Origin of the sequence: Novosphingobium kaempferiae, from assembly GCF_021227995.1 — a bacterium.
GTDB lineage: Bacteria > Pseudomonadota > Alphaproteobacteria > Sphingomonadales > Sphingomonadaceae > Novosphingobium > Novosphingobium kaempferiae.
Genome location: NZ_CP089301.1, coordinates 973,353 through 1,204,038, shown reverse-complemented (window position 1 = coordinate 1,204,038; position 230,686 = coordinate 973,353). Strand labels below are relative to the sequence as shown.

General features: G+C 66.0%; 190 protein-coding genes, 1 pseudogene and 2 riboswitches (1 of these 193 running past the window's edge). Of the genes and pseudogenes, 102 read left to right on the top strand and 89 right to left on the bottom strand.

The features are described 5' to 3' along the window. Nucleotides 1–1,154 precede the first annotated feature (1,154 nt). Together LO787_RS05525 and LO787_RS05520 are read right to left on the bottom strand one after the other, a co-directional pair. Entirely contained in the window at nucleotides 1,155–2,540 is a 1,386-nt protein-coding gene (locus tag LO787_RS05525; protein WP_232494850.1) for an LLM class flavin-dependent oxidoreductase, read from the bottom strand. 84 nt (nucleotides 2,541–2,624) lie between these two features. Next, on the bottom strand, nucleotides 2,625–3,452 hold the full coding sequence (locus LO787_RS05520) for an SDR family NAD(P)-dependent oxidoreductase (RefSeq protein ID WP_232494849.1): 828 nt from the start codon (nucleotides 3,450–3,452) through the stop codon (nucleotides 2,625–2,627). Between the two features lie 236 nt (nucleotides 3,453–3,688). Between LO787_RS05520 and LO787_RS05515 the strand changes: the two genes are divergently transcribed. After that, a complete protein-coding gene (locus LO787_RS05515; RefSeq protein WP_232494848.1) occupies nucleotides 3,689–4,447 on the top strand; it encodes an SDR family NAD(P)-dependent oxidoreductase in 759 nt (252 codons plus the stop codon). A 40-nt stretch (nucleotides 4,448–4,487) separates the two neighbouring features. Here the strand turns inward: LO787_RS05515 and LO787_RS05510 are convergent, their stop codons facing one another. From LO787_RS05510 to LO787_RS05475, 8 genes are all read right to left on the bottom strand, one after another. Further along, nucleotides 4,488–5,276, bottom strand: coding sequence for a LuxR family transcriptional regulator (locus LO787_RS05510; protein WP_232494847.1), 789 nt, complete (start codon nucleotides 5,274–5,276; stop codon nucleotides 4,488–4,490). Nucleotides 5,277–5,515: 239 nt separating this feature from the next. Then, nucleotides 5,516–6,241 (bottom strand): dienelactone hydrolase family protein, encoded by a 726-nt coding sequence (locus tag LO787_RS05505; protein ID WP_232494846.1) that lies wholly within the window; start codon nucleotides 6,239–6,241, stop codon nucleotides 5,516–5,518. A 91-nt stretch (nucleotides 6,242–6,332) separates the two neighbouring features. Continuing rightward, nucleotides 6,333–7,418, bottom strand: a complete 1,086-nt coding sequence (locus LO787_RS05500; protein WP_232494845.1) for an FAD-dependent oxidoreductase — start codon at nucleotides 7,416–7,418, stop codon at nucleotides 6,333–6,335. 219 nt (nucleotides 7,419–7,637) lie between these two features. After that, on the bottom strand, nucleotides 7,638–8,417 hold the full coding sequence (locus LO787_RS05495) for an SDR family NAD(P)-dependent oxidoreductase (protein ID WP_232494844.1): 780 nt from the start codon (nucleotides 8,415–8,417) through the stop codon (nucleotides 7,638–7,640). Nucleotides 8,418–8,490: 73 nt separating this feature from the next. Continuing rightward, nucleotides 8,491–9,570, bottom strand: a complete 1,080-nt coding sequence (locus LO787_RS05490) for an SDR family NAD(P)-dependent oxidoreductase (protein ID WP_232494843.1) — start codon at nucleotides 9,568–9,570, stop codon at nucleotides 8,491–8,493. Then, nucleotides 9,567–10,274 carry a TetR/AcrR family transcriptional regulator gene (locus LO787_RS05485; protein ID WP_232494842.1) on the bottom strand — a complete coding sequence of 236 codons (708 nt, stop codon included), beginning with the start codon at nucleotides 10,272–10,274 and terminating at the stop codon, nucleotides 9,567–9,569. The genes LO787_RS05490 and LO787_RS05485 overlap by 4 nt, the downstream gene beginning before the upstream one ends. A gap of 206 nt (nucleotides 10,275–10,480) precedes the next feature. Further along, a complete protein-coding gene (locus LO787_RS05480) occupies nucleotides 10,481–11,119 on the bottom strand; it encodes a glutathione S-transferase family protein (protein WP_232494841.1) in 639 nt (212 codons plus the stop codon). Continuing rightward, nucleotides 11,116–12,435 (bottom strand): M24 family metallopeptidase, encoded by a 1,320-nt coding sequence (locus LO787_RS05475; RefSeq protein WP_232494840.1) that lies wholly within the window; start codon nucleotides 12,433–12,435, stop codon nucleotides 11,116–11,118. The genes LO787_RS05480 and LO787_RS05475 overlap by 4 nt, the downstream gene beginning before the upstream one ends. A gap of 303 nt (nucleotides 12,436–12,738) precedes the next feature. Between LO787_RS05475 and LO787_RS05470 the strand changes: the two genes are divergently transcribed. Together LO787_RS05470 and LO787_RS05465 are read left to right on the top strand one after the other, a co-directional pair. Further along, nucleotides 12,739–13,137: a cupin domain-containing protein gene (locus LO787_RS05470; protein ID WP_232494839.1), complete on the top strand. Its 399-nt coding sequence runs from the start codon at nucleotides 12,739–12,741 to the stop codon at nucleotides 13,135–13,137. A gap of 97 nt (nucleotides 13,138–13,234) precedes the next feature. Continuing rightward, nucleotides 13,235–13,981: an SDR family NAD(P)-dependent oxidoreductase gene (locus tag LO787_RS05465; protein WP_232494838.1), complete on the top strand. Its 747-nt coding sequence runs from the start codon at nucleotides 13,235–13,237 to the stop codon at nucleotides 13,979–13,981. 83 nt (nucleotides 13,982–14,064) lie between these two features. Here LO787_RS05465 and LO787_RS05460 read toward each other — a convergent pair whose 3' ends face one another. From LO787_RS05460 to LO787_RS05450, 3 genes are all read right to left on the bottom strand, one after another. Next, nucleotides 14,065–14,781 (bottom strand): SDR family NAD(P)-dependent oxidoreductase, encoded by a 717-nt coding sequence (locus LO787_RS05460; RefSeq protein WP_232494837.1) that lies wholly within the window; start codon nucleotides 14,779–14,781, stop codon nucleotides 14,065–14,067. Nucleotides 14,782–14,817: 36 nt separating this feature from the next. After that, nucleotides 14,818–17,259: a TonB-dependent receptor gene (locus LO787_RS05455; RefSeq protein ID WP_232494836.1), complete on the bottom strand. Its 2,442-nt coding sequence runs from the start codon at nucleotides 17,257–17,259 to the stop codon at nucleotides 14,818–14,820. Nucleotides 17,260–17,381: 122 nt separating this feature from the next. Next, nucleotides 17,382–18,521: an LLM class flavin-dependent oxidoreductase gene (locus tag LO787_RS05450; protein ID WP_232494835.1), complete on the bottom strand. Its 1,140-nt coding sequence runs from the start codon at nucleotides 18,519–18,521 to the stop codon at nucleotides 17,382–17,384. 589 nt (nucleotides 18,522–19,110) lie between these two features. On the opposite strand from LO787_RS05450, the gene gtdA reads away from it, so the two are divergent. The 7 genes from gtdA (at nucleotide 19,111) to LO787_RS05415 (ending at nucleotide 25,219) form a co-directional block, all read left to right on the top strand. Then, entirely contained in the window at nucleotides 19,111–20,106 is a 996-nt protein-coding gene (gene gtdA / locus LO787_RS05445; RefSeq protein WP_232494834.1) for a gentisate 1,2-dioxygenase, read from the top strand. Further along, nucleotides 20,103–20,801, top strand: coding sequence for a fumarylacetoacetate hydrolase family protein (locus LO787_RS05440; protein WP_232494833.1), 699 nt, complete (start codon nucleotides 20,103–20,105; stop codon nucleotides 20,799–20,801). Before gtdA ends, LO787_RS05440 begins: the two co-directional genes overlap by 4 nt. Next, entirely contained in the window at nucleotides 20,798–21,448 is a 651-nt protein-coding gene (gene maiA, locus LO787_RS05435; protein WP_232494832.1) for a maleylacetoacetate isomerase, read from the top strand. Before LO787_RS05440 ends, maiA begins: the two co-directional genes overlap by 4 nt. Next, complete coding sequence (locus tag LO787_RS05430; RefSeq protein ID WP_476739341.1) at nucleotides 21,429–22,049, top strand: NADPH-dependent FMN reductase; 621 nt, start codon at nucleotides 21,429–21,431, stop codon at nucleotides 22,047–22,049. The genes maiA and LO787_RS05430 overlap by 20 nt, the downstream gene beginning before the upstream one ends. 72 nt (nucleotides 22,050–22,121) lie before the next feature. Then, nucleotides 22,122–23,729: a long-chain-fatty-acid--CoA ligase gene (locus LO787_RS05425; protein WP_232494831.1), complete on the top strand. Its 1,608-nt coding sequence runs from the start codon at nucleotides 22,122–22,124 to the stop codon at nucleotides 23,727–23,729. A 282-nt stretch (nucleotides 23,730–24,011) separates the two neighbouring features. Continuing rightward, nucleotides 24,012–24,737: a Crp/Fnr family transcriptional regulator gene (locus LO787_RS05420; protein WP_232494830.1), complete on the top strand. Its 726-nt coding sequence runs from the start codon at nucleotides 24,012–24,014 to the stop codon at nucleotides 24,735–24,737. 206 nt (nucleotides 24,738–24,943) lie between these two features. Next, the gene (locus LO787_RS05415; protein WP_232494829.1) at nucleotides 24,944–25,219 is read left to right on the top strand and encodes a hypothetical protein; all 276 of its coding nucleotides are present in this window, start codon (nucleotides 24,944–24,946) and stop codon (nucleotides 25,217–25,219) included. Between the two features lie 144 nt (nucleotides 25,220–25,363). On the opposite strand, the gene LO787_RS05410 is transcribed toward LO787_RS05415, so the two are convergent. The 4 genes from LO787_RS05410 to LO787_RS05395 form a co-directional block, all read right to left on the bottom strand. After that, on the bottom strand, nucleotides 25,364–25,552 hold the full coding sequence (locus tag LO787_RS05410) for a hypothetical protein (RefSeq protein WP_232494828.1): 189 nt from the start codon (nucleotides 25,550–25,552) through the stop codon (nucleotides 25,364–25,366). A 264-nt stretch (nucleotides 25,553–25,816) separates the two neighbouring features. Further along, on the bottom strand, nucleotides 25,817–26,788 hold the full coding sequence (locus LO787_RS05405) for a glutathione S-transferase family protein (protein ID WP_232494827.1): 972 nt from the start codon (nucleotides 26,786–26,788) through the stop codon (nucleotides 25,817–25,819). Nucleotides 26,789–26,836: 48 nt separating this feature from the next. Further along, the gene (locus tag LO787_RS05400; RefSeq protein ID WP_232494826.1) at nucleotides 26,837–27,880 is read right to left on the bottom strand and encodes an Atu2307/SP_0267 family LLM class monooxygenase; all 1,044 of its coding nucleotides are present in this window, start codon (nucleotides 27,878–27,880) and stop codon (nucleotides 26,837–26,839) included. Between the two features lie 10 nt (nucleotides 27,881–27,890). Beyond that, the gene (locus LO787_RS05395) at nucleotides 27,891–28,304 is read right to left on the bottom strand and encodes a DoxX family protein (protein ID WP_232494825.1); all 414 of its coding nucleotides are present in this window, start codon (nucleotides 28,302–28,304) and stop codon (nucleotides 27,891–27,893) included. 195 nt (nucleotides 28,305–28,499) lie between these two features. Between LO787_RS05395 and LO787_RS05390 the strand changes: the two genes are divergently transcribed. From LO787_RS05390 to LO787_RS05375, 5 genes are all read left to right on the top strand, one after another. Further along, nucleotides 28,500–29,402 carry a LysR family transcriptional regulator gene (locus LO787_RS05390; protein WP_232494824.1) on the top strand — a complete coding sequence of 301 codons (903 nt, stop codon included), beginning with the start codon at nucleotides 28,500–28,502 and terminating at the stop codon, nucleotides 29,400–29,402. 327 nt (nucleotides 29,403–29,729) lie between these two features. Beyond that, on the top strand, nucleotides 29,730–30,335 hold the full coding sequence (locus tag LO787_RS05385; protein WP_232494823.1) for an acyl-homoserine-lactone synthase: 606 nt from the start codon (nucleotides 29,730–29,732) through the stop codon (nucleotides 30,333–30,335). Continuing rightward, nucleotides 30,332–31,192: a phytanoyl-CoA dioxygenase family protein gene (locus LO787_RS05380; RefSeq protein ID WP_232494822.1), complete on the top strand. Its 861-nt coding sequence runs from the start codon at nucleotides 30,332–30,334 to the stop codon at nucleotides 31,190–31,192. The genes LO787_RS05385 and LO787_RS05380 overlap by 4 nt, the downstream gene beginning before the upstream one ends. Nucleotides 31,193–31,197: 5 nt before the next feature. Next, entirely contained in the window at nucleotides 31,198–31,386 is a 189-nt protein-coding gene (locus tag LO787_RS26225; protein ID WP_420847792.1) for a transcriptional regulator domain-containing protein, read from the top strand. Nucleotides 31,387–31,528: 142 nt separating this feature from the next. Continuing rightward, nucleotides 31,529–31,921 (top strand): DNA -binding domain-containing protein, encoded by a 393-nt coding sequence (locus tag LO787_RS05375; protein ID WP_232494821.1) that lies wholly within the window; start codon nucleotides 31,529–31,531, stop codon nucleotides 31,919–31,921. A 2-nt stretch (nucleotides 31,922–31,923) separates the two neighbouring features. On the opposite strand, the gene LO787_RS05370 is transcribed toward LO787_RS05375, so the two are convergent. The 3 genes from LO787_RS05370 to LO787_RS05360 all read right to left on the bottom strand — a co-directional run bounded on the left by LO787_RS05370 (nucleotide 31,924) and on the right by LO787_RS05360 (nucleotide 34,293). After that, nucleotides 31,924–32,163, bottom strand: coding sequence for a helix-turn-helix domain-containing protein (locus tag LO787_RS05370; protein WP_255700841.1), 240 nt, complete (start codon nucleotides 32,161–32,163; stop codon nucleotides 31,924–31,926). A gap of 574 nt (nucleotides 32,164–32,737) precedes the next feature. Further along, nucleotides 32,738–33,493, bottom strand: coding sequence for a reverse transcriptase domain-containing protein (locus LO787_RS05365; protein ID WP_232494820.1), 756 nt, complete (start codon nucleotides 33,491–33,493; stop codon nucleotides 32,738–32,740). A 596-nt stretch (nucleotides 33,494–34,089) separates the two neighbouring features. Next, nucleotides 34,090–34,293 carry a helix-turn-helix domain-containing protein gene (locus LO787_RS05360; protein WP_232494819.1) on the bottom strand — a complete coding sequence of 68 codons (204 nt, stop codon included), beginning with the start codon at nucleotides 34,291–34,293 and terminating at the stop codon, nucleotides 34,090–34,092. A gap of 103 nt (nucleotides 34,294–34,396) precedes the next feature. On the opposite strand from LO787_RS05360, the gene LO787_RS05355 reads away from it, so the two are divergent. The 13 genes and pseudogenes from LO787_RS05355 (at nucleotide 34,397) to LO787_RS05295 (ending at nucleotide 47,589) form a co-directional block, all read left to right on the top strand. Beyond that, complete coding sequence (locus LO787_RS05355) at nucleotides 34,397–34,657, top strand: hypothetical protein (RefSeq protein WP_232494818.1); 261 nt, start codon at nucleotides 34,397–34,399, stop codon at nucleotides 34,655–34,657. A gap of 377 nt (nucleotides 34,658–35,034) precedes the next feature. Continuing rightward, the gene (locus LO787_RS05350) at nucleotides 35,035–36,012 is read left to right on the top strand and encodes an ArdC family protein (protein ID WP_232494817.1); all 978 of its coding nucleotides are present in this window, start codon (nucleotides 35,035–35,037) and stop codon (nucleotides 36,010–36,012) included. Then, nucleotides 36,009–36,437: a DUF2958 domain-containing protein gene (locus LO787_RS05345; RefSeq protein ID WP_232494816.1), complete on the top strand. Its 429-nt coding sequence runs from the start codon at nucleotides 36,009–36,011 to the stop codon at nucleotides 36,435–36,437. Before LO787_RS05350 ends, LO787_RS05345 begins: the two co-directional genes overlap by 4 nt. 106 nt (nucleotides 36,438–36,543) lie before the next feature. After that, the gene (locus LO787_RS05340) at nucleotides 36,544–38,340 is read left to right on the top strand and encodes a ParB/RepB/Spo0J family partition protein (RefSeq protein ID WP_232494815.1); all 1,797 of its coding nucleotides are present in this window, start codon (nucleotides 36,544–36,546) and stop codon (nucleotides 38,338–38,340) included. 137 nt (nucleotides 38,341–38,477) lie between these two features. After that, nucleotides 38,478–38,960: pseudogene (locus LO787_RS05335) on the top strand (DUF5990 family protein). Nucleotides 38,961–39,317: 357 nt separating this feature from the next. Continuing rightward, nucleotides 39,318–39,617: a DUF736 domain-containing protein gene (locus LO787_RS05330; protein ID WP_232494814.1), complete on the top strand. Its 300-nt coding sequence runs from the start codon at nucleotides 39,318–39,320 to the stop codon at nucleotides 39,615–39,617. A gap of 157 nt (nucleotides 39,618–39,774) precedes the next feature. Then, nucleotides 39,775–40,005, top strand: a complete 231-nt coding sequence (locus LO787_RS05325) for a helix-turn-helix domain-containing protein (RefSeq protein WP_232494813.1) — start codon at nucleotides 39,775–39,777, stop codon at nucleotides 40,003–40,005. Beyond that, the gene (locus LO787_RS05320) at nucleotides 40,002–40,583 is read left to right on the top strand and encodes a S26 family signal peptidase (protein ID WP_232494812.1); all 582 of its coding nucleotides are present in this window, start codon (nucleotides 40,002–40,004) and stop codon (nucleotides 40,581–40,583) included. The genes LO787_RS05325 and LO787_RS05320 overlap by 4 nt, the downstream gene beginning before the upstream one ends. An 8-nt stretch (nucleotides 40,584–40,591) precedes the next feature. After that, nucleotides 40,592–41,206: a lytic transglycosylase domain-containing protein gene (locus LO787_RS05315; RefSeq protein WP_420847791.1), complete on the top strand. Its 615-nt coding sequence runs from the start codon at nucleotides 40,592–40,594 to the stop codon at nucleotides 41,204–41,206. 202 nt (nucleotides 41,207–41,408) lie between these two features. Then, nucleotides 41,409–41,810, top strand: coding sequence for a hypothetical protein (locus LO787_RS05310; protein WP_232494810.1), 402 nt, complete (start codon nucleotides 41,409–41,411; stop codon nucleotides 41,808–41,810). Nucleotides 41,811–42,007: 197 nt separating this feature from the next. Continuing rightward, a complete protein-coding gene (rlxS, locus tag LO787_RS05305) occupies nucleotides 42,008–44,026 on the top strand; it encodes a relaxase/mobilization nuclease RlxS (RefSeq protein ID WP_232494809.1) in 2,019 nt (672 codons plus the stop codon). A gap of 120 nt (nucleotides 44,027–44,146) precedes the next feature. Further along, nucleotides 44,147–46,285 carry an ATP-binding protein gene (locus LO787_RS05300; RefSeq protein ID WP_232494808.1) on the top strand — a complete coding sequence of 713 codons (2,139 nt, stop codon included), beginning with the start codon at nucleotides 44,147–44,149 and terminating at the stop codon, nucleotides 46,283–46,285. After that, a complete protein-coding gene (locus LO787_RS05295) occupies nucleotides 46,285–47,589 on the top strand; it encodes a hypothetical protein (protein WP_232494807.1) in 1,305 nt (434 codons plus the stop codon). Before LO787_RS05300 ends, LO787_RS05295 begins: the two co-directional genes overlap by 1 nt. Here LO787_RS05295 and LO787_RS05290 read toward each other — a convergent pair. From LO787_RS05290 to LO787_RS05280, 3 genes are all read right to left on the bottom strand, one after another. Beyond that, nucleotides 47,586–48,479 (bottom strand): nucleotidyl transferase AbiEii/AbiGii toxin family protein, encoded by an 894-nt coding sequence (locus LO787_RS05290; RefSeq protein ID WP_232494806.1) that lies wholly within the window; start codon nucleotides 48,477–48,479, stop codon nucleotides 47,586–47,588. The two genes, LO787_RS05295 and LO787_RS05290, sit on opposite strands and share 4 nt — an antisense overlap. Then, nucleotides 48,472–49,086 carry a type IV toxin-antitoxin system AbiEi family antitoxin domain-containing protein gene (locus tag LO787_RS05285; protein WP_232494805.1) on the bottom strand — a complete coding sequence of 205 codons (615 nt, stop codon included), beginning with the start codon at nucleotides 49,084–49,086 and terminating at the stop codon, nucleotides 48,472–48,474. Before LO787_RS05285 ends, LO787_RS05290 begins: the two co-directional genes overlap by 8 nt. A gap of 126 nt (nucleotides 49,087–49,212) precedes the next feature. Continuing rightward, nucleotides 49,213–49,674 (bottom strand): very short patch repair endonuclease, encoded by a 462-nt coding sequence (locus LO787_RS05280; protein ID WP_232494804.1) that lies wholly within the window; start codon nucleotides 49,672–49,674, stop codon nucleotides 49,213–49,215. A gap of 23 nt (nucleotides 49,675–49,697) precedes the next feature. On the opposite strand from LO787_RS05280, the gene LO787_RS05275 reads away from it, so the two are divergent. Genes LO787_RS05275 through LO787_RS05245 form a run of 7 tightly spaced genes read left to right on the top strand, consistent with a single transcriptional unit; the run spans nucleotide 49,698 to nucleotide 59,867 of the window. Then, nucleotides 49,698–51,362 (top strand): DNA cytosine methyltransferase, encoded by a 1,665-nt coding sequence (locus LO787_RS05275; RefSeq protein ID WP_232494803.1) that lies wholly within the window; start codon nucleotides 49,698–49,700, stop codon nucleotides 51,360–51,362. Continuing rightward, the gene (locus LO787_RS05270) at nucleotides 51,352–52,872 is read left to right on the top strand and encodes an ATP-binding protein (protein WP_232494802.1); all 1,521 of its coding nucleotides are present in this window, start codon (nucleotides 51,352–51,354) and stop codon (nucleotides 52,870–52,872) included. The genes LO787_RS05275 and LO787_RS05270 overlap by 11 nt, the downstream gene beginning before the upstream one ends. Nucleotides 52,873–52,893: 21 nt before the next feature. Then, a complete protein-coding gene (locus tag LO787_RS05265; protein ID WP_232494801.1) occupies nucleotides 52,894–55,626 on the top strand; it encodes a Z1 domain-containing protein in 2,733 nt (910 codons plus the stop codon). Beyond that, complete coding sequence (locus LO787_RS05260; RefSeq protein WP_232494800.1) at nucleotides 55,623–56,630, top strand: PD-(D/E)XK motif protein; 1,008 nt, start codon at nucleotides 55,623–55,625, stop codon at nucleotides 56,628–56,630. The genes LO787_RS05265 and LO787_RS05260 overlap by 4 nt, the downstream gene beginning before the upstream one ends. After that, nucleotides 56,623–58,704 (top strand): AIPR family protein, encoded by a 2,082-nt coding sequence (locus LO787_RS05255; protein WP_232494799.1) that lies wholly within the window; start codon nucleotides 56,623–56,625, stop codon nucleotides 58,702–58,704. Before LO787_RS05260 ends, LO787_RS05255 begins: the two co-directional genes overlap by 8 nt. Beyond that, nucleotides 58,704–59,450 carry a hypothetical protein gene (locus LO787_RS05250; protein ID WP_232494798.1) on the top strand — a complete coding sequence of 249 codons (747 nt, stop codon included), beginning with the start codon at nucleotides 58,704–58,706 and terminating at the stop codon, nucleotides 59,448–59,450. The genes LO787_RS05255 and LO787_RS05250 overlap by 1 nt, the downstream gene beginning before the upstream one ends. 9 nt (nucleotides 59,451–59,459) lie before the next feature. Next, on the top strand, nucleotides 59,460–59,867 hold the full coding sequence (locus tag LO787_RS05245) for a hypothetical protein (RefSeq protein ID WP_232494797.1): 408 nt from the start codon (nucleotides 59,460–59,462) through the stop codon (nucleotides 59,865–59,867). Between the two features lie 83 nt (nucleotides 59,868–59,950). Here the strand turns inward: LO787_RS05245 and LO787_RS05240 are convergent, their stop codons facing one another. The 9 genes from LO787_RS05240 to LO787_RS05200 form a co-directional block, all read right to left on the bottom strand. Next, nucleotides 59,951–60,508, bottom strand: coding sequence for a PAS domain-containing protein (locus LO787_RS05240; RefSeq protein WP_232494796.1), 558 nt, complete (start codon nucleotides 60,506–60,508; stop codon nucleotides 59,951–59,953). Between the two features lie 129 nt (nucleotides 60,509–60,637). Then, on the bottom strand, nucleotides 60,638–60,820 hold the full coding sequence (locus LO787_RS05235; protein WP_232494795.1) for a hypothetical protein: 183 nt from the start codon (nucleotides 60,818–60,820) through the stop codon (nucleotides 60,638–60,640). Further along, complete coding sequence (locus LO787_RS05230) at nucleotides 60,817–61,983, bottom strand: PepSY-associated TM helix domain-containing protein (RefSeq protein ID WP_232494794.1); 1,167 nt, start codon at nucleotides 61,981–61,983, stop codon at nucleotides 60,817–60,819. The genes LO787_RS05235 and LO787_RS05230 overlap by 4 nt, the downstream gene beginning before the upstream one ends. Before the next feature lie 10 nt (nucleotides 61,984–61,993). Continuing rightward, nucleotides 61,994–63,382: a PepSY-associated TM helix domain-containing protein gene (locus LO787_RS05225; protein WP_232494793.1), complete on the bottom strand. Its 1,389-nt coding sequence runs from the start codon at nucleotides 63,380–63,382 to the stop codon at nucleotides 61,994–61,996. Continuing rightward, nucleotides 63,379–65,664, bottom strand: coding sequence for a TonB-dependent receptor (locus LO787_RS05220; protein WP_232494792.1), 2,286 nt, complete (start codon nucleotides 65,662–65,664; stop codon nucleotides 63,379–63,381). Before LO787_RS05220 ends, LO787_RS05225 begins: the two co-directional genes overlap by 4 nt. Before the next feature lie 75 nt (nucleotides 65,665–65,739). Beyond that, nucleotides 65,740–66,147, bottom strand: coding sequence for a hypothetical protein (locus LO787_RS05215; RefSeq protein ID WP_232494791.1), 408 nt, complete (start codon nucleotides 66,145–66,147; stop codon nucleotides 65,740–65,742). 195 nt (nucleotides 66,148–66,342) lie between these two features. Next, the gene (locus LO787_RS05210) at nucleotides 66,343–67,755 is read right to left on the bottom strand and encodes an aldehyde dehydrogenase family protein (RefSeq protein WP_232494790.1); all 1,413 of its coding nucleotides are present in this window, start codon (nucleotides 67,753–67,755) and stop codon (nucleotides 66,343–66,345) included. A 174-nt stretch (nucleotides 67,756–67,929) separates the two neighbouring features. Next, nucleotides 67,930–69,723, bottom strand: coding sequence for a thiamine pyrophosphate-binding protein (locus LO787_RS05205; RefSeq protein WP_232494789.1), 1,794 nt, complete (start codon nucleotides 69,721–69,723; stop codon nucleotides 67,930–67,932). Nucleotides 69,724–69,828: 105 nt separating this feature from the next. Beyond that, nucleotides 69,829–71,013: a CaiB/BaiF CoA transferase family protein gene (locus LO787_RS05200; RefSeq protein WP_232494788.1), complete on the bottom strand. Its 1,185-nt coding sequence runs from the start codon at nucleotides 71,011–71,013 to the stop codon at nucleotides 69,829–69,831. Nucleotides 71,014–71,151: 138 nt separating this feature from the next. On the opposite strand from LO787_RS05200, the gene LO787_RS05195 reads away from it, so the two are divergent. From LO787_RS05195 to LO787_RS05180, 4 genes are all read left to right on the top strand, one after another. After that, nucleotides 71,152–72,318 (top strand): acyl-CoA dehydrogenase family protein, encoded by a 1,167-nt coding sequence (locus tag LO787_RS05195; RefSeq protein WP_232494787.1) that lies wholly within the window; start codon nucleotides 71,152–71,154, stop codon nucleotides 72,316–72,318. Nucleotides 72,319–72,430: 112 nt separating this feature from the next. Continuing rightward, entirely contained in the window at nucleotides 72,431–73,321 is an 891-nt protein-coding gene (locus LO787_RS05190) for an HpcH/HpaI aldolase/citrate lyase family protein (protein WP_232494786.1), read from the top strand. A gap of 10 nt (nucleotides 73,322–73,331) precedes the next feature. Continuing rightward, a complete protein-coding gene (locus LO787_RS05185; protein WP_232494785.1) occupies nucleotides 73,332–74,579 on the top strand; it encodes an acetyl-CoA hydrolase/transferase family protein in 1,248 nt (415 codons plus the stop codon). 2 nt (nucleotides 74,580–74,581) lie between these two features. Then, nucleotides 74,582–75,349, top strand: a complete 768-nt coding sequence (locus LO787_RS05180) for an enoyl-CoA hydratase/isomerase family protein (protein ID WP_232494784.1) — start codon at nucleotides 74,582–74,584, stop codon at nucleotides 75,347–75,349. Nucleotides 75,350–75,352: 3 nt separating this feature from the next. Here LO787_RS05180 and LO787_RS05175 read toward each other — a convergent pair whose 3' ends face one another. From LO787_RS05175 to LO787_RS05165, 3 genes are all read right to left on the bottom strand, one after another. Further along, entirely contained in the window at nucleotides 75,353–75,952 is a 600-nt protein-coding gene (locus LO787_RS05175; RefSeq protein WP_232494783.1) for a hypothetical protein, read from the bottom strand. Nucleotides 75,953–76,119: 167 nt separating this feature from the next. Beyond that, a complete protein-coding gene (locus tag LO787_RS05170) occupies nucleotides 76,120–77,964 on the bottom strand; it encodes a flavin-containing monooxygenase (RefSeq protein WP_232494782.1) in 1,845 nt (614 codons plus the stop codon). 80 nt (nucleotides 77,965–78,044) lie between these two features. Continuing rightward, nucleotides 78,045–78,983: an SDR family NAD(P)-dependent oxidoreductase gene (locus LO787_RS05165; RefSeq protein ID WP_232494781.1), complete on the bottom strand. Its 939-nt coding sequence runs from the start codon at nucleotides 78,981–78,983 to the stop codon at nucleotides 78,045–78,047. Between the two features lie 307 nt (nucleotides 78,984–79,290). Between LO787_RS05165 and LO787_RS05160 the strand changes: the two genes are divergently transcribed. From LO787_RS05160 to LO787_RS05055, 22 genes are all read left to right on the top strand, one after another. Beyond that, nucleotides 79,291–80,850 (top strand): NHL repeat-containing protein, encoded by a 1,560-nt coding sequence (locus LO787_RS05160; protein WP_232494780.1) that lies wholly within the window; start codon nucleotides 79,291–79,293, stop codon nucleotides 80,848–80,850. Nucleotides 80,851–80,861: 11 nt separating this feature from the next. Next, nucleotides 80,862–81,275 carry an EthD domain-containing protein gene (locus LO787_RS05155; protein ID WP_232494779.1) on the top strand — a complete coding sequence of 138 codons (414 nt, stop codon included), beginning with the start codon at nucleotides 80,862–80,864 and terminating at the stop codon, nucleotides 81,273–81,275. Nucleotide 81,276: 1 nt separating this feature from the next. Continuing rightward, a complete protein-coding gene (locus LO787_RS05150) occupies nucleotides 81,277–82,524 on the top strand; it encodes an MFS transporter (protein WP_232494778.1) in 1,248 nt (415 codons plus the stop codon). Nucleotides 82,525–82,606: 82 nt separating this feature from the next. After that, the gene (locus LO787_RS05145) at nucleotides 82,607–83,965 is read left to right on the top strand and encodes an aromatic ring-hydroxylating oxygenase subunit alpha (protein ID WP_232494777.1); all 1,359 of its coding nucleotides are present in this window, start codon (nucleotides 82,607–82,609) and stop codon (nucleotides 83,963–83,965) included. A 155-nt stretch (nucleotides 83,966–84,120) separates the two neighbouring features. Continuing rightward, nucleotides 84,121–85,023 carry a VOC family protein gene (locus LO787_RS05140; RefSeq protein WP_232494776.1) on the top strand — a complete coding sequence of 301 codons (903 nt, stop codon included), beginning with the start codon at nucleotides 84,121–84,123 and terminating at the stop codon, nucleotides 85,021–85,023. Between the two features lie 95 nt (nucleotides 85,024–85,118). After that, entirely contained in the window at nucleotides 85,119–85,511 is a 393-nt protein-coding gene (locus LO787_RS05135) for a Rap1a/Tai family immunity protein (protein WP_232494775.1), read from the top strand. 157 nt (nucleotides 85,512–85,668) lie between these two features. Beyond that, complete coding sequence (gene pgmG, locus LO787_RS05130; RefSeq protein ID WP_232494774.1) at nucleotides 85,669–87,084, top strand: phosphoglucomutase/phosphomannomutase PgmG; 1,416 nt, start codon at nucleotides 85,669–85,671, stop codon at nucleotides 87,082–87,084. Nucleotides 87,085–87,185: 101 nt separating this feature from the next. Beyond that, complete coding sequence (locus LO787_RS05125; protein ID WP_232494773.1) at nucleotides 87,186–89,651, top strand: ligase-associated DNA damage response DEXH box helicase; 2,466 nt, start codon at nucleotides 87,186–87,188, stop codon at nucleotides 89,649–89,651. A gap of 175 nt (nucleotides 89,652–89,826) precedes the next feature. Next, entirely contained in the window at nucleotides 89,827–91,026 is a 1,200-nt protein-coding gene (locus LO787_RS05120) for an ankyrin repeat domain-containing protein (protein ID WP_232494772.1), read from the top strand. A 270-nt stretch (nucleotides 91,027–91,296) separates the two neighbouring features. After that, nucleotides 91,297–91,776 (top strand): 50S ribosomal protein L15, encoded by a 480-nt coding sequence (rplO, locus tag LO787_RS05115; RefSeq protein WP_232494771.1) that lies wholly within the window; start codon nucleotides 91,297–91,299, stop codon nucleotides 91,774–91,776. Between the two features lie 211 nt (nucleotides 91,777–91,987). After that, nucleotides 91,988–93,355, top strand: a complete 1,368-nt coding sequence (gene secY / locus LO787_RS05110; protein WP_232494770.1) for a preprotein translocase subunit SecY — start codon at nucleotides 91,988–91,990, stop codon at nucleotides 93,353–93,355. 53 nt (nucleotides 93,356–93,408) lie between these two features. Further along, nucleotides 93,409–94,056 carry an adenylate kinase gene (locus LO787_RS05105; RefSeq protein ID WP_232494769.1) on the top strand — a complete coding sequence of 216 codons (648 nt, stop codon included), beginning with the start codon at nucleotides 93,409–93,411 and terminating at the stop codon, nucleotides 94,054–94,056. Between the two features lie 106 nt (nucleotides 94,057–94,162). After that, the gene (locus LO787_RS05100; RefSeq protein ID WP_232494768.1) at nucleotides 94,163–94,873 is read left to right on the top strand and encodes an SRPBCC family protein; all 711 of its coding nucleotides are present in this window, start codon (nucleotides 94,163–94,165) and stop codon (nucleotides 94,871–94,873) included. Between the two features lie 317 nt (nucleotides 94,874–95,190). After that, nucleotides 95,191–95,559: a 30S ribosomal protein S13 gene (rpsM, locus tag LO787_RS05095; protein WP_232494767.1), complete on the top strand. Its 369-nt coding sequence runs from the start codon at nucleotides 95,191–95,193 to the stop codon at nucleotides 95,557–95,559. A gap of 63 nt (nucleotides 95,560–95,622) precedes the next feature. Further along, nucleotides 95,623–96,012 carry a 30S ribosomal protein S11 gene (gene rpsK, locus LO787_RS05090; RefSeq protein ID WP_007011846.1) on the top strand — a complete coding sequence of 130 codons (390 nt, stop codon included), beginning with the start codon at nucleotides 95,623–95,625 and terminating at the stop codon, nucleotides 96,010–96,012. A gap of 105 nt (nucleotides 96,013–96,117) precedes the next feature. Continuing rightward, nucleotides 96,118–97,185, top strand: coding sequence for a DNA-directed RNA polymerase subunit alpha (locus tag LO787_RS05085; RefSeq protein WP_232494766.1), 1,068 nt, complete (start codon nucleotides 96,118–96,120; stop codon nucleotides 97,183–97,185). 283 nt (nucleotides 97,186–97,468) lie between these two features. Further along, nucleotides 97,469–97,891 (top strand): 50S ribosomal protein L17, encoded by a 423-nt coding sequence (rplQ, locus tag LO787_RS05080; RefSeq protein ID WP_232494765.1) that lies wholly within the window; start codon nucleotides 97,469–97,471, stop codon nucleotides 97,889–97,891. A gap of 132 nt (nucleotides 97,892–98,023) precedes the next feature. Next, nucleotides 98,024–100,216 carry a prolyl oligopeptidase family serine peptidase gene (locus tag LO787_RS05075; RefSeq protein WP_232494764.1) on the top strand — a complete coding sequence of 731 codons (2,193 nt, stop codon included), beginning with the start codon at nucleotides 98,024–98,026 and terminating at the stop codon, nucleotides 100,214–100,216. Between the two features lie 104 nt (nucleotides 100,217–100,320). After that, nucleotides 100,321–100,902: a hypothetical protein gene (locus tag LO787_RS05070; RefSeq protein ID WP_232494763.1), complete on the top strand. Its 582-nt coding sequence runs from the start codon at nucleotides 100,321–100,323 to the stop codon at nucleotides 100,900–100,902. Between the two features lie 134 nt (nucleotides 100,903–101,036). Further along, on the top strand, nucleotides 101,037–102,614 hold the full coding sequence (locus LO787_RS05065) for a class I adenylate-forming enzyme family protein (protein WP_232494762.1): 1,578 nt from the start codon (nucleotides 101,037–101,039) through the stop codon (nucleotides 102,612–102,614). An 86-nt stretch (nucleotides 102,615–102,700) separates the two neighbouring features. Further along, the gene (locus LO787_RS05060) at nucleotides 102,701–103,537 is read left to right on the top strand and encodes an IclR family transcriptional regulator (RefSeq protein ID WP_232494761.1); all 837 of its coding nucleotides are present in this window, start codon (nucleotides 102,701–102,703) and stop codon (nucleotides 103,535–103,537) included. 140 nt (nucleotides 103,538–103,677) lie between these two features. Then, entirely contained in the window at nucleotides 103,678–104,727 is a 1,050-nt protein-coding gene (locus tag LO787_RS05055; protein WP_232494760.1) for a phosphotransferase family protein, read from the top strand. A 2-nt stretch (nucleotides 104,728–104,729) separates the two neighbouring features. Here the strand turns inward: LO787_RS05055 and LO787_RS05050 are convergent, their stop codons facing one another. Beyond that, on the bottom strand, nucleotides 104,730–105,362 hold the full coding sequence (locus LO787_RS05050) for a trimeric intracellular cation channel family protein (RefSeq protein ID WP_232494759.1): 633 nt from the start codon (nucleotides 105,360–105,362) through the stop codon (nucleotides 104,730–104,732). Between the two features lie 84 nt (nucleotides 105,363–105,446). Between LO787_RS05050 and LO787_RS05045 the strand changes: the two genes are divergently transcribed. Together LO787_RS05045 and LO787_RS05040 are read left to right on the top strand one after the other, a co-directional pair. Continuing rightward, nucleotides 105,447–106,748: a cytochrome P450 gene (locus LO787_RS05045; protein ID WP_232494758.1), complete on the top strand. Its 1,302-nt coding sequence runs from the start codon at nucleotides 105,447–105,449 to the stop codon at nucleotides 106,746–106,748. Nucleotides 106,749–106,823: 75 nt separating this feature from the next. Further along, nucleotides 106,824–108,488: a dipeptidyl-peptidase 3 family protein gene (locus LO787_RS05040; RefSeq protein ID WP_232494757.1), complete on the top strand. Its 1,665-nt coding sequence runs from the start codon at nucleotides 106,824–106,826 to the stop codon at nucleotides 108,486–108,488. 117 nt (nucleotides 108,489–108,605) lie between these two features. On the opposite strand, the gene LO787_RS05035 is transcribed toward LO787_RS05040, so the two are convergent. From LO787_RS05035 to LO787_RS04985, 11 genes are all read right to left on the bottom strand, one after another. Further along, nucleotides 108,606–109,568: a quinone oxidoreductase family protein gene (locus tag LO787_RS05035; protein WP_232494756.1), complete on the bottom strand. Its 963-nt coding sequence runs from the start codon at nucleotides 109,566–109,568 to the stop codon at nucleotides 108,606–108,608. A 104-nt stretch (nucleotides 109,569–109,672) separates the two neighbouring features. Next, the gene (locus LO787_RS05030) at nucleotides 109,673–110,416 is read right to left on the bottom strand and encodes a TorF family putative porin (RefSeq protein WP_232494755.1); all 744 of its coding nucleotides are present in this window, start codon (nucleotides 110,414–110,416) and stop codon (nucleotides 109,673–109,675) included. A 21-nt stretch (nucleotides 110,417–110,437) separates the two neighbouring features. Beyond that, entirely contained in the window at nucleotides 110,438–110,863 is a 426-nt protein-coding gene (locus tag LO787_RS05025) for a hypothetical protein (RefSeq protein WP_232494754.1), read from the bottom strand. Between the two features lie 118 nt (nucleotides 110,864–110,981). Continuing rightward, nucleotides 110,982–112,451 (bottom strand): DUF4403 family protein, encoded by a 1,470-nt coding sequence (locus LO787_RS05020; protein WP_232494753.1) that lies wholly within the window; start codon nucleotides 112,449–112,451, stop codon nucleotides 110,982–110,984. Between the two features lie 133 nt (nucleotides 112,452–112,584). Beyond that, entirely contained in the window at nucleotides 112,585–113,985 is a 1,401-nt protein-coding gene (lpdA, locus tag LO787_RS05015; RefSeq protein WP_232494752.1) for a dihydrolipoyl dehydrogenase, read from the bottom strand. A gap of 133 nt (nucleotides 113,986–114,118) precedes the next feature. Further along, nucleotides 114,119–115,357, bottom strand: a complete 1,239-nt coding sequence (odhB, locus tag LO787_RS05010) for a 2-oxoglutarate dehydrogenase complex dihydrolipoyllysine-residue succinyltransferase (protein ID WP_232494751.1) — start codon at nucleotides 115,355–115,357, stop codon at nucleotides 114,119–114,121. An 8-nt stretch (nucleotides 115,358–115,365) separates the two neighbouring features. Then, nucleotides 115,366–118,218 (bottom strand): 2-oxoglutarate dehydrogenase E1 component, encoded by a 2,853-nt coding sequence (locus LO787_RS05005; protein ID WP_232494750.1) that lies wholly within the window; start codon nucleotides 118,216–118,218, stop codon nucleotides 115,366–115,368. Nucleotides 118,219–118,411: 193 nt separating this feature from the next. Then, nucleotides 118,412–119,302: a succinate--CoA ligase subunit alpha gene (gene sucD / locus LO787_RS05000; RefSeq protein WP_232494749.1), complete on the bottom strand. Its 891-nt coding sequence runs from the start codon at nucleotides 119,300–119,302 to the stop codon at nucleotides 118,412–118,414. 138 nt (nucleotides 119,303–119,440) lie between these two features. After that, a complete protein-coding gene (gene mdh, locus LO787_RS04995; RefSeq protein WP_232494748.1) occupies nucleotides 119,441–120,403 on the bottom strand; it encodes a malate dehydrogenase in 963 nt (320 codons plus the stop codon). A 728-nt stretch (nucleotides 120,404–121,131) separates the two neighbouring features. Next, on the bottom strand, nucleotides 121,132–121,473 hold the full coding sequence (locus LO787_RS04990; protein WP_232494747.1) for a hypothetical protein: 342 nt from the start codon (nucleotides 121,471–121,473) through the stop codon (nucleotides 121,132–121,134). A gap of 169 nt (nucleotides 121,474–121,642) precedes the next feature. Continuing rightward, complete coding sequence (locus LO787_RS04985; RefSeq protein WP_232494746.1) at nucleotides 121,643–122,815, bottom strand: cell wall hydrolase; 1,173 nt, start codon at nucleotides 122,813–122,815, stop codon at nucleotides 121,643–121,645. A 171-nt stretch (nucleotides 122,816–122,986) separates the two neighbouring features. Next, a riboswitch (cobalamin riboswitch) is annotated at nucleotides 122,987–123,180 on the top strand. Nucleotides 123,181–123,304: 124 nt separating this feature from the next. On the opposite strand from LO787_RS04985, the gene LO787_RS04980 reads away from it, so the two are divergent. Then, nucleotides 123,305–125,101 carry a TonB-dependent receptor domain-containing protein gene (locus LO787_RS04980; RefSeq protein ID WP_232494745.1) on the top strand — a complete coding sequence of 599 codons (1,797 nt, stop codon included), beginning with the start codon at nucleotides 123,305–123,307 and terminating at the stop codon, nucleotides 125,099–125,101. A 53-nt stretch (nucleotides 125,102–125,154) separates the two neighbouring features. Here the strand turns inward: LO787_RS04980 and LO787_RS04975 are convergent, their stop codons facing one another. Beyond that, nucleotides 125,155–125,313 (bottom strand): hypothetical protein, encoded by a 159-nt coding sequence (locus LO787_RS04975; protein ID WP_232494744.1) that lies wholly within the window; start codon nucleotides 125,311–125,313, stop codon nucleotides 125,155–125,157. A gap of 60 nt (nucleotides 125,314–125,373) precedes the next feature. Further along, nucleotides 125,374–125,946, bottom strand: coding sequence for a septal ring lytic transglycosylase RlpA family protein (locus LO787_RS04970; RefSeq protein ID WP_232494743.1), 573 nt, complete (start codon nucleotides 125,944–125,946; stop codon nucleotides 125,374–125,376). Between the two features lie 124 nt (nucleotides 125,947–126,070). Here LO787_RS04970 and LO787_RS04965 point away from each other — a divergent pair, with 124 nt between their 5' ends. Then, the gene (locus LO787_RS04965) at nucleotides 126,071–127,594 is read left to right on the top strand and encodes an ABC1 kinase family protein (RefSeq protein WP_232494742.1); all 1,524 of its coding nucleotides are present in this window, start codon (nucleotides 126,071–126,073) and stop codon (nucleotides 127,592–127,594) included. Nucleotides 127,595–127,619: 25 nt separating this feature from the next. On the opposite strand, the gene LO787_RS04960 is transcribed toward LO787_RS04965, so the two are convergent. The 3 genes from LO787_RS04960 to dinB all read right to left on the bottom strand — a co-directional run bounded on the left by LO787_RS04960 (nucleotide 127,620) and on the right by dinB (nucleotide 129,681). Then, nucleotides 127,620–127,991, bottom strand: a complete 372-nt coding sequence (locus tag LO787_RS04960) for a hypothetical protein (RefSeq protein ID WP_232494741.1) — start codon at nucleotides 127,989–127,991, stop codon at nucleotides 127,620–127,622. An 86-nt stretch (nucleotides 127,992–128,077) separates the two neighbouring features. Continuing rightward, nucleotides 128,078–128,476: a hypothetical protein gene (locus tag LO787_RS04955; protein ID WP_232494740.1), complete on the bottom strand. Its 399-nt coding sequence runs from the start codon at nucleotides 128,474–128,476 to the stop codon at nucleotides 128,078–128,080. An 89-nt stretch (nucleotides 128,477–128,565) separates the two neighbouring features. Next, nucleotides 128,566–129,681: a DNA polymerase IV gene (gene dinB / locus LO787_RS04950; RefSeq protein ID WP_232494739.1), complete on the bottom strand. Its 1,116-nt coding sequence runs from the start codon at nucleotides 129,679–129,681 to the stop codon at nucleotides 128,566–128,568. 91 nt (nucleotides 129,682–129,772) lie between these two features. On the opposite strand from dinB, the gene LO787_RS04945 reads away from it, so the two are divergent. After that, nucleotides 129,773–131,038 carry a multidrug effflux MFS transporter gene (locus LO787_RS04945; protein ID WP_420847790.1) on the top strand — a complete coding sequence of 422 codons (1,266 nt, stop codon included), beginning with the start codon at nucleotides 129,773–129,775 and terminating at the stop codon, nucleotides 131,036–131,038. Between the two features lie 21 nt (nucleotides 131,039–131,059). Here the strand turns inward: LO787_RS04945 and LO787_RS04940 are convergent, their stop codons facing one another. From LO787_RS04940 to crtY, 6 genes are all read right to left on the bottom strand, one after another. Then, nucleotides 131,060–131,206 carry a lmo0937 family membrane protein gene (locus LO787_RS04940; protein ID WP_232494737.1) on the bottom strand — a complete coding sequence of 49 codons (147 nt, stop codon included), beginning with the start codon at nucleotides 131,204–131,206 and terminating at the stop codon, nucleotides 131,060–131,062. A gap of 89 nt (nucleotides 131,207–131,295) precedes the next feature. After that, entirely contained in the window at nucleotides 131,296–132,240 is a 945-nt protein-coding gene (locus LO787_RS04935; protein ID WP_232494736.1) for a phytoene/squalene synthase family protein, read from the bottom strand. Between the two features lie 21 nt (nucleotides 132,241–132,261). Next, complete coding sequence (locus tag LO787_RS04930) at nucleotides 132,262–132,855, bottom strand: LOG family protein (protein WP_232494735.1); 594 nt, start codon at nucleotides 132,853–132,855, stop codon at nucleotides 132,262–132,264. Between the two features lies 1 nt (nucleotide 132,856). Next, nucleotides 132,857–133,294: a T6SS immunity protein Tdi1 domain-containing protein gene (locus LO787_RS04925; RefSeq protein ID WP_232494734.1), complete on the bottom strand. Its 438-nt coding sequence runs from the start codon at nucleotides 133,292–133,294 to the stop codon at nucleotides 132,857–132,859. Continuing rightward, the gene (locus LO787_RS04920; RefSeq protein WP_232494733.1) at nucleotides 133,291–134,769 is read right to left on the bottom strand and encodes a phytoene desaturase; all 1,479 of its coding nucleotides are present in this window, start codon (nucleotides 134,767–134,769) and stop codon (nucleotides 133,291–133,293) included. Before LO787_RS04920 ends, LO787_RS04925 begins: the two co-directional genes overlap by 4 nt. Beyond that, on the bottom strand, nucleotides 134,766–135,965 hold the full coding sequence (crtY, locus tag LO787_RS04915; RefSeq protein ID WP_232494732.1) for a lycopene beta-cyclase CrtY: 1,200 nt from the start codon (nucleotides 135,963–135,965) through the stop codon (nucleotides 134,766–134,768). The genes LO787_RS04920 and crtY overlap by 4 nt, the downstream gene beginning before the upstream one ends. A 74-nt stretch (nucleotides 135,966–136,039) precedes the next feature. Here crtY and LO787_RS04910 point away from each other — a divergent pair, with 74 nt between their 5' ends. After that, nucleotides 136,040–136,579 (top strand): GNAT family N-acetyltransferase, encoded by a 540-nt coding sequence (locus LO787_RS04910; RefSeq protein WP_232494731.1) that lies wholly within the window; start codon nucleotides 136,040–136,042, stop codon nucleotides 136,577–136,579. A 74-nt stretch (nucleotides 136,580–136,653) separates the two neighbouring features. Further along, nucleotides 136,654–137,511 carry a MipA/OmpV family protein gene (locus LO787_RS04905; RefSeq protein ID WP_232494730.1) on the top strand — a complete coding sequence of 286 codons (858 nt, stop codon included), beginning with the start codon at nucleotides 136,654–136,656 and terminating at the stop codon, nucleotides 137,509–137,511. Between the two features lies 1 nt (nucleotide 137,512). Here the strand turns inward: LO787_RS04905 and LO787_RS04900 are convergent, their stop codons facing one another. Together LO787_RS04900 and LO787_RS04895 are read right to left on the bottom strand one after the other, a co-directional pair. After that, nucleotides 137,513–138,097 (bottom strand): uracil-DNA glycosylase family protein, encoded by a 585-nt coding sequence (locus tag LO787_RS04900; protein ID WP_232494729.1) that lies wholly within the window; start codon nucleotides 138,095–138,097, stop codon nucleotides 137,513–137,515. A gap of 48 nt (nucleotides 138,098–138,145) precedes the next feature. Further along, nucleotides 138,146–139,432 carry an MFS transporter gene (locus LO787_RS04895; protein ID WP_232494728.1) on the bottom strand — a complete coding sequence of 429 codons (1,287 nt, stop codon included), beginning with the start codon at nucleotides 139,430–139,432 and terminating at the stop codon, nucleotides 138,146–138,148. A gap of 204 nt (nucleotides 139,433–139,636) precedes the next feature. Between LO787_RS04895 and LO787_RS04890 the strand changes: the two genes are divergently transcribed. From LO787_RS04890 to LO787_RS04870, 5 genes are all read left to right on the top strand, one after another. Beyond that, nucleotides 139,637–140,488, top strand: a complete 852-nt coding sequence (locus LO787_RS04890) for a DODA-type extradiol aromatic ring-opening family dioxygenase (RefSeq protein ID WP_232494727.1) — start codon at nucleotides 139,637–139,639, stop codon at nucleotides 140,486–140,488. Between the two features lie 78 nt (nucleotides 140,489–140,566). Then, nucleotides 140,567–140,767: a hypothetical protein gene (locus tag LO787_RS04885; protein WP_232494726.1), complete on the top strand. Its 201-nt coding sequence runs from the start codon at nucleotides 140,567–140,569 to the stop codon at nucleotides 140,765–140,767. 2 nt (nucleotides 140,768–140,769) lie between these two features. Next, a complete protein-coding gene (locus LO787_RS04880) occupies nucleotides 140,770–142,119 on the top strand; it encodes an AtzE family amidohydrolase (RefSeq protein ID WP_232496264.1) in 1,350 nt (449 codons plus the stop codon). Nucleotides 142,120–142,199: 80 nt separating this feature from the next. Beyond that, a complete protein-coding gene (locus LO787_RS04875) occupies nucleotides 142,200–143,567 on the top strand; it encodes an amidohydrolase family protein (protein ID WP_232494725.1) in 1,368 nt (455 codons plus the stop codon). Nucleotides 143,568–143,606: 39 nt separating this feature from the next. Next, nucleotides 143,607–144,458 carry an exonuclease domain-containing protein gene (locus LO787_RS04870; protein ID WP_232494724.1) on the top strand — a complete coding sequence of 284 codons (852 nt, stop codon included), beginning with the start codon at nucleotides 143,607–143,609 and terminating at the stop codon, nucleotides 144,456–144,458. A 5-nt stretch (nucleotides 144,459–144,463) separates the two neighbouring features. Here LO787_RS04870 and LO787_RS04865 read toward each other — a convergent pair whose 3' ends face one another. The 4 genes from LO787_RS04865 to LO787_RS04850 all read right to left on the bottom strand — a co-directional run bounded on the left by LO787_RS04865 (nucleotide 144,464) and on the right by LO787_RS04850 (nucleotide 149,807). Next, entirely contained in the window at nucleotides 144,464–144,823 is a 360-nt protein-coding gene (locus LO787_RS04865) for a hypothetical protein (protein ID WP_232494723.1), read from the bottom strand. Beyond that, the gene (locus LO787_RS04860) at nucleotides 144,820–145,704 is read right to left on the bottom strand and encodes a hypothetical protein (RefSeq protein WP_232494722.1); all 885 of its coding nucleotides are present in this window, start codon (nucleotides 145,702–145,704) and stop codon (nucleotides 144,820–144,822) included. Before LO787_RS04860 ends, LO787_RS04865 begins: the two co-directional genes overlap by 4 nt. Next, the gene (locus tag LO787_RS04855; RefSeq protein ID WP_232494721.1) at nucleotides 145,701–146,765 is read right to left on the bottom strand and encodes a DUF2235 domain-containing protein; all 1,065 of its coding nucleotides are present in this window, start codon (nucleotides 146,763–146,765) and stop codon (nucleotides 145,701–145,703) included. Before LO787_RS04855 ends, LO787_RS04860 begins: the two co-directional genes overlap by 4 nt. A gap of 210 nt (nucleotides 146,766–146,975) precedes the next feature. After that, nucleotides 146,976–149,807 carry a TonB-dependent receptor gene (locus tag LO787_RS04850; protein ID WP_232494720.1) on the bottom strand — a complete coding sequence of 944 codons (2,832 nt, stop codon included), beginning with the start codon at nucleotides 149,805–149,807 and terminating at the stop codon, nucleotides 146,976–146,978. Between the two features lie 231 nt (nucleotides 149,808–150,038). Here LO787_RS04850 and LO787_RS04845 point away from each other — a divergent pair, with 231 nt between their 5' ends. The 6 genes from LO787_RS04845 to LO787_RS04820 all read left to right on the top strand — a co-directional run bounded on the left by LO787_RS04845 (nucleotide 150,039) and on the right by LO787_RS04820 (nucleotide 158,770). Beyond that, nucleotides 150,039–150,611, top strand: a complete 573-nt coding sequence (locus LO787_RS04845; RefSeq protein WP_232494719.1) for an RNA polymerase sigma factor — start codon at nucleotides 150,039–150,041, stop codon at nucleotides 150,609–150,611. 77 nt (nucleotides 150,612–150,688) lie between these two features. After that, nucleotides 150,689–151,621, top strand: a complete 933-nt coding sequence (locus LO787_RS04840) for a FecR family protein (protein WP_232494718.1) — start codon at nucleotides 150,689–150,691, stop codon at nucleotides 151,619–151,621. Between the two features lie 183 nt (nucleotides 151,622–151,804). Further along, nucleotides 151,805–154,981, top strand: coding sequence for a TonB-dependent receptor (locus LO787_RS04835; RefSeq protein WP_232494717.1), 3,177 nt, complete (start codon nucleotides 151,805–151,807; stop codon nucleotides 154,979–154,981). A gap of 71 nt (nucleotides 154,982–155,052) precedes the next feature. Then, nucleotides 155,053–156,039 carry a phospholipase C/P1 nuclease family protein gene (locus tag LO787_RS04830; protein WP_232494716.1) on the top strand — a complete coding sequence of 329 codons (987 nt, stop codon included), beginning with the start codon at nucleotides 155,053–155,055 and terminating at the stop codon, nucleotides 156,037–156,039. Between the two features lie 11 nt (nucleotides 156,040–156,050). Further along, nucleotides 156,051–157,151, top strand: coding sequence for an alkaline phosphatase (locus LO787_RS04825; RefSeq protein WP_232494715.1), 1,101 nt, complete (start codon nucleotides 156,051–156,053; stop codon nucleotides 157,149–157,151). A gap of 35 nt (nucleotides 157,152–157,186) precedes the next feature. Further along, a complete protein-coding gene (locus tag LO787_RS04820) occupies nucleotides 157,187–158,770 on the top strand; it encodes an alkaline phosphatase D family protein (protein WP_232494714.1) in 1,584 nt (527 codons plus the stop codon). Nucleotides 158,771–158,789: 19 nt separating this feature from the next. Here LO787_RS04820 and tenA read toward each other — a convergent pair whose 3' ends face one another. The 3 genes from tenA to LO787_RS04805 form a co-directional block, all read right to left on the bottom strand. Continuing rightward, the gene (gene tenA, locus LO787_RS04815) at nucleotides 158,790–159,452 is read right to left on the bottom strand and encodes a thiaminase II (protein ID WP_232494713.1); all 663 of its coding nucleotides are present in this window, start codon (nucleotides 159,450–159,452) and stop codon (nucleotides 158,790–158,792) included. A gap of 13 nt (nucleotides 159,453–159,465) precedes the next feature. Then, nucleotides 159,466–161,652, bottom strand: coding sequence for a TonB-dependent receptor (locus LO787_RS04810; RefSeq protein ID WP_232494712.1), 2,187 nt, complete (start codon nucleotides 161,650–161,652; stop codon nucleotides 159,466–159,468). Beyond that, nucleotides 161,643–161,768: riboswitch (TPP riboswitch) on the bottom strand. (Overlaps the previous gene by 10 nt.) A 70-nt stretch (nucleotides 161,769–161,838) precedes the next feature. Then, nucleotides 161,839–162,786, bottom strand: a complete 948-nt coding sequence (locus tag LO787_RS04805) for a patatin-like phospholipase family protein (protein WP_232494711.1) — start codon at nucleotides 162,784–162,786, stop codon at nucleotides 161,839–161,841. A 168-nt stretch (nucleotides 162,787–162,954) separates the two neighbouring features. Here LO787_RS04805 and LO787_RS04800 point away from each other — a divergent pair, with 168 nt between their 5' ends. The 3 genes from LO787_RS04800 to LO787_RS04790 are packed head-to-tail and all read left to right on the top strand — an operon-like array spanning nucleotide 162,955 to nucleotide 166,065. Next, nucleotides 162,955–163,392, top strand: a complete 438-nt coding sequence (locus LO787_RS04800) for a hypothetical protein (RefSeq protein WP_232494710.1) — start codon at nucleotides 162,955–162,957, stop codon at nucleotides 163,390–163,392. A gap of 34 nt (nucleotides 163,393–163,426) precedes the next feature. Further along, nucleotides 163,427–164,674 (top strand): hypothetical protein, encoded by a 1,248-nt coding sequence (locus LO787_RS04795; protein ID WP_232494709.1) that lies wholly within the window; start codon nucleotides 163,427–163,429, stop codon nucleotides 164,672–164,674. Continuing rightward, nucleotides 164,671–166,065: a Dyp-type peroxidase gene (locus tag LO787_RS04790; RefSeq protein ID WP_232494708.1), complete on the top strand. Its 1,395-nt coding sequence runs from the start codon at nucleotides 164,671–164,673 to the stop codon at nucleotides 166,063–166,065. The genes LO787_RS04795 and LO787_RS04790 overlap by 4 nt, the downstream gene beginning before the upstream one ends. Nucleotides 166,066–166,172: 107 nt before the next feature. Here the strand turns inward: LO787_RS04790 and LO787_RS04785 are convergent, their stop codons facing one another. The 4 genes from LO787_RS04785 to LO787_RS04770 all read right to left on the bottom strand — a co-directional run bounded on the left by LO787_RS04785 (nucleotide 166,173) and on the right by LO787_RS04770 (nucleotide 174,513). Then, entirely contained in the window at nucleotides 166,173–167,348 is a 1,176-nt protein-coding gene (locus LO787_RS04785) for a catalase family protein (RefSeq protein ID WP_232494707.1), read from the bottom strand. A 3-nt stretch (nucleotides 167,349–167,351) separates the two neighbouring features. After that, nucleotides 167,352–169,124, bottom strand: a complete 1,773-nt coding sequence (locus LO787_RS04780) for a GMC family oxidoreductase (RefSeq protein WP_232494706.1) — start codon at nucleotides 169,122–169,124, stop codon at nucleotides 167,352–167,354. A gap of 3 nt (nucleotides 169,125–169,127) precedes the next feature. Continuing rightward, the gene (locus tag LO787_RS04775) at nucleotides 169,128–171,575 is read right to left on the bottom strand and encodes a hypothetical protein (protein WP_232494705.1); all 2,448 of its coding nucleotides are present in this window, start codon (nucleotides 171,573–171,575) and stop codon (nucleotides 169,128–169,130) included. Nucleotides 171,576–171,750: 175 nt separating this feature from the next. Continuing rightward, the gene (locus tag LO787_RS04770) at nucleotides 171,751–174,513 is read right to left on the bottom strand and encodes a DUF5695 domain-containing protein (protein WP_232494704.1); all 2,763 of its coding nucleotides are present in this window, start codon (nucleotides 174,511–174,513) and stop codon (nucleotides 171,751–171,753) included. A 161-nt stretch (nucleotides 174,514–174,674) separates the two neighbouring features. On the opposite strand from LO787_RS04770, the gene LO787_RS04765 reads away from it, so the two are divergent. The 6 genes from LO787_RS04765 to LO787_RS04735 all read left to right on the top strand — a co-directional run bounded on the left by LO787_RS04765 (nucleotide 174,675) and on the right by LO787_RS04735 (nucleotide 188,134). After that, complete coding sequence (locus tag LO787_RS04765; protein WP_232494703.1) at nucleotides 174,675–177,035, top strand: glycoside hydrolase family 127 protein; 2,361 nt, start codon at nucleotides 174,675–174,677, stop codon at nucleotides 177,033–177,035. Between the two features lie 6 nt (nucleotides 177,036–177,041). Beyond that, the gene (locus tag LO787_RS26170; protein WP_338045412.1) at nucleotides 177,042–179,855 is read left to right on the top strand and encodes a DUF885 family protein; all 2,814 of its coding nucleotides are present in this window, start codon (nucleotides 177,042–177,044) and stop codon (nucleotides 179,853–179,855) included. Nucleotides 179,856–180,657: 802 nt separating this feature from the next. Beyond that, the gene (locus tag LO787_RS04750; protein WP_232494702.1) at nucleotides 180,658–181,587 is read left to right on the top strand and encodes a dihydrodipicolinate synthase family protein; all 930 of its coding nucleotides are present in this window, start codon (nucleotides 180,658–180,660) and stop codon (nucleotides 181,585–181,587) included. A 10-nt stretch (nucleotides 181,588–181,597) separates the two neighbouring features. Beyond that, nucleotides 181,598–182,596: a 4-hydroxyproline epimerase gene (locus LO787_RS04745; protein ID WP_232494701.1), complete on the top strand. Its 999-nt coding sequence runs from the start codon at nucleotides 181,598–181,600 to the stop codon at nucleotides 182,594–182,596. A 115-nt stretch (nucleotides 182,597–182,711) separates the two neighbouring features. Next, entirely contained in the window at nucleotides 182,712–184,982 is a 2,271-nt protein-coding gene (locus tag LO787_RS04740; protein ID WP_232494700.1) for a S9 family peptidase, read from the top strand. A 50-nt stretch (nucleotides 184,983–185,032) separates the two neighbouring features. After that, nucleotides 185,033–188,134, top strand: a complete 3,102-nt coding sequence (locus LO787_RS04735; RefSeq protein ID WP_232494699.1) for a glycoside hydrolase family 2 TIM barrel-domain containing protein — start codon at nucleotides 185,033–185,035, stop codon at nucleotides 188,132–188,134. 258 nt (nucleotides 188,135–188,392) lie between these two features. On the opposite strand, the gene LO787_RS04730 is transcribed toward LO787_RS04735, so the two are convergent. From LO787_RS04730 to LO787_RS04715, 4 genes are all read right to left on the bottom strand, one after another. After that, nucleotides 188,393–191,326 carry a TonB-dependent receptor domain-containing protein gene (locus LO787_RS04730; protein WP_232494698.1) on the bottom strand — a complete coding sequence of 978 codons (2,934 nt, stop codon included), beginning with the start codon at nucleotides 191,324–191,326 and terminating at the stop codon, nucleotides 188,393–188,395. A gap of 232 nt (nucleotides 191,327–191,558) precedes the next feature. Continuing rightward, nucleotides 191,559–193,070, bottom strand: coding sequence for a glycoside hydrolase family 27 protein (locus tag LO787_RS04725; protein WP_232494697.1), 1,512 nt, complete (start codon nucleotides 193,068–193,070; stop codon nucleotides 191,559–191,561). A gap of 48 nt (nucleotides 193,071–193,118) precedes the next feature. Continuing rightward, nucleotides 193,119–194,540, bottom strand: a complete 1,422-nt coding sequence (locus LO787_RS04720) for an amino acid permease (RefSeq protein WP_232494696.1) — start codon at nucleotides 194,538–194,540, stop codon at nucleotides 193,119–193,121. A 23-nt stretch (nucleotides 194,541–194,563) separates the two neighbouring features. Next, nucleotides 194,564–195,220: a GntR family transcriptional regulator gene (locus LO787_RS04715; RefSeq protein WP_232494695.1), complete on the bottom strand. Its 657-nt coding sequence runs from the start codon at nucleotides 195,218–195,220 to the stop codon at nucleotides 194,564–194,566. Between the two features lie 283 nt (nucleotides 195,221–195,503). Here LO787_RS04715 and LO787_RS04710 point away from each other — a divergent pair, with 283 nt between their 5' ends. The 4 genes from LO787_RS04710 to LO787_RS04695 all read left to right on the top strand — a co-directional run bounded on the left by LO787_RS04710 (nucleotide 195,504) and on the right by LO787_RS04695 (nucleotide 202,567). Beyond that, nucleotides 195,504–196,724: an NAD(P)/FAD-dependent oxidoreductase gene (locus LO787_RS04710; RefSeq protein ID WP_232494694.1), complete on the top strand. Its 1,221-nt coding sequence runs from the start codon at nucleotides 195,504–195,506 to the stop codon at nucleotides 196,722–196,724. A gap of 13 nt (nucleotides 196,725–196,737) precedes the next feature. After that, the gene (locus LO787_RS04705; RefSeq protein WP_232494693.1) at nucleotides 196,738–197,937 is read left to right on the top strand and encodes a M24 family metallopeptidase; all 1,200 of its coding nucleotides are present in this window, start codon (nucleotides 196,738–196,740) and stop codon (nucleotides 197,935–197,937) included. A gap of 143 nt (nucleotides 197,938–198,080) precedes the next feature. Continuing rightward, on the top strand, nucleotides 198,081–201,908 hold the full coding sequence (locus tag LO787_RS04700) for a LamG domain-containing protein (protein WP_232494692.1): 3,828 nt from the start codon (nucleotides 198,081–198,083) through the stop codon (nucleotides 201,906–201,908). Further along, nucleotides 201,905–202,567 (top strand): LamG domain-containing protein, encoded by a 663-nt coding sequence (locus tag LO787_RS04695; protein ID WP_232494691.1) that lies wholly within the window; start codon nucleotides 201,905–201,907, stop codon nucleotides 202,565–202,567. Before LO787_RS04700 ends, LO787_RS04695 begins: the two co-directional genes overlap by 4 nt. Before the next feature lie 292 nt (nucleotides 202,568–202,859). Here LO787_RS04695 and LO787_RS04690 read toward each other — a convergent pair whose 3' ends face one another. Then, a complete protein-coding gene (locus LO787_RS04690) occupies nucleotides 202,860–203,645 on the bottom strand; it encodes a ThuA domain-containing protein (protein WP_232494690.1) in 786 nt (261 codons plus the stop codon). A gap of 376 nt (nucleotides 203,646–204,021) precedes the next feature. On the opposite strand from LO787_RS04690, the gene LO787_RS04685 reads away from it, so the two are divergent. Beyond that, the gene (locus LO787_RS04685; RefSeq protein ID WP_232494689.1) at nucleotides 204,022–206,115 is read left to right on the top strand and encodes a TonB-dependent receptor; all 2,094 of its coding nucleotides are present in this window, start codon (nucleotides 204,022–204,024) and stop codon (nucleotides 206,113–206,115) included. Between the two features lie 12 nt (nucleotides 206,116–206,127). Here LO787_RS04685 and LO787_RS04680 read toward each other — a convergent pair whose 3' ends face one another. From LO787_RS04680 to LO787_RS04660, 5 genes are read right to left on the bottom strand one after another with little or no spacing between them, the layout of a single operon-like run. Continuing rightward, nucleotides 206,128–207,123 carry a Csu type fimbrial protein gene (locus LO787_RS04680; RefSeq protein WP_232494688.1) on the bottom strand — a complete coding sequence of 332 codons (996 nt, stop codon included), beginning with the start codon at nucleotides 207,121–207,123 and terminating at the stop codon, nucleotides 206,128–206,130. Continuing rightward, nucleotides 207,114–209,510 (bottom strand): fimbria/pilus outer membrane usher protein, encoded by a 2,397-nt coding sequence (locus LO787_RS04675; RefSeq protein ID WP_232494687.1) that lies wholly within the window; start codon nucleotides 209,508–209,510, stop codon nucleotides 207,114–207,116. Before LO787_RS04675 ends, LO787_RS04680 begins: the two co-directional genes overlap by 10 nt. Before the next feature lie 6 nt (nucleotides 209,511–209,516). After that, entirely contained in the window at nucleotides 209,517–210,260 is a 744-nt protein-coding gene (locus tag LO787_RS04670; protein WP_232494686.1) for a fimbrial biogenesis chaperone, read from the bottom strand. Nucleotides 210,261–210,285: 25 nt separating this feature from the next. Then, nucleotides 210,286–210,834, bottom strand: a complete 549-nt coding sequence (locus tag LO787_RS04665; RefSeq protein WP_232494685.1) for a Csu type fimbrial protein — start codon at nucleotides 210,832–210,834, stop codon at nucleotides 210,286–210,288. Between the two features lie 44 nt (nucleotides 210,835–210,878). After that, nucleotides 210,879–211,427: a Csu type fimbrial protein gene (locus tag LO787_RS04660; protein ID WP_232494684.1), complete on the bottom strand. Its 549-nt coding sequence runs from the start codon at nucleotides 211,425–211,427 to the stop codon at nucleotides 210,879–210,881. A 445-nt stretch (nucleotides 211,428–211,872) separates the two neighbouring features. Between LO787_RS04660 and LO787_RS04655 the strand changes: the two genes are divergently transcribed. The 4 genes from LO787_RS04655 to LO787_RS04640 all read left to right on the top strand — a co-directional run bounded on the left by LO787_RS04655 (nucleotide 211,873) and on the right by LO787_RS04640 (nucleotide 216,086). Beyond that, complete coding sequence (locus LO787_RS04655) at nucleotides 211,873–212,493, top strand: glutathione S-transferase family protein (protein WP_232494683.1); 621 nt, start codon at nucleotides 211,873–211,875, stop codon at nucleotides 212,491–212,493. Beyond that, on the top strand, nucleotides 212,490–214,616 hold the full coding sequence (locus tag LO787_RS04650) for a 2Fe-2S iron-sulfur cluster-binding protein (protein WP_232494682.1): 2,127 nt from the start codon (nucleotides 212,490–212,492) through the stop codon (nucleotides 214,614–214,616). Before LO787_RS04655 ends, LO787_RS04650 begins: the two co-directional genes overlap by 4 nt. A 28-nt stretch (nucleotides 214,617–214,644) precedes the next feature. Next, nucleotides 214,645–215,109, top strand: coding sequence for a nuclear transport factor 2 family protein (locus LO787_RS04645; protein WP_232494681.1), 465 nt, complete (start codon nucleotides 214,645–214,647; stop codon nucleotides 215,107–215,109). Between the two features lie 86 nt (nucleotides 215,110–215,195). Then, entirely contained in the window at nucleotides 215,196–216,086 is an 891-nt protein-coding gene (locus tag LO787_RS04640; protein ID WP_232494680.1) for a LysR family transcriptional regulator, read from the top strand. A gap of 6 nt (nucleotides 216,087–216,092) precedes the next feature. Here the strand turns inward: LO787_RS04640 and LO787_RS04635 are convergent, their stop codons facing one another. Further along, on the bottom strand, nucleotides 216,093–216,491 hold the full coding sequence (locus LO787_RS04635) for a MerR family transcriptional regulator (protein ID WP_476739348.1): 399 nt from the start codon (nucleotides 216,489–216,491) through the stop codon (nucleotides 216,093–216,095). 84 nt (nucleotides 216,492–216,575) lie between these two features. On the opposite strand from LO787_RS04635, the gene LO787_RS04630 reads away from it, so the two are divergent. After that, nucleotides 216,576–217,349 carry a glutaredoxin family protein gene (locus LO787_RS04630; protein ID WP_232494678.1) on the top strand — a complete coding sequence of 258 codons (774 nt, stop codon included), beginning with the start codon at nucleotides 216,576–216,578 and terminating at the stop codon, nucleotides 217,347–217,349. A 45-nt stretch (nucleotides 217,350–217,394) separates the two neighbouring features. Here LO787_RS04630 and LO787_RS04625 read toward each other — a convergent pair whose 3' ends face one another. The 5 genes from LO787_RS04625 to LO787_RS04605 all read right to left on the bottom strand — a co-directional run bounded on the left by LO787_RS04625 (nucleotide 217,395) and on the right by LO787_RS04605 (nucleotide 224,958). Then, nucleotides 217,395–218,300: a Gfo/Idh/MocA family protein gene (locus LO787_RS04625; protein WP_232494677.1), complete on the bottom strand. Its 906-nt coding sequence runs from the start codon at nucleotides 218,298–218,300 to the stop codon at nucleotides 217,395–217,397. Between the two features lie 93 nt (nucleotides 218,301–218,393). Beyond that, the gene (locus tag LO787_RS04620) at nucleotides 218,394–219,131 is read right to left on the bottom strand and encodes a FadR/GntR family transcriptional regulator (RefSeq protein ID WP_232494676.1); all 738 of its coding nucleotides are present in this window, start codon (nucleotides 219,129–219,131) and stop codon (nucleotides 218,394–218,396) included. 144 nt (nucleotides 219,132–219,275) lie between these two features. Beyond that, nucleotides 219,276–220,655 carry an L-serine ammonia-lyase gene (locus LO787_RS04615; RefSeq protein ID WP_232494675.1) on the bottom strand — a complete coding sequence of 460 codons (1,380 nt, stop codon included), beginning with the start codon at nucleotides 220,653–220,655 and terminating at the stop codon, nucleotides 219,276–219,278. 147 nt (nucleotides 220,656–220,802) lie between these two features. Further along, complete coding sequence (locus tag LO787_RS04610; protein ID WP_232496262.1) at nucleotides 220,803–223,697, bottom strand: PAS domain-containing protein; 2,895 nt, start codon at nucleotides 223,695–223,697, stop codon at nucleotides 220,803–220,805. A 163-nt stretch (nucleotides 223,698–223,860) separates the two neighbouring features. Next, the gene (locus LO787_RS04605) at nucleotides 223,861–224,958 is read right to left on the bottom strand and encodes a family 43 glycosylhydrolase (protein ID WP_232494674.1); all 1,098 of its coding nucleotides are present in this window, start codon (nucleotides 224,956–224,958) and stop codon (nucleotides 223,861–223,863) included. A gap of 158 nt (nucleotides 224,959–225,116) precedes the next feature. On the opposite strand from LO787_RS04605, the gene LO787_RS04600 reads away from it, so the two are divergent. From LO787_RS04600 to LO787_RS04585, 4 genes are read left to right on the top strand one after another with little or no spacing between them, the layout of a single operon-like run. Then, the gene (locus LO787_RS04600) at nucleotides 225,117–226,697 is read left to right on the top strand and encodes a sodium/sugar symporter (protein WP_232494673.1); all 1,581 of its coding nucleotides are present in this window, start codon (nucleotides 225,117–225,119) and stop codon (nucleotides 226,695–226,697) included. Further along, a complete protein-coding gene (locus tag LO787_RS04595) occupies nucleotides 226,694–227,560 on the top strand; it encodes a 2-dehydro-3-deoxygalactonokinase (RefSeq protein ID WP_232494672.1) in 867 nt (288 codons plus the stop codon). Before LO787_RS04600 ends, LO787_RS04595 begins: the two co-directional genes overlap by 4 nt. Continuing rightward, entirely contained in the window at nucleotides 227,557–228,192 is a 636-nt protein-coding gene (locus LO787_RS04590) for a 2-dehydro-3-deoxy-6-phosphogalactonate aldolase (protein ID WP_232494671.1), read from the top strand. The genes LO787_RS04595 and LO787_RS04590 overlap by 4 nt, the downstream gene beginning before the upstream one ends. After that, the gene (locus tag LO787_RS04585; protein WP_232494670.1) at nucleotides 228,189–229,223 is read left to right on the top strand and encodes a glycoside hydrolase family 43 protein; all 1,035 of its coding nucleotides are present in this window, start codon (nucleotides 228,189–228,191) and stop codon (nucleotides 229,221–229,223) included. The genes LO787_RS04590 and LO787_RS04585 overlap by 4 nt, the downstream gene beginning before the upstream one ends. Before the next feature lie 140 nt (nucleotides 229,224–229,363). Here the strand turns inward: LO787_RS04585 and LO787_RS04580 are convergent, their stop codons facing one another. After that, nucleotides 229,364–229,768, bottom strand: a complete 405-nt coding sequence (locus LO787_RS04580) for a c-type cytochrome (protein ID WP_232494669.1) — start codon at nucleotides 229,766–229,768, stop codon at nucleotides 229,364–229,366. Between the two features lie 5 nt (nucleotides 229,769–229,773). Next, nucleotides 229,774–230,686: the 3' portion of a nitrilase-related carbon-nitrogen hydrolase gene (locus tag LO787_RS04575; RefSeq protein WP_232494668.1), read on the bottom strand. The gene runs 1,112 nt beyond the window's last position; only the last 913 of its 2,025 coding nucleotides appear in the window; its start codon lies off the right edge, out of view; its stop codon occupies nucleotides 229,774–229,776.

Genomic DNA, 230,686 nt, shown 5'->3' with positions numbered 1-230,686 from the left:
TCCAGCAGCAATCAACGCTAGTCACGTGAGTTTGTTCTATGATGTTTGATCCACGTTATCGCACATCTGGAAGTTGGCAGGGTACCTTGCATCGAAGGCGCGCTTCCCACTCGAGCGTTTCTTCCTGAGAAGACTAAGGCGCGGCGTGCCTTGCCGGTCACCGCGCCTCTTTTCGTTCGACTTTGATCTTGCCCCGCGGCCGATGGGCTCAACCAAGTAACGAACCGAGCCGAACCAAAGAAACAAGTCCGAAACGCTTCTCGTCGCTACGTTACTGGCGTCCTAGCTGCGCACTGTGGCACCGCGAGGGAACTGCACCCGTCATGCATACGATGCTCGTCGGCGTTCTGCGATGCAACTCGAAGCACTACGCCATCGGACTGATGTGGTCCGAAGGCCGCTATCGTTTGAATGGAAAAGCAAGGCCATCCACCAACAAAAACGGGATCCTGGCGCAATATTCACGAAGAAAATCCCGGAGCAATATTATGCTCCGGGTTAGTTGAATTGGACTGTTGCACAGCCCTTCGGGTCGCAGGCGCTTGGTGCGCTAGAATCTGCGAATCATCAAGCGAATTTAATTTCATGATAATAAATGTTCGCGGAGACTCTTTTTTAGAATCCGGCAAGCACTTTACGCCGCCATCTCAAGGGGAGGGCGATCCCATCCGCCTGGGAAGATCGATCAAGGCTCGGAGCAACGAAGCGCTTTGCGCGAAGGATCTTGAGGCTGGATGCGTGGCCATGCCTGGACTCCGGACAGAGGGCCAGTGCGCATCAGGGTCGAGGCGTTCGCCGCCCCCGACCGCGGCGGAGCTTTACACCGTCGTCCGATCCGCAATCCGCATGATGTCCGTCAGCCTGGTTTGTGTTTTCGGACGTACCAAAGGCGCGAATATCGGTTGCAGTCGGCGCAGTACGCGATAAATCCGCCGCTGGTGCCAAGCCGTTTCCACCGCAGTACGGCTTGGCACTTTCGCATTCGTTGCTGCGCATGCGGGCAGGCCGAGGGGACACTTTCCCGATCATTGATGCAATGACGGATCAAAGCGCTGCAGCAGGCCGTGGGCTAAACTACCCTGTTTCATCGAAAAACTACCGCAGTGGCCCTGTTTCTCTTTGCATCAATGGTTAGAAAAGGCTGCGGGAAGCCGCTATTCGCCCGTATCCCGATGGCGGAAAGCCGCACCATAGTGTTCGTTGGGCAAGCGATCACCGCCTTCCGGGAAAAGCTTCTTGCGCATCGTGCCCGAAGCATACTCGGTCTTGTAGACGCCGCGATCCTGAAGCTCCGGGACGACGAGATCGACGAACGCACCAAGTCCTCTGGGTTCGACTGTACGAAGGAGGTTGAAACCGTCAATGTCTGCCTCTTCGCTCCACAGCGTGAGGGTATCCGCGACCTGGGAGGGGGAACCGACGATGAATGCTTCTCGCCCGCCGACATCGGCAAATCGAGCCAAATCGCGAGGTGTTACTGGCCGCCCGCCATTGCCCGCTTTCATGGCTGCAGCGATTGATTGGATCGCCTGGCTGTTGATCACCTCGATGGGTTCGTCAGGACCGATTTGACCAAGGTCGATACCCGCCATCGCCGAAAAAATGGCCAGATTGCCTTCCTGGTCAGAATAGCCTTGGATGTCGCGGACCAGATCTCGTGCTTCGGCCTCGCTTGGGGCTACCATCACCGTCGCCGCAGCAAAGACCTTGACGCTTTGGGCAGTCCGGCCGGCGCGTACCGCCGCCTCGCGAAAGCCGGCCGCCGTCCGCTTGGCGTGGGCAAGGTTGTTCGTGGACATGAACGTGCATTCGGAATGCCGGCCGGAAAAATCCTGTCCTCGTCCGGATGAGCCCGCGGTAAAGATCAGCGGGGTTCTCTGCGGAGAGGGTTCCACCAGATGAACGCCATCGCATCGAAAATGCTCGGAATGATGGTGGATCGCGTGGATCTTGGCTGGATCGGCAAAAATGCGTTGCTGCTTGTTGCGCAGCACGGCGTCCTCTTCCCAGCTTTCCTCCCAGAGCTTGTAGACGAGATCCATGTACTCGTCGGCCAGGTCGTAGCGCTTGTCGTGGGGTACGGGATCCATGCCCATTGCACGGGCGGTCGCCGGTATCACCCCGGTCACCACGTTCCACGCCAAACGCCCGCGAGTCAGGTGATCGAGTGTCGAGAAGCGACGTGCCAGCAAATAGGGCGGTTCATAGGTGGTGTTGCTCGTAATGCCGAAGCACAGCCCCTTGGTGACCGCTGCCATTGCCGAGATCAGCATCATCGGATCTGCTGATGGGAACATTGTCGCCGAGCGGATGAGCGCGTCGGGCTTGCCCTTGTATGTATCTGGAAGCCCAAGGCTGTCAGCGAGGAACACGCAGTCGAGCAGTCCCCGCTCCGCTTGCATTGCCAAATCGGTCCAGAATTCCAATTCGTTGTACGCGAGGCCGTTCGCCTCGGGATGGGCCCAAAGGCCGCCCCAACTCTGCGAAGGGGATGCCATGAAGAACGCGTTGAAATGAATCTGCTTGTTGGGCTTTGCCATTGGTCTATCTCAATGCAGGTTGGAAGGCTGGTCGGCCATAGTCACCTGTCCAGCCAAAAGCTCGACGATCGGGATACTTGTCGATCAAGCTGAGCGCGCGAATTCCTCGACCGCGTTCGCCACGCCGGGATAAGCGCGAAATTTGGGCATGAGCTCATCTTCTGCCTTGTCGCGCAAAAGCTTTTTCCAGTTCGGGACGTTGCTCGCGATAAAGGCGTTGCCGTCTATTGCCTCGAACAATGCCTGGCAGACGTCGGTTGGCAACTGCTCCTGATCGAGCGGAAGCAGCCCCTTCAACTGGTCGTCGTCCAGAGCCGTCATGCGGCCGCTTGTGTGGAAGCTCGTTCGCGTGATGTCCGGAACGAGGGCCATGGCGCGGATCCCCATAGGCCTGCAATAAAGAGCCAGAGCTTCGGTCAACCCTATTACTCCGGCCTTTGTCGTCGTGTAGGGAAGCGCAAACGGTTGCTCGGGAAAAAGACCGAGGCTGGAGGCGGTGTTGATTATGAGCCCGCTTCCTTGCTTTGACATCGCCGGAAGAAATGCCTTCAGGGCGCGCACGATCCCCAGGACGTTGACGTCGAATACCCACTTCCAGTCACTCAAGGGGACTGAATGGATGGGGCCCGCCGCGGGAACCCCTGCATGGTTCATCAGCACGTCCACTTGGCCGAAGCGCTCGAAGGCTTGCTCCGCGAGGGCGTTGACGTCGCTGTCCGATGTTACGTCACAGCGGACAGCGAAAGCCTGCGTGCCGGCTCGGGTCAATTCGGCGGCCACGCGCTCTGCCGCTGCAGCGTCGAAATCGGAGACTACCAAGCGAGCTCCGCGTCGGCCGAACTCGAGCATCACCTCGCGCCCGATCCCGTTTCCTGCGGCGGTTGCAACCACGACTTTGTCTTCAAGGTCCACGCTTCTCTCCGTTCCAGCCCGATTAAGATGCCCGCTTCCGAACGAAACGGTTGACCGTCTTCGAAGCCAAATGTAGTCAAGTGACTACACCTCGTCAAGGCTGTGGGGCTCTTCGGCAAACAGCGATGCGCCGCCGAGTGGAACATGGAAAAGCGAGGCAGTGCCGGAACGCTTGGTGCGATGTGCACTCGGCTGTGCCGCGCGATGCAGGGTGTGTCTATTTTAAAGGAGTTGAGATGGAGAAGAGGCGTACTGCGATTGTTGTCGGTGCAGCCGGCGGTATAGGCCGGGCGGTCTGTTCGCGATTTGCCTCTGAGGGATTACGTGTCATCGTAATCGATCGGGATGGCGAGGGCGCAGAAAAGACATGCAAGCAGCTTGCCGGTGAGGGGCATGAGTTTCACGGGCTGGATGTAACGATGGAACACCGGGTGAACGAGGTGTTTGATGAAATCGAGCGCAGGGAACCGGCAGGCATCCTCGTTGTCGTCGCCGGGGGACCTCTGGTCGATCCGGCGAAGCCGCCAACTGTTGCCGAGATGTCGACGTCGGAATGGAATGACACGCTCGCCTTGAACATTTCCGGCGCCTTCTACTGCGTTCGAAAATTTGCGCAGCTGCGTATCGCCGTGTCGCTCGAACACGCCCGGATAGTAACCTTAGGGTCTGTTTCGGCGCAGATCGGCGGCGCGCCGACCGGTGTCGCCTATGTGGCATCCAAGGCCGCGGTCATGGGAATGACGAGGCAGGCGGCAGCAGAACTCGCGACTGCCGGGATAACCGTGAATTGCGTATCGCCCGGTCCGATAAGCACTCCGGCTTTTTTCGAGGCAACCAGTGAAGATGCGATCGATTCCATCGAACGCCGAGTGCCCCTTGGACGTATCGGGACGCCCGATGAAATCGCGGCTGCCGTAAGCTTTTTGTGCTCGACGCAAGCGGCTTGGATCACGGGAACGACCTTGGACGTGAACGGCGGCGTGCATATGCGCTGAGTTTTCGCGATTTCCGTGGAATCTGCTCCGGGGTTTCATCCTACCTGTCCGGGGTCCGCCTCAACTCCTCCAGGCCGATTTCGCCTGCAAGCACCGCGCTTACGACGAGTTCCGTCCGATCATGTACACCAAAAAGCCGGCGGGCTTCGGTCAAGTACCCATCGACGGTGCGCGGAGTGAGGGACAACGCGCGGGCGATTTCCTTGTTGGACAGTCCGCGACCGGCCAGGACGATGCAGTCGCGCGGGCGAGGATGGAGGCGCGTGGGAGAAGCCGGTTCGGGCGCATATCCGATGACGCGCCTCGCTGCTTGAAACGCAAAGATGCCCAGCATCTGGACCATCCCAAGGTAACGGTTCGCCCGGTCAGGCTCGCGCATGCCTGCAAACGTGCAGGATCCTGCACAATGGCCAAGCATGAGGCTTGGAGCCGTTATACCTTCGTTCAGCCCTTCGCGCCGCCCCTCTTCAAAGCATCGGCGATCATGGCGCGAGATGGTGATGTACCGAGAGATATCGGACCAAAGAAATGCGCCATCCGCGAATAAGCAGCTGCGGATGACCGGGTCCCGCCGATAATGGCACTGCCCGATCAGTCGCGAAGAAATCGCCTCGGGATAGCGTTTGATATCAACGCGAGGAGCAGTCGGCATGCGCAGGTCGTCGTGGTGAATGAGGGCGAAGAACTTGCAGCCGATCTCGAGAGCCAGCGCTTCCATCTGGTTGAAGATATCGTCCCTGGTACGACACTCTCGGAAAGCTCGAAGGAGTTCGCCAGTCAAGTTGACGGCGGACGCGAAGTCGTAGGGACCTTGGTCAAGGGCCAGCATGCCAGCCGCGCCTCATGAATTGACCACACAACGTACTTGCCAACATCCCTTCGCCCCGGCTGAAGTCATCCGGCCTCCCCCACGCGGGGCAGGTCAATACACCGCAAGGTTATCTTCGGGGGAGGCATGGCTCATGTCGGCGCATTCAAAGCTGTTGGGTGGAGACTCATCATGCTGGGAACCGTGAGTCCACGAGGCGACCCGCCACCGCGTGCGTGCACGCAGCGACGTCTCGCTGCCTATCTCAGCACGTCCGAGAGAAGCGCCATGGCGCTGGTCCAAGACCGCCGGTCTGCTTGCGGTTCGTAGCGTATCCTGTCGGGCTTCCCTATGGCATCGGCCTCTGGATTGGTGAAGCTGTGGACTGCGCCGCCGAGGATCTGCAACTCCCAGGCCACGCCGCCTGCGCGCATCTCTTCCTCGAACTCGGCGCGCTGCTTGAAGGGTATGATGGGATCTTCACTGCCTATGCAGGCAAGGACGCGGCCCCTGATATGGCGCGCGTCTTGTGGCCGCGTAGTATCGAGCGATGCGTGCAGCGCAATCGTAGCCTGTATGCCGGCTCCGCTGCGGGCGAGTTCCAGAGCAAGCTTGCCTCCAAAGCAGAAGCCGAGCGCTGCCATCCGTTCGGCGTCGATATCGGGCCGGGCGGCCAGAGCCTCCCAGGCACCGCCGGCGCGGGCACGGATAGCGCTGGTATCGTGATGCAGGTCGTTCAATTGCGCCAGAGCGCTTTCTAAAGTGGAATATACCTGCGCGCCGCCGTGAAGGTCACAGACGAACGCAGCGTATCCGGCCTGTGCAAGCTGCCAGGCGCGCTCGTGCACATGCGCGCTCGGCCCGATGATTTCGGGGAAGACAAGTACGGCCGGAAGCGGACCTGCCTGTTGGCCGGGGCGCAGAAGGGTGCCGCGCATCGCGATATCATTCGCCTGATACTCAATAGTTTCGCTTGTCACCTTCATGCGGTCGTATCCTCCTTGTTGGGATTGGCGATGGTGAGTGCGGACGGCGCTCTTGTGGTGAAGGGCGCACTTGCCGCGTGTTCACTCGAAGTTATCGATCGGCGTTTCTGGCCATTCGAGCGACAAGTTCACGGGCGCCGTTCGAAGCGATGGCCAGTCGCGTCTCGGCGGCACATCTTCGTGTGGCCATTCGTGACCGCGCCAACATCCGCGCCTCGAAACCGGCAATCCTGGTATCGAGGGCCTCATCGATGATCATCGCGTGCGCAAGGTCGACAGCATCCGCCAAGCCCAGGTTGAGGCCCTCGCTCGCAAAATGGGGCATCACGTGCGCCGCGTCGCCGATCAGGGTAACCCGGGACAAACCCTGCCACGGCGAGCCGCCGGGTAGTCTTAGGATGGGTCGCAGCGTGAACTCTTCTGCGCTGGCCTCCAGAAGGGCCACCAGATTGCTCGACCAGTCGCGGTAATGCGAGATTAGCTGGGCTTTGTCCTTTGCCGCAGGCCGCTCTTTCCAGATATCCGCGGGACCTCCAGGCGGATCTTCGAGGATCGCTAGGAGGCGCACGCGGTCTGAGGCTTGGCGCTGCGCAATCAGGCCCTTGCCTGCACCGAACGCGAACATCGTGCCCATGCCCACTGTTTCGCTGGGATCTGTGAACGTACGAACGTTTTCGATACGCAATTCTGCGACGGTGATGCCTTCGTAGACCGGCTGGGCATCTGTCAGGAGTGTGCGCACGCGCGACCACACTCCGTCGGCCCCGACGATGAGATCGAAAGTTCGCCGCCGACCGTCGGAGGACACGATATCCCACCCGCCGTGTTCCTGCCGCTCGAAGCCGGCGGCCTTGAAGGACCAGTGGATGGTCCCGACAGGAAGGGACGAGCGCAGGATCGAGCGAAGCTGCGTGCGCTGGATCCTCGAGCGCGAAGCACCGGAACCGATGTCGCGCAGGAGGCAATTCCCTTGTGCATCGTAGACCGTCGTCATGTCATCCGCGCGCCCGGCGGCTTCGAGCAAAGCAAGTTCGACCCCGGCCAGCCGAAGTGCGTTCATGCCGCCTTGCTCATCGATATCGAGCGAGACGTCCCGCCATCGGTCCGGCGCATCGCTGTCCTCCTCGAGGACTTCACAGGCGATACCTCGGGCATGGAGAAGGCGTGCCAGGGCCAAGCCTATCACGCCGCCGCCCACTATGCCGACTATGGGGAAAGGACGCATGGCGTTACCTTTGGTAAGAGTAACAAAGCGGGCGAGGAGAAGGGATCGTCGCGACCAAGATCGACGCGGTGCAGCACGCATGCGAAGATTTTCCAAACGACGCCTTGGCATTCAGGCCCGTCACGCATCGTCTTGCCGTCTTTGCCGGAAGCGAGGGGGCGCCATCGCCGTTCATATGAGGGTGTCGACGATGCCGCCGTCGACACGCAGGGCTGCCCCGGTCGTCGCCGAAGCCTGGGGCGAAGCTGCGTAGACCACCATGTTGGCCACTTCATCGACAGTCGCGGCTCTACGCAAGATCGAGGTGGGGCGAAACGTGCGGACCAACTCTGCCGTCGCGTCCTCGACGGACTGGCCGCTCTCCTCGATCTCTTGCCGGTACATTTCGATGAAACCTTCTGACAGCGTGGGGCCGGCTATCACCGAGTTCACGGTCACCCCCGTCCCGGCCATCCGCTTGGCCAGGCCGCGTGCCAACGCGACGTCGGCGATCTTGCTTACTGCGTAATGAATCATCTCGGGCGGAATGCCGTAGCCTGCCTCGGACGAGAGGAAGATTGCCCGACCCCAACCCTTGGCCGCCATTGCGGGCAGGTAAGCTCGTGCCAGACGCACGCCTGCCATCACGTTCAACTGCCAATGGCGTTCCCAACAGGCGTCCGTGGCCTCGAAGAAGTCGCTCGCCTCGAAGATCGCAAGGTTGCTGACGAGAATATCACATTCCTTTGCCGAGGCGAGTAGCGACGCGCATCCGCCGGCATCTCCGAGATCGGCCGCGACGCCTCGCGCGCTGGAGCCGAGCTTGTCGAGCGCGGCGTCGACCTTGTCTTTTCGGCGACCATTGATGACCACCTTTGCGCCGGCTTCGATCATCTTGGCTGCGACCGCAAGGCCGATGCCCTCGGTTGATCCGGTGATGACGGCGGTCTTCCCACTCAGGTCGATTTGCATGGGCACGTCTCCTCATTCACGCCTGACGGCGCGGTACGTTCATCTGGAAATGGTTGTTCGCCCTGGCCGCCGGTCAGAACGTCTGCGCGGCGAAACTGGTCATGCCGAGCGCAGCAATCTGGCCGATCGCTGCGATGGTTTCGGGTGTTGCGGCGTGGGCATCCAGCTCGGCCTGGCTGTTCCAGACTTCAAACAAAGAGATGGTTCCCGGCGCTTCGGGGCTGATTGCATACTCGTAGGCGCGGCAACCAACATGCTTGCGAAATGCGGGTACGGCCTCTCGCAGCACGTCCACGGCCTTTCCCAGATTTGCCTCGGGAAGATGGATCGTGGCTTTCTGCACGATCGGCACGGGACCGCCGTGTTCGTCCCACGCATCACTGGCGGGAAGCATCTCGGCGGCGGCCATGTTCTGGAGCTTTGCCTTCGTTCCGGGAAATGCCGAGATCAGGAACTTCCCGGCCTTGAGGCCGTCGATCAGCACATCTGCGGCTTCTTGTGCCGTTTGTAACCGGTGTGAAGGCATTGAAGCAGCCATCAGCTCGGCTGGGATTCCGCGCAGGCGTCCCGGCTTCAGAAAGCCTGTATCCGTCATGTCGGGGCAAAACACTGACACCCCGATCCCGCGGTTCAGGGCGTAAGTCGCGAGAGATCGGCTCAGCGCGATGATTGCTGCCTTGGAAGCCAGATAGGGAGCGGCGAGGGGAACGTCATGGAACAGGCCGGCGCCCGAGGACGTGTTTATGATCCATCCACCGCCTTGCGCAGCCATGCGCGGCAAGAACGCTGAGATGGAACGCCCCAGCCCCGTCAGGTTGATATTCAACATCCAGTTCCAGTCGGCCGGCGTCACGTCCTCCAGCATTCCGCCGACCGATGCGCCGGCATGGTTGAAGAGGAGATCCACGGTCCCCAAGGTGGCGAACGCGCGATCTGCGAAGTGCGCGACAGACCTGTCGTCACCAAGATCGCATGTTTCGGCTGTTGCATCGAAGCCGAGACCCCGCAATTCGCCGGCGGTAACCTGCGCCGCGTTGATGTCGACATCGCCGATCAGTACTGAACCTCCTGCCCGTGCCAATCGCAAGGCTATCTCACGCCCGATACCGGACGCGCCGCCGATGATCGCGGTCTTCTTGCCTTCGAGATTCATTCGTCTCTCCTGTTTTTTGCCTTGCCGCGCGACTTGGCTATCGTGGGAGGCGCAGCACTGGTTGGAGCGCGGGCATCCCAGGCGGCGATGTCGGCGATGACGGCGCGCAGGGCTTCGGACCGTGCTTCCTTAGGGTCACCTTCGTAGCTCGAGGAATAAAGCAGGTAGGGTTCGAACAGCAGCCATCCCATGATCCGGGATGCCAGGATCGCCGCCTTGATAGGTGGGCTTTCGCCGTTCTGTCCGGCTGCAAGTTCCGTAAGGCGGGACAATCCGCCGGTCTGCGTCATATAGTCGGCGGGATCGTAGCCCTCCAGCAGGAGATAGGCGATGATCCGTATGAAAGCCGGGTTCTCCTCCATGACACCGAACATCTGCGTCACTGCGGTGGGAAGATCGTCGGTATTGGCAGCCGCTTCCCTGAACTGTGCGGCGTTGCGCCCCAGCAGGTCCCGGATCAACTGCTCCTTCGAACCGAAATGACGATGCACCAGACCCTGGTTTACCCCCGCCGCCGAAGCGACGTCGCGCACCGATACCGCGTCGGGGCCCTTTCCCCCAAACAGCTCGCTGGCCGCCTTGAGCAGCGCCTCGCGCGTTTCCTCGCGGCCCCTGGGTGGAACACCACCCGCATCCGCTTTCTTGCTGGCCTTGGGCTTTGCATTTGCCTTTGCCGCTGGCTGGTCTTTCTTCGCTGCCGGCATTGTCGAGTGTCCCCTTCTGGCGTTGTTCATGTGCCGATCCGACCAGCGTCGGCATGCGCGCGATGCCGCAATTCAATACGGCATCGCGGTCATGGTCCGACCGCGCTTGGTTCGGCGTAGCCGATGCACTACACATTCGATTGCCTTGACACTACCATGAAGGTAGCCGAGCGCTCGGTATCGGTGCTTGCCTTCCCACAGTGGAATCAGTCCAGGAGCGGGGCGAACCCCGGCTCGGCCCTGGCCATCGCGGCCTGGTAGGCAGGACGCTGTCCGATCTGCGAGAGATATCGGCTGATAGCGGGGAAGCCGGAATGGTCTCGTGGATGAAAATGCCGCTGGGTCGTGAGCGGGAAAACCATCATGATATCTGCGGCGGTGAAGCGCTCCCCGGCGAAGAAGGGTGCCTGGGAGAGCCGGTCCTCGATGAACGGGTAGATGGGCGACAGGCGCATCCGCACGATCTCGAGGACCCGCTCGTCGGTAGCCCCTGCCATGGCTGTAATCAGATTGGTAATGATTGCTGGAAGGAAGGTTGCATTGGCAAAGTGCTTCCAGAACAGGAACGCATCGAAGTCACGACTTTCCGGTGCCACCTGCAACCTGCCGTCGCCATGCCGGGCAAGGATATGATCCACGATCGCACCCGATTCCGCGAGCATGCGGCCATCGCTTTCCACGAGTGGCGCAATGCCTAGCGGATGGAGCGCCTTGAAAGCTTCCGGGGCTCGCCCGTTGCGCTCCAGTCGTTCATACCGCGCAATGGTATAGGGCAGGCTCAGCTCTTCGCAGAGCCATGCTATCCGTTCCGATTGCGACCGGGCGAGATGGTGGACCACGATCATGCCACGACGCCGAGCTCACGTGGCACGTTGACCAGAACCTCGGCGCTGCCAGGGCGCACGACCATGAAATCCGCCAGCATCGTGCCGACATCGGGTTTCCAGTCAGGATCGTAGAGGTCAATGTTGTTGCCGAAGCACATCCCTTCCTCGAGAACGAAGTCTTCGAGCTGGTGTCCGTTCGCTGCAGGGAGGCCGTATCCTTCCTTGTAGACGACGGAAGGGAATTCGGGTGACGCCAGGCCCATGGCATGGAAGCCAAGCTCGACCCAGTCATACCCTGCCTTTTCCGCAGGCTTGCGGATCGCCCGCCATACCTCCCCAAGGGTATTGCCGACCTTGAATACCTCCTTGCTTACATCGAGGCACTCGACGGAGACCTTGTAGAGATCCAGGAGCTTGGACGGTGGTGTCTTGCCCAGGTAGATGCTGTACTCGGTATGGCATGAGTAACCGCCATACTTCGTGTGGTATTCGGTGAGGATCAGGTCCCCTTCGGAAAGCGGTCGCATGGAAGGTATCTGCGGCTGCTCGACGCCGTGCAGGAGGTGCCACAGTTCGTCGGAGGGATGCTCGACAGGCCCTGAATTGAAGAGGTTGAAGACGTTCGGCTCGCAACCATTGGCAATCTGCGTGCGAACCATCTCCGCGAAGACCTCAGCCTCCAGCACGCCGGGGCGCGCTGTCGCCATGACAGCGTCGATGACTTGGCGAGCCACCTTGCCAGCCTTGCGCAAGTGGCCGATTTCCTCCTCGCTTTTTACCAGCCGCATCTCCTCCAGCACCCAGGTCATGTCCTGGAAGACGGCGTTCGGAAGGAGAGCGCGAAGCGCGTCTCCTTCCGCCTGCAGCATCGTATTCGGCGCGAGCGTCGAGCCGAAGGCGACGAGGCCGATGCGGCCGCGATCCAACCCCAGTTCACGCAAGGTCTCGGCGATTGGCGCGAATCCCTGGAAAGGACGGATGTCGTCGACCCAGTCCTGAACGGAAAGATGGAAGTTGTAGGGCCGGTTCATGTGGGGCGGCGAATTCCACATCACCGGATCGCGATCGATCATGAATAACCCGTAGAGGGCCATCTTGGCGCCTACATGAAAGATGTAGCGGGTGTTCGCGCTGGCCATGTCGTAGAACATGTCATTGCTCGTGAACAGTAAGCAGTCCACTTTGGCCGCTCTCATCTTCTTGCGCAGGCGATCCCAACGGCGATCCCGTTCGGCCAGGGACAATAGCGGCATGTGCTGCTGGGGAACCTTCGTCGGTCTTGCGCCGTCGGGAATGCGTGCAGAGCCCGGGAACAAGGGAAGTGCTGCTGCCAAGTTTCATCTCCTAGGGATTATCGTAGACCCAAGACCCGTTTCATGGCGGGCGGCGATACCGCGTTCCCGCGCATTGGTGTAGTCGTTGGACTACACTTTCTTAGGCGTCGATCCCGGTGGCTGTCAACGCGTCTGTCGCGTCGGTTTGAACAATATCGTGGCCGGCAAACGTAGTTGACAGTCTACGGGCCAGTTAATAGCGATTGTGTAGCCCTTTGACTACAGCAAGACTCGGGTCGATCTCGCCGCTGTCGCGCGTGCCGCGAAGAGCCGACGGCCGGTTTAAAATACAAGGAGAGTACGATGATAAGGACCCCGCATCTCGCGATGGAAGACACTCTTGGCCCCCTTGAATCGCGATATGTCGATGTGGAAGGCCTCCCCTGGAAACCCACGCCATCGCCGGGGATCGAAATAAAAACGCTGATGGAAGATCGCGAAACCGGGCTCCTGACGGCACTTTTTCGCTGGAGACCTGGCGCCGTGCTCGCGCGACACGAGCATGTGGAAGTCGAGCAGACCTGGGTTCTGGAAGGCTCGATCGTTGACGATGAAGGGGAGGCTGTCGCCGGGAATTATGTCTGGCGGCCCAAGGGCAACCAGCATTTGGCCCATTCACCCGGTGGCGCGCTTGTGCTGTCCTTCTTTCTCAAGCCGAACAAGTTTCTCGAGGGCGATTTGCAAGGGCAGGAACTGCGATGATGGCAACGGAGCCGGTCCCATCGTCGAACAGCCATGACCGAGGTAGGGCGCGCGGGCTCGCAGCGTTTGCCGCCTCGCGCCGGCGGGGAGTAATTGCATGACCTCACCCGTCGATACACGCCGTCTCGTCGTCATCACCGGCGCCGCAGGCGGCCTGGGCACTGCGCTTGTCGAGGGGTTTGCGGGCGAAGGCTTCCATGTCGTCGGGCTCGATCGCGATAGACGTGCGCTGGAAGCGCTAAAGGAGTCGTACAAGACATCCTTCACGCCGCTCGTGATCGATTTGGAGGACGAGGCGGCTTTACGTTCGGCCCTGCTCGCACTTGCTCGCGTCGATGTCCTTGTCAATTGTGCGGTACTTCTCGCTTATGCACCGCTGGGGCAAATTGATTGGGACGAATTCGATCGGGCATGCGCCGTTGGCCTTCGGTCGGTCTTGATGACGACCGCAGTCCTGCAGCCGCTGCTGGCGTCATCGGGCGGATGCGTTATAAATTTTACCTCCCCCGTGGCCGATGTCGGGCTGGCCAATGCGGCAGTCTACAGCGCTATAAAGGGCGGCGTTGCAGCTTTCACACGACAAGCAGCAGTGGAACTTGGTCCCCAAGGTATTCGGGTAAACGCGATATGCCCCGGACCGACATCCACGCCGTTGGCCCAGCGAACCTTGTCCCGGGAGGACTGGGACGCGCGAAAGCGGCGGACGCCCTTGCGGCGTGTCGGCCTACCCGAGGACATAGCCGCAGCCGCGCTGTTCCTCGCCTCCCCCCAAGCCGGCTTCGTCACGGGACAGATCCTGCGCGTTGATGGGGGCATAACCATTGCGGGACCGGAAGCGCGTTGAGGATAGGGGCGACTGGCTTGCGACAGTCGCCCCTATCCTCCTTTTATTGCGGACCAGGTCCGAAACGTTCATACGGGGCAAATTCAGCGCGCCGTATAGCCTCCATCGATCACCAGGGAGGCTCCGGTGACAAATCGAGATTCGTCGCTCGCAAGATAAAGTACCCCCATGGCGACATCCTCTGGACGGCCGCGACGACCAAGCGGAGTCGCATCGACGATCGTTTGCAATTGCTCTTGGTCCCGCGCTCTCATGCGCGGGACGTCGATTATGCCTGGATGGATGGCGTTCGCACGCACGCCTTGGTGTGCATAAGTCACCGCCGCATTGCGGGTGAGGCCCAGCACCGCTGCCTTTGTCGCGTGGTAGGCCGCCAGGCCGGGCTGCGCGACGATGCCCAGCATCGAGGATACGTTCACGATGCTGCCTTGAGCCTTGACGAGAAGCGGAAGGAATTCGCGCATGCCCAGCATCACGCCTGTCTGGTTGACGGCTATGACCTCGTTCCAGTTATCAAGATCGGTACTGGCGATGTCTTCGAACACTCCAATACCCGCATTGTTAACGAGAATGTCGAGCCGCCCGAAATCCGCAGCAACACGGGCGGCCAGAGAACCCCATTCCTGTTCCGACGAGACGTCGAGCTGAACCGGAATGACAGTGTCAGGTAGCGGATCCGCTGGCAGCGCCCGGTCGGCAGCGTAGACCGTTGCCCCTTCTGCGGCGAGTAACTGCGTACAGGCGCTGCCGATTCCACCAAATGCGCCGGTAACGATTGCGATCTTTCCTGACACTCTCATTCAAAAGCCTACTCGATTGAAGGGCAACGGTCCTGATCAGTAACGCACCGACAACTTTATTCCGTAAGTTGCGGGCATGCCCGTGTACTGGACGATGGTATCAAGGACGAGCGTCGTCGATGTCGCGTAGAACTTGTTTGTCACGTTTCGCCCGAAGATGCTTACGGTGTACTTCCCATCCGGGCTGGCAAGGCTAGCCCGCAGATCGAGAAGTGTGTAGGCAGGCAACGAGAACGTCGGGTCGTTATACGTGTCGCGTGCACCGAGCGAAGTATCGGCCGGCCTTCCCGGGTCAGCTTGCGTGAGCGTGGCTCGGCTGCGTCCCTGGTAGGTCAAGCTGGCACCGATCGAGGCCTTCAGTCCATCGGACACAGCCCAGTCATAGCCGATGTCGGCAGAGGCGGAGAACTTTGGGGTGAAGGGGAAGCTCATTCCCGTTACCGGTACTGCGGCGGCCGGGTCATGCGCACGGCTGGGGAAGGTCGTGTAGTCCGAGCCATCAGGATTGCTGCGAACCCGTGAGCGGACGTAAGTGGCGTTTGCCGATGCGCTGAGACCTTCGAACGGACGCAGCAGGACTTGGCCCTCTGCACCAAGGATGTCCGAGCGGGGAATGTTCGACAAGCGCTCCAGAACGCCGAAGATGTTCACGAACCGGCCGCGGATCTGCTTGCCCTTGTAGTCATAGTAGAACGCTGCACCGTTGATCTGGACCGAGCGCCCGGCAATCGGGAGCTTGAAGCCGAGCTCGTAGGCAGTCAGCCGCTCCTGCCGAACCGGCGCCAGCTGGCTACTTAGGTTCGCGCCGGTCATTACGAAGCTTCCCGCCTTGTATCCGCGGCTCACGTTCGCATAGAGCAGCTTGTCATCGGCGAACGGCTTCCAGTTCAAGTTCGCGCGCCAGGACACATTGTCCTGGTCTAGGTCATCCTCGTAGAAACCGGAGGCGAACTGGTCTGCCGGTACTGCGTCGGGAGCGTCATTGAGAGTGATGCATTCGCCCGGGGCGGTCGTGCGCGCCCTCCCGAGCACTTGCTCCTGGATGCTGCCCACGATGTTCGCCAAACCACCATCGCCGCCGTCAGCAGTGCATCCCCGGTAATGCGTGCGAGACGATGTGTACCGGACGCCGGCTTCGACCTGGAGGCGATCGCTGAACTGATAGTCCCCGCTTGCAAACGCGGCGAGCGTTGAGATCCGGGTGAACCCCTTCGGATCGTCGAGCAGGAATGCGCCGAATGGCGACACTTGCAACCCGCCGCCGGCAGGATTCTGTTGCTGCATATAGATGTCGGCGATCTTGCTGCGCTGGTAACTCACGCCGGCATTAAGGTGCATGCGCTTGTCGAGGAACTCGCCCGAGCCGCGCAGTTCCTGATAGAAATCCCTGATCCTGCCGGACGTCTTCTGGACAAAATCGGCCGCAGAGGTGCCATCGCCGTCGACCTCGGAATCCCGGCTGAAGTCGCTATATGCCGTGATCGATGTCAATTGCACGTTCGAAAGCAGGTCATAGTCGGCGCGCAGCGAGCCCTGGATGAACCAGTCGTCGTGACGCAAAGCCGCACCGGGCGTCCAGTCAGCGATGCGAGGGTCGCGTGGATGAAGCCGCTGCGCGGCGATCGACACGCCGACTTCCGGACTTATCGTGTTGCCTGTCGTGGTGAGTTCTTCGAGCGCGCGCCCCGCAAACGTGTCGCCCTTGTCGATCCATCCGTTTACCATGAGCGAGAGCTTCAGGTCGGACGAGGGCTGCGCATCGAGGATCACCCTGCCTCGGGTGAAGTTCTGGTCACCCAAGGTGTCATCCCGCGTGGCGCTTTTCTGCCAGGCACCGCCTTGGGTAGTCGCACCCGCCACGCGAATGGAGACGTCGGTTGCGATCGGGCCGCTGACGAAGGCGTTCGCGTCGAACTGGCCAAAGCGGGCATAGCCCCAGTCCAGGCCGGCCGAGAAGTCCGCAGTAGGCTTGGCGGCAATGTAGTTGATGAGTCCGCCTGTTGAATTCTGGCCAAAGGTCGTCCCCTGCGGGCCCTTCAAGACTTCGAGGCGCTCAAGGTCGAGCGCTGCCCCTCGCGCCAGGATCGGAAATACGAGCGGAACCTGGTCGACATACATGCTGACCGTCGGCGCAGCGGCAAGGGTCTGTTCGAAGAAGCCGACGCCGCGCAAGGTGTAGACAGGTGTGTCGCGGTAATCGCTTGTGACTGTGAGCGACGGAACGATCTTCGTCAGGTCCTCTGGCCGCGCGATCCCGCGCGTATTGATCTGCTCGGAGCCGATAGCGGCAATCGACATCCCCACGTCGTTCAGGTTCTGGCTCCGCTTCTGGGCCGTCACGATGATGTCGCCGATGCCTGCGTCCTGCTCTTGCGCAGCTTGAGCATGCGCCGTGCCCACCGCACCCATCAAGCCGATCCCGGCCAGCATGGTGGTCGACCTCAGCAGGCCATGACGGATCGTTTCGTTGCAAAGCATATCTTCCCCTCCTTCTGTTGTGTTTTTTTTGCAGGCAGGCGGCAGCAGAGGGAAAATCCCTCAAGCTGCCTTGCCTTTTATTGAGTACTGCTAGTCCCTTGCGGGATGGGGCCGCCGCCGTGTCAGGCAGCCAGGACATCCCCCCCGCCGAACTTCGAGCGCAAGCCCGCTGCCTCCATCAATGGGAGAACGTCACGAGTGAAGCGGGCAAGCCCATCCATGAAGTCGACCCAGGTCAGGACGACGCCATCGATTCCGCCATCGGCCAGCAAGCTCAGGCGCTTGACGATCGTTTCAGGGGTGCCGACCAGTGGGAAGCCACCGGCGCCTGCGACGAAGCGGCTGCGGGCCGCCTTGAGCGCCTCGGGAGGCATGAGTTGCGCCTCGGCGGCGAGTGCCTTCAGCCAAGCGTCGGCAGCGACGCTATCCTCATGCTCGACGCTGTAGCGGTGAAGGTAGGCCTGCGCCTGTTCATCGGTTTCCCCCTGTACCACGTAGGCACTGCTCCAGACTTGCACCTCGCGACCGAACTCCTGACGCGCAAGGTCCTTGTACTCGTTCACTTGGGCCGCGATCGTCGCAGGGTCGTCTCCCTTGAGGACTACGAAGCACATGTCGGCATGCTGCGCGGCAAACCGGACCCCGCGCGGCGAACCGCCGGCATTCATGATCGGCGGGCGCGGCCGCTGTACGGGCTTGGGCGCGGAAACGGCGTCCACGACGTTGAAGAATTTTCCGTGATGATCAAAGGCGACGTCTGATTGCCAGAGCCGCGAGACGATCTCGAGCCACTCGCCAAGATAGTCGTAGCGCTGGTCGTGTTCCTGCAGCGGCCGGCCGAACATTTCCAGTTCTGGTCGGTTCCAGCCGCCAACGACGTTAAGCCCGAAGCGGCCGTTCGATATGATATCAATCGTGGCGCATTGCTTGGCTGCCACGATCGGATGATAGGTGGGGGCGTGCGACGTCGAGAAGATGGCTGAGTAGCGGGTGGATGCCGAAATCGCGGCAGCCCAGGTGAATGGATCCATGACGTTGCCCGTCCGGTCGTCCGGCTGCCCGGTGACGAACCCTTTCCACCGCGAATAGGGAACGATTGCTTCGAACCCTGCGACATCTGCCATCTGGGCAAGCTTCCGTGTGTCCGGCCAAGTTGCCATATAGCTTTCCGGCACAGTCGTAAGGTTCGGACCTTTGCCGTTGGTGCAGAATGTGCCCAGCTTCATCCTGTTTCCATTGAAGACAGGATTCTGAGTATTCATGAGTATTCCCTCCCAGGCGCTATTTTTGAGGTTGGAAGCAGGCGGAACTCCGGTCTCTGGCTAAAGCAGACCATTATCAATCGCTCCGGTAGCTCCGAAGTGGGCAACCACGGCCCCAAAGTCAATCAAAAAGTGTAGTCATGCGACTACATAATTGTAATCGGCGTGCGATGCCGTGTCGTTGGCATGGTCTCGCCTCCTTCTGGTCCGATATTGCGGTGTTCGGAACTCCGCAGATCTCGCGGATCTCGCGCAGCGCACCGAGCGCGCCCATGACAAGCAGCTCTCGCGAAAGGGAGGAGCGGTTCATGCACGATCGCACCGCCTTGCGGTTCTTCGCACCGCGTCTGTTTCTTGTCTGGAAGAACCAGGTTCGGGAAAACCGAGGGTTCAGGTGGTTCGGGGCCCAGGTGATTGACCTTCCGCCACGCCCCTTTCGTGCCTTGAGCGCAATGCAATTGACTTGGGGAGCGGCTTTGATCCATTAAGACTGTAGTCAAGCGACTACATTGTTTTCGCAGGAAGAGGATATTGCGCTGTGCATCGCCCTAATGAGCAGAGGCTGCAGCTCGAACAGCTGTACGAAGAAATGAGTCCCTCGGCGCTCGCGCCGCTATGGGAAGTCCTGAACAACCTCGTCCTGCCCGAGCCCTCGTCTCCAGCGAAGGTGCATCGCTGGCACTATGCGGAAGCCCGCGACTACCTCATGCGCGCCGGGGACCTCATCAGCGCGAGGGAAGCAGAGCGACGCGTACTGATTCTGAAGAATCCCGGACTGGGCGGCGAAGCCGCAATCACTCGCTCGTTGTACGCTGGCCTGCAGCTCGTGCTGCCTGGCGAAGTCGCGCCTTGCCACCGCCATTCCCAGTCTGCACTGCGCTTCGTGCTGGAAGGTACGGGCGCTTTCACCGCCGTCGACGGTGAGAAGGCGATCATGCGCCCCTACGACCTTGTTCTGACCCCCGGCGGGCAATGGCACGATCATGGAAACACCAGCGAGCAGCCGGTGATCTGGCTCGACGGCCTCGACATTCCGACGGTCACGCATTTCGATGCCAGTTTTGCCGAGCGGCTCGGAGAAGATGCGCATCCACAGACCCGGCCTGCCGGTGATACGCTGGCTCGCTACGGTCGGAACATGCGTCCGCTTCCCGGCAGCATGGCCGATACCCGTCCCGCCGGGCAAGCGCTGTTCCATTATCCTTACGCCGAGTGGCGAGGCGCTTTGAGCAAGCTGGCCGAAACCAAGGCCCCCGACCCGCATGACGGCTACGCCCTGGAATTCTTCAATCCGGCCACAGGCGGGCCGATCATGCCGACGATTTCGGCGCAGGCGCAGATGCTTCCCGCAGGTCTCGTCACCCGCCCGCGCCGTGCCTCCGCGGGAGCGGTGATCGTGGTGGTGGAGGGAAGCGGCGAATTGCGGATCGGCGACGAGACGATGGCCGTAGAGCCTCGCGATATCATCGCGGTGCCTGCCTGGAAGCCGCTGGTGATCGACGCCTGGTCGGACCTCACACTTTTCGCATTCTCCGACAGGGCAGCGCAGCAGGCCCTCAACATCTATCGGGAGCATCTCGCATGACCATCCTCTTCAATCCAATCGATCCGGTGATCGCGCCGACCGCAGACGGCAACGAATTTCCCGTTCGGCGAATCTTCTGCATCGGCCGCAATTACGCGGCTCATGCCCGTGAGATGGGCAAGGATCCGGACCGGGAACTGCCGTTCTTCTTCACAAAGTGGGCCGAGACGGTGGTCCCGTCGGGATCGACGATCGCCTATCCGCCGCAGACCCAGGATTTCCACTTCGAAGCCGAACTCGTGGTGGCCATCGGTACCGGCGGGCGCAATATATCTGCGGAACGAGGCCTCGAACATGTCTACGGCTACGCCGCCGGGCTCGACATGACGCGCAGGGATATCCAGCTGGCCGCCCGCGACCAGGGAAGACCGTGGGATTCGGGAAAGAACGTCGAGGAATCAAGCCCGCTCGGGTTGATCCATCCAGTCGCGCTTGTCGGTCATCCCAGCTCCGGAGCCATACGCCTCACCGTCAATGGCGACGTTCGCCAAAGCGCGGATCTTCGGGAGCTGATATGGCCGGTTGCCGATATCGTCTCCTATGTCTCCAGGTTCTATCGGCTGGAACCGGGTGACCTGATCTATACCGGAACCCCAGCAGGCGTAGGGCCGGTCGTGGAAGGCGATCGCATCGAAGTGACCATCGCCGGCCTCAGCGACCTTCGGATCGAAGTCGGGGCGGCAGCCTCGCAATGATGGCATCGCTTGCACGCCTGCACGAGTTCTCCAGGTCGACCGCGTCCTACCGCGTCCGAATTGCCCTCAACCTCAAGGGCATCCCGTACGAAAGTGTCGAATACAAACTTCGAGAGGGCCAGCAGCGCGAGGCGGAGTACCTGCGGATCAACCCCCAGGGCCTCGTTCCTGCCTTGGAGATCGACGGGGCTACATTGACCCAGTCGCTGTCGATCTGCGAGTATCTGGACGAGACAAGGACGTCGCCTCCGCTGCTGCCTCCAGGCACCGAGGATCGTGCGAAAATCCGCGCCTTCGCGCAGGTCATCGCCTGCGACATTCATCCAGTCCAGAACCTCAAGATCCTCCAGCGGCTCGGAAGTTTCGGCCTCGAGCCCTCGGCGGTCACGACATGGGCCGCCACGACGATCGAGGAGGGGCTCGATACCTGCAACAGCCTACTTCCGGCCAAGGAGCAAGAGTTCTGCTTCGGCGCCCAACCAAGCCTCGCGGACATCTGCCTCGTACCCCAGCTGCTCAATGCCCGGCGCTTCGGTGTCGACTTGCGTTGGCCAAGGTTGCTCGCGGTCGAAGCGGCATGCCTCAGGCGGGATGCCTTCGTGCGAGCCTCGCCTGATGAGGGCGGCCGTGAAGGCACGCCGCAGTAACCTTCGTGAGGATCATGTCGTGATGAAAAAGAATCGAAATGCACTCGTCGTAGGCATCGGCGGGACGATCGGCGGCGATTCCACGACCGAGCGCGCCCTGCGGATTGCGCTCGGTCACGTGGAGGCGCAAGGTCTGGCCACGCGCCTGTTCGGTGGGGAGGCGCTGGGCGAACTGCCGCTCTTCAATCCAAAATCGCCCGCGCGGACCACCGGCGAGCAGGACCTCGTTGCAGCCATTCGTTCGTGCAGCGGCGTCATACTGGCGACCCCGGGCTATCACGGCTCGATTTCCGGCGCACTTAAGAACGCGCTCGATCTGCTGGAGGACACGGCGAAAGACGAGCGCAGCTATCTTTCGGGATTGCCGGTGGGTATCGTAGTGACCGCCTACGGCTGGCAGGCTACCGGATCGACACTCGCGACGATGCGCTCGATCGTGCATGCGCTTCGAGCATGGCCGACGCCATTCGCCGCGACCATCAACGCTCTCGAGACAAGAATAGACGCCGACGGTAGCACGGACCGACTGGTGCTTGAGCAATTGTGCCGCGTCGGGGAGCAAGTCGTTCGCTTTACGCCGCAGGCGCACCCCGCGCCATAGCGCACAGGAAGACGCGCCTCGAGCACTCACGCTGATATGCGTTTCGAACAAGAAAATAGAAAGGGGAGAACTATGCTCGGATTGATGCAGGACTGGCGCCTGACCTTGGACAAGATCTTGTCCTACGCTGCGCGAGAGCACCCCGATACCGCAGTTATCGACCGCTCGGTTACGCAGTCGCAAGTTTGCGATTACCGCAGCCTGGAAAGAGAAGCCCGGCGCTTTACGAAGGCGCTGCTTCGCCATAACGTCGTGGCGGGCGACAGGGTCGCGACATTGCTCTGGAACGATACGGCACACTTGGCCGCCTGGTATGGCACGATGGGCATGGGGGCAGTGCTGCATACCCTGAATCCGAGGTTGCATGTCGACCAGATCGGATGGATCGCGAACCACGCAAAGGACCGCATGCTCGTTGCGGACGCGCGGTTCCTGGATATCGTCGAGGTCATCGTCGCCGCGGCCCCCGGCATCGAGACGATCGTTCTGGTAGGAGGCGGAGCAGGCCTGCTGAAATGCGGGCGTCCGGCGATCAGCTTCGATGCATTCCTTGCGAGCGGCGACGAGGGCGCCCCGCAGTGGGGAGAATTCAGCGAGGAAAGCGCGGCCGGACTGTGCTATACCTCGGGTACCACAGGCGATCCCAAGGGCGTTCTCTACAGCCACCGCTCGAACTTTCTTCATGCCTTCGCAGCCAACCAGCCCAACGCCTTCGGCATTCGCGAAGGCGAAACCGTGCTTCCTATCGTCCCCATGTTCCATGCCAACGCCTGGGGCCTGACATTCATGGCACCGATGGCCGGCGCATCGTTGGTTCTGCCGGGGTCGCGGCTCGATGGGCCGTCGCTCGCCGGAGCCATCAACGAGCAGGGCGTGACGATCGCAGCGGGAGTTCCCACTGTCTGCATGGGCTTGCTCGACCACTTGCGCGCAACTGGTTCGCGACCCGAGTGCTTGAAGCGGCTCATCATCGGGGGGGCTGCCGTCACGCCTGACCTTGTCGAGGGCTTCGAACGCGATTTGGGTGTCGAGGTGATCCACGCTTGGGGAATGACCGAACTATCTCCCGTTGGGTGCATCTCGAAAAAGCCCGTCAACGAGAATCGGCGGCTCGTGGATCTGGGGCGCGCAGCGCGATTGCGCCAAGGGTCTCCGATCTTTCCTCTTGAAACGCGCATACAGGATGAAACCGGCGCCCCGGTACCACATGACGATCGCACGCCGGGACACCTCGCGGTCAAAGGGCCGTTCGTGACGAAGACCTACTTCGCCGGCACCTCGGAAGTGATCGATGCCGAGGGGTTCTTTGACACCGGCGACATTGCCGTGCGCGACCAGCATGGCTCGATCCGGATTGTCGACCGGGCCAAGGACATCATCAAGTCCGGCGGTGAATGGATATCCGCGCTCGAGATCGAGACGCTGGCGAGCGCGCTGCCCGGGGTGGCGGCGGCTGCGGTCATCGGTGTCCCGGACGTCAAATGGGGGGAACGGCCCATGCTCGTCGTCGAGCCCAAGGCCGATGCCATTCTCGAGGCCGAGGCTATCCTCGCCGGACTGGACGGCCAGATTCCCAAGTGGTGGATGCCTGAACGCATCGAATTCAGGACGATACCGCTGGGCGCGACGGGCAAAATCGACAAGAAGACGCTTCGAACGATGATGGCGGCGGAGGGCTGATCGGCCCTGAGCCGGGCCTGTTGCCGGCTCCGCTGACGTCGAAGCGCCAATCTTCCCGTCGGCGCCTTGGCGTAGCGGCCCTCCGGGTAAGGTTCGCCGGCCCGACGTGACGCAGCGGTCCGAGGCCGTGCGGGCGCAGAGCTCCGGGCCGCTCCGAGTGGAATGACGGTTTCCCTTCCAGCTCTCACCTCTCATCCGAGCAATAGGGGACAATGTATGTTAATGCTTGCTCGCTTGTCGCCATGCCAGTTTGCGATGCGCCATGCGATGGGAGCCGAAAAAATGCTGTTCGAGCCCGTGATCCGCAAATTGAGCGCGCTCGAAGCATTGACGAGCGCCGAGGTCGACGCGGTGAAGGCGCTGTGCCGCGACACGCGAACAATCCGCCGGCACAAGGACGTAATCAGCGAAGGGGAGCGGCCTGACAGCGTTCACCTGGTGCTGTCGGGCTGGGCTGCACGATATGCCATCCTCCCCGACGGCACCCGGCAAATCACCGCGTTCCTGGTTCCCGGCGACTTTTGCGATATGCACGTTACCACCCTGGCACGCATGGATCACAGCATCGGGGCGATCACCGATTGCACCGTAGCCTTCATCCCCAAGTCGCTCATGGATGAGATAACGCGTTCAACGCCGGTACTCACACGCGCATTCTGGCGTGCGACCCTGATCGACGAGGCCATCCTGCGGCAATGGCTGGTCAGCACTGGACGGCGCGACGCCAAGGCAGGCATCGCCCATCTTCTTTGCGAGCTGCATATACGCCTGCGGCTCGTGGGATTGACGAACGAGGGCGACCTCGCGCTTCCCTTGACGCAAGCGGATATCGCCGATGCGACGGGCCTCACGCCCGTGCACGTGAACCGCACGCTGCGCGACTTGCGGGAGGGCGGCCTGATCGGTGAAGGCCACCGCATTCGCCTTCTCGACGTCCCGGGCCTTCGCAAGATTGCGGGTTTCCACCCCAGTTACCTTCATTTGAATGAAGCCGATGCGGCTGCCTGAAACCTGGCAGAGCGCACCGGGCACCCCGGAGCGGGTCGGTGAGCATTCGGTGTCGTTGCACACATTCGTTTGTTCACTGTCGCATTTCCGGCGCTCGAAAAGAGCCCAGTCGATGCAGATGCCGCGTGTTGGCGAGCCACCTTTCTTGCGGGTGGCCGGCATGATAGCCGCCTGACATGGCAGATTTTCCTCTCATCCGTGCCGCCATGGCCGTGCACGAAATCACCAGTCCTGCCTACGACGTGGACTCGGGCTCTCCTGTCGACGGACCGGACCTCCAGCAGTGCATCCGGATTGCGCGAGCCGTCCTGCTCGCCCTGCGGGATCCGAGCGACAGGATGCTGGACGCGGCGGGGGGCCTTTCCGCGTCGCTCGACGGCTGCGTCGGCGAGGACGAAAGCGGCGCAGCTTCGATTTCGCGGCGCGCTGTTGCCGATGCCTGGAAAGCGATGATCGATGCGGCGTCGCAAGATGGGCGCTGATGACGTGCGAGGGCCGGTGCTTCCTTGTCGTGGCGCCTTTGCGGCCGCCTCTTCGATCGAGTGCGCCTGCTGGAGCCTGTCCGAACGCTTGGCTGCGTTTTGAACTACGACAGCGTTGTCGATCGCCTGCGCCGTGCAGGGGGACTAGAAGACGGTAAAGCGCATCTCGGCCGCAACCTTGCGAACGATTGCCACTGTTTCATCGACAGGGAGGCTATGGCCGAGCCGCTGGTACTGAGAGGCAATGCTGGCGGCGCTGCGGATCGACATCGGTTGTCCGATTTCCGCCATGTCCCTGCGCACCTGTTCTTCAAGCCGGTCGATTTCGCCCACTATCCTGCCCTTGCCTTGTCGAGTAGCCACTCACGTCTCGACAACCCACAGGCTTGAAAACGGCTGCGCAGGAAAAATTACCCCTCAAAAAAGGGGCGGGGAAACCGGCGTGAAGAAGCCTGATCTTGACCGAGCCACCAGGGGGCTTGGCGGCCCGCTGACAACGGGGCAATCCCTTCGGCCGGCGTGGGGCGGGGCCGCGCGACCCTGGGAATGGCCCAGGGCGGCGGCCTCGCCAATAACCTTTACGAGGATCGGCGTGTCCTATTCGACGGCGTCGACTTCGTCCTCGGCTGGTTCATCGAAGTCGCGCTCGGGGCCGATCGGTACGATGCCGGTCGGGTTCAGGAAGCGATGGCTACCGTAGTAGTGGCCCTTGATGTGGGTGAAATCGACGGTCGGGCGGATCGCCGGATGGCCATGCAGGCGGCGGGTGAAGGCCCAGAGCCGGGGATAGTCGACCAGCGCGCGCAGATTGCACTTGAAATGCCCGAAGTACACCGGATCGAAGCGGACCAGCGTCGTGAACAGGCGTATGTCGGCTTCCGTCAGGCGTTCGCCTACGAGGAATCGCCGGCCTTGCAGATGCTCCTCGAGCCAGTCGAGCGTCGCGAAGACGTCGCTTGCCGCTTCCTCGTAGGCTTGCTGCGTTGTCGCAAAGCCGGTGCGGTAGACGCCGTTGTTGAGACCGTCGTAGATCCGCTCGTTGACCTCGTCGATCTGCTGGCGCAGTCCCGCCGGATAGTAATCCCCCGGCTGCGCACCGCAGCCGTCGAAGACGGTGTTGAACATCCGGATGATCTCGGACGATTCGTTCGATACGATTGTCCCGGTCTTCTTGTCCCATAGCACCGGGACCGATACCCGCGACGTGCAGGACGGATCGGACAGCGTGTAGATCTCGTGCAGCAGCCTTGCGCCGTTCACGCCGTCTGGGATGACGCCGGGGCCGGGGAGGAATGTCCAGCCATCTTCCTCCATCAGCCAGTGCACTATCGAGATATCGACAAGCGCTTCCAGTCCCTTGAGACTGCGCATGATGAGGGTGCGGTGAGCCCACGGGCACGCCAGCGAGACGTAGAGATGATAACGCCCCGGCTCGGGCGCATACGTCGCCCCGGCGGCGTCCGCCTCGATCCTGTTGCGAAAGACCGAGGGCGGGCGTCGCAGCTTGCCTTCGTTCATCAAGGCGTCGAGACCGCCGCGGTGCCACGCACCATCGATGAGTTCACCCATTGCAGATATCCTTGGTTGGCATGAAACCGCTGTGTCCCTGCTTGAAGATCATGATGTCCCTTTCGCCCCGGCCCGGCGAATCGCAGGGGCGACTTCCTGGCCCAGAAGCTCGATCGAGCGCCGCATCGCGGCCTGGTCGTTCTCGCCGGAACTCATCTGGAAAGTGATGCGCGAGACCCCGCCAAGGGCTTCGCTCGCGGCCCGGGCGCGCAAGGTGGCGGTTTCAGGGCTTCCAACCAGATAAGCGCCGGAGGGAGAACAGGCCGCATCGAACTGTGCCCGGGTGGGCGGGGCCCAGCCGCGCTCCCTGGCGGCTATTCCAAACATGCGAGCCCAGCCCGGGAAGAACAGGTCTCGTGCCTCCTGGTCCGTTTGAGCGACAAAGCCGATCGCATGGACGCCGACCTTGAGCTGCTCCGGCGCATGTCCGGCATGGCGACCGGCCTCCTTGTACAGGTCGACGAGGGGACGGAAGCGCTCAAAGCCTCCGCCGATGATCGCGATCATCAGGGGCAGGCCAAGCGCACCGGCTCGCGCGAAGCTATGCGGCGTGCCGCCAACCCCGAGCCAGACGGGAAGTACCTCCTGCGCCGGGCGCGGGTAGATGCCTTGCCCCGTCAGTGCCGGGCGGAAGCGGCCATTCCAAGTGACATGCGTATGTTCGCGTACCTTCAGGAGCAGGTCCAGCTTCTCGGTGAAAAGCGCATCGTAGTCGGGCATCGCGTGGCCAAAGAGCGGGTAGGCCTCGAGCGAGGAGCCGCGGCCCACGACCATTTCCGCCCGGCCATTGGAGATCAGGTCGAGCGTCGCGAAGTCCTGGAAGACCCGGACCGGGTCATCCGCACTCAGCACGGTGACCGCGCTCGTCAACCGGATGCGGCTCGTCCGGGCCGCTGCCGCGGCCAGAATCACGGCCGGGGCCGAATCGAGCGTATAGTCCTTGTGATGTTCACCGATGCCGAAGACGTCGATGCCGGCGCGGTCGGCGATCTCGATCTCCTCCAGCAACTGGGCCATGCGCTGTGCCGCCGTCACGCCCGCGCCGTCGGCGGCAGGCAAGTTGACGGCGAAACTGTCGATGCCGATTTCCATAGTGGATCCTTCAGGCAGCGCCGGCGCCGGCATTGCGGCTCGCCCGGCCATCGAGCCTCAACGCGCCTGCCCCGAAAACCGCAACCTGCAGGAGGCCGCCCACGATCGCAATGTTCTTGAGGAAGTGGATCATCTGGTTCTGGTCGGCGAAGTCACTATGGAAGAACACCGCGGTCGCGAACGTGAACACGGCCAGCCCCAAGGCGACGATCCGCACGCGGTAGCCCGCGATCAGCAGCAGGCCGCCTGCGACTTCGACGATAATCGCAAGGCTCAGCGCGAGCGCCGGAGCGGGCAGTCCGGCAGAGGCGATGTAGGCCTGCGTCGCGGCCGGGGCGGCCAGCTTGCCCACGCCGCTGAGAAGAAACAGCGCTGCCATCGAGATGCGGCCCGCCAGGGCCAGGCCATTGTTGTTCGTCAGCATGTCTTGTCGTCCGATATGATCAGGAAGGTGCAGGAGCCCCGCGCAGCATGGCTGCACGAGGATCCGATGAAACCCGGTGCGCGCGCTGCCTGTTCGCATCGCGTCACATCGTCGGCGAACGCCATATTGCCATTGCGGCGATCGTAGCAGCCGGTATGTTCCTGTACTTTCCATCGGAACGGCCGATACATCGCCATGCTTGAAAGTGTCTCGCTCGACCAGCTCAGAGCCTTCGTCGCCGCCGTTGAGACCGGCAGCTTCTCGGGCGCTGCTCGGCGCCTGCTGCGCACGCAGTCCGCCATGAGCGAAGCGATAGCCGCCCTGGAGACCCATCTTGGTGTGTCTCTCTTCGACCGCGGCGGCCGCTACCCGAAGCTGACGGCAGAAGGTACCGCGCTGCTCCTCGACGCGCGGCAGGTCCTCTCGGCGATGGACGTCATGAAGGCCCGCGCCAAGGGGATGGCCTCCGGCATCGAAGCGGAACTGGCCATCGTCGTCGACGTCTTCTTTCCGCTCCAGGCCCTGGCAGGCGCGGCCACCGAGTTTCGACGGGAATTTCCCGCAACGCCGCTGCGCATCTATGTCGAGGCGCTCGGCGCCGTGGTCGAGCCGGTGCTCGATGGCCGCGCGGCCTTCGGCATCGCAGGCTCGCTACCGCTGCTTCCCGCCGGACTGCGCGCCGAACGCCTGATGAGCGTGGGCTTCGCCATGGTCGCATCGGCTGACCACCCCCTCGCATCCTGGAACGGTATCATCCCGCATGACGAACTCGCCCGCCATGTCCAGCTCGTCCTGACCGACCGCTCCGAGCTGACAAGGGACCGGGAATTCGGGGTCATGTCGGCGTCGACCTGGCGGCTTGCCGATCTTTTCGCCAAGCACGCCTTCCTCTTGAGCGGGCTCGGCTGGGGCGGCATGCCTGTACATGCCGTCGAGGCGGACTTGCGCTCGGGGCGCCTTGTCACGCTGTCCGTGGAGGGCGTGCCCCCCGGCCATGCACTTCCCATGTCCGCCGTCTATCGCAGCGCCGCTCCGCCCGGACCGGCCGGCCGCTGGATGATCGACCGGCTGCAGGGCTGCTCCTCCTCGCTTTCCTGACATCGGGGAGGGCCAGGGCCAGGCGGGTCCGACCTGCAATCGGGTTGCACGCTCGCCCTTGGCGCGACGGCCTGCCCAGTGAAGTCTTCGCGGACATTGCTCGCGGCCTCCTGCAAGGCACCGCGTCGCGCCGGACACGGGCACGCCCCGGCGCTTGCCAAGACCCGCTCGGAAATCGCTGTCCGGTCAAGGTGCCGCTGCCGGTCGATGAAATAGGGGCAGGCCCTTCCACGCTGCGATCGACGTCAACCCCGAGCATTCGCTCGGCCTATCTGCAGGCGCCGCCGGCTGCTTCCCTTGCGGGATCCCAGCCAGCGGAGCTCCTCCATGATCCATCTCATCGCCAACCATCCCGCCGATCCCCGCCGCGAGCTCGTGAACACGATGTTCCACGACCGCAAGTGCCTCTTCGTCGACTTCTTCGGCTGGCAAGTCCCCGTCGTCGACGACCTCTACGAAATGGACCAGTTCGATACGCGGCATGCGCTCTACATCGTCGTCGCCGAGGAAAGCGGTTCGCATGCCGCCTCGCTGCGTCTCCTGCCAACCGACCAGCCGCACATGCTGGGCACGATCTTTTCCCACTTGTGCCCGCTTGGTGTCATCGCCGACGCGCGAACCTGGGAAAGTACCCGGCTTTGCCTGCCGCGGCGCCACGGCGCTGCCCGCCGCCGCGAACTGCGCAACCTCCTGATCTCGGCGATGGTGGATTACGCGCTGGAGCGAGGGATCGAGCGCTACACCGGCGTCCTTCCCGAGAGTTTTCGCAAGGACGTCCTGGCAATGGGCTGGAAGGCCGAGCCGCTCGGTCCCGCCGTGCGAATGCCTGGCGGCCCCGCCGGAGCCTTCCTCGTCCACATCGAGCCCGATACCCCGAGGCGGCTGTGCTGGTCGCAGACGTACGTCGATGCCCCCCGGAGCCCGGTCGCATGAGCGCGCCTCGTCTCGCCGCACGCCTCAACCAGGACGGCTGGTGCGTCGTGGAAAAGGCGCTTCCCCCTCGTGTCCTCGATGGCCTCGAGCAGGATCTCGCTGCCAGTTTTGCGGCAACGCCGCTGTGCCAGGGGCCCTTCTACGGCGAGCGGACCCGCCGCTTCGGCGGCCTGCTTGCTCGTTCCGTCCATGCGCAGCGCCTCGTCATGCACCCTGCGATCCTCGAGGTGGCCGAGGCGGTGCTGCTTCCCTGGTGCGAGCGCATCGCCCTCAACCTGACCCAGGCGATCGAGATCATGCCCGGTGCCTTGCCGCAGCTTCCCCACCGCGACCAGGACATGTGGCAGGGTCCAAAGGGGAGCATCGAATACCTCGTAAACGTCATGTGGCCGCTCGATGCGTTTACCCGAGCGAATGGCGGGACCCGGCTGTGGACCGCCAGCCAGTGCGACCAGGACGTTCCGGCGCTTCCCGAGGCAGACGCCGTCGTCCCGCATCTCGTGCGCGGCGATGCCCTGGTTTTCCTGGGCTCGACCCTCCATGGCGGCGGCGGCAACCTCACCGCGACACCCAGGCGCGGGATCATCGTCAGCTACTGCCTCGGCTGGCTCAAGCCCTTCGAGCTGCAATGGCTGGTCTATCCGCCGGCGATAGCCAGGGGCTTCTCGTCCGAACTCGCCGCCCTGGTAGGCTACGCCCAGCATCGCCCCAATCTCGGCAATGTCGAAGGCCAGTGCCCATCCATCCTGCTGGGCACTGATATCCCCGGCCACCTTCCGGCAATCGATGCCTTGCGGCCGGACCAGGCCGAGGCGGCTGCCTTGTTCGTGCGTTCGCAGATGGGCGAGATGGGCTGAACGCCATGGTCGCCGCAGCCCTCCAAGCCAGCGTCAACGCCATGATCCCATTCGGTCGCGGCGGGCTGGCCTGGGAAGTGCTGCGGCGCGATTCCCGATATCACACCGCATTCGCTGCCTTGGCCGGCTCGGTGCAGCCAACGCAGCCCGCACCGCCGGCCTTCACGTCCGATTGGGGGCTTCACTTTCGCTGAGGATCCGGCGCTGGACTGCGCCCGCGTCACGCCGATCTGGTCGGCGCGGCTGGATCCGTGCGTCCTGCGCGCCCGGCCCGCCGGGCCGGGATCCGCAGCGGAGCCGACTTGGCTCGAGCGTGCTATGCCCCAGATGCGATGGATGGCAGGGTCGCAGGGGACGCACCTTGCCTTTGCCTGCGGGGGAGAGATTGCCCGGATCGATGTTGTCGGCGCCGTCGTGCCGGAGGACTGTACCTCGCTCGAATTCCTGGTCCTCGCCGACGGGCGGCTGGAGCATCAGCTCGCCGCGCTTCGCCGGGTCCTGCGCGGATCAAGAGGCGTGTCCGAACCGCGCCGGCTCGTCCGACAGCATGTGTCGCTGCTCGCCCTCGATGCCCATATGGCGGGCGCCGGCCTTCGCGAGACAGCCGAACTTATACTTGGTCCAGGTGACTGGCCCGGGGACGGCGAGCATCGCAAGTCACAGGTGCGCCGCCTGATCGAGTCCGGCGCGGCCCTGCTTGAGCGCGGTGCAGCCGCAGTTTTTCGGTAGTCTTATACCGGATCGGCCAGGGCTGTATCCGGAAGTTCGTCCATAAGCAGCGTGTAGGGCTTCACGCCGAGGGACGCTGCGAGGCTGTCCAGCCGATCAATGCTGACGCTGTACTCCCGCCTTTCGAGCGCGCTCACATATGTGCGATGGATTCCCGCTTCGTGCGCTAGCCCCTCCTGGGACATGCCTCTGGCCGCCCGAAGACGACGAAGATTGCGCGCAAGATTATCGCGGCTGGACATTGGGCCAGCCAGCCGATTGAACTGTATTTATCTACACTGTATACAGTGCAATCGGATGTGCACTTCCACCCGCCTCTGTTCGCCAAACGCCCTCGACGGTCCTATGACCGAGTATGACTGGAGGCTGATGCCTGTTTACGCAGCGCTTCTGGATTGGGACGATGCAGGGCGGGACTGGGCTGCTGGCGTGCATTCGCTGTTAAATGTCGATCCGTCAGCGCCTGATGCAAAGGCATGCTGGTCTTCACATCTCAACCGAGCACGCTGGATCGTCGGTGGAGGCCTAGAACAAGTGATGAGGGCGTTCGGGGAGGAGCAAACGTAATGCTATCGACGCCTCGCGGCTGCGCCGCGACCGCGCTCTACGGCTCGCTGCGCTCTCCGCCGAGCCCCTCGCGGGTCTCGTCCATCCGGTAACGATCGCTTGCGCATGATGATGGTCGCCGCGCTGTTCGCGCGGCCGCGTTTCCTGTTTGCCTCTCCCGGCGTGGCGGGTGTGGCCGGCGCTCCCGGCTAGGCCCTTCGACGTGCGCATCGGAACGTCAGCCACGCCGGCATTCCACGTTGGTCTCGGTCAGACTAGATCTTCGGCCTGCAGGCTGTCGACACTTCGGACATAGGTGTAGATTCCGATCTGCCCACTGGCGGACTTCGTCGGGAATACAGCCTTGAACTCGTCCATGCGCTCTTCCGTGACTTGCATGGAACCTGAGCCGAAGGCGATGTTGAAGTTAGTCACCGTCGACGTTGGAGGCTGGATCTTTTCGGGATTGAAGGTGAATCGCGACGTCTCCGCGGCGCGGTTCACCTGTTCCAGCGCGTCGCTCACTGCTGCTTCGTTGTCTCCGGAGAGCGTGATGTCGTCCATGTAAACCGATATCGCCACGCCTTTCCGGTGCAGATCGGCGATCGCCTTGCCGAGCCCGGAGTGGCTTAGGACGATGGAGGAAAGGATTGGTGACTGGACGAAGCCGAAGGGGATGCTGAACCGCCGGCGCGGCGGCTTCTTGTCCACGGTGCTGTCGCATGACATCTCCCAAGCCTCCGCATGGGAGAAGTGGAGACGCTTAAGAGAACGATGGACCTTCTGCCGGGTGATCTGATCGAAGAACCGTTGTAGGTCGACCGACGTCACCCAGGATGCATCGCGGTGGAGCCGGGCTGCCGCCACATGCCCCCCGGGCTGGAGGTGGTAGTAGTAGTCAGGCACCTTCCAACGTCCCTCGATCAGCGTCTTGATCGCCTGCCCGCGTTCGCGGCCGTGATCTGTCGGCACATAGACGCGCGTCCCAGGCTTCAGATCGAAGTGGTGTTCATACAGATTGCGCACGGTAGTTGGTGACCTCAGCCAGCAGCTTCACTGCCCAGTATACGCTTTGCAGCGCACCGGCCAAGATGCTCAGGCTGAGGCCACAGTAGCGAAACAAACGAAATTTGTTTTTCATACCGCGGGTTCTCCACATCACCCCCGGCTGCCTTGCGCTTTCGCGCCAGTCACCAACCAAGAAGGTTTCAAGGCTTCTGGGAAACCCAGTTACAATGTCACCCGAAGCAGATTTCCCAGGTTTCCCCAAGTATCCGCAGTGAAGAACCTCATGCCGAGGGACCGTTCGTATATCGGACCAGCTCAATACGCACAAGTTGAAACGATTTATGAGAGGCGTCGTGATGCAGGGGCATGCTCAGCGTGTAGGCGTAGTGGTAAACCTGTAGCGGGTCGAAGAAGTCCCGGAGGAAGCTGCGTAGGCTCCGGACGTTCTCGTCGTCACTTGGTTTCACTAGAGACACCGCGAGGAATGATGAAACGACAAGCTTGTCCGGCATTCTTGAGGTCTCGACCCTACGGATCCGCTGTGATGCCGGAGAACCGGAAAGCGTCGCCCTCGTTGACGAGAGCCCCGGGGCCGGCCGCTGATCGGTCGGCGGTTAGCCCTCTTTGCCGGGCGCGCTGATAAGCGCGCAGGGATCGACGTGGAGCGCGTCGGCGATTTTCCCGAGGACGGTGACGCTGGCTGATACGCGAGCGCGCTCGATCGAACCGATGTAGCGCGAACTGAGACCGGTCAGGCCTGCAAGATCTTCCTGTGTAAGGTCACGCTTATGGCGAAGCAGACGCAGGTTTGTCGCCAAGGCATGCTTCAAGTCCATGCGACAGCGATCCGGGAGCCGGAACGAAAGTTCTAGGAACGATAGTTCCTAAACGGTATGCTTCGGCATCACTGGACCCGAGGCTATGATGACGAACCTCATAGATGTTCCGTCCGAAGAAGATCGGGTGTGCGAATACGATCTTAGCAATCTTGCCTTGTACGCGGCTCTGCTGGATGCCGTCGACGCTGGCCATTCATGGCAGGAATGTGCGGGTCGGATCATGGGCCTGAAAGAACATGACTTGGTTTCTTTTGATGTATTCGATCGCCATTTGCGGCGGGCCCGTTGGATCATCGCAGAGGGCCTGCAGGAGGCACTGGTCGTCTTCAGTGACGAAATTTAGCGCTGGCAACCGCGACGCATCGCGGCATTGCCACGACCGCGCTCTACGGCTCGCTGCGCTCTCCGCCGAGCCCCTCACGGGTCTCGTCCATTCGGTAACGATCGCTTGCGCATGATGATGGTCGCCGCGCTGTTCGCGCGGCGGCGTTTCCTGTTTGCCTCTCCCGGCATGGCGGGTGTGGCCGGCGCTCCCGGCTAGGCCCGTCGCGGCCAAGGACAACCCCGCTCGCTGCGCTCCCTGCGGGGTGCTCCACATCCGTTCCGCCCTTGCGGTGTCCTTGCCCGCTGGAGCCGGGCCTCTTGGTCGCGTTTCGCCGCCCACCCCCGCCTTCGCGGGGAGGCTTTGTGCCTTTTTGGGGTGGCGGAAAAGGACAGGTCATGCCGAAATCTTCAAGCCGCAGTGCCACCCGCATGGGTTGCGAAGGGAAGAGGGACGAGCGCGCCAGCCTCTATGATGAGGTGACCTCGCGCATCGTCTCGGAACTGGAGGCAGGACGCTTCCCGTGGGTCCAGCCATGGGGAAAGGTCGAGGGGCTGGGCATCAATGCCCCGCCCGGCCTGCCGCGCAACGCGGTGACGGCCCGGCCCTATTCGGGCGTCAACATCCTGATCCTGTGGTGCGCCGTCATCGAAAGCGGTTGGCCATCGCAAGGCTGGCTCACCTTTCGACAGGCCCGAGAGGCAGGGGGATGCGTCCGCAAGGGCGAGCGCGGCGTGACCGTGGTCTATGCCGACCGCTTCATCCCCAAGGGCGAGGCCGAGCGGGCGACGCGCGATGGCGACGAGGCCCGCGCCATTCCTTTCCTCAAGCGCTTTACCGTCTTCAACGTCGCCCAATGTAATGGTCTGCCCGCAGACCTTGGCAGCGATCCGGTGCCATTGGCCGAGAGCGAGATCGTGCCCGTTGCCGGGGAATTGATCGCGGCTTCGGGCGTCGAGTTTCGTGTGGGCGGGGACAAGGCCTACTATGCGCCGGGTGCCGACTTCGTGGCGGTGCCGCCGCAGGCCGCCTTCTTCGATCCGGTGAACTGGCACAGGACGGCATTTCACGAGCTGTGTCACGCCACTGGCCACGCCCAGCGGCTGAACCGGGATATGACCAATCCCTTCGGCAGCAAGGATTACGCCCGCGAGGAACTCATCGCGGAAATGGGTTCGGCCTTCCTCTGCGCCGCGCTCGGCATCGTCCCGACCGTCCGTCATGCGGATTACCTTGGCGCGTGGCTCGACGTCTTGCGCGAGGACAGTCGTGCCATCTTCCGCGCCGCCAGCGCGGCCTCCAAGGCCGCCGACTGGCTGCTTTCGCGCCATCGCGAGGCCGAAAGCGCCCGCGCCGATGAAAGGATCGCGGCATGATCCTGCTTCCCGACGACCTGCGCGAGGCACTGCGGGCGAATGCCATTCGCCATGGCATCGCGATGCGTGGGGGTCTTGCTGAGCCGGATTTCGTGCCCGTGCTCAAGCTCTTCAATCCGCTGGGTGCGGCGACATGGCTGGCGACCGAAATCGCCGAGGATGGCGACACGCTGTTCGGCCTTGCCGATCTTGGCTTTGGTTGCCCGGAATTGGGAACATTCAGCTTCTCCGAAATCGCCGCCGTGCGGTTGCCCTACGGCATGGCCATCGAGCGCGATGGCGATTTCGAGACGGTTCACCCGCTCTCCGTCTGGGCGACATGGTCGCGCCGTTCCGGCTCGATCCTCTGGGCGCAGGCGATGCTCCGCCGCCATGGCCCCACTCCTGACGAGACGGCCGCGGACCCTGATCTTCCACCGTCCTGACGGCGGATGACGCGAGGCGGCGCGTCATGCCGCCATCCTGTGCCGGTCACGCCGCGATCATCGCAAACCGCGCGACCGGGATCTTTTGAAGAAAGGCAAATGACCCATGAAGCTCGACCACATTCCTCTCGACAGGCTTTATGTCGACAAGACCAACATGCGCTTTGGCCGCAAGGCCCCGGACGTGTCCGACATCCTGCCGACCATCCGCGCGCGGGGCGTGATCCAGACGCTGCTGGTCCGCCCTCCCGATGCCGAAGGCCGCTTCGGTATTGTCGCGGGAAGCCGCAGGTTCCATGCCAGCCGTATAGTCGCGGACGAACGCCGGGAAGCGGGCGACATCGATCCCGAGGCGCTGCTCCTGCCCTGCGCGATCATGGAGGAAGGCGACGATGCCGCCGCCATCGAGGCCTCGATGATCGAGAACATGGCTCGGCTCGATGCCGATGAAGTGCGCCAATGGGAGAGCTTCACCCGGCTGGTGCGGGAAGGACGCGGGGTCGAAGAGATCGCCATGACCTTCGGCCTTCCCGAACTTTCCATCCGGCGCGTCCTTGCGCTTGGCAACCTGCTTCCACGTATCCGCGACCTCTATCGCGCCGAGCGGATCGACCGGGTCACCGTCCGGCACCTGACGCTGGCCAGCAAGAGCCAGCAAAAGGCATGGCTTGCGTTATTTGACGACGCTGACGCCTATGCCCCTACCGGCCATCAACTGAAGGCATGGCTCTTTGGCGGCCAGTCGATCCCGGCGCGCTTCGCTCTCTTCGATATCGATGGTTTTAGCGGCGCGATGGTCGCCGACTTGTTCGGCGAGGATCGCTACTTCGCCGATCCTGACGCCTTCTGGACGGCGCAAAATACGGCGATCGACGCACGCCGTGCGGCCTATCTTGAAGAGGGCTGGGCCGATGTCGTCGTGATCCCGCAGGCCGAGCATTTCCATTCGTGGGAATATGAAAAGGCCCCCAAGCGCAAGGGCGGGCGCGTCTATATCGATATGCGCGGCACCGGCGAAGTGACCTTCCACGAAGGCTATGTCACGCGCGCCGAGGCTCGCCGGATCGAGCGCGGTGAAACCGCATGCGCACCCAAGGCACAGCGCGGCGAACTGACATCTACCCTCCAGACCTATGTCGACCTGCACCGGCATGCAGCCGTTCGCGCTGCGCTGATCGGCCAGCCCGGCCTCGCCCTGCGGCTCATGGTCGCGCACGCCATCGTCGGCTCGTCCTTGTGGACCGTACGCCCGGAACCGCAGGCGACGCGAAACGACGAGGTGCGCAAGAGCATCGAGACAAGTCGGGGCGAGGCAGTCTTCGACGCGGAACGGCGCGTGGTTCTTAATACGCTTGGCTTCGCCGCCGAAGAACTCTCCGTCACTGGCGGGAACGGCGATGACTATGGCGTGGCCGGGCTGTTCCTGCGGCTTGTCGCGCTGCCTGACGAAGCCGTGATGCGTGTCCTTGCCGTGGTCATGGGCGAGAGCTTGGCGGCAGGTTCGGCAGCGGTCGAGGTAGTCGGCGAGGAGGTCGGGATCGCCATGGCCGACTGGTGGCAGGCCGACGAGGCGTTCTTTTCCTTGCTGCGCGACCGTGACGTGCTGAGCCGGATGACCGCGGAAGTGGCCGGTGAAACGGTCGCCAATGCCAATGCGGGCGAGAAGGCGAAGACCTTGAAGCGGATCATCGCTGATCATCTCGAAGGCGCGGAAGGCCGGGACAAGGTCGAGCGCTGGGTGCCGCGCTGGATGCAGTTCCCGCCGTCTGCGTACACCGAACGGGGCGGCGTCGGGACGGTCGCGGCTCACGCCAAGGTCGCCGCCGCCCGCCAGATGGCCGATGACGATTGCCCTGCGGAATCGGAAAAAGAGGAGGAGAGGCCGTTGTCCCGAGCGGCATGAATGGCAGGCGGGCGGGAGCGGTCCCGCCCGCCTGCAACGTCCCTTAAAATCGCGCCGCGCGGCCTCGCCCCGATGGGCTCGGCCGCGCGGCTTTAGCTTGCCCTCACGCGCCCTGGATCACGCTCGCATGGCGCATTATGAAAGGTGCGCGGCTCATGGCACCCGGGACACAGGCGAGATGGAGGGCGGTGATGAAGCGCGCCGACACGACGGAAATCGCGATGCGAATCATCATCGACCGGCCCGTGCCCGGTGTGTTGCATAGCCTGCAATCCAGGGACGGCGATCCGCTTGACCCGCAACTGTCCAGCGACGGCGAACCGCTTGCCTTCGACTTTGTCGTGCGCGTCGGACCCGGTCCCAAATTCTTCGGTGATCAGGTTCGACCTGAGGGGCCGGTGCGCCGTTTCGTCTACGTCCGCGTGGGTCAAGCAGCCGGCGATCATGCCTCGCCTTGGTCCCCCCGGATGAAGATCGACATCTAGGATATCGACCCGGCGCTGCTGGCCCGTGCGGCTCAGGGTGGGAGCATCGTCACCACCATTTGCGGCACCGCCAAGGATGGCAGCCCTGCCTGCGCCACGGTTCCCGCGCTGCACCGGGAGCTTGTCGAGCGCTAGGACGTAAGATGTTGGCCGCACGCGAGGGCGGCGCGCAAGACCTGCTGTCGAAGGTGGATTCCGTGTGCGGACCGGGGCCCGAATCGTGCCAGCAAGGGGCGCTTTTTTCGGATGGCCCGTACCGCCCCCGGCCTCTCTTGAAGGCTGGTCTGGCGGCGTGCGCTCCTTGTCCGTGCAACGGCTTTGCGCCGGTTTCTTCCCCGCCCTGACGGGCTCCTCGCGCACCAAGAAACAGGCGCTGCGCCGTCCTCCGCTCGCGCTGCGGCCGTCCCGGTGCACGGCGGCGCGACGCCACCCGATCGACCGCCATCGAGGCCGCATCGGGCGGCACTCGGACAATCGACAAGGAGACATCCCATGGCACAGATCGGCAGCTTCACCCGCAACGAGGACGGCATCTACAACGGGGAAATCCGCACCCTCACGCTTCGCGTCAAGGCCACCATCCGGCCGGTCGAGCGCGAGCACGACAAGGCCCCGGACCACCGCGTCAGTGCCGGTGGCGTCGAGTTCGGGGCGGGATGGACCAAGGCAGCGCGCGAGACCGGCGCCGAATATCTCAGTCTCAAGCTCGACGATCCCTCGTTTCCCGCGCCGATCTACGCGACGCTGACGCAAGGCGAAAACGGCGAGCACAAGCTCATCTGGTCCCGCTGAAGTCCAGGCTCCCCGCGCCGAACCCGGCGCGGGGGCCTCCATGTCGTGTCGGAAACGCCGTTGCCGGTTCCGACACTCCCGGCCCGGTATCCCGCCCGCCATCCTCGATATCGCGACCCCATCGTCTCGGGTCGCTCTAGCGGAAGGATGGCTTTTCATGGACGACGACGACCAGATCGCCCGGGCGACCCGCGCCAAGCGCGGCTCGCCTTTCCTCAACACCGACCAGGCGGCGGCCTATCTGAAGATTTCCGCGCTGCTGCTGCGGCGCATGCGGCGGGACGCTACGGGACCGATGTTCCGGCGCCATTGCCGCTACGTCCAGTACCATATCGATGATCTCGATGCCTGGTCGCGCGAGCACAGTGCACGGGGACTTTCGAAGTGATCGGGCGTCGCGCAGGGCCGCAGGATGCGCCGCTGTTTGCTTGGGGCGAGGCGCTGCGCATACGCAAGGAAGCGCGTCGCCGGCTCCGTCGCCGCATGCTTCTCGTAGGCCTGGGCGCTGGTATCGTCCTGGGCGCAGCAGCGCTTCCGCCATCGCCGCGTCTCATCTGGAACGCCAGCGCGAGCGCGCCGATCGGGCTCTACCGGGTCATTCCCGGGGCGCCCATCACGAAAGGCGACATGGTGGCGGCGCGCTTGCCCGAACCGTACAGGAAGCTTGCTGCAGCCCGCCGCTATATCCCCCGCGATGTGCCTTTGGTGAAGCGCGTTGCGGCCGAGGCAGGGGATGAAGTCTGCGCGCTCGGAGACCAAGTCTTCGTCAATGGACGTCCGGTCGCGAGGCGAAAGAAGGTCGATGCCATGGGGCGGGTCATGCCCTCGTGGCATGGTTGTCGCATATTGCGGCGACAGCAACTCCTGCTGCTCATGGACAGCTCAGGATCGTTCGATGGGCGCTATTTCGGGGTGAGCGAAGGCATCGATCTCATAGGAGAGGCGCGTTTGCTATGGCGCCGCTGAGATGCGCCTTGGCCATCCTGGCGATCGTTGCACCCTATCCGGTAGCGGGTGAGCCACGTGCCCAGGGGGCTGCATCATCGGTCGCCGCCTGGCAGCCTTATACGCGCGAGGCGTCGCTGCGGTTCGGCGTGCCGATCGCCTGGATCGAGCGCGTGATGCACGCCGAAAGCCGGGGGCGCACCTCCCAGGGCGGACGCCCGATCCGGTCGCGGGCGGGTGCGATCGGGCTCATGCAGGTCATGCCCGCGACATGGTCGGACATGCGCGCGAGACTAGGTCTTGGCACCGATCCCGACAATCCACGTGACAACATTCTTGCAGGCACCTTCTACCTTCGCCTGATGTACGAGCGCTTCGGCTATCCGGGGCTGTTCGCGGCCTATAACGCGGGGCCGGCGCGCTACGCCGACTATCTGGCTGGTCGCACAAGGCTGCCGCGCGAGACCATCGGCTATCTGACCGGCGTCGCGCCCGAGGCCCGGGGAAGCGATCGGGCCTCGGCAACAGCGCGCCCGATGGACGGCCTCTTCGCCGTCCGAAGGAACACGGTATCACCGTCTGCCGGTAGTCCGGATGCACAGTCCCGAGGGTCGCTGTTCGTCCCGCTGTCGCAGGGCCGATGACGTGAGGTCGCGTGCCAGCGAGAGGGAGGAAGCTCGTCTCGAAAGACCCAGTGTGATGGCTGGGGCAACGGCTCTCAAGGCCCGCGGGTACCCCCCAATTTGCTTCGCAAATCGGTTCCCCCCACGTCCGCTTCGCGGCTCTTCGCTTCGCTCATCGGCCCTGACAGCCGCTGCCCCAGCCATCTTCGAAACGCCGTTCTCGATGATGGGAACGATAGCGAAGGAGATCATCATGGGCATGTATCGGCACATCGAAACGGCGTTTGATGGAAGCAGGGACAAGGTCGTTTCGGCGCTCGTGGCGGGTTTGGAGCGAGAGTTCGGGAGGGGGGCGGCGGAAGGTCTGGCACGCCATTTCCTGGATGCCGAAGAGGTGGACTTCCGGTGGGATGCGCGGAGCGAGGAGCGCTGGCTGGGAGCTTATGAATGCCCGGAGGATGCTGAATTCGAACTCGATCGGGTCGCCATCTGTGGGCGGCTCGATGGGGAATGGTTCACCGCCATCATGCTCGTGGATGGCGAGGGCAATGCCCACGGCATGACGGGGTGCCGTGCTGCCAGGGATCGAACCGGAGCCCGCGATGGGATGCTTGATGCGCACTGACCGACAGAAGTTGCGAATGGAGGGGCGGCGTCGGTTCGGCGTCGTCTCTCCCGTTTTTTTGAGCCAGGATCAGGAAGGAGAGGGAGGAAAGGGGAAACAAGATAAAGGCAGTGTCTCGCGACCCCTGCCAAGCCTTTGTCTGCACATCCTTTATTCACGAGACAGGCAATCGCGACCACGAGACAGTCAGGGCAATAGTGACGGAAATCAGCCATTTTCCGATCGAAATCGCGAGACTTTCGGAGCCCATCGTGCCTGACGACGACTTTACCCCCAAACTGGGCCGCGGACGCGCGAAGGAGAGAAAGGCCACGGTCAAGTATGGGGGGCGCATCCTCGCCGCGAGCCGTCTGGCCGGCACCAAGACCAGAATCAAATCCGGGCGCTTCGACGGCAGCAGGATCGGACGCGGTGCAAGCATGGGGAGGCTGCTTTCAAGCCGTGACCGCCTCGGGGGTTTTCGCGGGCGCCGTGCCGTGGTGAAGGCGAGCCTTATCCGCTTGGCTGGCAAGGGCGGCCAAGTCGCACGCGCGCACATGCGTTACATCCAGCGCGACGGGGTGACCCGCGAGGGCTTGCCGGGCGAACTTTACGGTCCCGAAACCGACCGAGCAGATGGCGGGGATTTCCTGAAGCGTACCGCCGGCGACCGGCACCAGTTCCGCTTCATCGTCTCGGCCGAGGACGGCGCTGAATATCCCGATCTCAAGCCTTATGTCCGCCGCCTCATGACGCAGGTCGAGCAGGACCTCGGCACCAAGCTGGATTGGGTCGCGGTCGACCACTTCAACACCGAGCGTCCACATACCCACATCGTGCTGCGCGGGGTGGATGACCAGGGCGACAATCTGATCATCGCGCGGGAGTATATTTCGCACGGGCTTCGCGAGCGCGCCTCCGAGCTCGTGACGCTCGACCTTGGCCCTCGTACCGACCATGAGATCGAGGCGCGCCTGCGCCATGATGTCGACCGCGAACGGCTGACAGCAATCGACCGTCGCCTGCTGCGCCGCATGGACGTCGATCGCACGGTATCACCGGCCGACAACGATCCCTTCCAGCAGTCGGTCGCGGCGGGTCGGCTGCGCAAGCTCAAGGCGATGGACCTCGCTGCCGATGTCGGTGGCGGACGCTACAGGCTCGCCGAGGGACTGGAGGAAACGCTCCGCCGGATGGGTGAGCGCGGCGACATTATCCGCCTCATGCAGCGTGAACTGACCGCCCGCAGGCTTGACCGTGCCGGCGTCGAGCAGGTCGTGTCACAGGACCTTCGAGAACCGATCGTCGGTCGCGTGATTCAGCGTGGCTTTTCCGATGAGCATCGCGACCGGCATTACCTGATGGTCGATGGTGTCGATGGCAGGGTCCATTATGTCGACATAGGCCGGGGCGATGCCACGCCATCGGTGCCGGAGCGATCAACGGTACGGGTCGCGCCGTCGCGGATTGAGGCGACCCAGGCTGATCGCGCCGTCGATGCGGTCGCCCGCGCCAATGGCGGGCGCTACTCGATCGACCTGCACTTGGCGCACGATCCGGGTGCCAGCGAGGAATTCGCAACCAGTCATGTCAGGCGGCTCGAAGCCATGCGGCGCGCGGGCACTGGACCCGAGCGCCTGGCGGATGGAAGCTGGACGATCCCCTACGATCATATGGCCCGCGCCGATGCCTATGCGAAAGCCCAGCAGCGCGACCGGCCAGTCACGCTGGAGGTCCTGTCGCGATCCCCGGTCGACGAACTGGCAGGGAAGGAAGCGCCGACCTGGCTTGATCGGGAGCTTGCCGAGCGCAGTCATGGTGCCGTCCGCGATGTGGGATATGGGCGGGAGGTACGGACCGCGCTCGCGGCGCGGCGGCAGTGGCTGATCGAGCAGCAATTGGCGGATGGCGAGCGATCCAGATTTCGATATCGGGACGACGCGCTGGACACGCTGCGCCGACGTGAATTGCAGCATGCCGGCGAGCGGCTTGGCGACGATATCGGGAAACGGTTTGAGCCTGCCCGGATCGGCGAGCAGATCGAGGGAAAGATCGCGCGGCGTGTCGATCTCGAAAGTGGGAGTTTTGCTGTCGTCGAGCGATCGCGGGACTTCACGTTGGTGCCGTGGCGCGACGTGCTCGAACGCAACATCGGCAAGGCCGCTTCGGGCATCATGCGTACGGATGGTATTAGCTGGCAATTTGGGCGCGGTCGATCGGGACCGACGTTAAGTTGAGAGGCGGACGGATTTGGGTGACCACACTTCCTAGCCCGTCACATTTCGGCTAGCCACTGAATTGGCAGCAAGTTTCTGACCGAGACTCGCATCTAGATCGGGCGGGGGAATTCTTTGTAAATGAGCGATGATCGCGTTCTCAAACGCCCATTCAGACCAAGGGCACGTCTGCTTCAACTTCTGGGCGACCAACTGATCGGTTCGCCACGGCTTGCGCTCTTCGAACTCGTCAAAAATGCTTATGACGCTGACGCCGACGAAGTGACGATTACCTTCGAGGATCTCGGAACGCCCGAAGCGAGCATCGTCATCCGTGACAACGGCCAAGGGATGTCAATGGACACGATCGAGCATATCTGGCTGGTGCCCGGCAATGACCATCGCGAACGAGAGCGCGAAGGCAACGTCCGATCACCGCGTTACGGCCGGCTTCCTCTCGGTGAAAAGGGCGTGGGCCGGTTCGCGGTCCACAAGCTTGGAGATTCGATCGAGCTTGTAACCCGAGCCGAAGGCGAGTCCGAATGCCATGCCAAGTTTGACTGGGAGGATCTGCTCAAGGAAACCTATCTGACCGACGCCGAGATTACGGTCACCCAGCGCACGCCTGAAGTCTTCAAGGAGGCAACCGGCACGCTGATCAAGGTGGGACGCCTCAGGTCGGACGGATGGACGCGCGGCGAGATCCGCGACCTCTACCGTCAGGTGACGTCGATCGCCTCTCCGTTCGGGGATCGGATCGGCGACTTCGAAGTCAGGCTCGACGTGCCCGAGCATCCCGAATGGGTCGGGACACTGCCGGGCGTCCATCAGCTGCTCGAGATGGCGCCCTACCGGTTCGAGTTCGACTTTGACGGAGAGCGTCTGCACTATCGCTATGAGTTTGTTGGTGTGCCGGGACTGAAGCTGGAGAAGCGTGTCGTCGAACGTAACGAACTGCACTTCCAGATCCCGCCCGCGCGGGAACCCGACGACCTTGATCCGATTGATCAGCCCCGGCCAAAGCGTCAGCATCGCATTACCGCTGACAGTTCGACAATCGAGGGCATCGGCCGAGTCTCGGGCCGGTTCCATATCTTCGATCGCGATCGGAAGATCTTGCCCCTCTATGGCGATACCCGCTTTCTCGAGCGCTATCTCAACCAGAACGGCGGTGTCCGGGTCTACCGCGACAGCATGCGCGTCTACAACTATGGCGAGCCGAGCGACGACTGGCTGGGCCTCGACCTCAGACGCGTCAACGAACCGACCAAGCGACTCAGTCGCAACATCACGATCGGCGTTGTCGATCTTGGCCTTGCGGAGAGCCAGGCCCTCCACGAGAAAACCAACCGCGAGGGGTTCGTTGAGAACGAGGCCTATGACCGGCTCCAGCGCCTAGTCCTAGGCGCGCTCTGGGTGCTGCAAGTCGAGCGCAACATCGACAAGGAGCGCATCCGCGAACTGACGGGCGGGCCGCCGGACGTGCCGCAGGGCGTAGACGGGCCGCTGGCCGAACTTCGACGGCTGGCCAGCGAGAACCGGATCGGCGACGTACTCGAACCCACGATCCGCAAGATCGAAGACGACTACAACATGTTGCGGGAAAACTTTGCGCGCTCGGGCGTCTCGCATGCGGGCCTCGCCGTGATCTTCCACGAAGTTGAACGCGGCGTCCGCGTCCTCACCGGCTCGATCAACGACCCCGCCATGACGATCGAATCGATCCGCGACCAAGCGGGCCAGCTCCAAGGTGTTCTCGAAACATCGTCGCAGCTGCTGAAGACCACGACGAGCAAGCCCGGCTCGCTGCGCGACATCGTGCGAACGGCGCGCGATCTGAGTCTGCTTCGATTCCGGCTCCACGGCATCAAGCTAGAATGTCCCGCGCTCGAGGAGGATGGGCCTGAAGCAACGGCGACCTTCGCATCAAGCCTCGTACTCGGCGCACTCACCAATCTGATCGACAATGCGGTCCACTGGGTGAAGGTCAGGCACGCGGATCCGGCCGAGCGGCGGATCTTCGTCAACGTCGTTCCGGATTATGAAGGCGGTCCTGCGATCGTTGTTGCTGACAATGGCTCAGGTTTTCTCGACGACCCGGCCACCATGATCAGTCCATTCTTCACACGCCGGCCGGGTGGCAGCGGCTTGGGACTCTATTTCGCAAATCTCGTCATGGATCTGAACGAGGGCCATCTCGTGTTTCCGACCATGGATCAAGCAGAAGTTCCGGACGGCTATGACGGCGCGGTCGCCGCGCTTGTGTTCGGCAACCACTGATGTTCACGCCCGCCCGATACATCGTCCTCGATGACGAGCCCGCTGAGCTGGCGACGCTGGTCGATGCGCTACACGTACTGGGGGCGCCCTGCGTCGGCGTGCGTTTCGATCCGCTCGGCCTCCCCGAACCTGCGCTTTTCGCCGGGCTCAGAATCCTCTTCAGCGACCTGCATCTCGTGAAGGCGCAGCCGGCTGGCGTCCAGCACTACAACACTCTGGCCAGCCTCATCGATCGATGTGTGCCCGATCAGCATGGCCCCTACCTACTGGTGCTTTGGACGTCGCATGAGCATGAGCGGGCGGCATTGACTGCGCGCTTAGAAGAACTTCTGCCCGCCGCTAAGCGGCCTATTGCGGTTCTTGCCCTCGACAAGACCCGGTTCCGGAATGCCGGTGTCTGGAATGCCGAAGCGCTCCGGCAGGCGATCCGCGAACAGATCGTCACGATGCCCCAGCTTCAGGCGCTACTCGCCTGGGAACGGGACGTGCTCGCTGCCGCCAATGAAACGCTGGCGATTATCGGTGGACTGGTTTCCGATGATCAGCGCAGCATCGGGACCTATCCTGCTGCGCTGGACAATGTTCTGAGCCTGTTGGCCGTGGCCGCGCTCGGCAAGGAAAATGCACCGAACGATCGCAAAGGAGCCGTTACATCTGCTCTCGCGCCTCTTCTGAGCGATCGCATTCTCAACCGACCGTCTCTGCCTGAAGACGAAGCATTGTGGGATCAGGCGGTCACGTTCCAGCCGGCAGCTGCGCTGACGCCACCTCAGAAGGCCCGGATGAATACCATGCTGCATCTGGCCATCCCGCCAGGCGAGGCCGTCGCACGTCTGGACTGGGGCGCCGTCATCCCGCTCGACAATGCGAAGCTCGCTGACGATGCCATGCTGGCGAAGTTTGGCATGACAGCCGGTGATCTGCGTGAGCACGAGTTCAAACTTAAGCAGTCGCGGCGCACAGAAGGCCAGATCGTTGTGATCCGCGGGGGCGCAAACTGCGATCAGGCGCAATCGCAGTCCGGGCCGATCCCGCTAATGCTCGGCCTGCTCGTCCCGACAGGAGCGCTATCCACGGACAAGAAGCGCAGTCCGGCGGTTCATATCTGCGAGGAGAAGTTTGCCTTGGCGGGATATGCCGAACCTGCGACCCTTCTGATCCACGCCCGCTTCGGCGCGACCGTCGTGCCGGATGAGCTCGCGACCTTTCCGGAACCGACGATCCGGCTGCGCGAGCAGTTGCTGGCGGGTATCCTCGTCCATATCGGTAACCATGTGATGCGCCCGGGCACGATCCGCTTCTAGGGAGTGTTTTTCGGTGAGTCTTTTCTCGATCCCGCTGCGACGCGGGCGCAGGTCGGGCCGAAGACCTTCCATATCTCGTCGGTGACTGCTTGGAGGGACAAGCCAACCAGCTGAACCGACCGCGCATAGGCCTGCCACTGCGCCTCCTTGGCAGGATCGATGGCAAACGGCTCAGACAGACCCGGCGGCCGTTTGTCAGGAACCGGAGTGCGGCGGCGCAGGAAGGTGGCCTTCACTGCGGCATCTAATTCTTCATCGTCAATCAGACGCGTCTGCGGAACGGCCCAGAGATCAAAATAGTCCTTCATGCGGCCATTGATGATGCCAAGCGCGACAATCGCCTGAAATTTCTCAGCAAGCACGGCGGCCGGAGGGTAGGTTCTGATACGCGGCACCCCCATGTCGAGCAGCGTTGGGTAATCGAGACGCTCCGCTTCCGATGACAGGGCGTCCCCGAAACCGATGTCAATCGTGACGGGAATGCGGGTGCGTTCGAGATGGGCCGTCGTGCGCAGCCGAATGCCGCTATACTCACTCTCATCCCGGATCGGTCCGACCCTGATGTTCGCAGTGTCGAAGGTGAGGCCATCGTTCACGTCAATCGACATAATCCCCTCAAAAACCCTGCGGACATGCTCGCTGCCTGCCTCTCCATGGCCAAGGAAGTCCGCATCGCGGGTTTCGCGATGTCCTCCTTCGATCCAGAGGGTAACAAGCATGCCTCCCTTCAGGACGAAACGGTCCCGCTCCGCCGAAATCGAGAGACGGTAGAGCAGCCGCTCAAGCGCGTAGCGGACAAGCACCACATCATAGGGGCGCTCCGACCTGCGGGCGATGTTCAGCAACCGCTGCTTGATCGAGGCTGCACTCGCGGACTTGGGCTCAGCCATCGGCAGTCAGCGCCTCGAGATAGGGACGCATCTTCTTCCACGCGCCGCCCTCCGTTGCGGCCTGTGCGATCGCTGCCGGCGTGGTCTTGCGCTGCTCAAGGGCAGCGCGGAGAGCTTCGATGGCGACCGAGCGGTCGACCAGTTTGTTGCGAAACACGTCGGCAAGTGCTTTAGTCACCGAGAAGATTGGTACGTTTACCCCCGAAATGACGTGCTGCTCTATACCCTGCTGCATGTATCGATCGTCGAATTTGATGATGCGGATGGGTGGATAGGTTGGAACCGGCGCCCAGTCGGCTGCTCTGATGGCGACCCAGACTGCGCGGGGCATCTGGTCGGTCAGCCCATGGAAGGCGAGTGCAGATGTCATCGCGATCACGCCGCGTGGGACGAGCTTGGCAGCTTCTGCCAGCGACTGTTCAGCATCAACCTCGCCGTCCGCCCGCTGATACAGACCGCGAGAAATTCTGATCAGTTCGCCGTCCCGTGTGGCTCGGGCGATGGTGGAAGCGGCGATTCCGGCGTGACGTAGCTCATAGTGACGCACGATCGGCGTGGCCGCAACAATCCGTCTCAGTTTATCTCGCTCGGAATTCGAATCGGTCATGGTTGTTACGTATCCTGGGGGTAAACGCGATTTGCATCCAGGTTTAGTAACAGGCAAGGCGTGTTACTAAACCTGGAGGTAAAATCCACATACCTCCAGGATAGGTAACAATTCCCTGCGCGAGCGCTAAACGCCCCTCTCTCGTACAATCGCACTTTCAAAATCGCCCGACGCACTGCGAATCCACGCCAGAACCTGTTCAACCGTCGCATCAGCATAGGGCGTGCGAAGCCCGCACTCCCATACCACGCCAACCCGCCACCCAGACGCGCGCAGTGCGCTTTGAACCCTTTCATCGCGTACAAGATTTCCGTCAAACTTCGTCTTCCAGAAATCCGGGCGCGTAGTAGGCGTACTGCACCAGTGACAGCCGGAGTGACGGTGCCAGAAGCAGCCGTGAACGAAGATCGCAATCCGGCGCGACGGGAGAACAATGTCCGGCTTGCCCGGGAGATCGGCTGCATGCAACTTGAAGCGCAGGCCCGCAGCGTGTAACTGCTTTCGCAGAAAAATTTCGGGCTTGGTGTCCCGCCCGCCGATGCCCGCCATCATGCGAGAGCGGGTCTTTGGATCAACTATGTCGGCCATAAATCGGAGTCTGTCATTTTCGCTTGGACCTGATAATCATCGAGCCTTTGCCTGAGACTGCTGAAAGCGTTCGATTCTTGCCAACATATTCCGTTGTCGACATATTTGCAGGCCCGGGGGGGCTGGCCGAAGGATTTTCCAGTGTTCCGGCGGGAAATGGCGAGCGCGCCTTCCACATCGCTCTCTCGATCGAGAAGGAAACGACGGCGCATTCCACATTGCGCCTGCGCAGTTTCCTACGCCAGTTCGGCGACGACCTCCCGGACGAATACTACAACTTCATCAACACGGGCGGAGACGAGCCCGACTGGGAAGCCATCTATCCCGAGCAATGGGCAGCCGCAGTCGAAGAAGCCTGGAAGCTTGAACTGGGCGAGGAAGATCCCGAAGAGCGTTTGAACGATCGCCTTGATACGATCCGGTGGGACAGCGACGGTCATACCGTGCTGATCGGTGGCCCCCCCTGTCAGGCCTATTCGCTGGTCGGTCGCGCCCGCAACCTGGGTATAAAAGACTACAAAGCCGAGGAGGATCCCAAGCACTTCCTCTACGAGGAATACATCCGGATTCTCGATCGGCTGCAGCCGGCCGCATTCGTCATGGAAAATGTGAAAGGCATGCTTTCGTCGTCGATCGACGGCGAAAACCGAATATTCGATCAGGTTCTGCGCGACCTGCGCGGCGAGCGCCCGGGGGCGACAACCTATCGCCTGATAGCGCTTGATCCGAGGTCGCGGAGGCAGCTTGACCTTACACCGTTCGAACCGCGCGCATCGGATTTCATTGTGCGAGCCGAAGATTTCGGGGTTCCGCAGGCGCGGCACCGCGTCATTATCGTCGGTCTGCGTGGCGACCTCGCGAAGGATGTACCGCCATCTTCACTTGCCGAACTGATGGTACGTCACAATTTGAAGACCACTGTCGGCCATGTTCTCGACGGTATGCCAAGGCTGCGCAGTGGCCTCAGCCGGGGCTTGGACGGAAAGGATGAGTGGAAGCAGGCCGTCGAGGCCGCGATGACCCTCGTCGCCGACATGGAAACAGAGCTTCCTGACAAGGAGCAGGAAGACTTTGCGACGCTTGCTACGGAATGCCTTGAAGCGTTCAAGGGGCTCAATGATGTCCCGGGGCGCGAGGGTAACGGTGTCGGCATCGCCGACGACTGCCCCGCCGACCTCAGAAGCTGGTTGGTTGATCCAAAACTCGAGACGCTGCCGAATCATACAACGCGCGGCCACATGGCGAGCGATCTCGCGCGCTATTTCTTTGCGACGATCTTTGCCAAGGTCGCAGGTCGATCTCCGAAGGCGTCCGACTATCCTGAAGAGTTGGCTCCGGAGCACGCGAACTGGACCACAGGAAAATTTGCCGATCGCTTTCGCGTTCAGCTGTCGGGTGGTCCGTCAACCACGGTGACGAGCCACATTTCAAAGGACGGCCATTATTTCATTCATCCGGATCCGCTTCAATGCCGTAGCCTTTCAGTACGCGAGGCTGCCCGCCTACAGACCTTCCCGGACAACTACTTCTTCAAGGGAAACCGTACGCAGCAGTATGTGCAGGTGGGCAATGCTGTCCCGCCGCTCCTCGCACGCTGGATCGGCGAAGCGCTGTGGACGATCCTAAACGCCACACAGTCAGATGAAGAGGGAGTAACGGAGGCCGGAGCGCTCGATCATGTCGAATGATCCCGACAGCTATGATCTTGCCAATCCAGGCGCGGCCGAGCTTTTCGAATCTTTGCGCGCATTCGGCTATGATCTGCCAACAGCATTTGCCGACATTATAGACAACAGCATCAGCGCGCAGGCCCGCAACGTCTGGATCGACATGCAGTGGGCGGGTCCGGGATCGCGCATCGTCATCCGCGACGACGGACGCGGTATGGCGGAGGCCGAGCTGGTTCAGGCGATGAAGCCGGGCAGCCTCAGTCCGCTAGCCGATCGCTCAAAGGACGATCTCGGGCGCTTCGGCCTCGGCATGAAGACCGCGTCAATCTCGCAGTGCAGATGCCTCACGGTCTTGACAAAGGCCGTCGGGTCTGCTCCTGCGCTGCGTCGCTGGGATCTCGACTACATCGCATCGACTGGGACCGGCGAGTGGCGGCTGCTCAAGCGCCCGGACCTGCTGAACAATGCGGACCATGAACTTCTCCAAGGACAGCCGAGCGGCACGATCCTCTTCTGGGATCGGCTGGATGTTCTCGTTGGGACTGCGCCGGCCGACGACGAGACCGCACAAAAGCATTTTCGCGAGCGTGCAGATGCGGTGAAGCGTCACCTTGCAATGGTCTTTCACCGCTTCCTACGCGGTCGTGGCGCCATTACGATCCACATGAACGGGCGGTCCATAGAACCATGGGATCCGTTTCTCGAGGACATCGAATTCACCGAACCGCTTCCGGCCGAGACCCTGACCAGTGACGGTCAGCGGGCGGAGGTGAAGCCGTATATCCTCCCACATCACAGCCGGATCACCGCCGACAAGCATCAGGAGGCGGCCGGTCCCAAGGGATGGAACGCCCACCAGGGCTTCTACATCTATCGCAATCGTCGGTTGCTGGTCGCTGGTGACTGGCTCGGCCTCGGTATGCAGAAGGAGGAGCATTTCAAGCTCGCTCGCATCCGCATTGACCTGCCGAACACTGCCGATCACTTGTGGCAGATCGACGTGAAGAAGTCGCGCGCACGGCCGCCTGCGGCACTGCGTCGCGACCTGCAGCGGATCGCGCGAACCGCGCGCAACCGGGCGTCGAGCATCTACCGGCATCGCGGCAAGGTCATTCAGCGGCAGCTCGGCGCTGCCGAAGCGTTTCTGTGGACCCATCTGACGAAGCACGGAAAGTCGTTCTACCGGATCAATCGGGACCATCCGCTGGTCAGGAAGGTCCTCGAGGGCGTATACGAACGCGCGCCGGTGCAGGCGCTCTTCAGCCTCATCGAACAGACCATTCCGGCGCCGCTCATCGTCATCAACAATGCCGAGACGCCCGATACTTTCGGGCAACCGTTCGAGGGGGCGGCGAAGGAACTGCAGCTCGCGATGAAGGCGGTGTTCGAAGCTCTGATCGAGGGAGGCCGCGACAGGGTCGAGGCGGCGCGGACGCTGCTGGCGATGGAGCCGTTCAACAACCATCCCGACATCGTGACGGCGTTCCTCGACGGAGTTGCATGCGAGACCGCAGGCAGAAAGAAATAGATGCACAATCGGGGGGGAAGGATGTCGACAGGAACACCGGAACAGCAGCTTCGCAGCGCCTACGGCGCAGCGAACGCGCTGCTCGAGCTGGAGCCGCGGATCACGCAGGAGGCGCTCGAACGCGCCGTCGATATCATCTTGGCAATGCCGCCCTATGCAAACGTCGATCGTACCCGGCTGCTGCGCGAGCTGGAAGCCCGCAATAACACCTTGGTCGGCGGATATTCGATCATCGACGACAAGGAATTCGTCGCTTGGATCAAGACAGCGCGTGAAAATCGCGAGTTCCAGTTCTGGGAGCGGTATCGGCACTGGATGGATCGAGGCAAGCGCTGGGCCACCGGTCCGCTCGTCCAGCTCGACCGCATGACCGACGACATCCTAGATCGACTTCGAAATCCCGAGATGGCCGGTGCCTGGGACCGACGCGGCCTCGTCGTCGGCGACGTCCAGTCCGGAAAGACTTCGAACTACACCGCGCTCATCTGCAAGGCGGTCGACGCGGGCTATCCCCTGGTCATCGTCCTCGCGGGCGTCCACAACAGTCTCCGGAGCCAGACTCAGCTGCGGATCGACGAAGGCTTCCTCGGGTTCGACACCCGGCTGAGCCTGCTCGCCGACGATCAGGAGAATCAGCGCATCGGTGCCGGCAAGATGCCGAGTGCGCCGTTCCTCGTCGCACATTCCCTGACGAGCAGCGCGGACGGTGGAGACTTCAAGGCGGCAACCGCCAATGGCACACGTCTCGTGCCTGGCGGTCGCGACCCGATCATCCTGGTAGTCAAGAAACGCGTCAGCATTCTCGAAAATCTGCTGGCCTGGGTGAAATCTGTCCGCGGCACCGACGATCCCGGCACGCCCGGCGGCAAGATCGTCCGGGACGTGCCGATGCTCGTCATCGACGACGAGGCCGACAACGCATCGGCGAATACCAACGAATATCGCAACGACGACGGCACGATCGACGAGGATGCCGATCCGACGAAGACCAACATGCTCATCCGCAAGCTGCTCGTCACCTTCGAGAAGAGCGCCTATGTCGGATACACCGCGACGCCCTTCGCCAACGTGTTCATGCACCATGAGGCGACGCACCGGGATGCCGGCAGGGATCTCTTCCCGGCGAGCTTCATCGTCAATCTGCCGGCACCCTCGAAATACATCGGACCTGAGCGCGTCTTCGGCGTCGATCGCCCGGGTGCGAACGGCGAGGCGAAAGGGCTGCCGATCATCAGGCGGATTTCCGACGCGACGGCCATCTTCCCGCCGGGCCACAAGAAGGACCATCCGGTAACGGAACTGCCGGCCTCGCTCGAAGAGGCGATGCTGGCCTTCCTGCTGGTCTGCGCGGCGAGACGGGTGCGCGGCGACATCAACGTCGACAATTCGATGCTCATCCACGTCACGCGCCTAGTCGCCATCCAGGAGAAGGTGGCGCGGCTCGTCGACGAGTTTCTTGTCGATGTTGTGCGTCAGCTCGAGTTTCCCGGCACCGGCGGCACCGTCATCGCCGAGTTGGAGGCACTTTGGAACAAGGAGTTCGAGGCCAAGGGGGATGAACTGCGCGCCCTCCTTGCCGACCATGATCTCCAGCCGGTCGCATGGTCGGCGGTCCGTGACCAGCTGTTCGACGCGGCCAAGCGAGTTCGGGTCCGGCAGATCAACGGGTCGGCAAAGGACACGCTCGACTATGCCGATCATCCGGACGGCCTCTCGGTAATAGCCGTCGGCGGTGACAAGCTGTCGCGCGGCCTGACGCTCGAAGGTCTCTCGGTCAGCTACTTCATTCGCACCACCAAGATGTACGACACGCTCATGCAGATGGGCCGCTGGTTCGGCTATCGTCCGCGCTATGCCGACCTGTGCCGCCTGTACACTTCACCGACTCTCATCCGCTGGTATCGGCACATCGCGACCGCGACCGCCGAACTGCGCGAGGAATTCGATCTGGCGTTCAACAACGGCCAGACACCGCTGGAGTTCGGCCACCGCGTCCGGGCGCACCCCGATGGCCTGCTGATCACTGCCGCCAACAAGATGCGAGCGGGAACGCGGGTCCGGGCAGGCTTCTCCGGCACGATCTCCGAAACCGTGTCGTTCGAGGCGACGCACGTCAAAGCGAACTTCGACGCGTTCGCCGATTTTCTGAACGATCTGCCACGGAGCGCCGGCACGGGGCGGCATCAGTGGAACGACGTCGAAGGCTCTCGCGTGACGTCGCTTCTTCGACAGCTCCAGACATCCCGCGATTCTTGGAAGGCCAATGCGCAGGCGCTGGCCGAATATGTCGGCAATCGCGTCGCGAACGGTCGGCTGAAGACCTGGACTATCGTGCTCGCTGGCCAAGGTCAGACAGATGTCTCTTGCCGCCTCGGACCGTATGATATCACGCTGACCCAGCGAAAATATGAGACCAGCGACGGGCGCATCACGATCGGCCGCCTTGTCAGCCCTGCAGATGAAGTTGCCGATCTCGATCGGCCAGCCATCACCCGGGCGATGGAGCAGACCATCGACGCCTGGGAAAAGAAGGCGGATCCCAAGAAGGACGAGCCAAAGACCGCGAGCGGACCATTCATCCGCCGGCAGCGGAGCCGGGATCGCGGCCTGCTTCTGATCTATCCAATCGATGCGGCGATGCCGGACAGGATGCCCATCATGGGGTTCGCGATCAGCTTCCCGTTCGACGAGGATGCGCCGCTCATCGACTATGCCGAGAACAGCGTGAAGCAGCTCGAAAGGATCTTCGATTGAGCCCCGAGGCGCTTCTCGCAACTTGGGCCGAACTGGGCGAAGCAGCACCGAGTCCGTCCGGGGCGCAGCGCATCCGGCTCGACGTGGACGCCGCGGCCGACATCTTCGCCTGCATCTTCTGGCCGAGCCGACGCCAGGGACTGCTGATCGAAGGCGCCGGCGAACATCGGCCCGGTGGGGACAGGATACCGACCTGTCGAGGGGTCCGCGTGGTCCACGAGGTGAGCGCCGAGCCGAGAACGCTGATTCGCGTCATGCTTGAGGACGAGGGTCTGCTTGACATCTTTGCAGTGATGTCGGCCGACCTTGTCGGCATTGTCGCGCCCCGGACGAACACGGCTCTGGCGCTGCGTCGCGCGATCGACCGGCTGTGCATGTGGCAGGGCCTGTTCGAGCGGGTGCCGGCCGAAGGCCTTTCCGAGGAAAGGCAGCGCGGCATGCTCGGCGAGCTGCTTGTCATGGAACGGCTGCTCGTACCGATCCTGGGGTCTCTTGCCGCGGCCGAATGCTGGACCGGCCCCGATCCGGCGCATCAGGATTTCATCCGGTCGGGTCTTGCGATCGAGGTCAAGACGAGCCTCGCCAAGCGGCATGCCCGTCTCAGGATCGCGAACGAGAAGCAGCTCGACGAGCGCTCCCACGAAAATTTGCTGCTTGCCTACCTCAATCTCGACAAGAGCATGGCGCATGGGGACTCCCTCCCCATGGTCGTCCAGCGGGTGCGTGCGCTGGCTGCCAGTGATCCGGCCGCCTCCCGCATTCTTGACGACCGTCTGCTCGCCGGCGGGTATCTCGATGTCCACGCGCCCATCTACAACCGCAACCGATGGCGGGCGGGCGACACCCGCTATTTCCGCGTCGAAGGCGAGTTTCCGCGCCTGACCGACGCCAACCTGCCGGCCGGGGTCGGAGACATCGGCTATTCGATCATTGCCGACGATCTTGGCTCCTACGGGGTCGAGGACGATGAGGTTGTCGCACTGGTGGAGGCGGTCGGTGGCTGAGGCGGACGAACTGCAGGCCTATGCGGTGAACATCCTGCAGGATGTCATTGCCCGTGCCGATGCTGCGGAGGATGGCGCGCTGCGCGCCGAGGCTTTCGCGGAACTCATGTTCGAGCATCTGGTGGATGCCGGCGAGATCGATGATGGCATCGGCTGTCCCGTCGAAGGGCGCGGCATCCGCTGTTCGGGGTATTTTCTCTCCGAGGACAATGATCGTCTCGACCTTTTCCTCGTTGTGCCGCGCCTCGACGGAGTGGCGGGAACCGTCGCGAAGGCCGACATCGACACGGCGTTCAAGCGCATCGGCACCTATCTCGAAAAGGCTCTTGGCGGCCTGCATCGCGAGCGCGAGGAGGCACTGTCCGGTTATGACATGACTCGGGCGATCTGGGAGGCTCGGGAGGAGCTGAGCCATGTCCGCCTCTTTGTCATTACGGACGGGCTTGCGACGGTCGATCAGATCGAGAGCCAGATGGTCGGTTCGATCGAGGTGTCGAGCCACCTGTGGGATCTGCGCCGGCTTCATCGCGCGGTTTCATCCGGCAGCAGCCGTGAGCCGATCCATGTCGACTTTCCAAAGCTCAGCGCCACGCTGCGCTGCGTGATCGCAACACCGCCCGGCGGTGGATATCGCTGCCTGCTCACCATGATCCCTGGCAACGTCCTCGTCGAGATGTATCGTCAGCACGGTCCCAGACTGCTCGAACGCAACGTCCGCAGTTTCCTCCAGCTGAAAGGCAAGGTGAACCAAGGCATTCGCAAGACGATCATCGACGAGCCGCAGATGTTCCTGGCATTCAACAACGGGCTGTCCGTCACCGCGACCGGCCTTCACATCAAGGATCACGGCGACGGCACGGCCGAACTCGTGTCCGCCGATGACTTTCAGATCGTCAACGGCGGACAGACGACGGGTTCGATCTTCCGGGCGTGGCGCAAGGACAAGGTCGACGCCAGCCAGCTGCAGGTGCCGGTCAAGATCACCGAGATCCTGAGCGACGGCGACATCGAGGAGATCGCGCCGAGGATCTCGCAGTCGGCTAACAATCAGAACAAGGTCAACATGGCCGACTTCTCTTCCAACCATCCGTTTCATCGGCGGATGCAAGAGCTGTCGCGGTCGATCTGGGCACCACCATCGGGGGGGATGCAGCGGCAGTCACGATGGTTCTACGAGCGCGCGCGCGGACAGTATCACGATGCACTGGCAGAGAACCGCACCGAGGCCGAACGTCGGAAGTGGGAACTCATCCACCCGCGCAACCAGCTCGTCACCAAGACCGACCTCGCCAAGTACGAACACAGCTGGTCGCAGCTGCCGCACATCGTCAGTCGCGGCGGCCAGAAATGCTATCTCGATTTCATGGACGCGCTCGACCAGCGCGGTGCGTTCGAACCCGATGGGCGCTACTTCGAGCGATGCGTAGCGCGCGCGATCCTTTTTCGTCAGTCAGAGCGGATCGTGTCTCGGCAGAAGTTTGGCGGCTACCGCGCCAACATCGTGACCTATCTCCTGGCTTGGCTGTCTCACCACACGGCTAAGCGCGTCGACCTTGACGCGATCTGGTCGGCGCAGGAGCTATCCGGACCGCTTGCGGCCTTCATCGAAGTGTTGAGCATCCATGCCCATGCGCATGTCACCACGCCACCCGGGGGCCAGAACGTCACCGAATGGTGCAAGAAGGAAGCCTGCTGGGAACGCTTCCGCGAAACGCGGATCGAGATTCCTGCCGATGTCGAAGCCGGCCTGCTGTCCCGGGACAAGGCGCACACCGGCGGGTCGACCAGCGTTCTCGAGGAACAGGCCAGCGAAGCCGAGTCCGAACAGGTCGAACGGGTATCGACCATACCGTCGCAGACGTGGTTCGACCTTGCCGCTTGGGCGAAGGACACTCAGTCCCTTCAGGCATGGCAGCGGTCGCTCGCGTTCAGTCTCGGCCGACTGGCCGGCAACGGAAAGAAGCCGTCGCGCAAACAGGCGATGCATGGCGAGAAGATCATTTCGGAAGCGAAGAGCCTGGGCTTCCGCGGGGATAATGTTGAGATGCCCGCCGACAAGCCGGAGGAAGGGTGATGGCGCGGAACGAAAAGGTCAGCGCGAATACGCCATGGACGGACGACGAGCTGCGTCAGTCGGTAGAAGTCTATGTCCTCCTTCTTCGACTGCAACTGCGCGGCAATGACGGGCGCTCCGAGCCTGTGGCCCAGGCTCTGCTCAGCGGGCCACTCGCGCTGCGCAACGACGCAGCCATCCGCTACAGGCTGCGCAACATCTCTGCCGTCGTGCAAGAGCTGGATGGCCCGGTGTTGAAGGGATTCTCGCCGGCTGAAAGCGTCGGAAAGCTGGTCCGACCGCGTATTCGAGCCCTGCTACTGGACGACCCGGACTTTGCCCGACTACTTGCGCCGACATCAAATGCTGGCGACGACGACCGCAGAGATGCATTGAAGGCTCTCGCCATTCTTCGGCGGAAGATCGAAGAACTGGAAGCCGACCTTGCATGGCGTGGCCACAACAATCCACCGGAACAGGATGACATTGGCGTTCAGGTCGCGGATCTGGCAGACGCCCGGGACGCCATAACAGTAGTCGAAGCGGAACTTGAAAAGCCGAATCCGGACGAGGAAATCGTCGAGGCCGGCACTTCACGCATCTTGGGACTGGCACTCAAGCTGACCAAGTGGATTGGTGAGCGAACGACAAAATTCGTGGATGCCGCTCTCTTGGCGGCAGCTCCTGTAGCGGTGGCGAAGGCCAGCGGGCTACTGCCGGCAATTATCGACGCGGTGGAGGCAGTGGGCCGCACCGTTGGCCACTGAGGGGTGATCATGTCCGATGGCGTATCATTATCCTCATCGCTGCCGGGCTACAATCAGCCAACTAAGCGGCTGGCGCGACTTCAATCGCTAGGCCACGCCATTGATCTGTTCACCACCCGCCGTGAAGATGTGGCGGTTGTCTCTGCGGATCATCCATCCCGCATCAAGGCCAGCCTTGCCGCCAGCGACATAATGGGAGACGCGGTCGGGGCAGAGGGATGCTCGGACATCGACATCACATCTTGGCAAACATTTTGGGCCTCCTCGATCGGCACAAGAGGTGCCGCCGACCTGACTATTGCCTCATCGCGGACTCGAACTTCCGACCGAATGATGCAAAAGTTTTTTGGGGGCCTATGTGGGGGCAGGATAATGCTTAATTCCAAATATGTTACTTTATTTCAGCCATTTAACTAACATAGTCGAGTCCCGTAAGCGCACCACCTTCCTTAAGGCACTTCCACAAGGACATCGGCGGTTTCCCACGGGAAGGGCTCGGCTTACGCCCGCTTCGGCGAAGGTTCGACAAGCTTGAGGTGTGCCTGCGCCATCAGGCCGACCGAATCTCCGATCACCGACAGCGCGTCCTGCACGGTGATGCCCCTGCCGGACGCATTGGGTTGAAGTCTGCGGAGCGCATCGGCCAACTCGCGGTCGTAAGCCCGCAGGCGGTCCGCTTCGAGCCGGCTTACGTCGAATTGCGAGCCGAGGACGTACTGCGTTTCGCCTGATGCTCCGCGCAGCCGGGTCAGGTACAGCAGGTTCACGAACGGCGTGCCGTCGCGACGGAAATTGATCAGCGGTGATCTTGCAGACATTGTATCGTCATTGGCGAGAAATGCGCGGAACCGTGCGGCGCCTGCATTGTCGGGGACGCCCCGCTGCAGGAAGCGGCAATTCCGGCCGAGTGTTTCTGCGGGCGGGTATCCCGTCAGTTCATTGAACCGCTGGTTGACGAAAACCAACGGGTGGTCGCCCCCGATCGACGCCAGCGACAATGCGATCGGAAGCGAGTCGAGAAAGTCGCACAGTTCCATCGGAACCGATGATGAAGCCATAGACCAACTCCTGTCGGACGCAGCAACTACCAGAATGAAAAGGCAATTCGCAATGCCCGCTCGACAAAGCTGGGTTGCGCCACGCTTGCTTCTGCAGTCCGCCGGGCAATGTCCAGACGGCAGAAGGTCTCAGCTGCGCCGTGCCTTCATTGCCCACCCCACTGCGAGTACTGGCACGCCCAGCGCCACCCACGAAAGCACATCGCGCCAGCCGTCGCCGGTGAGGGCGGCGATCAGGCCCACGGTGCTCAGCACGGCGATGGCGATGGGCAGGGCGAAGACCTGCCACAAGGTCTGGTGCGGACGCTTCATGCGACGGGTGCCACGACGCCGCCGGTCTCGACCTCGCGGACGAGGGCGTCCACCGTTGTGCGGCGCTTGCCGAGCCAGAGGTAGAGGCCGGAGCCAAGGATCACGATCGTGAACAGGTCCAGCACCGCCCACAGGATCTTGAGCGGCAGCCCGCCGTAGTCGCCGAAGTGCAGCGGCTGCGACAGAGCGAGGGCCTGGTTATACCACGGCATCGGCCGCGCGTCGGTGAAGGTGCCGGTCTCGGCATCGATCAGCGCGGGGGTCAGCAGGCGCTCGGTCAGCGGGGTGTCGCCCTGGAAGAACACGGCGTAGTGGTGCGCGGAACTGAAGTTGCCGCCGGGAAAGCCGATGAACTGCGGGTTGTTGCCCGGCAGCGCCTTGCGCGCGGAGGCCATCGCCTTGTCGAGCGAGCCGTAGCGCGACGGCGGCAGCGCCTCGCGCCCCGCATAGGCGCGGGTCATGCCGGCAAGCTCGGCGCTCTGCCACATCTTGTTGATCGGCGTCGCCAGCGTGTTGACCACGCCGGTCAGGCCCACCACCACCGTCCACGCCAGCGCGACGATGCCCAGCAGGTTGTGATAGTCCAGCCACTTCAGTCGTTTACTGCGAGAGGTGCGCAGGGTGCCGAAGGCGAACTTGCGCATGAACGGGGCATAGAGCACCACGCCCGAGACGATCGCCACCGTGAACAGCAGCCCCATGAAGCCAAGGAACAGCATTCCCGGCAGGCCGAGGAACATGTCGGTGTGAAGCTGCAGAAGGAAGTGCATCACCCCGTCCTCGGTCGGGCTGGAGACGAGCCTGCCGGTCGACCGGTCGAGCACCAGCAACGACATCTCGGCGCCGGGCGCGTCCGGGCGCGGGCCGGTCGTCACCGTCATCAGCGGGCTTTCATTGTCGAAGGCCATGAACAGCGGCACCTCGCCTGGGCGGGTGGCGAGCGCCTTGCGCATGATCGTGTCGAGCGGCAGCAGCCCCGGCGCGTTCGACGACGAGGCGACGCCCGGCAGGCCGACCTGCGGGGCGCCTTCGGTCAGCACGTCGATCTCGTCATGGAAGATCAGCGGCAGGCCGGTCAGGCACAGCATCAGCAGGAAGACCGTGCAGACCAGGCTGGTCCACTTGTGGATGAGGAACCAGGCCCGGATCGAGGAACGTGTCACAGCCCCGGCGCTAGTCGACCGCAGGCTTGCCCGCAAGTTTCGTAACGTTGCGCCAGCCCGCCCACGACCCGAGGCACGGCACAAGGCGGGCCAGCGCGGCCTCCGCGATGACGGCAAGCCCCAGCGACAGGCCGAACAGCGGCATCGCCGCCGCCAGCGCCATGACCAAGGCGACGAGCGCCCAGGAATGGCGCAGCGGGGCGAGGCTTTTCGGCGCGCCGAGGGTGCCGGACGGTCGGCGCCGCCACCACAGGACCACGCTGGAGACGCACAGCAGGACAAGGCCGATGAGCACCGCGAGGTTCACCATCTGGTTGGGCAGCCCCGCCCACGCGCCTTCGTGGATGGCGACGCCGTAGCCCACCGCGCGGTCGATCCAGTGGCGGTCTGCGAAGCGCTGGATGCCGATCAGGCGGCCGTCGGCGGCGATCTCCGCGCTGTCGCGGCGGGGGCGGTTCTCGGCCTGACTGCGCACCTGCCACGGCGCGCCGGGGGCGGTGGGCGGACTGACCTCCACCGGACCAGCGAAGTGGAGCGTTTCGGCCCGCGCCACCACGGCATCGAGCGCGGCGGGCGGGAAGGCGGCGTGGCGCATGGTCATGCCGTGGTGCTCGGCATGTTCGGACATCATGGCGCGCATCCCGGCATCGGCGCGGGCGCGGACGGCGGCGTCGGCGCGCGAACCGGCGGACCAGTCCTGCTTCCCGGCGATAGTACCGGTGACGGCGCGGACTTCCCGGAAATACGCGCCCCAAGCGTTCGCCCATGGCAGGCCGGAAGCGATCAGGAACAGCGCGCCAAGGCTCACCCACAGGCCGGTGACGGCGTGGATGTCCCGCCAGAACAGGGCGCGGCCCTTGCGCAGCCGGGGGTAGAGCACGCCCGCGAGGCGGCTCCCCCCGCGCGGCCACCACAGGAACAGGCCGGTCAGCAGCATCACGATGGTCCAGCACGCCGCCGTCTCCACCAGCGCCGAGCCCCACGGCCCCGCCAGCAGTTCTCCGTGCAGGCGGAAGACCACGCGCATCAGGCGGTCCTCCTCGGCCACCTGATGCAGCACGGCGCTCGTCTGCGGATTGACCCAGACGCGGACTTCCTTGGCCCCCTTGCCGACGAGCACCTGCACCGCGTCATGCGGGCTTTCGGGCAGGACGTACTTGTGCAGCACCGATCCCGGCACAGCCCCCACCGCCGTCGCGGCGATTGTCTGGGGCAGCAGCACCGGATCGCTCGCGACATTGCGGTAGGGGGCATAGAGCGCTGCCTCGATCTGCGGCTTGAACAGGTAGAGCGCCCCCGTCACCGACAGCCACAGCACGAAGGGCACGCAGAACAGCCCGGCATAGAAATGCCAGCGCCACACCGCGCGATACCACCTCTCTGTCCGCGGCGCGCTCACAGCTTCCACCCGGCTTCGAGGAGGAAGCTGCGCTGCGGGTAGGGGTGATAGACCCAGGCGCGGTCGTTCGTCAGGTTGTCCACCCCGGCGCTGACGCGCAGCTGCGGCGTCGCGTCCCAGCTCACCCGCGCGTCGAGGGCGAAGAGTTCGGAGGTATAGCCGTAAGTATCGCCGCGCTGGAGGCCGAACAGGTCGGTATTCGGGCGGCTGGCATAGCGCACGCCGATGGAGACGAGCACCGGATCGGCCACGCGGTAGCGCAGGTTGCCGTTGAGCCGCCAGCGCGGGATGCGCGGGAACTGCACGCCCTCGGCCGCCGGGGCGGCGTCGTTGCGCACCGTCACGGAATCGATCCACGCGGCGTTGGCGTCGATGTCGAGGCCGGGGATGAGGACGTCGCGGGCCTCGGCGATCAGTTCCAGCCCGTACTGGCGGGTCACGTCGATGTTCTTGAAGTTGGACGTGCTCACCCCGTTCTGGTTGAAGCCGTAGAACGCGAAGATCGTGTCCTTCACCCGCTGCCAGAACGCCGAGCCGGTCAGCTTCACCGGACCGAAGTCATGCGCGATCAGCAGGTTGGCGTCGGTCGAGCGTTCGGGCCTGAGGTTCGGGTCGAAGCTGTCGGGGTTGAAGGTGCCGTCGCCGTTGAGGCTGCCCTGGAACAGTTCGCCCACGGTGGGAAAGCGCGTGGCTTTCGCAAGGCTGACCTGTACGCGGGTTGCGGGATCGAGCGCCCACTCCAGCGAGGCCTTGGGCTGGAAGCCGGTGGCATGGCGCGCGGCATAGCGGCCCGTGACTTGGGTGCCGAGCGTGCCCATCCGGGTCAGCCCGCCGTCGAAGGCGCGCCAGTCCTCGTACCGCGCGCCCAGCGTCAGGGTGACGGGATCGAGCGGTACGCGCACTTCGCCCCATGCGGCAAGGTTGCGGGTCTTGCCGAAGGTGCGGGTGGAGAATGCCTTGCCCGCGTCGGAACGCCAGTTCGCGATGGTGTAGTTGGTGAGGTCGGTGCGGTAGAGGTTGGCGCTGCCGCCGCCCGCGAGGTCCACCCCGCCGAGCCGTGCGGTGAGGGAAAGTTCGCCGGTCCACCAGTCGGTCGGCCCCTGCCGGGCGAGGCGGCCGGCACCGTTGGTCTTACCGGAGGTCCATGAGGTCGAGGTGAAGCCGTCCGAGCGCAGGATCCGGTAGGTCGAGACATTGGCCTTAACGCTCACCGCGTCGGACAGCGGTGCGGCCAGCTTGAGGCCCGCCAGCAGTTCGTCGCGCACGGTGCGGGACCAGTTGGCGCCGCTGGCGGTGTACCTCTGCGCGCCGATGGAGACGAGGCCGTCGCAGACCGCGTTGCCTCCCGTATCGCGCAGGTAGCAGTCGGGCGCGGTCTGGCTGTCGAGGTTGTGCCAGTAGGCCAGCAGGAATTCGCCGGTCACGCCCGATGCGCCGTCGTAGCCGAGCCGCAGCTTGGCCTGGTCCTGCGTGATCCCGGCGGGGCTCTGCGCGGCGAAGAGGGGGTTGGTTGCGGTGCCGGGCGTGCCCGCGACATGCTGCTTCGGATCGACGATTGCGCCCGTCACCGGCGTCGCGGCGGCGGTGCTGGTTGTGGGCGTCAGGCCGTAGAACATCTGCGGGTGGCCGGTGTTGCGGAAGTGGCGGCCCGACAGGCGCAGCGACCACGGGCCGTCCTTCTGCCGGAAGCCGAAGCCCGCCTCTCCCGACCAGCCGAGGTAGGTGTCGCGCGTGCCGTACTGGCGATAGGGCTGCATCATGCCCTGCACGGTCGCGAAGGCTTCGGTGCGTTCGGGCGAGCGGGTGGTGATGTTGACCACGCCGCCCATCGAATTGCCCGCATAGCGCGCGGAATAGGGGCCGTAGACGACGTCGAACTGCTCCACCTCGCCGGGGCCGACGACGCCCCACTTGGGGGAATAGGCGAAGGAATTGCCGAGGAAGTTGGACACCGTGAACCCGTCCACCATCACCAGCGTGCGCGCGCTCTGGGTGGAATGGGTGCCGCGAAAGCCGGGGACGCCGTTGGAATCCCCGGCGTAGCGGGTGCGCACGAAGAAGTCGGGCGCGTACTTCATGAGATCCTCGACGTTGCGGGCATTGACCCCCGCGAACTGCTCGTCGCCGAGGCTGACCGAGAGGCCGCGCGCGTCGAGGCTGATCGCGCGGTCGCGCTGGCCGACGACGAGGATGGTTTCGGTATCCGCCTCATCGGCGGCGAGAGCATGGAGGGGAAACAGGGCAAGCGGAGCCGCGCCGAGCGCGAGCATTGTGCGGAACATGGATATACACCTGAACGGCCCGCGATACGCGCGGGCGAGCAACCAAGGGGCCGCGTGCGGCCCGGCGTGTCGGGTTCAGATGGAGAGGGGCGGCGCCTGGCTAGGCGGCCTGATCCGCGCGCCCGTCGCGCGCAGGGCCAGCGGCGCGCGCAGGATCGCGGCGACGAAGACGAAGGCCAGCGCGGCGATCAGCAGTGGCGCGAAGTCGGCGCCGGTCATCGCATCGGCCAGCGGCGCGAAGGCGCAGGGGTGGTCGGCCACGGTGCCGCCATGGTCCTGATGCGAGGGCTTCTTCGGGATGGTGATCGTCACCGTGCTGCCTGCGGGCATGGTGCCCGAACACAGCGCCACGATGACCCCCGCGTCAGGCGAGGCGGCGGGCATCCACCCGGCCGGGACGATCGCCCTCAGGATCAGCGCCGAGGCCAGCAGCAGTGCCGCCAGCGCCGGTCGGTTCCGGAAGAAGTGCCTCAGGGTGCCCACGGGCGGGTTCTCTAGCGGGTCGGGAGGGGGATGGGAAGGTGGCCTTTGGAGAAGCCCTCGCGTGCAAGGGCATCTTTCTCGCCCCAATCGATCGTCATTGCGAGGAGGCGAAGCCGACGAAGCAATCCAGAGCGGCGTAAACCGTGCAGGATTGCTTCGCTGCGCTCGCAATGACGAATGTGGGAAGGGGCGTCCTCACCACCCGACGACCGACTTCACCTCCAGATATTCGTGGAAGCCCAGTTCGCCCCATTCGCGGCCGTTGCCGGAGCGCTTGTAGCCGCCGAAGGGGGCGTGGAAGTCGAAGCCGCCGTTGACCCAGATCGCCCCCGTGCGCATCCGGCGCGAGACGGCGCGGCAGGTCTCGATGTCCTCGCCCGAGACATAGCCGCCGAGGCCGAAGTTCGAATCGTTGGCGATCCGCACCGCGTCGTCGATGTCGTCGTAGGGGATGACGACCAGCACCGGGCCGAAGATCTCCTCTCGCGAGATGACCATGTCGTTGCTGCCGATGAACACGGTAGGGCGCACGTACCAGCCCTTTTCCAGCCCCTCGGGCCGGTCGAGGCCGCCCGCGATCAGTTCGGCGCCTTCCGCGATGCCCTTCTCGATATACTGCTGGATGATGTTGTACTGCGACTTGGAGACGACCGGCCCCATCGCCGCGTCGCCCCGCGGATCGCCCACGGTGACGCCGTTCGCGGCTTCGGCGGCCACCTTGCGCACTTCGTCGAGGCGCGAGGCGGGGACCAGCAGGCGCGATCCGGCGGAGCAGGTCTGGCCCGAATTGCCCATCATGCCCGCCGTCGCCCCGGCGACGTTGGCGGCGAGCGAGGCATCGTCGAGCACGATCCACGCGGACTTGCCGCCGAGTTCGAGGCCCACGCGCTTCACCGTGTCGGCGGCGTCCTTCTGGATCTGCACGCCCACGGGCTCGGACCCGGTGAACGAGATCATGTCGACGTCCTCGTGCCGGGACAGCGCCGCGCCGATGACCGAACCCTGACCCTGCACCATGTTGAACACGCCCGCCGGGACGCCCGCGTCGTGAAGGATCTCGGCAAGGATCTGCGCGGAATAGGGCGCGAGTTGCGGGGGCTTGAGGATCATCGTGCAGCCCGCCGCCAGCGCCGGGAAGATCTTCACGCAGGTCTGGTTCATCGGCCAGTTCCACGGCGTGATGAGCCCGCAGACGCCGATGGGCTCCTTGCGGATCAGCGTGACGCCGCGCTGCTCCTCGAACTTGAATTCCCTGAGCACCTCGATCGCGGTGCCGAGGTGGCCCTTGCCGAGCAGCGTGTGGAACCCGCAGGCAAGCCCGCGCGGCGCGCCCATCTCCTCCATCACCGCTTCGCCGAGTTCGGTCTCGCGCTTGAGGTATTCGGCCTGGATCGCTTCGAGGAGGTCGAGCCGTTCCTTCACGCTGCTTTCGCCATAAGTCGCGAAGGCGCGGCGCGCGGCGGCGACGGCAAGGTCCACGTCCGCCGGGGAGCCGAGCGAGATTTCGCCCGAGACTTCCTCGGTGGCGGGGTTGATGACTTCGGCGGTCTTCGGGGTGACGGGATCGACCCAGCGGCCGTCGATGTAGAACTGCGTGTAGTTGCGCATGATGCTCTCTCCCAATTCCTCCCCGAGCTTTGCTCGGGGAGGGGGACCGCCCGCGCAGCGGGTGGTGGAGGGGGAAAGGCGGTTTACGGGAGGTTCCGCCGTGCCGCTTCCCCCTCCACCATGCTGCGCATGGTCCCCCTCCCCGAGACGAGCTCGGGGAGGAATGATTTGTCGTTACTGCGTGCCTTCGGCGTACCAGGTGCGGAATTCCGAGTAGTTCGGCATTTCCTCCGAGTTCGCCGCCGGGTCGATCGGTACGTGGATCACGGTGCAGCCGCCACGGGCATAGGCGCGTTCGATGGCGGGGCCGATGTCGGCGGCCTTCTCGACGTACTCGCCTGCCGCGCCGAAGCCCTCGGCGATCTTGTCGAAGCGGACCTTGTCGGACCAGTGGACGCCGGTTTCCTTGGTGCCGTGGCCGAAGGTGCGCTTGTAGACGCCCACTTCGAGGCCCCACTGGAAGTCGACGCCGACGACGATCACCAGCGGCAGGTTCTTGCGCACCGCCACTTCCAGCTCACCGACATGGAACAGGAACGAGCTGTCCGAGGTGATGAGCATGCCGGGGCGGACCTTGCCGGTCGCCGCCTGATCGGCGAGCATCGCGCCGGTCGCATAGGGCAGGCCGGTGCCGATGTGGCCGTAGTTCTGGTTCCAGATGACGTCGTGCGGCTTGGCCTGCGAATAAGTCCACTGGAAGATCACCGTGGCGCCGCCGTCGCGGATCAGGATGCCGTCCTTGGGGAACGCCTTGGTCGCCTCGGTGACGAACTGGCTGGTGTGCATCTTGGCGGTCGAGCCATCGGACTTGGAGCCCGCATCCTCGGCCAGTTCCTCAAGCTGCTGGGCGTCGCGCTGGATATATTCCGAGAGCGAGGCCGAAGCCGAACGCCCGCCGAGCGCCTTCAGGGCGCGCGACAGCTGCGGCACCACGGCGCGGACGTCGCCCACGAGAGGCACGTCGATGGGGCGATTGACGCCGATGGCGGTGGGGTCCTGCTGGACGTAGATCCACTTGCGGTTCGCCTCGTTGTCGACCCAGTGCCGCCAGCGACCGTAGTGGCTGGGCTCGCCCAGTTCGGTGGCCAGCGCCACGCAGCAGTCGCTTTCGACCACGGCGTCGATCGAGGCTTCGGAGAAGCCGTAGGGGAAGGTGCGGTCCTCAAGCCCCTCGATGAACGAGGTGCCGCCCGAGGTCTGGATCACCGGGCACTGCATCAGTTCGGCGAGTTCCTTCACCGCCGCGCCCGACTTCGAGGTGTGGACGCCGTGGCCGACGAGCAGGACCGGGTTCTTCGCGGCCTTGATGATCTCGGCGGCTTCGGCGATCCGGTCGCCGTCCGCGCCCTGGTTGGTCAGGCGATAGCGGTGCGGTGGCAGGACCGGCGGCAGGTCCAGTTCCTCGAGGATGATGTGCGCGGGGAACTCGATGTAGGCCGGGCCGGGGGTGCCGGACATGGCGACGCGGATCGCCTCGCGCACGATCTCGTCGGTCTGGTCGGCATATTCGATGGAGCTGGAGAACTTCACCGAATCCTCGATCATCGGCTCCTGCCGCACGAACTGGATGCGGCCCCGGCGCACGCGGCGCTCGGTGATGCGGGCGCGCTGGCCGCCCATCACGATGATCGGGTCGTTCTCCACCTTGGCGCACTGGATCGCCGGCATCAGGTTCGCCATGCCCGGCCCCAGCGTGCCGATGCACAGCGCGGGCTTGCCGGTGATGCGCGCGGCGGCGGCGGCCATGTGCCCGGCGGACGCCTCATGGTGCGGCGACACGACGGTCCAGCCGCGCGTCTCGGCTTCGAGGAACAGGTGGACGAAGTTGGGATCGGGAATGCCGAACAGGGTGTTGATGCCCTCGGCCTCGAACAGGTCGAGGATGCGCTTGAAAACGGGCGTGCCCTTCTTCCCCTTGGCCGGAGCCTCGGGCGCCAGGGTGTCAGCCTGCGGCTGGTCGTCGTACATCGTGCGTGCCTTTCTTCTCGATCCGTCTGGTCGCGCTCTGGGTCGCTTTGAACAGGTGGTTAGCCCAAGCCTCGTAATACTGTCAGGTGAAATCAACAGGTGTGTTCATTCCGACTCGCCTGCTATCGCCGGGGCGACGCTTTGCAGGACGGCTTCGTTGTCCTGCCCCAGCGTGGGCGCGGGGCCGCGCACCTTGCCGGGGGTGCGGGAGAACCACGTCGGTACGCCGGGGAAGCGGACCGGGCCTTGCGGCGTCTCCACCTCCTCGAAGAAGCCGATGGCGTTGAGGTGGTCGTTGTCGAACAGCGCATCGGTGGAGCGCAGCGGTGCGCAGGGAATGTGAAGCGCGCGCAGGGTATCCAGCCATTCCTGCGTGGTGCGGGTCAGGAACGTCTCGCCCAGCAGGGCATAGACGCGGCCGATCTGCGCGGCCCGCTTGGCAAGGGTGGAGAACTCCTCGCTCGCCCAGGGCGGGTTCACCCCAGCGACGAAGGCGTTCCAGTGCTTGTCGTTGTAGACCAGCGCGGCGACGTGCCCGTCCCTGGTCCGGTAGGGCCGCCGGTTGGGCTCGACCGCGCGGTGATAGTGCGCGGGCGTGGTCGGCGGGGTGAACATCGCGCCGTTGGCGTGCTCGACCAGCATGAACGAGGACATCGCCTCGAACATCGTGACCTCGACTTCCTGACCCTCTCCCGTCCGCTCGCGATGGAACAGCGCCATCATCGTCGCGTAGAGCGCGTGGAGCCCCGCCACCTTGTCGGCCATGATCGTGGCGACGTAGCCGGGCTCTCCGTTCATCAGGCCCTGAACATGCGGGATGCCGCACTCGGCCTGGATCGTGTCGTCGTAGGCGGGCTTGTCCGCTTCCGGCCCCCGGCGCGAATAGCCGTAGCAATTGGTGTAGACGATGTCGGGCCGGATCGCGCGGACGGCTTCGTAATCGAAGCCGAGCTTGCGGATCGCGCTGCCGCGCATCGAATGGATGAAGACGTCGGCGGTGGCGATCAGGCGGCGCAGCGATTCGCGGTCGGCCTCCTGCCGCAGGTCCAGCATGACCCCGCGCTTGCCCCGGTTCACGTTGACGTAGATGCCGCCCATGCCGGGGGTGGGGCCGGTGGTGATCCAGCGGGTGTTGTCGCCTTCGGGCGGCTCCACCTTGATCACTTCGGCGCCCATGTCGGCCATGATCTGCGTGGCGTAGGGCCCGAACACCACCGATGTCAGGTCGATCACCTTCACATCCGCCAAAGGGCCGTTCTGTGCATCCTTGGTGTCGTTCAGTGCACGCATGTCGATCTCCCTCTCCGGGATGTATCGCTATTCGTATTTTGGTTCAACGTGCGTATATCGGAACAAGATCGTTGTATCCGGTGCCGCGCGCTGCTAACCCTTTGGGACAGCGACAAGCCGGGAAGAGGGCGGAAAAGCGTGGATTTCTCACTGAATCAGGACCAGCAGGATATCCGTGAGGCGGTGCTGAAGCACTGCTCGCAGTTCCCGGACGAGTACTGGCTGGAAAAGGATCGCTCGGGCGAATTCCCCTTCGAGTTCCACAAGTCGATGGCGGAGGCCGGATGGCTCGGCGTCGCCATGCCCGAGGCGGTCGGCGGTGCCGGGCTCGGCATCACCGAGGCGGCGGTGATGATGCAGGCGGTGGCCGAAAGCGGCGGCGGAATGACAGCGGCCTCGGCGATCCACGGCCCCGTATTCGGGCTCGAGCCGGTGCATCTGTTCGGCACGCAAGAGCAGCAAAGCCGCATGATTCCGCCGATTCTCTCGGGCAAGGAGAAGATGTGCTTCGCCGTGACCGAGCCCAACACCGGCCTCGACACCACCAGCCTCAAGACCCGCGCCGAGCGGGTGCCCGGCGGCTACAAAGTAAATGGCGAGAAGATCTGGATCACCAACGCCCACGTTGCCGACCGCATGCTCCTGATCGCCCGCACCACGCCGTTGGAAGAGGTACGCAAGAAGACCGAAGGGCTGACGCTATTCTATTGTAAAATAGACAGGAAATCCGTCGAATCCCGCCTGATCCCGAAGATGGGCCGCCATGCGGTGGGTTCGAACATGCTGTTCATCACCGACCTCTTCATCCCCGAGGAAGACCGCATCGGCGAGGAAGGGCAGGGGTTCAAGATACTCCTGCAGGGCCTCAATCCGGAGCGCGTCCTGCTGGGTGCCGAAGCCACCGGACTGGGGCGCGTCGCCCTCCAGAAAGCCAGCCGTTACGCCCGCGAACGCGTGGTTTTCGGCCGTCCCATCGGCCAGAACCAGGGCATCCAGCACCCGCTGGCCAAGGCGTGGATGCAGGTGGAGGCGGCCAGCCTCATGGTGTTCAAGGCCGCCACCCTGTTCGACAAGGGCCTCGACTGCGGGACCGAGGCGAACGCCGCCAAATACCTGGCGGCAGAGGCGGGGTACGAGGCCTGCCAGACCGCCGTCATGTCGATGGGCGGCATGGGCTACGCGCAGGAATATCACGTCGAACGCTACCTGCGCGAAGTCATGATCCCGCGCATCGCACCGGTCAGTCCGCACCAGATCATGAACTACATCGCCGAGAGGGTTTTGGAGCTGCCGAGGAGTTATTGAAAGCTGCCCGTCGTCCCGGACTTGATCCGGGACCGGCGGCTGTCTTTAGGTGAGCCCATGCCGCACGCGAAGCCGCATCACGGTCAGCGGATCGACGAATTTCGGAGAGACAATGCCTTTCACTCACACCCCAGCCACCGCCCGCTCCTGGCTTTTCGCGCCGGGCGACAGCGAGAAGAAGATGACCAAGGCGATGGAGGGCGAGGCCGACATCGTGCTCATCGACCTTGAGGACGCCGTCGCCCCCGACGCCAAGGCCGCCGCGCGCCCGATGGTGCATGACTTCATCAAGGCAAACCCGCAGCAGCGCGCCCGCCTTTGGGTGCGGATCAACCCGTTCGACGGGCCGCACACGCTGGCCGACCTTGCGGCGGTGATGCCCGCGCATCCGGGCGGCATCATGCTGCCCAAGGTCTATGGCCGCGCCGACGTGGAGAAGCTTGACCACTGCCTTTCCGCGCTGGAAGCGGCGAACGGGATCGAGGAAGGCTCCACCCCGGTCATCGTCCTCATCACCGAGACGGCCGAGGCGATGTTCCATACCGGCAGCTACAAGGGCGCCCCGCGCGTGGTGGCGCTGACCTGGGGGGCGGAGGATCTGGCCGATTCCATCGGCGCATCGTCCAACCGCAACGAGGACGGATCGTATTCCTTCACTTACGAACTCGCGCGCAGCCTGACCGTGCTGGGCGCGGCGACGGCGGGAGTGACGGCGATCGAGACGATCAGCGCGGATTTCCGCGACCTCGATGCACTGAAAGCCCGCGCCGAGAAGGCCCGTCGCGACGGCTTCCGGGGCATGATGGCGATCCACCCGGCGCAGGTGCCGGTCATCAATGCCGCCTTCACCCCTACCGAAGCTGAGATCGCCGAGGCGCAGGAGATCGTAAACGTCTTCGCCGCCAACCCCGGCGTAGGCGCGATCGGCTGGAAGGGTGGCATGCTCGACCGGCCCTACCTCGCCCGCGCCGAGCGACTGCTGCGGCAGGCGGGGAAGCTGTGATGCGGGCAGCATGATCGACCTTTCCGCCTATCTGCGCCCCGGCGACCGCATCGTCTTCGGACAAGCCTGCGGCGAGCCGATCACGCTGGTGGAGGCGCTGATAGCGCAAGGGGCGGACATCGGCGGCCTGTACGCCTTCATCGGCACGAGCTTCTCCGGCCTGTTCACGCCCGAGACGGCTAACGCGTTCCGCCTGTCCTCGATGGGCGCAATCGGGGCGCTGCGGGCGATGACGAAGGCCAATGCGCTCGACGTGATCCCCGTCCACGTCAGCCAGGTCGCACCGCTGATCGCGGCGGGCGTGATGCCCTGCGACGTGGCGATGATCCAGGTCAGCCCCGCCAATGCGCAGGGCGAGCATTCCTGCGGGCTCATCTCCGACTATGTCCGAGCCGCCGTGGACAAGGCGCGCGTCGTCATCGCCGAGGTCAACGAGCAGGTGCCCTTCGTTCCGGGCGAGACGATCCCCGCCAGCGCCATCGACGTCGCCGTGCAAGTCTCCCGCCCGCCGGTAGAGGTCGCGCCCGCGAAGATCGGCCCTACCGACGAGGCAATCGCGCGGCTCTGTGCGGAGTTCATCGGCGACGGATCGGTGATCCAGACCGGCGTCGGTGCGGTGCCCGATGCGATCCTGCGCCTGCTGCACGACCGGCGCGACCTTGGCGTCCATTCGGGGATGCTGGGCGACGGGCTGGTCGATCTGGCGGAAGCGGGCGTGTTGACCAATGCGCGCAAGGAGATCGACCGCGGCGTCTCGATCAACGGCGCACTGATCGGCACGCGGCGGCTCTACGACTGGGCGCACGAGAACCCCGCGATCCGCATGACGCCGACCAGCTACACCCACGATGCCGGGGTGCTGGGGCAACTGTCGCGCCTTGTCACCATCAACTCCGCGCTGGAAGTGGACCTGGCTGGGCAGGTCAACGCCGAGCAGTCGGGCGCGGCCTACATGGGCGGGACCGGCGGGCAGGTGGACTTCGTGCGCGCGGGCGCGCGCTCGCCGGGCGGGGCCTCGCTCATGGTGCTGGCGGCGACGGCAAAGGGCGGGACGATCAGCAAGATCGTGCCCGCGCTCTCCGGCCCCGTGACCAGCGCGCGCAGCGAGGTGGACGTGGTCGTGACCGAGTTCGGCGCGGCGCAGCTTAAGGGCCAGACCCTTGCCGAACGCGCGCGGCGGCTGGTCGCGGTGGCGCACCCGGATTTCCGCGAGGAACTGGACCGCGCCGCCTTCGAGATCGCGAGGAGAGGGTTCTAGAGATGACCGATGCCGTCCGTTTCGATGCCCGTCCCGATGGCATCGCCGTCATCACCATCGACCGCCCGGAGCAGCGCAACGCCCTCACCCGCGAAGTGCGTGAGGGCCTGCGCGCCGCGTGGAAACGGTTCGAGGGCGACGACGCACTGCGCATCGCCATCCTGACGGGCAGCGGCGACAAGACGTTCTGCGCCGGGGGCGACCTCAAGGAAATGGTCGAGACCGGCATGGCGGTGCCCCCGCGCGACATGTTCGCGCTGCCTTACGATACCATTGAACTGTCCAAGCCGACCATCGCGGCGGTCAACGGCGTCGCCTTCGCGGGCGGCTGGATGATCGCGCAGGCCTGCGACTTGTGCGTGGCTTCCACCGAGGCCAGGTTTGCGATCACCGAGGTCAAGGTGGGGCGCGGCAGTCCTTGGGCGGCGCCGCTGATCCACATGATCGGGCAGCGCATCTTCATGGAGATCGTGCTCACCGGCAAGCCCATCACCGCGCAGCGCGCCTACGAGATCGGCCTCGTCAACCGTCTGGCGGAGCCCGGGGCGGTTCTGGATGCCGCGCTGGACCTTGCGCGCGAGGTGCTGGAAGGCGCGCCGCTGTCGGTCAGGGCCGCGCGCGAGACGGTGATGCTCTCCACCGAGATGGGCCGCAGCGCCGCTCTGGCGGCAGCCCGGGCGGCGCATGAGCATATGTACAATTCGCAGGACGCGCAGGAAGGTCCGCGCGCCTTCGCGGAGAAGCGCAAGCCGGTCTGGCGGGGTATCTGAGCGTCAGACGCTCAGGTTGGCGACGTACTTGAACAGTTTCTCGCGGTCGCCATAGCTCGCGCCCGGTCCAACCGGCACGCTCCAGCCTGCTGCGGTCCGCGCCGTGCCGGTGGCATCCACCGCCACCGCGACGTAGAACCGGTGCGGGGCGGTCAGTATCCACTGCGGAATGCCGAGGCCCGGTGGGTAGTCCTCCGCCGGATTCTCTCCCGGAGGCTGGGCATCGGGCACGATCTTCACGATGCGGTCGTTGCCGATGAGGTTGCGGGGATCCTGCGCAAAATCGCGCTGGAGGCGGGGTACATCGTAATTCTTCTCCCCCATTTCCTTGTGAACCGAAGGGCGACTGGTGTCTTCTTCGGGCGTGCTGGCGGGTGCTCCCCACCGGCCTCCGGAAGCGTGAGTATAGGCGGCGAAGACGACGTGGTTGGCGCGGATCGGTTCGGCCAGTATCACCAGCTTGTAACCCGCGCCGAGCGTCCCGCTCTTGTATCCGAGCAGGGAATCGAGACGTCCCGGCTCGCTGGCGCCAACGGAACCGAACCGCGTGACGAACCCGCCACGCTCCCACGACTGCCCAAGTTGCGGCGTATTGTCTGCCACTGCTCGTCTCTCCCCCGTTTTGCAGTCGTCGATGGCGATGCAGTACAAGTTCGAGCGATTACTGCCTGTCAGGAGAGCGGGCTGCAAGTGTGCAGACGATCGGGGCGACAGATACCAAGAGCTGCCGCCCTACGTCTTCCCGTGCTTGTTCTCAGGGCCGCACCTCGTCAGTCCACCATTTCCCTGGTCTCGAACGCCACGCCGGGCAGGTCGGGCGACTTGCGCCAGTCTGCCAGCATGTCGCGCCAGGCGTCCCAGCCGGGCAGGTAGCCCTTGAACAGGGCCCACTTCAGTTCCTTGTCGCCCTCGTTGTTGAAGTAGCTGGGCGTGCAGCCCTGCTGGAACTCCGACATGTCGACTTCATTGTCGCGGCAGTGCTGGACGTAGCCCGCCACGCCCTCGGCGGTGGCGCTGAACTTGTCCGCGCCGCGCCGGACGGTCTCGCCGATCATGAAGGCGAGGTGCTCGGCCTGCCGGCCGAACTGCTCGGTCGTGCTCGAATTCGTCGCGCCCTGGATGTAGCCCATGTAGAACATGCCGGGGAACTTGTCGGTGGTGACGCCGTGCAGGGTGCTGGGGCCGTTGGTCCAGTGATCGTAGATCGACAGGCCGTTCTCGCCCTTCACCGTGTCGATGCCCCAGCGGCGCCTGAGATCGCTCGTCACCTCGAAGCCCGAGGCGAAGATCATCAGGTCCACCTCGTATTCCACCCCGTCGGCGACGAAGCCCTTCTCGGTCATGCGCTCGACGCCCTGCGTGGGCGAAACGTCGATCAGCTTGACGTTGGGCTGGTTGAAGGTGGGGTAGTAGTCGTTGTTCGACAGCGGCCGCTTGCACATGAAGCGGAACCAGGGCTTCAGGATGTCCGCCGTCGCCTTGTCGGTGACGATGGCGTCGACCCGGCGGCGCAGCCGTTCCATGACCTGATAGTCCACCACGTCGCGGCGGGCCATGATCTGGCCGATGTCGAGTTCCGGGAAGCCGTCCTCTTCCAGTTCGAGGTTCAGGTTGCGGCTGATCTCGGTCCAGATGTCGCAGATCTGGTCGGGCTCGCCGGGCAGGAAGAACTGCTGCGCGCCGCGATGGAAGTTCGCCATGCGATCCTGCTGCCAGCCGGGCTGGAGCGATGCCGCCCAGTCCGGATCGGTCGGCGGATTGGGCCGCTCGTCGATGTTCGACGGGGTGCGCTGGAGCACGTAGAGCTGCTTCGCATACTTGCCGAGGTAGGGCACCGCCTGCACCGAAGTAGCCCCGGTGCCGACGATGGCGACGCGCTTGTCGCGCAGCTTTTCCAGCTCGGGTGCGGTCCACGATCCGCCGGTGTAGTCATGCTCCCAGCGGCTGGTGTGGAACATCTTGCCCTTGAAGTCGTGGATGCCGGGGATGCCGGGCAGCTTGGGCATGTTCATCACGCCGCCCGCCATGACCACGAAGCGCGCGCGGATCTCGTCGCCGCGATTGGTCTTCACATGCCAGCGCTTGGCACCCTCGTCCCAGACGATGCTTTCCACCAGCGTGTGGAACAGCGCCTTGTCGGCTAGCTCGAAATCCTCGGCCATCTTCTGGCAGTAGGCCTGGATCTCCCAGCCGTCGGAGAACTTCTTGCTGGGCATGTAGCCCGTCTCTTCGAGCAGGGGGAGGTAGCAGTAGGCGTCGTTGTCGCACTGCACGCCGGGATAACGGTTCCAGTACCACACGCCGCCGAAGCCGCCCGCGTGGTCGATGTTGCGCACGTTCGTCACGCCCTGCTTGCGCAAGTGATAGCCCGCGAGAATCCCCGAGAACCCGGCGCCGAGGATGGCGACGTCGATCTCCTCCATCAGCGGTTCGCGCTCGGCCACCGGGGTGAAGGGATCGTGGGCATAGTTGTCGGAAAAGTCGCCGGTCGGGCGCACGTACTGCTCGCCCCCTTCGCGGCGCAGGCGCTTGTCGCGTTCGGCCAGGTACTTGGCCTTGAGCGCGGGGATATCGAGTTCCTCCGGCGCAGGCACGTCGGTCTTGAGGCAGGTCATGTCCAGTCCCATTCGTTCGGAGCGCTGATCTTGTGAGCGGCTGTGTCTCGCACTGCGTTTTATGTCAACAGTGTTGTTGATTAGTGGGCCTCGGCCGGTTCAGAACGCGCCATGGCGAAGCTGTAGCCGATGTGATCGACGTGGCCGTGAAGCCCGAAGTCCAGCAATTGCGCCTTGTCGTGGAACGCGGGGGAGGCGGCAGCGACATCCTCGATCGTCCAGTGCGGGCGATAGACGCCGACCGTCTCGGCCACGAACATGCGCGCCACGCGGCCCGCCATCGAGGCGATCATCTCTCCCGTCACGTCGCAGCTTTCGTGGCTGAGCCAGCCGACCACGGGGGCGACCATTTCGGGGTCCATCGGCGGGTACTGCGAGATATCGAGGCCCTCCGCCATGCGGGTGACGGCGCCAGGGACGATGACGTTGCACTTTATCCCGAGGGCCTCGCCCTCCAGCGCGGCGATGTTGTTGAGGCCGAGCATGCCCGACTTCGACATGCCGTAGTTCACGCAGTTTTCGTTGCCGTAGAGCCCGCCGACCGAGCTGGTCAGCACGATCCGGCCATAGCCCGCGTCGGCCATCGGCCCGAACGCCGCCTGCACGACATGGAATGCGCCGAGCAGGTGGACATCCACCACCGCGCGGAAGTCTTCGTAGGAAACGTCGCGGATGGAGCCGTAGCGCACGTTGCCCGCGTTGTGGATCAGCACGTCGATGCGGCCCCAGGCGTCGAGCGCGGCCTGCACGATGGCGCGGCCACCTTCGGGCGTGGCTACGGTATCGGCATTGGCGATCGCTTCTCCGCCCGCGGCGACGATCTCGTCCACCACGCTTTGCGCGACGCTTGTATCCGGTCCATCGCCGGCAAGGTCTCCGCGGATCGCCCCGCCGAGGTCGTTGACGACCACCTTGCAGCCGCGCTGCGCCAGCAGCAGGGCATAGGACCGGCCCAGCCCGCGACCGCCGCCGGTGACTACCGCGACGCGGCCGTCGAAACGCAGTTCAGGTTGGGGCATGGGTGAAGCGTCCTCTCTCGGGCGAGCGCCTCCGCCTGCGGAAAACGGCGGCATTCGGTGCTCGGCGTTCCGGTTCGGGGCGCGCATCAATTGGTTATCGGTCAGCTGGACGAATATCCGTGCGCGGCGGGGCTTGGCAACGGCGGGCACGTCGCTCGGGCGATGACCTGTCCCGCGCCCCCGCGCCACGGGTACATCGCGTTGCGCCGCCCCGTCCCCGCCTATACCGTCCGGCAAAAGACCCGGCCATGCGCCGGTGGAGAGGGATGTATACATGCTGGAAGCCGCCGGTCGTAATGCCAATGCGATGAGCGCTAAGCCCGGGGAAGGCTGGGCGCTCCACCGCATGACCCCCGCCAGCCGCCTCAACGGCGCCAACGGCATCCGCACCGGCGCGGACGGACGCATCTACGTGGCGCAGGTGGCGGGCAGCAAGGTCAGCGCGATCGATGTGGACAGCGGCGCGATCGAGACGATCTCGCCCAACGGCGGCGGCATCGTCGGGCCGGACGATCTGGCTTTCGACGAGGCGGGCAACCTCTACTGCACCGAGATCACCGAAGGGCGCGTCTCGATGATGACGCCCTCGGGCCAGTACCGGGTGATCCACGGCGACATGCCGGTGGCGAATCCGATCACGTACCATCGGGGCCGCCTGATCGCGGGCGAACTGCGCATCGGCGGCCGCATCATGGAACTGGACCGCGACGGCGGCGCGCCGCGCACCATCTTCGAGGGCGTGCCGATGGCCAACGCCTTCGAGGTCGGCCCGGACGGCAAGCTCTATTTCCCGGCGCAGGGCGCGAACGAGATCTGGCGTATCGGCCTCGACGGCGGCGAGCCGGAAGTGGTGGCGAAGGATCTGGGCGTGCCCGATTCGGTGAAGTTCCACCCGGACGGCTACATCGTCTCCACGCAGGTCTATTCGGGGCAGGTGCTGAAGATCGACCCGCGCACCGGGGAGAAGTCGGTGCTGGCCGATATCGGGCCGGGGCTGGACAACGTCGCCTTCGTGAACGGACGCACTTTCGTCAGCCACATCAACGGTTCGATCACCGAAATCACCGCGCCGGGGAAGACCAGGCCGCTGGTGGAGAAGGGGCTGCAGTGGCCGCTTGGCCTTGCGGTCGATGGCGAGGGCCACGTGCTGGTGGCAGACGGCGGGTTTTCGTACCTGCTGCGGCCCGGCGAACCGCTGCAACTGGCGGGCATGCTGTTCTCTCCGGGCTTCCCCGGCTGGATCCGCGACGTGGCGGCTGCGGGTCCGGGCGAATGGATCGTCACCACCGCAAACGGCGACGTCGCCCGCTGGAACCCGGCGGCGGCGACCAGCGAAGTGCTGGCGAGTGGCCATGACCGGCTCATGGGCGTGGCCGTCACCCCCGGCGGCGTGGTCTTCGCCGAGTTCGGCACCGGCAAGGTCCATACGGTCGCGGGCGGCGCGGCCAGCGAACTCGCGAGCGGGCTCGACCGGCCGATGGGCGTTGCGGTTTCGGGCGACGGCACCGTCTACGTGGCCGAAAGCGGGGCGGGGCGCGTGGTGAAGCTGGCGGGAGGGCGCAAGGAGACGGTGCTCGACGGTCTCGCCCGGCCAGAAGGGATCGCCATTGCCGGTGGCACGCTGTTCGTCGCCGATCCGGGCGCCAATGCGCTTGTCGCCAGCGACCTGTCGGGTGGCGCGCGCGAGACCGTCGCCAGCGAGTTGCCGATGGGTGGCCCGGGCGGGCTTCAGCCCGTGCAGCTTGGCGGCGTCGGCGACATGTGCGGGCCGATGAACACCTTCATCGGCGTGGCCGTGGCGGGCGACGGCACCGTCTACCTCTCCGCCGATGCCGAGGGCAGCGTCCTCGCCCTGCGTCGTCTTTAAGGAGGCTCTCGATGCTCAAGCAGATCTGCTTCTTCCGCAAGCGCGCCGACATGACCATGGACGAGTTCATGGACTACTACGAAAACCAGCACTCGCAGCTGGCGAAGAAGTCCGGCGCGAAGCCCGCGATCCCGAACGCGGTGCGCTATGTGCGGCGCTATCTGGTGCCGGAAAAGAACCCCATCACCGGCCAGATCCACGATCCGGGCTACGACTGCATCATGGAAATCTGGTGGAATAGCCGAGAGGATTTCGAGCGTTCGCAGGCGATCATTTCCGCGCCCGAGCGCCTGCCGATGACAAAGGCGGACGAGGAACGACTGTTCGCCAGCCACGAAAACCCGGTCGTCACCTGCATCGAATACGATTCGCCGATGGGCCCGAACGGCGAAAGCACGCATGTGGATTTGCGGTACGAGAACTGAGATGCACGCGGCCTCTCCTCCCTCCGCGCGCGACGAGTGGCGCAAGCATCCGCTGCTGCCGGTGGCGGCGGGGCTGGGTTATGCCACCAGCGTCATCCACATCTACGGCATCGGCCCGTTCTACGGCCCCGTCGCCGCCGAATTCGGGTGGAGCCGCACCGAAGTGACCTTCGGCCTGACGCTGGCGACACTGGTGCAGGCGGTGGGCGGAGTGTTCATCGGGCTTGCCGTCGACCGCTTCGGCCCGCGCCGGTTCGGAGTGATCGGGCTGGTGCTGCTGGGCGCGGCCTTCGCGCTGCTGGGCAGCGCCGACGGGTCGCTGCTCAACTGGTATCTGCTCTGGGGTCTCGTCGCGCTGGCGGCGCTGCCGGTGCAGGCATCGGTGTGGACGAGCGCGGTCGCATCGCGCTTCACCGTGTCGCGCGGGATGGCCTTCGCGGTGACGCTGTGCGGCGCCTCCATCGCGGCGGGGATGTTCCCGCCGATGGCGACCTGGCTGATCGGCGCGCTCGGCTGGCGGGGAGCCTTCCCGGTGCAGGCGGCGATCTGGCTGGGCGTGGCGTTCCCGGTGATCTTCGCGTTCTTCCACGGCCGCTACGACAAGGGCAGGAAGCAGACCGTCGAGGATGCGGTGGCCCGCCCCGCCGACCTGCCGGGCGCGACCTTGCGCGAGGGGCTGACTTCCAGCGTCTATCACCGGCTGTTCGTGGCCAGCCTGCTGTTCACTTTCACCGTGATCGCGCTGGTGGTCCACTTCACCGCGATCCTTGGCGATGCCGGGGCGAGCCCGATGACGGCGGCGGCCATCGCATCGTTCGTCGGCTGGTTCTCGCTGGCGGGGCGGCTGGGTACCGGCGCGCTGCTCGACCGGCTGCCCGCGTCGCTGGTGGGCGCGGCGGTGTTCATGCTGCCGGTCGCAGGGTGCCTGCTGCTCCTGCTCGGCGGTGGGTCGCTGGTGGCGATGGGCGCGGCCTCGGCGCTGATCGGGCTGACGCTGGGGGCGGAGATCGACGTCGTCGTCTACCTCCTCACCCGCCATTTCGGGCTGAAGAACTTCGGTGGGCTTTACGGCGGGCTGCTGGCGGCGCTGTCGATCGGCACCGCCATCGGCCCGCTCGCCGCCGCGCAGGTCTATGACCGGACGGGCAGCTACGGCGGGTTCCTGTGGCTGGCGCTGGCCTTCATGGCGGCGAGCAGCGTCGCCATCGGCACGCTTCCAAGGGGCAAGGCCGCGTATGCGGCGCCTTGAAGGAACGCCCCGGCGGTTTGCTCCCTCATGCCGATAATGAGATAACGGCCGCAAACCCGCACAAAGCAGAACGAGGATACCCATGGGCGAATTCGGCAAGATCGTTCAGGCGCCCGAGGAACTGGTCGCCCCGGTCAACGTGCCCGCCGAGGCCTACATCTCCCCCGAATACGCCCGCGCCGAGGTGGACCGCCTGTGGCGCAAGGTCTGGCTCCAGGCCGGACGGGTCGAGGATATCCCGGAGGTGGGGGACTTCGTCACCTTCGACATCGTCCACGATTCGGTGATCATCGTGCGGGCGTCGGAGACGGAGATCCACGCCTTCCACAACGTCTGCCCCCATCGCGGCCGCCGGCTGGTCGATACGCCGCCGGGGCAGCGCAATGCGCGGGGCAACCGACGCACGCTGATCTGCGGCTACCACGGCTGGACCTTCGGGCTCGACGGCGCGAACACCTATGTCGAGCATCAGGACGATTGGCAGGGCCACTTGTGTGGCGGCCGTGCCGATTTGGGCAAGGTGCGGGTGGAGACATGGGGCGGCTGGCTGTGGATCACCCTCGATCCCGAGGCGATACCGCTGGCCGAGTACCTCAGCCCCGCCGCGCCGATGCTCGACCCCTACGGCCTCCAGAACATGCATCCGCGCTGGCGCAAGTGGGTGGTGTTCGAGTGCAACTGGAAGGTCGCGATGGAAGCTTTCTGCGAGACCTACCACGTCTCCACCACGCATCCGGAATTCATGGAATTCGGCCAGTTCCGCGGCTGGGCGCGCAATCAGGGCCTGCATTCCAACATCGGCTACGAGGCGCCCAAGGGGCAAGAGGAGGACTCGGGCAAGCTGCGCCTCGGCGCGGGCGAGGATCCGCGCCTGACGACGGCGGAGATGCAGAACTTCACCTGGGCCAACGCCAACACCAACACCACAATGACGCTGGTCGGCGTCGCCAATCGCCTGAAGGACGAACTGCCCGAGGGCACCCCGGCGGCGGAAGTCTCCAAGTACTGGATCCAGACCGCCAAGGCGGAAGACGCGGCGCGGGGCGTCGTCTGGGCGCAGGTCGATCCGCTGCACACCGCCCAGGCAGGCACGGCCTGGCAGATCTTCCCGAACTTCCAGATAGGCCACGCGGTCAACAACATGCTCTGCTATCAGGCGCGGCCCTATGGCACCGATCCCGACAAGTGCATCTTCGAGGCCGCCGTCTACGAACTGTGGCCCGAAGGCGAGGCACCCTCGACGGACTGGGAGTACACCGAGCCTGCCGACTGGCCACCGGTGCTCCAGCAGGACTTCGCCAACATGGCAGCGGTCCAGCAGGGCATGAAGAATGTCGGTTTCCGGGGCGCGCAGCCCAATCCCTACATGGAACGCTCGGTCGGCTCGCTTCACATGAACCTTGCGAAGTTCATGGGGACGGGCGCGCCGACGACGTATTGAGGGGAGCGCAGCGGATGGTCATGGGGCTTCGACAGGCTCAGTCTGAGTGGGTTTGATAGGTTTCTAAACCACCTCCGCTCACCCTGAGCTTGTCGAAGGGTCAGGCCGCCTGCCGCAGCGCCCTCGCCGCAGCGAAAACGGGTGAGGACACAGTCATGCAATTCCCTCTCGTCCACGTCAGCTGGGCGCTTGCCGACAAGGCACAGCGCCCTGCCTGCGACACCTTCTTCCGCGACGTGTTCGGCGCCAAGACCGCCTACGAGATCCTGATTACGCCCGAGACCGCCGGGCTGGGCTTGGACCGTGAGGAATCGCTGATGATGATTGGCGACACCATGGTCATCCCGATCGCGCCCGCCGGGCGCGGTATGGAGGAGGGCAATCCTTTGGGAGACATGCTGCGCCGCTCGGCCGCGCCGGGACGCTGGATCGGGCTTGCGCTCAAGGTGGCGGACCTCGCCGCGGCGGATGCATGGTTCGCGGAGCGCGGATTCAGGCGGCACTATGACGCGGGTATGGAGGCGCACTATTTCCTGGTGCCGCGTGGGCAGGCGCTGGGGATTCGGCTGGAGATCGTACGGCAGGACATGCCCAACGATCCTCGACGCGATTCCGAATGGCGGCCGATGGGTAACGATCCACTCGGTATCGAAGGATTGCAGGCCGTCGGAGTCAGCACGCCCTCGTTGGCAGAGGCGCGCGAACTATTCGCGGGAAAGCTCGACTGGCCGAAGCTTGGGGAGCGCGATCTACATGAAGCGCGTTGTGCCGCCTTCGCCATGGGGGACACGGTGATCGAGGCATTGGAGGGCGTTGCAGGATCGGACGTCGCGCAGCACGCACGCGATATCAAGGGCATCCGTCACCTCGTCTTCAAAGTGCGCGATGCGGTGGCGGCGGCGCGGCGGCTTCGCGACAGCGGCCTGCCTCTTATCGGCGAGGTAGAGGGTCGCTTCGCCATTCACCCGGATGCGGCGCATGGCCGCCTGATCTGGCTGACCGACCAAACACCCGCGTCCTATCCGTCAGTCGGTTCGCGCCTCGGTTCCTGGACCTGATTGCCGATCCGAGAACTCGCGCCGTTGCGCTGCGTTGATTGACGCACGCGGTATTTGCCATGAGTGTGCGCGCCACTCGCAGGAGAGGTTTCACAATGCAATTGCGATATCTGGCCCGGTTTTCGGAGATAAAGCTGGTCTGTCTGGCCATCGGCGCGCCGCTGGCGCTGCTGCCTGTCGCTGCCTATGCCAGCTTCTACTCGGGCGACGAGCTTTACAAAGTCTGCACCGCCCAGCGCGGCAGCACGACTTATGTCGAGAATACCTATGAATGCATCGCGTACATCACCGGTACCATCGACGCCTTCAACACGATCCGGCGGACCAACAAGCTCAAAAGCTGCATTCCTGAGGACGTGACCATCGCGCAGCTTAGGAAGGCGACGGTTACTTACTTGGCCGACAATCCCAAGACCCGCAACGCCCCTGCATCGGAACTGGTCTTCGCAGCGACGCGCAAGGAATGGCCCTGCACGACGAAGAAGTGATGGTGCCTTCGGCACTACCACCGACCTTATCCAGTATTCTACGCGATCCGTAGTTGCCGATCTCTCGGTCAATGGGCACACGACGGACCTAGAACTTGATGGAGGCGAGGTCTGTATGCAACTTCCCGTCGCCCGATAGCCAGAGTTTGCACTGCCCATGAGTGCCCCGGAACACCATTTCGATCCCTCGATCCTGCGCGAATATGACATTCGCGGCATCTTCGGCGAGACACTGTTCGAAGCCGACGCCCATGCCGTTGGGCGCAGTTTCGGCGCTGTCGTATTGCGCGGCTGTGGAAGCCGGAGTGAGCGACCCTGCGTCGTCGTCGGTCGCGACGGTCGCCTGAGTTCTCCCGGACTGGAGGCTGCGCTGGTGGCGGGCCTGACGGAGGTGGGAGTCGACGTCATCCGAGTCGGACTTGGACCAACGCCGACGCTCTACTTTGCCGAGGCATCAACCCCAGAAGTGCAGGGCGGCATTCAGGTAACTGGCAGCCACAATCCCCACGATCACAACGGCTTCAAGCTGGTACTTGGGGGCTCTCCGTTCTTCGGTCCGCAAATCACGGCGCTGGGCCAGATTGCCGCGACAGGTGGCGGAATCGAAGCCGAACAGTTCGGACAGGTTACGGACCTCGGCGTGCTGCCCGCCTACGTCGCGCGTTTGCTCGACGGGATTTCGGATATCGATCACATCTCCGCGCTGCGCATCGGCTGGGATGCGGGCAATGGTGCGGCTGGTCCCGCCCTGGAACTCCTGACTTCGCGACTGCCGGGCGAACACCATCTGCTCTTCTCCGAAGTGGACGGGCGGTTTCCGAACCACCACCCGGACCCCACGATCGAAAGCAATCTCGCAGACCTGCGTGCCCTCGTCGCGGCGAAGAACCTCGATTTCGGAGTAGCTTTCGACGGGGATGCGGACCGGATCGGCGTCGTCGATGGGCAGGGTCGCGTTGTCGATGCCGACCGGTTGCTGGCGATTTTCGCGCGGGATGTGCTCGCGCGGCGGCCTGGGGCGCGGGTGATTGCCGATGTGAAGGCTTCGCGGACGGTGTTTGATACGGTGCAAAAACTCGGTGGAGTGCCGGAAATGGCGCCTTCCGGGCATTCGCACATCAAGTCCAGAATGAAGGAAACCGGTGCTTTGCTGGGCGGGGAGACCAGTGGGCACTTCTTTTTCGCCGATGACTGGTTCGGGTTCGACGATGGGCTTTATGCGGCGCTGCGGCTGGTCGCGGCGAGTGTGCGGATGGGGGCTTCCGTGGCGGAATTGCGCGATTCCGTACCCTCGATGTGCAACACGCCGGAGCTGCGCTTCGCCGTTCCGGATGCGCGAAAGTTCGCTGTCGTCGAGGAGATCAGGGCGCGACTGAACGGTACAGAGGCGCACCTGAACAGCCTTGACGGGGTCCGAGTGGACACCGAGGACGGCTGGTGGCTGCTGCGGGCATCGCACACGCAGGCCGCACTCACCGCCCGCGCCGAGAGCGCCACGCCGGAGGGTCTGGAGCGGCTGGTCGCCGAGATCGATCGGCAGCTTGCCGCCTCCGGCATCTCCAGGCACGCGTAGGATCGCGCGCCGATCCGCCAGCCGGAAACCACATCCACTGCGGTGCTTTTCCATCGGCGTACCGCTATGCCTTGTCCGATGCCCGAAATGAAACGCCCGTCATGACGACCCCGGCCATGCAGATCCCGCCCGAGATCGCCGGCTGGTTCGATTCGCGCGGCTGGCGGGTACGGCGGCACCAGCAGGACATGCTCGCGGCGGCGGACCGGGGGCATCATGCGCTGCTCGTCGCCGATACCGGGGCGGGCAAGACGCTGTCCGGCTTCCTGCCGACGCTGGCCGCTTTCTGCCCTTCGCGCCTTGATGGCGCCAAGCCGCCCGAGGGCCTGCACACGCTCTACGTCTCGCCGCTGAAGGCGCTGGCGACCGACGTGCAGCGCAACCTCATCGCGCCGATCGAGGAGATCGGACTGCCGATCCGCGTCGAGACACGCAGCGGCGACACGCCCTCCGACCGCAAGGCCCGCCAGCGCGCGCGCCCGCCGCATGTCCTGCTGACGACGCCGGAATCGCTCTCGCTGCTGCTGAGCTATCCCGAGGCACCCGACCTGTTCGCGGGCCTCCAGCGCGTGGTGATCGACGAGGTTCACGCCTTCGCCACCGGCAAGCGCGGCGACCTTCTGGCGCTGTCGCTGGCGCGGCTGCAGGCGATCAACCCGGCGCTGCAGCGCGTCGCGCTCTCCGCCACGCTCGCCAACCCGGACGAGTATCGCGGCTGGCTGGCGCCCTGGGGCGAGATCGATACCGTCGAACTGGTCGAGGGCGAGCCCGGCGCCGAGCCCGAGGTCGACATCCTCCTCCCGCGCGAGGAGCGCATCCCGTGGAGCGGCCACGCGGCGACATGGGCGATCCCGCAACTGATCGAGCAGATCCGCGCCCATCGCACCACGCTGGTCTTCACCAACACGCGCTTTCTGGCGGAGTACATCTTCCAGGAACTGTGGGACGCCAACGAGGGCAACCTGCCGATCGGCATCCACCATGGCTCGCTTTCGAGGGAGGCGCGGCGCAAGGTCGAGGCGGCGATGGCGGAGGGCAAGCTGCGCGCGCTGGTCTGTACCGCCAGCCTCGATCTCGGCATCGACTGGGGGGACATCGACCTCGTCGTGCAGATGGGCGCGCCCAAGGGCTCCTCGCGCCTGCTTCAGCGCATCGGACGCGCCAACCACCGGCTCGACCAGCCCAGTGAAGCGGTGCTGGTGCCGGGCAACCGCTTCGAGTTCCTGGAGGCCTTCGCCGCGCAGCAGGCGGTGCGCGACGGGCAGCGCGACGGCGACCCGTTCCGCCCCGGCGGGCTCGACGTGCTGGCCCAACATGTGATGGCCATAGCCTGCGCCGGGCCGTTCCGGGAGGAGGCGCTGCTCGCCGAAGTGCGCTCCTCGCTGGCCTATGCGTGGATCGACGAGGCGACTTTCACGCGCGTGCTCGAATTCGTCGCTACCGGCGGTTACGCGCTGCGCTCCTACGACCGCTTCCGGCGCATCGTGCGCGAGCGGGATGGGACATGGCGGCTGACGCACCCCGAGCACGCGGCGCGGCATAGGCTGAACGCCGGGATCATCGTCGATGCCGAGATGCTCGACGTGCGCTTCCGCAACGGGCGCTCGCTCGGCCGGGTGGAGGAGGGCTTCGGCGCGAGCCTCGAACCCGGCGACACGTTCCGCTTCGCCGGGATGGACCTCGAAGTGGAATCGCTCAAGGATCTGGAGCTGATCGTGCGCGCCGCCAAGCGCTCGGCGACGATTCCCAGCTATTCCGGTCAGCGCATGCCGATCTCCACGCATCTGGCCGACCGGGTGCGCGCGATGCTGTCCGACCGGGCGGGGTGGGCGCGCTTTCCCGACGACGTGCGCGAGTGGCTGGAGGTGCAGGACTGGCGCTCGCACCTGCCCGCGCCGGGGCGGCTGCTGGTGGAGAGCTTCCCGCATCGCGGCCTCGCCTATACGAGCTACTACACGTTCGAGGGGTGGAACGCGAACCAGTCGCTGGGGATGCTGGTCACCCGGCGCATGGAGGATCGCGGGTTGGGGCCGCTCGGTTTCGTGGCGACCGACTACACGCTGGTGGTCTGGGGGCTGAAGCCGGTGGAGGATCCCGCCGCGCTGCTTTCGCCCGACATCCTGACGCACGAGTTCGTCGACTGGGTGCAGCAATCCTATCTGCTGCGCCGAGCGTTCCGCGAGGTGGCGGTGATCTCCGGCCTCGTCGAGCGGCAGCAACCCGGCAAGCGCAAGTCGGGGCGGCAGGTCACGTTTTCGACCGACCTCATCTACGATGTGCTGCGCAAGTACGAGCCCGACCACCTGCTTATCGAGGCCGCCTGGGCCGATGCGCGTGCGCGCATGACCGACGTTGGCCGGGTGGCCGACGTGCTCGACCGGGCGGCAAAGGAGGTCGACCATGTGGTGCTCGACCGGATCAGCCCGCTGTCGGTCCCGGCGCTGTCGATGATCGGGCGCGAGAGCCTGCCCTCGGGCGCGGCGGACGACGACCTGCTGCTGGAGGCGGAGAGCCTTGCCTCGGTGGCGATGCGGGTGGACGCGCCGGAAGAGGACGGAGGCTGCTAATTCCTCCCCCGGACCTAGCGTCATTCCCCCTCCGTCAGCGCTCCGCGCTGCCACCTCCCCGAGACAAGCTCGGGGAGGAACCGGCGGATAAACTCTTCCAACGGCGCGCGGCTATGCTATTCGCGCCAGCTTCATTGGCGCCGCCTTGGCGTCCGGTTCCATTCGGGGATAGGTCTTGATCGGCAAGCGGCTTCTGACGGCCACGGTCCTGTGTCTCGGGGCGTTCGGCGCGGTGTCCTGCTCGAAGGATGCGCCCAAGGGCAATCTCGGTGTCGAGGGGGCTGCGGTGACGCAGTGCGGCGATCTGCGCGCCGATACCAAGTTCCTCGCGCAGTTGCGCAAGAGCGACATCTCGCTGCGCCGCAAGCTCAAGGATGGCAACGCCAATGCCGTTGCCGAAGCGCATAAGGCGCTCGATTCGGGCGACTACCGTCTGATCGCGGCGACGACCGCGACCGGGATCTCGCCCGAGGCCTACGGCGTGCAGTGCCGGATGCTCGGTGGCCTCTCGCCCTGGACCGTGCGCGCCGTCGCGTTCGTGCCTGAGGGCAAGGTCGAGGGCGGGCAGCAGAAGCCCGACGACGCGCTGACCGGCTTCGGCCGCCGCTACAACGCCGCGATGCTGGCCGACCCGCGCTATCCCTATGCCGACGTCTGCCGCGCGGTGGACAAAGCCGGCCCGGCGCCGACGCTGCCGGAGAACCCGGATGCGGGCATCGAGCAGCCTTATGGCTTCGCCGAACTGGGCGTCGCGCGCATGGAGCACGGGCTCGGCGCGGCGGCGCGGCGCGGTTCGATCCACGACATCGGCATCCTGCTGGAGCGCGATCCCAAGGCGATCGATCGCCCGGACCTGTTCGGCCTGACGCCGCTCGCCTGGGCGGTCGCCTATCACCGCTGGCCCGCCGCGCAGGCGCTGCTGCGCGCCAAGGCCGATCCCATCGGCGGCACCTGCCAGACGACCATCGACCGCCAGTCCCCGCTCCAGATCGCGCGCATCATGCGCTGGTACGGCGTCATCCGGGCCATGCGGCCGCTGGTGACAGAGGAGCAGTTCGCCAGCCTGCGCCAGAAGCCGCGTTGGGATGACGCCAGCCTCGTTGAGTTCAACCACGCGCTGACCGAGCTGAAGGAGCGCTACGACACGCAGCTGCGCCGCCAGTCGTTCAGCCGCCACGACCTCAACTTCCAGGTCGACGAGCAGGGCAACACGACCGAATGCAAGATGGACCCGGGATCGGTTTCGCCCGCGTTCGACAAGGAGCTGTGCGGCCTCGCGGTCGAGATCGTGCGCTGGACCCCGGCGCGCGACGCCTTCGGCACGCGCGTGCCCGAAAGCGCCAAGCTGCTGGTGGGCTTCGGCGGCGGAAGCTGAGAGGAGGGGCGCTTTCCTACAGAGCGGGATTCGGGCAATCTCGGGCTCGAGGTTGCACGGACCCGTTCGGAAAGCGTATGTGGAAGGTCACACGGTTTCTGTCTATTGGTATGAAAATACGGGATAATATCCGATTTTCATACGACGTTGTGTTTCAACTAAAGGTTGTCCACGCAAGGATTGCGTGAATCTTCCGTGACAACCGCTCACTCATCCGCTAGGGGCGCCGCTTCCTATCAGCGCGACTCAAAGCGAAAGCGAGTGCAGAACATGAAACTGAACGACATCCGTGACAACGCAGGCGCCCGTCACCGCCGCATGCGCGTCGGCCGTGGCATCGGCTCGGGCAAGGGCAAGACCGCCGGCCGCGGCCAGAAGGGTGCGAAGGCACGCTCGGGCGTTTCGATCAACGGCTTCGAGGGCGGCCAGATGCCGCTCCACATGCGCCTCCCGAAGCGCGGTTTCAACAACAAGAAGTTCGCCAAGGACTTCGCGGAAGTGAACCTGGGCCTCATCCAGAAGTTCATCGACGCGGGCAAGCTGGACATCACCGGTGTGGTCGATCACGCGGCGCTCAAGGCCGTCGGCCTCGCCCGTGGCGGCAAGGACGGCGTGCGTCTCCTCGCCAAGGGTGAACTGACCGCCAAGGTCACCTTCAACGTCGCCGGCGCTTCGGCTTCGGCCGTTGCTGCGGTCGAGAAGGCCGGCGGCTCGGTCATCGTTCCCGCCAAGGAAGAGGCTGCGGCCTAAGTTCCGGCGCGATACGCGACAGCAAATTCGAGAGGGCGGGCGCCGGGCGCTTCGCCCTCTCTTGCTGTAATGGCCGCCAAGAATCGACAGGCGGGTCTTCCAGACCTTGTCCCAATGTCTATATGGCCAGTTTCCTTCCCGGGTTCGACAAGGCAGGCATGAGCCGCTAAGGGCGAGTCCGATCAGATTCTTCGAGGCTTTCTAGAACGTCATGGCTTCACGCGCCGACAACATCGCCAGCACGCTCAGCCTGGCCAACTTCTCCAAGGCCACCGAGCTGAAGAACCGCATCTGGTTCACCATCGGCGCGCTGATCGTGTTCCGCTTCCTGAGCTTCGTGCCGCTGCCGGGCGTCAACCCGGTTGCGCTGCGCGATCTCTACCTGCAGACGCAGGGCGGCATCCTCGACCTGTTCAACACCTTCTCGGGCGGTTCGCTTTCGCGCATGAGCCTGATCGCGCTCGGCGTGATGCCGTACATCACCGCCTCGATCGTGGTGCAGCTCGCCGCCTCGCTCCATCCGGCGCTCGTCGCGCTGAAGAAGGAGGGCGAGGCCGGGCGCAAGAAGCTCAACCAGTACACCCGCTACGGCACCGTGCTGCTGTGCATCGTGCAGGGCTACGCCATCGCGACGGGCCTCGAGGCGCTGTCGACTTCGCGCGGCCTCGGCGCCGTCGTCGATCCGGGCATCATGTTCCGCGTCGGCGCGGTGATCTCGCTGATCGGCGGCACCATGTTCCTGCTGTGGCTGGGTGAGCAGATCACGTCGCGCGGGATCGGCAACGGCGTCTCGCTCATCATCATGGCGGGCATCGTCGCGCAGATGCCGACGTTCGCCAGCAACCTCGGCCAAGCCTACTCGGCGGGCGACACGGGTTCGATCCTCATCATCGCGCTGATCGCGCTGGTGATCGCGATGATCCTGATGATCTGCTTCTTCGAGCGCGCCACGCGCCGCCTGCTGATCCAGTATCCCAAGCGTGCCACCCAGCGCGGCATGATGCAGGCCGACCGCAGCCACCTGCCGCTCAAGCTCAACACCGCAGGCGTCATCCCGCCGATCTTCGCCAGCTCGCTGCTGCTGCTGCCGCTGACCATCAGCCAGTTCGCCGGCAAGGCGCTGACGCCGGAATCGACGATGGGCAAGATCGTGGTCACGCTCAACCAGTACCTGGGCCACGGCAAGCCGCTCTACATGCTGCTCTACGCAGCGGGCATCGTGTTCTTCTGCTTCTTCTACACCGCGGTCGTCTTCAATCCCGAGGAGACCTCGGAGAACCTGAAGAAGAACGGCGGCTTCATCCCCGGCATCCGTCCGGGCAAGAACACCGCGACGTATCTGGACTATGTGCTGACGCGCATCACCGTGATCGGCGCTGCCTATCTGGTCATCGTCTGCACGGTTCCGGAGTACTTCCTGTCGATGACGGGCTTGCCGCTGCTGTTCATGGGTGGCACGAGTCTGCTGATCGTCGTCAACGTGACCGTGGATACGATCACGCAGATCCAGTCGCACCTGCTGGCGCACCAGTACGGCGACCTCATCAAGAAGGCCAAGCTGAAGGGCCGCATGCGCTGACGGCCGGGACGCCGAAGCATGCGACTATCGATAAACTGAGGGGGATTTAGGGCGTGAACATCATCCTTCTGGGGCCGCCGGGGGCGGGCAAGGGCACCCAGGCCCAGCGTCTGGTCGAGAAGCACGGCATGCGCCAGCTTTCGACCGGCGACATGCTGCGCGCGGCGGTCAAGGCGGGGACGCCGACCGGACTGGAAGCCAAGGCGGTCATGGAGCGTGGCGAGCTGGTCTCTGACGCGATCGTCTCGGCGCTGATCGGCGACGAACTGGACGCGATGGGCGCCGACACCGGCGCCATCTTCGACGGCTATCCGCGCACCGAAGCGCAGGCGGAATCGCTCGACGCGATCCTCGCCGGGCGTGGCCGCAAGCTCGACCATGTGATCGAGCTGGAAGTGAACGAGGACGCGCTGGTCGAGCGCATCACCGGCCGCTTCACCTGCGCCACCTGCGGCAAGGGCTATCACGACACGTTCGAGAAGCCGAAGGTCGAGAACACCTGCGACAAGTGCGGCGGGCACGAATTCAAGCGCCGTCCCGACGACAATGCCGAGACCGTGCGCACGCGCATGGCCGAATACCGTGCCAAGACCGCGCCGATCCTGCCGGTCTATGAGGCGCGCGGCATCGTCGCCAAGGTCGACGGCATGGCCGAGATGGACGATGTCACCGGCGCGATCGAGGCGATCCTCAAGGGCTGACCTTCTCCAAGCGTTGCTTCCGCCGATCACAGGCGGGGGTGACGCGGGACGGCCGATCTGACACAACGCGGCCTTGGCTGGTTCGATGACGCAGGGGCGCGGTACTATGAAGCTGTTGGCATCCGTGGCGGCCGTTCTGGTCGCCGTCTTCGCTCCGGCGACGGCAAGCGCGAACGTCGCGCGGGTCGATGCCAACGGTTTCGTCATCCGCCATGTCGTGCAGCTTTCCGCCAGCGCCGAGGAAGCCTGGGCTGTCCTCGGCAAGCCCTCGGTCTGGTGGGATTCCGAACATACCTGGTCCGGCGATGCGGCGAACCTCTCGCTGGACGCGCGGGCAGGGGGCTGCTTCTGCGAGATCCTGCCGAACGCCTCGTCAAAGACGGCGGCTCCGCGCGGCAGCGTGGAGCACATGCGCGTGATCTACGTCGAGAAGCCGCGCGCGCTGCGGATGCTGGGCTCGCTCGGGCCGCTGCAGTCCGAAGCGGTCAATGCGACGCTGACGGTGCAGTTGAAGCCTGACGCCAAGGGCGGCACGCAGATGCTGCTCGAATACGTGGTCGGCGGCTACGCGCGTACTCCGTTCGACAAGCTCGCCCCCGCCGTCGACGGCGTTCTGGCCGAGCAGTTGAAGCGGCTGAGCGGAAAGCTTGGCGGCGCTTTTGCCGAAGCTTTCCCCGCGATCGAGCCCGATGCCGCTGCGACGCTGCCGGTAGCAGAGCCCGAGGCGCAGCCGGAACCGCCGGTAAATGGAGAGGGCGACGTCTTGCCTCTCGCGCCGGAGCCTCCCGCGAATACCGGAAAGATCATCGGTCGCTGACGTGGGGCCGGGCCTCTCTCGACGAGGGGTTTTGACTGCAATGCGGTTTTGCGGTAAGCAGTGCGCACAGCCACCGATCGGTGTGCCGGTCATGCGGGTATTGTCGCCGCATGTCGCCCTGTCGGCGTTGACTCCTTGCGCGAATCGTTCTAAGCGCGCCCTTCACTCGACACCAAACCCAAGTCCGGAAGGCCAAGATCGCGTGTTCAATGCATCGCGAATTACGCCAGCCGGGCCTTTTGCGTTTGATCTGTATGAGTGTTTTCGCGTTGAGATAGGGATGCATTCCTGCACCCCTGTGGAGCTGGAGATTTAAAGTGGCTCGTATTGCCGGGGTCAACCTCCCCACCAATAAGCGCGTGATCATCGCGCTCACCTACATTCATGGTATCGGCCGCACCAAGGCCCTCGAGATCGCCGACAAGCTCGGCATCGACCATACCCGCCGCGTGCAGGACCTGTCGGACGCCGAAGTCCTGCAGATCCGTGAGACCATCGACGCCGAGCACACCGTGGAAGGCGACCTTCGTCGCGAGACCGCGATGAACATCAAGCGCCTGATGGACCTCGCCTGCTACCGTGGCCTGCGTCATCGCAAGGGCCTTCCGGTCCGTGGCCAGCGCACGCACACCAATGCGCGCACCCGCAAGGGCAAGGCCAAGCCGATCGCCGGCAAGAAGAAGTAAGCCTGACGGGGCGATCTTCGCCCCTCGGTTTCCCTTAGCGATTTATCGACAGGATACACGAACATGGCACGCGAACCTCAGCGCATTAAGCGCCGCGAGCGCAAGAACATCACGAGCGGCATCGCCCACGTGAATGCTAGCTTCAACAACACCATGGTGACCATCACCGACGCCCAGGGCAACGCGATCTCGTGGTCCTCGGCCGGCATGATGGGCTTCAAGGGCAGCCGCAAGTCGACTCCGTATGCCGCTCAGGTGGCCGCGGACGATGCCGGAAAGAAGGCCGCCGAGCACGGCGTCCGCACCCTCGAAGTCGAAGTCAAGGGTCCCGGCTCGGGCCGTGAGAGCGCACTGCGCGCCCTCCAGGCCGTCGGCTTCACGATTACCTCGATCCGCGACGTCACGCCGATTCCGCACAACGGCGTCCGTCCCTCGAAGCGCCGCCGCGTCTGATCGAGCTAATGCGGGCGGTGACCGGTCGCCGCCCGTCTTCGGAACGTCCCGGGCCTCTCCACCAGGCCTTCGGGGCGCAACCGCCATCACTCCCAGGGGAAGTCCATGACTGTCAACATCAAGAACTGGCAGGAACTCAAGAAGCCGAACAGCCTTGAGATCAAGCCGGGACCAGACCCCAAGCTGAAGGCGACTTTCGTCGCCGAACCTCTCGAGCGCGGTTTCGGCCTGACGCTCGGCAACGCGCTGCGTCGCGTGCTGCTCTCTTCCCTCCAGGGTGCGGCGATCACCTCGATCAAGATCGAGAACGTGCTCCACGAATTCTCGTCGCTCGCCGGCGTGCGTGAGGACGTCACGGACATCGTCCTGAACGTCAAGCAGATCGCACTCAAGATGCAGGGCGACGGTCCGAAGCGCCTCCAGCTTTCTGCAACCGGTCCGGCAGCCGTCACCGCCGGCGACATCGCCGTCACCGGTGACATCGAGGTCATGAACAAGGACCTCGTGATCTGCCATCTCGACGAAGGTGCGACGCTCAACATGGAGCTGACCGCCGACTCGGGCAAGGGCTACGTCCCGGCCGTGTCGAACCGTCCGGTCGACGCGCCGATCGGTCTGATCCCGGTCGACTCGCTCTACTCGCCGGTTCGCCAGGTGAGCTACAAGGTCGAGAACGCCCGCATCGGGCAGGAGCTCGATTTCGACAAGCTCAACCTGACGGTCGAGACCGACGGCACCGTGACCCCTGAAGACGCCGTGGCCTATGCCGCGCGCATCCTGCAGGATCAACTGGCGCTGTTCGTCCACTTCGAGGACATCGCCCCGGTTGGCGCCTCGCCGATGATCGGCGTGGCTGTCGGCGGTACGGCTGCTTCGGAAGAGAGCGATACCAACCAGCTCAACCGCTACCTTCTCAAGAAGGTGGACGAGCTGGAACTGTCGGTGCGTTCGGCCAACTGCCTCAAGAACGACAACATCATCTACATCGGCGACCTGGTCCAGAAGACCGAAGCCGAGATGCTGCGCACGCCGAACTTCGGCCGCAAGTCGCTCAACGAGATCAAGGAAGTTCTGTCCTCGATGGGTCTGCGCCTCGGCATGGACATCCCGGGCTGGCCGCCCGAGAACATCGAAGAGATGGCCAAGAAGCTCGAGCAGGAACTGCTCGGCTGATCGGACCTTCCGGTTTCGAAAAGAACAGGGCCTCGCGAGTGATCGCGGGGCCTTTTTCTATGCCGGGTTGGTGCGTGCGTGGTTACGCTCAGGTAGCGCTAGGTGCCGTTCAGTACACGGGTTTGACTGGCCGATTTCCGCGATATTCGACTTGACTCTCGGCCGGAAATCGTCTTGAGGGCAGCGCTTCACAGTCAAGTGAACCGGCTTTGGGCGGTGGCCGTACCACATCGCCCGGCAGGCAGTACCTTGAACGGCTGTCTGACGAACCAAGGAAGAAGACATGCGTCACAAGTATGGCCAGCGCAAGCTGCAGCGCACCTCGGGCCACCGCGCCGCCCTGCTGCGCAACCTCGCAGCCGCTATCATCAAGCACGAGCAGATCCAGACCACGACGGCCAAGGCCAAGGAACTGCGCCCCTACGTCGAGAAGCTGATCACGCTCGCCAAGCATGGCGGCCTGTCGAACCGTCGTCTGGCGCACGCCCGCCTGATGGACGAGACCCAGGAAAAGAAGCTGTTCGAAGTCCTCGCCGAGCGTTTCGCCGGTCGCGAGGGTGGCTACACCCGCATCATCAAGGCCGGCTACCGCGCCTCGGACGCCGCTCCGATCGCGATCATCGAGCTGGTTGACCGCGACGTCGACGCCAAGGGCCAGGACTCGGGTCCGGTGAACAACGAAGTCGAGGAATACGCCGAGGCGTAAGCCGGGCGTCCCTGACGGGATTGCAAGAAGCGGTCGCGAGCCATCCGGTTCGCGGCCGCTTCTTTTTTGTCCCGCCGCTCCAGTGTGCTAGGACGATCCGGGAGGAAGATGTCGGGCCGGGAGGATACGAGGATGCACCGCCTGCGGGCGCTCATGGGGCTATTGCCGCTGCTTGCGGCGGCGCCCGTTCACGCTGCGCCGCTGCCTGACATCACCTACCCGCAAACCCGCCGCGATGCCGTCGTCGAGAACCACTTCGGCGAGGAGATCGCCGACCCCTACCGCTGGCTCGAGGACGACGTGCGTGGCGCGCCCGAGGTTGCCGACTGGGTCGGGCGTGAGAACGCGGTCACGCAGGGCTATCTCGATGGCCTGCCGCAGCGGGCCTATTTCCAGAACCACATCCGCAAGTTCATGGATTACGAGCGCTTCTCGCTGCCAACCAAGGCGGGCGGAAGCTACTTCTACACCCGCAATACCGGGCTGCAGAATCAGGGGCAGCTCTTCGTGCGCAAGGGCTTGAAGGGCGAGCCCAGGCTGCTGCTGGATCCCAACGGCTGGGCAACGGATGGGGCAACCGCGCTCGATGCCTGGAAGCCCTCGCAGGACGGCAGGCACCTGCTTTACAGCGTGCAGGACGGCGGCAGCGACTGGCGGATCCTGCGCGTGCTCGACGTGCGCACGGGTAAGCCGCTGGCGGACGAGGTCCGCTGGGCGAAGTTCACCAGCCTCGCTTGGGTGGGTGAGGAAGGCTTCCTCTACTCGCGCTTTCCCGCGCCGGGTGAGGGCGGCGCGTTCCGGTCGCTGAACTACGATCAGGCGATCTACTTCCACCGCCTCGGCACGCCGCAGGATGCTGACGAACTTGTCTACGCCACGCCGGAGCACCCGGAATACGGGCATGTGGCCGAGGTGACGCAGGACGGGCGGCTCGCCATCATCACCAGCCACATCAGCACCGACGCACGCTATGAGGTGCGCGTGATCGACCTGGCGAAGCGCAGGCGCGAAGGCTGGAAGGCGCTGCCGCTGGTCGAGGGCTTCACCGACGACTGGAAGCTGGTCGAGGGAGCCGGGCGCAGGCTCTGGTATGTGACCAATCGCGATGCGCCGCGCTATCGTCTGGTCGCGATCAATCTCGACGCAGCGCGGCCGCAGTGGACCGAACTGGTCGGCGAGCGTGCGGATACCCTCGAACGCGCGGGCATCGTCGGGGACCGGCTCGTGCTCAACTACATGCGCGATGGCGCCAGCCACGCCGAGGTTCTGGCGCTCGACGGTAGCACGGCCAAGACGCTGACCTTGAACGGCATCGGCACCGCCTCCGGCTTCCGGGGGCGACCCGGCGATCCCGAGACATTCTATTCGTTCACCAGCTTCAACTGCCCCGCGTCGATCTATCGCATGGATATGGCGACCGGCGCGGCGACGCCCTTCGCGACGCCGAAGCTGTGCTACGATCCGGGCGCCTACGTGGTCGAGCAACGGTTCTTCACCTCCAAGGACGGCACCCGCGTGCCGATGTTCATCGTGCGCAGCCGGGCGGTGGCGAAAGCCAGGCAGCCGGTGCCGACGCTGCTCTACGGCTACGGCGGGTTCGACGTCTCGCTGACGCCGGGTTTCTCGGCGACGCGCATGGCGTGGCTGGACGCGGGCGGCGCTTTTGCGCTCGCCAACCTGCGCGGCGGGGGCGAATTCGGGCGCGAATGGCACGATGCGGGCCGTCGCGCGAACAAGCAGAACGTCTTCGACGACTTCATCGCTGCGGGGGAATTCCTCGTCGACGAGGGGATCGCCGCGAAGGACGGCCTTGCCATTCAGGGAGGGTCCAACGGCGGGTTGCTGGTGGGTGCGGTGGTGAACCAGCGGCCCGATTTGTTCGCGGCTGCCGTGGCGCAGGTGGGGGTGATGGACATGCTGCGGTTCGATCGGTTCACGGCCGGGCGCTACTGGACCGACGACTATGGCTACCCGGACCGGGAGGACGATTTCCGGGTGCTGCGGGCCTATTCGCCTTATCACAATATCCGCGAAGGGGCGCAGTATCCCGCCATTCTCGTGACCACCGCGGATACGGACGACCGCGTCGTGCCGGCGCATTCGTTCAAGTACGCCGCCGCGCTCCAGCATGCCGATCTCGGGGCAAAACCGCGGCTGATCCGCATCGAGACGCGGGCCGGGCATGGTTCGGGCAAGCCCACCGAAAAGGCGATCGGGGAGGGGGCGGACATCCTCGCCTTCCTTGCCCAGTGGACGGGCCTCAGGCTGCCCACGGACACCACGCTTGCGCATTCGGGTGACAGAACGGCACCTAGCGTGCCCTGACACCTGCCTGAGCGCCACGGTTCATGCACACGACAGCTTGATCCGCGTACATCCGATGTCCTGGGCGGCGCGAACCGTGCGCGCCGATTAGGGTCACTTCCCCGATGCAGACTTTCCGCTCTCGTGCCGCCGCCTCCCTTGCCGCGCTCGCGGTGTTCTCGATCGCTGCGACGCCCGTGCTCGCGCGCGGTCACGACGACTGGCGCCGTCATCGCCATTACCGTGGCGGCGGCGGGATCGACGGCGGCGATGTGCTTGCGGGCCTGCTGGTCATCGGCGGGGTCGCGGCGATCGCGAGCGCGGTGAGCAAGTCCAAGGCGGACAAGCGCGACGACGACCCCGCACCCTATCGGTACCCCGGCGGTCCTGCCGGGCAGGGCGAGGACGATGCCGGTTACGGCGACGCCCCCGATGCTCCGGGTAGCGGCGTCCCCGGCGAGCGCGACGTGGGTTCCTATCCCGGCGACCCCGCCGCCACGCAGGGCTCGCTCGGCAGCGCGGTGGACGCGTGCTCGGCCGAGCTTGAGCGTGGGGACAAGCGCGTCGACTCGGTCGAATCGGTGCGTCGCATGGGCGAGCGCTACAGCGTCGAGGGTCGCCTGCAGGACGGTCGGCCCTTCGCGTGCAGCATCGACGAGACCGGCCATGTCCGCTCGATGGCGGTCGACGGGCAGGGCATGATCTGAACGCCGACGCGGTATCGGGGCGCTGCGGCGCTCCAGCGTTGCGCTCGAATTGATTTTCCGGAATATCGACTCATCGTTTGAAATAGCGAACAGATAGGTTCGCATGGATGACGGCGAGAGAGGAGCCGGGAAGAGTGAGCACACCAGCAGCATGCGTCGGTGATCCGGCCCCCGCGACGGCGGCGATGCAGCCCGGCGAGGCCGGCACTTTCGCCCAGTTCGTCCGCGCCATCGCCGCAGCTTACGGCGATGCGACGGCAGTGACGCTGGAGGATGACGGCAACGTCCTGTCCAGCGTCACTTATCGCGAACTGGACGAGCGTTCCGCGCTTCTGGCGCGCGGCCTTCTGGCGCGCGGGATCGGCAAGGGCGCGCGCGTCGGGTTCATCCACGGCAACGGGCCGGAGTTCGCGGTGATGCTCGCGGCGGTGAGCCGGATCGGCGGGGTGGCCGTACCGATCAGCACGATGATCCGCGCCAACGAACTCGTCCGCGTCCTGCGCCAGTCCGACGTGCAGGGGCTGGTGCTCCAGCGCGCGATGCTGGGCAAGGATCTGCCGGAGCGCGTGCTCGATGCCCTGCCGGAACTGGGCGGGCAGGAGAGCGGCGTGCTGCGGCTCGCGCGCGTGCCGTACCTGCGCTGGATCGTCTCCGATGGGGAGGGGCTGCCCTCCGCCATCGCTCCGCTCACGTTCCTGACCGACCCGGCGGCGACCATCGGCGAAGACCTGCTTCGCGAGGTCGAGGCCGAAGTCCACCCGACCGATCAGATGGTAGAGATCTACACCTCCGGCTCCATGGCGCTGCCCAAGGGCGTGCGCCACGCGCATGGCCCGGTCTGCTTCCGCAGCCACACCATGCGCGAGATGATGGGGCATGTCCCCGGCAAGCGCGTCGCCTGCATCCTGCCCATGTTCTGGGTCGGCGGGCTGATGATGTACCTCGTCCCCGGCCTCGAAGCGGGGGCCACCGTGGTCTGCACCGAGCGCACCTTGTCCAACAGCCGCTTCGCCATGGGATCGGTGCTGGCGGAGGATCTTGCCGCGATGCGCGGGCCGAAGCCGTGGTGGGGCCTCGGCATGAGCGAGACGCTCGGCCCCTATTCCTGGGGCGACGATTTTCGCGCGCCCGGGCGTCCGGTCTGCGCGCCGATGGACCACTTCGGCCCCGGCTACGAGATCCGCATCGCCGATGCCGACAACCGCCCCGTGGCCAGTGGCGAGGTCGGCGAGATGCAGGTGCGCGGCTATCCGGTGGCGAGCGGGCTGCACAAGATCGACCGGGCCGAGCACTACACGCCGGACGGCTATTACCGCACCGGCGACATGTGTCTGGTCGAGGACCGGCCACAGGGAAGGCGCATCCACTTCGTCGCGCGCGGCGGGGACATGATAAAGGTGTCCGGCTCCAACGTGTCCCCGGCGGAAGTGGAGATGGAACTGCAATCGCTCGACGGCGTACACAGCGCCTTCGTGGTCGGCATTCCGGACCGCGAACGCGGCGCACTGCTGGTCGCGGCGGTGATCGCGCGCGAGGGCGTGGATCTCGACTTCGCGGCGGTGGAGGCCGAACTGAAGCGGCGCCTCTCCGGCTACAAGGTGCCGCGCGCCTATGTGGCTCTGGGGCGGGAGGAAGTTCCGCTGCTCCACTCCAACAAGGTGGCGCGGCGCGATCTGGCGCGCATGATGGAAGAGCGGCTCGGCCGGGCGTGAAGTTCGCCTTAATGAACAATCGTGTCTATTGACGAACCGGGCGATTTGCCAATAGGCCGGTAGCGTTCGAAATATCGAAAGCTGCCATGTCGCGTTCCTCCCCCGGTGTCGCCCGCGTGGCGGCCATCCTCAATTTCATCGCCGACCATCCGGGACAGGCGTTTGCGCTGACCGATCTGGTGCGCGCCCTGAAGCTGAGCCGGGCGACCTGCCATGCGCTGCTGACCGGTCTCGTCGACGTCGGCTATCTCTATCGCACCACCGACAAGACTTACGTGCTGGGTCCGGCGCTCGCCGCCATCGGGCGGACGGCGGCGGCGCACTTCTCGCCGCTGCAGGTCGCGCAGCCCGAGATGCGCAGCCTGGCCGACGATTTCGACGTGGTGTGCGGGGCCTACTTCCTCGAAGGCGACGTGATCCACCTGCGCGAGCGCGCGGCGTCGCTCAGCCACATCGGCTATCCGGTGCCGCTGGGCACGCGGATGCCGTTGCGCTGGATCCAGGCGATGACGTTCTTCGCCCGTTCGACCCGCGATGCCGACGCCTGGGTCTCGCGCGCGGACCCGCCGCTGGGCGAGGAGCAGCTTGGCCAGTTCCGCGCCGGGCTCGAATTCGTGCGCAGCAAGGGCTACGTCGCGCTCCTGCGCCGTCCCGGCAGCGAGGAAGGCGAAGCGGGCGTGCGCGTCGGCACCGAGGATCCGCCGGTCGTGCCGCTGGTCGATGCCGATCCGCAGCGCGTCTATCCGCTGGTGGCGCTGATGGCGCCGATCTACGACAGCCGCAATCGCGTGATGATGGCGCTGGTCATGGCCGGGTTCCACGGCGCGATGACCGGCACGTCAGTCTCCGAAGCAGGCGGCCGCCTTGCCGAGGCGTGCGAGCGAATCTCGGGCTTCCTTGCCGGTCGCGGCGAGAGCGACTGACGCCGACCCCTCTCCAGTGCTGAAATCCCGCCGGGGCGCTTCGCGCTTCGCTTGACCGTGCCTTGACGTCGGCATATCAAATATGGAGAAAAGAAATTCGCGATTCCGAACTCACGGCATCGCAGGGCGGGAGAGAGGCTTTGTCGGACGTTATCGTCGCTCCGGAAACGCGGGATCTTGATGACCTTGCCGGTCGCCTGGAGCACTGGCTTTCGGGCAGGCTGCCGGGCGCGACCGGCATCACCGTGAACAACCTCGCCTATCCGCGCGGAGCCGGGCAGAGCCACGAGACGGTGCTGTTCGACGCGCACTGGAGCGAGGGCGGACGCGTGCATGCGCAGGGCTGCGTGGTGCGCATCAAGCCGAAGAGCTTCACGGTGTTCCCCGACAACCTCTTCGACGAGCAGCACGCCATCATGAAGCTGATGTCGGACGAAGGCACCGTGCGCGTCGCGAAGCCGCTATGGTTCGAGGAGGATCCGTCGATCCTCGGCAATGCGTTCTTCGTCATGGAGAAGAAGCGGGGCCGCGTGCCGGTCTCGATCCCGCCTTATGCGCGCGAGGGCTGGCTGCACGACGCCTCGCCCGAGCAGCGGCGGGTGGTGTGGCGGAGCGCGGTCGAGCAGCTTGCCGCGATCCAGCGCGTACCGGTGGAGAAGGCCCCGTTCCTCGCGGGCAAGGGCGCGGCGCAGCGCGGGCTGGCGCAGGAGTGGGACAAGTACCAGCGCTTCACGGCCTGGCTGGAGGAAGTGGCTCCGCAGCCGGTGCTGCGCGATGCGCTCGCGCGTCTGGAAGCGGCCTGGCCGGCTCATGATCCCGAGGGCATCGTCTGGGGCGATGCGCGGATCGGCAACATGATGTTCGGGGACGACTTCCGCGTGGTCGCCGTTATGGACTGGGAGCAGCCCTCGCTCGGCGGCGCGCTGCACGACCTCGCGTGGTTCTGCACGCTGTCCGAGACGATGCACGGCCGCAGTTCCAGCCACGGCGCTTACCTCGACGGCATGGGTACGCGCGCGGAGACCATCGCCTTGTGGGAGGACGTCAGCGGCAAGTCTGCGGCGGGGCTTGAGTGGTACGAGGAGTTCACCCACTTCAAGATGACCTGCACCGGTGTGCGCCTCGGCCAGTTGCGGGGCACGCCGATGATGGACGAGGCGGCGATGCGGCGGCGGCTCAAGGTCGCCTGAGGTCACTCCCCGCCCGGGTGGTCGCCGGGATGAGGGGGCAGGCCGAGCGACCAGTAGATCGCCGCCCCGCGCAATCCGAACCCGGCGACGACCGCGAGCGCCCATGTCAGCGCGGGTGACAGGCCGAGCGCGATGCCGCCCGCCGCCACTCCGGAAGCGAGCGCGGCGGCGGTCACGTACAGTTCGGGCCGCATGAGGATCGAGGGCTGGCCCGCCAGCACGTCGCGCACGATGCCGCCGATGCAGCCGGTGACGACGCCCATCAGCATCGCCGGAACCGGCGGCACGCCCCAGTGCAGCGCCTTGATCGTGCCGAACACCGCATAGACCGCGAGGCCCAGCGCGTCCGCCCACTCCAGCAGATGCCCCTGCCACCAGCGGACTGGCGTGAACCATGCCACCAGCGCGACGGCAAGGCAGACCGGCGCCACCAGCGGGTCATGCACCCAGAACACCGGCGCGCCGATCAGCAGGTCACGCAGCGACCCGCCACCGACGCCCGTGATGAGCGCGAAGAAGGCGACCGTCACGAAAGTCTGCTGCAACCGCGCCGCCGCCAGCGCTCCGGTGAGGGCGAAGACGGCGATGCCGATCAGGTCGAGCGCGGGCGGCAGGGCAGGGGCGGTCGGTATCATCGCCGAGCCCTAGCACGCTGGAGCCGCCTTGACCCATCATCAAAATACGATACACAAAGGATCATAAAATACGGGAGAACGCGCGTGTCCTACGAGCAGGCCGACTGGTACACCGACGTCTCGCTGGTGGACGATCCCCATGCCTATTTCGACCACCTGCGCGCGCAGGGGCCGGTCGTGCGCCTGCCGCATCGCGGGGCCGTAGCCGTCGTCGGGTACGAGGAGACGGTGCAACTGCTGCTCGACACCGAGCACTTCTCCGAGATCAACGCCGTCACCGGGGGCATGGTCGAACTACCCTTCACGCCCGAAGGCGACGATATCGGCGCGGAGCTTGAGGCGCATCGCAGGCAGATCGCCTTCGCCGACCAGATCGTCTGCGAGCAGGGCAGCCGCCATGCGGACCTGCGCTCGATCCTCTCGCGCCTGTTCACGCCGAGCCGCCTGAAGCAACTGCAGCCGCAACTCGCCGCTACGGCCGAGGGGCTGATCGACGAGTTCCACAAGGACGGCCGCGTCGATATCGTCCGCCAGTACGGCAGCCCTTACGGCGCGCTGGTGATCTCCGACCTGCTCGGCCTGTCCGAGAACACGCGGGCGAAGTTCCGGGGCCTGTTGGAAGGGGCGATCCCGGTGCCGATGGACGCCACGCACGAGGAGATGATGAAGAACCCGCTGGTGCCGGTGGGGAAGGATCTATTCGGCCTCATCGCCCGCCGCCGCCTCGCCAACCATGCGCTGATGCGTCCTCTGCGCGCGCTGCTGGCACAGGAGGACATCCTCAACGATCTCGCGAAGGCGACTTATCCGGACGGTTCGAAGCCGTCGCTGGTCGATGTGACGGGCCTCGCGGCGTTCCTCTTCGGGGCCGGGCAGGACACGACCAACCGGCTGCTCGCGAACGGCTTCAAGGTCATCGCCACCCGCCCCGACATCCAGGCCGAACTGCGCCGCGATCCGGCGCGCATCCCTGACTTCATCGAGGAACTGCTGCGCTACGACGGCTCGGTGAAGAGCGCGGGGCGCATCTGCAGCCGCACCACCACGCTCGGCGGGGTGGAGATCAAGGCGGGCACGCCGATCCTGATGAGCCACATGGCGGCCAACCGCGACCCCGCGCGCTTCCCGGACCCGGCGACGTTCGACATGAACCGGCCGCGCATCAAGGAGCACCTTGCCTTCGGGCGCGGCGCGCACACCTGCATCGGTGCGCCGCTGGCCCGCCGCGAGGTGGCGGTGAGCATCGAGCGGCTGCTGGCGCGCATGGGCTCGATCCGCCTGTCGCCGGAGCACCACGGCCCCGAAGGCGCGCGCACCTTCGAGTACGAGCCGACTTACGTCCTGCGCGCGCTCAGGGCCCTGCACCTGGAGTTCGATCCGCTCTGACCGGCGATGGTTGCGCTTGCGCCGAGCGCCCACGGTTCTAGGTTGCGGGCAACGAGACCATAACGGACAGCCTCCATGCTCACCTTCAAGCGCATCTCCTCCGCCGCCCTGCTGCTGGCGAGCGCGACCTGCATCGCCGCCGCTCCCGCGAGTGCCGCGGAACAGCCCTACGACCTCGCCGCGCAGAAGGAGAAGCTCGCGACCATCCCCATGGAGGTCGACACCAAGTTCCTCAGCGCCGAGGAGCGCGACGTGGTGAACCTGCTCATCAAGGCGTCGGACCTGATGAGCGAGATCTATCTCCGCCAGCGCTACGAGCGTAACCCCGAAGTCCAGCGCGCCGTCTCGGTGAACCGCCGTGCCGACCGCGACCTGCTGGTGGAGATGTTCGCGCGCAACTTCGGCCCGTGGGACGAACTGGCCGACCTCCATCCCTTCTGGGGCACGACCCCGATGCCCGAGGGCGCGGGCTTCTATCCCGAGGACATGACGCGCGAGGAACTCGACAAGTACGTCGCCGCCCACCCGGATCAGAAGGCCGCGCTGCTGGGCGCCTACACCGTGGTGCGTCGCGACGGCGCGAAACTGGTCGCGGTGCCGTATTCTGTTGCCTATCGCGAATGGCTGGAGCCTGCCGCCAAGCTGCTCGAACAGGCCGCCGCGCGGACCAGCAACGCCAGCCTCAAGACATTCCTGACGCTGCGCGCCAAGGCCTTCCGCACCGATGACTACTACGAGAGCGAACTGGCCTGGATGGACCTGACCGGCACGCCCATCGAGGTGGCGATCGGGCCTTACGAGGTCTACACCGATCGCCTGATGGGCGCGAAGACCTCGTTCGAGAGCTTCGTGACGCTCAAGGATCCCGAGGAATCGGCGGCGCTCGCCAAGTACAAGCACTACCTCAAGGACATGGAGGCCAACCTCCCGATCGACGAGGGCTACAAGAACTTCCAGCGCGGCTTCGAAAGCCCCATCGCCGTGGCCGAGCAGGTGCGCGGCGGCGGCGACAACGTGCCGGGGCCGCAGACCATCGCCTTCAACCTCCCCAACGACGAACGCGTGCGCGAGGCCAAGGGCGCAAAGAAGGTGATCCTCTCCAACGTGCTCGGCGCCAAGTTCGACCGCATCCTGCAGCCGATGGGCGCCATGGTGCTCAAGCCCGACCAGGCCGCGCTCGTCGCCAAGAAGTACATGCAGTACGAGACGCTGTTCCACGAACTCTCGCACAGCCTCGGACCCGGCTCGATCACCGTGAACGGCGAGAAGACCACCGTCGACAAGGCGCTGAAGGAGCAGAACTCCGCGCTGGAGGAGGCCAAGGCCGATGTCGCGGGCGTGTGGAACATCCTGCTGATGATGGACAAGGGCGAACTGCCCGCGGCCGAGCGTCCGCAACTGTTCGCGACCTACTTCGCGGGCATCTTCCGCGCGGTCCGCTTCGGCGCGGTGGAGGCGCACGGCAAGGGCGCCGCACTCCAGTACGCCTACCTGCGCGAGAAGGGCGCGTTCACCTACGATGCCGCTACGAAGCGCTACGTCGTGGACGATGCGAAGATGGAGGCGGGCTTGAAGGCGCTGCTGCACGACATGCTGATGCTGCAGGCCAAGGGCGACTACGAGGGCACCAAGGTCTTCATGGCGCAGTGGGCGAAGCTCGACGCCGATGCGGAAGCCGCCATCGCCGGGATGGGCACGCTGCCGGTGGACGTGAGGCCGGTCTACCCGAAGTCGATCTGAGCGTCGGAGTCCGCCGCCCTTCTTTCGTCATTGCGAGCGCAGCGAAGCAATCCAGACCGGCGCACGGCGCTGGATTGCCGCGCGGCTTCGCCGCTCGCAATGACGGGTGGGTCGGGCTCAGGGCCGCATCACTACCCGGCCGAACGGATGCCCTTCCGCCACGAAGCGATGCGCCTCTACCGCATCCGCCAAAGCGAACTCGCGCTCGATCGGCATGACGAGGTCGCCCGCGTGGACCCTGGCGAAGAGGTCCGCCAGCAGCGCATGGACGCGGGGGGTGTGCATGTCACGGCCGAAGGAGATGCCTGTCACCTGCATCGCCTTGCGGATCAGTTCGAAGAACCCGAAGCTGGGCAGGGAGCCTTCTGCCGCGCCGACCACGGCGTAGCGGCCATGGCCGCGCAGCGCCTCGACCAGCGCGTCCTTGCCTTTGCCGCCCGCGAGGTCGAGCACGATGTCCACGCCCTTGCGCGCCGTGATCTCCTTGCAGCGGGCCGCGATGTCCTCGCGCCGATAGTCGATGCCGTGGGTCAGGCCGAAGGCTTCCACGCGGGCAAGGCGATCCGGGCTCGACGCGGTGCCGATCACCGTCGCGCCGACCCTTGCGGCCAGTTGCACGGCGGCGAGGCCGACGCCGCCCGCCGCGCCCTGCACCAGCACCGTCTCGTCCGCAGTCAGCCCGCCATAAGTGAACAGCGCGTCGTAGGCGGTGCCGAAGGCGATCGGCACGACCGCCGCCAGCGCCATGTCCATGCCCTCCGGCACCGGATAGGCATAGGTCTCGGGCACCGCGAACAGTTCGGCATGGCTGCCGTTCCAGTTGAAGCCGACGACCTTGTCACCCGGCGCGAAGCGGCTGACTTCGGCCCCGACCGCCTCGACCGTGCCCGCCGCCTGATAACCGGGTATGAACGGCGTGCGGGACGGCGGCGTGTGGATGCGGTTGAGAAGGTCGCCGCCCTCGATCGAGATCACCTCGACGCGGATGAGCACGGTCTTGGGGCCGAGTTCCGGCTCGGGCTGTTCGCCCCAGGTCATGACCTCGGGGCCGCCGTTCTCGGTGTACCAGACTGCCTTCATGATGCTCTCCCGTGTCGTGCGGCCCTCTCCTGCCAGTTGAGCCGCAGGGGGCGCATCTGGTCAATCGGAGAGGGCGCGCCGGACAGGAGGCGTTGCCGCAATAGTCAGGGCGTGAAGCGGAAGTAGGCCATCACGCGCGAACCATAGTGCCGGTCGGTCCATGGCGAAGTCCGGTCCACCTCGTCCGCACCGATGGAGGTGCCGGAATAGCGCAGGCCCGCTGCGAAGTTCGCTTCGGTGTATTCCGCGCCGACATGGTGGTCGAGGTAGTCGCCGCCCGGCCGCAGGCGCGCCACGCGGGCGTCGTCGCGCGAGGAACCGCTGGTGTGGCCGACCCCGCCGTAGAGCGTCAGTGGCGTGCCCGGAATGCTCGCCGAAAGCTGGGCGTCGAGATAGAGGTTGCTGCCGCCGATGGCGTCCTGCGCGGGGGCGAAGGCGGCGCCGACGACGAGTTGCGCCGGGCCGAGCGTGCGCGCGACTTCGCCGGTCAGTTCGACATAGCTGGTGCCCGAACGGCCGACGAAGACATTGCCGCGCAGGCCCGCGCTGAGATCCCAGCCCGCGCTGTGGACGGTGTAGCGCGGCGCCACCTTGAGGCCCATGTCGGCGCCGCCGTGGCGGGCGCTGTCGCGCAGCGTCACCGCGTCGAGGTCCACCGCGAGGTCGTAGGTGACGGGGATCGAGGCGCTGGCGCCGAAGGCGGCCTTGCCGTCGCTCCAGCTCAGGCCGTGCTCGCGGTGGTCGGTTTCGGCTTCGAGGGAGATCGTGGGGGCGGACTGGGCCGCTGCCCCCACGGAAACGAGAAGGCCGCCGCAAGCCGCGGCGGCCGAAAGGATATGCTTCAACATCAGGGTCTTGTGGCCGCTGCGTCAGTTCGCCGCAAGGTGGTGGGCGGCATCGATTGCGGCGAGTGCATGCTGGCGGTCGTCGAGCGCCGCCTGGGCGACGTGCGTGCGGATCGCACCGGCCTTGTCGTCGACCAGCTTGGCGAGCTGGCCGTCGCGGCCACGGCAGTCGCCGGGAAGCTGGCGGGTGTAGGTTTCCTTGGCCGGCAGCGCGGCGGTCAGGGCATGGCCGCCGTCGGCGATGACGCGCTCTACCGATACGGTGGCGGTCATGACGCAGCGCTGCGTGCTCGGGCGGGTGGACGGGGCGATGCCGATGGTGCGCGCGCTGGTCTCCACCTTCGCGCGGTAATCGACCTTGTAGGTGCTGCCGCGATGGTCGAGGTCGACGCTGTGGACCGGTGCGGCGGTGGCGGCAGCGGCGAAGGCGGCGAGGGCGATCAGGCTCATGACATCTCCCATAATATGCCTAAAAATTAGGCAGTAATGCACAATGATTGTGCAATCGGAGTTAGGGAGGAATTGCGTCCGGTTTGTTGCCGCCGTGTGATGATGTCCGTTTCCGACTTCATCGGGCGACCGTGATCGAGGCCGTCCCGTCGGCCCAGACCGGCAGGTAGAGCCCTTGCCCCGCCGCCCTGATCCGCCCGGTGCGCGTGCGCGTAACCTCGGCGCTGATGACGAGATCGCCCTCGCGCTTGTCCTCGATCGCGCGGTCGATCTTGCTCAGGAGTTCGCCGTAGTCCTTCTCGAAATTCTGCGCGAGCGCGGCGGCGATGGTGGTGCTCAGGCCCGCGGTGTTGGCAAGCTGCAGGATCAGGTCGCCGCCGCGCATGTCGGTAGTGCCGCTGACCTCGAAGTTCTCGAAGCCGATGCGGCGCGAGTTCTCGGCATTGACGGGAACGCCGGTCATCCAGACCGTGCCCTTGGTCGCGCCGAGCCGCTTCGCGTCGTCGCGGGCGGTGAAGGTGACGCCCACGGCGATGCGCCCGCCGGTGGTGCCGTAGATGTCGACCTTGTGGAACTGCGCGCGGACCGGGCCGACGCCGGGGACCATGAAGGGCTGGGCGGAACGCTTGTGCAGGGCTTTGGTCAGCACCGGCTCAAGCTCGCGATAGTCGGCGATGACGGGGATGAAGAAGGCGAGCTTGCCTGCGTCCGTCGCCAGCGGCCTGACGGGGGGCAGCGGCGTAGGCGTCGGATCCTGCGGGCGCTTGCCGACGAACGTCTTGGTCGTCGCCTTGACGCCGAGACGCAGCAGCATGTGCTTGCCGTCGAGTTCGTAGCCGCCGTACTGCAGTTCGGTGGGCTTCACGCGCATCCAGACCGGCGGATTGTCGCGGTTGAGCGAGAACGTGGTGAAGGCGGAGGACCAGGCATGCTCCACCTGTCGGCGCACCTGCAGCTTGCCGAGCTCGCCCGGCAGGTCGCGTTCGAGGCGGGCGATGATCGGCGCCAGCTTGCGTTCGGCCTGCTCGGTGAAGTCGACGCGCTGGCCGAGGAATTCCATGTGCGGGGTGTTCGTCCAGTCGTAGTGGATGTCCACCGTGCCGCGCGGGGTCCAGTCGTCGGCCAGGGTGATGCGCACGATGGCGTGGGCCATGGCGTCGGCGGTCGCGGTCTCCTGCTTGAGCATGCCGCCGATGTCCTCCGCGCGCAGGACGGCGTGGAGCGGCATGGTCAGGCGGATTTCCTTGCCCTTGCCTGCGAAGGTCATGGGCCCGCGCGTGACTTCGCCAACGATGCGACACTTGAGTTCGGGCGTCTTCAGGCGCGTCAGGCCGAGGTCGACGCTCTTCGACTTCACGCAGGTCTGGCCGGGCTTGTCGATGGTCCAGAGCGTGCGCGGCACCTGCCGTTCCAGCGCGGCGGCCAGATTGCCAAGATCGGCATGGACCGGAACAGTGATGAGCGAGGCCTGCGGATCGACCTTGATCGCATCGTTGGCGCGGGGCGGGGGCTCGCTGCGTTCGCGCTTGCAGGCGGTGAGCGACAGCGTGCCCGCGAGGGCAAGCAGCGCGATGCGGCGGAAGGTCATGCGTGGAACGCCCCGTGGAACCATAGTCGCGGAGAAAGTCGCGAACGGCCAAGGTGGTTCCGCGTGGTTCCGCAAACGAAAAGGGCCGGCGCTTTCACGCCGGCCCTCTCGATTTTCGATGCGGGGAAACCGATCAGATGTGGATCGGCTTGCCGGTGACTGCCATCGCCGCTTCCTTGATCGCTTCCGAGTGCGTCGGGTGCGCATGGCAGGTGTAGGCGATGTCTTCGCTGGTCGCGCCGAATTCCATGGCCTGCGCGGCCTGCGCGATCATGGTGCCCGCCACCGAGGCGATGCACCACACGCCGAGCACGCGGTCGGTCTCGGCATCGGCGATGACCTTCACGAAACCGTCGGGCTCGTGGTTGGTCTTGGCGCGCGAGTTCGCCAGCATCGGGAACTTGCCGACCTTGACGGCGCCGCGCTCCTTGGCGGCTTCCTCGGTGAGGCCCACGCCCGCGAATTCCGGCTGCGTGTAGACCACGCCCGGGATCACGTCATGGTTCACGATGCCGGTCAAGCCCGCGATGTTCTCGGCGACGGCGATGCCTTCGTCCTCGGCCTTGTGGGCGAGCATCGGGCCGGGGATCACGTCGCCGATGGCCCAGACGCCGTCCACCTTGGTGGCGAAGTCGTGGTCGGTCTCGATCTGCGCACGCTGGTTCAGTTCGAGGCCGATCTTGTCGAGGCCGAGGCCCTCGGTGTTCGGACGACGACCGATCGAGACGAGGACCACATCGGCCTCGATCACTTCGGCGTCACCGCCCTTGGCGGGCTCGACGGTGACCTTGGCGCTCTTGCCTTCCACGGTCACGCCGGTGACCTTGGTGCCGAGCTTGAGGGTCATGCCCTGCTTCTTGAAGATCTTGGCGGCTTCCTTGCGGACGTCGCCGTCCATGCCGGGGAGCAGCTGGTCGAGGAATTCGACCACGGTGACTTCCGCACCAAGGCGACGCCACACCGAGCCAAGCTCCAGACCGATCACGCCGCCGCCGATGACGACCATCTTCTTCGGCACCGAGGTCAGTTCCAGCGCGCCGGTCGAGTCCACGACCACGCCGCCCGCGTTGTCGATCTCGACGCCCGGAAGCGGCGTGACCGACGAGCCGGTGGCGATGACGATGTTCTTGGCGGTCACGGTCTTGCCCGCAACCTCGACGCTGTGTGCGTCCTTGAACTGGGCGTAGCCCTTCAGCCAGTCGATCTTGTTCTTCTTGAACAGGAACTCGATGCCGCCGGTCAGGCCCTTGACCGCGTCGAGGCGCTGGCCCTGCATGGTGTCGAGGTCCAGTTCAGGAGTGACCTTGATGCCCATCTTGGCCATCGAGCCGCCTTCCTTGGCCGCCTCGAAGTATTCCGATGCATGCAGCAGGGCCTTGGAGGGGATGCAGCCCACGTTGAGGCAGGTGCCGCCCAGCGTCTCGCGCCCTTCGGCGCAGGCGGTCTTCAGGCCCAGCTGCGCCGCGCGGATCGCCGCGACATAACCGCCGGGGCCGGCACCGATGACAAGGACGTCGTAGTCGTAATCAGCCATGGTTCATTGGCCTTTCGTCACGCTTGGGCGGGCTTCGACAAGCTCAGCCTGAGCGGATTTCTTATTCAAGTGAATTCTTCCCCACTCCGCTCACCCTGAGCTTGTCGAAGGGCGAGCGGAGTGGGGTGCAACCTCAGAGGTCGATCAGGAGACGCGTGGGATCCTCGATCGCTTCCTTGATGGTCTTGAGCGCGGTGACCGCCTCGCGACCGTCGATCAGGCGGTGATCGTAGGACAGCGCGATGTACATCATCGGGCGGATGACGATCTCGCCGTTGCGGACGACCGCGCGGTCCTCGATGCGGTGGAGGCCCAGCACCGCCGACTGCGGCGGGTTGATGATCGGGGTGGACATCAGGCCACCGAACACGCCGCCGTTCGAGATGGTGAAGGTGCCGCCGGCCATGTCGGCCATGGTCAGCGTGCCTTCCTTGGCCTTCTTGCCGAATTCGGCGATGGCCTTCTCGATGCCGGCGAAGCCCAGCTTGTCGCAGTCCTTGACGACCGGAACGACGAGGCCGTTCGGGGCCGAGACGGCGATCGAGATGTCGACGTAGTCGTGGTAGACGATCTGGTCGCCGTCGATCTGCGCGTTGACCGCCGGGATGTCCTTGAGCGCCAGGACCGAAGCCTTGGCGAAGAACGACATGAAGCCGAGCTTGATGCCGTGCTTCTTCTGGAAGACGTCCTTGTACTTCTCACGCGCTTCGATGACGGCCGACATGTCGACGTCGTTGAAGGTGGTGAGCAGGGCGGCGTTGTCCTGCGCGGACTTCAGGCGCTTGGCGATCGTCTGGCGCAGACGCGTCATCTTCACGCGCTCTTCACCGCGCGCGGCCGGGGCGGCAGCGGCAGCCGGAACCGACGCGGCAGGTGCCGAGGCAGCGGGCTTGTTCTTGGCGGCTTCGAGGACGTCGTCCTTGGTGATGCGGCCGTCCTTGCCGGTGCCCTTGATCGACGCGGGGTCGATGCCGTGCTCCAGGATCGCGCGGCGCACGGCCGGCGACAGGACCGACGAACCGGCCGAGGCTTCCTCAGCCGCCGGAGCGGACGAAGGGGCCGGGGCGACGGCGGCGGCCGGAGCCGGGGTGGCTGCTGCCGGGGCAGCGGCCGGAGCTGCCGCAGGGGCGCCCGAACCGGCCTCGATCGTCGCGATCAGCGCGCCGACGGTGACGGTGTCGCCTTCCTTGGCGATCTGCTGGCCCATGACGCCCGCGTGGGGCGCCATGACGTCGATCGCGACCTTGTCGGTCTCGAGGCTGGCGATGGGCTCGTCAGCGGCAACGGCTTCGCCGGGCTGCTTCAGCCACTGGCCGATGGTGGCTTCGGCGACGGATTCCCCAAGGACGGGGACCTTGACTTCGGTGGTCATGATTTATCTCAAGCCTTCTGCTTGCGACGGAGTTCGGAACGGACGGAAAGATGCAGCGCGTCGGCAACCAGCGCCGCCTGTTCGGCGGTGTGGCGCTTGGCGAGACCGGTGGCCGGCGAGGCCGAGGCGGAACGACCGGCATAGCGCGGACGCGGGGCGGAAACGCCCGCGGCCTTGGCGGCTTCCTCGACCAGCGGCTCGACGAAGAACCAGGAACCGTTGTTCTTGGGCTCTTCCTGGCACCAGACGATTTCCTCGAGGTTCGGCATCTTCGACAGACGCTTGGCCAGCGGCTCGCCCGGGAAGGGGTAGAGCTGTTCGAGGCGGATGATCTGGGTGTCGTCGATCTCGGCGGCGTCGCGCGCTTCGAGCAGGTCGTAGAAGACCTTGCCCGAGCACAGCACGACCTTCTTCGTCGCCTCGTCCGCCGAACCGTTGGGATCGGAGAGGATGCGCTTGAAGTCGCCTTCGAGGAACTCCTTCGCCGTCGACTTCGCCAGCGGGTGACGCAGCAGCGACTTGGGGGTCATGATGACGAGCGGCTTGCGGAACGGACGGTGCATCTGCCGGCGCAGGACGTGGAAGTAGTTCGCCGGGCTGGTGATGTTGCAGACCTGGATGTTGTCCTGCGCGCAGAGCTGCAGGTAACGCTCCAGACGGGCCGACGAGTGCTCGGGGCCCTGGCCTTCGTAACCGTGCGGCAGCAGCATGACGAGGCCGTTCGCGCGCAGCCACTTGGACTCCGCCGATGCGACGTACTGGTCGATGATGATCTGCGCGCCGTTGGCGAAGTCACCGAACTGCGCTTCCCACAGGACGAGGGTCTTCGGGTCGGCGCTGGCGTAGCCGTACTCGAAACCGAGCACGCCGTATTCCGACAGCGTCGAGTCCAGCACCTCGAAGTGACCATGCGGCAGCGTGGTCAGCGGCACGTACTTGTGCTCGTCGGTCTGGTCGGTCCAGACCGCGTGGCGCTGCGAGAAGGTGCCGCGACCGCAGTCCTGGCCCGACAGGCGAACGCCGTAGCCTTCCGAGACGAGGCTGCCGAAGGCGAGCGCTTCCGCCGTCGCCCAGTCGAAGCCTTCGCCCGACTTGAACATCTCTTCCTTGGCTGCGAGCACGCGGGCGAGCGTCTTGTGGACGGTGAGGTCCACGGGAACGGTCGTCAGGGTGCGGCCGAGGCTTTCGAACAGCTTGGGCTCGATCTTCGTGTCGACGTTGCGGCGCGCGGTCTCCGGGTCGGCGGGCTTGTGGAAGCCGCTCCACTGGCCGGAGAACCAGTCGGCCTGGTTCGACTTGTAGGTCTTGGCCGCCTCGAACTGCTCTTCCAGGTGGGCGGTGAAGGCCGCCTCGGTCTGGGTGAGGAACGTGTCGTCGATGACGCCTTCGGACTTCAGCTTGTCGGAATAGATCTTCGACACCGGCGGGTGCTGGCGGATCTTCTGATACATCAGCGGCTGGGTGAAGCCCGGCTCGTCGCCCTCGTTGTGACCGAAGCGGCGGTAGCACCACATGTCGATCACGATGTCGCGGCCGAAGGTCTGGCGGTAGTCGATCGCCAGCTTGCAGGCGAAGGTCACGGCCGCCGGATCGTCGCCGTTGACGTGCAGGATCGGCGCCTGGACGCCCTTGGCGACGTCCGAGGGATACGGCGAGTTGCGCGCGAACTGCGGGCTCGTCGTGAAGCCGATCTGATTGTTGATGATGAAGTGGACGCAGCCGCCGGTGTTGTAGCCCTTCACGCCCGAGAGGCCGAAGCACTCCCAGATGATGCCCTGGCCGGCGAAGGCCGCGTCACCGTGGATGAGGACCGGAAGCACCTGCTTGTGCTTGGCGTTCGGGCCGACGTCGTCGCCGATGTCGTCCGCGATCGCCTGGTAGGCGCGGACCTTGCCGAGCACGACCGGGTCGACCGTTTCGAGGTGCGACGGGTTCGGCATCAGGCTCATGTGGACCTTGGTGCCGTCGAACTCGCGGTCGGTCGAAGTGCCGAGGTGGTACTTCACGTCGCCCGAGCCGCCCACGTCCTCGGGGTTGGCGGTGCCGCCCGAGAATTCGTGGAAGATCACCTTGTAGGGCTTGGCCATCACGTTCGCGAGGACGTTCAGGCGGCCGCGGTGGGCCATGCCGTACACGATTTCCTTCACGCCGAGCTGGCCGCCGTACTTGATGACGGCTTCGAGCGCGGGAATCATCGACTCGCCGCCGTCAAGGCCGAAGCGCTTGGTGCCGACGTACTTCTTGCCGAGGAACTTCTCGTACTGCTCGCCGCGGACGACAGCCTGGAGGATCGCCTTCTTGCCTTCCGGCGTGAACTCGATCTCCTTGTTCGCGCCTTCCATGCGGTCCTGGAGGAAGCGACGCTCCTCCGTGTCGGAGATGTGCATGTACTCGAGGCCGACCTTGCCGCAGTAGTTGGCGCGCAGGATCTGCACGATCTCGCGAACGGTCGTCCACTCGAGGCCGAGCGCGCCGCCGACGTAGACCTTGCGGTCCTGCGCGGCGCCGGCGAAGCCGTGGTATTCGGGGGTCAGGTCAGCCGGAAGCTTGCGCTGGTTGAGGCCCAGCGGGTCGAGGTCCGCCGCGAGATGACCGCGCACGCGATACGTGCGGATCAGCATCATCGCGCGGATTGCATCGGCCGCCGCTTCGTCTATGCGGGCCTGATCGATCGGAGCGCCGCCGCTCTTCGCGGCCGCCTTCTTGATCTCGGCCTTCAGGACGGTGGGGTCGAGCCCCTGCGTCCAGTCGTCCTCGGCGTCACCGCCGACGAGGGGCCAGTTGCCGCGCTTCCAGCTGGGACCGGCCTGGGGCTCGTCGAGGCCCATGTCCGGGGTGAAATCGAAACTCTCGTCGCCCATAGGAATCACCTATCGCCACGCCCGGACAGGCTTGTCCGACGTTTTCAGTTTGGCGGGCTGACGGGGTTTCCGGGGAGGAGGGCCGCTAGTCCGCTAGGTACTCACGCCGGGGCCGGATGCCCCATGCGCGTCATGGTAAGCGCCCCGGGGCGACGCGGTTCCGAAGAAGCGCCGCCCCGTTGCACCTGTATTGTCAGGCGAAAGCCTTGATGGCTTCCACCAGCGTCTCGCCAAGCAGCGAGGGGCTGGCCGAGACCTTGATGCCGGCCTCTTCCATCGCCGCGATCTTTTCCTCGGCGCCGCCCTGGCCGCCCGAGACGATCGCACCGGCGTGGCCCATGCGGCGGCCCGGAGGCGCCGTGCGGCCGGCGATGAAGCCCGCCATCGGCTTGCGACGGCCGCGCTTGGCTTCGTCCTTGAGGAACTGCGCCGCTTCTTCTTCGGCCGAGCCGCCGATTTCACCGATCATGATGATCGAGGTAGTGGCGTCGTCGGCGAGGAACAGTTCGAGCATGTCGATGAAGTTGGTGCCGTTGACCGGGTCGCCGCCGATGCCGACTGCGGTGGTCTGGCCGAGGCCGGCTGCGGTGGTCTGGAACACGGCTTCATAGGTAAGCGTGCCCGAGCGCGAAACAACACCCACCGAACCCTGCGAGAAGATGTTGCCCGGCATGATACCGATCTTGCACTCGTTCGGGGTCAGCACGCCGGGGCAGTTCGGGCCGATCAGGCGCGACTTCGAACCGACGAGCGCGCGCTTCACCGGCACCATGTCGAGGACGGGGATGCCCTCGGTGATGCAGATGATGAGTTCCATCTCGGCGTCGATCGCCTCGAGGATGGCGTCGGCGGCGCCGAACGGCGGCACGTAGACGCACGATGCGGTGGCGCCGGTGGCGGCCTTGGCTTCGTGGACCGAGTTGAACTGGGGCAGGCCGATGTGGGTCTGGCCGCCCTTGCCGGGGGTCACGCCCGCAACCATCTGCGTGCCGTAGTCGAGCGCGGCCTGCGTGTGGAAGCTGCCGGTCGCGCCGGTCATGCCCTGGGTGATGACCTTGGTGTTCTTGTTAACGAGGATCGACATCGGTTTTCCTGTTCCTGATCGTGGAAGCAGCCGGAGAAGGCCGGGGAGGTTCCAAGAAACTATTTTGCCCCTGCGCTACCCGCCATTGTGAGAGGGTGTCTCTCGGGCCGGCAGCGCAGGGGCGGGTATTAGAAGCTCTTAGGCGAGCGTGCCGTCGATGCCCTTGCAGGCGACCAGCAGTTCCTTGACCGCGTCGACCGAGACCTGGAGGTTGGCCTTGGCTTCGTCGTCCAGAGCGATCTCGATGACCTCTTCGACGCCGTTGGCGCCGATCACCGCGGGCACGCCGACGTAGAGGCCGTCAACGCCGTACTGGCCATCGACATAGGCCGCGACGGGCAGGATGCGCTTCTGGTCGTTGAGGTAGGCTTCGGCCATGGCAATGCCCGAGGCGGCAGGCGCGTAGAACGCCGAGCCGGTCTTGAGCAGGCCGACGATCTCGCCGCCGCCCGAACGGGTGCGCTGCACGATCGCGTCGATCTTTTCCTGGGTGGTGCGGCCCTGCTTGATGAGGTCCGGAACCGGGATGCCGTTGACGGTCGAGTACTGCACGACCGGCACCATGGTGTCGCCGTGGCCGCCGAGCACGAAGGTGTTCACGTCGCGGATCGAGACGCCGAATTCCCAGGCGAGGAAGGTCGAGAAGCGCGCCGAGTCCAGAACGCCGGCCATGCCGACGACCTTGTTGTGCGGGAGCCCTGAGAATTCACGCAGCGCCCAGACCATCGCGTCGAGCGGGTTGGTGATGCAGATCACGAAAGCGTCGGGTGCGTTGGCGGCGATGCCTTCGCCGACCGACTTCATCACCTTGAGGTTGATGCCGAGCAGGTCGTCGCGGCTCATGCCGGGCTTGCGGGCGACACCGGCGGTGACGATGATGACGTCGGCGCCGGCGATGTCGGCATAGTCGTTGGTGCCGGTGATGCTGGCGTCGAAGCCTTCGACCGGGCCGCACTGCGAGAGGTCGAGAGCCTTGCCCTGCGGGAGACCTTCGGCGACGTCGAACAGGACGATGTCGCCCAGTTCCTTCTGCGCCGCGAGGTGGGCCAGCGTGCCGCCGATGTTGCCGGCGCCGATAAGGGCAATCTTCTTACGAGCCATGATCCGTTCGTGTCCTTCCCGAGGGCGGGATTTTCCGGACTTCAAGGCGGCCTGCGCTAATCCCGCAAATGGCAGGTGCCGGTGTTTGCGAACGCGGCCCTACGCCCCTTGGCAGGCCATTGCAACCGCCAAAGGGTCTATTCGGCCCTCTTTTATTTGATAATAGTTCGCAATTGCAACAGGCTAGGTAAATTGGCGGAAATTAGCCGCTTTGTTCACCTGTCGGCAATGTTTCGAAAGGTCCGGCGCGGTCATTCGAAGGTATCGGTCGCCCTTGTGACGGGCGCAAGTCCCTTGTGTGCGACTCGTCGGAACGCGAGCACGGTCTGGGTCGGCGAATCCGGGTGGGGTGGATGTGGGGAGTGGGAAACGGCGACGGCGGATCGGCCGGTGGATAGGCCTCCTCGGCTCGTCCCATTGCGATCAGCCCGCCCATCTCGTCATCGCCTATCCCTTGTCGTCATTGCGAGCGAAGCGAAGCAATCCAGCGCAGCCCGCGCCGCGCAGGATTGCCGCGCGGCTTCCCCGCTCGCAATGACGAGGGGGCGAAGCGCACCCGCTCTGCCGTGGTGCCGCTTGCCTCGTATCCCTACTCGTCATTCCCGCGAAGGCGGGAACCCATCTCCCGAGGGTGCCTATCGAGCAGGCATGAGTTGGATCCCCGCCTCGGCGGGGATGACGTCTATAGGGGGAGTAATTAAAGGTTGGGCAGCGACCCGCCCCGGCCCTCAGCCGCGAAGGCGGTGCGCCACGGCGACGGCCATGCGGCGGTCGAGATGGCCGCAGATCCCCAGCCAGCGCGTGCGCGCGGGCACGTCGCCGCGCTCATGGGCGGCTTCGGCCTCGATGCGCGCGCGGTCGGCGGCCGAAAGGCCGTGACGGGCGAAGTGCATGAGTGCCTCGGCGATCCCGGCATCCATTGCGATGTTCGGGCTGTTCGATACGGCGCAGAGCATGGGCCGCGTGCGAGCAGCGTTGTCGTTGGCGGCGTCGAGAGGGGCGCCGGTGCAGAGCACTCCGGCAATGGCCGGCATCGTCCCGTTCATGGCGGCGGCGAAGCGGATGGTCATGGGCGCGGGATCTCTCTTTAGTATCTGATGTCGACGGATAGACCGTCTAGCCCGGAAGGCACTAAGCCATCATGCAAGGACTTGGTTTCCCAAGTCTTGACGATACCCCTTAGGGAGAACCCCGTGGGTGTTCCGCTGCAATCGATTTAGGTTATCGAGCGGGGGGAGTTCAGTTCGAGGGGCTGGCGATCCAGCGGCCGGAGTTGGCGTACTCGGCCTTGATCCCCTGAGATCCGGGGAGGTTCTGCGCCTTGTAGAGCGCTTCCCCGCCGCGCGCCTGCACTTCGGTGGAGTAGGCGGGGGCGGGCGTGGCCGCGGCGACCGGTTGCGCGGCGGCAGGCTCCGCCTTGGCGGGCTGGGCGAGGCCGAAGGCGCGCTGCACCGCCAGCGGATCGAGCGCGGCGGCAGCAGCGGCGGTGTCGGCGCTGTCGTCGTGACGGTGCGGTGCGGCAAGCGGCTCGCCGCCGAGGTAGGCGAAGCGGAACGTCGCCGCGCTGCCAGCTGCGCCCCGGAATGCGTAAAAGCGGTGCGCGCCGATGGTGCTCAGGTACTGCAGGCTCGGTGCCCAGTAGGGATTCACCTGGACGGTATGGTAATGCGTGGCGAGGCCGACCGGCGCATAGACGTACCCGGCCAGCGCCGCGCGGGCGACGTTCTCCGCCCGCTCCCAGAACATGCGCTGCGGGTGGCGGGCAAGCGATCCGTCGCAGGTGAACGAGAACTGGCAGCCGGTCGATCGCTCCGAGCCCTGATAGACCACGCCGCACACGGTCTTGGGATAGGCAGGGTGCGCGACGCGGTTGAGCACGACCTGTGCCACCGCGCGCTGCCCGGCGTCGGGCTCGCTCGCCGCTTCGTAATAGATCGCGGCGGTCATGCACTGGAGCGCGCGGGTACGGTCGACGCCGGAATTGTCGACATAGAGCGGCCGCGCGGTGGGGAGCGGGCCGGACACGCTGTCGTCGGCGTCGGAACGGATGCCCTCGCCGACCTGAAGCGGGCGGACCTCGGTGTCGAGGTAGTAGAAGGCCGATCCGGGAAAACTGGCGCCGCTCTGCTCGAACGGCATGGGCAGCGGCCCGCTTTCGGCCTGCGTGGCGTCGGCGATGGCGAAGCTGTCCCATCCCTCGGGCGCGGCGAAGGCGGGCAGCGCGACGGCGGCGAGCGCGGTCACGCCGAAGGTCCAGCGGCGGCGAAGCACGACGGGTCGATGGCCGACGCCGCGCGAACGGCGCGGGTAGCGGGCGACGAAATCGCGGGGACGCTCGAAGTGCTCCTCTCCCGAATCCACCGGGCGCGCCAATGCGGCGTCGGTTCCGGCAGGGGAGGGTTCAGGCGCCACTAGGTTCCTTTCAGTGCATCTGTGCAAGATCGCCGTAACCCGCCTTTTCCTGCGGCGCACGGCGTCTTTCGCGGCCGTCCCGTTGCGGCACAGCAACGCCCTCTACGCCTAATGACTTAAGAAATTGGGTGAGTCGCGGCGGCGCTTGCCAAGCCCGAAAGCCGCGGTTATCCGCGCCTTCACGTCATGGGTTGCCCGCAAGGGCCTAAGAGGGAAGTCGGCTGCGAATGCCGGCGCTGCCCCCGCAACTGTGACCGGGGAGGCCCCCTCCACCAAGCCACTGGCTCCGCGAAAAGCGGGCCGGGAAGGCGAAGGCGGGCCGACGATCCGGGAGCCAGGAGACCTGCCCGTTGACGGTCGTTCCGCAGCCGGACGGGGTGTTCCGGATGCAGCGAGTGTGACGCGTCGGAAGGAAGACGCGCACGCCTCCGCCACGAACGGCAAAGACGTTCAAGGTTCGGAGGAAGTGCTATGAAGTATCTGTTTTTGTTGAGTTCCGCGTTTGTGCTGAGCACGCCTGCGATGGCGGAGGCGGACGAGCAGATCGTCGTCACCGCCACTCGCGAGCCGACCCCGATCACGCAGGTAGGCCAGTCCGTCAGCGTCGTCACCCGCGACGAGATCGAGCGCGTCCAGGCGACCACCGCAACCGACGTTCTGTCCCGCATTCCCGGCGTTTCGACCGTCCAGTCCGGCGGTTTCGGCCAGCCTTCCAGCGTCTTCGTGCGCGGTGCGGAGAACGCGCAGAGCCTCGTCCTGATCGACGGCGTGCGCATCAACGACCCCGGCGACGTCGGCGGCGGCTTCGATTTCGGCGCGCTGCCCATCCGCCAGTTCGACCGCGTCGAGGTCGTGCGCGGATCCTCGGGCGTGCTGTGGGGCAGCCGCGCCATCGGCGGCGTCATCAACTTCATCACCGCCCGACCGACCGAGGAATGGACCGCGCGCGGCCAGGCCGAATACGGCTGGCGCGACCGCAGGCAGGCGAGCGTCTCTGCGGCCGGTCTGGTCGGCCCGGTGGGCCTGACGCTGGGCGGAAACTGGCTGAAAGGCGACGGTTTCTCCGCCTTCAACGAACGCCGCGGCGCTACCGAGAAGGACGGCTTCGAGAGCAAGAGCGCCAACGCGCGCGCCTCGATCGAGTTCGCGCCGGGACTGTCGGCGGACGCCGGCGGGTTCTACACCAAGGCGAACTACGACTACGACAACACGGGCGCAGATGCGCTCAACCTGGGCATGAAGCGCGATACGCTGGGCTATGCGAACCTGCGTTACGCTGGCCTCGACGGCCGGTTGAACGCGCGGATCGGCTATGGCCTGAACGACACCCGCCGCATTTCCGATGACGCGGTGTTCGGCCCCTACACCACCAATGGCCGCACCGAGCGGTTCGAAGGCCAGATCAGCTTCGCGCCGGTCGAGATGGCCTCGATCCTCGTCGGCGGCGAGACCGAGAAGCAGAAGTTCGACGACAATTACGGATCGAAGGACTCGACCAGCATCGACAGCCTGTTCGGCAACCTGACACTGCATCCGCTTGCCGGGCTCACCCTGAACGGCGGTGTGCGTTACGACGACAATTCGGACTTCGGGCACAAGACGACCCTGGCCGCCAATGGCGCGTGGGTCATCGGCACCGGCGTCGATGCGCCCGTTTTGCGCGCCAGCTACGGCGAGGGTTTCAAGGCGCCCTCGCTCTACCAGCTCTACACCAACGCAGGCTTCCGGGCGCTCGATCCGGAGACTTCCAAGAGCTGGGATGTCGGGCTTGAGCAGCCGTTTGCCGAGGGCACGGGCCGTTTCACGCTGACCTATTTCGACCGCAAGACCCGCAACCTGATCGACTACGACCTGGCGAACTGGAACTACTACAACGTAGGTCGCGCGCGCGCCAAGGGCGTCGAGCTGGGCATGCAGGTGACGAACTGGCAGGGCTTCGACGTCAACCTCGCCTACACGTATCTCCACGCCACGAACGAGATCACCGGTGCGCTTCTGGCCCGTCGGCCGAAGAGCAACCTGTATGCGAGCATCGACAAGGTCTGGGAACTTGGCCTCAAGCTGGGCGCGGACCTGAGGGTCGGCGGCGGTCGTTATGACGATACGGCCAACACCCAGTACGTGGGCGGCAATGTCGTCGTCGGACTGCGCAGTGCGTTCGCGGTGACCGACAACGTTGAAATCTACGGGCGGGTCGAAAACCTGTTCGACGAGCACTACGAAGTGGTACGGACTTACGGCACCCCCGGCCGATCCGCTTATGCGGGTATCCGCGTCAAGATGTGAGAACAGGAACGGCGCCGCTTTTCAAGGCGGCGCCGTTTCGGCCTTTCAGCGGCTTAGCTCGCTACGAAGCGCCCCTTTGACCATACGCGCATCGGCTCTTCGCGCCTGTCGGCTTCGCGGCGATGCTCATCGCGCTGGCGGTCGAAAATGAGCGATCCGGTCTCCCGCGCGAAGCGGCTGCGGCGGAAGGGAATTTCGGCTCCGATGGTCATGATCTCTCTCCTACTGGAGAGGCAACGCCGAAAAGCAGGTCTGGGTTCCCGGACGCGTGCCTAGCGCGTACCCACGCCGCGTGCGAACTGATCCTGCAGGTTCGACAGCGTGCGTGGCGGGACGGACGGCAGCGAACGAGCGGGTTTTCCCTTGCGCAGAGCGGCCCGGTCCTTCTCTGCAGGCTCGACTACGCGGACACGCACTGCCGCCTTGCCCTGCGTGCGCATGCCGAGAAGTTCGGCAGCGCCGCGCGAGAGATCGATGATCCGCGCGCTTTCGCCGAATGGGCCGCGGTCGTTCACGCGAACGAGAATCCGCCGCCCGGTGTCGAGCGAAGTCACTTCGACATAGGCGGGAAGGGGCAGCGTCTTGTGCGCGGCGGTGATCCATTTGGGGCGGAAACGCTCGCCATTGGCGACCTGGTTGCCGCTTTCCGAGCCATACCATGTCGCGTAGCCGAGCATGTCGTAATCGGGCTGGGCGGCAGGAGTATAGGTCGTTCCGCGCACCTTGTAGGGCGGGCCAACGCGCACCGGGACATCGCTGACGGGGCGATACTTCACGCCGCCGCCACATGCCGCGAGAACGGCGGCGAGGGCGAGGACGACTGCACTGCGGATGAGGCCGGGCATTGTAGGAGCCTAACCCCGGCGGTCGCGCGCTCCAACGCGGGGCGGCGCGCTTTCCACAAGCGTGGCAGGAACCTGACCCCAACTCCGCCGGTTTTGCGATACCTTTCGCAGCCAGGGAACCGCGATGCCGACAATCCTCGAAACCGTGAGCGTCGCCGCACGCGACCGGGCGCGCATGGCCGAAGTGAGCGCCGTGATCGCCCGCTTTGGACTGGACTCGCTGCTCGCGCGGCTCGGGCTCGGTGGCGAGGCGCGGGAGGATGCGGACCTGCCGACGCGGACGCGTCGGGCTCTGGAGGCACTGGGGCCGACTTACGTGAAGCTCGGCCAGATCCTCGCGACGCGGCGCGACATGCTGACGGACGAGTGGATCGCAGCCTTCGAACAGCTTCAGAGCGATGCTCCCCGGCTGGCTTTCGACACGCTGCGTCCGAGTGTGGAGGCGGCGCTGGGCGAGCCGCCGGAAACCGCGTTCGCCAGTTTCGATACCGAACCGCTGGCGGCGGCATCGATCGCGCAGGTCCATCGCGCGACACTTCACGACGGGACGCAGGTAGTCGTCAAGATCCGCCGCCCCGGCATCCGCAAGGCCATGGAGGCCGACCTGCGGCTGCTGCGCCATCTCGCCGCGCTGGTCGAGGCGCGCAGCGTTGCTGTGCGCCGGATGATGCCGTCCGCCATGATCGAGCAGTTGGGCCGCGAGATTCTCGACGAACTCGATTTCACCAACGAGGGTCGCAACGCCGATCTTCTGCGCTCCGACCTCGCCTCGATCCGACAGGTAGTGGTGCCTCGCATCCACTGGCAGCACACGAGCGAGGGCGTGCTGGTGATGGACTATGTCGAGGGCGTTCCCCCGCGCGATCCGGAGGCATTGCGGGCGAAGGGCATAGATCCGTCGTCCATCGCCGATCTCGGCGCGCGGCTGGTGCTGGAGATGGTGCTGGTCAACGGGCGCTTCCATGCCGATCCGCATCCCGGCAACCTGCTGTGTCTCCCCCCGGTGGAGACCGGCGCAGGGGGCCGTCTGGCCCTGCTCGACCTCGGCTCCGTGGGGTTCGTGTCGCCCCGTCGCCAGCACGAGTTCCTGACGTTCATCCTCTCATTGCGAGGCAACGATCCGGGCGGTGTGGCCGACATGCTGGGCTTGTGGTCGCAAGCGGGCGAGGTGCCCCGCGAACGCCTGCTGGTCGCGTCGGAGCGCCTGGTCGCGCGTCATGGGACGGGAGCGCTGGTGCTCAACGCGATGGTGGCGGATTTCTTCCCGCTGCTGCGCAAGGAAGGACTGGTGCTGCCGCCCGACCTTGTGCTGATCTTCAAGGCCATGGTCACGATGGACGGCGTTCTTGCCGGTATCGCGCCGGACTTCGACTTGTCCGAAGCGCTCACCGCCCTGCGCGGGCGGCTGCTGGCATCACGGCTTCAGACGCTGGCGGGTCCGGACCGGCTGGAGGCAATGCTGCTCGAACTCTCGCGCCTCTCGGCGGATGCACCGCGCCTGATGCGCGCCGCCACGGCTCGCCTTGAGCGGACGGAGGACAAGCAGGCGATTTCGGACAACTCAGGTGCGATCAGATATGCCGGCATCCTGATCGCAGCGTCCATCGCGGTTCATGCTGTCGTCAATCTGGCGACGGCGCTGATGTGACCGGGATTGAGCGTTGCGTTTCAGATCACCGATTGTCGCAGCGGTCGTAATATCCGGCGCGGCAGGCGGCTACATCCGCCTTCCAGTCGCGCACTGCCTGTTCGTATTCACGGCGTTGGGCGGCATAGTCGCGACGCATCGCCGTGTAGTCGGCTGACTCATCTTCGTCGTCCGACGAAGTCCGGCCGCGTGCGGCTTCGTAATCCTGCCATCCCCGCGCGTAGCCTGCGTCACGCTGGCGCACGTATTCCGCCTGACGGCGGTTGAGTTGCTGGATGACGGCTCGATCACGGGCGATAGCTTGCGGGGTCATCGTCGGGTCTCGTGGATCGTCCGCGAGCACAGGCATCGAGCACGACGCCACGACCAGCATGCCGAACCGAACCACGCGCCCCATGATATTCCAACCCCATCAAACCCGATGAGGCTCCATGCACTCGCCGCAGCGCGGATGCAAAGCGCTTGCGGCGAGCGGTTCGTCGCTTATCTGCCGGGAGAGGGAACAGGCGGCTCAGCGGGGCACTCTGCGGCGCTGCCGTTCCAGCAGGCGGGGTTGGTGCGTTCCCATTCCTTGCGGTCGGAACGATAGGTATCGACCGCCGTATCGTGCTGCCTGAGGGTATCGGCGTAAGCTGAGTCCTGACGGTCAGCCTGCATCTGCGCCGAAGCCACGGCTGCCTCATAGCGCTGCTGGCTGGCGGCGTTGTCTGCAAGTTGCTGGCGGGCGACGGCGGCCTGTTGTTCGTTGAAGCGTTCGCGCCGTGCTTCGGGGTTGCCCGGCTCGGGTATGCTTGAGGCCGCCTGCCGATCGGCTGCGACGGCGATGGTGGGGATGGCCGAAGCAAGCGCGGCCACGGCCATGATACGATGAATGGGGCGCATGGATAATCTCCAGGTTGCTACCCGAAGAAAACGGCTGGCCGCGCACCGCGTTTCGCGACCCGACCCGCCACCGTACCGGCCCGCCGACGCTAGAGCAGAGACAATTGCCCGTTCTTCGCCGCTTTCGTGCCTTCGTCATGCTGCTCAAGCGCAGAGAGCGTCAGGCCCATCAGCCGGATCGGTTGGGGCAGGGGCAGCATGTCTTCCAGCAAGGCGTGCCCGATCGCGGAGAACTCCGCCTTGTCGGCGACGAAGTGATGGAGCGAGCGGGCGCGGGTGAGGGTCTGGAAGTCGGCGTAGCGCAGCTTCATCGTCACGGTGCGGCCACGCGCCTGCGCGCGTTCGATGCGCTCCCAGACCACATCGACGATATGGTCCATCGTCTCGCGCAGGGTGGCGGCATCCTTGATGTTCTCGAAGAAGGTGCGTTCCCCGCCTACGGACTTTCTTGGTCGGTCGGCGCGGACCTGCCGCAGATCGACGCCGCGTGCGGCCCGGAACAGGTATTCGGCGAAGCTGCCGAAATTGGCGCGCAGGAAGGCCAGATCCCTGGCGGCAAGATCGGCTCCGGTCTCGATGCCGAGGCGTGCCATCTTCTCCGCCCCGCGCGGACCGACGCCGTGGAAGCGACGCACCGGCAGCGCGGCGACGAAAGCCGTGCCCTCGCCGGGACGGATGACGCACAGGCCGTCGGGCTTGTTCTGGTCACTGGCGAGCTTGGCGAGGAACTTGTTGTACGACACCCCCGCGCTGGCCGTAAGCTGTGTCTCTGCCTTGATGCGGCGGCGGATCTCCTGCGCGATCCGGGTCGCCGAGCCGATGCCCTTGAGGTCTGCGGTGACGTCGAGATAGGCCTCGTCCAGCGAGAGCGGCTCCACATGCGGCGTGTAGTCGAGGAAGATCGCGCGGATCTGCTGGCTGACCTCGCGATAGACCTCGAAGCGGGGTTTCCGGAACACGAGGTCCGGGCATAGCCGCACCGCTCGGGCCGAGGGCATTGCCGAGCGCACGCCGAACTTGCGGGCTTCGTAGCTTGCCGCCGCGACGACGCCTCGACCTGACGAGCCGCCGACCGCCACGGGAAGTCCGCGCAGTGACGGATCGTCGCGCTGCTCGACGCTGGCGTAGAACGCGTCCATGTCGACATGGATGATCTTGCGCAGGCCGTCGGCTTCCGGCTCGTCCTGTTCATCCTGCGGTGACATGGTGCATCATATAGCCTCGTTGCCCGTAAATGCGCCATGCCGAGCGCATTAGGGGTGGCTAACCCCGCATATCTGCGGCATGCGCCAGCGCATGCACTCCCCTGAAGCCAGTTCCAAGCCGTTCCCCATGCGGGAATTCGAGTTCGTCGCCATGATGGCGTCCTTCCAGGCGCTGCAGGCGCTGGCGATCGACGTCATGCTGCCGGCGCTGGGGGCGATCAGCAACGACCTGCACTTGGCCGACCCCAACCAGCGCCAGCTCATCATCGGCGTGTTCCTGATCTGCGCGGGGCTGGGCTCGCTGTTCCCGGGTGCCATCGCCGACCGCTACGGTCGCCGCCCCGTCGTACTGGTGGCGATTGCGGGCTACATCCTGCTTTCGGTGCTCTGCGCCATTTCACGCAGTTTCGAGCTGCTGCTGGTCGCGCGCGGGGTGATGGGAGCGGTGACGTCCTCGATGATGGTCATGCCCATGTCGATCCTGCGCGACCGCTTCGACGGCGACCGGATGGCGCGCACGCAGTCGCTGGTGGCGATGACCTTCATGGTCGTGCCGATGATCGCGCCGATGATCGGCCAGTCGGTGCTGCTCGTCGCGGGATGGCGCTGGATCTTCGGGATCATGGGCGGGCTTGCGGCAGTGGTGTTCCTGTGGGCCTGGGTGCGACTGCCGGAAACGCTCGATCCGGCGAACCGCCAGCCCGTGAAGCTGGGCGTCGTCGCGGGCAACATGGGCATGGCCCTGCGCGAACGTTCGGCGGTGGGCTATTTCCTCGGCGCGGCTTTCGCCCAGGGGGCGATGTTCGGCTACCTCAACAGCTCGCAGCAGCTGATCGGCGAGCACTTCGGCGCGGGTACGTGGTTCCCGGTGATCTTCGGCTGCATGGCGCTGGTCATGGCCTGCACCAACTTCACCAATGCCCGCATCGTCGAGCGCTTCGGCGCGCGGCGTGTATCGCATGCCGCGCTGCTGACCTACATCGCACTCGCATTCGTGCATCTCGCATTGGCTTGGAATGGCGAGACGCTGTGGGTCTTCCTGCCGCTGATGACGATGTCGATGTGCATGATGAGCTTCATGGGCGCCAACTTCCAGGCGATCTCGCTCCAGCCCTTCGCGCGTATCGCTGGGGCTGCGGCGTCCGTGATGTCGTTCGTGCGGGTGGTGCTCGGCGCGGTTCTCGGCTCGCTGATCGGCGCGGCTTATGACGGGACGGCGCGACCGGTGATCGGGGGCATGGTGGTCTGCGGCCTGATCGCGCTGGCGCTGGTGCTCTATTCGGAACGGGGTCGGCTGTTCCGCCGCCTCAATCCGCCCGAGTTCTATCGCAAGGCGCCGCCCCCGGTCAGTCACTGAGGGCGGCGTAACGCGGCAGGACTATACCCTGCGACCCCGGAAGAGCTGGACCAGGCCGACGACGATCGCGATCACCAGCAGCAGGTGGATCAGCGCGCCCGATACCTTGAAGACGACCAGTCCGAGCAGCCAGAGCACGACTAGAATGGCGGCGATGGTGAATAACATTGGCGTTCTCCCGAAGCGTTGAGTGCGGGGGAAACGCGTAAGATCGGATCAGGCTCCCGGATTTGTTTCCGGGTTGTAACGGGCAGTGGTCAGTGCGCCATCGCCGCCAGCTCACGCCGGGACGGCGCCGGTTTCGGCGCGGGAATGGGTGAGCGGCGCGCTTCGCCAAGGGCTTGCGCGACGAGACGCAGCTTGTCCGGCCTGCTCACGCTGACACGGTGATCCCAGGCATGGATGCCGAGCCGCTCCACCTCGCGGGCAATGCCGCCGTAGATGCCTGCGGCCGAAAGCACGGCCCAACGCTGCCGGAAGGCGAGCTGCGCGGCGCCAACCCGCGCCGATGCCTCGTAATCCCGCGCCAGCGCGCAGGCACGGGCAACCAGCGGGACGAGGGCATGCCGGTAATGCGGCTTGGTCACTTCGCCCGGCGGGATATCCGCCTCCGCCAGCCATTCCTGCGGCAGATAGCAGCGACCGTTGGCGTCATCCTCCCAGACGTCGCGCACGATGTTGGCGAGCTGGAAGGCGAGGCCGAGGTCGCAGGCGCGGTCTAGGGTGTCCTCGTCTTCCGCAGGGACGCCCATGACCGCAGCCATCATCACGCCGACGGCACCCGCGACGTGGTAGCAGTAGCGCAGCATGTCCGCTTCGGTGCGCGGTCGCCAGTCAGCGGCATCGAGCGCGAACCCGGCAAGCACGTCATCGACCATGGCAGGCGTCACCGGCGTTTCGCGCATCACCACGCCAAGCGCGTCGAACGCGGGCGTGCCGGTCGCCTCCCCGGCCATCGCCAGTTCGGTCAGCGTGCGGATCGTGGCGAGACGGGATTCCGGGTCGAGGCCGCCGGGGGAAGAGGCGCCGCCGTGATCCTGCTCGTCGGCGATGTCGTCGCAGGCGCGGCACCAAGCATAGAGCAGCCAGACACGTTCGCGCGTGGTGCGGTCGAACAGGCGGCTGGCGGCGGCGAAGCTCTTCGAACCCCTGCGGATCGATTCATGCGCCGCCGCGACGAGGGCAGGGCGGTCAAACGGCATGGATGGCCCGGCCCCGGCGCATCACAGCGTGTTCGGATCCATGTTGACGATCGGCACGATCGGCTGGTGCGCGCGCATGCGGGCGAGCAGCGGGTCCAGTTCGGTCTCCGCAAGGATGATGTTCTGGTGCGCGGGGCGCACGAAGCCGACTTCGGCCATGTGGCGGTTGAACGCCAGCAGGCCGTCGTAGAAACCGAAGGCGTTGAGGATGCCGACCGGCTTGTTGTGGTAGCCGAGCTGCGACCAGCTGACCGCCTCCCACAGCTCGTCCATGGTGCCGACGCCGCCGGGCAGGACGAGGAAGCCGTCGGACAGTTCGGTGAAGGCCGCCTTGCGCTCATGCATGGTCTGCACGATCGTCAGTTCACAGTCGTAGTTGGCGACTTCGCCGCCCTTGCCGCCCTTGCCCGTGAGCGCTTCGGGAATGACGCCGATGCACTCGCCACCGGCGGCAAGCGCGGCTCCGGCGACGGCACCCATCAGGCCGAGGCGACCGCCGCCGTAGACGACGCCGATGCCCTGCTTCGCAAGCGCGGTGCCGACATCGGCGGCAAGCTGGACGTAACGCGGATCGGCGGGCGTGGCAGAGCCGCAATAGACGGCGAGGCGCTTCATTTCAGTCGACTACCTTGATGTTGACCAGCGCCCCTTCCGGCAGATCGCGGGTCTGCCGGGCGAGATCGCCGGATAGATAAATAAGCTCGACGAGGTCGACCTTGACGAGATTCTCGTGGCCATAGTCGCCCGACAGCAGCGCGGGAAGCGCCAGACTGTAGACTTCCCCGACCGCAGGCGGGCCGAGCCGCTGCGCGGCGGCATCGACCAGTGCATCGGCACGCCAGATGACCTGCGTTTCCTCCAGCGCCATGTGGTTCTTCGCCCCCGCCTCGTCACCGAGGCAGGTCAGTTCGCAAAGGTCCGGGTCGAGGTAGTGGAACGCGCCGTCGCTGTCGATCACCAGCATGTGGCCCATCAGGCTGTGCGCGACGACTTCCGTGAAGGTCACCCCCGTCCAGCCCCAAGCGGCGTTGAGGGCCCGAACTTCGCGGCTCAACGCAGGTCTTCCAGCATGAGCTTGGCGGTCGCCTTGGCGCTGCCGACGACGCCGGGAATACCTGCGCCGGGATGCGTGCCCGCACCGACGAGGTAGAGATTCTTCAGCTTGTCGTCGCGGTTGTGGCCGCGGAAATAGGCGCTCTGCGTCAGGATCGGTTCGAGGCTGAACGCATTGCCCTGCCACGCGCCGAGGTCCATCTCGAAATCGGGCGGGGCGTAGTGGAAGCGGGTGACGATGCGGTCCTCGATATCGGGGATCAGGCGGCGGCCGACTTCGGCGATCACGCGCTGTTCGAGGGCAGGGCCGACTTCGGCCCAGTCGATCGGCAGCTTGCCCATGTGCGCGACGGGGATGAGCGCGTAGAACGTGCTCTTGCCCGCCGGCGCCATCGTGGGGTCGGTGACGGTCGGGTGGTGAAGGTAGATCGAGAAGTCACGCGGCAGCACGCCATGCTCGAAAATGTCGTCGAGCAGGCCCTTGTAGCGCGGGCCGAACAGGATGGTGTGGTGCGGGATGCCGGGCCAGGTGCCCTCCAGCCCGAAATGGACAACGAAGAGGCTGGGCGAAAAGCGCTTCTTCGCGAGGCTCTTCGCCATTTCCTGCCCGCGCACGGTATCGGAGAGCAGGGTGCCGTAAGTGTGCATGAGGTCGCCGTTGGAGGCGACGGCGTCGAACCGCTCGCGCCATCCGCTTGCGCATTCGACTTCGGTCACCTGATCGCCGATGGTGTGGACCTGCCGCACCTTGTCGCCGATCCGCAGGGTGCCGCCGAGCCGCTCGAACAGCGCGGCCATGCCTTGCGCCAGCCGGTTTGTGCCGCCCTTGGTCCACCAGACGCCGCCGTCCTTCTCCAGCTTGTGGATCAGGGCGTAGATCGCGCTGGTGCTCATCGGATTGCCGCCGACCAGCAGCGTGTGGAACGAGAGCGCCTGGCGCAGATGCTCGTCCTTCACGTAGTGGGAAACCATCGAATAGACCGACCGCCACGCCTGATAGCGCGCCAGCGCGGGTGCGGCCTTTATCATGCTGGAGAAGTCGAGGAACGCCTCGTGCCCCAGCTTGACGTAGCCTTCCTGCCAGACCCCGGCGGCGTAGCGTTCGAACTCTTCGTAGCCCGAGAGGTCGGCGGGGGCGACGCGGGCGATCTCGCGGCGCAGGGCGCCTTCGTCGTTCGAATAGTCGAACGTCACGCCATCGGTCCAGTTGAGGCGGTAGAACGGCATGACCGGCATCAGCGTCACGTCGTCCGCCATGTCGCGCCCGGACAGCGCCCAGAGTTCGCGCAGGCATTCGGGGTCGGTGACGACCGTCGGGCCGGCGTCGAAGGTGAAGCCGTCCCGCTCCCATGAATAGGCGCGGCCGCCCACCTTGTCGCGCGCTTCGACGAGGGTGGTGGCGATGCCGGAGCTTTGCAGCCGGATCGCCAGCGCGAGGCCGCCGAAGCCGGCGCCGATGACGCAGGCCTTCTTCAAGAAACCGCTCCGAGATCGGCGAGCGGTCGGCCGCGCCCGGTCAGGCTGGCCAGCGCCGCGCCCACGGGGACCGGCGGCTTTCCGGCCAGTACGCGGGCCATGTCGAGCGGGGTCGACTGCCCGGCGTAGAACCGCTCGATCGCGCGTTCGGGCAGGGTGTAGAAGTGCGCGAGCATGCGCCAGCGCTCCGGCCCGTCGGCCGCTCCGAAGAGCATACGGCTCAACATTCGATAGAAGCGCGTTTCGCGCCAGTGCTGTGCGGCCCGGTCATGACTTGTCCTTGATAGGGCTGAGCCCGAGAGATTGTCGAGGCCGGTCAGGTAAAGTGCAAATCTTACCGCATCGGGAATCGAGTAGGATGTGAGCGGATGGACCAGCGCAGCGCGGGTTCCGGCGCGCGGCAGGTCGCCGCCGTCGCGCCAGAACGCGTCGAAATCGCCGCCCGCGATCACCGGAAGCACGCCGGTTTCCTCGTATTCGACGCTCTGGACGGCCCAGCCTTCCCCTTGTGCGTAATCGGCGATCCGCTGGCGCAGGGCAGGTAGATCGAGGTTAGGAGTGTCGGAATAATAGGTGTCCTCGACGAAGATTTCGGTCGGGGAGAAGGGCAGGCAGTAGACGAAGCGGTAGCCGTCGATCTGCGCCACCGTCGCATCCATCACGATCGGGCGGTCGAGGCCGTGCGGAGTGGAGAGGCGGAGCCGCTGGCCCACGAATTTCTGCCACCCGCCCTCCATATGGGCGAGGCCCCGGCTGCCGCGGGCGTCGATAACGGCCCCGGCGGAGAAGCGGCGGCCATCGGCGAGGGTCAGGCCGGAGGCGTCCGCCTGAACCACTTCGGCGCCGGTCACGATGCAGTCGGCGGGGAGGGCGGCGCGCACGGCGCGGTCCAATAGCGTGCCGTTGGCGCTGCAATAGCGCGTGGACAGCGTGCGGCTGAGACCGGGGAAGCGGACCTCGTAGCCGTCCCAGCGCGCGGCGACGATCGGGGCGACGAGCGCCTCCGCGCCTTCGGGCAGGTCGCTGGCGAAGAACGACCAGACATGATGTCCGCCGAGCCGTTTCGCACCCTCGAAGATCATCACCTTCAGGTCCGGCCGACGCGCTGCGAAAGCGAGCGCGATCAGCCCTCCGGCGAGGCCGCCGCCGAGAATCGCAAGGTCGCAGGATGCCGGATCGGCCGATTTTTGCTGCATCGCGGCGCTGTTTAGGGGCTGCGAACGATTGCTGCAACTTGGCAGACCCTGCGGATTACTGCATGTTAATGACGATGAATGGGCAACTGACCGTTTGCGACGCCGCGTCGGGGGATGCGGCCGCAATAGCCGAGATTTACGCGCACTACGTGCTGGAAAGCACCGCGACGTTCGAGACCGAGCCGCCGGACGTGGCGGAATCGGAGCGGCGGATGCGTGAGTTGCTCAAGGGCGGCTACCCGTTCCTCGTCATGCGCGACGATGCGGACCGCGTGCTGGGGTTCGGCTTCGCGCAGCGCTACGGACCGCGCGCGGGCTATCGCTACAGCGTGGAGACCACCATCTACGTGCGGCAGGACAGCCTCGGGCGCGGCATCGGCAGCGCGTTGCTCCAGGCGCTGCTGACCGAGTGCGAGGCGCGCGGGTTCCGGCAGGCCTTCGCGGTCATCGCGGCATCTGAACCGGCATCTGTCGTGCTTCATGCCCGCGCCGGGTTCCTGCCGGTCGGCACGCTCACGGCAGCAGGCTGGAAGCACGGGCAGTGGATCGACGTTTTCCTCATGCAGCGACCGCTGGGCGAGGGCAACGAGACGCTTCCCGAAGGGGCAGGCTGAGCCGCAGGGCGGGCGAGGCGAGCAACAACGGTACAATCGATGCGTTGGTTTTCCTGAGCATTCAGGGGAATTTCATGCACCTACGCATTACTGCCCGGCTATTCGCGACCGCCGCCACGCCGCTTGCCTGCCTGATTGCGATCCCTGCGTCAGCGCAGGAAGAACCTGCCGAGAACGTGCTCGACGGCGATCATCTCACGGTCGGCGTGGGCGCGGTCTACGTGCCGAGCTATCGTGGGTCCGACGACTATGTCGTCACCCCGATCCCGCTGGTGCGCGGCAAGTTCAAGGGCGTCGACATCAATCCGCGCGTCGCGGGCGTGGCGCTGGACTTCATTCCCGACGACAGGGAATCGGGCATCGGCTTCTCGCTCGGCCCGGTGGCGACGGCCTCGTTCAACCGCAGCCGTCGGATCCGGGACGACGTCGTGCGCGCGGCGGGCAAGCTCGATCCGGCTATCGAGGTCGGCGCCTCGGCGGGCATCACCAAGTACCGGGTGCTGCACGAATACGATGCGCTGACGCTCTCCGCCGACGTAAAGTGGGACGTGAACGGCGCGCACAAGGGCATGGTCGTGACCCCGGCGATCAGTTACGCGACCCCGCTCAGTCCGGCGCTCGTCGCGGTGGTCGCCGTCAGCGCCCGCCACGTCGACGATGATTTCGCGCGGTACTACTACTCCGTCACGCCGGAGCAGAGCGCGGCGAGCGGCCTTCCCGTTTACAGCGCGAAAGGCGGATGGGACAGCGCCAATGCCTCGATGCTGGTGAACTACGATCTTTCCGGCGATGTCCGCGACGGTGGCCTCTCGCTGTTCGGCATCGCCAACTATTCGCGCATGCTGAACGACGGCAAGGACACGCCGTTCACTGCCATCCGGGGCGATGCGGACCAGTTCATCGTCGGCGCGGGCGTCGCCTACACGTTCTGATTCAGTCGAGTGCCGCCGCTACCCGCCGCCTGAGTTCGGGGAGCACTTCGTCTTCGAACCACGGATGCTTCGCCATCCACAGGCGGCTGCGCCATGCCGGGTGCGGCAGCGGGAACAGGCCGTCCGGCGCATCGCGCCAGCGCCGCACCGTCTCGGTAAGGTTCGGCGCGAAGCCGCGCGGCAGGTAGCGCTTCTGCGCGTACTGGCCGACCAGCAGGGTCAGGCGCAGTTCGGGCATCTGCTCCAGAAGGGGCGCGTGCCAGCGTGGCGCGCATTCGGGGCGCGGGGGCTTGTCGCCGCCGCTCGCCTTGCCCGGGTAGCAGAAGCCGGAGGGCATCTGCGCGACCTTCGTGACGTCATAGAATGCTGCCTTGTCCAGCCCGAGCCAGCCCCGCAGCCGGTCGCCGCTGTCGTCGTCCCACCCGATGCCGCTGGCGTGGACCTTGCTGCCCGGCGCCTGCCCGATGATGAGCATTTTCGCCGTGCTGCTGGCCGCCACGAAGGGGCGTGGTTCGAAGCCCAGCGCGTCTTCGCACTGGCGGCAGGCGCGGATGTCGCGGAGCAGGGTGTCGAGCGATGACGCCATGCGCCGCGAAGTGGCTTGCGCCTTCGCCCGATGCAAGTCCGATGGTGTTCAGCCTGCCGCGAAGGCGAGGTCGCCGGTGGGTTCCTCGGCCTTGCGGCGGACCCGCGTCCGCCCGTCCGCGCCGATGCCGGGGAGGAAAAACAGCAGCGCCATGCCCGCGCCCAGCACGACGATGATCGCGATCGAAGCCTGATCGTAGGCGCCGGTCGCGCCGTAGCTCAGGTCCATCGCCGCCGGGGTCAGCCCTTGTGCGAGGATGACGGCGGCGTAGAGCACCGAGTTGATCGAGCCGAAGTGCCTGAGCCCGAAGTACCGCGAGCAGAAGTAGGACAGCGCGCCGTACTCCGCGCCCATGCCGATGCCGAGCAGGACGCCCGCCGCCGTGACGGCGAGGCTGCCCTGTCCGAACTGGAGCAGCGCGAGGCCCGCCATCGCGGCGGCATACATCGGCACCACCAGCAGCGGCGTGCGCAGGCGGTCGAGCAGGCCGCCGGTCACGACCTGCCATGCGGCTGTGACGAGCGCGAAAGTGGCGACCACGCCGGTCGCCTCGCCCAACCCGAAGCCCCGGTCGGTCATCATCGGGACGACATGGGTGAACACGGCGGTCATGCCGCCCGCTCCGCTGGCGACGGCGATCAGCAGAACCCAGAAACGGCCGGTGGATGCGGCTTCGCGCAGGGTCATGCCCTCGAACACGCGCTCCGGCTCGTCGGGCTTGCGGGCGACGTGGCCCGGCGTGTCGTGCAGCCACAGCCACATGATCGGAAAGCCGACGAGGAGCACGATGGCGCCGATCGCGCCGTAAGTGGCACGCCATCCGATCATCGGCAGCAGGATGCCCGCGACGACCGGCATCATCGTCGCGCCGACGCCGTTGCCGACACCCGCCGTCACGCCCAGCATCAGCCCGCGCCGCGCGTCGAACCAGTTGGAGACGATCTTGGCGATCATCGGCGAGGCGCAGGTCGCCCCGGCAAGGCCGATCAGGCCGAACTGGAGGTAGAACAGCCAGATGTTGCCGGTGGTCTGCGAAAGGCTGGCGACCAGCAGGCCCAGCGCGATGTTCCCGCAAAGGATGATCGGCCGCGCGCCTACCTTGTCCATCGTGCGCCCGATCAGCGGATAGCTCGCCGCCGCGACGATGGCGATCAGGCCGAGCACGCCCGACACTGCCGCGCGCGACCAGCCCAGTTCCTCGGAGATCGGCACCAGGAACGTCCCGAAGGGCGCGCTGATGGCGGCGGTGAGGCACACGAGGTTGCCGGTCGTCGCGGCGATGGCCAGTCGGGTGGCAGCGGGGCGGGAGGCAGAGGTCGGCGTGTCTGTCGGCATGGGGGCGGGGTCTCCGGGGTCCGGCTGCCCGGAGTAAATGCCCGCAAGCCCTCGATCCCAAGCGATTATCGCCGCGCTGCAACAATTCCTTCGCCAGCCATCAACTATGCGCGCTTGCGCAATGCGGGGCACGACACGACTTTGCACACAGCGGCTTACGGGCCGGAAAACCACGCGCGATCAACCAAGGGACGATTCGCCACAATGAATGTTCAGACGGCCGAGATGACCTCCTCCACTGCCAGCGCTGCCAGCCGGATGCCCACCTACTTCATCCCGCACGGCGGCGGTCCCTGCTTCTTCATGGACTGGTCCGTCATGGGCGGTCCTGCCGACACCTGGGACAAGACCGAGGCCTGGCTGCGTGCCCTCGTTTCGACGCTGCCGGAGAAGCCCAGGGGGATTGTCGTGATCTCGGGGCACTGGGAGGAATCGGCCTTCACCGCCTCGACCGCCGTCGAGCCGGCGATGATCTACGACTATTACGGGTTCCCGCCGCATACCTATGAACTGAAGTACCCCGCGCCCGGCTCTCCCGCGCTGGCGGAGCGGGTGGTGGAACTGCTCAAGGGTGCTGGCCTCCCCGCGCGTACCGATCCCGCACGCGGGTTCGACCATGGCGTCTTCGTCCCGTTCCTGCTGATCGACCCCGACGCGACGATCCCGGTCGTGCCGCTCTCGCTCAAGGCGGACCTCAACCCCGCCGAGCACATCGCCGCCGGCCACGCCCTCGCCCCCCTGCGCGACGAGGGCATCCTGATAGTCGGCTCAGGCATGAGTTACCACAACATGCGCGGCTTCCGCACCCCCGCCGCCACGCGTCCCTCCGCAGTGTTCGACCAGTGGCTCACCGGCGCGGTCGAGGCTGCTCCCGCCGAGCGCGAGACGCAGCTGGCGCATTGGGGCGACGCTCCGGCCGGGCGCCTGTCCCATCCGCGCGAGGAGCATCTGCTGCCGCTGATGATCGCCGCCGGTGCAGGCGGGGATTCGGCAGGGGTCAAGGTGTTCGGCGACAACGTCATGATGGCCGACATCTCGGGCTACCGCTTCGGCTGATCCTTCGCCCCTTGCCGCGTTCCGGCAAGGCTGTAAGGGTGGCCCCTCGATCCGTGGCGAGCGAGGGAGATCAAGCCGGTGGCCGAAAACAGCGTGAAGGCGGCGCGCCCCAGCGAGGACAGCGTGCGCCTGCGGATGGCCGAGGCAGGCATCGCCGCGCCGGACGAGTGCGTGCCGGGCGTGCTCTCCAACCTGATCGTGCTGCAGGACCACGTCGCCACTCTGCGTGCCTTCGCGCTCGACCCGCGCAGCGCCAGCGCGATGCGGTTCGAGGCGTGACCATGCACGGCGATCCGCTGGCCGCGATTTCCATGGCCGCCCGCGTGCGCGGGGGCGAGATCACCGCGACGCAGCTCTGCACCGCCGCCTTCGACAAGGCCGAGGCGCTGGGCGGGGAGCGTAGCGGCTTCACCCGCCTGCTGCGTCGTCGTGCCCTTGCGCGCGCCGCGGCGGTCGACAAGCTGGTGGAAGCGGGGCTCGATCCCGGCCCGCTGGCGGGCGTCCCCTTCGGCGCGGCGGACCTGTTCGACGTTGCCGGTGAGATCACCACCGCCGGTTCGCGCACGCGCCGCTGCGCCGCCTTCGCCAGCCGTGACGCCAAGGCCATCGCCCTGCTCGAAGCGGCGGGCGCGGTGCTGATCGGCACGCAGAACATGGATGAGTTCGGCTACGGCTTCGTCACCATGAATGCCGAGTACGGCACCACCCGCAATCCGCACGATCCCGAGCGTGTCGCCGGGGGCGCGGCTGGCGGCTCCGCCGTCGCGGTGGCGACGGGCGTGGTGCCGATCAGCCTCGCGTTCGACACCAACGGCTCGCTGCGCGTGCCTGCGGGCCTGACCGGCGTAATCGGCCTCAAGCCCACATATGGCGACCTTCCACGCGACGGCATGTATCCCTTCGTAGAGAGCCTCGATGTTGTCGGCGTGCTGGGCCGCGATCTCGACGACGTGGCGCTGGTTCGCACGATCCTGCGCGAAGGCGCGCCGGAGCGGCAGGAGCCACTGCGTGGCGAGATCTCGTTCGGGCGCCTGATGAGCTGGTTCGACGACAATATCTCGGAGGAGATGCGTGGGCCGCTCGATGCCTTCTGGGGTCGTCTCGGGCGCATCAGCTTCGAATTGCCGCACTCCGAGATCGCCCGCGCCGCCGCCTCGGTCATCATCGCCGCCGAAGGTGCGAGCCTCCACCGGCCCGCGCTGGAGGCCGACCCCATGCAGTTCGAGCCGCCTGTGCGGGACCGCATGCTGGCAGGTCTGCTGCTGCCGAGCGACGACTACCTCGCCGCGCAGCGCTTCCGCAGCTGGATCCAGGCGCGCCTGCGCCGCCAGTTCGAACTGGCCGACGTGCTGTTCACGCCCGCCGCGCCGGGCTTCGCGCCGACCGTCGCCGACCCGACGATGACGTTCGAGGGCAAGCCGATCCCGGCGCGCAGCCACCTTGGCATCTATACGCAGCCGATCAGCCTGATGGGCCTGCCTGCGCTGGTGCTGCCGCTGGCGGGCGATTTCGCGATGCCGCTCGGCATCCAGCTCATCAGCGCCGCAGGGCATGAGCCGTTGCTGTTCCGCGCGGCTCGCCAGCTTATCGACAAGGGGCTTTGCGCAGTCCCCGCACCACCCGCGATCTAGCGTCAACAATTGCGCCGCGTGGATGCAAGCCTGCATCGGTTCCTGAGCTAAGCTGACGGGCATCATCACGGCAGGGACGCATGCAGGCAGACATTCTCATCACCGGCGCCGTCATCGTCACGATGGATGCCGAGCGCCGGGTCATCCGCGACGGCGCGCTGGCCATTTCAGGCGATACGATCGTCGCGGTGGGCAAGGCTGCCGACCTCGCCGGGATCGAAGCGCGCGAAGTGATCGACGGCGCTGGCTTCCTGCTGACGCCGGGCTTCGTCAACACCCACGTCCACATTACCGAGACGCTGATCCGGGGCTTCGTTCCGGGTGACCTGCCGTTCGACGAGACGCTGGGCCGCTGGGTCATCCCGCTCTACAAGGACCATTCCCCCGCCGAGCAGGCAGTCGCGGCAAAGCTGGCCATCGCCGCGATGCTCCGCACCGGGACGACGACATTCCTTGAGGCGGGCACGGTGATCGCCTTCGACGAGGTGATGGGCGCCATCGAAAATACCGGCATCCGTGGCCGCGTAGGGCGCTGGACCGAAGATCGCGCCTGGGATCCGGCGGCGGATGCGCAGAAGCTGACGCGCGACGCCTTCGCCGCGCTGGAGCGCGACCTTGCCGCCTATCCGCAGGACGGTCGCCGCGTGGCCGCATGGCCCAACCTCATCGGCCACATGACCGCAACGGACGGGCTGTGGCAGCAGGTTGCGGAACTCGCCCGGCGCACCGGCACGGGCGTCTCGGCGCACATGAGCCCGGTCGCCAACGATGCCGAGTGGTATCTCGCCGAGACCGGGCGGCGACCGGTGGAGCATCTGGCGGAGCTTGGCGTGCTGGGGCCGCACCTCAACCTCGTCCACATGGTCCACCTTGACGCGCGGGAGGCGGAACTGGTCGCGGCGAGCGGGACCAACGTGACGCACTGCCCCGACGCGGCGCTGCGCGGCGGCTATGGCACGATGCGCCGGGGCCTGTTCCCGGAAATGGCCGGAGCGGGCGTCAACATCGCGCTCGGCACGGATGGGGCGGACAACCACGACATGATGCGCGTGATGAGCCTCATGGCCTCGCTGTTCCGGGACGCACGAGAGGACCGCTCGCTGTTCCCCGCGCATCAGGCGCTGGAGATGGCGACGCTGAACGGCGCGCAGGCGATGGGATTGTCAGGCACGGTGGGCGCGCTCGCACCGGGCATGAAGGCGGACGTGGCGGCGCACGATATCCGTCGCCCGGAATGGGTGCCGCTCAACAATCCGGTCGAGCAGCTCGTCTCCTCGGCGGACGGACGCGGCGTCCATTCGGTGTGGGTGGATGGCGTGCGGGTGGTGGAGAACCACCGTTGCACGCTGATCGACGAGGACGCGCTCCAGGCCGAGGGGCAGGTGATGGCCGAGGCGATACTCGCCCGCTCGGGCCTGCCGCTGGTCAGCGAGTGGCCCGTCCTCTGAACGGTCGCGGTTCCGGCGCGGGATTGCTAAGGGCAGGCCATGCAGTCACCGAATCCCGCCGCTGAGCCCGATTTCGTCGTCGTCGACGTCGAGACCGCGTGCTCGCGCGTCAGCAGCATCTGCCAGATCGGCATCGTCGGTTTCCGGGACGGGCAGGAGGTCTTCGCCTACGAGACCCTCGTCGATCCGCGCGACGAATTCTCACCCTTCAACATCGGTATCCACGGCATCACCGCCGGTCATGTCGAGGGGCAGCCGAGCTTTGCCGATATCCACGGCATCGTCGATGGCTACCTGAGCGGCCGGGTCACCGTCGCCCATTCGTGGTTCGACAAGGGCGCGCTGGCGGCGGCCTGCCGGGTCGGCGAGCGGCCGATGATCGAGACGCAGTGGCTTGACAGCGTGCGCGTGGCGAAGCTGGCCTGGCCGCAACTGGCAAGCCACCGGCTTAACGTCCTCGCCGGTTTCCTCGGCATCGAACACCGGCACCATGACGCGCTGAGCGACGCCCGTGCGGCGGGCATGGTGATCGTCAAGGCCATCGACCATACAGGCATCGACCTCAAGGGCTGGCTGGCCAAGCCCGAGCGTTGCCGCGCCAAGGCGCCCGTTCCCGCCGCGACAGGGCCGCTCGAAGGCGAGCGGGTGTGTATCCTCGGCGAGCCTCGCGACGGGCCGCTGGCGCATTTCGTGGCGAACGCAGGCGGCCGTGTAGTCGCGTCGGTGGGAGCGACGACGACCATGCTCCTGGTCGCGCGGCAGCAGCCTTACGGACGCTGGGTCGATGCGAGCCAGCCCTATCGCAAGGCAGAGGAATTGCGCAGGGCGGGCCGTTCCATCGCGATCGTGAACGAAGTCGCCCTCCGCGCGCGGTTGGCCGGAGCTGGCTGAGGCGATCAGATCACCACTTTGGCGACGGCGAGCACCTGATCCACCAGTTTCAGGAATTTCGTCATCCCGTTGATGAAGTCCTGCAGCTTGTCGAGGTCGGCGATGGCCTTCTCGATGTCCGGGATGGCGGCCTCCACCTTGCTTGCCGCCTTGGTGATCTCGGCGGTCTGCTGCGTGAAGAGCTGTCGGCCGACCATGTTGACGCGCGCATTGACGTCGGAAATCTCGTCGAGCAGCGCGATGACCTGCGACTTGGTGGTCGCCGTGCCGACCGCCTTGTCCAGCGTCGCGACGAGGGCGACGAGGTCGCTGTGCAGCTTGGCAAGGTCGGGGTTGGCGCCGACGGGGACGGGATCGGGCATCATTGACCTCCTTCCTCCTGCGCGGACTTGACGGCATCGAACAGACGCTCGTTCTCGTCTGCCTGACGCGCGATGAGGGCGAGCAGGCGCGAGGCGCTGGCGGGTGCCTCGGCAGCCTCGGCGGCGTGGGCCTGCGCCAGCGACAGGAGCGACGATCGCAGCCCGGCGAGCGCCTGCAACTGCGCGTCGCGGCGGTCCAGCGTGGCGAGATACTCGTCGATCAGGGCGCGCTGCTGCGCCGCGTCCTTCGCCTGCGCCGCATCGACATAGGCTTCGCGTACGCCGCGCAGCGAGTCGGTCCAGTTGCTCGCCACCGTGCCCCTCAGGCCGCTGCCGTCGTCGGTGCCGAGCGCCGTGGCCATCTGCGTCAGGATGGTCTGGATGGCAGGATCGGTCGCGCGGATGATCCGTACCGCGTCGCGCTGGGCCTTCTGCTGGACGATCAGCCCGGCAAGGCTGGCGAAGCCGGTGGCGACTTCGGGGCTGATCCTCGCGCCGAGCCCGTTGAGCTGCGCCCCCAGCGCGGTGACGGCGTCGCCCGCGTCGGTCTGCCGCCTGGCATCGCTTAGCGAGGCGATAAGGGCGGCATAGCGTTCGATACCGTCGAACGCGGACTGCCACGCCGCGATGTCCTTGGGATCGACGGCGACGGTGAAGCTGTTCTCCGCAAGACCGATCGCGCCGGACCGGATGAAGCGCTCCACCGAGACATCGCGCGCCAGCTTGTTGCTTTCGGCAAGCGCGGTCTGCGACTGCCGGTCGACTATGGCGACGCCTTCCCCGAACTGGATGAAGCGCGTGGACTCCATCGTGCGCGCGCATCCGGCGAGCAGCAGTCCGGTCGATGCGAGGGCGAGGGGAACACGGGACAGGCGCGGGATCATGGAATCAGCCCTTTGCTCTTCAGGTAGGCGACGAGGTTGCGGGGCGCATAAGGGAAGGGCGCGTAAGGGCCGGGGTTCGGACGAGGATCGGCGCTTCCGGCGCGATAGCGGTCGAAGGCGCTGTCATGCAGCTGCTCGCTGGCGTCGGCACCGAGCGTGCGGTCGCGCGTGCCCTGCAGCTTCCAGAAGCTGCCGGTCGCGGAATCGATCAGCGCGCCGCGGGCCGTGCCCGCCTGCACCTTCTCGATGCGCCGGTCTATGTAGTCCTCATCCAGCGTCAGCAGCGGGCGCACCTTCTCGCACATCCAGAGGAACGCGATGTCGGAGAGCACCGCATCCGGGTATCCGCCGCCGATGTTGCTGTGCGCCCCGGCGAACCAGCGCTGCTCCACCGTTTGCGCCGTCAGGTCGGTGGCGGTCGTGTCCCAGATCGCGGGGGAGAAGTTCTTGCGCCGCTCGTCGATGGCGAGGGCCTGGTAGGCATGGCGGATCCGCTTGCCGAGCTTCACGTCGTGGAAGGCATGGCGCTTGCGCCCCAATCCGCCGAGGAAGTTGCCGGGAATGCCGAGCGACCCCACCGTATCCCACACGCCGACGAAGGCGATGTCCGGCACGCGTCCGTCGATCCAGCGGCGGTCTATGAAGTCCACCGTCCGCTTGTCCACCGGCGTCCGGTAGTATTCCCAGACGCGCGGCAACTGGTCGAGGTCGCCCTTGCGCAGCAGGCCGACGAGGCTGACGAGCCCGGCAAGGCTGCGCACGGTATAGGCCCCGCGCGAAAAGCCGAACATCAGCAGGTTGTCGCCCGGTTCGTAGTTGAGGCAGAAGAAGCGGTAGGCCTGCTGGACCTTCTCGCTCAGCCCGGTGCCGAGCGCACCACCGATCACGCGCTCGACGACGTTCCCGACGCCGACGCCCTCGTCGTAATACACCACCTGAAGGCTTCCGTCGGCAGCGCGGGGAGGGACCGCGCGGGCCATCTTGGTGACGTTGGTCGGCGCGCCTTTCTGGTCGGCGGTGTTCCACGTACCGTCACAGCATACCACGAGGGACTTGGCCATTTGTCACTGCCCTTTCGATCGTAATGCGTGCGACCTGAAACGCAGTGAATGCCCTTAGGGATGTTCTTGTAATTTTCGGCGAAGTTACAGTACGGCCATGCAATTTCGCAAGAATTATAACTATGCTTAACGAAATAGTCCGATGGCGCTGTAATTGCGATCAAATCGTGCTGAATGTCGAGGTATGGCACGCCCCTCAGGGCATGCAGGTCAAAACAGCGCGATCTGTGCCCCGATCCAGACCGTGCGCCCATTGTTCCGCGTCTGGTACGCGGGGCCGTAGTCGGTGACGCCGTAGCGGTCGACGATGTTCTGGTCGAACAGGTTACGCACCTCGATCATGCCGCGCACATTGGGAGAGAAGGCGTAGCTTGCCTGCAGGTCCACCAGCACGCCGTATGACGTGCGCCGGTCGTTCCTGGGGTCGTAGCTGAGTATCGGCGTCGAGGACTGCTTCTGCGCGAAGAGATTGGCGGAAAACGGCCCCTTGTTGTAGTAGAGGACGGCGTTGAAATAGTTCGTCGGAGCTGCGAAGACGAGCCGGGTGTCGGACGCGGCCACGCCGTTGCCGCCGTCGATGGCGGTCAGCTTGTAGTCGATGTAGGCATAGGACAGCATCACGCCGAGCGTTCCGAGCCGCCTCGGGAAGAACGACAGGCTCGGGTCCACCCACGCCAGTTCGACGCCGCGCATGCGGCCGTAGACCTTCCTGCCGTTCACCTCGTCGACGTTGGTCGTGTAGGTCACGATGTCCCGCACACCGTCCGGCCCGATGGTCTGCGTGGTGCTGGTGGCTGGAATGTCGCTCAAGCGCTTGCCGAAGACGCCGAACGACAGATAGGCGTCGTAAGGTCCGTAATAGTACTCGGCGGTCGCCTCCAGATTGTCGGACCGCGTCGGCTTGAGGTAAGGACTGCTGTAGCTGACCGAGCGCGTGACCGGTGTGTCGTAGCTGGTGACGAGCCGCCTTGCCGTGCCGTTGATCGGTGGACGCTCCAGCGTGCTCGAAAATGACGCGCGCAGTTTCAGGCGTTCGCTGGCGTCCCAGTCGCCGTAGATTGCGGGCAGGAAGTGCCAGTAGCTCTGGCGATAGTGCATCGGCCCCCACATCCCCGCCGCGTCCGGCTCGACATCACTCAGGGTGCGGCGGGTATAGGCGGCTCTCAGTCCGGCGGAGATGCGGCCGCGTTCGAAGCCGTAGGTCGCTATGCCGTAGAGGTTGACGACCCGTTCGGTGCCACGAAAATCCTGCCCGTGCTCATCGGCGGGATCGGCTTCGTACACGCCGTTGGGGTCGGGAGAGGGGGCTCCGCGTGCATCCAGCAGGGCGAGAAGTCGGGCTTTATCGACGTCCACGGGCCTCAGCGAGATTACCGAAGACGCCTGCGTGACCTCCGAGAGATTTATGGACTGGCCCGGCGGCAGGATACGCGCATAGCCGTTCTGCATGTCATGGCGGCGCAGCGTCTTGAGCTGGGAGCCGAGCTTCACGCCGAAGCCGGTGTCCTGGTCCACGGCATTGTGGGCATAGTCGATGCGGGCGAGGTAATTGCGGTCGCGGCTGTCGAGGTCGAGCACGGTTGCTTTGCCGCCCAGTAGGTAGCTCGCCGGATCGGGTTGCAGGGATGCGGAGCCTGCGGGCAAGTCCAGATCGCTGCCTGAAAAGGCATAGGCCAGCGGCGCGCCGAGCGTATTGCCCTGGGCGACAAAGCCGCCGGTGGACAGACCCGACTGGCGCACATGGTTCAGCGTCGCGCCGAGGCGGACCGACAGGCTGTCATCGTCGCCGAGCGCGTAGTCGGCGCCCACCTGCACGATATGGTCTCGGATCCGAGGGCTCGACAGGTGATTGAACCCGTACACTGCGGAACCCGAGACGGGGAAGTTGCCGCCATGGTCCGTCACGTTGGTCGCGTTGCTGGCCGAGACGGTCACGGCGGAGGTGATCTGGTCGGTGGTGTAGTTGTGGGAGAAGTAGAAATACTCGGCGAAGAGGGCCAGCCGGTCGTTCGGCTGGAAGTCCAGCCGGGCCATCGCATAGACACGCTGGGTGCGGGTGTAGGTCTGCCCCCGCGTAAGGCGACCATCGGGGACGAGGTTTCCGGCGATGTCCCGGTAGCCCGCGACCGACAGGGCATCCTGCCGCGATCCCAGCCGGTCGGTGCCCGCCCCCAGCGCGAGGCCTATGCGTCCTTCCTCATCCAACCTGCCGCGCCACGTCGCCGAGGCGCGCAGCGGCTGCCGGGTATCGAGGATGCCGCCCGAACGGCTGTTGATGCCTGCGAACAGCCGGGCTTCCAGCAGGTGTTCGCCCGCTCCGTCGAGCCCGCTGATCGTGGAAAGCGTGACGTGCGCCGCGTTCGAATTCTCGTCGAGGTCCGGGGTGGCGGCGGTGGTGACGACGGTGCTCTTGAAGAGGGCCGCAGGTATCACCTCCGTCGAGGTCGCGCGGGACCGGGCGACGTAGTTGGTGAGCAGAACGCCGTCGATCGACTGCGATGCCGCTGCGTTGTTCATGCCGCGAATGGAGACGTACCGGTTCTCGCCGCTCTGCGTGTCGTTGCGGCGGACGCCGGGGAGGCGGATGAGGGCGTCGGATATGCTCAGCGTCGGCAGGCGCTTGACGTCGAGTTCGGTGACGACGCCTGTCGGCGTGTCGCCCGCGCGCTTGATCGTGCCGTTGCGGCGCCCGTCCGTGACGATGATCTCCTCCGCCCGCGAATGGGTGTCGACCGGACGGCGCGGCGGAGCGGGACGTGGCTTCGCGCGGTAGATGACGAAAGTACCGGCATTCAACTGGCGGTACGCGAGGCCGGTCCCCGCCAGCAGCCGGCGCAGAGCGCTTTCGACACCCATGCTGCCGGAAATCCTCCGGTTTTTCAGACCGCGAACGATCTCCGGCGGGAAGAGGATGCCGGTGCCGCTCTGTACCGCGAGGCTGCGCAGCGACTCAGCCAGCGATCCTTCCGGCAGCATGACCTGCGCTGTCTGCCTGGACTGCGCGCATAGCGGAGCAGGCACCAGAAAAGATGCCGCAGTCATCACGATAAGATGTCGGGATAGCGCCCTCACACGGCATGTCTCATCCATCTCCGTTATGTGTACCATACACCATTTGTCGGTAGCATGATGTGAAATGATGTTAGGCCGGTCGCCGGAGCGGCTTCGGGAAAAGAACCGATCCCTCGCGCATTCGCCTGCGGACTGTCGCCAAAGTTACATGTTCGTCACCTAGTCGGCGCGGCGTCCCGTTCGAATCCCGAGCCTTCCCCAGTGACCCCGCCCCAAGTTCGCCCCATCGACCGCTGGTTCATCGACGAGGTGCTGCCGCGTGAGCGCAGCTACCTCGACTATGCGCGCCGTCTGGTGCGCAGCGACGACGAGGCAGGCGACGTGGTGCAGGAGGTCTACGCCAAGCTCTTCACGCTCGACGGCTGGACCGCCATCGCCAACCCGCCGGGCTACGTGATGCGCATGATCCACAATCTTGCCATCGAGCGCGTGCGTCAGGCCCGCGTCGTCACGATGCAGCCGCTGCCCGCGCCGGTCCTGTTCGACATTGCCGACGATACGCCCGACAGCTTCCGCATCGTCGCCGCGCAGACGCAGATGGTGCGCGTGCAGCAGGCCATCGCCGCACTGCCGGAGCGGTGCCGCGTGGCGCTCGTCCGCCGTCGCTTTGCTGAGGAAACTCCGCGCGAGATCGCCAGCGACCTCGGCATCAGTGTCTCCACTTTCGAAAAGCGCCTCGCGCGCGCCGTCGAACTCCTGACCCATGCCCTGACTCCGCAGAACCGCTGCCTCGAAGAGCAACCGGCAGACGAGCGGGAGAAGGTGCTTTTCTGATCCGCCACAGCTTGATAGATGTGGGCGATGCGGACGATCGCCCCGCTGGTCGGATCGGAATGCAGCATAGCCGGGACATGACGAACACCAAGGATCCTTTGGGTCAGGATGCCCTCATTGCCGAAGCGTCGCGCTGGTTCGCGGCGCTGGATGCAGGCTCGTGCCCGCGGGACGAGTTCGAAGCCTGGCGCCGGAGCGATCCGGCTCACGCCGTCGCCTATGCCCGCATCGTCGCCAACTGGGAGAGCGTTTCCGGGGTTCCGGTGGCGCAGGAGGCGCCGGTTCGCGCCAGCGCCAGTCGCCGCCAGTGGCTCAAGGCTGCCGCCGTGGGTCTGCCCGCCGCGATGCTCGGTTCCGGCTTCCTCGCCCAGCGCGCCTATGCCTGGGACAATGCCACCACCGGCGTCGGGCAGACCCGGCGCGTGACCCTGCCGGACGGCAGCGTCGCGTTCCTCAACACCGACACCTCGCTGTCCTGGCGCTTCGGCGACGGCGAACGCGCGCTGCGGCTCGATCGCGGTGAGGTCGCGCTCGACATCCGGCGAGGGGGCGAGGCGGTACTTCACGCGAGCGAAGCGTCGCTGCCGCTGGCGCGGGGCCTGTTCGACGCCCGCGTCATCGGAGAACGGGCGCAGCTCACGCTCGTCGACGGGGCGGCGATCCGGCTGCCGGGCGTACAGGCCGGTCTCACGCTGCGACCCAACCAGTCGGTCATCGTCGATGGCGAAGGCGCAGCCCGGCTGGAGCCGCGCAGTGCCGAGCAGGTCGCTTCGCTCATGGCGTGGCGGGCGGGCGAGATCGTCTTCCTCGACACCTCGGTCGCCGAGGCGGCGGAGGACTTCAATCGCCATCTCACCCGCAAGATCAGCATCGGCAACGCGGACCTCGCGCGCGAGAAGATCGGCGGGCGCTTCGAGCTGGCCCGGCCCGACCAGTTCCTCAAGGCGGTCTCGCTGAGCCTCGACGCGCGCGTGCTGACGACCGCAGACGGGTTCGAACTGACGCGCTGATTGGCGTCGTTGCGTCAACCCACCAATTTCCGTCGCCTCTGCTTGCGCAGGGGTGACGGGATGAGGAAATCGGCCAAAAAATTCGATAAGAAAATTATTTTAATCGAACTTGGAGGCAGTCGGCTCCCGTTCCGTCATCCCGGCGAGTGGTGCAATCGCGCGCCATGTCGGGGGTTATCTTTCATGTCCGTGCGTACCTTCAATTCTCTCGTCGCAGCCCTTGTCGCCTCGACGGCGATGGTCGCCAGCCCGGTGCAGGCGGCGACGGTCTATTTCGATGTTCCGGCGCAGGGTCTGGGGCAGGCGCTGATCGCGTTCTCCAAGCAGGCCAAGGTCAAGATCGTCTATCCCGCCGCCGAGATCCGCGGCATGACCGCGCCTTCGGTGCGCGGCACGATGTCCCGCCAGGAAGCGCTGGGCCGCCTGATCGCTGGCTCGGGCCTGCGCGTGGTGGGCGACGACGGGCAGGTCGTGGCGCTGGCGCAGGATCCGGTGGGAAACGTCCCCGTTGCTGCGGCGAGTGAGCCGGAAGCCGATCCCGAAATCCTCGTCACCGGCTACCGCCAGTCGATCGAGCAGGCGCTCGAACAGAAGCGCGAGGCGAACGCCTTCGTCGATGTCATCACCGCCGAGGACATCGGCAAGTTTCCGGACAAGAACGTCGCCGACGCGCTCCAGCGCATGCCGGGCGTCGTCATCACCCGTGACGGCGGCGAAGGCTCGCGCGTCAGCATCCGTGGCCTCCAGCCGGGCCTGACGCAGACGCTGCTCAACGGCAACTTCCTGGCCGGCGCCGACAGCGGCGATCCGCAGCGCTCGTTCAACTACGTGATGCTGCCCGCCAACTTCATCGCCAGCACCGAGGTCTACAAGTCTTCCGAAGCGCGGCTTGAGGAAGGCGGCATCGGCGGCACGATCATCCTCAACACCCGTCGTCCGTTCGACGTCCCCTCGGGCTCGGGCTTCATCTCGGCCGAGGGCACCTACTCCGACAACAGCGGCAAGTTCGAACCGCAGATCGGCGCGCAGTTCTCTTGGAAGAACGAGGACGAGACGATCGGCTTCCTGCTGGGCGGCGTCTACCAGAAGCGCACCAACCGCGAGATGCGCTCGACCGCAGGAACCTGGCGCTGGTGGAGCGATCGCGGTGCGAACGGCCAGGTGCTCGAGCGCGCGACCGACGTGAACGGCAACCCGATCGCCAACGACGCGGCGGTTTCCTACTGGACCGGCGGCGGCCAGAGCACCGTCGATGGCACGCACTACACCGGCTACTGGGCCCCGCAGTCGGTCCGCGCCGAGGTCTTCGACCAGGATCGCGAGCGCTTCGGTATCCAGGCGACCGCGCAGTTCCGCCCGACCGACACGCTGACGCTGACTGCGAACTACTTCCGGTTCGAATACAGCAGCGACTACGTGATGAACCAGCTGACCATCCCCGAGTGGGGCTACGGCAAGTTCTTCAGCGATGCCGTGTTCGACAAGAGCGGCACCGTCATGAAGTCCGCCACGTTCCTGGTCGACGGCGCGCCGTGCCTTAACGCCAAGCCGATGTGCACGATGGAGACGCCGCGTCTCACCGGGTACTATTCGAAGGAAAAGCAGCACTCGCAGACCTTCGAGGGCGAGGCGCACTACCACCTCGACAGCTTCGACGGTGTCCTGAAGGTCGGCAAGACGATGTCGCGCGGCGGTCCGTCGATGCGCTTCCAGGTTGCCGCCAAGCCGCGCATCACCGTGGTCGGCAAGGAGCAGAACGGCAACTTCCTCAGCGCCTGGGATCTGTCCAGTAAGGGCGTGGCGATGGAGTTCTCGCCCAATCTTCAGGAAAACCTGATGAACGGCGTCGCCCAGATCGACATCGGCGGCACCAATTCCAGCTTCACCAACAGCGCGATCGACCAGCCCTACGTCCAGCTCGACCTGACGCGCGAGTTCGGCGACGGGTTCCTCCGTTCGATCCAGTTGGGCGGCAAGTGGCGCAAGCTGGAGGTCCATCGCGAGACCGGGCGCAACGAGTGGTACGCCGATGCGGCCAACAAGGTGCGCTACCAGAACACGCCCGCAGGCGCGATCGCGCAGCCCGAGTACTTCTATGACAAGCCGATGGGCAACATCAACGGCGGCTTCAGCGCGAACCTCTATCCGGGCGTGAACTTCGAGCGTTACCTCGAGATCATCAACGAGCGCTACGGCCCCTCGGTCCGTGAGCCCGAGCCGAACAACGTCTACAACCTCAGCGAAGAGGCGCTCGGCGGCTATGCGCAGGCGAACTTCGCGACCGGCGGCCTGCGCGGCAATCTGGGCGTGCGCGTGGTCAAGACGATCCAGCGTGACGAGACTTCGGACCGCCTGCAGTACCTCGTCGACTACTGCGTCGACGGCCCCAACGGCCCGTTCGATCCCAACCGCCCGCTCGGCGCCGACGGCAACTGCCAGGTTCTCCCGCTGACCCAGCGCGAGATCATCCAGAACATCCGCCTCAACGAGCGCAAGAGCTACACCGACGTCCTGCCCAGCCTCAACGTCTCCTATGACGTGACCTCCAACGTGCTGCTGCGCGGCGCAGTGGCCAAGGTGGTGGCGCGGCCCTCGATCTCCGACCTCGCCGGTGCCCGCTCGCTCACCTACAAGTCGGAAGCCTATGCCTTCGACCGCGACCAGTTCGGCGAATTCGCGGGCTGGTCGGGTGGCGGCGGCAACTCGCAGTTGAAGCCGTTCAAGGCCTGGCAGTACGACATCGGCATCGAGTGGTACTTCCGCCCCGGTTCCGTCGTTGGCGCGACCGCGTTCCGCAAGGAAGTGTCGAACTTCATCGTCCCGCTCGTCATGGACGTGACCCGCGAGGTCGCCGGTGAGCAGGTGCTGATCGAATCCTACTCCACCGTCGCCAACGGTTCGAGCGCGGTGTCGCAGGGCGTCGAAGTCTATGCGCAGCACACGCTGCCCTTCGGCCTGGGTGCGCAGGTGAACTTCACTTACAACGACACCTCGACGGCGGACGTGACGCTGGACGGCCAGAAGGTCGGCTCCTCGCCGCTGGTCGGCAGCGCCAAGACGCAGTTCAACGCCTCGGTCTTCTACGAGAACCGCCGCCTGCTGCTGCGCGCCTCGTACAACCGCCGCGGCACGGTGGTGGGCGGCCTGTCCTCGGGCCTCAGCACCTACACCGCGCCTTACGAGCAGGTCGACCTCAACGCCTCCTACGAGATCCGTGACGGCTTGATGCTGACCGCCTCGGTCATCAACCTCACCAAGTCGCAGGAATGGCAGTACCTCGGCAACGACACCAAGGACCGCTTCGTCGGCTCGGTCTACTCGGGTCGCCGCGCCTACGTCGGCGTCTCGTACAACTTCTGACGACACCGCAAGACCGGCCGGGCGCATCGCAGCGTCCGGCCGGTTCGCGTTTGATTGAAAGCGATTTTTCGATGCACAGAATTGCCCTTGCCGCTCTGTCGCTGGCCGCAGCGGTCCACGCGCCCGCCGCCCTTGCCTGGGGTGGGCGCGGGCATGCAGTGATCGACCATGCCGCGCTCGACACCTTGCCCGAGGACGGGCCGGTGTTCCTGCGCAAGTATGCCGAGTTCATCGGCGAGGAAGCGGGCGCGCCCGACACCTGGCGGTCCTCTTCCGAGCCGTTCTCCAAGATCGACGAGGATCCCAACCACACCTGGTTCGTCGAGCGGTTGCGCTTCATGAAGCCGGTGCCGCGTTCGCGCTATGCCTTCGTGCTGGCGCTCCACCGCGAGTACGAGCGGGTGCGGAAGACCGATCCCAAGGCCGCCGAGCGCCTCAACGTGCGCTGGACCGGCACGATGCCCTACGCGATCATGGAAGGCTACGGCCGCATCGTCGCCGGGATGCGCAGCCTGCGCTGGAAGCGCACGCGCGGCGAGCCGACCGCCAACATCGAGCAGACGCTGGCATTCTACACCGCATGGATGTCCCACTACATCGGCGACGGCACGAACCCGCATCACGCCAGCATCCACTGCGAAGGCTGGTTCGGCGACAACCCCAAGGGCTACACCCGCAGCGGCGGCATCCACGGTGCGTTCGAGATCGGTTATGCCGACGCCATCGACCTCCAGCCCGAGGATTTCGAGAAGCGCATCGGCGCGCCGCAGCGGCAGGAGGGTGATCTCTTCACCCACGTCCTGACCTTCCTCGACGAAAGCAACGCCGAGGTCGAGACGATCTTCGCCCTCGACAAGCGCGGCGCGCTGGCGGACCCGAAGGACAAGGAAGCCCGCGAATTCGTCTATCGGCGCGGGGCGGCGGGTGCGGCGATGCTGCGTGACTTGCTGACGCGCGCATGGAAGGAGAGCGCGAAACCCGGCGTCGGCGATCCGCGCCCGCAGGATCCGACCAACCCGAACTACGACCCGGAAACGGGTTCCGCTCCCGCACCCTGAGGACCACGGCAATGACCTTCCATCCCCGCAAGAACCTGCGCGCGCTGCTGCTGGCAGCCGTCGCGCCCTTCGCCGCAACCGCTCCGGCCATGGCCGGGGAGGCGCGTAATGTCATCGTGTTCCTTGGCGATGCGGGCGGCGTGCCGACGCTCAGTGCGGGGGGCATCCTCGCCCATGATCGCCCGCAATCGCTGTTCATCCAGTCGATGCCCAACATCGCGCTGTCGGACACCTCGGCGCTCGACGTCTGGGTGACGGACTCGGCGGCGGGGATGACCGCGATCATGACCGGCAGGAAGACCAACAACGCGATGGTCTCGATGACCCCCGCCACCACGCCAGGCGGCAAGCCGACGTCGATCAAGACGCTGCTGGAATATGCCGAGCAGCGGGGCCTCTCGACCGGCGTCGTCACCAACCAGCCCATCTGGGACGCGACGCCCGCCGCCACGTTCGCGCATGTCGCGAAGCGTTCGGACAAGGACGCGATCTTCGCCCAGATGCTCGCCCCGCGCTTCGGCAACGGGGTGGACATCCTCATCGGCAAGGGCCGCGCCGATGCGCTCGCCTCCTTCGCCGCGCGCGGGACGAGCGCGGACAAGGCGTTCGGCAAGGCGGGCTACCGCTTCGGCGAAGACCCGGCGCTGGTTGCGGGCGCCACCCGCGCGGCGGTGCTGCGCGACAGCGACTTCGCGCCGACCCCGGCGGTCGAGGCGACCATCGCCCAGCTTGCGAAGAACCCCAAGGGCTACTTCCTGATGGTCGAGTGGGACATGCACACCGACGATCCGCGCGCGGGCCTGCGCCACGTCGTCGAGATGGACGACATGATCCGCCGCATCCACGAGATCGCGGGCAAGGACACACTGATCCTGTTCACCGCCGACCACAGCTTCGGTCTGCGCATGACCGGCGGCAGCCGCGACAAGCCGCTTGCGGAGCAGTACGACCCGGCGTCGAAGTCTGTCATCAGCGTCGAGCCCAGCCACACCGGCGAGGAGGTCGTCGTCGCGGCTTCCGGACCGGGCGCGGAGCAGGTCCACGGGTTCATGCCCAATACGCGCCTGTTCGACATCATGCTGTCAGCTTTGGGGTGGAAGCGGGACGAGTGATCCCGCCTTCCGCCTGACCTTTCCCAGCCAACCGGATGACCAAGCCCATGATCCTCGACCGTCGCACGCTGATGAAGGCGGGCGGAAGCCTTGCCCTGTTCACCGGGCTGTCCGCCTCGACCCGCCTGTTCGCCGCCCCCCTCGGCGCCGATCCCTTCACGCTGGGCGTCGCATCGGGCGATCCCTGGCCGGACGGCTTCGTGATCTGGACGCGGCTTGCCCCGCGTCCGCTCGACGAGCATGGCGGCATGCGGCAGTCGGTGGTGCCGGTTGGCTGGGAAGTCGCTGAGGACGAGGGCTTCACCCGCGTCGTGCAGAAGGGCATCGCCGCCGCCCGGCCCGAGCTTGGCCACTCGGTCCATGTCGAAGTGGCGGGCCTGCGTCCGCATCGCCACTACTGGTATCGCTTCAACGTCGCGGGCAGCGACGTGAGCGCAGTCGGCCGGGCGCGGACCGCGCCTGCTGCCGAGGCGGCGGTGGACCGGCTGCGCATCGGCGTCGCCGGATGCCAGCACTGGGAAGCGGGCTTCTACGACGCATGGGGCGCGCTTGCCCGCGAGCCGGACCTCGACCTCGTGTTCCACTACGGCGACTACATCTACGAAGGCGCAGGCAAGCCGCTGGGCGAAGGCGTGGTGCGCCAGCACGCGGGCGACGAGATTTACAGTCTCGACGACTACCGCCGTCGTTATGCGCAGTACAAGGCCGACCCGCACCTGCGCGCCGCGCACCAGTCCTGCGCCTTCGCCGCCTCGTTCGACGATCATGAGGTGGACAACAACTGGGCGGGCGAGTTCGACCAGGACGGCACACCGCCCGAAGCGTTCCTGTTGCGCCGGATGGCAGGCTATCAGGCATGGTACGAGAACATGCCCGTGCGCCGCGCGCAGATGCCGGGCGTGCAGGGCATCACCGCCTATCGCCGCCTCGACTTCGGCCGCCTGCTGCGCACTCACGTTCTCGACACGCGCTCCTATCGCACTGACCAGTCTTGCGGCGACGTGGCGCGTTCGGACGCCTGCACGCCCGAGGCGCACGCCAGTCCGCAGATGCTCGGCAATGCGCAGGAGGCATGGCTGGACGAAGGGTTCGCCCGCCCGTCGACGTGGAACCTGCTCGCCCAGCAGGTCATCGTCATGCCGCTCGACGTGCGTGCGCCGGGTGCGGCCAAGCCGACGTTCGAGACCGACCTGTGGGACGGCTATCGCCCGGCCAAGGCGCGGCTGGTCGAGACCATCCGCAAGCACGAACTCACCAACGTCGTCATCGCCACCGGCGATCACCACAAGCACGCGGCGGGCACGGTGCCCCTGCACGACGAGGCGCCGGATGGAGAGAAGGTGGCGGTCGAGTTCCTGGCGACCTCGATCTCGTCAGGCGGCAACGGTCGCGGTGACGAGGGGCTGGCGCACTTCTACGGGAACAATCCCAATCTCGATCTCTACACCGACCGGCGCGGCTATCAGGTCTTCGACATCACGCCGAAGCAGTGGACGACCGACGTCAAGGTGATGGACGAAGTGCAGAAGCCCGGCGGCGCGATCCGCACGCTGATGCGCTACGAAGTCGCGCCTGACGCGCCGCAACTTCACCGCAGCGGGGGCAGCGGGCGGGCGTAGGCCGCGCCCGCCGGGCCGGTCAGACCGGCCAGGCCTCGCGGCGATAGGCGGAGTCCCAGAACATCCACTCGTAGCGGGTCGCGTTGCGGAAGGCGGTCGCCATCGCCTCGCGGGTGGCCGGGGTGGCGTTGGCGGCGGTCTCGTCCACCAGCGCGCGCACGCGGTCGGTCGCCTCGCCGAAGGACGGCGCGGCATAGGTATCGATCCATGCGGCGTAGGGGTTGGGCGCGGTCGCGCGCGGCTTGATGTCGCAGCCGACCTCCCAGTAGACCCAGAAGCAAGGGAGGATGCCCGCGATCAGCTCCTCGTAGCTGCGCGTCGCCGCCAGCGCCGAGAGGTAGCTGGTATAGCCCAGGCAGGCGGGCGTCGCCTCGGCGGCGTGCGCCATCTCGGGCGTCACGCCGAACTGCGCGAAGAACGCCTGATGCAGCGCCTCCTCCACCTGAACCGCGACCTTCGCCCCGTCGGAGAACTCCAGCCGTCCGGCAGCGCTCGGCGCGCGGGCGGCGGCGAGGGCGAGGACGCGGGCGTATTCGGCAAGGTAGAGGCTGTCCTGCACGATGTAGTGGCGGAAGCTCTCGCCCTCCAGCGTGCCATCAGCCAGTTCGGCAAGGAACGGATGCTCAAGGATCGCGCGGCGCAGCGGGGCCACGTCCTGCCAGATGGTGTCGCAGAAGCTCATGCGATGGTCCTCCTCAGAAGCGGCGCGTGGCGCTGACGCCGAACTGGCGTCCGGTGTTGATGGTGAAGCTGTCGAACGGACCGTTGGGGCCAAGGCCGAGGAGCAGCGGCAACTGCTGCTGCCCGAAGGCGGAAATCGCCCAGCGCTTGTCGAACAGGTTCTTCGCCCAGATGTCGAAGCCCCAGTCGCCCAGATCGACTCCGACCCGCCCGTCGACCGAGGTGTAGCCCGGCGAATGGAGGATGTTGTCGATCTCGAAATCGACGCGCGAAACGTAGGCGACGCTCAGCCGCGCATCGATCGTCGCCGCGCCTGCCGTGCCCTGCCAGCCGAGGCCGCCGTTGAGCGTCCAGTCCGGCGCATTGGGCGTGCGCTTGCCCGACATGTCGAGGATGTCCGGCTCGCCCGGCTCCGGCGTCGGGTTGGGCGTCATGTACCGCCCGACGCGGCTGTGTGTCCACGCCATCCCGCCGTCGAACCGGAAGCCGAGCCCGAGGTCCGCTTCCGCCGAAGCCTCGATGCCATGGACATCGACCTTGGGCACCGACAGCACGACGGAGTTGCCGAGGAACACGGTGTTCTGGAAATTCTTGTAGTCGGTCACGAAGCCCGCCAGTGACAGGCGTACCCGCCCGTCCGCGAGCCTGCCCTTGACGCCTGCCTCCAGCGACTTCGTCGTCTCCGCCGCGAAGTTCGCGGTCCAGATGTCGGAGGCTCCGGGCAGGGGATTGAACCCGCCCGACTTGAAACCGACCGCGCCGGTCACGTAGGCCGTGAAGGCGTCGCTCGGGTGCCATGCCAGCGACAGCTTGGGCTGCCATTTGTCGAAGGTCTGTGCCCTTCTGGCATAGTTCTGTGCGCTCTCTGTGCCGACCGTGTCTTCCTTGCGGCGGTCCCGGTCGTAGCGCATGGCGACGGTCGCTTCGAGGGTCGGCAGCAGGTCGTAGCTGGCCTGCGCGAACACGCCGATCTGGTTGGAGCGGGTCTCCGCACGCTGCGCTTCCGCGCCGAAAAGCAGGGGGCCGAAGTCGTCGGTACGGTCCCGCTCAAGGCGCTGGAAGAAGAACCCGGCGTGCCAGCGCAGCGGCCCGGGATCCTTGGAAGTCAGCCGGATTTCGCTGGTCCACGCGTGGATGTCGACCGGCTGCGAGATCGGCTGGATGCCGTCCGGGAACAGCGGCACGCCACCCAGCGTGATCGGCGTATCGTGGCGGAAATCCAGCTCTTCCACGAAGTTCTTGTGGTAATCGTCGTAGCCACCGGTCCATGACAGGGAGAGCGCATCGCCCAGTTCCTGCTCCAGCGTCGCCTGCAGTCCCCACCACTTGCGCGATGCCCGGCCCTCGAAGTCGCCCTGCGGATCGGTCAGGGCCTCGCCCGAAAGCCGCCCGCCGTAAAGGCCGGTGACGTTGCCTGACGAGATGTAGGCCGCGCCGCCTTCCTCGTTCGCCCAGCCCGCCCGCAGCTTCAGCAGGGTCGTCTCGGACAGCTCCACATTGGCCTTGAGCCGCAGGTTTCGGCTGATCTGGCCATCCACCTTCTTGTCGAGATAGCTGTTGCGGATGAACCCGTCGGAATTGCGATAGGAGCCCGCGAGGCGCAGTTGCACCTTGTCCGAAACCGGCGCGTTGACCACGCCGTCCGCCGTCCAGGTAAAGCCGTTGCCGATCCCGGCCGACGCCATGCCGCCCCATGTGTCGGTCGGGTCGTTGGTCACCATGTCGATGGCGCCGCCCGACGCGGAACGGCCGAAAAGCGCGCCCTGCGGACCTTTCAGGATCTCGACCCGGGCGACGTCGTAAGTGCGCAGGGTGAAGAGTTCGGAGTCCGCCAGCGCCAGCCCGTCGACGATATAGGCGATCGAGGGCGACTGGTTGCGGTTGGTCGAAACGCCGCGCACCGAGATCAGGTTGGTGCCCGGATCCTGGTCGTGGATCATGAAGATGCCGGGCGTCGCGGCGATGAAATCGTCGATGGTGTTCAGCCGGCGACGGACGATGTCGTCCTGCGTGAACACGGCCACGGTGTCCGGCACGGCGATCTCCGCCTCCGGCCGACCGCGCGCGGTCACGACGATCTCGCGGCCGTCGTCCGCCTCGTCGGCATGTGCCGCAGTGGCATCTAGGCCGCAGAAACCAAGGGCAAGGCCGGTGCCGAGCACCGTGAAGAAGGCAGTACCGGTCGCGCGCTGCTTGCGCATATCCCTATTCCTCCGCCGGCATGAACCGGATCAGGTTCGCGGGTTTGCGGACTTTGGCGCGATGGCCCGGTCCGCCTCTCAGCCCTGGCCGCGCCAGGACACCCCGTGGGTTGAAGATTGAGCGCGCTTAGGAAACGGCGGCGGCGGCGTCAATCGCGATGCTCGAACCCAACGCCGGGGCGGGTCTCAGGACACCAGCGGCTGCAGGACAGGCCACTGGTCGTCGATCGCCTTGCGGCCTGCCTCTATCGCCTTTTTTATCTTGGCCGGATCGAATTCCAGCGTGTCGGAATACTCTTCCTCAGGCTCGACGATGTGGATGCGGGCGAAGCGGTACTTCGATATCTGCTTGTCGAGCGGCAGCAGCAGCCGGTTTGCTTCCGTACCGGTGATGCCGCTCGCCTCAAGTCCCGCGAACAGCTGCCCCCGCGCGGCGAGCATATCGTTGACGAGCGCCGCATTGGCGAGATCGTTGCGCGATACTTCGGATTGCAGCAGCCCCACCGCGCGCAGGCCGATGGAGATCATGCCGCCGTAGTTCTTCTTCGAAGCGGGCTGGCTGGTCGGCGAGGCGCGGATCACGAGGACGCTCGTCGGATTGAGTTCGAGCGCGGCGCCCAGCGGCGTCACGTCCCGCACGCCGCCGTCCACCCATTGCTGCTTGTCGCTCGTCTGCAACGGATCGAAGAACACCGGCATCGCGCAACTGGCATAGACCCAGTTGTGGATGTCGGGCACGCTCTGGTCGATGGTGCGGAACTCCCCCGATTGCAGGCTGACCACGCCGAGGCGCAGGTCTATGCCGGAGGCGGCGAGCTTGGCGGGATCGGCGAAATCCTTGAGCAGCTTGCGCAGGGGGCTGGCGTTGTAGAGCGCCTTCTCCCCGAACGCCGCGCCGATGACGCCGGACCTCTCCTTGTAGATGTCGCGGTCGTTTTTCAGGCTTTCCCAGACCTGCACCAGCCCCGTCACGTCGTTCTGCGCGACGCCCAGCGCCTGGATCGCGCCGGTCGAGGTTCCCACGACGATGGCGGGCTTCACCCCGTGCGTGTTCACCAGAGCGTCGAGAGCGCCGACCTGAAACGCGCCCTTGGCGCCGCCGCCGCTCAATACGATAGCCAGCTTGCCTGCCATCCGCCGTCTCCCCCAGCAGTGTTCGGTAAAGTCGAACCTCCGGGATAATACTCTGCATGTGGGCGAAGATAACTTACATACCGCGTTAGGATTGGGTCGCGTTATTGACTGATGCTCGAAATATCCTATCCGACGATTGACCGCACAGGCGCATTTGGGAGAATCGCCATGGGACAGTCGGTATCGCAATGGCTCAAGATGGATCAGGCGGCGCTCGATGCGCTGTTCTCTGCGCAAGAGGCCGGGCCGATCCCGGACGGCGAGGCGAAGGGAACCGCGATCATAGCGCCGGGCACCATGGTTTCGGACGAGATCGCCAAGCTCATCAACATCTTCGCCTGGCAGGGCAAGGTGTTCGACGGCGAGCGCGGGTTCCTGCGCAACACGATCCTGCCGTTCGGGCTCAAGGCCATCGTCGCGAAAGTCTACAAGGAGCCTAGCTGGCTGGACGGCAAGGAATGCATCGTGCTCGATTATTCGGACACGTCGCTGCTCGCCTCGCATGTGCGCGACGAGATCCGGATGATCGAGCCGGGGCTCTATCTGGGCAAGGTCTACTGGGACAAGGCGCGCCTGATCGACTTCGCGCTGGAATTCGGCGACTGAGCGGGCCGCCGTGGTCCGGCAGGGGCACGTCTTCGTGGCAGCGCCCATCCGTTTCGGATGTCGCGCGGACTTGGAAAGCCTGCTCGCCACGATGACGCGCGAGCCGGGGCAGGCCGACCCGGAGAACGCGCTGGTGCCGTTCGGACGGCTTAATCGCATACACGTCGCGCGGTTCGTGATCCTTGACGATCCCTCGCTGCCCGACCGGCTCCTGCTTGCCGAAAGCCTCCCGGTCCATGAGCCGGTACGTCTTGCCTTCATCGCCGATTTCGATGGCGACGAGGCCGATTTCTTCGATGCCCTGGCCGCACTTGCCGAGGCTGGCCTGCGGCGCATCTTCTCGTTCTGCATCGACTTCACGCCGGACGCCGACCTCGTCGAGTGGATGCGCGATCATAACCTGCCGACCGCGGCCAACTACATCAACTGGCGCGGACGGAGCACGCGCCAGATCGGCGAGGAAGCGGCGTTGCACCGCGCCCTGCGCCCTGCGCGCCTGCTCCACGATGGTCTGGCACCCGAAGCCCTGCAGCGGATATTGCTCAATATCGGCGGTACGGTTCCGCTGACTCCGCTGCGCCGCTCGGGTCTGGCCGAGAAGTTGCTCGATATCGGCCATTTCCTGTTGCTCCCCGCCATCGGCCTGCTGCTGTTTCCGTTCGTGATTGTGGGGGCCATCCCCTTCGTGCTGGTGCTGCGCCATCGCGAGCGGACCGATCCGGTGCTCGCCCCGGTGCCCGACCGCGCGCGCAACCGTATGCTCTCCGCGCAGGAGGATCACGACATCACCAACCAGTACAGCGCCATCGGCTCGCTCAAGCCCGGTCGGTTCCGGCGCTGGCTGACCGTCGTGATCCTGTGGGTCATCAACTGGGGCGCGCGGCACATCTATCGCAAGGGGCGGCTGGCGCGGGTCAACACGATCCACTTCGCCAGTTGGACGTTCCTGGACGAGCGACGGCGCGTCTACTTCGCCAGCAATTACGACGGCAGCCGCGAGGCGTACAACGATGACTTCATCAACAAGGTGGCGTTCGGGCTGAACCTCTCGTTTTCCAACGGCCTCGGCTACCCGCGCACCGACTGGCTGATCCTTGGCGGCGCACGGCGCGAGCAGGACTTCAAGCGCTATCTCTTCCATCACCAGATCCCGACGCAGGTCTGGTACAAGGCGTTTCCCGGCCTCTCCAACTACGACATGGCCCGCAACGCGCGCATCCGCGCCGGGATCGATCATCCGCCGCGCGGCAAGGCGCTGCGCCGCTGGCTCGCCGAGATATGAGTACCGCCGCACCCGACGACGTGCAGGCGCTGGTCGGGCGGGGCTTCGGCTCGCTGGACGGCGCGCGCTACGTCCTGCTGCGGGTAGAGGATGCCGCCGCCGCGCGGCACTGCCTGCGCGGCCTTGCGGTCACGAGCGAGGCGCAGGCGAGGGCAAGTCGCCTGACGCGCGTGCTGCAAATGGCCTTCACGGCGGCGGGACTGCGTGCGCTCGGGCTGGCGGTCGATGCGATACCAGGCTTCGCACCGGAGTTCCTAGACGGGCTTTCCGGCGATCCGTCCCGTTCCCGCAGGCTGGGCGATGTCGAGAACTGCGCGCCGTCGCGTTGGCGCTGGGGCGGCGAGGCGGGGGAGCCGCATGTCCTGTTGATCCTGCTGGCGAAGCAGGTGGAGATTGACGGCTATCTTGCCGAAACGCTCGCCGCGCTGCCCGGAGCGGCATGCACGGTCGTTCAGGTCAATGCGGGTAGCGGTCCGGTCGGGCGCGAGCCGTTCGGCTTTGTTGATGGCGTCTCCCAACCGGACGTCGATTGGGACGGGACGCTCAAACCGGGCGGGGCGAAGGACCGGCTCTATCGCGAGGACATCGCGCTGGGCGAGTTCCTGCTGGGCCATGTCAACGAGTACGGCTTCGTAGCAGACTACCCGGAAGCAGAAGGTATCGGCCGCAACGGCACGTACCTCGTCTATCGCCAGTTGGAGCAGGACGTGGTGGGGTTCTGGCGCTGGACCGTCCTACGGGCGGGAGAAGGCGGCGCGATGGCGCTGGCCGAGCGCATGGTCGGCAGGCGTATCGACGGAGACCCGCTGCCCGCGCTTGGCTCAGAGGGGCGCAACGGCTTCACCTTCGCAACCGACCCTGACGGCTTGGTCTGCCCCATCGGATCGCACATCCGCCGTGCCAACCCGCGCAGCGGCGACGATCCGCGCGGGCGGCGCGGGTTCCTTGGCGATCTCGTGTCGTCGCTCGGTCTGAAGGGAACCGCCATGCACGATGCAGTGGCCTCCGCGCGGTTCCATCGGTTGCTCCGGCGCGGGCGGCCTTACGGAACGCCGCCGGATACGCAGGCGCTGATCGCGGGAGAGATGCCCGTCGAAGAATGCGGTCTGCACTTCATCTGCCTCAACGCCAGCCTCGCGCGGCAGTTCGAGTTCGTGCAGGGCAGCTGGATCGCCAGCCCCTATTTCGGCGGCCTGTCGGGCGAACAGGATCCGCTGCTGGGCAACCGCTGCCCGGCCAATGGCGGAGCGCCGACCGACGCTTTCGGCTATTACGACCAACATGGCACCCCGCGCCTCGTCGCCGGCCTGCCGCGCTTCGTGACCCTGGTGGGCGGGGCTTACTTCTTCCTGCCGGGGCTCGGTGGCTTGGCCCGTATCCTGCGAAACTGAGGCAAGCGCCTATCGTCATTGCGAGCGCAGCGAAGCAATCCAGCGTTGTTCTATGCCGCTGGATTGCTTCGCTGCGCTCGCAATGACGAAGTGTTGAGTGAGGCCGCTCAGTCGAAGCGTTCCGTGCCGGTCGGCTCGACATGGCTTTCCCTGTTCTTGCCCTGTCGATAGCGCGACATCTCGAAGTAAAGCCGCCGCCGCGCGCGGTTCTGGTTGCCCAGCGGGCGATGCTCGGGAACGCAGTGCCACGGGTTCCACGTCAGTTGTCGGGCGAAGGCAAACTGCCGGGGAGAGCGGAACTCCTGCGCCGGAATGGTGATCCGGGCGACCGGGATGTACGGCGTGTCCTTCGGATCCCACAACACCGCGCCCTGTTCCACCGGCTGCAGGAAAGGGTCGCGCTGCAACCGCAGGCGCATCTCGAACACGGCTTCCCCCTCGCGCAGCGATGTGGCGAGGTTGTCGCGCAAGTAGTCGTCGCCGGGCCGTAGCGGCAGGCGGGGGATGCGCGTGGTGACAGGGGTGAGCGGGTGGAAGCTGTATTGCATCGCCGCTCCCTCTCCGAGCAGGTAGGGCGTGCAGGAGAAGTACTCGTTGGCCAGCGGGTTCGCCAGCGTGCGGTTCCACAGCGCCTGCATGATGAAGTCGCGCACATGGGGCCGCCTGACGTTCAGGAAGTACCAGACGCCCATCTCCCGGCGGCTCCAGTATTGCAGATGCGCGTTCTCGCGGGTGTCGGGCGTCGGAAAGGTGATGACGGTGACGGAGGTGAAATCCTGCGTATGCCGCTCGTCGTCCATCAGTTTGGGGCCGGGCACATCCATCAGCTTGACGCTCATGCTGCCGAAGCCGACGTCGTCGATGTCGGGCTCCACATGCGGGCCGGGGTTGGAGAAGCGGATCCACGCCGGAAAGCTGCGCTGCGCGGCGAATACCCCCTTGCGCACATGCTCGGGCAGGTCAGGCAGCACGGTCAGCGTGCCATGAACGAGGCCGTGGGTCTTGGTGTTGCCCGCACGCTCGTAGTGCCCCGGCTTGAAGTCTAGGTCGAGGTGGTGCTGCATCTCGGCGATGATCGTGTCGAGGCTGAGATCCTCATCCGCATCGTCCGCTTCCATGGCAATGGCGGGCACGTCGCGGCTGCGGGTGAGGTTGATCGTCCAGTTGAAGAATCGCGTCAGCGGCATCCGGAACAGCCGGTCGAACAGCGGGCGGAAGAACGGATCGAAGCGCCGCTCCGCGTGGAGCCCCAGTTCCAGCAGGCGATGGAGAAATCGCAGCATGTCTCAGCCCTCCTTGCCGTTCAGAATGTCCGCCGCCAGCTTCTCCGCCGCGAGGTAGATGGGCGCGGCGATGAACAGGCCGGGGATGCGCGGGAAGATCGAGGCATCGACCACGCGCAGTCCCGGCACGCCGAGCACGCGGCCCTGCGGGTCCAGCACGGGGCCGATGGCGGCGGTCCCGCAGGCGTGGTGCCCCCAGGCATGGGCGCGCACCCATTCGCGCAAGGCTTCCCCCGTCACCGCAGCGCCGGGCAATTCCTCCTCGGCGATCACGCCGCGCGCGATCAGCGGACGGGCGAGGGCACGGGCCATCTCCAGTCCTTCTACAAGGCCGGTCAGGTCCGCCTCGCCATCCTGCGCGAACTGCGCGAAGTCGATCAGCGGCCTGTCGCGCGGATCGGCGGAGGCGAGGCGCACGGTGCCCGCGCGGTTGCCGGTCTGGCCTTTCAGGACGGTCCAGCTGAACCTGTCGAGCCCCGGCCAGAGGTCTGCGGAATAGCCCGGATAATAGCCCCGGAACCGCGCCATCAGGCCCATCAGGAACAAGTCCGGCGCATCGTCCCGCGCAGTGCTGGAGCGGCGCAGCGCGGACAGCGCGGCCCCGTTCGAGATGTACATGCCGCGCCGTCCGTCGGCCCATGCGCGATGGAGCGGATCGCCCGGCGTGAACGTCGCGCCCCGCAGCGAATGCCAAGGCCGCGCCATCCGGTGGACCACGCTGATCTCGTAGCGGTCCTGCAGGTTGCGCCCGGCTTCGGGCAGGGCGGCGCGCAAAGGGATGCCGTGCGCGGCAAGATGCGCGGGATCGCCGATACCGGACAGCATCAGCAGTTGCGGCGTGGCGAAGGCGCCTCCGGCAAGGATCACCTCGCGCCGGGCATGGCTCTCGCCCTGATCGCTCTGGTGCCCGGCCCAGACGGAAGCGCGACTGAGGTGGCGGCCTTTCAGCCACTCCACGCCGGACGCGCGGCCGCTCTCGTCAAACAGCACGCGCGTGGCGAGGCAGTCGGTCACGATCTGGAGCCGCTCGGGATGGGCGCGACGCACCGCCTCCAGCCGTTCCCGCGCGCCGGTGCGGGCATGTCCGCTGGTCGTGACCGGGGTGTAGCAGACCTGCTCGCGCGCGTGCCTTCGCAGATCGTTCGGATCGCCCCAGGCGCGCAGGAACACGCAGATCCGGCCCAGCCACCCGCGATTGCGGGCAAGGCTCGCCAGCGTCGAGAGCAGCAGCGCGCGGATCAGCGCCGCGTCGCGCAGCGCTCGCTTCGGTACGGCCTTCTCGACCGGCAGCCAGCCGTTCCAGCCATGCCCGGTGGGATCGATGCCCAGCTTTGCCAGCAATCGCCAGAGCGGACGATGGCGACAGTTCTCGACCGTCTTGCGGTGTTCGTGCATCGCCTCGGGCAGCCAGCCGGGATCGCGCGTCTCTGCGGCCAGCGTCTCCCAGTCGCTGTCAGGCGCGACCATGAAGATCATCGCATTGTGCGCCGTGCATCCTCCCAGCGACCCGGCGCGCGGATAGAACACCGCATCGTTCCGGGCGGAGTTGCGCACGCGGTAATCCCACGCGAACTCGGGGTTTTCCGAGGCGAAGGGATGGAACGCGGGCACGTCGTAGTCGGCCTGCGCCCGCGCATCGCCGTCGCGGCGAGGGTCCGGTCCGGCCTCGATCACAAGCACCCGCATGCCCGCTTCGGCAAGCCGTGCCGCCACCGTGCCGCCTGCCGCACCCGAACCCACCACGATGTAGTCATGTTCGGGGTCGGGCGGCGGCACGGCTCAGAGCGTCTTGAGGTATTCGATCAGCGCGCGCTTGTCCTCGTCGGACAGGACCGGCTCGGTACCGAAGGCGCGCTCGTCGGCGCTCAGCTGCTGCTGGTTGAACTGCGCGGTGCCGAAGTAGTGGCCGCGATTGACCACGAAGTCCGGGCACTTGTTGAGCGCCATGAACGGCCCGCGCAAGGATGCGAAGTGCTGGCGCAGCGCCGCGTCGTCCGCCCCGCACGGCATCGAGAGCAGGCCCTTCTTCAGCCGCGCCAGCAGCACGATGAGGTCGCGGTAATGCCGCGCGATCGTCGCCGGATCGCGGCTCTCCGACAGCGGGCGCAAGGATGCCAGCAGGTTCACCGGCATGCCCTTGGGGATGGGGCCAAGTTCGATGTCGCCCTGCGCGTTCTCCAGCGATTTGAGCGCCTTCCTTGCCTGATCGTCCAGCGGGCCGGGGGCGTCGGGCAGGAATGCGGAAGGCACGTAGAGGTAGCTGCGCGTCGTCGTGCGGTCGATCGTGCCCCATGCGCCCGGCAGCATCGCGTCCCGCTCCCGCCGCTCGGGCCAGAGGATCTTGGCGATGCCGTCGTCGAACGCGGCCATGCGTCCCGCTACGGATGGATCGCCGTTGAACGTGCCGACCGTATTACCCAGCAGGAACGGCGCGGTCGACCACAGCGATACCAGCGAAGGCACGCGCGTATAGCCACGCCCGCCGCCCGGCATGCGGTACGGCTTCGCCTCTCCGGTGAAGGGATCCTGATAGGCCACCGTGCCGACCGAGGGCAGATCCTTGTACGATTCCGAGGAGAAGTTGTCCCAGATGTTGCCGCGCAGCGCATTGGTGGCGAGCGGGCTGCACAAGTTGGTGCGCAGCAGCGTCACCGGAATGCGCGCATCGGTGCTGAAGTAGTTGCCCTGCCGGAAGTCGGGCCGGGCGACGATGGCGCGCATCCGGCCCTTGAAGTCCTCGGTCTGCGTCCAGCGCCACCACGACTGGAAGCGCTTTACGTAGTCCTTGCCGATGGAATCCACCAGCGAGGCACCGGCGGGCGCGTCCGGCTGCTTGCTCGAATGGCAGCGGGCGCAGGTATTGGCAAAGGCCGTCGCGCCGCGCTGGAGTACTTGCGGGTTGGCCGTGAGGTAGCCAGCGCCGCCCGGCGCATTGGCCAGCGGATCGGGGCGCGCGGCTTTGAGGAAGAACAGCGCGGTCAGTGGCGTGCCCTTCTCGGTCGCGCGCCAGTTGGCGGAATTGCGCCGCGCGGTCTCGATCTCGATGGGGGTGATGATCTTGCCGCCGACCACCGGGTTGAAGTGCGTCAGCCACTCCTCGCTGAACAGTCCGATGTTGAGGTAGACGCGATTGAGCGCGCCCAGCGCCCCTACCGCGTCCGCGCCGTCCTTCAGCACATGCGGCGTCCAGACCGTGGCGGGCTTCTCGAAATACTGGGTGAGGGGACCGGAATCGACCACGTCGTTGAACTGGACGTTGTTCCTGCTGCCGCCAGCCAGTGCCTCCTTCCCGAACTTGCGGGCCGCGCCCAGGCGGTCGCCCAGCAGGTAGACCGCGTTCATCGTGCGCGGGTTGTTGATGTTGTCGGTGGAGACGAGCGAGGTGTCCATCGCGCCGGGGCGGTAGGTGGAAACCAACTGGTACATGTAATTGGTCGAGTCCGCCTTCCACATGAACAGCCGGTCCACCCACATGTACTGCGCCCCCACGGTAGAGTTGAGGTTCGCGAACGTGGGCTTCTCGGGATCGGCGGGCGGGCGCGTGGGGCTCGGCCCGAGGTGGCAGAAGCCGCAGCTCATGCCGACGCGATAGGGGCGCACCAGCTTCGGGTCGTTGTAGTAGCGCGCGTCCTCGTAATAGCGCTTCGCGTCCCACTTCGCCTTGGCCGCCTCGTCGAAATCGGGGTTGGGGAACAGGCGCAGGCCCAGGATTCCCGAGGGTTCGCCGAAGTAGGAGCCGACCGGCACCGTCGTTCCACGCGCGCCGATCTTCACGCCCGGGTACTTGTCGGCATTGGCGAAGGGATCGGGCGGACAGGCGGGATCGCGGGTGTCCAGCCACAGGCCGTAGGCGTCGGGCTTCTTCGGCGGGGAGAAGCAGGGCTCGTTGACGAGGCCCATGACCTTCCAGCGGGTCGGGCGGGAATTGGGGCTTCCCGGCGGCGGGGCGACGATCTTGAGGAGGTCGAACCCGCCCAGCGTCGGCTTGCTCATATAGTCCCAGAAACGGTCGTTCCCGCCGCTCCAGACCAGCCACATGTTGCGGCCCTTCACCTCGTCGGGGGTGAGGCGCACGCCGTCGTCCATTTCGTGGAAGTAGTCCTCGTCCGCCTGGACCAGAACATCGTCACGCACGCCGACCTGTTGCGCCTCGTCCTTCGGGCCCGAATGGCATGCGGCCAGCGCCGCGAACGACAGGCCCACGAGTATTGTCCTGGCCACCACCATGCTCCCCCTCGACAATGCCGTCCCCGCAATGCGGAACGGGTTTGTTTCCGGTATGATTGGCGGCCCTGCTTTTCCCTATATGCGGCTCAGGAGGCTCCCGTTTGGTGCAACCGTCAAGTGACGTTCGTTGTAATGAGACGTGGCCAGCGCCGCGGTATTGCAGCCGTTAACGGCGTTATTCCTTCGGCGTCAGTACGATGGTGCTGGCTTCCGCACCGAGAGTGATCGCATAGTCATCCCCGGTCATCTCGGTGCCGACGACGCGGTATTTCGGCTGGGATGCTGTCGAAGTCTCCAGCGCCACCCGAGCCTCGGCCGTGGTCGGGGATGCCTTGTCCAGCACCAGCGTGACCTCGCGCGATGCGGTGTCGTAAGTGGCGCTGGCGATCCGGCCCGCCTTGAGGGTGATCCACAGGCCTGCGGGTGCGATGAACAGGCGACGGCGCGCGCCGTCCTTCGGGACGATGCCGACCTTCGCGCCCTGCACCGAAAGGTCGCCGCCGAAGCCGAGCCAGCCGAACTTCGGGTCGTTGACGAGGTAGGTCGCGGCGGCGATGACGTGGCCGTAGAAGCCCATGCCGTAGTCGCCGGTCATCGCGTCCCACTTCATCATGTCGGGCCACGAATGGAAGCCCGATGAGCCGAAGCCGTCGCGGTCGATGTTGGTGATGCCGCCCATCATGCCGCCGTAGGCGACACGCAGCAGGTGCAGGTCGGCGGGGTTCTTGCGATAGGCGTCGAACAGCGGCACCGCGTTCAGCGCCGAGCCGTAGTGGTGGATCTGTCGCTCGATGCGCGAGACCTTCCCACCATAGAGGAAGTCCCAGTACCGGCGCGCGTTGCCGTTGTAGCCCCAGCTCGGGATGGTCGGGTCGTAGCCGAGGATGACCTCGCGCGTGACGTCGGCCTGCGGTTCGTAGCCGAAGCGGCGCATCCATGCGTAGACTTCCGGCTGGCCGGTGGAATCCCACGCCATCTCCGAGCCGAAGGGATACTTGAGCGTGCGCCAGTGATCGGCGCGGCCCTTCATCAGCTTTTCGACCTCGGCGGCCTCGGCGGTCATGCCCTCGCGCTCCAGATCGTCGAGGATGTCGAGGAATACGTCGCCTTCCATCTGCCCGTACTGCGCATAATGCGGCGCGTCGCGCATCATGGCGACGGTGGTGCGATAGGCCCAGTCGAGGTGGAATTTCCAGTCGTTGCGCGTCACCAGCCCCCGATTGTAGCGGGCGAGGCGGTAGAGCACCCAGTGCGCGATGGCGACGTGCGGGTAGTTGTACGAGCGGCCGAGGTCCGCCGCGTCGGCCTTCGACCATGACGACCAGCCCGACCAGTCGATCTTGGGATCGTAGAAGCCGGGGTGCTCCTTGGGGTCGTAGTAGAACAGGCTCTTCTTCACCGCGCCCTGCTGCGGCCCTTCGGCGACCTGAAGCTGGCCGAGGATCGTCTCGTCGACGAGGCGTTCCAGCTTGGCGACTTCCGCCGGGTCCGGGTTGTCGAGCTGCTTGATCGCGGCGGCGAGCCACGATCCGGCGCCGCCCTCGTCGCTCATGCCCGGCACCCAGACGCGGGCGTCCTGCGTGATGATGCGGTCGGCCTCGCGGTCGTAGGAAAGGATGCCGGGCGAGCGGTGGAAGGGATCGCCCTTTTCCTCGAACCACTGGCGCGTGGTGGTGAAGCGGCCGATGTCGGCCATGACCTGATCGAGCGGCTTGGTGATGTAGTAGCTGACCGTCTGCTTCTGGCCGTCAGCATATGTCACCGTCAGCCGCGCCTGCCCCCAGCCGGACGCCTTGATGGCATAGCGGGCCCAGCCCTTGCCTGTCTTCTGCGAGGTGGCCGTCAGCGCGCCTTCGGGGAAGGACTCGATCCGCGCGACCTTGCTCGGCGACCTGAGGAACAGGCTGGCGGTCTGGTCGGTGGGCACGACGTAGCCCGGGATGCCCACCGCGACGGGGCGGCCGTTGGCGGCAAGCGTGTCCTCGATCTGGCGGATGCCGGGCGCGGTCACGAAGCGCAGGCCGAAGGCGCGGCGCTCGCCGGGGGCGAGGGTGAAGCTGGTGGGCTCGTTCCACTGCTGGCCCGCCTTCGCCCATTCCTTCTCGGCGAAACCCTTGCTGGCGACGGTCCAGTCGTAGAACCCCTCGGCAGTCTGGATGCGGGGGCTGCGGTCGGTGAAGATGTCGCCTGCGGGCGCGGCCTTGGTTTCGAGGATCGGGCGATAGGCCTCCAGCGGGGTGCCCTTTTCCGGCAGGACGAGGAGCGCGGAGCCTTGCCCGTTCAGTCGCGTGACCTGAAGGTAGCCCGCGTCGCGGCCGATATAGGGATCGACGAAGCTCGCTTCGGCATGGGCGCGGTCGAGGTCGCGGTCCTTGATGATGTTGTCGAACACCATCGGCATGCCGAGCCCGCCGACTTCGACCGGGGCCGTGCCGGTGTTGACCAGCGTGAAGCGCAGCGCCAGCACGCCCGCCTCGTTCACCCAGCGCCGCTCGACCCGAAGCGGGATGCCCGCACCCATGGATGCGGTAATGTCGGCGGCGGCAAGCACACCCGGGCCGCCCGCCAGCGAGGCGATCTGCCTGCGGGCATGGGCGGAGGAGAAGTCGCGCCAGTCCGATCCTTCGGAGCGCAGGCGGATATGGATGTCGCCGATGTGGACGTAGCCGTCGCCCGCCCGCTCGGCTTCGCGGCCTGAGGGCACGAAGTTGAACCCGGCCTGTCCTTTGGGGGACAGGTGCGCGAGCGTCTGCGTATCCGCGCGCAGGGCAAGGTCGAAGCCGGGCGTCTGGAACTCGGTCCGCGCGATCGGCGGGAAACTCTGCGCGGGCGCGGCTTCGTCTGCAAGCAGAGGCGCGGCGGGCAGGGCGGTCGCGCCCACGGCGGCAAGCGCGATCAGGCTGACGAACCTTGAGGGGAGGGTAACCGAAATGCTCACTGCCAAGGCCCGCTGTTGCCGCAAAGAAGGCCAAAGCATGCGGATGGCGGCATCCGCCGTCAATAAAATTATACGATATAAGATTTGGCAACGTGAGCGGCTTGACTTCGATGCCCCTCCATCTATCGTACAGTATACGATATTCGATAGGAGTTTCTGAAATGAAGGCCAATCGCCGCGAATGGATGGCGGGCGTTGCCGCGCTTGCCGTCTGCTCCGTCCCGTTCAAGGGCTTTGCGGCGGTCATCGCGCCCAAGTTTCCGATCAGGGCGAATCCCCTGCCGCTGACCGACGTTCGCCTGCGCCCTTCCGACTACGCCACGGCGGTCGAGGTCAACCTCGACTACCTGCTTTCGCTCAGTCCCGACCGCTTCCTCCACAACTTCCGCAAGTACGCAGGGCTGGAGCCGAAGGCGCCGATCTACGGCGGGTGGGAATCCGACACGATCGCGGGGCATACGCTGGGGCACTACATCTCCGCGCTGGTGCTGGTGTGGCAGCAGACGGGCAATCCCGAATGCCGCACCCGCGCGGACTATATCGTCGGTGAACTCGCGCTCTGTCAGTCGAAGCGCGACGACGGCTATGTGGGTGGCCTCGGCCGCAAAAACAAGGAGGGCCAGACCGTCGACGGCCGCGAGGTCTTCGACGAGGTCGCACGCGGGCAGATCAAGTCGGGCGGCTTCGATCTCAACGGTTCGTGGGCGCCGCTCTACACCGTCCACAAGACCTTCGCGGGCCTGCTCGACGTGCATCAGGCATGGGGTAACGAGGGCGCGCTGAAGGTCGCCATCGGACTTGCGGGCTACTTCGAGAAGGTTTTCGCCGCTCTCTCCGACGCGCAGATGCAGGAGATGCTGGGCTGCGAGTACGGCGGCCTCAACGAAAGCTACGCCGAACTCTATGCCCGCACCGGCGAGGTGCGCTGGCTCAAGGTGTCGGAGCGACTCTACGACAACCGCGTGCTCGATCCGCTGGTGGCGCAGGAGGACAAGCTGGCGAACTTCCACGCCAACACGCAGATCCCCAAGATCATCGGCCTTGCGCGCATCCACGAATTGACCGGCAAGGACGAGCCCGGCCGCGCCGCGCGCTTCTTCTGGGATCGCGTGACGAACCACCACAGCTACGTCATCGGGGGCAATGCCGACCGCGAGTACTTCTTCGAGCCCGACCAGATCGCGCTGCACCTGACCGAGTCCACCTGCGAGCACTGCAACACCTACAACATGCTCAAGCTGACCCGGAAGCTCTACTCCTGGCAGCCGGACGGCGCGCTGTTCGACTATTACGAGCGCGCGCACCTCAACCACGTCATGTCGGCGCAGAACCCGGCGACCGGCGGCTTCACCTATATGACCCCGCTGATGAGCGGCACCGCGCGCGAATTCTCGGCCTCGGGCGGCGAGGAGTTCTGGTGCTGCGTTGGCTCGGGCATGGAAAGCCACGCCAAGCATGGGGACTCCATCTTCTGGGAGGGCGGCGATACCCTGTTCGTCAACCTCTACATTCCGGCCACCGCGCAGTGGAAGGCCAAGGGTGTCGGGCTGACGATCGACACCGAATATCCCTTCAAGTCCGACGTGAAGCTGACCCTCGACGCGGTGAAGCAGGGCGCCTTCACGCTGGCGTTGCGCATCCCGGCCTGGGCGAACGGGCGCGCGGCGATCGCCGTCAACGGCATGCCCGTCCCGCAGCGCGCGGCGAACGGCTACGCCATGATCGAGCGCCGCTGGAAGAAGGGCGACGTGATCGCGCTCACCCTGCCGCTCGATCTGCGGCTCGAGGCGGCGCAGGGATCGCAGGATGTCGTCGCCGTGGTGCGCGGCCCGATGGTCATGGCCGCCGACCTCGGTCCGGCCGAGAAGGAGTGGACCGCCGTCGAACCCGCGATGGTGGGCGAGAACCTGCTTGCCGCATTCCAGCCTCAGGTCTCGGACCGCCCGCGCTATCTGGCCAAGGGCGTGATCCGCCCCGGCGACCTGACGTTCGTGCCGTTCTACAGCCAGTACGATCGCCGCAGCGCGGTCTACTTCAAGCGCTTCTCCGAAAGCGGCTGGAAGACCGAGGAAGCCGCCTTCCTTGCCGAGCAGGTGCGTCAGAAGGATCTCGCCGCGCGCTCGATCGACGTCATGCACCTCGGCGAAATGCAGCCGGAACGCGATCACAACCTGACCTCGGAAATCTCGTACCCGGTTTCGTACCGTGGCCGTAACGGACGCGATGCGCGTTCGGGCGGGTTCTTCGAGTTCGCGATGAAGGTGAAGCCCGGCCCGCTGGTCCTTCAGGCCAGCTACTGGGGCGACGAGCGGCTGCGCACGTTCGACATCCTTGTCGACGGCACGAAGATCGCCACGCAGAAGCTGGATCACGACACGCCGGGCAAGTTCTTCGACGTCGACTACCCCGTCCCCGAGGCAGTCACCAAGGGCAAGAGCGAGGTCAAGGTGCGCGTCGTGCCGCATGACCGCACGTCCGCCGGTCCGGTCTTCGGCATGCGCATGGTCATCGCGAAGAAGTAACCCCCGATGAGCATCAACGAAGACGTCGCCCTGTCCATCGCCGAGGCGGGCGAGCTTGCCCGCACCGTGCTTGGCGCATGGGGCCTCGCGCCCGACCATGCCGCCGCCGTGGCCGAGACCATGGTGCGCGGGGAGCGGGACGGCTGCACCTCGCACGGGCTCTACCGCCTGCTCGTCGCCGCCAATTCGGTGGAGCGCGGCGTCGTCGTGCCCGATGCCGTTCCCGAAGTGAGCGAGCCTGCCCCGGCGCTCGTCCGGGTCGACGGCAAGGGCGGCTTCGCCCAGCTTCCCTTCGAGCAGGGCATGCCGCTGCTGGTCGAGAAGGCGAAGCGGTACGGCATCGCCGCGCTGGCGATCAACAACGCGGTCCACTTCGCCGCGCTCTGGCCCGAGGTCGAGGCGCTGGCGGAGCAGGGCCTTGTCGCGCTGGCCTTCACCCCCAGCCATTCGTGGGTGGCGCCGGAAGGCGGGACGAAGCCGGTCTTCGGCACCAACCCTATCGCCTTCGGCTGGCCGCGCTCGGGTAAGGCCCCGTTCGTGTTCGACTTCGCCACCAGCGCCGTCGCGCGCGGGGAGATTGAACTGCACCGCCGCGCCGGAAAGGCGATCCCGGCGGACTGGGGCTACGATGCCGAGGGCAATCCCTCGACCGACGCCGAGGCCGTGCTGGCGGGCGCGATGCGCACGTTCGGCGCGCACAAGGGTTCGGCGCTGGCGGCGATGGTGGAACTCGTCGCCGGGCCGCTGATCGGCGACATGACGAGCGCGGAATCGATGGCGGCTGACGAAGGCCGCGGCGGCTCGCCCATCGGCGGCGAGCTGATCCTTGCCATCGATCCTGCGGGCTTCCTCGGCGTCGGAGTGGAAGACCACCTGCACCGCGCCGAGACGATGTTCGAGACGATCGAAGGGCAGGGCGCGCGCCTGCCGGGAACCCGCCGCCTGATCGCGCGGGCGCACTCCGCCGCGCATGGGCTGCGCATCCCGGCGAAGCTGCATCACGACATTCTGGAAGTTCTCGAAAGGGGTAATGCCATGAGGAATTCACTCGGACGGGCCGTACTGCTCGCCGGCGCGGCCATGGCCGCAACGCCGCCGGTGGCGATGGCCGCTCCGGCTGCGCAAGTCGCCAGGGCCGAGACGGCGGACGCCACGTTCGAGGCGATCTCGACCGCCGAGTTCGCATGGCGCCAGAAGCAGACCGCGCCGTGCGAGGACACGCCCAAGGACGCAAAGGTCCAGCTTCCCGACGTCGGTCCGAAGGCGCAGGCCGAGCGGCTCGCCTGCTGGGAAACGGTGGAGAAGCAGCTTGCCGCGATCGACCAGAAGCAGCTCTCGCCCGCCAACCGGGTGAACTTCGCGGTCTACAAGGGCCAGATCGACGCGCTGCTCGCATCGCAGCGCTACCGCGACTACGAGAAGCCGTTCAACGCCGATACCAGCTTCTGGGCCGACCTTGCCGACTGGGCGCGCAATCCGGTCAAGGATCGCGAGGCCGCGGACGACTACATCGAGATGCTGCGCCAGATCCCGCGCTACTACGACCAGCAGATCGAGAACATGCGCGCCGGTTTGAAGCGCGGGTTCACCGCGCCGCACGTCACGCTGGAAGGTCGCGACAAGGGCATCGAATTGATCACGCAGGCGAAGACGGTCGAGGATTCGCCCTTCTACGCGCCGCTGAAAGCACTGCCCGCGACCATCCCCGCCACCGACCGCGAGAAGCTGCAGGCCGAGGCGCGCAAGCTGATCGTCGAAGGCGTCGTGCCCGCTCACGTCAAGCTGCTCGCCTTCATGCGCGGCGAGTACGAGAAGGGCGCGCGCAAGACGCTAGCAGCCTACGACCTGCCCGACGGCAAGGCCTATTATCAGTCGAAGATCGCCGAGTTCGTCACCCTCGACAAGAGCGCGCAGGACATCCACCAGATCGGCCTGTCCGAGATGGCGCGCATCCGTTCGCAGATGGCCGAGGTGATGAGCCAGGTCGAGTTCAAGGGCGACCTCAAGGCGTTCCTGCACTTCCTGCGCACCGATCCGCAGTTCTATCCCAAGACCCCGAACGAACTGCTCTATCGCGCAGCGTGGATCGCCAAGCAGTTCGACGGCAAGGCCGACCAGTTCTTCGGCCGCATGCCGCGCCAGCGCTTCGCCATCAAGCCGGTGCCGGACGACGTCGCGCCGTTCTACACCGGCGGGCGCGGCGGGCCGGGGATCTACCTCGTCAACACCTACAACCTGCCGAGCCGCCCGTTCTACTCGCAGGTCGCGCTGACCCTGCACGAGAGCGCGCCGGGCCATGCGATGCAGATGCCGCTGGCGGCGGAGAACAAGGATCTGCCTGCGTTCCGTCGCGACACCTACCTCTCCGCCTACGGCGAGGGCTGGGCGCTCTACTGCGAGGCGCTGGGCGAGGACATGGGCATGTACGAGACGCCCTACGACCGCTTCGGCATGCTGAGCTATCAGGCCTGGCGCGCCTCGCGCCTCGTCGTCGACACCGGCATTCACGCGATGGGCTGGAGCCGCGAACAGGCGCAGCAGTACTTCCGCGACAACACCGCGCTGTCCGAGCACGAGATCGAGACGGAGGTCGATCGTTACATCTCATGGCCGGGGCAGGCGCTGTCCTACTACATGGGGCAACTGGCCTTCGTCGATGCGCGCAAAAAGGCAGAGAAGGCACTCGGCCCGAAGTTCAACATCCGCGCCTTCCACGATGCGGTGCTGGAACTGGGCGGCGTGCCGCTGCCGCTGATCGACCAGCGGGTCGACCAGCTCATCAAGGACGGCGGCAAGGGGCCGTATCCGGACGAGGAGTGAGTTTTGAATCCCTCCCCGAGCTTGCTCGGGGAGGTGGCAGCGCGAAGCGCTGACGGAGGGGGAATTGCGCAAGGTTCTCCCCCTCCACCACCGCCTGCGGCGGCGGTCCCCCTCCCCGAGACAAGCTCGGGGAGGAATTGGCGTAACTTGCACCCACACTTCGTCATTGCGAGCGCAGCGAAGCAATCCAGCGGCTTGGGCCGACCGTGGATTGCTTCGCTGCGCTCGCAATGACGAACGTCTGGAATGGACACACGAAAACGCCCGCTGGCGAGTGCGGGCTTTACGCCGGGGGAAGATCGACAGGCGGACCGAGGATAACATCGGGTCGGCGTCGTGAGCGTCCGACTGGGACGCGGGGGTCTGGTTTCCACAGCGCGTTGCGAGTGGCCGGGTAGGTGCGGAGAGCAGCCCGGCTCGACCAGTATTCCATCGGACCTGTCCGGTATGACCGACGTTGGGGTTCGCGTCGGTGCCGGTCATGGGACTTCCGGGAGAGCCGCTCCCAGGCCGAGATGAACTCGGTTGGGGGAACGGCCGGGCCAGAGCCTAGAGGACGGTCCGGGTCTTCGATGGACACCGTGGTGCGTAGCTACGGCTTGATACCGCATCCCGGCCCACGACGCCGACCCGATACACCTCTCCAGCGTGATCATCGCCAGATCGGATGTCGCGGTGTATAACCTATACGGTTCATCTTGTCAAGATTTCAGTCTGTTCACCGCAGCCTTTTTTGCAGTTGCACACCTATACCAGATATCGTATACGATATTTCAAATCACAGCGTAGGACGGAAATCTAAATGGCAATCGGTTGGAAGGGTGTTTTCCCGGCAGTCACCACGCAGCTTCGCGCGGACCTGTCGATCGACTTGGCGGACACCCAGCGCGTCGTCGATGATCTGATCCGTGACGGCGTCACGGGCGTGATCGCGCTCGGCACGGTCGGCGAGAACAACTCGCTGGAATTCGAGGAAAAGGTCCAGGTTCTCTCGGCTATCGTCGAAGTCGTCGACGGTCGCGTGCCGGTCATCACCGGCTGCTCGGAATACGACACGCGCCGCGCGGTGCGCTATGCGCAGGCGGCAGAAAAGGCTGGCGCGGACGGCCTCATGCTGCTGCCGCCGATGGTCTACGTGCCCAAGGCGCATGAACTCGTCGCGCACTTCAAGGGCGTGGCCGAGAGCATGGGCCTGCCGATCATGCTCTACAACAACCCGCCCGCCTACCGCACCGTCATCGACAAGGACGTGCTGACCGCGCTGGTCGACGTGCCGAACATCGTGGCGGTCAAGGAATCCGCCCCCGACACCCGTCGCTTCACCGACTTCAGGAACGAGTTCGGCGATCGCTACGTGCTGTTCGCAGGGCTCGACGACGTGGCGCTCGAAGGGCTCTACCTCGGTGCGCAGGGCTGGGTTTCGGGCCTCACCAACGCCTTCCCGAAGGAATCGGTCGAACTCGTCAACGCCTTCGCGCGCGGCGACCATGCCAAGGCGCTCGAAATCTACCGCTGGTTCATGCCGCTGCTCCACCTTGATGCCGAGCACGATCTGGTGCAGTCGATCAAGCTGGCCGAGGAAGTCATGGGTCGCGGTTCCGAGCGCGTTCTGCCCCCGCGCTACGTGCTCCAGGGCGAGCGCCGCGCGGAAGTGATCGCGATGGTCGAAAAGGCCGCGGCGACCCGTCCCGACCTTACGCCCACCACCACCACCGCCACCGTGCTGGCCTAAGGGAGCGTCGATGCGGCATACTTTCTTCTGCATCGACGGCCATACGGCAGGTAACCCCGTCCGCCTCGTGGCGGGCGGGGCGCCGCTGTTGAAGGGCGCCTCGATGTCCGAGCGGCGACAGGATTTCCTGTCGCGTTTCGACTGGATCCGCACCGGCCTGTGCTTCGAGCCGCGCGGGCATGACATGATGTCGGGCGGGTTCCTCTATCCACCGGTCGATCCCGCGAACGACATCGGCATCCTGTTCATCGAGACCAGCGGCTGCCTGCCGATGTGCGGCCACGGCACCATCGGCATCGTCACCTTCGGCCTCGAACACGGGTTGATCCAGCCTGCCGTGCCGGGCCGCCTCAAGGTGGAAGTGCCCGCCGGCACCATCGATATCGCCTACGAGACCGATGGCCCGAAGGTCACGTCGGTGCGCATCACCAACGTCCCCGCCTATGTCGCCGCGCGCGGTATCGAGGTGGACGTGGAAGGCATCGGCCCGCTGTCGGTCGACGTGTCCTATGGCGGCAACTACTACGCCATCGTCGAGCCGCAGGGTGCCTATACCGGCCTCGACGACCTCGGCGCGGCGCGCATCGTCGAACTGTCGAACCGCGTGCGCGAGGCGGTTCGCGCGAAGTTCGAGCCGGTCCATCCGCTCGACCCGACCATCCGTGGCGTCAGTCATGTCCTGTGGGCCGACAAGCCGAAGCACGACGGCGCGGACGGCCGCAACGCCGTGTTCTACGGCGACAAGGCGATCGACCGCAGCCCCTGCGGCACCGGCACTTCGGCGCGGCTCGCGCATCTGGCGGCGGACGGCAGGCTTTCGGTCGGCGACCGGTTCGTCCACGAAAGCTACATCTGCTCGCGCTTCATCGGCCGGGTGGAACAGGCCGTGACGCTGGGCGACCAGCCCGCCATCATCCCCTCCATCGAGGGTTCGGCGGTGGCCACCGGGTTCAACACCATCTGGATCGACCGCGAAGACCCGTTCTGGGCGGGCTTCCAGGTCAAGTAAGTCGTAAAAACCTTCGTCATTGCGAGCGTAGCGAAGCAATCCGGAGCGGCGCGATCCGCTCTGGATTGCTTCGGACCTCAGGTCCTCGCAATGACGAAGCAACAGGAGATCAGTCATGTCCCGCGCGCTCCGCCGCCTGTCCCTGTCCGGCGCCATCGCGGGGGTCCTGCTTACCTCGCCCGCGCTCGCCGCACCGACCCGCGAGCAGGTGGATCGCTCGCTCGCCCTGCGCGAGGACTGGCAATACCTGACGCGCGAGATCGCCTGGCCCGCGACATGGACGCCGGACGGCAAGGCGTTCTCCTATCGCAAGACGGTGGAGGGCGGCTTCGCCTTCGAGACCGCCGACGCCGCGACGCTCGCCAAGACCCCGGCGTTCGACCACGAACGCCTCGCCGTCGCGCTGACGAAGGCGATGGGCAGGCCGGTGCAGGCGCTGCGCCTGCCGTTCTCCGAGTTCGGCTATGACGGGGACCGCACCGCGATCCTGTTCTGGTCGGGCGAGCAGGGCTGGCGCTGCGCTCTGGTCGAGTACACCTGCGCCCCGCAGGCCGACCGTGGCCGTCCGCGCGGCTTCGGCGTGGTGCGCGACCTTTCGGTGCCCGCCGACAACCACCCGCGCGTCTCCCCTGACGGCAAGCGCGAGGCGCTGGTGGAGGACGACAACCTTGTCGTGCGTAAGAAAGGCGGCGGCGATCCGGTGCGGCTGAGCACGGACGGCTCGGCGGGCGACTTCTACGACCCCGAGACGATCGCGTGGTCGTCCGACAACCGCCACCTGATGATCTACCGCGTGCGCCCCGGCTATGCCCGCAAGGTGCTGCGCGTGGAGGCGGCGCCCGAGGGGCAGATTCAGCCGAAGGTGCAGAGCCAGCTCTATCCCAAGCCCGGTGACGCGGTGGATATCGAGCAGCCGGTGCTCTTCGATGTCGAGACCGGCCGCCAGACCGTGATCGACGCCGCGCTGTTCCCCAATGCCTACGAACTGTCCTCGCCGCGCTGGCGTCCTGACGGGCGCTCCGTCTCGTTCGGCTACGTCCGGCGTGGGTTCGGGCAGGCGAAGGTGATCGCGGTCGACGCCGCCACCGGCAAGGCGCACGCCGCCGTTACCGAGGATGCGCGCACCTTCGTCTACGCCGACCGCCGCTTCGCGTGGGAAGTCGGCAAGGCGGGTGACGAGATCGTCTGGGCGTCCGAGCGGGACGGCTGGAACCACCTCTACCTGATCGACGCTCGCACGGGCCGGGTGAAGAACCACATCACCACCGGCGACTGGGTCGTGCGTGACGTACTGAAGGTGGATGACGCCAGGCGGCAGGTGTGGTTCTCCGCCAGCGGCATGGACAAGGGCGAAGACCCGTACTTCCGCCATATCTACCGCATCGACTTCGACGGCCGGAACCTGACCACGCTCACCCCGGAGAAGGCGGACCATACCGCCAGCCTCTCTCCCGACATGACGCTGCTGGTAGACAATTACTCGCGCGTAGATCTGCCCAACGTCAGCGTCCTGCGCCGCGCCAGCGACGGCACGGTGGTCCAGACCGTCACCACCGGCGACATCACCCGCCTCACCGCCGCAGGCTTCCGCGCGCCAGAGGTCTTCACCGCCAAGGGCCGCGACGGCAAGACCGATATCTGGGGCCTCGTCGTGCGCCCGCGCGACTACGATCCGGCGAAGAAGTACCCGGTGATCGAGAACATCTACGCGGGCCCTCACGACAGCTTCGTGCCCAAGCAGTTCTGGCCCTTCGGCTACCACTCGGGCGGGGACAAGGTGATCGGCATGCAGGCGCTGGCCGACCTCGGCTTCATCGTCGTGCAGATCGACGGCATGGGCACGGCCAACCGTTCCAAGGCGTTCCACGACGTCGCGTGGAAGAACCTTCAGGATTCCGGCTTCCCTGACCGCATCCTGTGGCACAAGGCGCTGGCGGCAAAGGATCCCGCCTACGACGTCAGCCGTGTCGGCATCTACGGCGCATCGGCGGGCGGGCAGAGCACGCTCAACGCGCTGTTGTTTCACGGCGATTTCTACAAGGCAGGCGTCGCCTATGCGGGCTGCTACGACAACCGCATGGACAAGATCAGCTGGAACGAACAGTGGCTCGGCTGGCCGGTGGACAAGAGCTACGCCGATGCCTCGGGCGTGGACAATGCCGCGAAGCTGACCGGCAAGCTGTTCCTCATCGTGGGCGAGCAGGACAGCAACGTCGACCCGGCCTCGACGATGCAGGTGGTCGATGCGCTCATCAAGGCGGACAAGGATTTCGACCTCCTCGTCGTTCCCGGCGGCGAGCACAGCGTCGGCCGCTCCACCGGCCCCATCGACTACGTGACGCGGCGGCAGTTCGATTTCTTCGTGCGGGCGCTTCAGGAGAAGTAGCGCCTGCGCGTCGAAGCCCCCGGCGATCATACCCGACAGAGGAACCTGACATGCGCACCATCATCCACACCAGCATGACGGCGCTCGCCGCCAGCCTCCTCGCTAGCCCGGTCCTCGCTCAAACCACGGCCGAGTGGGAGCAGCCCGAAGTGGTGCGACAGGGCGCGGAGCCCATGCACACCACCTTCGACGGGTTCGAGACCCGCGCCGGTGCACTGTCCCGCGACGTGGCGAAATCGCGCTATCACCTCTCGCTCGACGGCGACTGGAAGTTCAACCTTTCCGCCACGCCGGAAAGCCGCCCGGCGGACTTCTTCAAGCCCGAATTCGATGTCAGCGGCTGGGGCACGATGAAGGTGCCGGGCATTCTCCAGGCAGAGGGTCATGGCCGCGCCGTCTTCGTGGGCAGCGGTTATCCGTTCCCGCAGAACCAGCCGAAAATCGACCACGGCATCAACGAACTCGGCTCCTACCGCCGTGACTTCACGGTCCCTGCGCACTTCGCGGGGCGCCGCCTGCTACTGACCGTGGGCGCGGCGGGTGCGGCCTATTACATCTGGGTCAACGGGCAGCGCGTCGGCTACTCGGAGGATTCCAAGCTCCCGGCCGAGTTCGACGTGACCGCCTATGCCCGCCCGGGCAGGAACACGGTGGCGATCGAACTCTATCGCTTCGCCGACGGCAGCTACCTTGAGGACCAGGACTTCTGGCGCGTCAACGGGATCGAGCGCAGCGTGACGCTCTATGCCGCGCCGCAGACGCATATCCGCGATCTCGTCGTCGATGCGGGCCTCGCCAACGACTACCGTGACGGCACGCTGGGCGTGAAGGTCGATCTCGGCGGCAAGTCCGCCGCGATGCGCGTGCGGGCGACGGTGCTCGACGGCAAGCGCACGGTGCTGACGCGCGAGGGAACCGCCGGGGAGAGCGTCGCGCTGTCCGCAAGCCTGCCGGCCGTGCGCACATGGACGGCGGAAGCGCCCAACCTCTACACGCTGCTGGTCGAACTGCTCGACGACAAGGGCCGTCTGGTCGAGGCGACGAGCCGCCGTATCGGCTTCCGCACGGTGGAGATCGCGGGCGGCGAAGTGCGCGTCAACGGCAGGCGCATCATGATCCGCGGCGTCAACCGCCACGAACATGATCCGAAGACCTTCCGCATCGTGTCGGAAGCGACGATGCGCCGCGACATCGAACTGATGAAGGCGGCCAACGTCAACGCCGTGCGTACCAGCCATTATCCCAACGATCCGCGCTGGTACGAACTCGCCGACGAATACGGCCTCTACGTGATGGACGAGGCCAACATCGAGAGCCACGGCTACCTCGGCCTCTCGCAGCAGCACGACAACGATCCGTCCTACCTGCTCGGCAACGACCCCAAATGGCGCGCGGCGCACCTCGACCGCGTGGCGCGCATGGTACAGCGTGATCGCAATCACCCCTCGATCATCTTCTGGTCGCTCGGCAACGAGACCGGCATCGGCCAGAGCTTCGAGGAAGCGGCAAAGTGGGTGAAGGCCAGCGATCCCACGCGCCTCGTCAGCTTCCTTGGCTGGAGCATGAGCAACTGGCGGCACCCGACCAATTCCTACGTCGATATCTTCGCGCCGATGTACGACGACGTGCCCAAGATGCTGGACTACGCCGCCGACCCGGCGTTCACGCAGCCGCTGATCCTTTGCGAATACGCGCATGCGATGGGCAACAGCCTGGGCGACCTTGCGGGCTACTGGCAGGTGATGCGCAGCCATCCCAAGCTGCAGGGCGGCTTCGTGTGGGACTGGGTGGACCAGACCATGCTGATGAAGGACAAGGACGGCCGCGAATACTGGGGGCAGGGCGTGGACTTCGATCCCGACCCCAAGGCCCCCGGTGTTCATGGCGACGACAGCCCGGTGGGCGACGGCGTGATCCAGTCCGACCGCACGCCCGATCCGGAATACTATGAGCTGGCGCATGTCCAGTCGCCGGTGAGCTTCGTGCAGGACGCGGGCGGATACCGGGTCGTCAACCGGCACGACCATATCGACCTGTCCGGCTTCACCTTCGACTGGGCGGTGCTGGAGGACGGCGTAGACGTCGCTCATGGCGCCCTCGCTGCTCCTGCGGTCGGCGCCGGAACGAGCGCACCTCTGTCTGTGCCGATCCCGTCCGCGAAGAACCCTGCCGCCGAGCGCTTCCTCGTCCTGCGCGCGCGGGCGAAGGCGGGCACGGTGCCGACGCAGCCTGCCGGGCATGTCGTCGGGTGGGAGCAGTTCGCCCTGTCACCCGTCGCCTCGGTCAGCGTGCCTGCGGGAGCCATCGTCCCGCAGGAGAGCGAGGGCGCGCTGCGTCTCGCCGCCGGGGATGCGGTGTTGGAGATCGACCGCGCAAGCGGCCTCGTCCGCCGCTATGCGCGCGGTGGCAAGGTGCTGCTGACCGGCGGCGCACCGAACTTCTGGCGCGCGCCGACCGACAACGACGTCGGCGCGGGCGTGCCGAAGAGTCATGCCATGTGGCAGCAGTTCTCGCAGAACCGCCGCGTCGAGGCGGTCGTGGTGGAGGGCGACACCATCGTCGTCCGGCACGACATGGGCGTCGGCTCGGTCAAGGTGGAGACGCGCTGGACCATGGCGACGGACGGCACCGTCGGCGTCAAGGTCCACTTCGATCCGCTGCGCGACACGCTGCCCGATCCCCTGCGCCTCGGCCTCGCGTTCGAGACGCTGCCGGTGCTGGACGCCGTGCGCTGGTACGGGCGCGGGCCGCAGGAGACTTACGCGGACCGCAAGACCGGCGGCATGATCGCGCGCTGGGGCGGCAAGCTGGCGGACCAGTTCCACGACTATGCCCGCCCGCAGGAAAGCGGCAACAAGACCGATGTGCGCTGGATCGAACTGAGCGGCGCTGGCACGGGCCTGCGCGTCACCGGCGCGCAGCCGCTCTCGGCCAATGCGCTGGCGTTCCCCTATGCCGACCTCGCGCTGAAGCCGCCGGGGCAGGCGCACAGCTCCGACATCCGCCCGCACGGCAACGGCACGCTGCTGGTCGACATGGCGCAGGCGGGCGTGGGCGGCGACACCGGCTGGAACCTCGATGGCCGCGCGCACATGCCCTATCGCATCGCGCTCAAGCCGGTGACGTGGTCGTTCACCATCGGCAGGCCCTGACCCCAGTTCCTCCCCGAGCTTGCTCGGGGAGGTGGCAGTCGCGCAGCGACTGACGGAGGGGGAATTGTGCCTCCTCCTCCCCTCTCAAATCCCCCTTCCAACCTCCCCCTCCACCACCGCTTCGCGGCGGTCCCGCTCCCCGAGACAAGCTCGGGGAGGAATAAAAAAGACCCGCCCGGTTCTGCAACCGGGCGGGTCATCCGTTGGACGGCGATACTCGATGGATGGGAGGGTAATCGCCGCCCCTCCTGCGGATACTTAGAAGTTCACGGTCGCGCCGACGAAGATCGTGCGGCCCAGCGCGTCGTAGACGCCCGGATAGGTGTTGCCGTTGCCGAACGACTGCAGCAGGCCGGAGTCGAGGATCGGCGGATCCTTGTCGAACAGGTTGTTCACGCCCGCGCGCAGGGTCAGGCGCTTGTCGATCACCTGGGTCAGCGAAAGGTCGATGTAGTTGTAGGCATCGATCTTGCGGTTCACGGTGGTCTTGTCGGCGCTGAGCAGCGGGTTGTCGGTCAGGCTCGACAGCGTGGTGCCGCCGATGTGGCGCCAGGAGACCGAGGCGGTGAAGTCGCCCGGAGCCATCCACGAGAAGCGCGCGACATGGCGCCATTCGGGGGTGGGCTGGCCGCAGGTGTAGCCGAACAGGCCCTTGCAGTCGTAGGAGCCTGCGCCCGGGACCGGCTGCGAGACCTGCTCGATCAGGTAGGTGCCGACGACGCCCACGTTGATGCTGCCGAAGTTGCCGACATCGAAGGTGTAGTCTGCGTTGACGTCGATGCCCGAGGTCTTGAGGTAGCCCGTGTTCATCGTCGTCGAGATGATGTAGCCCGAGTTCTGGCCGAAGACCTGGCCCGAACGCGGATCGCGGACGAACAGGCCGCAGAAGTACGGATCACCGGTGGTGGCGCACTGGCCCATGATGAGCGACGGCGCGATTTGGCCGATGTAGTCCTTCACCTTGATGTTGTAGTAGTCGATCGACAGCGAGAAGCGGCGCAGCGCCTTCGGAGTGATGACCACGCCCAGCGTGTAGGTGTCGGCGGTTTCGGGCTTGAGCGCGGTGTTGCCGCCGCCAAGGCCAGAGCACTGGTCGGACGGGCAGCCCGGAATGCGGCCGTACATGGCCTGGGTCACGCCGGTGAGCCTGCAGATCTCGAACGAGGCGCTCGGATTGGCGCCGGCGCAGGGATCCGTGCCGTTGACGTTGCCGACCGCCTGCGAGGCGAAGAGTTCCGCCACGTTGGGCGCGCGGATGGCGCGGTTGTAGCTGGCGCGGACGCGCAGGTCGTCGACCGGGGCCCACGACAGTTCGCCCTTGTAGGTCCACACGTTGTAGCCCGACTTGATGCCCGACGAGTTCTGCTTGTTGTCGTAGGACGAATAACGCAGGCCGCCGTTGATGGTCAGCGAGCGGAAGAACGGCTTGTCCTCGATCAGCGGGATCTCGATTTCGCCGAAGGCCTCGGTCACGGCGATGACGCCGTCGGAGGGCAGGGTGCCGTTCTGCTGCGCGACTTCGTCTGCGGTGAAGTTCAGCGTCTCGCGGCGGCGCTCGACGCCCAGCGCGATGCCGACGCCCCGTTCGGCCCAGGGCAGGGTGACGCCCATCTGGCCGAGGTCGCCGCTCAGCGAGCCGGAGATCACGCTCAGCGAGTTGCGCGAAGCGGTGTTGCTTTCGCCGAAGATGTAGGCCGCCTGCTCCGCCGTCACGCCGCCGGGGGTGAAGACGTTGATGGGGATACAATTCGCGTCGGTCCCGTCGATGACCGAGCGGCAGGTCGGGACGCCGTTGACGTTGATCGCGTTCAGCGCGAGGCCGGCCTTCGCCTGGTTCACGTCGTTCAGGTAGGTTTCCTTGAACTTGACCAGCGAGTACATGTAGTTGACGTCATAGCTGAAGCCGCTGCCGATGTCGCCGCGCACGCCTGCCGAGTAACGGTAGTCGTTGAAGCGCAGGTTGTCGCGGCGGGGCTGGCCGACCACGCGGTAGCCGACGTTGGTGGGCGCCGTGGTGTCGGTGCCTGCAGCCGAGCCGCAGATGGCGGCAAGCTGGCTCGCGTTGGCGTAAGGGTTGTTGCACGATACGTCGAACGCCGTGCCGAACCACACCGCCGAAGGCGCGACCTGCGAGAAGGTCTGGTCCTTCATGTACATCACGCTGCCGTAGAGTTCAGCCGCCTTGCTGATCTCGAACCGGGCGAAACCGCCCGCCGTGTAACGCTTGTCGGAGCGCTGGAAGTAGTTGTCGGGCGCGGTGTTGTAGGCGAACGACGGATCATAGGGGACCAGTGTGCCGCTGCCGTTGTTGATGATCGTCTGGCCCATGTAGGGGCTCAGCTCGGAGAGCGGGATGAACGAGCCGTTCGGCGTGTTGCTCGAACCGCCGCAGAAGAGCTGGTCGAAGTTCTTCGAACCCGTGACCGATTCACGATCCTGCAGGGCGCAGGCCGAAACGTCGCGGCTCGACTGGCGCACCGGGCTGAAGCTGCGGTAGCCGCCGTAGACGGTGATGTTGCCGCGGCCGTCGGCGAAGTTCTTGCCCGCCGCGATGTTGATGTCCTGCTTGCCGCCGTCGATGACCGAACCGGGCGCGTTGTCATAGCCGGAAGCGGCCTGCAGCGCGCGGATCGAGCGGTTGTTGTTGTCGTGCTGGGCGAAGCCGGTCTGGACGTCCATGCGGACGCCGTCGAGATCCTTCTTCAGCACGAAGTTGACGACGCCCGAGAGCGCGTCCGAGCCGTAGACCGCCGAGGCGCCGCCCGACAGGATGTCGATGCGCTCGACAAGGGTGCTGGGGATGAAGCTGGTGTTGATAGCCTGCGAGGGCATCATGCGCTGGCCGTCGATCAGCGTGAGCACGCGGTTCGAGCCGAGGTTGCGCAGGTTGATCTTGGAAGTGCCGTCCGAGCCGTTCGAGACGTTCTCGTTCGCATCGGCAGTGAACTGCGGCAGGCGGTTCAGCACCTGCTCGACCGTGGTGGCGCCCTGGTAGCGGAACTCGTCCGAACCGACGACGGTCTGCGGGCTGTTGCTTTCCAGATCGGCGCGCTTGATGCGCGTGCCGGTGACGACGATGTCGTTGGCCGGCGCGTCGGCGCCTGCTGCGGGCGCTTCCTGCGCCTGCGCGGTTCCCGCGATCAGCGCCGTGAGCGCGACCGCGGCATAGAGCTTCCTGTGATGACCCCTCATTTCGTGACTCCCTGATTGATGCGCAATCATTGCGTCATATAGTCGGACAAGTCAAATACCGTATACGAAATACGGTAATCGATGTGACATCAAGGCATCACGGTTCGGTCATATCACTGAAAATGCGCGATTTATGAGCCAGTCTCATAAGGCGCAGAGGCTGAGACAGGAAGGCCCGCCGCCGGAAATCCGGTGGCGGGCCTCTTCAAACGACGCCGATGAGCCGTAGCCGTTAGCTGCCGACGATGACCATCACTGCGCCGCGCGCGGGCACGGAATAGGCGGCGGGCAGGCGATTCGCCGTCTCGCCCGACCATGCGTCCTCGACGCGCGACACTTTGGCGAGACCCGCGTCGGCTGGCGTGAGCGGAAGCGAGGTCGCCGTCTCGCCCCGGTTGAACAGCGCCAGCGCCACGCGGCCGTCGACAAGCGGCTTGGCCCAGACTTCGACCGCACCCTGCTTGCGCACCGCCTTGCCCTGCACACCCTTCGCATCTTGGTCGATGGCGATGACGCGCTTGTTCGTCAGCATTGCCAGCGTCTCGGGCGACGTCTCGCGCAAGTCATGGCCCATCATCAGCGGTGCGGCGGACATCGCCCAGAGCGACATGTGGGTGCGATATTCGTCCGCGCTCATGCCGCCGTTGCCGACTTCCAGCATGTCCGGGTCGTTCCAGCCGTGCGGCCCGGCCCAGTCGGGGTTGCCGTTCTTGTCGAAGCCGATCTTCGCCATGGCCGGGTAATCGTCGGTGATGTCGCCCGTGGTGCGCCACAGCTGCCCGCCGACATCGCGGCCCCAGCTGCCGACATCGAAGCGGCCATATTCGCACAGGGAATAGATGAATTCCCGCCCGGTCGCCTGCAGCGCCGCGCCCATCTCGTAATAGCTGCGCTTTACGGTGTCGGCGTCGGCATAGAACCATTCGCCCGAGCACAGGTCGTATTTCAGGTAATCGAAGCCCCACTCGGCGTAAGTCTTCGCATCCTGCTGGACGTGGCCGTAGCTGCCCTCGTACCCGGCGCAGGTGCGCGGCCCTTGCGAGGAGTAGATGCCGATCTTCAGCCCTTTGGAATGGACGTAATCGGTCAGCGCCTTCATGTCCGGGAACTTGGCATTGGGCTGGAGCACGCCGTTGGCGTCACGTTGGCCCTGCCAGCCGTCGTCGATGTTGACGTAGAGGTAGCCCGCATCGCGCAGGCCCGTCGAAACCATCGCGTCGGCCATGGCGCGCACGGTCTTGTCGTCGATGTGTTCGTCGAACTTGTTCCAGCTGCTCCAGCCCATCGGCGGCGTGGCGGCGATCTTGCTGGGGATCGGCGCGCCAAGCGGGGGCAGGGCGGTGAACTTGAACGCGCGCTCGCTGGCGTCCTTTGCCTTGCTCTTGCGGCCCTTGCTGTCGATGTCGGACTCCCAGATGCGGCCCTTGAGGCGGGCCTGCCCGTCCTCGATGGCGACGCTCCAGTTCTGGGTCGGGTGCGCCTTGTCGTTGATGTTGCGCGCCGTGAAGTGGAGCACGCCGTCCTCTATGCGGGGGTTCTGCATCTCGACCGGGCCGTACCAAAGCGTGGTGACGCTGCCCTCGATATGGTCGCCCTTGGATTTGACCTCCATCATCGTGACGCCGGGGCGCGGCGGTGTCTCGTCGAACAGCCACACGCCGTCATAGGCGGTTTTCGCAAGGGCAGGCGTGGCGGAAAGGCAGGTGCCGAGCAGGGCGGCGGCAGTGAACAGGGCGCGCGACATCGCAATCTCCTGATGGGAGCGAAAGAAAACGGGGTTGGGAGAGAAGCGTCAGGCCTTGGCGGCGGCAGCCTCGCGGCCCGCATCGCTGCGCAGGCGGCCGTAGAGGACATAGACCAGCAGCCCGATGACGTTCCATGCACCGAAGCGGACTAGCGTCGTGCTCGGCAGGCTGAGCAGCAGGTAGGCGCAGCCCAGGATCGTCAGGGTGCCGACCAGCATCGGCTGCGGGCAGCGGAACAGGCGCGGCAGTTCGGGCGATCGGCGGCGCAGGATCATCAGGCAGGCGCCCACGGCCATGAAGGCGATAAGCGTGCCCGCGTTGGCCAGCTCGGCGATCTCGTCGAGGCGGAAGATGCCTGCGACGACGGCGATGGAAATGCCGGTCATCAGCGTGATGCGGGTCGGCGCGCCGGTGCGCGGGCTCACTTTGGCGAGCGCGCGGGGCAGCAGGCCGTCGCGCGCCATGACGAAGAACACGCGGCTTTGGCCGTACATCATGACGAGGATGACCGAGGGCAGGGCGACGACGGCGGCCAGCGCGATCAGATGCGCGGCGGTGGGATGGCCGAGCTGGCGCAGCACCAGCGCGAGCGGCTCGGGCGAGTTTGCGAGCTGCTGGAAAGGCAGCGCGCCGATCGCGGCGATGGCCACGGCCATATAGATCAGCGTGCAGACCACCATCGAACCGACGATGCCGATGGTCAGGTCGCGCTTGGGATTCTTGGCCTCTTCCGCCGACGTCGCCACCGCGTCGAAACCGTAGAACGCGAAGAAGACGATGGCGGCGGCGGCCATGACGCCGCGCTTCTGGCCCTCGATCTCGGTGCTGGCGAAGCCGTAAGGCATGAACGGCTCAAGGTTGCCGCCCTTGAAGGCAGGCAGCGCCATAGCGACGAAGATCGACAGCGCCACCAGCTTGATGATGACGAGAATGATGTTGAGCGTTGCGCTCTCGCGCGTCCCCGCGATCAGCATGCCCATCACGCCCAGCGCCACCAGCACGGCGGGCAGGTTGACGATGCCGCCGCCGTGCGGGCCGACCAGCAGCATGTGCGGCAGGTGTATCCCAGCGGACTCGATCCATCCGACCAGATAGCCCGACCACCCGACCGCCACGGTCGAGCAGGCCAGCGAGTATTCGAGGATGAGGCTCCATCCCACGATCCAGGCGATCGTTTCGCCCATCGCGGCGTAGGAGAAGGTGTAGGCACTGCCCGCCGCCGGGATCATCGTCGCCATCTCGGCATAGGCGAGGGCGGCGCAGGCGCAGACGGCACCGGCGATCGCGAAGGCGAGGATCACCGCCGGTCCCGCGCGTTCCGCGCCGACGCCGGTGAGCGTGTAGATGCCCGTGCCGACGATCGCGCCGACACCCAGCGCGATCAGATGCGGCCAGCTCAGCGTCTTGGCAAGGGAGTGCCCGGATGCGCGTTGGGACAGTTTTTCAATGGATTTTCGCGGTCCGAGCATGTGGTCCCCTGAACTTTTATGGATCAGCCGGTCTGGCTGGCTGTGAAATGGGCGCGCAGGTCGTCCAGCGTGCTGGCGATGTGCGCGGTGAGAAGATCCTTCACCTTGGCCGCGTCTCCCGCGAGCCAGGTTTCGAGCAGTTCGCTGTGCTCGTTATGCGCCCGGTCGCCTCGCCCGGCGGGCTGGAGGTGCGCGATGACGTAGCGTTCCGCCAGCACTTCGAGGCGCTCCACCAGCTGCGTGGTGAGCAGGCGCTTGCCGGGGCGCACCAGCGCGACGTGGAATTCGCGGTTGCGCACGGCCACGTCGTTGAGGTTGCCCTTGGCGGCGGCGTCAAGGATTTCGAAGGCCTTGCGGGCCGCGTCCTTGTCGGCCTCGTCCGCGTGGGTGCAGGCGTAGGCAGCGGCGGCGGGCTCGGTGGCGAGGCGCAGGAGGTAGATCTCCTCGGCCTGATCCTCCGACATCGGGCGGACGAACCAGCCGCGATTGGCCTGGCTGGTCAGCAATCCCTCATGTTCGAGCCGCGCCAGAGCCTCGCGCAGCGGGATCTTGCTGACGCCGAGTTCCGCGGCAAGGGCATCCTGCCGGACCGGTTCCATGACCGGGAGCTTGCCCTCGACGATCCGTTCTCGGATGACGTCGAAGATGCGTTCGGCAAGCGTGCGGACGACGATTGTCACCAAAGTATCTCCATGCCGGTGCCGACGGCGCCCCCCTGGCGTGCGGCCCATACGCCGTATACGGTAGATGATCGGCTTTCCGGCTGCAATCTGCCGGAAATGCGGCGTCCACCGATGGGTGACTGAACTGAACCTAGACGCACCAGAGCGCTACCTGCGCGGGCCTGAACGCAACCGGGATAGAGCAGAGCGGACGACATGCGCGGTATGGATGGCCTTGTGCGATCGGGCGTCATTTGTTATATGGTATACGGTATAGTCTGACTATTGCAACGGAGTTTTCGTGGGGGTGATCGGTATCGTCGGCGGCGGGGTCGTCGGCCTGTGCGCGGGGCTGGAACTGCTGGAGGCGGGGCATCGCGTCACGCTGGTCGACGACGACCGGGACGCGCAGGCCGCGTCATGGGGCAACGCCGGGCACATCGCGGTCGAGCAGGTCGAGCCGCTGGCCTCCATGGACATGGTGCGCACCCTGCCCAAGCGGCTGTTCATGCGCGGCGGGGCGCTGGCCTTTCCGCCCGGTGCGATGGCGCAGTGGATGCCTTTCGGCCTGAGGCTGCTGGCGGCGTCGCGACCGGCACGCTTCCGGGCCGGGTGCGCCGCGATGACGCCGCTGATGGCGGGCGCGCTCCCCGCGTGGTCGGCGCTGGTCGAGCGTATCGGTGTGCCGGACCTGCTGCGCGATCACGGCCACTTCGTGCTGTGGCAGGACGGCAAGGCGGCACAGGCAGGCCGCGCGGCGTGGGAGTCTGCCGAGACCGGCAAGGCGCAGGTCCATCCCGCCACCGCCGAGGACACCGCGCGTCTTTCCGACCTGTGCCGCGAGCCCGTCGCGGGCGCGGTGCGTTTTTCGGGGACGGCGCAGATTGCCGACCTTGGCGAGTTGCGCGAAGCGCTGCGCCGCGCCTTCATCGCGGGCGGCGGCACGATCATGGAGGCTAGGGCCGAGATCAGCCTCGTCGATGGACGCGCGTGCATCGCGGGCCTCGATACCGATCGCGTTCTGGTCTGCGCGGGCGTGCGGTCGCGCGCGCTGATGGAGGCGCTCGGCCACGAGGTACCGATGATCGCCGAGCGCGGCTACCACATCCGTGCCGATGCGCGTAACTGGCCTGCCGACCTGCCGCCGGTGGTGTTCGAGGAGCGCTCGATGATCGTCACCCGCTATCGCGACACCGTGCAGGCCGCCAGCTTCGTCGAACTCGGCCATCCCGACGCGCCCGCCGACCCGCGCAAGTGGGAGCGGCTGGAGCGGCACGTCGCCGAATTGGGCCTGCCGATCTCCGGTCCGTTCCGCCGCTGGATGGGCTGCCGCCCGACCCTGCCGGACTACCTGCCCGCCATCGGCCGCTCGACGAAGGCGGCCAATCTCTTCTATGCCTTCGGGCATCAGCACCTCGGCCTCACGCTGGCGCCGGTAACGGCCCGGCTGGTGGCCTCGATGATGGCGGGGGAGGAGCCTGCGCTCCCACTCGCCGCCTTCGACCTCGCCCGTTTCGCATAAGGACAAGACTGACATGATCGGCGGATCGACCGCAGAAACCGAACTGGCCGGCCTCTCGGCATGGGCCGACCGCGCCATCGCCCCTGCCCTGGGCATCACGGCGACCGAGCGCGAGGCGCGCATGGACCGGGCGCTCGCGCTGACCGATGATCTCGGTGCGGATGCGCTGCTGGTCGATGCCGGGGCGTCGCTGCGCTACTTCACCGGGCTGCCCTGGGGCCAGACCGAGCGCCTCGTCTCGATGCTGCTCGCGCCCGGCCGCAAGCCGATCATGATCTGCCCGCATTTCGAGATCGGCACGCTGGAGGCCGACCTTGCCGTGCCGGTCGAGATCCGGTCGTGGCAGGAGGACGAGGATCCCGTCGCGCTGGTGCTTGACGCGCTGGCGGAAATCGGCGCGAAGACGCTCGCGATCGACCCGGAACTGCCGTTCCACTTCGCCGAGCGCATCCGCAGCGGCGCTTCGGCGCGGCTGGTGGACGCGATGCCGGTCATCAAGCAGTGCCGCATGGTCAAGTCGGCGGCGGAACTGGCGCTGATGCAGCAGGCCAAGTCGATGACGCTGGAAGTCCACCGCGCCGCCGCGCGCATCCTGCGCCCCGGCATCCGCCAGAGCGAGGTCGTCCACTTCATCGACGCCGCGCACCGCCGCCTCGGCGCCAGCGGATCGAGCTTCTGCATCGTCCAGTTCGGGCAGGCGACCGCCTTCCCCCATGGCCTTCCCGGCGACCGCGCGCTGGAAGAGGGGCAGCTTGTCCTCATCGACACCGGCTGCACGGTGCAGGGCTACCACTCCGACATCACCCGCACGTATGCCTTCGGCGACGTCGCGCAGGACATCCGCGACATCTGGGCCGTCGAGAAGGAAGCGCAGCAGGCCGCCTTCGACGCGGTGCGTCCCGGCGAACCCTGCGAATCCGTGGACGCCGCCGCGCGGGTGGTGCTGGCGAAGGCGGGCCTCGGCCCCGACTACGCGCTCCCCGGCCTGCCGCACCGCACCGGCCACGGCATCGGCCTGTCGATCCACGAACCGGCCTACCTCGTGCGCGGCGACCGCACGCCGCTGGAGCCGGGAATGTGCTTCTCGAACGAGCCGATGATCGTCGTCCCCGGCCGCTTCGGCGTCCGGCTGGAGGATCACATGTATGTGACCGAAACCGGAGCGCGCTGGTTCACCGAGCCGCAGGTGGCGATCGACCGCCCATTCGCCTGATCGCGACAGAAAGCGCGATCAGAGGGTTGAAATGCGAATGATACCGGTGTCATAACGCGGTCTTCCAAAGGCGAACGGGAAGGGCTGCCGGTCCGATCCCGCATGGGAGAGACATCCGCGTGTTGCATACCTTTCGGCGTTTCGTGGCTAATCGGGCCTGTTCTACCCTCGCTCTGGCCGTGGCCGGCCTCTGCGTCGCGGTGCCCGGCGCGCAGGCGCAGGATGCCGAAGGGCTGCTGTTCCGCGCGCCGCTGGACGACGGGTTCGACGCCACCGTCTCCGGCGGGGCGGCGGTGCCCAACTTCAAGAGCGATGTCTCGATCGTGCCCGACGGCGCGGTCGAGGGCGCGGGGCGCTGGACCGACGGCGGCTACGTCGCGTGGGAAGCGCCGGGCAACATGCTGGCGCAGCGCGGCACGCTCTCGTTCTTCTGGCGCAGCCACACGCCGGTGGGCGAAGCGCCCTTCGTGATCTTCCGCGCCAGCGCGGGCGACCATACCAGCTGGGACATGGCATTCCTGCGCATTGACTGGAACGGCCACGGCTTCGACGCCTTCGTGACCGACGCCAACCTTTCGCGCGTGCGCGTGAGCTGGACTATCCCGACCCCGCCGACGCCCGAGGCATGGCACCACGTCGCCTTCGGCTGGGACGAGGCGCAGGGCGTGCGGCTGTTCTGGGACGGCAAGCAGGTCGCCGCGAAGCAGCAGGCGGCGGACCTCGACATGGAACTCGACCAGTTCGGACTGGCGGGCCGCGTGATCGCGCCGCATCAGGTGCAGAGCCGCTACAACTTCATGCGCGGCTCCGACCTCGACGATATCCGCGTCTACGACCGCATGCTGGACGAGGGCAACGTCGCCCGGCTTGCGGCGCGGCAGGAACCGGCGGCTCCTCCGGCGCCGCCCGCCGCCGACATACGCGCTGCGTGGCTCCACCGCTTCGGCTGGGACACGGCGGCCCCGCCCGCGCTGGCGGAGGCGACCACCGTGGTGCGCAAGGTGGAATTCGCCGACGCCAAGGATCTCAAGGAATGGATGTGGAAGGGCATCGACGGCATCGCCGAGACGACCTGGCCCGGCGTCTACAACCGCTCCCGCCTGCCGGGGCGTGACGACTATTTCCAGCTCCCGGACTGGAACGTCTATGTCGAGGGCGGCAAGACCTACGAACTGACGCTGCCGCAGGGTGCCGCCTTCAACCGGGTGGAGATTCGCGGCGCGGCCTATGGCGCGCTGGAATGGTCGCCGGACGGCAAGGCGTCATGGAGCAGGCTGGCGACGCGGCGGAAGGGCGTGGTGCGCTCCGCCACCGATACGGCGGTCAAGACCGGCGGCGTGCTGCGCTTCACCAACGTGATGCAGGAACAGCCGATCCAGGAGATCTGGGCCTACGACATGCATCCGGGCGAGGTGCCCGCCGGAACCTTCCAGCTCAGCTACACCGTGAACGCCAAGGCCGCTTCCGACCTCGGCGCGCTGGACCGGCTCAACCGCTTCATCGCCGGGCGCTATCCCGCGCACGAGCGCGCCACCGTGGTCGCGCTGCCGACGAGCGGGGTGAAGGCGGCGGTCGGCGCGGGCAGCGCGGGCGCATCGGGCACCGCCGCCCGCAGCGCCGACGACCTGCCGCTGGTCCACGTCCTGCTCCCGTCGAACTTCGGCGATGCCCCGGCGGACCGCCCGCTGGCGCGCGCATGGAACTACGGCTGGGAGAACGTGCATGACGGGCTCGACGGCGTGGCGATCGACCTGCCCGCCATCGATGCGAAGCCCGATGCGAAGGGGCTGATCCCGCTCGACATCCGCATCAAGGATCCGATCTGGCCGGAACGGGACATGATCGACGTGCAGGTCTCGGTCCGTCCCGGACAGCCGCGCACGCTCTGGCTCGACCTGCGCGACCGCATCCTGACCGCCGACAGCCTCTACCTCACCGTCGCCTCCGCCGCGCCCGATTTCGGCGCGACCTCGCTCGACGGGATGAAGGTGCGGATGGTCTTCAAGGACCGCAAGGCGGCCATGGCGGAGCATGTCGCGGACCGCTTCAACCAGGTGAAGGACAACTGGGCCTTCCTGGTGGAAGAGCACACCGCCTCCAAGCGCGCGGGGCTCTACCGCCGCCTCTACGGCGACATCACCGACCTCCTGCGCGTCGATCCGGACAATCTGGAGGCGCGGCGCTACTGGGCGGACATCGGCTATTCGCAGGACCAGCTGCCGCCATTCGTCCAGCCCGAGGCACCTGCGGGCGTGCCGCTCTGGGCCTTCCGCCAGCTCGAAGACCTCAAGCTGACGCGCGAGTTCGTGAACTGGTGGATCGACAAGCGGCAGGTGCCTTACGGCGACTTCGGCGGCGGCATCTCGGACGATACCGACCTCACGCAGCAGTGGCCGGGCCTTGCGCTCATGGGCGTCGATCCGGACAAGATCAACGCCTCGCTGAAGGCACTGTCGGATGCGGTCTACAAAAACGGGATGATCGTCAACGGGCTGAGCTTCATCAGCACCGACGAACTCCACGTCTACGAGGAAGGCATCAATTCCGACGCCGAGCGGCTCTACCTCAACTGGGGCGAGCCCAAGGCGGTCGAGCGGATGATGGCGACGGTGCGCGGCCTGAAGGACGTGATCCGCGTCAATCCCGCCGGGCACATGCACATCTCCTCAAGCTGGTACGGCGGCAGCAAGATCTACCGCGACGAGCCATGGGCGTGGCAGAAACCCTATGGTTTCGTCATCATGCACACCCCGGTCCTGCTGGGCGTGTTCAACGCCGACCCGACCGCGCGCGGCATGGTCACGGGGCTGATCGACGGGCTGCTGGCGCACGGCAAGCAGGGCGCGGACGGGCTCTGGACCTTCCCCAACGACATCAGCTTCGACCACGACACCGAGCGCGCGGGCGACGGCGGCGGGGCTTCGCTGCCGATGCAGTCGGCCTGGGCGGCATGGCGCTTCACCGGCGACGACAAGTACCTGCGCCCGGTGCTCGGCCGCCTCGGCAAGAGCAACTTCGCGCCGCTGACGGAGATCAACGAGAACGCCATCACCGTGCTCGACAAGCGCAGCGCGTGGCGCGACGCGGTGCTCAAGGCGGCGGCGGGCGGCAACGACTTCGCCCGGTTCGAGGCATGGAACGCGACCGGCGACCGGTCGTGGCTGGAGGCGCTGAACGCGGCGGGCATCGCCGACAAGGCCCAGCACATGTACATGTACACCGAGGGCCATTGGTGGAGCGACCGCGTGGATGCGCCCAACGAACTGCTCCAGCGCGAGCGGCTCGGCGGCATCGCGCTCAAGCGCAACCAGACTTATCCGGGCAACGCGGTGAGCTGGCGCTTCGCCGATCCCGAGGCGGCGGTGAAGGTCGCGCTGCTGGTGCGCGATGCGACGCCGGAGCGCTTCACCGTCGTCGCCTACAACACCACAGCCACCGAACAGCGCGCCGAGATGGGGACATGGAACGTCACCGCCGGCACCTGGGAGATGACGCAAGGCATCGCCCCGGACGGTGGAGACACGGCACAGAACGGCACCGAGACGCGCCTTGTGGAGCTTGAACGGGGCGCGGCGCTGCCCGTTGCTTTCGCACCGGGCACCACAACTGTCCTGACCTTCCGCCTGCGCGACAAGGCCGCCACCCAGCCCGAGCATCGCCCCGATCTCGGCATCGGACCCGACGACGTGACCCGCAAGGGCAACCGCATCGGCGTGACGGTCCACAGCCTCGGCTCGGTCGATGCGCCCGCCGGAACGGTGACGCTGGAGACGCCGGAGGGCAAGGTGCTCTCGACGGTCCCGGTCACCGCGCTCGCCGCGCCGCGCGATCTGTCGCCGCGTACTGCTCAGGTCTCGCTCACCGTGCCGAAGGGCGCGCCGTCCGTACTGCATGTGCGGGTATCGGCGGGCGTGCCGGAAGTGACGCAGCGCAACAACCTGGTCGTGCTTGGCGGGGAGGGCGGTCGATGAGCCTGCGCGTAGCCCTGCTTCTCGCGCTGGTCCTGTCGCCAGCCCCGGCGCTGGCGCGTCAGGTGACGTGGACCTTCGACAACCTGCAGAGCATCGGCAAGCTGCGCCCGCAGGTGGTCGGCGATCCCAAGGTGGAGGACAGCACGGTCGGCAAGGCCGTGGTGTTCGACGGGGTGGACGATGCCCTCTACCTTGGCCGCCATCCACTGGCGGGTGCGGCGCAGTTCACCGTGGAGGCGACGTTCCGGCCCGACGGTGGCGCGTTCGAGCAGCGCTGGCTGCACCTCGCCTCCGACGATCCGGCGAACCAGACGCGGATGCTGTTCGAGATCCGCGTGGTCGGCGATTCGTGGTATCTCGACAGCTTCGTGAAGGGGAAGGGCTATTCGCAGGTGCTGATCGACCCGAAGAAGCTTCATCCGGTGGGCCGCTGGTATCACGTCGCCCAGACCTTCGACGGCAAGACTTATCGCAGCTACGTGGACGGCGTCCTCGAATGCGAGGCGACGCTTGAGAATTTCTCACCGCAGATGCCGGGAAATGCATCGGTCGGCGTGCGCTATAATCGCGTCAACTACTTTCATGGAGCAGTCCGCACGGCGCGTTTTACTGATCGGGCGCTGAAACCGGGCGCTTTCAAGCTCTTGCGCCGAAAGTAGAAACGCGCCGTTGCACAACGGCATTGCATGATCGCCGCAAAGATTTCGGTGGATTGCCCTGTCAGGCAGATGACCTGAGCCGCCACATCATGTATGATCGTGGTCATGTCGATCTTATGCATGATTGGGCGGCACAGGCCGTCCGCCGTGTCGATCGCGCGCGACAACGGCGATGGATATCACGCGCTGTGTGACTGCTGTTCCGTGCCCATCGTGCGGTCGCGGACCGGCCCGTGGCGGGCGGCTCCCGCTCCGGTCAGGCCCGGACGATCCCCCGCAATCTGACTTAGCCCTAACGCCTGCCTTTCCCGGCGATTCCGGCGGCCCATAGCAGGCCGCCGCGAACGTGGTTCAGGACCACGGGATCCTGCCAGGCTTCGGGAGGATGGCCGAGCGCGGTGTAGAACACCCGCCCGCCCTCGAAGGCGTGCGCCCACGCGATCGGCTGCAACCCGGTGTCTGGCTCGCCGATCGAGGTGGGGGACAGGGTCAGGAGCGGCTTGAGCGTCGGATCGACGTCGGCGAGCCAGTACCATTCGTCGGTGAGCGTGAACTCCGTGGGCAGCCCATCGATGGCCGGGTGCGAGGTTGGCGAGCGCCGCAGCGTGCCGGTCGGCGTGCCCTTGGGATGGCGGGCGAAGCGCGCGCCGATCATCCGTCCGTACCAGTCCCAGCCATAGTGCGAGTCGGCTGCGCCGTGGATCGCCAGAACGCCCCCGCCGCGTCGCATGAAGCTCTGGAACGCGGTTCGCCGCGCGCCTGTCAGCCATTCGGTTTCGGGCTGGTTGCGCCGCGTGGTGGTGCTGACCAGCGCGATCACGCGCACATTGTCGAGCGGCCGGTCGAACCGTTCGGGCGCGTCGGTCGTCTCGACCAACATGCCCGCCTCCTTCGCCATGGCGGCGATGGCGGCGGCGGCAGGCTCGATCGATGCATGGCGGAAGCCGGTGGTGTGCGTGACGATGAGAACCGTGCCCGGCCCCTTGCGCCGCGCCTCGGCGGGACTCGCGAGGCCGGCAAATGTCGTTAGCGCTATCAAAATCAGCGCCAGAAGCCGTGCTCGGACTGCGATGCGCATTTCTTCTCTCTCCCCGCCGTGCGCCGTGATCCGGCGTCGCCGCGGGCAGCCTAGGCAGAGATTGCTGGCGCCACAACCGGTTACTGCCCGAACCCGAGCACCGTAAGGGCCACGAGGCGCCGATTTGCTGTGTCGGAGCAGACTTCGGCGCAGCTACGTCAGCCAAATCTTAACCATGCTTTATCGATTTGGCGCCTAATCGCCGCCCCAGAATACGGAGTTTTGCGTAGGCCATCTGGGGCCGGTGGCGGCAGCGGGGCGGCGTGTCACCGGGCCGACCTCAGGGGTCTGCGAATGTCCGGCGGCAACGCCGTCCAGTTGAACAAGAACCCAGTCCGGTTGCGTATTCGCCGGTCGGGAATGTGGGGTTCCAGTTATGTCCGTCCGTCTCGTAAGCCATGTCGCACTGGTCTGGGCCGCCGTCATGAGCACGCCCGTCGTCGCGCAGGAAGAGGGGCCCGCCGCCGACGCCGCGAATGACGGCGACATCATCGTCACCGCCCGCAAGCGCGAGGAACGCGCCATCGACGTGCCGATCGCGGTCACGGCGATAAGCGGCGCCACGCTGGAGAAGCGCGGCGCGCGCAACCTTGCGGACTTCCTGCAGGAAGCACCCGGCGTCGGCATCTACGACGGCGGGTCGGCGCTCGGCACCAAGATCACGATCCGCGGCATCTCGACTTCGCTCGGCGCGAACGAGAACGGCTTCTACCTCGACGACCTGCCGTTCACCGGCGTCACCGTGCCGCTCAGCCCCGACGTGCGTTCCTGGGATCTCGACCGCGTGGAGATCCTGCGCGGGCCGCAGGGCACGCTGTTCGGCGAAGGCTCGATGGGCGGCACCGTGCGCATCCTGACGCGCGGCGCGGACCTCGACAACTGGGAGGCCAAGGCGCAGGGCATGGTGTCCGACACCAAGGGCGGCGGCACCAACGGCGGCGCCAAGGGCGCGTTCAACGCCCCGATCATCCCCGGCGTCCTCGCGGTGCGCGTCGCCGGCACGCACGAGCGCTATCAGGGCTGGATCGACAACAGCGATGCCGGCACCACCAACGTCAACGACCAGACTTACGACACCTTCCGCGCCAAGGCGCGCTTCGACCCGACCGACCGCCTGTCGTTCACCGGCAGCTACTGGTGGTCGAAGTCCGACTTCCCCGAAGGCGGCAGCAATGCGCGCGACGGGGCGCAGCAGTCGCGCTCGACGGTGCCGTCCAGCAAGAGCCGCATGGAGCTTTACGGCGGCACCGCGCGCTACGATCTGGGTGGGGCGGAGCTGTTCTACTCCTACTCGCACCTCGACTTCGGCGTGCCGCAGCAGGGCGCGTCGCCGTTCGGCAGCATCGACGTCAACATCGACATCGCGGTGGACGCGCATGAACTGCGCCTCGCCTCGACCGGCGACGGGCCGCTCAAGTGGACCGTGGGCGGCTATGCCCGCAACAGCCAGCGCAACGACACGGTGAAGTTCCCGGCCTTCGGCGTGGACAACGACGCCGAATTGCGCACCCGCGCCCGCGCCCTGTTCGGCGAAGCGACCTACACGCTGCCGGGCGCGCCGATCGACCTGACCGCAGGCCTGCGCTACTTCGAGGACCGCCTGCGCGGCTTCGAGGCGAACTCGGGCGTCGTCACCGACCAGCCGGGGAACACCTACCATTCGTGGAACCCGCGCTTCTCCGTCGCGTGGCATCCGGTCGAGAACACGACGATCTATGCCAGTGCCGCCAAGGGCTTCCGCTCCGGCCAGCTCCAGCCGACCGTGCCGCTGACGCTCGGCCCGATCTACGGGGTGAACCTGCCCGCCGCGCTCAGCCAGGATTCGATCTGGACCTACGAAGTCGGCGCCAAGGCCGACCTGTGGGGCCGCAGGCTGACGCTCGAAGGCGCGGTGTTCTACAGCGACTGGAAGGACGTGGCCGTCCGCATCCCGATCCCGGGCACCTCGTTCAACGGCCTCATCAATTCCGACGGCACGCGCACCAAGGGCGTGGAGCTGAGCCTCGTCGCGCAGCCGGTGAAGGGCCTGAGCCTGTCGGCGGGTGGCGCCTACGTGGACGCCGAATATGTCGGCGCGGTGGACGGCACGGCCATCGTCAAGGGCTCGGCGGTCGACGACGTGGCGAAGTTCACCGCCAATGCCGCGATCGACTACAGCACCGCGATCACCGACACCCTGCAGGCGTTCGGACGCATCGGCTGGCAGCACAGCTCGCCGCGCCGCAATTCGTCCTATTCCTACTTCCTGCCGGGCGACACCATCGACCGCGTCGATGCGCGCATCGGCTTCGATTTCGAGCGGTTCACCGTGGCCTTCTTCGCCGACAACCTGACGAACGAGGGCGGGGCGACCAGCTACCGCTCGGTCGAGCAGCTCTCGGCGACCGAGTTCGACATCACCTCCAACCGCCTGCGTCCGCGCACGGTGGGCATCGAGGCGAGCTTCGACTTCGGCGGCCCGGCGCGCTGATCGCGTCGCCAGTCAGAACGTCACGTCGATCCGCACGGTGTCGGTATAGGCTCCGGCGGGCGGCGTGACCTGGCCCGGCAGCACTTCCGCCCGGTAGGTATAGCCCTGCGTGGTGACGGAATCGTAGGTTCCGGCGTTGGTGTCCGCGCCGGAACTGCTGCGCCTGTCCGTCCCGGTCGGGCCCCAGCGGCTGGTCGAGGTGGCGGACTTGTAGATGTCGTAGCTGATGTAGTTGCTCGTCGTGCCCGCCCGCATCCGGCGTACCCCGTTGAGCGCGTTGCCGCCGTTGTCGAGGCCGACGCTGTAGGACGCCCCGGCGCTGCAGCGGATCAGGATGGTCCGGGTGATCGGGTTGAAGCTGCTCACCAGCGGGGCAGAGCCGAAAGTCGCGTTGGGCGCGGTGATGATGCAGTCGTTCTGGATCACGAGCTGCACGTTGATCCTTACCGCCGTGCCGCTGCCCCATGTCGGTGCGCCCAGGACTGGCCGCACGAAGCCCGGGCTCGCCGAATAGCTCAGGCACGCCACCACCCCCACCGAACACACCGAGTAGTACCAGCGCAGGTCCATGAAGCCGTTGTAGGTTCCCGCGGGCAGCGCCGACTTGGGCACGGTGCGGATGTAGATCGGCACCGTGCTGTTGGTCCCCGAGAACAGGCTGAGCACGCTGAGCGAGGAAAGGTTCTGGAACGTCCCCACCGTCATCGCCGTGCCGTTCTGCGTCAGCGAGGGGATGAACGAGATCGTCTGGCTGTTCGGCCCGGTAAGCAGGAAGGTGGTCGCGTCCAGCCGCAGCCCGACGTAATGCGTGGTCAGCAGGGCCAGGGTGACGTCGCACTGGAGCCCCGCCGAGCCGCTCCCCTGCTGCGCGGTCGCGGCGACGGCGTAGGAACTCGGTGTTCCGAGCGAGACGGTCGATCCCGCGACCGTGCAGGCCGAAGCCGGAGTGGCAGCCATCGCCAATGCGAGCGCCATGATGGGCAGCAGCTTGCGGAAGATCAGCGGCATGTGAGCCTGCCGAGATCGATGATCTGGTTTCCGCCAGGCGTGGCCGGGAAGGTCATCCGGCAGCTTGCGCCTTCGGGCAACTGCACTTCCACCACGTTCTGCGCGGCCACGTTCTCCATGTAGAGCATCCCGTCCCACCCCATGTACGTCCTGTCGGTCTGGTTCACCGTGACGAGCGAGCCTGCCGGAAGCGGCGCGCCGGTTGCGTCGGTGGCGATGGCGCGGGCGGGGCTCATGCGCTGGACGGGGAAGCGGATCACATGTCCGCTGCCCGCCGCGATGGCGATCTTGCGGCTGACGACCGGCGCCTTGACGCTGGCGGGCAGGCCCAGCGTGTCGATGTCGTAGCGCGCGGGATAATAGGCGCTGGCGGCGGGGATGAGGAGCTGGCCGTTGCGGTTGGTCTCGCCGATGAGCTGGTTCTCGTAGCGCACCGGCACGCCCGCCTCGCCCCCGGTGTTCACCACCGCGAAGGCGTCGGTCACGCGGTTGGCGGCGAAGACCGCACCGTCCATGAAGACGAGAGATCCGCTCGCGCCGAACCAGCCGGTCGCGTCGTCGCGGCCATAGGCGCCCGCGCGCAGTTGTATGGGTTGGGTCCGCCATGCCACGTCGCCGCGCAGGTAGGGCCTGCCGCCGTCCTCGCTGAAGGCGCTGGCGTTCCAGCCGAAGCCGCCATCGGTGGGCACCGCACGCGTGTAGTCGGCACGCACGCCCGTCCGGCCCCGGTCGTCGCGCGATACTCCGCCGCTGACCATGCCACTGCCGAGCGGGATCGTCAGCGTCAGCGCGCCTGACCAGCGGCGCTCCGCGAACTCGCGCGAGACGGTGGCGTAGAGCCGCATGTCGCGCCAGAGCGGCAGCGCCCACGATGCATTGACGAGCCGGGTGTCGCGGCGCTCCAACTGGCGCAGGTCGAAGTAGCCGACGCCAAGCGTGCCCGCGCGGCCGAGCGAGAGGCTGGCGGTGGCGGCGGTCAGCCGCTCGCGCCTGCCGCGATCGTCGCGGTCGAGCAGGCCGAGGTCGAAGTATCGGCTGTCCTGCCGACTGTGGCGCACGCCGAGCGAGAGGTTCCGCGTCTGGTACTCGTAGCCGACCGTCAGTTGCCCGCCGCCATGCCCGCGCCCGAAGCTGCGGCTGTAGGATGCGCTCGCGACGCCGAAATTGCCGAGCTTCACCACGCCGCCGCCGCCGATCAGGCGCAGGCCCTCGGCAGCCTCGGCGCGCATCTCCAGCGTCACCCCACTGGTAAGGCCGTGGCGCCCATAGGCGCTGGCTGCCGGGGAGCCGTAGTCGAAGTTGCGGATTCCGTAATTGCGCCGCAGCGCGCCTCCGGCGACCGCGTAATCGGTCAGGCCGGGCCGCAGCAGCGCGCTGCTGACGTAGAACGGCATGGCCGTGGCGATGCTGCGGCCATGGATGTCGGTGACGATCAGGTTCGCCTCGCCCCGCCCGTTGATCGGCGGCAGCGTGTCGAGTGCGAAGGGGCCGGGATTGACCCGGCTTCCGGCGATGCGCTGGCCGTTGACGACGAGATCGACCGTGGAGGGCAGCGCGGCGCTCCCGGCGAATTCGGGCAGCGGATAAGTGATGACGTCCGGGCGTATCGCGAAATCGCGCGAGACCTGCGCCCCGCCGAGCCGCACTGCCGGAGCCCAGGCCAGCGTGCGCGTGATGACGTCGCCCGCCTCCACCGTGGTCACGCTGCGCTCGTCCGACCAGCGCCAGTGCGTGTCGTAGCGGATGAAGCTGCGACCCGCGCCGGTCTGCACGGCGGACGTGGAGGAGAACACGCCAAGGCGCCCGAACACGCGCAGTTCCTGCCAGAGCGAACCCTGCGTCGTCCCCCTGCCGCCGGTCACGTAGAGATCGTAGTTCAGCAGCGCCCCGGTATCCTGCTCGGCCCGGCGGAAGCCGCCCTGCCGCCCGCCGATGTACTGGGACGGCAGGTAGTTCGGCGTCACCGTCAGGTGCAGTTGCTGATGCGCTACGTCGTAGGCGGCGGCGACACCGTCAAGCTGGTCGACGAACAGCGTCTCTTCGAGCCTGTCGAACTGCATCCCCGCGCGGCGCAGGTCGTTGGCGCGAAGCTGGAAGCGGCTACCCCGCTTGATGACCGGGGCCACGATCCCGCGCTCCATGCCGTTGACGACGAGTTCCAGTTCCAGCCGCTGGTCGATCTCCATGTCGATGCGATCGGGGGGAGGGGGCAACTCGGAAAAGACCTCCGCCTCGGGGGCCGGGGCGTCGGGGGCGAGCGCCAGTAGGGGCCATGCCGGATCCTCCGCCGCCCGTGTCGCGACCGGCGCGAGCAGGCTCGCCACGATCGCCGCCGCCAGCGGCAGGAGCCGGCGGAGAAGCGGTGGCGAAAGGATGGCGGCGGGCATTCGGGGTCATTCCGGCAACCGCTCGATACGCGCGTCCGGCTCTCCGTTGAGCTTGGCGACGAGTTCGCCCCTGGCGCTCACGTCGCCGGGAAGCGGCCAGCGCATCGTCGCGCCGGGCAGGACGTAGCCGAACAGGCCCTGTCCGATCTTCGCCTTCTCGCCGGTGAACGCCACGTCGGTCAGCCGGGCGTGTCCTGCGCCGTCGTTGCGTATTTCCAGAAACCGGCCCTTGGCATCCGATCCCGCGCGCCATGCGAGATGGGGCGGCGGGGGCGGCGCGCCCTTGTTGTCCTTCTTTCCCGCACCTTTTGCGTAAGAGAACAGCGGCAGCGAATAGCGCATGCGGAACGCGATGGAGGCGCCCGCAGCCTGCTGGGCGTCCGCCGTCGGGATCTGGTCGACGACGATGCGGTAGGGCTTTTCCGCTACGCCCGGAGGCGGCACCGTCCGGGTCAGGCGCACAAGTTGCCGCTCGCCCGGCGCGATGCTGAGGATCGGCGGGGTGCCGAGCACCTCGTTCTGCGCCGCATAGACGTTCTCCCCATCCCGCTGCGCCCACGCATAGACGCGGACCTGCAGGGTGACGGGCGTGCGACCGGGGTTCTCCAGCCAGAGCGCGGCGGCGGGTTCGTCGGCCTCGATCACCGGATTGACGGGCCAGATGAGCAGCGAGCCGGGTGTTTGCGCGCTCGCAAAATTGCCGGGCAGGGCGGCCAGAACGATTGCGGCGGCGACTGGGACATTTCTCATCGGCTTCCTCCCGATCCGCATGGCTTCACCATGTCAGCGTGATGGTCAGTGTGTCGGTGTAAGTGCCGGGCGGCAGCGTGCCGGGCAGCGTGAGCGATCCGTAGATCGGCAGGCGCACGTCCTCGCTGTTCGTCCCCGTCACCGTAACCGGAACGGCGGTGCCCACGGCGATCTGCTGGTTGCAGGCGGCGTCCCGGCAGAGCGTGTAGCCGATGCGCGCCGTCGTCGTGGTGCCGCGCTGGAGATTGCGGCGGGCATTGGCGAAGTGCGCACCGCCGTCGATGCTCATCGTCAGGCTGACCCCCGGCGTGCAGCGCAGGCGGATCGCCTGTCCGGTCGTGGTGGTCGCGGTGCGCGTCGCGGTCGAGAACGTGGAGTCCGTCCCGAAGTCCAGCACGCCCACGCGGCCCGCATTGCCGCTGCCGCCGAGGCCGTCCACGAGGCAACCCGCCGTGACCGTGGCCGTCACGTCGAACTGCGCCGTCGTCTCGGCGTTTGCGGGGCGCACGAACCCGATGCCGCCCGCGCACAGGATCGCCAGCGCGAGGGCGGGGCCGGGGTGCGTCCTCACCATGGGGACGCGTGGCATGGTCACGAACTAGAGCGGCGCCGCGCGCCTCAGAGGTCGAGGACGACCGTCAGCACGTCGGTATATGTGCCTGCGGTGAGCCCGGCCTCCCCGAATGCGCGGCCATAGACGTTGACGGTCTGCGGCGCGCCGTTGGCCAGCAGGGACACGCTGCCGTTGATCGGGATGATCGCGGTCCGCGCTGCATCCGAATAGAGGTTGTAGGTGACGAACTGTCCGGCGGCGCTCTGGTGCGCCATCGCGTGCAGGCCCACGCCCGCGCCCGAACCGTCGTTCTGGCCGGTCTGGAAGGTGACTGCGGGGGTCACGCCGCTGCTGCACTGGACGGTGAAGCCCGCCGCGCCGTTCAGCACCTGTCCCTCTGCGGTCGTGAACAGGGTGTTCTGGACGCCGAAGCTCAGGTCGCCGAAGTCGACGTTGGCCGAGCCGTCGTCATAGCTCTGCCCGTTGATGATGCACCCGGCGCCCAGCGTGATCGTGGCGTCGACGGTGCCGGTTATGTCCGCCTGCGCCGCCGGAGCGAACAGAAACGCGGCCGAAAGGCCGGATGCGGCGAGAAACATCTTCCTCATCATCATTGCACCTCCATTTCCTTCAGCCCCTGCGCGTACTTGCGCATAGCGAGCCGAACTTTCCGGACAAATGCGAGTTGCCGCTCTGCACCTTCCGGGACAGGTTGGCCTGACAGATCGGAAACCTGTCTGACCGGGAATGGAAGGAATACCATCCGAGTTCCTTGCGAGACCTTACAGATATATTCGCATCGGATGTTCTTCTTAAGTACTTGTCCTTAATATTGTTAAGCACGTTCAAAGTGTTTCGATATCAAGGGCCTGCGAAGCCCTCATTCCGAATGCAACCCGGCGGCCAATCCTACGGCGCCCGCGCGCGAGGTGCGACGCCCTTTGCTGTCGTTTGGTGCAATAGTGAAGTGCGCTCCTCGATCATTCCCTTGGGGAACCGATGCGCCCACCTTGCCGGAGCGGGCCGGGGTGGTCCGGTCGAAACTAGCAGGAGTGAGCCATGAAGCTCTATCATCACCCTCTGTCGGGCCATTCGCATCGTGCCCATCTGTTCGTCTCGCTGCTCGGGCTGCCGCATGAGCTGATCGAGGTCGATCTGGCCGCAGGCGCGCACAAGAAGCCCGAATTTCTCAAGCTGAACCCGTTCGGGCAGGTGCCGGTGCTGGAGGATGATGGCGTAGTCGTCGCCGATTCCAACTCGATCCTCGTCTACCTCGCCAAGAAGTCGGGCAGCACCGAATGGCTGCCGGAAGACCCGGTCGGCGCAGCCGCCGTGCAGCGCTGGCTTTCGGTCGCGGCGGGCGAAGTGGCCTATGGCCCTGCTGCCGCGCGTCTCATCACGGTGTTCGGCGCCAAGTTCAATCCAGAGGAAGTGATCGGGCGGGCGCACACGCTGCTGGGGCGGCTGGAAACTCATCTGGCGGAAAGCGACTGGCTGGCGGCGGATCATCCGACCATCGCCGACGTCGCGGTCTACAGCTATGTCGCGCGCGCGCCGGAAGGCAACGTGGATCTGTCGCCCTATCCGGCCGTGCAGGCGTTCCTGGGCCGTGTCGAAGCGCTCCCCGGCTTCGTGCCCTTCGTGAAGACGCCGGTCGGGCTGACCGCCGAAGCCGCATGAACGTGCGCCGGGCGCTCCAGGCGGTGCGCCCGGCCTTTACCGGGGGACAGTCCGTGGAACAGGGATCGACCCGACTGCCGGTCTGGCACGAAGGCGAGACCTTCCTGCAGGGGAAGGTCGGCGTCGTCGAGAAGATGGCGGCCGTCGGCGAGCGCTTCGTGCGCGATTTCATGCCCGACCAGCACCGCGACTTCTATGGTCAGCTTCCCTTTATCGTGCTGGGAAGCGTCGATCCGCAGGGCGATGCCTGGGCGACGTTCCTTGAGGGGCGGCCCGGCTTCATGTCCTCGCCGACGCCGACCACGCTGGACATCGGCGCGATTACCGGCGCCGGAGATCCGGCAGGCGAAGGTCTGGGCGGCGGGCAACCTGTCGGCCTTCTCGGCATCGAGATGCACACCCGCCGCCGCAACCGGATGAACGGCTTCGCCTCCGAGGCGAACGGGGGTTTCCGCATCGACGTGGACCAGAGCTTCGGCAACTGCCCGCGCTACATCCAGCTTCGCGACTTTTCATGGGAGCGCGATCCCGGCCAGACCTATGCGGGTGAGGCCGAGACAATGAGCGAACTCGACGCGGAAGCACGGGCGACCATCGCGGGTGCCGACGCCTTCTTCGTGGCGTCCTACGTGGATCGTGAGGGCCAGCGCCAGGTCGATGCCTCGCATCGCGGGGGCAAGGCGGGCTTCGTCCGCGTCGCCAAGGATGGCCTGCTGACGATCCCGGACTTCGACGGCAACCTGTTCTTCTCGACGCTCGGCAACATCCATCTCAACGGTCAGGCGGGGCTGCTCTTCGTCGATTACACGACCGGCGACATGCTCCAGATGACCGGCCATGCCGAAGTCATTCTGGAATCGCCCGAGATCGCGGCTTTCCAGGGGGCCGAGCGCCTGTGGACCTTCCGCGCCCGCCGAATCGTGCGGCGTCGCGGCGCGCTGGCGCTACGCTGGGCTTTGCAGCAGGACGGCTGGTCGCCGAACTCGCTGATGACCGGCGACTGGCAGGAAGCCGCCGACCGGCTCCGTGCCGAAGAACTTGCGACGAAGTGGCGTCCCTTCCGGGTGACGAAGCTGGTCGACGAGACCGCTGCGATCCGCTCCTTCCACCTGCAACCGGGCGACGGGGCCGGGCTTCTGCCTTACGAGGCGGGCCAGCACCTGCCGATCCGCGTCCTGCTTCCCGGTGAGGACAAGCCGCAGATCCGCACCTACACGCTCTCGGTCGCGCCTTCCGACGGCGAGTACCGGATCAGCGTGAAGCGGGAAGGCGCGGTCTCCAGCTTCCTCCACGACACCATCGTCGAGGGCGCGGTGATAGAGACCCGCGCACCCGCAGGCGGCTTCACCATCGACGCGGCGGAGCAGCGCCCGGCGGTGCTGTTGGCGGGCGGGATCGGCATAACGCCGCTGTTGGCGATGCTGCGCCACCTCGTCTACGAGGGCCTGCGCAAGCAGCGCATCCGCCCGGTGGTGCTGTTCCAGGCGGCCCGAACCCTTGGCGAAAGGCCGTTCGATGCGGAACTGGCGCAACTGGTCGAGGCAGCAGGCGGCGCGGTGCGTCTGGTGCGCGTCCTCAGCGACGCGACGGATGTACGGGAGGGCAAGGACTACGAGGCGGCAGGACGCATCGACATGGCCATGCTGACCCGCTTCCTGCCTTTCGCCGACTTCGATTTCTATATCTGCGGCCCGGCGGGCTTCACCCAGTCGCTCTACGATGGCTTGCGCGGCTACAATATCGCGGACGCGCGCATCCACGCAGAAGCGTTCGGGCCGTCCTCGCTGGTGCGCAAGCCGGATGCGTCGGCGGCTTCTGCTCCGGCGCGGCGTCGGCCGTCGACCAAGCCGGTCCCGATCGCCTTCATGACCTCGATGAAGGAGGCGCGCGGGTCTCCGGCTTCGGGCACGCTGCTCGAACTGGCCGAGGCGCGCGGGCTCGACCCGGAGTTCAGTTGCCGCGAAGGCACCTGCGGCACCTGCCGGACCAAGCTTCTCAAGGGCGTGGTCACGTACGTCAGGGAGCCCACTGCATCGGTGCATGACGACGAAGTGCTGATCTGCTGCGCCGTTCCCGCGCAGCAGGAGACCCCTGACGAGAACCGCATCCAGCTCGCGCTCTGATATCCTACCAACCCCAAGGAGATTGCCCATGGCCCGCCCACCGCTTCCCCCCTTCACCGAGGAGACCGCCAGAGAGAAGGTCCGCCTTGCCGAAGACGGCTGGAACAGCCGCGATGCCGCGAAAGTGGCGCTCGCCTACACTTACGACACGCGCTGGCGGAACCGGAACGAGTTCCTCAACGGCCGGACCGAGGCCGAGGCGTTCCTGACGCGCAAGTGGAACAGGGAACTCGAATACCGGCTGATAAAGGAGCTCTGGGCCTTCCGCGACAATCGCATCGCGGTGCGCTACGCCTACGAGTACCACGACGACAGCGGCCAGTGGTATCGCGCCTACGGCAACGAGAACTGGGAATTCGCCGAGGACGGCCTGATGCGCGCACGCCATGCCAGCATCAACGAACAGCGCATCGACGAGGCCGACCGCAAGTTCCTCTGGCCGCTGGGCCGCCGACCCGACGATCATCCGGGGCTCAGCGACTTCGGCTTCTAGGTTTAGGGAAGGCGCGGGCGAAAATTCCCTGTACTGATCTCCGGACGAGTGCCGCCGATGGTGGTGGCCTTGCGACGGGGACGGGCATGGATCGCTGGCAGGGAATGCGGATATTCGTGAAGGTGGCGGAGACCGGCGGCTTTGCCGAGGCTGCCCGCCACCTCAACATGAGCGCGCCCGCAGTCACCCGCGCCGTGGCGGCGATGGAGGATCTCGTCGGCGCGCGCCTGTTCGTGCGCACCACCCGTTCGGTCAAGCTGACCGAAGCGGGCACCCGCTACGTCGAGGACTGCCGCCGCATCCTGGCCGACATCGCCGAGGCCGAGGCGGCAGCGGGTGGCTCCTATGCCAGACCCTCGGGCACGCTGGCGGTGACCGCCGCGTCGATGTTCGGGCAGATGCATGTCCTGCCCATCGTCACCGAGTATCTCGACGCCTACCCGGAGATGGCCGCGCGGACGCTGTTCATCGACCGCCCCGTCAACATCATCGAGGAAGGCATCGACGTCGCCGTGCGGATCGGCCACCTGCCGGATTCAGGCTTCACGGCGGTGAGGGTCGGCGCGGTGCGGCGCGTGGTCTGCGGGGCGCCCGTCTACTTCGAACAGCATGGCGTGCCGGAGATTCCCGCCGACCTGAGGCATCATCGCGTCGTCGCATCGACTGGCGCGTGGGCCTCGCCCGACTGGCGCTTCGCCCGCGACCAGCGCGTAACCGTGGAGCCGGCGCTCCAGTGCAACACCAACGAGGCGGTCATCGCCACCGCCATCGAGGGCTGGGGCCTCACCCGCGTCCTGCACTACCAGATCGGTCCGGCACTGGCGGCGGGCAAGCTGCGCATCGTCCTCGAAGACTGCGAGGAGCCGCCGCTGCCGGTTCACGTCCTCCATCCCGAGGGGCGGCACGCGCCTGCCAAGGTCAGGGCCTTCGTGGACATGGCGGTGGCGCGGTTGCGGGCCAATCCGCTGCTGGCCTGACGTTCTTCAGGCCTTGTCGAAGGCGGTCAGAATTGGGCAGGGGCCTGCCTTGCCGCCACCGCACTCCGTCGCCAGCCTGCGCAGCGACGCGCGCGCCTTTTCCAGTTCCGCGATCCGGGCGTCGAGCACACCGATCTGCTGCCGTGCCAGTTCTCGAGCGCGGGCACGGTCGTCCACGGCGTCGAGCACCAGCAGTTCGCCGATCTGCTCCAGCGTGAAACCCGCCGCCTGCGCCGAGCGGACGAAGCGCAGCCTGCGGACATGCTCCTCGCCATAGCGCCGCGTTCCGCCTTCCCGGCCGGCAAGGCCCGGACGCTCGGGCGTCTCCAGCAGGCCGCGACGCTGGTAGTAGCGGACCGTCTCCACCCCGACCCCGCCCTCGCGCGCGAGGCCCGCTATCGTCAGCTCCGGCACCTCTTGACTCCGTACTATGGTACGGACCTTATATGGGTGGCAGCAATGGTCGATACCATAGGAAAGATGCTGCCGATGTCCGCTTCCGCCGAACCCCGCCGCGCCGTGCTCTATCGCATGGTGATGGACAAGCATGTGTGCCCTTACGGCCTCAAGGCAAAGGATCTCCTGCAAAGGCAGGGCTTCGCGGTGGAAGACCGCTGGCTGACCTCGCGCGCGGAGACCGACGCGTTCAAGGCGCAGCAGGACGTGCGCACGACGCCGCAGGTCTTCATCGGTGGCGAGCGGATCGGCGGCTATGACGACCTGCGCCGTCATTTTGGCAAGACGGTGGCCGATCCCAAGGCGACGACCTACCGTCCCGTTGCGGCGCTCTTCGCCATGACCGCGCTGATGGCGCTGGCGGCGAGCCATGCCGTCTACGGCACGCCCTTCACGGCGCGTGCGGCGGAGTGGTTCATCGGGTTCAGCATGGCGGTGCTGGCGCTGCTCAAGCTCCAGAACGTCGAGAGCTTCGCGACGATGTTCCTGAACTACGATCTGCTGGCGAAGCGCTGGGTGCCCTATTCGTACATCTACCCGTTCGCCGAAGGACTGGCGGGCATCCTGATGATTGCGGGCGCGCTGGCGTGGCTGTCGGTGCCGATCGCGCTGTTCATCAGCTTGATCGGCGCGGTATCGGTCATCAAGGCGGTCTACGTCGACCGGCGCGAGCTGAAGTGCGCCTGCGTCGGCGGCTCGAGCAACGTGCCGCTCGGCTTCCTCTCGCTCACCGAGAACGTGATGATGGTCCTGATGGCGCTCTGGACGGCGGCTGCGGCGACGGGACTGGTCGCCACCGGCATGTGACATCTGCGCGGCGCAGCGGTGATCCCGCTGCGCCGCGCGTGTCGATCAGAACGCGAAGGGTTCGGTGACCCGGCGATCCGCGATGAGGAACGTGTCGGACACCAGCCGCAGCGGACGCACGTCGACGTCGCTTTTGCCCGCCGCGATCAGTTCGGAGAAGCGGGCGTAGAGGCGCGGATATTCGCGGTCGGGCTGCGTCGTCTCGTCCTCTCCGGGCAGTTGCAGGATGCTGCCGCCCATCGCGAGGCGCAGCGTTCCGGCGTCGGTATCGACCTCGATCGACCAGGTCTGCGGACCGGTCTGGAGGAAGTCGAACTCCACCTGCACTGGCGCATCGCCGCAGCGCATCGCGATGCTGGCGGCAAGCGGAGAGGCGCGGCCCTCCGGCACGTCCATCGTCGCGCTTTCGACGAAGAGTTCGTGCGGCAGGATCTCGGTCGCGATGGACAGCGCGTTGATGCCGGGATCGAACACGCCGAAGCCGCCGGGGCCGAGGATCCATTCCTGCCCCGGATGCCAGCGGCGGATATCCTCGCGCCAGTCGATCCGCACGGCGGTGATCGTCCTGTCGGCCAGCCACGCGCGCGCCGGTGCGACGCCCGCCGCCTCGCGCGAGTGCCAGGTCGCGAACAGGGTGACGCCCGCCTCGCGCGCGGCCTGTTCCAGCGCGGCGATGTGCGACAGCGTGACCGCGGGCGGCTTCTCCAGCATCACATGCAGGCCCGCGCGGATGGCAGTCAGAGCCTGCTCGTAGCGGCCATCGGGCGGCGTGCAGAGCGACACGGCGTCGAGCGGGCCATCGGCGGTCATCTCGGCGATGTCGTGATAACCCTTCACGTCGTCGATCCTGCCGTGGCGGCTGGCATAGGCGGCGAGGACGAAATCGCCGTCGGCGGCAATGGCGGGCAGGTGCTGGTCGCGGGCGATCTTGCCGATCCCCACGATGCCCAATCTCACAGGCTCCACATCAAATCCTTTTTATCATACTTATTCACTGGCTACGCGGACGCGCAGCGCGCGTCAACTTCGCGGTGACCACGGAGTTCAGTCGAGCGAGGGCAGCTTGTCCTCGATCAGCACGAGCACGTCGCCGATGATCGTGCGCATCGCGACGCGCGCGGCGCCGGGATCCTGCGAGGCGATGGCGTCGCGCACCTTCGCGTGCTCGGCGACGTCGGCGGTGCGGCCCTTTATCCGATTGGTGAAGCGGATCGAGGTGCGCAGCGCCGTGCTCACCACGTCGCGAAGCTGGATGTAGAACGGGTTCTTCGACGCGCGCAGCACCGCGACATGGAAGGCGATGTCCGCTTCCAGCGGATCGTCGAGCCCGCGCTCGGCCGCCTGCATCCGGCGCAGGCCGTCGTCGATGCGCTTGATGTCGTCCTCGCCTGCGACGCGCGCGGCGAGTGCGGCGGCTTCGGGCTCGACTGCGACGCGCAGTTCGTTGAACTGGCGCAGCAGGTCCACGGAAAGCTGGCGCTCCAGCATCCAGCGCAGCACGTCGGTGTCGAACAGGTTCCACGACGAAGTCGGCTGCACCGTCGTACCCTGACGCGGACGGGCGCTCAGCAGGCCCTTGGCGGTGAGCATCTTGACCGCTTCACGCGTGACCGAGCGGCTGACGCCGTGCTGCTTGGCAAGCTCGGCCTCGGTCGGGAACACGGTTTCCTCGTACTGCCCGGTCACGATGGCGCGGCCGATGCTGTCCAGCAGGCCGTAAGTCAGGTTGCGGCCTAGCTGCGCTGCCGGCTCGTCGACGATGAGATGGGATGGCCCTGCCACGAAACCGTCCTTGTCCTTTCTGTTATCCGGTCACCATCGCCCGAATGGTGACCGCTATCACGGTCCAGACAAGACCGTTTCGTATGATAAGTCAATTCGTATGATAATTGCGACAGACAAACAGGAACTTCTCCGACCCGCCTGTCAGCAGGCGACGACGTTGATGGCGAGGCCGCCCTGGCTGGTTTCCTTGTACTTGCTCGACATGTCGAGGCCGGTCTGGCGCATCGTCTCGATCACCTGATCCAGAGAGACGCGCGGCGTCTCGCCATCATGGAGCGCCAGCTTGGCGGCGTTGACCGCCTTCACCGCCGCGATCGCGTTGCGTTCGATGCAGGGGATCTGCACCAGCCCGCCGACCGGATCGCAGGTGAGGCCGAGGTTGTGCTCCATGCCGATCTCCGCCGCTGCGCAGACCTGCACCGGCGTGCCGCCCCAAACCGCCGCGAGCCCCGCCGCCGCCATCGAGCAGGCGACGCCGACTTCGCCCTGGCAGCCCATCTCCGCGCCGGAGATGGAGGCGCGCTGCTTGTAGAGCAGGCCGATCCCGGCGGCAGTGAGGAGGTATCGGCGCGCCTTGGCGGGGATCGCCCGGCTGCCCTCGCTGCAATACTGGCGCAGCAGCGAGGGGATGATGCCCGCCGCGCCGTTGGTGGGCGCGGTGACGACGCGGCCGCCGCTGGCGTTCTCCTCGTTCACCGCCATGGCGTAGAGGTTGAGCCAGTCCATCAGCGTCTCGGCCTGATTGTCCTGCGGCCGCGCGATGAGGCTCTGGTGGATCGAGCGGGCGCGGCGGCGGACCTTGAGCGCGCCGGGCAGCAGGCCATCGCGGGCAAGGCCCCGGTCGATGCACTGGTTCATGGCGTCGGCGATCATGTCGAGCCCGGCCAGCGTCTCCGCCTCGGGCCTGCGCGCAGCCTCGTTGGCGAGCATGATGGCGGCGATGTCGAGCCCGGTCGCGGCGCAGACTTCGAGCAGCTGCTCGCCCGAAGCGAAGGGATGCGGCACCGGCGGGCCGTGCGAGACCTGATCGTCGGCGGCGGGCTGCTCAAGCTGGTGACGGCTGGAGAAGAACCCGCCGCCGGTCGAGAAGTATTCCCCCCGCGCGATCTCACCGCCTGCGGCGTCGAAGGCGCTCAGCACCATGCCGTTGGGGTGGAGGTCGGGGATGTGATCGAAGTCCAGCACCAGGTCGGTGGCGGGATTGAAGGCGATCTCGTGCCGGTCGAGCAGGGCGACCCGCCGCGTGGCGCGGACTTCGGCGGCGGCTGCGTGGGCGGCCTCCGGGTCGGCGGTCTCGGGCTGGAGCCCCCGAAGGCCCATCAGACAGGCGTCCGGCGTGCCGTGCCCCTCTCCGGTCAGCGCGAGCGAGCCCTGCAGGCATACCGTCACGCGGGCGACGGCTTCCAATTGCCCGGCATCGTCGAGCCCCTGCAGGAACCGCGCGGCGATGCGCATCGGGCCGACGGTATGCGAACTCGACGGGCCAAGCCCGATGCGGAAGAGATCGAGGGCGGAGATCATGGAGTTGTTGCAGGCCCGGATGAAGGGATGCGCTGGACTTCCTCGTTATCGGTCGAGTGACAGTCTTCGCGCAGCCGCCGTGTGGATCGCAGTGCATACAGCGGTTCCACATGCGATCAAGGCCCTGCGCGCCCGGTCGGGCATGCGTCAGTCCATGATCTCCCGGATGCGCTGGGCGAGTGCGTCCATGGCGAAGGGCTTGGTCATCAGCGCCATGTTGGGCGCAAGCTGCGTGTTGCCGATGACCGTCGCCTCGGCATAGCCGGTGATGAACAGCACCTTCAGCGCAGGCAAGGCGTCGAGCGCGGCATCGGCCACCTGCCGACCGTTCATGCCGCCGGGCAGGCCGACATCGGTGACGAGCAGGTCGATCTGCGGAGCCGCCTCGATGATGCGCATGGCGCTCGGCCCGTCGAAGGCTTCCATCACCTTGTAGCCGAGTTCCTCGATCACCTCGACCACCAGCATCCGCACGGTCGGTTCGTCATCCACGACGAGGACCGATCCGGTGCGCGCTGCCGCAGCAGCCCCGGGCGAGGCATCCGCGGCGGGTGCGAGCGCAGGGCTTTCCTCCGCCTCGGCATGGCGCGGGAGGTAGATGCGCATCGTGGTGCCGTGGTCGACTTCGGTGTCGATGGCGATCTGCCCGCCCGACTGGCGCGCGAAGCCGTAGATCATCGATAGGCCAAGGCCGGTGCCTTCGCCCATCGGCTTGGTCGTGAAGAAGGGGTCGAAGGCGCGCGCCACCACGTCCGGCGGCATGCCGGTGCCGGTATCGGTCACGCTGATGGCGACGTACTGTCCCGGCGACAGGTCGCGTTCGCGGGCTTCGCGTGCATCGACGGTGACGTTCGCCGTCTCGATGACGATGCCGCCGCCATCGGGCATCGCGTCGCGCGCGTTGATGCACAGGTTGAGCAGTGCGTTTTCAAGCTGGTTGGGATCGACCAGCGTCGGCCAGACATCGGCGCCGCCGCGGGTCTCGACGGAAATCTGCGGGCCGACGGTGCGGCGGATCAGATCCTCGATCTCGAAGATCAGGCGGTTCACGTCGGTCGGGCGGGGGTCGAGCGTCTGGCGGCGCGAGAACGCGAGCAGCCGGTGCGTCAGTGCGGCGGCGCGGCGCACCGCGCCCTGCGCGGCGGTGGAGTACTTCTCAAGCTCTCCCGTCCGTCCCTGCGCGATCCGTGTCTGCATCATCTCCAGCGCGCCGGAGATGCCCGCAAGCAGGTTGTTGAAATCGTGCGCCAGCCCGCCGGTGAGCTGGCCGACAGCCTCCATCTTCTGCGACTGGCGCAATGCCTCTTCGGCCCGGTCGCGTTCGGCGGCGGTGGCGGAGACTTCCTCGACCAGCCGCTGCCGTTCCTGCTCCAGCTGACGTTCGACCGCCTTGCGTGCCGACACGTCCTGCATCGCGCCGACCATGCGCAGGGGGCGTCCGTGGTCGTCGCGGATGACGTAGCCGCGGTCGAGGACATCGGCATAAGTGCCGTCAGCGCGGCGGAACCGGTATTCGTCGGTCCAGTCGCTGCCGTCGCCGTCGATGACGAGGTGGATGCTGCCGTCGATGCGCGGAAGATCTTCGGGGTGGATCTGTTCCAGCCACCATTCGCCGGTCGGGACGACGGCATCCGGTGCATGACCGTAGGCGGTTTCAAGCGCCTCGTTCCAGGTGACGTGGTTGGCGCGCAAGTCCCAGTCCCACACGGCGTCGTTGGTGGCTCGACCTGCGAGGCGCAGCCGTTCCTCGACCTCGCGCAGCGCGGCGCTCTTCTCGCGCTCGCTCGTCACGTCGAGCACGGTGCCGACGAGGCGCACCGGCGCGCGACCGTCGAAGAAGGCGAGGCCGTGGGCGCTGATGTGCCGGACAATCCCGTCCTCGATGCCGAGCGTGCGGTATTCCACCTCGAAGCGATGCGACCCGTCCGGGTCGAGCGAGGCGGCGACGGCCCGGTCGGCGCGATCGCGGTCGTCAGGGTGGAGCCCGGCGAGGAAGGCCGTCTCGTAGCTGACCGACACACCGGGCGAGAGGCCGAAAAGGGCGCGGCAGCGGTCGTCCCACTCCAGCGTGCCCTCGCGCGGGCGATAGTCGAACCGGCCGAGTTCGGCGGCGCGCAGCGCCAGTTCCAGCTCCTCGCGGCTGCGCTCCAGCTGGCGTTCGGCGTGGCGTCTGCGGGTGAGGTCGGAGAACAGGATGCCGACGTGGTGCTCGGCCGGATCGTCCACGCGGAACGCCTGTACCGAATACCAGCGGTCGCCCAGTTCGCGGGCGGGGAGTTCGATGCTGCGGGGCACGCCGGTCAGGGCGATCTCGCCATAGAGGTCGAACCAGTGCTGTTCGTGCTCGGGCGCGATTTCGCGCATCCAGCGCCCGCGCCCGTCGGCGATGCCGGTGAACGCCTCGAAGGCGTCGTTCACTTCGAGGAACCGGTAGTCGAGCGCTTTGCCGCCGGTGTCGAAGGCGACTTCGATCACGCAGAACCCCGCATCGACCGAGTGGAACAGCGAACGATAGCGCGTTTCGTCGATGCGCAGCGCGGTGTCGGCGCGGAGCTGGTCCACGGCGTTGCGGGTGCGCGTGGCGACATCCTCGATCTGTCGAACCTCCCCGGCCGACCATTGGCGAGGCCGAGGCTCGTGGACGTAGAGGATACCGGTCAGCCGCTCGCCCCGCAGGATCGGGCAAAGCACCAGAGCTTGCGCATCGCTGCCGCCTGCTGCGCGTGAATCGGTTTGGCTGTCTTCGACTATGTGCGTGCGACCGGTACGAAGATCGCCCAGCAGTCCTAAGTCGATACCGTCCATCGCCTGAACGTCTGCGGGCAAGGTTCCCGCCCAGTTCGCGTCGATCCGGGCGTCACCTGCAGGATCGAACGTAAGAAAGCCGCAGCGCCCGGCGCGCAGGTCCGAACCCAGCATCTCTGCCGCTGCAGAGAACATTCCGGCGGCATCCCCGATGGGGCGGAGACGGTCGAGCAGGTGTAGCTGGAACGCCTCGCTTTCGAGCCGTTCCTCGTGACTGATCTGCGCCGTTTCTTGCATCACCCCGGGAACCCCCATCGTCCTCGCACGAGGTCGATGGGCGGGAAACGCACGAAGAGCCATCGTGATCCCAGACAGGGGGAAGAACTTGTTGCCCGTCAAAGAATTCCGATGTCGCTGAGGCAGGAGGCGCGCCGACGGTCGCGGCGCGCCTCTTCAAACATCACTTCGCGTTCGGGAACGCCTGCACCAGAGCGTCGTACTGCACCTTGCTGATCTCGATCATCGAGCCGTGGCGCAGGCCTGCGGGCATCTCGTAGCGGTTCCATTCCGGCACGCCGGAATTGCCCGAGACCTGGAACCAGGGCCCGGTCAGGCGCGGGGCTTTGGACAGGCCGTAGCTCGTCCCGGCGTACTGCTCGTAGTACATCAGCCAGTCCTCGCCATTGGGCGCGCGGATGACCGTCGGGGCCTCGCGGAAGTTGGGGCTGATCGGCGGTCCCGGCGGTGCGTAAGGGCCGAGCAGATCCTTGGCGCAGGAGATGCGCACGGTCTTGCCGGTGGTCCAGTTGTAGCTGGGATAGCGCTCGTCCTTCACCACCGCGCAGTAGCCGGAGCCGTCCGCTTCGGGCTGGATGAAGGTGTCGATCGTCGCCATGTCCCAGTCGAACAGGCGGCGCGGCGGCTTGTCGAAGCGCTTGAGGTCGGGCGAGAGGACGTAGAGCGTGCGCTGGCTCGCCCAGTAGCGTTCCGGGTCTTCGGCCACGCCGGGGACGGTGGCCGTGTGCCAGGTCAGCAGGAAGCGGCCCGACGGCTTGTCGAAGAACAGCTTGGGCGCGCCGATGCGCTGCATCGCGTGGGGGAGGCCGGGGATGTTCGAGAGTTCCGGTCTGTAGGTTCCGTACTGCTTCCACGTCACCAGATCGTCCGAGACCCAGAAACGGATGTACGGATCGTCGTCGCTCTTGTTGCCGACGAGGTAGTAGCGCCCGTCGCCCCCGCGCGCGATCGAGGCGTGGCCGTGGTAGTCCTCCGACACCGGCCGCCCGCCGTTGATCTGCTGCCAGTGCAGGCCGTCGCGGCTGACCGAGTAGTAGAGGACGCCGTAGCGTTCCTTGGTCATGTGCGCGAAGAGGTAGGCCTTGTCCGGATCGACGTAAGGCGTCTCCGGCGCGCCGGGCACGACTTCGGTGCGCGGCGGCCTGGCCGGGTTGTTGTCGGACTGGGCGGCGGCAGGCGCCTGGACCAGCGATAGAGTGAGTGCAGCCGATGTCGCGGCGAGTGTCGCCACGACCGCGAAGCGCGATGTGCCCCGAGCCAATTTCCGTCTCCCTTGGATTGTCTTGGCGGCAAAAGACTGCGTCCCGGCAGCATTGTCAAGATTGATATTATAAATGGTGGGTCTATGAAGCTGGGCACAGGAAAGGCGCGGATCGCACGATTCGAGCTTCGCCGCGCCGTGAGAACCGGGGAGAGAGAATGGGACTGGCGACGATCGACATCACCGTGGTCGTGATCTACGCGATCGGCATATTCGGGCTCGCGCAGTGGGTCAGCCGCGACAAGGCGGGTGCCGGGCCGAAGAACTCGACCGACTACTTCCTCGCCTCCAAGAACCTGCCGTGGTGGGCCATCGGCGCCTCGCTGATCGCAGCGAACATCTCGGCCGAGCAGATCGTCGGCATGTCCGGCTCGGGCTACGCGATCGGCCTCGCCATCGCCTCCTACGAGTGGATGGCGGCGGCGACGCTGCTGATCGTCGGCAAGTTCTTCCTGCCGATCTTCCTGCGCAACGAGATCTACACGATGCCGCAGTTCCTGGAGCGGCGCTACGGCCCCGGCATCCGCACGCTGATGGCGGTGTTCTGGCTGGTCCTCTACGTCTTCGTGAACCTGACGAGCATCATCTGGCTCGGTTCGGTCGCCGTCACCAAGGTGGCGGGCGTCAATCAGGACGTGGCGCTCGTCGGCCTCGGCGTCTTCGCGCTGCTTTACCAGTTGCGCGGCGGGCTCAAGGCGGTGGCGCTGACCGACATCGTGCAGGTGACGCTGCTGGTCCTCGGCGGTCTCATCATCGCCGTGCTGACGCTGGGCGAGATCGGTGCGGGTGAGGGCGTGGTCGCGGGCTTCTCCACCCTGATGGAGCGTGCGCCGGGCCACTTCGAGATGATCCTCGAACCCTCCAACCCGCACTACGTCGACCTGCCGGGCCTCTCGGTGCTGATCGGCGGCATGTGGATCGCGAACCTGTCGTACTGGGGCTTCAACCAGTACATCATCCAGCGCGCGCTGGCGGCCAAGTCGATCGACGAGGCGCAGAAGGGCATGCTCTTCGCGTCCTTCATCAAGCTCATCATGCCGATCATCATCGTGCTGCCGGGCATCGCCGCGGTCATCCTCGCGCCCGATCTCGCCAAGCCCGACGAGGCCTACCCGACGATGATGCGCCTCCTGCCGCCGGGCCTGCTGGGCCTTGTCTTCGCGGCGCTGGTGGCGGCGATCATCGCGTCCACCGCGTCCAAGATCAATTCGATCGCGACGATCTTCACGCTCGACGTCTGGGCCAAGTTCCGCAAGTCCGAGGTGGCGGGCGAGGCGCAGGAGCGCAGGCTGGTCCTCGTCGGCCGCATCGCCGCCGCCGTCTCGATCGTCATCGCCATCCTGACCGCGCGGCCGCTGGTCGGCTCCAGCGAGCAGGCGTTCCAGTTCATCCAGGAATTCACCGGCTTCTTCACGCCGGGGATCACGGTGATCTTCCTCCTCGGCCTGTTCTGGCGCCGCGCCAACGAACCGGGCGCGATCACCGCCGCTGTCGCATCGGTGGCGCTGTCGTGGGCGTTCAAGGTGTGGATGCCCGCGATCCCGTTCATGGACCGCATGGGCCTGTGCTTCCTCGCGGCGCTGGTTCTGGCGGTCGTCGTCTCGCTCGCCACTCCGGCGCGGCCGGACAAGGATACCATCTCGACCGGCGACGTGCGCTATGCGACCTCGACCGGGTTCAATGCAGGAGCGATTGCAGTGGTTGTGGTGCTTTGCGTACTTTACGCGGTGTTCTGGTGAGCGGGCCTTTCATAGCGGTTGACTGGGGCACGACGAACCGCCGCGCCTACCTGATTGAACAGGGCGAGGTCGTCGCCACCGAGCGTGACGACATGGGCATCCTCTCGGTCCCGGCAGGCTGTTTTCCTGCCGCCGTCGCGGACTTGCGCGCGCGCCATGGCGGACTGCCGATGCTGCTCGCGGGGATGGTCGGCTCCAACCGGGGCTGGCATGACGCGGGCTACGTCGCCGCACCCGCCGGGATCGCGCAGGTCGCCGCCCGGCTCGTCTCGCCCGAGGACGGCGTCGCCATCGTCCCCGGCGTCTGCCGTGACAGTGATGGCCGACAGGACGTGATGCGTGGCGAGGAAGTTCAGCTTCTGGGCGCGGTCGCGGCGGGGCTTGCGCCTGCCGACGCGCTGCTCTGCCAGCCGGGGACCCATGCCAAGTGGGCGGCCATGAAGGACGGCGCGCTGGCCGATTTCTCGACGGCCATGACCGGCGAGATGTTTGCCATGCTCAAGGCACACTCCCTGATCGGTGCCGAGATGACCGGCGAGGTCGATGCGGACGATGAGTTCGTCCGCGGCGTCGAGGCCAGCGGCGACAACGACCTGCTCGCCGCGCTGTTCGGCGTGCGTGCCGCCTCGGTGCTCGGCAAACGCGCGCCCGGCGCGGCGGCGGCTTATGTCTCGGGTCTGCTGCTCGGCACCGACTGCCGCGCGCGCATCGGTGCGGGCCAGACCGTCCATCTCCTCGCTGACGGGCTGCTCGCCCGTCTCTATTCCGCCGCCATCGCCACTGTCGGGGGAGAAGCCGTCGTCGTCGACAGCCACGCCTCCTTCGTCGCCGGGATCACCCGCATCTGGGACATGAAAGCATGATCGACCTTTCCACCGCACTCGCCCAGCTTCCCCTCGTCGCCATCCTGCGCGGCATCCGCCCGGATGAGATCGAGGCTGCCGCCGACGTGCTCGTCGAGGCGGGCTTTCGCCTGATCGAAGTGCCGCTGAACTCGCCCGACCCGCTCGTCAGCATCGAGAAGCTGGCGCGCCGCGTGGGGGACCGGGCCATCGTCGGCGCGGGCACCGTGCTCACCGTCGAGCAGGTCGCGCAAGTGCAGGACGCGGGCGGCGCGATGATCGTCTCGCCCAACACCGATGTCGCCGTCATTTCCGAGAGCGCGAAGCGCGGCCTCGTCTCGCTGCCCGGCTTCTTCACGCCGAGCGAGGCCTTCGCCGCGATCGCTGCCGGCGCGAGCGGCCTCAAGCTGTTCCCGGCCGAGGCGGCGACGCCCAGCGTGGTCAAGGCGCAGCGCGCGGTGCTGCCCAAGGACATGCCGCTGTTGGCCGTGGGCGGCATCACGCCAACCAACATGGCGCCGTGGCGCGAAGCGGGCGCGGACGGCTTCGGCCTCGGCTCGGCGCTCTATAAGGTGGGCCTCAGCACACAGGAGATCGCCGCCAACGCGCAGGCTTTCGCCAAGGGCTGGGCCGAACTGGAGGGCCGCGCGTGATCCGCGCTCTTGCCCCGCTGACGCTCGCGGTCGTGCTCGCCCTTGGCGGCTGCAAGGCGAGCGAAACCGCTGCGCCGACTGACGCCGCCACGCCGACCCTGACCAACCCCCTGCTGTCGAGCGGGCCGGATCCGTGGGTCGTGCATCACGGCAAGACCTTCTACTTCCTCGGCACCAAGGGCGACCGCATCGCCATCCGCCAGACCGACGACCTGTCGAAGCTGGCCGACGCGCCCGAGCACACGATCTGGACGCCGCCCGCCAAGGGGCCGAACGCGGTCTCGATCTGGGCGCCGGAGATGCACCGCCTCGACGGCAAGTGGTACGTCTACTACACCGCCGCGCAGGACGGTCATGACGACGACGCGCATCGCGGCGTCTTCGTGCTGGAGAACGCCAGCGCCGATCCTCTCAAGGGCGAGTGGACCGACCGGGGGCAAGTCAACACGAAGCTGACCGGCCTCGACGGGACGGTGTTCGAGCATGGCGGCAAGCGCTGGTTCGTCTATTCCGCCTATGACGGCCCCGACAGCGTGCTCGCCATCGCGCCGATGACGAACCCGTGGACGCTCGGCCCCGGCGAGACAGTGATCGCGCGTCCTGACCAGCCGTTCGAGCGGCAGGGCGGTCGCCAGATCCTCGAAGGGCCGGAATTCCTTGCCGGGCCGAAGGGCGACCTGTTCCTTGCCTACTCCGCCAGCGCCTGCTGGTCGGACGACTATGCGCTGGGCCTGCTTCATGCCAAGCCCGGCAGCGATCCGCTGAACGCGGCAAGCTGGACCAAGTCGCCGCGCCCGGTGCTGGCGAAATCGCCCGAGAACAACGTCTACGGGACGGGGCACAACGGCTTCTTCACCACCGACGGCGGCCGCAAGACGTGGATCGTCTACCACGGCAACGACGGCGCCGGTAAGAAGTGTACCGAAACCCGCTCCCCGCGCGTGCAGCGGATGGAATGGAGTGCGGACGGGATGCCGGTGTTCCCGGTGCCCTCGCGCGCGGGTGCGCCATTGGAAGCCCCGCAGCCGTAACGAAAAATTCCTCCCCGAGCTTGCTCGGGGAGGGGGGGCGCCGCGTAGCGATGGTGGAGGGGGAGAGGCTCGGCAATTCCCCCTCCGTCAGCCCTGCGGGCTGCCACCTCCCCGAGACAAGCTCGGGGAGGAATTGGGGGTTATTTCGCCGTCGTTCCCAGATAGGCGACCAGCGCCTTGCGCGCCACCGGGTCGGACATCCCGGCGAAGACCATGTTGGTCCCCGGCACCACCTCGCGCGGCTTGGCGAGGAAGGCGTTGAGCTTGTCCGGCGTCCACTTGAACTTCGCGCCCGCGAGCGCCGGGGTGTACTTGAAGCCCGGCTGCTTGCCCGCCGCGCGGCCGACCACGCCCGCGAGGTTGGGGCCGATGCCGCGTGGCTTGGCGGCGTCGACCGAGTGGCAGGCCATGCAGCGGGCGAACTGCGCCTTGCCTTTGACGGCGTCCGGAGAGGGCGCCGCCGGGGCCGCCTGCGCGTCGACGATGACGGGCGCGGCGGCGAGGAGCAGGGCGGCCGAGGCGGCGGTGGTGAGGATCAGCTTCATCGCGCTCACACCTGGTCCGAGGTGCGGTAGCGGTCCGCGCCGATCTCGCTGGCGGGTTCTACGTAGATGCCGCGTTCCATGTACTCGGCGATGACCCGGCGCAGTTCCTTCGCGCCGAGGTAGGGGTTCACGTAAGGCTCCGACTTCCACAGGTTGCTGGGGAAGCCGATCTCGCCCGAATAGGCCCCGGCATAGGCGGCGAAGTCGCTCCACAGCTTGAAGTTCACGCGCGGATTGGCGCGGGCGCGGCGAAGGCCGGTGAGGTCGACGTGGGCGCGCAACACGACCGGGCCGGGGCCGTCCACCACGCCCTGCACGGTGCCGTCGTAGTTGATGACGCGCGTGTGGCCGCGCCGGAAGAACGTCAGCAGGTCCGAGTCTTCCGCCACATGCTCGCCGCCGTCGATGGCGGAGATCATGTAGGCGGTGTTCTCGAAGGCGCGCAGGCGGCGGGCGTTGTCCCAGGGCGAGCGGCCTTCCGCGCCGTGCGGCTCGGACGACGAGTGGCAGATCACCTCGGTGCCGAAATGGCGCAGCGCGAAGGCGACTTCGGGGCTCATGTTGTCGAAGCAGATCATGTTGGCGATCTTGCCGATCGGCGTGTCGGCCACCGGGAACAGCGATTCGTAGCCGAACAGGTCCACGAACTCGTCGATGATCGAGCCGGGGGTGGTGTCGGGCAGGAAGCCCCAGACATCGGCGCACTGGTTCTTGCGGTAGGTGTGGACCAGCTCGCCCGCGTCGTCGATCAGGAACGCGGAGTTGAACACGCGGCCGGGCAGCTTCTCGTGGACCTCGAAGTTCTGGAAGGCGACGTAGACCTTGTTGCGCTTGGCGAAGGCGCCGATCTCGTCGAACACCTCGTCGCCGTGGCTGATCGCCAGCTTCTCCATGTCCTGCACGGTGCGCTGGATGCCG

Bases quoted from the DNA above. Each gene is read 5' to 3' on its own strand.
- LO787_RS05525 (WP_232494850.1), bottom strand. From the start codon at position 2,540: ATGGCAAAGCCCAACAAGCAGATTCATTTCAACGCGTTCTTCATGGCA.
- LO787_RS05515 (WP_232494848.1), top strand. From the start codon at position 3,689: ATGGAGAAGAGGCGTACTGCGATTGTTGTCGGTGCAGCCGGCGGTATA.
- LO787_RS05510 (WP_232494847.1), bottom strand. From the start codon at position 5,276: ATGCTGGCCCTTGACCAAGGTCCCTACGACTTCGCGTCCGCCGTCAAC.
- LO787_RS05505 (WP_232494846.1), bottom strand. From the start codon at position 6,241: ATGAAGGTGACAAGCGAAACTATTGAGTATCAGGCGAATGATATCGCG.
- LO787_RS05495 (WP_232494844.1), bottom strand. From the start codon at position 8,417: ATGCAAATCGACCTGAGTGGGAAGACCGCCGTCATCACCGGATCAACC.
- LO787_RS05490 (WP_232494843.1), bottom strand. From the start codon at position 9,570: ATGAATCTCGAAGGCAAGAAGACCGCGATCATCGGCGGCGCGTCCGGT.
- LO787_RS05485 (WP_232494842.1), bottom strand. From the start codon at position 10,274: ATGCCGGCAGCGAAGAAAGACCAGCCAGCGGCAAAGGCAAATGCAAAG.
- LO787_RS05480 (WP_232494841.1), bottom strand. From the start codon at position 11,119: ATGATCGTGGTCCACCATCTCGCCCGGTCGCAATCGGAACGGATAGCA.
- LO787_RS05470 (WP_232494839.1), top strand. From the start codon at position 12,739: ATGATAAGGACCCCGCATCTCGCGATGGAAGACACTCTTGGCCCCCTT.
- LO787_RS05465 (WP_232494838.1), top strand. From the start codon at position 13,235: ATGACCTCACCCGTCGATACACGCCGTCTCGTCGTCATCACCGGCGCC.
- LO787_RS05460 (WP_232494837.1), bottom strand. From the start codon at position 14,781: ATGAGAGTGTCAGGAAAGATCGCAATCGTTACCGGCGCATTTGGTGGA.
- LO787_RS05455 (WP_232494836.1), bottom strand. From the start codon at position 17,259: ATGCTTTGCAACGAAACGATCCGTCATGGCCTGCTGAGGTCGACCACC.
- LO787_RS05450 (WP_232494835.1), bottom strand. From the start codon at position 18,521: ATGAATACTCAGAATCCTGTCTTCAATGGAAACAGGATGAAGCTGGGC.
- gtdA (WP_232494834.1), top strand. From the start codon at position 19,111: ATGAGTCCCTCGGCGCTCGCGCCGCTATGGGAAGTCCTGAACAACCTC.
- LO787_RS05440 (WP_232494833.1), top strand. From the start codon at position 20,103: ATGACCATCCTCTTCAATCCAATCGATCCGGTGATCGCGCCGACCGCA.
- maiA (WP_232494832.1), top strand. From the start codon at position 20,798: ATGATGGCATCGCTTGCACGCCTGCACGAGTTCTCCAGGTCGACCGCG.
- LO787_RS05425 (WP_232494831.1), top strand. From the start codon at position 22,122: ATGCTCGGATTGATGCAGGACTGGCGCCTGACCTTGGACAAGATCTTG.
- LO787_RS05420 (WP_232494830.1), top strand. From the start codon at position 24,012: ATGCTGTTCGAGCCCGTGATCCGCAAATTGAGCGCGCTCGAAGCATTG.
- LO787_RS05415 (WP_232494829.1), top strand. From the start codon at position 24,944: ATGGCCGTGCACGAAATCACCAGTCCTGCCTACGACGTGGACTCGGGC.
- LO787_RS05405 (WP_232494827.1), bottom strand. From the start codon at position 26,788: ATGGGTGAACTCATCGATGGTGCGTGGCACCGCGGCGGTCTCGACGCC.
- LO787_RS05400 (WP_232494826.1), bottom strand. From the start codon at position 27,880: ATGGAAATCGGCATCGACAGTTTCGCCGTCAACTTGCCTGCCGCCGAC.
- LO787_RS05395 (WP_232494825.1), bottom strand. From the start codon at position 28,304: ATGCTGACGAACAACAATGGCCTGGCCCTGGCGGGCCGCATCTCGATG.
- LO787_RS05390 (WP_232494824.1), top strand. From the start codon at position 28,500: ATGCTTGAAAGTGTCTCGCTCGACCAGCTCAGAGCCTTCGTCGCCGCC.
- LO787_RS05385 (WP_232494823.1), top strand. From the start codon at position 29,730: ATGATCCATCTCATCGCCAACCATCCCGCCGATCCCCGCCGCGAGCTC.
- LO787_RS05380 (WP_232494822.1), top strand. From the start codon at position 30,332: ATGAGCGCGCCTCGTCTCGCCGCACGCCTCAACCAGGACGGCTGGTGC.
- LO787_RS26225 (WP_420847792.1), top strand. From the start codon at position 31,198: ATGGTCGCCGCAGCCCTCCAAGCCAGCGTCAACGCCATGATCCCATTC.
- LO787_RS05375 (WP_232494821.1), top strand. From the start codon at position 31,529: ATGGCAGGGTCGCAGGGGACGCACCTTGCCTTTGCCTGCGGGGGAGAG.
- LO787_RS05370 (WP_255700841.1), bottom strand. From the start codon at position 32,163: ATGTCCAGCCGCGATAATCTTGCGCGCAATCTTCGTCGTCTTCGGGCG.
- LO787_RS05355 (WP_232494818.1), top strand. From the start codon at position 34,397: ATGATGACGAACCTCATAGATGTTCCGTCCGAAGAAGATCGGGTGTGC.
- LO787_RS05350 (WP_232494817.1), top strand. From the start codon at position 35,035: ATGCCGAAATCTTCAAGCCGCAGTGCCACCCGCATGGGTTGCGAAGGG.
- LO787_RS05345 (WP_232494816.1), top strand. From the start codon at position 36,009: ATGATCCTGCTTCCCGACGACCTGCGCGAGGCACTGCGGGCGAATGCC.
- LO787_RS05340 (WP_232494815.1), top strand. From the start codon at position 36,544: ATGAAGCTCGACCACATTCCTCTCGACAGGCTTTATGTCGACAAGACC.
- LO787_RS05330 (WP_232494814.1), top strand. From the start codon at position 39,318: ATGGCACAGATCGGCAGCTTCACCCGCAACGAGGACGGCATCTACAAC.
- LO787_RS05325 (WP_232494813.1), top strand. From the start codon at position 39,775: ATGGACGACGACGACCAGATCGCCCGGGCGACCCGCGCCAAGCGCGGC.
- LO787_RS05310 (WP_232494810.1), top strand. From the start codon at position 41,409: ATGATGGGAACGATAGCGAAGGAGATCATCATGGGCATGTATCGGCAC.
- LO787_RS05300 (WP_232494808.1), top strand. From the start codon at position 44,147: ATGAGCGATGATCGCGTTCTCAAACGCCCATTCAGACCAAGGGCACGT.
- LO787_RS05295 (WP_232494807.1), top strand. From the start codon at position 46,285: ATGTTCACGCCCGCCCGATACATCGTCCTCGATGACGAGCCCGCTGAG.
- LO787_RS05290 (WP_232494806.1), bottom strand. From the start codon at position 48,479: ATGGCTGAGCCCAAGTCCGCGAGTGCAGCCTCGATCAAGCAGCGGTTG.
- LO787_RS05285 (WP_232494805.1), bottom strand. From the start codon at position 49,086: ATGACCGATTCGAATTCCGAGCGAGATAAACTGAGACGGATTGTTGCG.
- LO787_RS05280 (WP_232494804.1), bottom strand. From the start codon at position 49,674: ATGGCCGACATAGTTGATCCAAAGACCCGCTCTCGCATGATGGCGGGC.
- LO787_RS05270 (WP_232494802.1), top strand. From the start codon at position 51,352: ATGTCGAATGATCCCGACAGCTATGATCTTGCCAATCCAGGCGCGGCC.
- LO787_RS05265 (WP_232494801.1), top strand. From the start codon at position 52,894: ATGTCGACAGGAACACCGGAACAGCAGCTTCGCAGCGCCTACGGCGCA.
- LO787_RS05250 (WP_232494798.1), top strand. From the start codon at position 58,704: ATGGCGCGGAACGAAAAGGTCAGCGCGAATACGCCATGGACGGACGAC.
- LO787_RS05245 (WP_232494797.1), top strand. From the start codon at position 59,460: ATGTCCGATGGCGTATCATTATCCTCATCGCTGCCGGGCTACAATCAG.
- LO787_RS05240 (WP_232494796.1), bottom strand. From the start codon at position 60,508: ATGGCTTCATCATCGGTTCCGATGGAACTGTGCGACTTTCTCGACTCG.
- LO787_RS05235 (WP_232494795.1), bottom strand. From the start codon at position 60,820: ATGAAGCGTCCGCACCAGACCTTGTGGCAGGTCTTCGCCCTGCCCATC.
- LO787_RS05220 (WP_232494792.1), bottom strand. From the start codon at position 65,664: ATGTTCCGCACAATGCTCGCGCTCGGCGCGGCTCCGCTTGCCCTGTTT.
- LO787_RS05210 (WP_232494790.1), bottom strand. From the start codon at position 67,755: ATGCGCAACTACACGCAGTTCTACATCGACGGCCGCTGGGTCGATCCC.
- LO787_RS05205 (WP_232494789.1), bottom strand. From the start codon at position 69,723: ATGTACGACGACCAGCCGCAGGCTGACACCCTGGCGCCCGAGGCTCCG.
- LO787_RS05200 (WP_232494788.1), bottom strand. From the start codon at position 71,013: ATGCGTGCACTGAACGACACCAAGGATGCACAGAACGGCCCTTTGGCG.
- LO787_RS05190 (WP_232494786.1), top strand. From the start codon at position 72,431: ATGCCTTTCACTCACACCCCAGCCACCGCCCGCTCCTGGCTTTTCGCG.
- LO787_RS05185 (WP_232494785.1), top strand. From the start codon at position 73,332: ATGATCGACCTTTCCGCCTATCTGCGCCCCGGCGACCGCATCGTCTTC.
- LO787_RS05180 (WP_232494784.1), top strand. From the start codon at position 74,582: ATGACCGATGCCGTCCGTTTCGATGCCCGTCCCGATGGCATCGCCGTC.
- LO787_RS05170 (WP_232494782.1), bottom strand. From the start codon at position 77,964: ATGACCTGCCTCAAGACCGACGTGCCTGCGCCGGAGGAACTCGATATC.
- LO787_RS05165 (WP_232494781.1), bottom strand. From the start codon at position 78,983: ATGCCCCAACCTGAACTGCGTTTCGACGGCCGCGTCGCGGTAGTCACC.
- LO787_RS05160 (WP_232494780.1), top strand. From the start codon at position 79,291: ATGAGCGCTAAGCCCGGGGAAGGCTGGGCGCTCCACCGCATGACCCCC.
- LO787_RS05155 (WP_232494779.1), top strand. From the start codon at position 80,862: ATGCTCAAGCAGATCTGCTTCTTCCGCAAGCGCGCCGACATGACCATG.
- LO787_RS05150 (WP_232494778.1), top strand. From the start codon at position 81,277: ATGCACGCGGCCTCTCCTCCCTCCGCGCGCGACGAGTGGCGCAAGCAT.
- LO787_RS05145 (WP_232494777.1), top strand. From the start codon at position 82,607: ATGGGCGAATTCGGCAAGATCGTTCAGGCGCCCGAGGAACTGGTCGCC.
- LO787_RS05140 (WP_232494776.1), top strand. From the start codon at position 84,121: ATGCAATTCCCTCTCGTCCACGTCAGCTGGGCGCTTGCCGACAAGGCA.
- LO787_RS05135 (WP_232494775.1), top strand. From the start codon at position 85,119: ATGCAATTGCGATATCTGGCCCGGTTTTCGGAGATAAAGCTGGTCTGT.
- pgmG (WP_232494774.1), top strand. From the start codon at position 85,669: ATGAGTGCCCCGGAACACCATTTCGATCCCTCGATCCTGCGCGAATAT.
- LO787_RS05125 (WP_232494773.1), top strand. From the start codon at position 87,186: ATGACGACCCCGGCCATGCAGATCCCGCCCGAGATCGCCGGCTGGTTC.
- rplO (WP_232494771.1), top strand. From the start codon at position 91,297: ATGAAACTGAACGACATCCGTGACAACGCAGGCGCCCGTCACCGCCGC.
- secY (WP_232494770.1), top strand. From the start codon at position 91,988: ATGGCTTCACGCGCCGACAACATCGCCAGCACGCTCAGCCTGGCCAAC.
- LO787_RS05100 (WP_232494768.1), top strand. From the start codon at position 94,163: ATGAAGCTGTTGGCATCCGTGGCGGCCGTTCTGGTCGCCGTCTTCGCT.
- rpsK (WP_007011846.1), top strand. From the start codon at position 95,623: ATGGCACGCGAACCTCAGCGCATTAAGCGCCGCGAGCGCAAGAACATC.
- LO787_RS05085 (WP_232494766.1), top strand. From the start codon at position 96,118: ATGACTGTCAACATCAAGAACTGGCAGGAACTCAAGAAGCCGAACAGC.
- rplQ (WP_232494765.1), top strand. From the start codon at position 97,469: ATGCGTCACAAGTATGGCCAGCGCAAGCTGCAGCGCACCTCGGGCCAC.
- LO787_RS05075 (WP_232494764.1), top strand. From the start codon at position 98,024: ATGCACCGCCTGCGGGCGCTCATGGGGCTATTGCCGCTGCTTGCGGCG.
- LO787_RS05070 (WP_232494763.1), top strand. From the start codon at position 100,321: ATGCAGACTTTCCGCTCTCGTGCCGCCGCCTCCCTTGCCGCGCTCGCG.
- LO787_RS05060 (WP_232494761.1), top strand. From the start codon at position 102,701: ATGTCGCGTTCCTCCCCCGGTGTCGCCCGCGTGGCGGCCATCCTCAAT.
- LO787_RS05050 (WP_232494759.1), bottom strand. From the start codon at position 105,362: ATGATACCGACCGCCCCTGCCCTGCCGCCCGCGCTCGACCTGATCGGC.
- LO787_RS05040 (WP_232494757.1), top strand. From the start codon at position 106,824: ATGCTCACCTTCAAGCGCATCTCCTCCGCCGCCCTGCTGCTGGCGAGC.
- LO787_RS05035 (WP_232494756.1), bottom strand. From the start codon at position 109,568: ATGAAGGCAGTCTGGTACACCGAGAACGGCGGCCCCGAGGTCATGACC.
- LO787_RS05030 (WP_232494755.1), bottom strand. From the start codon at position 110,416: ATGTTGAAGCATATCCTTTCGGCCGCCGCGGCTTGCGGCGGCCTTCTC.
- LO787_RS05025 (WP_232494754.1), bottom strand. From the start codon at position 110,863: ATGAGCCTGATCGCCCTCGCCGCCTTCGCCGCTGCCGCCACCGCCGCA.
- LO787_RS05020 (WP_232494753.1), bottom strand. From the start codon at position 112,451: ATGACCTTCCGCCGCATCGCGCTGCTTGCCCTCGCGGGCACGCTGTCG.
- lpdA (WP_232494752.1), bottom strand. From the start codon at position 113,985: ATGGCTGATTACGACTACGACGTCCTTGTCATCGGTGCCGGCCCCGGC.
- odhB (WP_232494751.1), bottom strand. From the start codon at position 115,357: ATGACCACCGAAGTCAAGGTCCCCGTCCTTGGGGAATCCGTCGCCGAA.
- LO787_RS05005 (WP_232494750.1), bottom strand. From the start codon at position 118,218: ATGGGCGACGAGAGTTTCGATTTCACCCCGGACATGGGCCTCGACGAG.
- sucD (WP_232494749.1), bottom strand. From the start codon at position 119,302: ATGTCGATCCTCGTTAACAAGAACACCAAGGTCATCACCCAGGGCATG.
- mdh (WP_232494748.1), bottom strand. From the start codon at position 120,403: ATGGCTCGTAAGAAGATTGCCCTTATCGGCGCCGGCAACATCGGCGGC.
- LO787_RS04990 (WP_232494747.1), bottom strand. From the start codon at position 121,473: ATGACCATCCGCTTCGCCGCCGCCATGAACGGGACGATGCCGGCCATT.
- LO787_RS04975 (WP_232494744.1), bottom strand. From the start codon at position 125,313: ATGACCATCGGAGCCGAAATTCCCTTCCGCCGCAGCCGCTTCGCGCGG.
- LO787_RS04970 (WP_232494743.1), bottom strand. From the start codon at position 125,946: ATGCCCGGCCTCATCCGCAGTGCAGTCGTCCTCGCCCTCGCCGCCGTT.
- LO787_RS04965 (WP_232494742.1), top strand. From the start codon at position 126,071: ATGCCGACAATCCTCGAAACCGTGAGCGTCGCCGCACGCGACCGGGCG.
- LO787_RS04960 (WP_232494741.1), bottom strand. From the start codon at position 127,991: ATGGGGCGCGTGGTTCGGTTCGGCATGCTGGTCGTGGCGTCGTGCTCG.
- LO787_RS04955 (WP_232494740.1), bottom strand. From the start codon at position 128,476: ATGCGCCCCATTCATCGTATCATGGCCGTGGCCGCGCTTGCTTCGGCC.
- dinB (WP_232494739.1), bottom strand. From the start codon at position 129,681: ATGTCACCGCAGGATGAACAGGACGAGCCGGAAGCCGACGGCCTGCGC.
- LO787_RS04945 (WP_420847790.1), top strand. From the start codon at position 129,773: ATGCACTCCCCTGAAGCCAGTTCCAAGCCGTTCCCCATGCGGGAATTC.
- LO787_RS04940 (WP_232494737.1), bottom strand. From the start codon at position 131,206: ATGTTATTCACCATCGCCGCCATTCTAGTCGTGCTCTGGCTGCTCGGA.
- LO787_RS04935 (WP_232494736.1), bottom strand. From the start codon at position 132,240: ATGCCGTTTGACCGCCCTGCCCTCGTCGCGGCGGCGCATGAATCGATC.
- LO787_RS04930 (WP_232494735.1), bottom strand. From the start codon at position 132,855: ATGAAGCGCCTCGCCGTCTATTGCGGCTCTGCCACGCCCGCCGATCCG.
- crtY (WP_232494732.1), bottom strand. From the start codon at position 135,965: ATGCAGCAAAAATCGGCCGATCCGGCATCCTGCGACCTTGCGATTCTC.
- LO787_RS04910 (WP_232494731.1), top strand. From the start codon at position 136,040: ATGAATGGGCAACTGACCGTTTGCGACGCCGCGTCGGGGGATGCGGCC.
- LO787_RS04905 (WP_232494730.1), top strand. From the start codon at position 136,654: ATGCACCTACGCATTACTGCCCGGCTATTCGCGACCGCCGCCACGCCG.
- LO787_RS04900 (WP_232494729.1), bottom strand. From the start codon at position 138,097: ATGGCGTCATCGCTCGACACCCTGCTCCGCGACATCCGCGCCTGCCGC.
- LO787_RS04895 (WP_232494728.1), bottom strand. From the start codon at position 139,432: ATGCCGACAGACACGCCGACCTCTGCCTCCCGCCCCGCTGCCACCCGA.
- LO787_RS04890 (WP_232494727.1), top strand. From the start codon at position 139,637: ATGAATGTTCAGACGGCCGAGATGACCTCCTCCACTGCCAGCGCTGCC.
- LO787_RS04880 (WP_232496264.1), top strand. From the start codon at position 140,770: ATGCACGGCGATCCGCTGGCCGCGATTTCCATGGCCGCCCGCGTGCGC.
- LO787_RS04875 (WP_232494725.1), top strand. From the start codon at position 142,200: ATGCAGGCAGACATTCTCATCACCGGCGCCGTCATCGTCACGATGGAT.
- LO787_RS04870 (WP_232494724.1), top strand. From the start codon at position 143,607: ATGCAGTCACCGAATCCCGCCGCTGAGCCCGATTTCGTCGTCGTCGAC.
- LO787_RS04865 (WP_232494723.1), bottom strand. From the start codon at position 144,823: ATGATGCCCGATCCCGTCCCCGTCGGCGCCAACCCCGACCTTGCCAAG.
- LO787_RS04860 (WP_232494722.1), bottom strand. From the start codon at position 145,704: ATGATCCCGCGCCTGTCCCGTGTTCCCCTCGCCCTCGCATCGACCGGA.
- LO787_RS04855 (WP_232494721.1), bottom strand. From the start codon at position 146,765: ATGGCCAAGTCCCTCGTGGTATGCTGTGACGGTACGTGGAACACCGCC.
- LO787_RS04850 (WP_232494720.1), bottom strand. From the start codon at position 149,807: ATGACTGCGGCATCTTTTCTGGTGCCTGCTCCGCTATGCGCGCAGTCC.
- LO787_RS04840 (WP_232494718.1), top strand. From the start codon at position 150,689: ATGACGAACACCAAGGATCCTTTGGGTCAGGATGCCCTCATTGCCGAA.
- LO787_RS04835 (WP_232494717.1), top strand. From the start codon at position 151,805: ATGTCCGTGCGTACCTTCAATTCTCTCGTCGCAGCCCTTGTCGCCTCG.
- LO787_RS04830 (WP_232494716.1), top strand. From the start codon at position 155,053: ATGCACAGAATTGCCCTTGCCGCTCTGTCGCTGGCCGCAGCGGTCCAC.
- LO787_RS04825 (WP_232494715.1), top strand. From the start codon at position 156,051: ATGACCTTCCATCCCCGCAAGAACCTGCGCGCGCTGCTGCTGGCAGCC.
- LO787_RS04820 (WP_232494714.1), top strand. From the start codon at position 157,187: ATGACCAAGCCCATGATCCTCGACCGTCGCACGCTGATGAAGGCGGGC.
- tenA (WP_232494713.1), bottom strand. From the start codon at position 159,452: ATGAGCTTCTGCGACACCATCTGGCAGGACGTGGCCCCGCTGCGCCGC.
- LO787_RS04810 (WP_232494712.1), bottom strand. From the start codon at position 161,652: ATGCGCAAGCAGCGCGCGACCGGTACTGCCTTCTTCACGGTGCTCGGC.
- LO787_RS04805 (WP_232494711.1), bottom strand. From the start codon at position 162,786: ATGGCAGGCAAGCTGGCTATCGTATTGAGCGGCGGCGGCGCCAAGGGC.
- LO787_RS04800 (WP_232494710.1), top strand. From the start codon at position 162,955: ATGGGACAGTCGGTATCGCAATGGCTCAAGATGGATCAGGCGGCGCTC.
- LO787_RS04790 (WP_232494708.1), top strand. From the start codon at position 164,671: ATGAGTACCGCCGCACCCGACGACGTGCAGGCGCTGGTCGGGCGGGGC.
- LO787_RS04785 (WP_232494707.1), bottom strand. From the start codon at position 167,348: ATGCTGCGATTTCTCCATCGCCTGCTGGAACTGGGGCTCCACGCGGAG.
- LO787_RS04775 (WP_232494705.1), bottom strand. From the start codon at position 171,575: ATGGTGGTGGCCAGGACAATACTCGTGGGCCTGTCGTTCGCGGCGCTG.
- LO787_RS04765 (WP_232494703.1), top strand. From the start codon at position 174,675: ATGAAGGCCAATCGCCGCGAATGGATGGCGGGCGTTGCCGCGCTTGCC.
- LO787_RS26170 (WP_338045412.1), top strand. From the start codon at position 177,042: ATGAGCATCAACGAAGACGTCGCCCTGTCCATCGCCGAGGCGGGCGAG.
- LO787_RS04750 (WP_232494702.1), top strand. From the start codon at position 180,658: ATGGCAATCGGTTGGAAGGGTGTTTTCCCGGCAGTCACCACGCAGCTT.
- LO787_RS04745 (WP_232494701.1), top strand. From the start codon at position 181,598: ATGCGGCATACTTTCTTCTGCATCGACGGCCATACGGCAGGTAACCCC.
- LO787_RS04740 (WP_232494700.1), top strand. From the start codon at position 182,712: ATGTCCCGCGCGCTCCGCCGCCTGTCCCTGTCCGGCGCCATCGCGGGG.
- LO787_RS04735 (WP_232494699.1), top strand. From the start codon at position 185,033: ATGCGCACCATCATCCACACCAGCATGACGGCGCTCGCCGCCAGCCTC.
- LO787_RS04730 (WP_232494698.1), bottom strand. From the start codon at position 191,326: ATGAGGGGTCATCACAGGAAGCTCTATGCCGCGGTCGCGCTCACGGCG.
- LO787_RS04725 (WP_232494697.1), bottom strand. From the start codon at position 193,070: ATGTCGCGCGCCCTGTTCACTGCCGCCGCCCTGCTCGGCACCTGCCTT.
- LO787_RS04720 (WP_232494696.1), bottom strand. From the start codon at position 194,540: ATGCTCGGACCGCGAAAATCCATTGAAAAACTGTCCCAACGCGCATCC.
- LO787_RS04705 (WP_232494693.1), top strand. From the start codon at position 196,738: ATGATCGGCGGATCGACCGCAGAAACCGAACTGGCCGGCCTCTCGGCA.
- LO787_RS04695 (WP_232494691.1), top strand. From the start codon at position 201,905: ATGAGCCTGCGCGTAGCCCTGCTTCTCGCGCTGGTCCTGTCGCCAGCC.
- LO787_RS04690 (WP_232494690.1), bottom strand. From the start codon at position 203,645: ATGCGCATCGCAGTCCGAGCACGGCTTCTGGCGCTGATTTTGATAGCG.
- LO787_RS04685 (WP_232494689.1), top strand. From the start codon at position 204,022: ATGTCCGTCCGTCTCGTAAGCCATGTCGCACTGGTCTGGGCCGCCGTC.
- LO787_RS04680 (WP_232494688.1), bottom strand. From the start codon at position 207,123: ATGCCGCTGATCTTCCGCAAGCTGCTGCCCATCATGGCGCTCGCATTG.
- LO787_RS04675 (WP_232494687.1), bottom strand. From the start codon at position 209,510: ATGCCCGCCGCCATCCTTTCGCCACCGCTTCTCCGCCGGCTCCTGCCG.
- LO787_RS04670 (WP_232494686.1), bottom strand. From the start codon at position 210,260: ATGAGAAATGTCCCAGTCGCCGCCGCAATCGTTCTGGCCGCCCTGCCC.
- LO787_RS04665 (WP_232494685.1), bottom strand. From the start codon at position 210,834: ATGGTGAGGACGCACCCCGGCCCCGCCCTCGCGCTGGCGATCCTGTGC.
- LO787_RS04660 (WP_232494684.1), bottom strand. From the start codon at position 211,427: ATGATGATGAGGAAGATGTTTCTCGCCGCATCCGGCCTTTCGGCCGCG.
- LO787_RS04655 (WP_232494683.1), top strand. From the start codon at position 211,873: ATGAAGCTCTATCATCACCCTCTGTCGGGCCATTCGCATCGTGCCCAT.
- LO787_RS04650 (WP_232494682.1), top strand. From the start codon at position 212,490: ATGAACGTGCGCCGGGCGCTCCAGGCGGTGCGCCCGGCCTTTACCGGG.
- LO787_RS04645 (WP_232494681.1), top strand. From the start codon at position 214,645: ATGGCCCGCCCACCGCTTCCCCCCTTCACCGAGGAGACCGCCAGAGAG.
- LO787_RS04640 (WP_232494680.1), top strand. From the start codon at position 215,196: ATGGATCGCTGGCAGGGAATGCGGATATTCGTGAAGGTGGCGGAGACC.
- LO787_RS04630 (WP_232494678.1), top strand. From the start codon at position 216,576: ATGTCCGCTTCCGCCGAACCCCGCCGCGCCGTGCTCTATCGCATGGTG.
- LO787_RS04615 (WP_232494675.1), bottom strand. From the start codon at position 220,655: ATGATCTCCGCCCTCGATCTCTTCCGCATCGGGCTTGGCCCGTCGAGT.
- LO787_RS04610 (WP_232496262.1), bottom strand. From the start codon at position 223,697: ATGCAAGAAACGGCGCAGATCAGTCACGAGGAACGGCTCGAAAGCGAG.
- LO787_RS04600 (WP_232494673.1), top strand. From the start codon at position 225,117: ATGGGACTGGCGACGATCGACATCACCGTGGTCGTGATCTACGCGATC.
- LO787_RS04590 (WP_232494671.1), top strand. From the start codon at position 227,557: ATGATCGACCTTTCCACCGCACTCGCCCAGCTTCCCCTCGTCGCCATC.
- LO787_RS04580 (WP_232494669.1), bottom strand. From the start codon at position 229,768: ATGAAGCTGATCCTCACCACCGCCGCCTCGGCCGCCCTGCTCCTCGCC.